The sequence below is a fragment of the Rhodoplanes tepidamans genome, assembly GCF_030813915.1.
Taxonomy (GTDB): Bacteria; Pseudomonadota; Alphaproteobacteria; order Rhizobiales; family Xanthobacteraceae; genus Rhodoplanes; species Rhodoplanes tepidamans.
This window is the reverse complement of the sequence record NZ_JAUSUJ010000005.1, coordinates 57,672-286,290: the sequence shown is the minus strand read 5'-3', so window position 1 is coordinate 286,290 and position 228,619 is coordinate 57,672. Positions and strand designations below refer to the sequence as shown.

201 protein-coding genes, 3 tRNA genes, 1 other RNA gene and 2 pseudogenes (2 of these 207 only partly in view) are annotated in these 228,619 nt (G+C 70.2%); 104 read left to right on the top strand and 103 right to left on the bottom strand.

Features of this window, described 5'->3' with window-relative positions:
- Positions 1-1,169: the 3' portion of a pyruvate kinase gene (gene pyk / locus J2S22_RS08745; RefSeq protein ID WP_272778755.1), read on the top strand. 262 nt of this gene lie to the left of the window's left edge; 1,169 of the gene's 1,431 nt are visible here — the last part of the coding sequence; its start codon lies off the left edge, out of view; it ends in the stop codon at positions 1,167-1,169.
- A 55-nt stretch (positions 1,170-1,224) separates the two neighbouring features.
- Here pyk and J2S22_RS08740 read toward each other — a convergent pair whose 3' ends face one another.
- The 16 genes from J2S22_RS08740 to J2S22_RS08665 form a co-directional block, all read right to left on the bottom strand.
- Entirely contained in the window at positions 1,225-1,881 is a 657-nt protein-coding gene (locus J2S22_RS08740; RefSeq protein ID WP_272778754.1) for a tetratricopeptide repeat protein, read from the bottom strand.
- Between the two features lie 100 nt (positions 1,882-1,981).
- Complete coding sequence (gene ykgO, locus J2S22_RS08735) at positions 1,982-2,107, bottom strand: type B 50S ribosomal protein L36 (protein WP_111421746.1); 126 nt, start codon at positions 2,105-2,107, stop codon at positions 1,982-1,984.
- Between the two features lie 329 nt (positions 2,108-2,436).
- Positions 2,437-3,528 carry a Bug family tripartite tricarboxylate transporter substrate binding protein gene (locus tag J2S22_RS08730; RefSeq protein WP_272778753.1) on the bottom strand — a complete coding sequence of 364 codons (1,092 nt, stop codon included), beginning with the start codon at positions 3,526-3,528 and terminating at the stop codon, positions 2,437-2,439.
- A 154-nt stretch (positions 3,529-3,682) separates the two neighbouring features.
- Positions 3,683-3,934 carry an Rpo12/RPC10 RNA polymerase subunit family protein gene (locus tag J2S22_RS08725; protein WP_272778752.1) on the bottom strand — a complete coding sequence of 84 codons (252 nt, stop codon included), beginning with the start codon at positions 3,932-3,934 and terminating at the stop codon, positions 3,683-3,685.
- Between the two features lie 139 nt (positions 3,935-4,073).
- Complete coding sequence (locus J2S22_RS08720) at positions 4,074-5,234, bottom strand: DSD1 family PLP-dependent enzyme (protein ID WP_272778751.1); 1,161 nt, start codon at positions 5,232-5,234, stop codon at positions 4,074-4,076.
- Between the two features lie 18 nt (positions 5,235-5,252).
- On the bottom strand, positions 5,253-6,542 hold the full coding sequence (locus J2S22_RS08715) for a hydantoinase/carbamoylase family amidase (protein WP_272778750.1): 1,290 nt from the start codon (positions 6,540-6,542) through the stop codon (positions 5,253-5,255).
- Positions 6,543-6,813: 271 nt separating this feature from the next.
- Positions 6,814-7,698, bottom strand: coding sequence for a polysaccharide deacetylase family protein (locus J2S22_RS08710; RefSeq protein WP_272776445.1), 885 nt, complete (start codon positions 7,696-7,698; stop codon positions 6,814-6,816).
- 150 nt (positions 7,699-7,848) lie between these two features.
- Positions 7,849-9,372, bottom strand: coding sequence for an amidohydrolase family protein (locus J2S22_RS08705; protein WP_272776446.1), 1,524 nt, complete (start codon positions 9,370-9,372; stop codon positions 7,849-7,851).
- 36 nt (positions 9,373-9,408) lie between these two features.
- Complete coding sequence (locus tag J2S22_RS08700; protein ID WP_272776447.1) at positions 9,409-10,140, bottom strand: GntR family transcriptional regulator; 732 nt, start codon at positions 10,138-10,140, stop codon at positions 9,409-9,411.
- Positions 10,137-10,958, bottom strand: coding sequence for an ABC transporter ATP-binding protein (locus J2S22_RS08695; protein WP_272776448.1), 822 nt, complete (start codon positions 10,956-10,958; stop codon positions 10,137-10,139). The genes J2S22_RS08700 and J2S22_RS08695 overlap by 4 nt, the downstream gene beginning before the upstream one ends.
- Before the next feature lie 10 nt (positions 10,959-10,968).
- Positions 10,969-11,706, bottom strand: a complete 738-nt coding sequence (locus J2S22_RS08690) for a cysteine hydrolase family protein (RefSeq protein WP_272776449.1) — start codon at positions 11,704-11,706, stop codon at positions 10,969-10,971.
- 20 nt (positions 11,707-11,726) lie between these two features.
- Positions 11,727-12,536 (bottom strand): ABC transporter permease, encoded by an 810-nt coding sequence (locus J2S22_RS08685; RefSeq protein ID WP_272776450.1) that lies wholly within the window; start codon positions 12,534-12,536, stop codon positions 11,727-11,729.
- Between the two features lie 238 nt (positions 12,537-12,774).
- Entirely contained in the window at positions 12,775-13,887 is a 1,113-nt protein-coding gene (locus J2S22_RS08680) for an ABC transporter substrate-binding protein (protein WP_272776451.1), read from the bottom strand.
- Between the two features lie 112 nt (positions 13,888-13,999).
- Positions 14,000-14,494, bottom strand: a complete 495-nt coding sequence (locus J2S22_RS08675; protein ID WP_272776452.1) for a (2Fe-2S)-binding protein — start codon at positions 14,492-14,494, stop codon at positions 14,000-14,002.
- Positions 14,491-15,339: an FAD binding domain-containing protein gene (locus tag J2S22_RS08670; RefSeq protein WP_272776453.1), complete on the bottom strand. Its 849-nt coding sequence runs from the start codon at positions 15,337-15,339 to the stop codon at positions 14,491-14,493. Before J2S22_RS08670 ends, J2S22_RS08675 begins: the two co-directional genes overlap by 4 nt.
- Positions 15,336-17,723, bottom strand: coding sequence for a xanthine dehydrogenase family protein molybdopterin-binding subunit (locus tag J2S22_RS08665; protein WP_272776454.1), 2,388 nt, complete (start codon positions 17,721-17,723; stop codon positions 15,336-15,338). The genes J2S22_RS08670 and J2S22_RS08665 overlap by 4 nt, the downstream gene beginning before the upstream one ends.
- Positions 17,724-17,959: 236 nt before the next feature.
- Between J2S22_RS08665 and J2S22_RS08660 the strand changes: the two genes are divergently transcribed.
- Positions 17,960-18,346: a hypothetical protein gene (locus J2S22_RS08660; protein WP_272776455.1), complete on the top strand. Its 387-nt coding sequence runs from the start codon at positions 17,960-17,962 to the stop codon at positions 18,344-18,346.
- Positions 18,347-18,681: 335 nt separating this feature from the next.
- Entirely contained in the window at positions 18,682-20,754 is a 2,073-nt protein-coding gene (locus J2S22_RS08655) for a methyl-accepting chemotaxis protein (RefSeq protein ID WP_272776456.1), read from the top strand.
- 48 nt (positions 20,755-20,802) lie between these two features.
- Here the strand turns inward: J2S22_RS08655 and J2S22_RS08650 are convergent, their stop codons facing one another.
- The 5 genes from J2S22_RS08650 to acnA all read right to left on the bottom strand — a co-directional run bounded on the left by J2S22_RS08650 (position 20,803) and on the right by acnA (position 27,616).
- The gene (locus tag J2S22_RS08650; RefSeq protein WP_272776457.1) at positions 20,803-21,885 is read right to left on the bottom strand and encodes a hypothetical protein; all 1,083 of its coding nucleotides are present in this window, start codon (positions 21,883-21,885) and stop codon (positions 20,803-20,805) included.
- A 146-nt stretch (positions 21,886-22,031) separates the two neighbouring features.
- Entirely contained in the window at positions 22,032-22,727 is a 696-nt protein-coding gene (locus J2S22_RS08645) for an SDR family NAD(P)-dependent oxidoreductase (RefSeq protein ID WP_272776458.1), read from the bottom strand.
- A 10-nt stretch (positions 22,728-22,737) separates the two neighbouring features.
- Complete coding sequence (locus J2S22_RS08640) at positions 22,738-23,469, bottom strand: isochorismatase family protein (protein ID WP_272776459.1); 732 nt, start codon at positions 23,467-23,469, stop codon at positions 22,738-22,740.
- A 45-nt stretch (positions 23,470-23,514) separates the two neighbouring features.
- Positions 23,515-24,876 (bottom strand): dihydroorotase, encoded by a 1,362-nt coding sequence (locus tag J2S22_RS08635; RefSeq protein ID WP_272776460.1) that lies wholly within the window; start codon positions 24,874-24,876, stop codon positions 23,515-23,517.
- A 10-nt stretch (positions 24,877-24,886) separates the two neighbouring features.
- The gene (gene acnA, locus J2S22_RS08630) at positions 24,887-27,616 is read right to left on the bottom strand and encodes an aconitate hydratase AcnA (protein WP_272776461.1); all 2,730 of its coding nucleotides are present in this window, start codon (positions 27,614-27,616) and stop codon (positions 24,887-24,889) included.
- A 279-nt stretch (positions 27,617-27,895) separates the two neighbouring features.
- Here acnA and J2S22_RS08625 point away from each other — a divergent pair, with 279 nt between their 5' ends.
- The 9 genes from J2S22_RS08625 to J2S22_RS08585 all read left to right on the top strand — a co-directional run bounded on the left by J2S22_RS08625 (position 27,896) and on the right by J2S22_RS08585 (position 35,275).
- A complete protein-coding gene (locus J2S22_RS08625; RefSeq protein WP_272776462.1) occupies positions 27,896-28,585 on the top strand; it encodes a GntR family transcriptional regulator in 690 nt (229 codons plus the stop codon).
- Between the two features lie 14 nt (positions 28,586-28,599).
- Positions 28,600-29,583, top strand: coding sequence for an isocitrate lyase/PEP mutase family protein (locus J2S22_RS08620; protein WP_272776463.1), 984 nt, complete (start codon positions 28,600-28,602; stop codon positions 29,581-29,583).
- Between the two features lie 11 nt (positions 29,584-29,594).
- Positions 29,595-31,076, top strand: a complete 1,482-nt coding sequence (locus J2S22_RS08615; RefSeq protein ID WP_272776464.1) for an FAD-dependent oxidoreductase — start codon at positions 29,595-29,597, stop codon at positions 31,074-31,076.
- On the top strand, positions 31,073-32,065 hold the full coding sequence (locus tag J2S22_RS08610; protein ID WP_272776465.1) for a Bug family tripartite tricarboxylate transporter substrate binding protein: 993 nt from the start codon (positions 31,073-31,075) through the stop codon (positions 32,063-32,065). The genes J2S22_RS08615 and J2S22_RS08610 overlap by 4 nt, the downstream gene beginning before the upstream one ends.
- Complete coding sequence (locus J2S22_RS08605) at positions 32,062-32,541, top strand: tripartite tricarboxylate transporter TctB family protein (RefSeq protein WP_272776466.1); 480 nt, start codon at positions 32,062-32,064, stop codon at positions 32,539-32,541. Before J2S22_RS08610 ends, J2S22_RS08605 begins: the two co-directional genes overlap by 4 nt.
- The gene (locus J2S22_RS08600; protein ID WP_272776467.1) at positions 32,541-34,040 is read left to right on the top strand and encodes a tripartite tricarboxylate transporter permease; all 1,500 of its coding nucleotides are present in this window, start codon (positions 32,541-32,543) and stop codon (positions 34,038-34,040) included. The genes J2S22_RS08605 and J2S22_RS08600 overlap by 1 nt, the downstream gene beginning before the upstream one ends.
- Positions 34,041-34,062: 22 nt before the next feature.
- The gene (locus J2S22_RS08595; RefSeq protein ID WP_272776468.1) at positions 34,063-34,452 is read left to right on the top strand and encodes a nuclear transport factor 2 family protein; all 390 of its coding nucleotides are present in this window, start codon (positions 34,063-34,065) and stop codon (positions 34,450-34,452) included.
- A gap of 305 nt (positions 34,453-34,757) precedes the next feature.
- Positions 34,758-34,976: a type II toxin-antitoxin system CcdA family antitoxin gene (locus tag J2S22_RS08590; protein WP_272776469.1), complete on the top strand. Its 219-nt coding sequence runs from the start codon at positions 34,758-34,760 to the stop codon at positions 34,974-34,976.
- Positions 34,977-35,026: 50 nt separating this feature from the next.
- Positions 35,027-35,275, top strand: a complete 249-nt coding sequence (locus J2S22_RS08585; protein ID WP_272776470.1) for a CcdB family protein — start codon at positions 35,027-35,029, stop codon at positions 35,273-35,275.
- Here J2S22_RS08585 and J2S22_RS08580 read toward each other — a convergent pair.
- Positions 35,238-35,543, bottom strand: coding sequence for a hypothetical protein (locus J2S22_RS08580; protein ID WP_272776471.1), 306 nt, complete (start codon positions 35,541-35,543; stop codon positions 35,238-35,240). The two genes, J2S22_RS08585 and J2S22_RS08580, sit on opposite strands and share 38 nt — an antisense overlap.
- Before the next feature lie 299 nt (positions 35,544-35,842).
- Between J2S22_RS08580 and J2S22_RS08575 the strand changes: the two genes are divergently transcribed.
- Positions 35,843-36,643 carry a DUF6338 family protein gene (locus J2S22_RS08575; RefSeq protein WP_272776472.1) on the top strand — a complete coding sequence of 267 codons (801 nt, stop codon included), beginning with the start codon at positions 35,843-35,845 and terminating at the stop codon, positions 36,641-36,643.
- 70 nt (positions 36,644-36,713) lie between these two features.
- Here J2S22_RS08575 and J2S22_RS08570 read toward each other — a convergent pair whose 3' ends face one another.
- The gene (locus J2S22_RS08570; protein WP_272776473.1) at positions 36,714-37,388 is read right to left on the bottom strand and encodes a hypothetical protein; all 675 of its coding nucleotides are present in this window, start codon (positions 37,386-37,388) and stop codon (positions 36,714-36,716) included.
- Positions 37,385-38,491, bottom strand: a complete 1,107-nt coding sequence (locus J2S22_RS08565) for a ComEC/Rec2 family competence protein (RefSeq protein ID WP_272776474.1) — start codon at positions 38,489-38,491, stop codon at positions 37,385-37,387. The genes J2S22_RS08570 and J2S22_RS08565 overlap by 4 nt, the downstream gene beginning before the upstream one ends.
- A gap of 165 nt (positions 38,492-38,656) precedes the next feature.
- On the opposite strand from J2S22_RS08565, the gene J2S22_RS08560 reads away from it, so the two are divergent.
- Entirely contained in the window at positions 38,657-39,205 is a 549-nt protein-coding gene (locus tag J2S22_RS08560) for a recombinase family protein (protein WP_272776475.1), read from the top strand.
- Positions 39,206-39,602: 397 nt separating this feature from the next.
- Here J2S22_RS08560 and J2S22_RS08555 read toward each other — a convergent pair.
- Positions 39,603-39,677, bottom strand: a tRNA-Val gene (locus J2S22_RS08555).
- 208 nt (positions 39,678-39,885) lie between these two features.
- Complete coding sequence (cpdR, locus tag J2S22_RS08550; protein WP_272776476.1) at positions 39,886-40,248, bottom strand: cell cycle two-component system response regulator CpdR; 363 nt, start codon at positions 40,246-40,248, stop codon at positions 39,886-39,888.
- 300 nt (positions 40,249-40,548) lie between these two features.
- On the opposite strand from cpdR, the gene J2S22_RS08545 reads away from it, so the two are divergent.
- Positions 40,549-41,451, top strand: a complete 903-nt coding sequence (locus tag J2S22_RS08545) for an N-formylglutamate amidohydrolase (RefSeq protein WP_272776477.1) — start codon at positions 40,549-40,551, stop codon at positions 41,449-41,451.
- A gap of 450 nt (positions 41,452-41,901) precedes the next feature.
- Here J2S22_RS08545 and J2S22_RS08540 read toward each other — a convergent pair whose 3' ends face one another.
- Entirely contained in the window at positions 41,902-43,173 is a 1,272-nt protein-coding gene (locus tag J2S22_RS08540) for an MFS transporter (RefSeq protein ID WP_272776478.1), read from the bottom strand.
- Positions 43,174-43,443: 270 nt separating this feature from the next.
- Between J2S22_RS08540 and hisN the strand changes: the two genes are divergently transcribed.
- The gene (hisN, locus tag J2S22_RS08535) at positions 43,444-44,229 is read left to right on the top strand and encodes a histidinol-phosphatase (RefSeq protein WP_272776479.1); all 786 of its coding nucleotides are present in this window, start codon (positions 43,444-43,446) and stop codon (positions 44,227-44,229) included.
- A 131-nt stretch (positions 44,230-44,360) separates the two neighbouring features.
- On the opposite strand, the gene J2S22_RS08530 is transcribed toward hisN, so the two are convergent.
- A complete protein-coding gene (locus J2S22_RS08530) occupies positions 44,361-45,308 on the bottom strand; it encodes an alpha/beta fold hydrolase (RefSeq protein ID WP_272776480.1) in 948 nt (315 codons plus the stop codon).
- A gap of 244 nt (positions 45,309-45,552) precedes the next feature.
- On the opposite strand from J2S22_RS08530, the gene J2S22_RS08525 reads away from it, so the two are divergent.
- A complete protein-coding gene (locus J2S22_RS08525; RefSeq protein ID WP_272776481.1) occupies positions 45,553-46,029 on the top strand; it encodes an Hsp20 family protein in 477 nt (158 codons plus the stop codon).
- Positions 46,030-46,200: 171 nt separating this feature from the next.
- On the opposite strand, the gene J2S22_RS08520 is transcribed toward J2S22_RS08525, so the two are convergent.
- Positions 46,201-46,656 carry a hypothetical protein gene (locus J2S22_RS08520; RefSeq protein ID WP_272776482.1) on the bottom strand — a complete coding sequence of 152 codons (456 nt, stop codon included), beginning with the start codon at positions 46,654-46,656 and terminating at the stop codon, positions 46,201-46,203.
- A gap of 540 nt (positions 46,657-47,196) precedes the next feature.
- On the opposite strand from J2S22_RS08520, the gene gltB reads away from it, so the two are divergent.
- Positions 47,197-51,909: a glutamate synthase large subunit gene (gltB, locus tag J2S22_RS08515; RefSeq protein ID WP_272776483.1), complete on the top strand. Its 4,713-nt coding sequence runs from the start codon at positions 47,197-47,199 to the stop codon at positions 51,907-51,909.
- A 223-nt stretch (positions 51,910-52,132) separates the two neighbouring features.
- Positions 52,133-53,548: a glutamate synthase subunit beta gene (locus J2S22_RS08510; RefSeq protein WP_272776484.1), complete on the top strand. Its 1,416-nt coding sequence runs from the start codon at positions 52,133-52,135 to the stop codon at positions 53,546-53,548.
- A 75-nt stretch (positions 53,549-53,623) separates the two neighbouring features.
- Here J2S22_RS08510 and J2S22_RS08505 read toward each other — a convergent pair whose 3' ends face one another.
- From J2S22_RS08505 to J2S22_RS08495, 3 genes are all read right to left on the bottom strand, one after another.
- Positions 53,624-54,562, bottom strand: a complete 939-nt coding sequence (locus J2S22_RS08505; RefSeq protein ID WP_272776485.1) for a PDR/VanB family oxidoreductase — start codon at positions 54,560-54,562, stop codon at positions 53,624-53,626.
- Entirely contained in the window at positions 54,562-55,080 is a 519-nt protein-coding gene (locus tag J2S22_RS08500; protein ID WP_272776486.1) for an MOSC domain-containing protein, read from the bottom strand. Before J2S22_RS08500 ends, J2S22_RS08505 begins: the two co-directional genes overlap by 1 nt.
- A 66-nt stretch (positions 55,081-55,146) precedes the next feature.
- Positions 55,147-56,472 (bottom strand): MFS transporter, encoded by a 1,326-nt coding sequence (locus J2S22_RS08495; protein WP_272776487.1) that lies wholly within the window; start codon positions 56,470-56,472, stop codon positions 55,147-55,149.
- Positions 56,473-57,034: 562 nt separating this feature from the next.
- Here J2S22_RS08495 and J2S22_RS08490 point away from each other — a divergent pair.
- Positions 57,035-57,637: a helix-turn-helix domain-containing protein gene (locus J2S22_RS08490; protein WP_272776488.1), complete on the top strand. Its 603-nt coding sequence runs from the start codon at positions 57,035-57,037 to the stop codon at positions 57,635-57,637.
- Between the two features lie 25 nt (positions 57,638-57,662).
- On the opposite strand, the gene J2S22_RS08485 is transcribed toward J2S22_RS08490, so the two are convergent.
- Together J2S22_RS08485 and J2S22_RS08480 are read right to left on the bottom strand one after the other, a co-directional pair.
- Positions 57,663-59,285 (bottom strand): SGNH/GDSL hydrolase family protein, encoded by a 1,623-nt coding sequence (locus J2S22_RS08485; protein WP_272776489.1) that lies wholly within the window; start codon positions 59,283-59,285, stop codon positions 57,663-57,665.
- Positions 59,286-59,454: 169 nt separating this feature from the next.
- Positions 59,455-60,804, bottom strand: coding sequence for a lytic murein transglycosylase (locus tag J2S22_RS08480; protein WP_272776566.1), 1,350 nt, complete (start codon positions 60,802-60,804; stop codon positions 59,455-59,457).
- A 353-nt stretch (positions 60,805-61,157) separates the two neighbouring features.
- Here J2S22_RS08480 and galU point away from each other — a divergent pair, with 353 nt between their 5' ends.
- Positions 61,158-62,039, top strand: coding sequence for a UTP--glucose-1-phosphate uridylyltransferase GalU (gene galU, locus J2S22_RS08475; RefSeq protein WP_272776490.1), 882 nt, complete (start codon positions 61,158-61,160; stop codon positions 62,037-62,039).
- 129 nt (positions 62,040-62,168) lie between these two features.
- Here galU and J2S22_RS08470 read toward each other — a convergent pair whose 3' ends face one another.
- The gene (locus tag J2S22_RS08470) at positions 62,169-63,893 is read right to left on the bottom strand and encodes an outer membrane beta-barrel protein (RefSeq protein ID WP_272776491.1); all 1,725 of its coding nucleotides are present in this window, start codon (positions 63,891-63,893) and stop codon (positions 62,169-62,171) included.
- A 145-nt stretch (positions 63,894-64,038) separates the two neighbouring features.
- Between J2S22_RS08470 and J2S22_RS08465 the strand changes: the two genes are divergently transcribed.
- The gene (locus J2S22_RS08465) at positions 64,039-65,049 is read left to right on the top strand and encodes a KpsF/GutQ family sugar-phosphate isomerase (protein ID WP_272776492.1); all 1,011 of its coding nucleotides are present in this window, start codon (positions 64,039-64,041) and stop codon (positions 65,047-65,049) included.
- Between the two features lie 43 nt (positions 65,050-65,092).
- Here J2S22_RS08465 and J2S22_RS08460 read toward each other — a convergent pair whose 3' ends face one another.
- Entirely contained in the window at positions 65,093-65,908 is an 816-nt protein-coding gene (locus tag J2S22_RS08460; protein WP_272776493.1) for a helix-turn-helix transcriptional regulator, read from the bottom strand.
- Positions 65,909-66,447: 539 nt separating this feature from the next.
- Between J2S22_RS08460 and J2S22_RS08455 the strand changes: the two genes are divergently transcribed.
- The 7 genes from J2S22_RS08455 to J2S22_RS08425 all read left to right on the top strand — a co-directional run bounded on the left by J2S22_RS08455 (position 66,448) and on the right by J2S22_RS08425 (position 81,565).
- On the top strand, positions 66,448-68,457 hold the full coding sequence (locus J2S22_RS08455) for a methyl-accepting chemotaxis protein (RefSeq protein WP_272776494.1): 2,010 nt from the start codon (positions 66,448-66,450) through the stop codon (positions 68,455-68,457).
- A 189-nt stretch (positions 68,458-68,646) separates the two neighbouring features.
- Positions 68,647-70,656, top strand: a complete 2,010-nt coding sequence (locus J2S22_RS08450) for a methyl-accepting chemotaxis protein (protein ID WP_272840335.1) — start codon at positions 68,647-68,649, stop codon at positions 70,654-70,656.
- 358 nt (positions 70,657-71,014) lie between these two features.
- A complete protein-coding gene (locus tag J2S22_RS08445) occupies positions 71,015-73,171 on the top strand; it encodes a methyl-accepting chemotaxis protein (protein WP_272776496.1) in 2,157 nt (718 codons plus the stop codon).
- A 238-nt stretch (positions 73,172-73,409) separates the two neighbouring features.
- On the top strand, positions 73,410-75,098 hold the full coding sequence (locus J2S22_RS08440) for a methyl-accepting chemotaxis protein (RefSeq protein WP_272776497.1): 1,689 nt from the start codon (positions 73,410-73,412) through the stop codon (positions 75,096-75,098).
- A 394-nt stretch (positions 75,099-75,492) separates the two neighbouring features.
- Complete coding sequence (locus J2S22_RS08435) at positions 75,493-77,520, top strand: methyl-accepting chemotaxis protein (protein WP_272776498.1); 2,028 nt, start codon at positions 75,493-75,495, stop codon at positions 77,518-77,520.
- A gap of 361 nt (positions 77,521-77,881) precedes the next feature.
- Complete coding sequence (locus tag J2S22_RS08430) at positions 77,882-79,573, top strand: methyl-accepting chemotaxis protein (protein WP_272776499.1); 1,692 nt, start codon at positions 77,882-77,884, stop codon at positions 79,571-79,573.
- 315 nt (positions 79,574-79,888) lie between these two features.
- Positions 79,889-81,565 carry a methyl-accepting chemotaxis protein gene (locus J2S22_RS08425; protein ID WP_272776500.1) on the top strand — a complete coding sequence of 559 codons (1,677 nt, stop codon included), beginning with the start codon at positions 79,889-79,891 and terminating at the stop codon, positions 81,563-81,565.
- 22 nt (positions 81,566-81,587) lie between these two features.
- On the opposite strand, the gene J2S22_RS08420 is transcribed toward J2S22_RS08425, so the two are convergent.
- The 4 genes from J2S22_RS08420 to J2S22_RS08405 form a co-directional block, all read right to left on the bottom strand.
- A complete protein-coding gene (locus J2S22_RS08420; RefSeq protein ID WP_307155814.1) occupies positions 81,588-82,043 on the bottom strand; it encodes an NfeD family protein in 456 nt (151 codons plus the stop codon).
- Positions 82,044-82,046: 3 nt separating this feature from the next.
- The gene (locus J2S22_RS08415; protein WP_272776501.1) at positions 82,047-83,054 is read right to left on the bottom strand and encodes an SPFH domain-containing protein; all 1,008 of its coding nucleotides are present in this window, start codon (positions 83,052-83,054) and stop codon (positions 82,047-82,049) included.
- Positions 83,055-83,245: 191 nt separating this feature from the next.
- Positions 83,246-84,391 carry a ferrochelatase gene (gene hemH, locus J2S22_RS08410; RefSeq protein WP_272776502.1) on the bottom strand — a complete coding sequence of 382 codons (1,146 nt, stop codon included), beginning with the start codon at positions 84,389-84,391 and terminating at the stop codon, positions 83,246-83,248.
- A 162-nt stretch (positions 84,392-84,553) separates the two neighbouring features.
- A complete protein-coding gene (locus J2S22_RS08405; RefSeq protein WP_272776503.1) occupies positions 84,554-84,907 on the bottom strand; it encodes a PilZ domain-containing protein in 354 nt (117 codons plus the stop codon).
- Between the two features lie 304 nt (positions 84,908-85,211).
- Between J2S22_RS08405 and J2S22_RS08400 the strand changes: the two genes are divergently transcribed.
- From J2S22_RS08400 to J2S22_RS08380, 5 genes are all read left to right on the top strand, one after another.
- Positions 85,212-85,733, top strand: coding sequence for a PAS domain-containing protein (locus J2S22_RS08400; protein WP_272776504.1), 522 nt, complete (start codon positions 85,212-85,214; stop codon positions 85,731-85,733).
- A complete protein-coding gene (locus J2S22_RS08395) occupies positions 85,711-87,036 on the top strand; it encodes a methyl-accepting chemotaxis protein (protein ID WP_272776505.1) in 1,326 nt (441 codons plus the stop codon). The genes J2S22_RS08400 and J2S22_RS08395 overlap by 23 nt, the downstream gene beginning before the upstream one ends.
- 509 nt (positions 87,037-87,545) lie before the next feature.
- A complete protein-coding gene (locus tag J2S22_RS08390; protein WP_272776506.1) occupies positions 87,546-87,884 on the top strand; it encodes a DUF883 domain-containing protein in 339 nt (112 codons plus the stop codon).
- A gap of 19 nt (positions 87,885-87,903) precedes the next feature.
- Entirely contained in the window at positions 87,904-88,332 is a 429-nt protein-coding gene (locus J2S22_RS08385; protein ID WP_272776507.1) for a hypothetical protein, read from the top strand.
- 106 nt (positions 88,333-88,438) lie between these two features.
- The gene (locus J2S22_RS08380) at positions 88,439-88,594 is read left to right on the top strand and encodes a DUF3309 family protein (protein ID WP_272776508.1); all 156 of its coding nucleotides are present in this window, start codon (positions 88,439-88,441) and stop codon (positions 88,592-88,594) included.
- A 161-nt stretch (positions 88,595-88,755) separates the two neighbouring features.
- On the opposite strand, the gene J2S22_RS08375 is transcribed toward J2S22_RS08380, so the two are convergent.
- The gene (locus J2S22_RS08375) at positions 88,756-88,974 is read right to left on the bottom strand and encodes a sulfurtransferase TusA family protein (RefSeq protein WP_272776509.1); all 219 of its coding nucleotides are present in this window, start codon (positions 88,972-88,974) and stop codon (positions 88,756-88,758) included.
- A 121-nt stretch (positions 88,975-89,095) separates the two neighbouring features.
- Between J2S22_RS08375 and mobB the strand changes: the two genes are divergently transcribed.
- Complete coding sequence (gene mobB, locus J2S22_RS08370; RefSeq protein ID WP_272776510.1) at positions 89,096-89,653, top strand: molybdopterin-guanine dinucleotide biosynthesis protein B; 558 nt, start codon at positions 89,096-89,098, stop codon at positions 89,651-89,653.
- Positions 89,641-90,912: a molybdopterin molybdotransferase MoeA gene (locus tag J2S22_RS08365; RefSeq protein ID WP_272776511.1), complete on the top strand. Its 1,272-nt coding sequence runs from the start codon at positions 89,641-89,643 to the stop codon at positions 90,910-90,912. Before mobB ends, J2S22_RS08365 begins: the two co-directional genes overlap by 13 nt.
- A 338-nt stretch (positions 90,913-91,250) precedes the next feature.
- On the opposite strand, the gene J2S22_RS08360 is transcribed toward J2S22_RS08365, so the two are convergent.
- The 4 genes from J2S22_RS08360 to mobA all read right to left on the bottom strand — a co-directional run bounded on the left by J2S22_RS08360 (position 91,251) and on the right by mobA (position 95,177).
- Complete coding sequence (locus J2S22_RS08360) at positions 91,251-91,805, bottom strand: YcnI family protein (protein WP_272776512.1); 555 nt, start codon at positions 91,803-91,805, stop codon at positions 91,251-91,253.
- An 11-nt stretch (positions 91,806-91,816) separates the two neighbouring features.
- Entirely contained in the window at positions 91,817-93,931 is a 2,115-nt protein-coding gene (locus J2S22_RS08355; protein WP_272776513.1) for a TonB-dependent receptor family protein, read from the bottom strand.
- Positions 93,932-93,978: 47 nt separating this feature from the next.
- Positions 93,979-94,353, bottom strand: a complete 375-nt coding sequence (locus tag J2S22_RS08350) for a DUF2946 family protein (RefSeq protein WP_272776514.1) — start codon at positions 94,351-94,353, stop codon at positions 93,979-93,981.
- A gap of 143 nt (positions 94,354-94,496) precedes the next feature.
- Positions 94,497-95,177, bottom strand: coding sequence for a molybdenum cofactor guanylyltransferase MobA (mobA, locus tag J2S22_RS08345; protein WP_370878186.1), 681 nt, complete (start codon positions 95,175-95,177; stop codon positions 94,497-94,499).
- Between the two features lie 195 nt (positions 95,178-95,372).
- Between mobA and J2S22_RS08340 the strand changes: the two genes are divergently transcribed.
- Positions 95,373-95,462, top strand: a tRNA-Ser gene (locus tag J2S22_RS08340).
- A gap of 110 nt (positions 95,463-95,572) precedes the next feature.
- On the opposite strand, the gene J2S22_RS08335 is transcribed toward J2S22_RS08340, so the two are convergent.
- The 5 genes from J2S22_RS08335 to J2S22_RS08315 all read right to left on the bottom strand — a co-directional run bounded on the left by J2S22_RS08335 (position 95,573) and on the right by J2S22_RS08315 (position 100,275).
- Entirely contained in the window at positions 95,573-95,980 is a 408-nt protein-coding gene (locus J2S22_RS08335) for a hypothetical protein (RefSeq protein ID WP_272776515.1), read from the bottom strand.
- Positions 95,981-97,050: 1,070 nt separating this feature from the next.
- Positions 97,051-97,527 carry an Imm1 family immunity protein gene (locus J2S22_RS08330; protein ID WP_272776516.1) on the bottom strand — a complete coding sequence of 159 codons (477 nt, stop codon included), beginning with the start codon at positions 97,525-97,527 and terminating at the stop codon, positions 97,051-97,053.
- On the bottom strand, positions 97,527-98,603 hold the full coding sequence (locus J2S22_RS08325; RefSeq protein WP_272776517.1) for a hypothetical protein: 1,077 nt from the start codon (positions 98,601-98,603) through the stop codon (positions 97,527-97,529). Before J2S22_RS08325 ends, J2S22_RS08330 begins: the two co-directional genes overlap by 1 nt.
- A 417-nt stretch (positions 98,604-99,020) precedes the next feature.
- The gene (locus J2S22_RS08320) at positions 99,021-99,155 is read right to left on the bottom strand and encodes a hypothetical protein (RefSeq protein WP_272776518.1); all 135 of its coding nucleotides are present in this window, start codon (positions 99,153-99,155) and stop codon (positions 99,021-99,023) included.
- Positions 99,156-99,546: 391 nt separating this feature from the next.
- Complete coding sequence (locus J2S22_RS08315; RefSeq protein WP_272776519.1) at positions 99,547-100,275, bottom strand: GntR family transcriptional regulator; 729 nt, start codon at positions 100,273-100,275, stop codon at positions 99,547-99,549.
- A gap of 420 nt (positions 100,276-100,695) precedes the next feature.
- On the opposite strand from J2S22_RS08315, the gene J2S22_RS08310 reads away from it, so the two are divergent.
- The 11 genes from J2S22_RS08310 to J2S22_RS08260 all read left to right on the top strand — a co-directional run bounded on the left by J2S22_RS08310 (position 100,696) and on the right by J2S22_RS08260 (position 111,354).
- Positions 100,696-101,478 (top strand): 3-hydroxybutyrate dehydrogenase, encoded by a 783-nt coding sequence (locus J2S22_RS08310; RefSeq protein ID WP_272776520.1) that lies wholly within the window; start codon positions 100,696-100,698, stop codon positions 101,476-101,478.
- Between the two features lie 225 nt (positions 101,479-101,703).
- Positions 101,704-103,278 carry a sodium:solute symporter family protein gene (locus tag J2S22_RS08305; RefSeq protein WP_272776521.1) on the top strand — a complete coding sequence of 525 codons (1,575 nt, stop codon included), beginning with the start codon at positions 101,704-101,706 and terminating at the stop codon, positions 103,276-103,278.
- An 86-nt stretch (positions 103,279-103,364) separates the two neighbouring features.
- Complete coding sequence (locus J2S22_RS08300; RefSeq protein ID WP_272776522.1) at positions 103,365-104,303, top strand: beta-keto acid cleavage family enzyme; 939 nt, start codon at positions 103,365-103,367, stop codon at positions 104,301-104,303.
- Positions 104,304-104,400: 97 nt separating this feature from the next.
- Positions 104,401-104,841 (top strand): MaoC family dehydratase, encoded by a 441-nt coding sequence (locus J2S22_RS08295; RefSeq protein ID WP_272776523.1) that lies wholly within the window; start codon positions 104,401-104,403, stop codon positions 104,839-104,841.
- A 52-nt stretch (positions 104,842-104,893) separates the two neighbouring features.
- Positions 104,894-105,754, top strand: coding sequence for a 3-hydroxyacyl-CoA dehydrogenase family protein (locus J2S22_RS08290; RefSeq protein WP_272776524.1), 861 nt, complete (start codon positions 104,894-104,896; stop codon positions 105,752-105,754).
- 8 nt (positions 105,755-105,762) lie between these two features.
- Positions 105,763-105,975: a hypothetical protein gene (locus J2S22_RS08285; protein WP_272776525.1), complete on the top strand. Its 213-nt coding sequence runs from the start codon at positions 105,763-105,765 to the stop codon at positions 105,973-105,975.
- Positions 105,976-106,069: 94 nt separating this feature from the next.
- On the top strand, positions 106,070-106,891 hold the full coding sequence (fabI, locus tag J2S22_RS08280; protein WP_370878189.1) for an enoyl-ACP reductase FabI: 822 nt from the start codon (positions 106,070-106,072) through the stop codon (positions 106,889-106,891).
- 148 nt (positions 106,892-107,039) lie between these two features.
- Positions 107,040-108,047, top strand: a complete 1,008-nt coding sequence (locus J2S22_RS08275) for a Bug family tripartite tricarboxylate transporter substrate binding protein (protein WP_272776527.1) — start codon at positions 107,040-107,042, stop codon at positions 108,045-108,047.
- A gap of 101 nt (positions 108,048-108,148) precedes the next feature.
- On the top strand, positions 108,149-109,399 hold the full coding sequence (locus tag J2S22_RS08270) for a putative DNA modification/repair radical SAM protein (protein ID WP_272776528.1): 1,251 nt from the start codon (positions 108,149-108,151) through the stop codon (positions 109,397-109,399).
- Between the two features lie 3 nt (positions 109,400-109,402).
- The gene (locus tag J2S22_RS08265) at positions 109,403-110,830 is read left to right on the top strand and encodes a UdgX family uracil-DNA binding protein (protein ID WP_272776529.1); all 1,428 of its coding nucleotides are present in this window, start codon (positions 109,403-109,405) and stop codon (positions 110,828-110,830) included.
- A gap of 266 nt (positions 110,831-111,096) precedes the next feature.
- Entirely contained in the window at positions 111,097-111,354 is a 258-nt protein-coding gene (locus J2S22_RS08260; protein ID WP_272776530.1) for a hypothetical protein, read from the top strand.
- 130 nt (positions 111,355-111,484) lie between these two features.
- Here J2S22_RS08260 and J2S22_RS08255 read toward each other — a convergent pair whose 3' ends face one another.
- The 4 genes from J2S22_RS08255 to J2S22_RS08240 all read right to left on the bottom strand — a co-directional run bounded on the left by J2S22_RS08255 (position 111,485) and on the right by J2S22_RS08240 (position 116,060).
- Positions 111,485-112,939 carry a UbiD family decarboxylase gene (locus tag J2S22_RS08255; protein WP_272776531.1) on the bottom strand — a complete coding sequence of 485 codons (1,455 nt, stop codon included), beginning with the start codon at positions 112,937-112,939 and terminating at the stop codon, positions 111,485-111,487.
- A 101-nt stretch (positions 112,940-113,040) separates the two neighbouring features.
- Positions 113,041-114,393 carry a TRAP transporter large permease gene (locus J2S22_RS08250; RefSeq protein WP_272776532.1) on the bottom strand — a complete coding sequence of 451 codons (1,353 nt, stop codon included), beginning with the start codon at positions 114,391-114,393 and terminating at the stop codon, positions 113,041-113,043.
- Positions 114,394-114,426: 33 nt separating this feature from the next.
- A complete protein-coding gene (locus J2S22_RS08245) occupies positions 114,427-114,930 on the bottom strand; it encodes a TRAP transporter small permease subunit (protein WP_272776533.1) in 504 nt (167 codons plus the stop codon).
- A 62-nt stretch (positions 114,931-114,992) separates the two neighbouring features.
- Positions 114,993-116,060 (bottom strand): C4-dicarboxylate TRAP transporter substrate-binding protein, encoded by a 1,068-nt coding sequence (locus J2S22_RS08240; protein ID WP_272776534.1) that lies wholly within the window; start codon positions 116,058-116,060, stop codon positions 114,993-114,995.
- A gap of 191 nt (positions 116,061-116,251) precedes the next feature.
- Between J2S22_RS08240 and J2S22_RS08235 the strand changes: the two genes are divergently transcribed.
- The 4 genes from J2S22_RS08235 to J2S22_RS08220 all read left to right on the top strand — a co-directional run bounded on the left by J2S22_RS08235 (position 116,252) and on the right by J2S22_RS08220 (position 117,799).
- A complete protein-coding gene (locus tag J2S22_RS08235) occupies positions 116,252-116,581 on the top strand; it encodes a thioredoxin family protein (protein ID WP_272776535.1) in 330 nt (109 codons plus the stop codon).
- Positions 116,582-116,609: 28 nt separating this feature from the next.
- A complete protein-coding gene (locus J2S22_RS08230) occupies positions 116,610-116,855 on the top strand; it encodes a hypothetical protein (RefSeq protein WP_272776536.1) in 246 nt (81 codons plus the stop codon).
- Positions 116,856-116,987: 132 nt separating this feature from the next.
- A complete protein-coding gene (locus J2S22_RS08225) occupies positions 116,988-117,236 on the top strand; it encodes a carboxymuconolactone decarboxylase family protein (RefSeq protein WP_272776537.1) in 249 nt (82 codons plus the stop codon).
- Positions 117,233-117,799 (top strand): carboxymuconolactone decarboxylase family protein, encoded by a 567-nt coding sequence (locus J2S22_RS08220; RefSeq protein WP_272776538.1) that lies wholly within the window; start codon positions 117,233-117,235, stop codon positions 117,797-117,799. Before J2S22_RS08225 ends, J2S22_RS08220 begins: the two co-directional genes overlap by 4 nt.
- A gap of 12 nt (positions 117,800-117,811) precedes the next feature.
- Here the strand turns inward: J2S22_RS08220 and J2S22_RS08215 are convergent, their stop codons facing one another.
- Positions 117,812-118,447, bottom strand: coding sequence for a sigma-70 family RNA polymerase sigma factor (locus J2S22_RS08215; RefSeq protein ID WP_272776539.1), 636 nt, complete (start codon positions 118,445-118,447; stop codon positions 117,812-117,814).
- A 102-nt stretch (positions 118,448-118,549) separates the two neighbouring features.
- A complete protein-coding gene (locus tag J2S22_RS08210; RefSeq protein ID WP_272776540.1) occupies positions 118,550-119,485 on the bottom strand; it encodes an MBL fold metallo-hydrolase in 936 nt (311 codons plus the stop codon).
- A gap of 236 nt (positions 119,486-119,721) precedes the next feature.
- On the opposite strand from J2S22_RS08210, the gene J2S22_RS08205 reads away from it, so the two are divergent.
- The 5 genes from J2S22_RS08205 (at position 119,722) to J2S22_RS08185 (ending at position 124,999) form a co-directional block, all read left to right on the top strand.
- A complete protein-coding gene (locus J2S22_RS08205) occupies positions 119,722-120,555 on the top strand; it encodes an ABC transporter ATP-binding protein (RefSeq protein ID WP_272776541.1) in 834 nt (277 codons plus the stop codon).
- A 211-nt stretch (positions 120,556-120,766) separates the two neighbouring features.
- The gene (locus tag J2S22_RS08200; protein WP_272776542.1) at positions 120,767-121,555 is read left to right on the top strand and encodes an ABC transporter permease; all 789 of its coding nucleotides are present in this window, start codon (positions 120,767-120,769) and stop codon (positions 121,553-121,555) included.
- Positions 121,556-121,707: 152 nt separating this feature from the next.
- Complete coding sequence (locus J2S22_RS08195; protein WP_272776543.1) at positions 121,708-122,691, top strand: extensin-like domain-containing protein; 984 nt, start codon at positions 121,708-121,710, stop codon at positions 122,689-122,691.
- Positions 122,692-122,780: 89 nt separating this feature from the next.
- Positions 122,781-124,640 (top strand): DNA helicase RecQ, encoded by a 1,860-nt coding sequence (gene recQ, locus J2S22_RS08190; RefSeq protein ID WP_272776544.1) that lies wholly within the window; start codon positions 122,781-122,783, stop codon positions 124,638-124,640.
- 131 nt (positions 124,641-124,771) lie between these two features.
- Positions 124,772-124,999: an FmdB family zinc ribbon protein gene (locus J2S22_RS08185; RefSeq protein WP_272776545.1), complete on the top strand. Its 228-nt coding sequence runs from the start codon at positions 124,772-124,774 to the stop codon at positions 124,997-124,999.
- Here J2S22_RS08185 and shc read toward each other — a convergent pair.
- The 3 genes and pseudogenes from shc to J2S22_RS08170 all read right to left on the bottom strand — a co-directional run bounded on the left by shc (position 124,965) and on the right by J2S22_RS08170 (position 128,543).
- Positions 124,965-127,076 (bottom strand): squalene--hopene cyclase, encoded by a 2,112-nt coding sequence (shc, locus tag J2S22_RS08180; RefSeq protein WP_272776546.1) that lies wholly within the window; start codon positions 127,074-127,076, stop codon positions 124,965-124,967. The two genes, J2S22_RS08185 and shc, sit on opposite strands and share 35 nt — an antisense overlap.
- Before the next feature lie 13 nt (positions 127,077-127,089).
- Positions 127,090-127,812, bottom strand: coding sequence for a TetR/AcrR family transcriptional regulator (locus J2S22_RS08175; RefSeq protein WP_272776547.1), 723 nt, complete (start codon positions 127,810-127,812; stop codon positions 127,090-127,092).
- Positions 127,813-127,917: 105 nt separating this feature from the next.
- Positions 127,918-128,543: pseudogene (locus J2S22_RS08170) on the bottom strand (TetR/AcrR family transcriptional regulator).
- 268 nt (positions 128,544-128,811) lie between these two features.
- On the opposite strand from J2S22_RS08170, the gene J2S22_RS08165 reads away from it, so the two are divergent.
- Complete coding sequence (locus J2S22_RS08165; RefSeq protein WP_272776548.1) at positions 128,812-130,140, top strand: tetratricopeptide repeat protein; 1,329 nt, start codon at positions 128,812-128,814, stop codon at positions 130,138-130,140.
- On the opposite strand, the gene J2S22_RS08160 is transcribed toward J2S22_RS08165, so the two are convergent.
- The 7 genes from J2S22_RS08160 to J2S22_RS08130 all read right to left on the bottom strand — a co-directional run bounded on the left by J2S22_RS08160 (position 130,124) and on the right by J2S22_RS08130 (position 138,187).
- Positions 130,124-130,777: a hypothetical protein gene (locus J2S22_RS08160; RefSeq protein WP_272776549.1), complete on the bottom strand. Its 654-nt coding sequence runs from the start codon at positions 130,775-130,777 to the stop codon at positions 130,124-130,126. The two genes, J2S22_RS08165 and J2S22_RS08160, sit on opposite strands and share 17 nt — an antisense overlap.
- Before the next feature lie 187 nt (positions 130,778-130,964).
- Entirely contained in the window at positions 130,965-131,645 is a 681-nt protein-coding gene (locus J2S22_RS08155; protein ID WP_272776550.1) for a class I SAM-dependent methyltransferase, read from the bottom strand.
- A 165-nt stretch (positions 131,646-131,810) separates the two neighbouring features.
- Positions 131,811-133,841, bottom strand: coding sequence for a class I SAM-dependent methyltransferase (locus tag J2S22_RS08150; RefSeq protein WP_272776551.1), 2,031 nt, complete (start codon positions 133,839-133,841; stop codon positions 131,811-131,813).
- A gap of 298 nt (positions 133,842-134,139) precedes the next feature.
- Positions 134,140-134,628 (bottom strand): cyanase, encoded by a 489-nt coding sequence (gene cynS, locus J2S22_RS08145; RefSeq protein WP_272776552.1) that lies wholly within the window; start codon positions 134,626-134,628, stop codon positions 134,140-134,142.
- An 82-nt stretch (positions 134,629-134,710) separates the two neighbouring features.
- Positions 134,711-135,640: an ABC transporter ATP-binding protein gene (locus J2S22_RS08140; protein WP_272776553.1), complete on the bottom strand. Its 930-nt coding sequence runs from the start codon at positions 135,638-135,640 to the stop codon at positions 134,711-134,713.
- Positions 135,641-135,782: 142 nt separating this feature from the next.
- The gene (gene ntrB / locus J2S22_RS08135) at positions 135,783-136,622 is read right to left on the bottom strand and encodes a nitrate ABC transporter permease (RefSeq protein WP_272776554.1); all 840 of its coding nucleotides are present in this window, start codon (positions 136,620-136,622) and stop codon (positions 135,783-135,785) included.
- Between the two features lie 170 nt (positions 136,623-136,792).
- The gene (locus J2S22_RS08130) at positions 136,793-138,187 is read right to left on the bottom strand and encodes a CmpA/NrtA family ABC transporter substrate-binding protein (protein ID WP_272776555.1); all 1,395 of its coding nucleotides are present in this window, start codon (positions 138,185-138,187) and stop codon (positions 136,793-136,795) included.
- 583 nt (positions 138,188-138,770) lie between these two features.
- Here J2S22_RS08130 and J2S22_RS08125 point away from each other — a divergent pair.
- The 4 genes from J2S22_RS08125 (at position 138,771) to J2S22_RS08110 (ending at position 144,882) form a co-directional block, all read left to right on the top strand.
- Positions 138,771-140,480, top strand: coding sequence for a cation:proton antiporter domain-containing protein (locus J2S22_RS08125; RefSeq protein ID WP_272776556.1), 1,710 nt, complete (start codon positions 138,771-138,773; stop codon positions 140,478-140,480).
- A 184-nt stretch (positions 140,481-140,664) separates the two neighbouring features.
- Complete coding sequence (locus J2S22_RS08120) at positions 140,665-140,970, top strand: FeoA family protein (protein WP_272776557.1); 306 nt, start codon at positions 140,665-140,667, stop codon at positions 140,968-140,970.
- A gap of 14 nt (positions 140,971-140,984) precedes the next feature.
- Positions 140,985-142,868: a ferrous iron transporter B gene (feoB, locus tag J2S22_RS08115; RefSeq protein ID WP_272776558.1), complete on the top strand. Its 1,884-nt coding sequence runs from the start codon at positions 140,985-140,987 to the stop codon at positions 142,866-142,868.
- A 205-nt stretch (positions 142,869-143,073) separates the two neighbouring features.
- Entirely contained in the window at positions 143,074-144,882 is a 1,809-nt protein-coding gene (locus J2S22_RS08110; protein WP_272776559.1) for a glucan ABC transporter ATP-binding protein/ permease, read from the top strand.
- A gap of 516 nt (positions 144,883-145,398) precedes the next feature.
- On the opposite strand, the gene J2S22_RS08105 is transcribed toward J2S22_RS08110, so the two are convergent.
- Both J2S22_RS08105 and J2S22_RS08100 read right to left on the bottom strand, forming a co-directional pair.
- The gene (locus J2S22_RS08105; protein WP_272776570.1) at positions 145,399-148,569 is read right to left on the bottom strand and encodes an efflux RND transporter permease subunit; all 3,171 of its coding nucleotides are present in this window, start codon (positions 148,567-148,569) and stop codon (positions 145,399-145,401) included.
- Between the two features lie 15 nt (positions 148,570-148,584).
- The gene (locus J2S22_RS08100; protein WP_272776571.1) at positions 148,585-149,886 is read right to left on the bottom strand and encodes an efflux RND transporter periplasmic adaptor subunit; all 1,302 of its coding nucleotides are present in this window, start codon (positions 149,884-149,886) and stop codon (positions 148,585-148,587) included.
- A gap of 305 nt (positions 149,887-150,191) precedes the next feature.
- Here J2S22_RS08100 and J2S22_RS08095 point away from each other — a divergent pair, with 305 nt between their 5' ends.
- Entirely contained in the window at positions 150,192-150,554 is a 363-nt protein-coding gene (locus J2S22_RS08095; protein WP_272776572.1) for a hypothetical protein, read from the top strand.
- A 78-nt stretch (positions 150,555-150,632) separates the two neighbouring features.
- On the opposite strand, the gene J2S22_RS08090 is transcribed toward J2S22_RS08095, so the two are convergent.
- From J2S22_RS08090 to J2S22_RS08075, 4 genes are all read right to left on the bottom strand, one after another.
- Complete coding sequence (locus tag J2S22_RS08090; RefSeq protein WP_272776573.1) at positions 150,633-151,655, bottom strand: adenosine deaminase; 1,023 nt, start codon at positions 151,653-151,655, stop codon at positions 150,633-150,635.
- A 441-nt stretch (positions 151,656-152,096) separates the two neighbouring features.
- Positions 152,097-155,354 (bottom strand): efflux RND transporter permease subunit, encoded by a 3,258-nt coding sequence (locus J2S22_RS08085; RefSeq protein WP_272776574.1) that lies wholly within the window; start codon positions 155,352-155,354, stop codon positions 152,097-152,099.
- 4 nt (positions 155,355-155,358) lie between these two features.
- The gene (locus J2S22_RS08080; RefSeq protein ID WP_272776575.1) at positions 155,359-156,522 is read right to left on the bottom strand and encodes an efflux RND transporter periplasmic adaptor subunit; all 1,164 of its coding nucleotides are present in this window, start codon (positions 156,520-156,522) and stop codon (positions 155,359-155,361) included.
- A gap of 341 nt (positions 156,523-156,863) precedes the next feature.
- Positions 156,864-157,862 (bottom strand): helix-turn-helix transcriptional regulator, encoded by a 999-nt coding sequence (locus J2S22_RS08075; RefSeq protein ID WP_272776576.1) that lies wholly within the window; start codon positions 157,860-157,862, stop codon positions 156,864-156,866.
- A 279-nt stretch (positions 157,863-158,141) separates the two neighbouring features.
- Here J2S22_RS08075 and J2S22_RS08070 point away from each other — a divergent pair, with 279 nt between their 5' ends.
- From J2S22_RS08070 to J2S22_RS08015, 12 genes are all read left to right on the top strand, one after another.
- Positions 158,142-160,481: a TonB-dependent siderophore receptor gene (locus J2S22_RS08070; protein WP_272776577.1), complete on the top strand. Its 2,340-nt coding sequence runs from the start codon at positions 158,142-158,144 to the stop codon at positions 160,479-160,481.
- Complete coding sequence (locus J2S22_RS08065; protein ID WP_272776578.1) at positions 160,478-161,470, top strand: alpha/beta hydrolase; 993 nt, start codon at positions 160,478-160,480, stop codon at positions 161,468-161,470. Before J2S22_RS08070 ends, J2S22_RS08065 begins: the two co-directional genes overlap by 4 nt.
- 195 nt (positions 161,471-161,665) lie before the next feature.
- On the top strand, positions 161,666-162,808 hold the full coding sequence (locus J2S22_RS08060) for an ABC transporter substrate-binding protein (RefSeq protein ID WP_272776579.1): 1,143 nt from the start codon (positions 161,666-161,668) through the stop codon (positions 162,806-162,808).
- Positions 162,809-162,810: 2 nt separating this feature from the next.
- Positions 162,811-163,890 carry a FecCD family ABC transporter permease gene (locus J2S22_RS08055; RefSeq protein WP_307155813.1) on the top strand — a complete coding sequence of 360 codons (1,080 nt, stop codon included), beginning with the start codon at positions 162,811-162,813 and terminating at the stop codon, positions 163,888-163,890.
- Entirely contained in the window at positions 163,890-164,723 is an 834-nt protein-coding gene (locus J2S22_RS08050) for an ABC transporter ATP-binding protein (protein ID WP_272776580.1), read from the top strand. Before J2S22_RS08055 ends, J2S22_RS08050 begins: the two co-directional genes overlap by 1 nt.
- A 19-nt stretch (positions 164,724-164,742) precedes the next feature.
- The gene (locus J2S22_RS08045) at positions 164,743-165,639 is read left to right on the top strand and encodes a siderophore-interacting protein (RefSeq protein ID WP_272776581.1); all 897 of its coding nucleotides are present in this window, start codon (positions 164,743-164,745) and stop codon (positions 165,637-165,639) included.
- Between the two features lie 280 nt (positions 165,640-165,919).
- The gene (locus J2S22_RS08040) at positions 165,920-167,152 is read left to right on the top strand and encodes an argininosuccinate synthase (protein WP_272776582.1); all 1,233 of its coding nucleotides are present in this window, start codon (positions 165,920-165,922) and stop codon (positions 167,150-167,152) included.
- Positions 167,153-167,190: 38 nt separating this feature from the next.
- Complete coding sequence (locus J2S22_RS08035) at positions 167,191-168,567, top strand: AAA family ATPase (protein ID WP_272776583.1); 1,377 nt, start codon at positions 167,191-167,193, stop codon at positions 168,565-168,567.
- Positions 168,564-169,223 carry a DUF4276 family protein gene (locus J2S22_RS08030; protein ID WP_272776584.1) on the top strand — a complete coding sequence of 220 codons (660 nt, stop codon included), beginning with the start codon at positions 168,564-168,566 and terminating at the stop codon, positions 169,221-169,223. The genes J2S22_RS08035 and J2S22_RS08030 overlap by 4 nt, the downstream gene beginning before the upstream one ends.
- A gap of 74 nt (positions 169,224-169,297) precedes the next feature.
- Positions 169,298-169,699, top strand: coding sequence for a 6-pyruvoyl trahydropterin synthase family protein (locus tag J2S22_RS08025; protein ID WP_272776585.1), 402 nt, complete (start codon positions 169,298-169,300; stop codon positions 169,697-169,699).
- Positions 169,696-170,775 (top strand): glycosyltransferase family 4 protein, encoded by a 1,080-nt coding sequence (locus J2S22_RS08020; RefSeq protein WP_272776586.1) that lies wholly within the window; start codon positions 169,696-169,698, stop codon positions 170,773-170,775. The genes J2S22_RS08025 and J2S22_RS08020 overlap by 4 nt, the downstream gene beginning before the upstream one ends.
- The gene (locus tag J2S22_RS08015) at positions 170,772-171,596 is read left to right on the top strand and encodes a class I SAM-dependent methyltransferase (RefSeq protein WP_272776587.1); all 825 of its coding nucleotides are present in this window, start codon (positions 170,772-170,774) and stop codon (positions 171,594-171,596) included. The genes J2S22_RS08020 and J2S22_RS08015 overlap by 4 nt, the downstream gene beginning before the upstream one ends.
- Here the strand turns inward: J2S22_RS08015 and J2S22_RS08010 are convergent.
- Positions 171,557-172,306: a RibD family protein gene (locus J2S22_RS08010; RefSeq protein WP_272776588.1), complete on the bottom strand. Its 750-nt coding sequence runs from the start codon at positions 172,304-172,306 to the stop codon at positions 171,557-171,559. The two genes, J2S22_RS08015 and J2S22_RS08010, sit on opposite strands and share 40 nt — an antisense overlap.
- Before the next feature lie 340 nt (positions 172,307-172,646).
- On the opposite strand from J2S22_RS08010, the gene J2S22_RS08005 reads away from it, so the two are divergent.
- Both J2S22_RS08005 and J2S22_RS08000 read left to right on the top strand, forming a co-directional pair.
- The gene (locus tag J2S22_RS08005; RefSeq protein ID WP_272776589.1) at positions 172,647-173,195 is read left to right on the top strand and encodes a cytochrome b; all 549 of its coding nucleotides are present in this window, start codon (positions 172,647-172,649) and stop codon (positions 173,193-173,195) included.
- A gap of 191 nt (positions 173,196-173,386) precedes the next feature.
- Complete coding sequence (locus tag J2S22_RS08000) at positions 173,387-175,459, top strand: methyl-accepting chemotaxis protein (RefSeq protein ID WP_272776590.1); 2,073 nt, start codon at positions 173,387-173,389, stop codon at positions 175,457-175,459.
- Positions 175,460-175,469: 10 nt separating this feature from the next.
- Here the strand turns inward: J2S22_RS08000 and J2S22_RS07995 are convergent, their stop codons facing one another.
- Together J2S22_RS07995 and epmA are read right to left on the bottom strand one after the other, a co-directional pair.
- The gene (locus J2S22_RS07995; RefSeq protein WP_272776591.1) at positions 175,470-176,600 is read right to left on the bottom strand and encodes a lysine-2,3-aminomutase-like protein; all 1,131 of its coding nucleotides are present in this window, start codon (positions 176,598-176,600) and stop codon (positions 175,470-175,472) included.
- Positions 176,601-176,715: 115 nt separating this feature from the next.
- A complete protein-coding gene (gene epmA / locus J2S22_RS07990) occupies positions 176,716-177,756 on the bottom strand; it encodes an EF-P lysine aminoacylase EpmA (RefSeq protein ID WP_272776592.1) in 1,041 nt (346 codons plus the stop codon).
- Positions 177,757-177,967: 211 nt separating this feature from the next.
- Between epmA and efp the strand changes: the two genes are divergently transcribed.
- Complete coding sequence (gene efp, locus J2S22_RS07985; protein WP_272776593.1) at positions 177,968-178,534, top strand: elongation factor P; 567 nt, start codon at positions 177,968-177,970, stop codon at positions 178,532-178,534.
- A 121-nt stretch (positions 178,535-178,655) separates the two neighbouring features.
- On the opposite strand, the gene J2S22_RS07980 is transcribed toward efp, so the two are convergent.
- Positions 178,656-179,453, bottom strand: a complete 798-nt coding sequence (locus J2S22_RS07980) for an aspartate dehydrogenase (protein WP_272776594.1) — start codon at positions 179,451-179,453, stop codon at positions 178,656-178,658.
- Between the two features lie 115 nt (positions 179,454-179,568).
- Here J2S22_RS07980 and J2S22_RS07975 point away from each other — a divergent pair, with 115 nt between their 5' ends.
- On the top strand, positions 179,569-180,549 hold the full coding sequence (locus J2S22_RS07975) for a Bug family tripartite tricarboxylate transporter substrate binding protein (protein WP_272776595.1): 981 nt from the start codon (positions 179,569-179,571) through the stop codon (positions 180,547-180,549).
- A gap of 154 nt (positions 180,550-180,703) precedes the next feature.
- Here J2S22_RS07975 and recR read toward each other — a convergent pair whose 3' ends face one another.
- The 4 genes from recR to ffs all read right to left on the bottom strand — a co-directional run bounded on the left by recR (position 180,704) and on the right by ffs (position 184,080).
- Entirely contained in the window at positions 180,704-181,303 is a 600-nt protein-coding gene (gene recR, locus J2S22_RS07970) for a recombination mediator RecR (RefSeq protein WP_272776596.1), read from the bottom strand.
- Between the two features lie 146 nt (positions 181,304-181,449).
- Positions 181,450-181,770, bottom strand: a complete 321-nt coding sequence (locus J2S22_RS07965; protein WP_272776597.1) for a YbaB/EbfC family nucleoid-associated protein — start codon at positions 181,768-181,770, stop codon at positions 181,450-181,452.
- Between the two features lie 123 nt (positions 181,771-181,893).
- Positions 181,894-183,930 carry a DNA polymerase III subunit gamma/tau gene (locus J2S22_RS07960; RefSeq protein ID WP_272776598.1) on the bottom strand — a complete coding sequence of 679 codons (2,037 nt, stop codon included), beginning with the start codon at positions 183,928-183,930 and terminating at the stop codon, positions 181,894-181,896.
- Positions 183,931-183,981: 51 nt separating this feature from the next.
- Positions 183,982-184,080, bottom strand: an RNA gene (ffs, locus tag J2S22_RS07955) — signal recognition particle sRNA small type.
- Positions 184,081-184,174: 94 nt separating this feature from the next.
- Here ffs and J2S22_RS07950 point away from each other — a divergent pair.
- Genes J2S22_RS07950 through J2S22_RS07940 form a run of 3 tightly spaced genes read left to right on the top strand, consistent with a single transcriptional unit; the run spans position 184,175 to position 186,099 of the window.
- Positions 184,175-184,621: an HIT family protein gene (locus J2S22_RS07950; protein ID WP_272776599.1), complete on the top strand. Its 447-nt coding sequence runs from the start codon at positions 184,175-184,177 to the stop codon at positions 184,619-184,621.
- A gap of 7 nt (positions 184,622-184,628) precedes the next feature.
- The gene (gene nudC / locus J2S22_RS07945; protein ID WP_272776600.1) at positions 184,629-185,597 is read left to right on the top strand and encodes an NAD(+) diphosphatase; all 969 of its coding nucleotides are present in this window, start codon (positions 184,629-184,631) and stop codon (positions 185,595-185,597) included.
- A gap of 31 nt (positions 185,598-185,628) precedes the next feature.
- Entirely contained in the window at positions 185,629-186,099 is a 471-nt protein-coding gene (locus J2S22_RS07940) for an Lrp/AsnC family transcriptional regulator (protein WP_272776601.1), read from the top strand.
- A 58-nt stretch (positions 186,100-186,157) separates the two neighbouring features.
- Here J2S22_RS07940 and J2S22_RS07935 read toward each other — a convergent pair whose 3' ends face one another.
- From J2S22_RS07935 to J2S22_RS07925, 3 genes are all read right to left on the bottom strand, one after another.
- Positions 186,158-186,757: a TadE/TadG family type IV pilus assembly protein gene (locus tag J2S22_RS07935; RefSeq protein ID WP_272776602.1), complete on the bottom strand. Its 600-nt coding sequence runs from the start codon at positions 186,755-186,757 to the stop codon at positions 186,158-186,160.
- A 7-nt stretch (positions 186,758-186,764) separates the two neighbouring features.
- Entirely contained in the window at positions 186,765-187,325 is a 561-nt protein-coding gene (locus tag J2S22_RS07930; protein ID WP_272776603.1) for a TadE/TadG family type IV pilus assembly protein, read from the bottom strand.
- 194 nt (positions 187,326-187,519) lie between these two features.
- Positions 187,520-188,011, bottom strand: a complete 492-nt coding sequence (locus J2S22_RS07925; RefSeq protein ID WP_272776604.1) for a pilus assembly protein N-terminal domain-containing protein — start codon at positions 188,009-188,011, stop codon at positions 187,520-187,522.
- Between the two features lie 333 nt (positions 188,012-188,344).
- Between J2S22_RS07925 and J2S22_RS07920 the strand changes: the two genes are divergently transcribed.
- The 10 genes from J2S22_RS07920 to J2S22_RS07875 all read left to right on the top strand — a co-directional run bounded on the left by J2S22_RS07920 (position 188,345) and on the right by J2S22_RS07875 (position 197,603).
- Positions 188,345-188,518, top strand: a complete 174-nt coding sequence (locus J2S22_RS07920) for a Flp family type IVb pilin (protein WP_272776605.1) — start codon at positions 188,345-188,347, stop codon at positions 188,516-188,518.
- A 174-nt stretch (positions 188,519-188,692) separates the two neighbouring features.
- Positions 188,693-188,869, top strand: coding sequence for a Flp family type IVb pilin (locus J2S22_RS07915; RefSeq protein ID WP_272776606.1), 177 nt, complete (start codon positions 188,693-188,695; stop codon positions 188,867-188,869).
- Between the two features lie 4 nt (positions 188,870-188,873).
- The gene (locus J2S22_RS07910) at positions 188,874-189,377 is read left to right on the top strand and encodes an A24 family peptidase (protein WP_272776607.1); all 504 of its coding nucleotides are present in this window, start codon (positions 188,874-188,876) and stop codon (positions 189,375-189,377) included.
- 250 nt (positions 189,378-189,627) lie between these two features.
- Positions 189,628-190,425, top strand: a complete 798-nt coding sequence (gene cpaB, locus J2S22_RS07905; protein ID WP_272776608.1) for a Flp pilus assembly protein CpaB — start codon at positions 189,628-189,630, stop codon at positions 190,423-190,425.
- A gap of 38 nt (positions 190,426-190,463) precedes the next feature.
- On the top strand, positions 190,464-191,930 hold the full coding sequence (locus J2S22_RS07900; RefSeq protein WP_272776609.1) for a type II and III secretion system protein family protein: 1,467 nt from the start codon (positions 190,464-190,466) through the stop codon (positions 191,928-191,930).
- A gap of 23 nt (positions 191,931-191,953) precedes the next feature.
- Complete coding sequence (locus J2S22_RS07895) at positions 191,954-192,727, top strand: CpaD family pilus assembly protein (RefSeq protein ID WP_307155812.1); 774 nt, start codon at positions 191,954-191,956, stop codon at positions 192,725-192,727.
- The gene (locus tag J2S22_RS07890) at positions 192,724-193,992 is read left to right on the top strand and encodes a CpaE/TadZ family protein (protein ID WP_272776611.1); all 1,269 of its coding nucleotides are present in this window, start codon (positions 192,724-192,726) and stop codon (positions 193,990-193,992) included. Before J2S22_RS07895 ends, J2S22_RS07890 begins: the two co-directional genes overlap by 4 nt.
- Positions 193,993-194,017: 25 nt before the next feature.
- The gene (locus tag J2S22_RS07885; protein ID WP_272776612.1) at positions 194,018-195,541 is read left to right on the top strand and encodes a TadA family conjugal transfer-associated ATPase; all 1,524 of its coding nucleotides are present in this window, start codon (positions 194,018-194,020) and stop codon (positions 195,539-195,541) included.
- Positions 195,542-195,650: 109 nt separating this feature from the next.
- Positions 195,651-196,628 carry a type II secretion system F family protein gene (locus J2S22_RS07880; RefSeq protein WP_272776613.1) on the top strand — a complete coding sequence of 326 codons (978 nt, stop codon included), beginning with the start codon at positions 195,651-195,653 and terminating at the stop codon, positions 196,626-196,628.
- A 9-nt stretch (positions 196,629-196,637) separates the two neighbouring features.
- Positions 196,638-197,603 (top strand): type II secretion system F family protein, encoded by a 966-nt coding sequence (locus J2S22_RS07875; RefSeq protein ID WP_272776614.1) that lies wholly within the window; start codon positions 196,638-196,640, stop codon positions 197,601-197,603.
- Between the two features lie 187 nt (positions 197,604-197,790).
- Here the strand turns inward: J2S22_RS07875 and J2S22_RS07870 are convergent, their stop codons facing one another.
- Positions 197,791-198,639, bottom strand: coding sequence for a tetratricopeptide repeat protein (locus J2S22_RS07870; RefSeq protein WP_272776615.1), 849 nt, complete (start codon positions 198,637-198,639; stop codon positions 197,791-197,793).
- A 155-nt stretch (positions 198,640-198,794) separates the two neighbouring features.
- The gene (locus J2S22_RS07865) at positions 198,795-199,421 is read right to left on the bottom strand and encodes a glutathione S-transferase family protein (protein ID WP_272776616.1); all 627 of its coding nucleotides are present in this window, start codon (positions 199,419-199,421) and stop codon (positions 198,795-198,797) included.
- Positions 199,422-199,594: 173 nt separating this feature from the next.
- Here J2S22_RS07865 and J2S22_RS07860 point away from each other — a divergent pair, with 173 nt between their 5' ends.
- The 3 genes from J2S22_RS07860 to J2S22_RS07850 are packed head-to-tail and all read left to right on the top strand — an operon-like array spanning position 199,595 to position 202,379.
- Positions 199,595-200,971, top strand: a complete 1,377-nt coding sequence (locus tag J2S22_RS07860; RefSeq protein ID WP_272776617.1) for a leucyl aminopeptidase family protein — start codon at positions 199,595-199,597, stop codon at positions 200,969-200,971.
- Positions 200,968-201,834, top strand: coding sequence for a C40 family peptidase (locus tag J2S22_RS07855; RefSeq protein ID WP_272776618.1), 867 nt, complete (start codon positions 200,968-200,970; stop codon positions 201,832-201,834). Before J2S22_RS07860 ends, J2S22_RS07855 begins: the two co-directional genes overlap by 4 nt.
- Before the next feature lie 56 nt (positions 201,835-201,890).
- A complete protein-coding gene (locus tag J2S22_RS07850) occupies positions 201,891-202,379 on the top strand; it encodes an HXXEE domain-containing protein (RefSeq protein ID WP_272776619.1) in 489 nt (162 codons plus the stop codon).
- A 23-nt stretch (positions 202,380-202,402) separates the two neighbouring features.
- Here the strand turns inward: J2S22_RS07850 and J2S22_RS07845 are convergent, their stop codons facing one another.
- From J2S22_RS07845 to J2S22_RS07800, 10 genes and pseudogenes are all read right to left on the bottom strand, one after another.
- Positions 202,403-203,095, bottom strand: a complete 693-nt coding sequence (locus J2S22_RS07845; protein WP_272776620.1) for a thioredoxin domain-containing protein — start codon at positions 203,093-203,095, stop codon at positions 202,403-202,405.
- Positions 203,096-203,099: 4 nt separating this feature from the next.
- The gene (locus tag J2S22_RS07840) at positions 203,100-203,732 is read right to left on the bottom strand and encodes an NUDIX domain-containing protein (protein ID WP_272776621.1); all 633 of its coding nucleotides are present in this window, start codon (positions 203,730-203,732) and stop codon (positions 203,100-203,102) included.
- 168 nt (positions 203,733-203,900) lie between these two features.
- Positions 203,901-205,529: an ABC transporter ATP-binding protein gene (locus J2S22_RS07835; RefSeq protein WP_272776622.1), complete on the bottom strand. Its 1,629-nt coding sequence runs from the start codon at positions 205,527-205,529 to the stop codon at positions 203,901-203,903.
- On the bottom strand, positions 205,526-206,008 hold the full coding sequence (locus J2S22_RS07830) for a type II toxin-antitoxin system VapC family toxin (RefSeq protein ID WP_272776623.1): 483 nt from the start codon (positions 206,006-206,008) through the stop codon (positions 205,526-205,528). The genes J2S22_RS07835 and J2S22_RS07830 overlap by 4 nt, the downstream gene beginning before the upstream one ends.
- A complete protein-coding gene (locus tag J2S22_RS07825) occupies positions 206,001-206,240 on the bottom strand; it encodes a hypothetical protein (RefSeq protein ID WP_272776624.1) in 240 nt (79 codons plus the stop codon). The genes J2S22_RS07830 and J2S22_RS07825 overlap by 8 nt, the downstream gene beginning before the upstream one ends.
- A 49-nt stretch (positions 206,241-206,289) precedes the next feature.
- Complete coding sequence (locus J2S22_RS07820) at positions 206,290-207,504, bottom strand: ABC transporter permease (protein ID WP_272776625.1); 1,215 nt, start codon at positions 207,502-207,504, stop codon at positions 206,290-206,292.
- A 1-nt stretch (position 207,505) separates the two neighbouring features.
- Entirely contained in the window at positions 207,506-208,621 is a 1,116-nt protein-coding gene (locus J2S22_RS07815) for a microcin C ABC transporter permease YejB (protein ID WP_272776626.1), read from the bottom strand.
- A 160-nt stretch (positions 208,622-208,781) separates the two neighbouring features.
- A complete protein-coding gene (locus J2S22_RS07810; protein ID WP_272776682.1) occupies positions 208,782-210,629 on the bottom strand; it encodes an extracellular solute-binding protein in 1,848 nt (615 codons plus the stop codon).
- Between the two features lie 215 nt (positions 210,630-210,844).
- A complete protein-coding gene (locus J2S22_RS07805) occupies positions 210,845-212,755 on the bottom strand; it encodes an extracellular solute-binding protein (protein WP_272776627.1) in 1,911 nt (636 codons plus the stop codon).
- Positions 212,756-213,284: 529 nt separating this feature from the next.
- Positions 213,285-213,818: pseudogene (locus J2S22_RS07800) on the bottom strand (c-type cytochrome); the annotation flags it as partial.
- A 171-nt stretch (positions 213,819-213,989) separates the two neighbouring features.
- On the opposite strand from J2S22_RS07800, the gene J2S22_RS07795 reads away from it, so the two are divergent.
- The 3 genes from J2S22_RS07795 to J2S22_RS07785 are packed head-to-tail and all read left to right on the top strand — an operon-like array spanning position 213,990 to position 216,005.
- On the top strand, positions 213,990-214,745 hold the full coding sequence (locus J2S22_RS07795; protein ID WP_272776628.1) for a 3-deoxy-manno-octulosonate cytidylyltransferase: 756 nt from the start codon (positions 213,990-213,992) through the stop codon (positions 214,743-214,745).
- Positions 214,746-214,780: 35 nt separating this feature from the next.
- Positions 214,781-215,662 carry a prephenate dehydratase gene (locus J2S22_RS07790; protein ID WP_272776629.1) on the top strand — a complete coding sequence of 294 codons (882 nt, stop codon included), beginning with the start codon at positions 214,781-214,783 and terminating at the stop codon, positions 215,660-215,662.
- Positions 215,663-215,675: 13 nt separating this feature from the next.
- A complete protein-coding gene (locus J2S22_RS07785; protein WP_272776630.1) occupies positions 215,676-216,005 on the top strand; it encodes a BTB/POZ domain-containing protein in 330 nt (109 codons plus the stop codon).
- A 209-nt stretch (positions 216,006-216,214) separates the two neighbouring features.
- On the opposite strand, the gene J2S22_RS07780 is transcribed toward J2S22_RS07785, so the two are convergent.
- A complete protein-coding gene (locus J2S22_RS07780) occupies positions 216,215-217,252 on the bottom strand; it encodes a hydrogen peroxide-inducible genes activator (protein ID WP_272776631.1) in 1,038 nt (345 codons plus the stop codon).
- Between the two features lie 226 nt (positions 217,253-217,478).
- Here J2S22_RS07780 and J2S22_RS07775 point away from each other — a divergent pair, with 226 nt between their 5' ends.
- Positions 217,479-218,093, top strand: coding sequence for a peroxiredoxin (locus tag J2S22_RS07775; protein ID WP_272776683.1), 615 nt, complete (start codon positions 217,479-217,481; stop codon positions 218,091-218,093).
- A gap of 283 nt (positions 218,094-218,376) precedes the next feature.
- Here the strand turns inward: J2S22_RS07775 and J2S22_RS07770 are convergent, their stop codons facing one another.
- Together J2S22_RS07770 and J2S22_RS07765 are read right to left on the bottom strand one after the other, a co-directional pair.
- A complete protein-coding gene (locus J2S22_RS07770; RefSeq protein ID WP_272776632.1) occupies positions 218,377-219,018 on the bottom strand; it encodes a DsbA family protein in 642 nt (213 codons plus the stop codon).
- 188 nt (positions 219,019-219,206) lie between these two features.
- Positions 219,207-220,241: an aspartate-semialdehyde dehydrogenase gene (locus J2S22_RS07765; protein WP_272776633.1), complete on the bottom strand. Its 1,035-nt coding sequence runs from the start codon at positions 220,239-220,241 to the stop codon at positions 219,207-219,209.
- A 154-nt stretch (positions 220,242-220,395) separates the two neighbouring features.
- On the opposite strand from J2S22_RS07765, the gene J2S22_RS07760 reads away from it, so the two are divergent.
- Positions 220,396-221,181, top strand: a complete 786-nt coding sequence (locus tag J2S22_RS07760; protein ID WP_272776634.1) for a hypothetical protein — start codon at positions 220,396-220,398, stop codon at positions 221,179-221,181.
- A 153-nt stretch (positions 221,182-221,334) separates the two neighbouring features.
- Positions 221,335-221,679: a hypothetical protein gene (locus tag J2S22_RS07755; protein ID WP_272776635.1), complete on the top strand. Its 345-nt coding sequence runs from the start codon at positions 221,335-221,337 to the stop codon at positions 221,677-221,679.
- A gap of 167 nt (positions 221,680-221,846) precedes the next feature.
- On the opposite strand, the gene leuB is transcribed toward J2S22_RS07755, so the two are convergent.
- The 4 genes from leuB to J2S22_RS07735 form a co-directional block, all read right to left on the bottom strand.
- Positions 221,847-222,962 carry a 3-isopropylmalate dehydrogenase gene (gene leuB / locus J2S22_RS07750; protein WP_272776636.1) on the bottom strand — a complete coding sequence of 372 codons (1,116 nt, stop codon included), beginning with the start codon at positions 222,960-222,962 and terminating at the stop codon, positions 221,847-221,849.
- Positions 222,963-223,129: 167 nt separating this feature from the next.
- On the bottom strand, positions 223,130-224,014 hold the full coding sequence (folD, locus tag J2S22_RS07745) for a bifunctional methylenetetrahydrofolate dehydrogenase/methenyltetrahydrofolate cyclohydrolase FolD (protein ID WP_272776637.1): 885 nt from the start codon (positions 224,012-224,014) through the stop codon (positions 223,130-223,132).
- Positions 224,011-224,376, bottom strand: a complete 366-nt coding sequence (locus J2S22_RS07740; protein ID WP_272776638.1) for a DUF167 family protein — start codon at positions 224,374-224,376, stop codon at positions 224,011-224,013. Before J2S22_RS07740 ends, folD begins: the two co-directional genes overlap by 4 nt.
- Positions 224,373-224,663 (bottom strand): YggT family protein, encoded by a 291-nt coding sequence (locus J2S22_RS07735; protein WP_272776639.1) that lies wholly within the window; start codon positions 224,661-224,663, stop codon positions 224,373-224,375. Before J2S22_RS07735 ends, J2S22_RS07740 begins: the two co-directional genes overlap by 4 nt.
- A 364-nt stretch (positions 224,664-225,027) precedes the next feature.
- Between J2S22_RS07735 and J2S22_RS07730 the strand changes: the two genes are divergently transcribed.
- The 3 genes from J2S22_RS07730 to J2S22_RS07720 all read left to right on the top strand — a co-directional run bounded on the left by J2S22_RS07730 (position 225,028) and on the right by J2S22_RS07720 (position 227,718).
- A tRNA-Ala gene (locus J2S22_RS07730) sits at positions 225,028-225,103 on the top strand.
- Positions 225,104-225,290: 187 nt separating this feature from the next.
- Positions 225,291-225,554 carry a hypothetical protein gene (locus J2S22_RS07725; RefSeq protein WP_272776640.1) on the top strand — a complete coding sequence of 88 codons (264 nt, stop codon included), beginning with the start codon at positions 225,291-225,293 and terminating at the stop codon, positions 225,552-225,554.
- 148 nt (positions 225,555-225,702) lie between these two features.
- Positions 225,703-227,718: a methyl-accepting chemotaxis protein gene (locus J2S22_RS07720; RefSeq protein ID WP_272776641.1), complete on the top strand. Its 2,016-nt coding sequence runs from the start codon at positions 225,703-225,705 to the stop codon at positions 227,716-227,718.
- A 42-nt stretch (positions 227,719-227,760) separates the two neighbouring features.
- Here the strand turns inward: J2S22_RS07720 and J2S22_RS07715 are convergent, their stop codons facing one another.
- On the bottom strand, positions 227,761-228,619 hold the 3' portion of the coding sequence (locus tag J2S22_RS07715) for an SLC13 family permease (protein WP_272776642.1). It continues 512 nt past the right edge of the window; only the last 859 of its 1,371 coding nucleotides appear in the window; its start codon lies beyond the right edge, outside the window; it ends in the stop codon at positions 227,761-227,763.

The following is a 228,619-nucleotide window of genomic DNA, read 5'->3' as shown; positions in this document are numbered from 1 at the left end:
AGCGCGGCGCCACCTTCGTGCTCGACTCCGACCCGACGCCCGGCACCGCGCAGCGCGTGCACGTCCCGCATCCCGAGGTGCTGGCGGCGATCGAGGCGGGCCACAGCCTGCTGCTCGACGACGGCAAGCTCCGCCTGACCGTGCTGGAGGCGAGCCCGGGCCGGGTCGTCACCCGGGTCGAGGTCGGCGGCCGGCTCACCGCCCGCAAGGGCCTCAGCCTGCCCGACACGACCATCGCGTTCCCGGCGCTGACCGAGAAGGACCAGCGCGACCTCGAGGCGGCGCTCGACGCCGGCGTCGACTGGATCGCCATGTCGTTCATCCAGCGGGCCGAGGATCTGGCCGCCGCCCGCAAGATCACCCGCGGCCGCGCCGGCCTGCTCGCCAAGATCGAGAAGCCGCAGGCGGTGACGAACCTCGCCGACATCCTGGACGCCGCCGACGCCCTGATGGTGGCGCGCGGCGATCTCGGCGTCGAGATGCCGCTGGAGAAGGTGCCGGGCATCCAGAAGCAGATCGTCCGCGAGGCGCGGCGCGCCGGCAAGCCCGTGGTGGTGGCGACCCAGATGCTCGAATCGATGATCGCGAGCCCGGTGCCGACCCGGGCCGAGGTGTCGGACGTGGCGACGGCGATCTTCGAGGGCGCCGACGCCGTGATGCTGTCGGCCGAGTCGGCCTCCGGCCAGTACCCGGTCGAGGCGGTCGAGACGATGAACCGCATCGCCGAGGAGGTCGACCGCGACCCGACCGTCACGGCCACCATCCAGGGCCTGCGGGCGCCGCCCGAGCGCACCGGCGCCGACGCCATCGCGGCGGCGGCCCGCCAGATGGCCGAGACGCTCGACCTGTCCGCCGTGGTGTCGTGGACCTCGTCGGGGGCGACCGCCTACCGGGTGGCGCGCGAGCGCCCGAGCGTGCCCGTGGTGGCGATCTCGCCGAACCTCTCGACCGGCCGCCGGCTGGCGCTGGTGTGGGGCGTCCACGCCGTCGTCGACGCCGACGCCCGCGACCCCGACGACATGGTCGAGCGGGCGTCCCGCACCGCTTTCGTCCAGGGCTTCGCCCGCTCCGGCGACCGCATCATCATCGTCGCCGGCATGCCCCTCGGCATGCCCGGCGCCACCAACATGGTGCGCATCGCCTATGTGGGGCCGAAGGCGGCGGAGTAGGGGGCGCTTCGAAGACCCGACGGAGGATGTTCGTCTCCGGTTCAGGCGACCCGCCTCAGATCGGCCGGCCCTCGACCTTGTCGGTGAGGGTGCGGACCTTGTCGGCCATGCCCTTGAGGCGCGGATTGACGTCGAGCGCCTTGCGGTAGGCGTCGAGCGCGTGCGTCTCGTCGCCGATCTCCTGCATGATGGTGCCCAGCCCGGCCAGCGCGCCGAAATGGCGCGGCTCGCGGCGCAGCACCTGGCGCAGATCGGCCAGCGCGCTCGCATAGTCCTTCTTGAGGAAGAACACGGTGGCGCGCCGGTTCCAGCCCTCGACATAGTCGGGCCGGATCTCGACGATGGCGTCGAGCAGCCGGATCGCGAGGTCGTGGTCGTCCTTGTCGATGGCGGCCTTGGTGCGCACCATCAGCAGGTTGACGGTGTCGCTGCCGGAGGCGAGCCAGACCGCCCAGATGCGGTCCTCGACCGCCTTGGCGGTGGTGTCGTCGGGGGCGGCCCGGAGGGCGCCGAACAGGGTGTCGAGATTGCGGGTCGGATCGCCGCGCGGCGCCTTCGGCACCGTGGCGGGCGGCTCGACCCAGTCGGCGTCCTGCGCGGCCGCCGGCGGACCGGGCGGGGCGAACGCCAGAAGGCAGCCGGCGGCGAGGGCCGCGGCTGCCGACAGCGTGGTGGAAAAACGTCGTCTCGGACCCGATCGTCGACCGCTCATGGCGGCAGTCTAGGTCGGGTCCGGCGCGCCCGGCAAGGGCGCCGGCCGCCGGTCCGATCACGGCCGCGCGAGACGGCGGCCGCCGGCGGACCGGAGCACCTCAGCCCTGGCGGGCCTTGAAGCGACGCTGGGTCTTGTTGATGACGTAGACGCGGCCCTTGCGGCGGACCAGGCGGTTGTCCCGGTGACGCCCGCGCAGCGACTTGAGCGAGTTACGGATCTTCATGGCTCGTCCTCGGCACGCCGTGGGCCGAGGGCCCCGGTGGATGCGCAAAACGATCCCGGCGCGGCCGGCCTTGCGTCCGGCGAAGCTGGGATCGGACCGATGGTGGAGCGCAGCGGTGCGGCCCGGGGCCGGCTCGTTGCGCGACGGGGCCGGACCATAGGCAGGGCGGCCGGCCCGGTCAAGCCGGGAGGCGGCCGGCTCCGCCATGCCGTCGCGGGGCGCCGGCCAGGGGACGTGCATTCGGGGGCATGGACCTGAGGCGCATGGATTTGGGCGCATGCACGGGCGGGGACTCGCGGCCGCGCCGGGGCGTCGTCCCGGCCGCGGCGTCAGTTCGCCTTCGCGCCGGCCGCCCGGATGATCGGCCACCACCGCTCGATGTCGGCTTCGACCAGGGCGCCGAGCGCCTCGGGCGTCTGCTGCTCGCGCGGCGGCACGTCCTGGCCGAGGTCGGCGAGGCGCGCCCGCACGGCCGGGTCGGCGAGCGCGGCGACCGCGGCGGCGTTCAGCCGCTCGACGATCGGTCGCGGCGTCCCCCGGGGCGCGAAGATCGCGTTCCAGGTGCCGGCGTGGAAGCCGGGCAGGCCGGCCTCGTCGGCGCTCGGGATCTCCGGCGCCCCCCGCAGGCGGGTCGGGGCGGCGACCGCGAAGCACTTGAGCTGGCCGTCGCGGACCAGCGGCAGGGTGCCGGTCGGCGGCGTGAACAGGAGGTCGATCTGCCCCGACACCAGATCCTTCACGAAGGGCGTCGCGCCCCGGTAGGGCACCAGCACGGCCTCGGCCCCGATCATCTGGAGGAACAGCAGCGCCGCGACATGCGACGGGCTGCCGACGCCGGCCGTGCCGATCGACACCTTGCCGCCGCTCGCCTTCACCCAGGCGACCATGCCGGTCAGGTCGTCGGCCGGAAGCGTCGGCCGGGCGAGCACGAGCTGGGACGTGGTGGCGAGCAGCGCGACCGGCTCGAAGCTCGTCCGCACGTCGTAGGGCAGGGTGGTGGAGAGCGCGCCGTTGGCGACGTGCGCGCCCCAGTTCCCGACATCGATCGTGTAGCCGTCGGCCGGCGAGCGCGCGAGGCGACCGAGCGCGATGCTGCCGGCGCCGCCGCCGACATTGTCGATCACGATGGCCTGCCCGAGCTCCTGGCGCATCCGCTCCGCCACCAGGCGGGCGATCGAGTCGGTCGGCCCGCCGGCCGGGAACGGGACCAGCATCGTGATGGTCCGGTTCGGATAGTCCTCGGCGCCGGCCGGGCGCGGCCATGCCGCGCCGGCCACGGCCCAGGCCGCCGCCGAGCCGGCGAGGCCGAGCATGGTGCGGCGGGAGGCCGCCGGATGCGGGAAGACGTTCGTGGTCGACGCGGGAGACGGGACGCCGGCGGAAGCGCCCGGGCCGGCGGCGGGCAATCTGCGATCTGGCATGTGTCGACTCTGACGGGGGACAGAGACGCCAGTTCCAGCAAGCCGTGTGCCATGTCCGGGCCGGAGTCGTCTCCCGGCCGGGATCTTCGCCCGGCCGGAGTCGCCGCTCGGCGGGAGGCCGGGCCGGCGTGGCCCGTCGTTCCGGAACGCCCGATCAGCGCGGCTTCTGCCGCCGCTCCGCCATCTGCTGAACGCCGATCTCGTTCTTGCGGTAGAAGCCGCGATGGCCGCAGCGGCTGCAGCGGACCGAGAACTCGTCGACGATCGCCTCGAAGCGCTGCACCGTGTTGGCGGTGCCGCACTTGCCGCAGGCGACCACGCCGCGCGCCCAGGTCGACTTGCCGGAGCCCGACTTGCCGGGCGCCTTGCGGCTCGCCCCGAATGCATTGCTGGTGCTGAAAAACATCGGTCACGTCCTCTGGCCCGTCGCCGGCACTTCCACACCAAGCGGCGGGGGTCCGTAAAGGTCGTTCTTTCCGATGCGTTAACGGTTGACCGGCGGCGCCGGTGCAACCCGTCGGCCGGCGTCCGTCACGGTGCCGAGGTCACGCCGCCGCGGCGGGGCGCCGGCCGCGGGCGTCGACGGGCCAGACCTCGACCAGCCGGTCGCCGCGCACGCAGTGGATGGCGTCGTAATGCGCGATGGTCGGGTCGACGTGGGGCACGGTGCATTCCAGGACGGTGCCGAGCGCCGGCGCCGCCCTGCCGTCCGGCAAGGCGATGCGGCCGTGCTCGTCGCCGCTGAACTCGTAGGGCGCGCCGGCGAGCGGGCCGGAGGCGACGCGCGGGCGCGGGCCGTTGAGGGCGAAGGCCTTGGTGCCGCCGTCGGTCGTCACGCTGCCCGGCACGTTGGCGCTGGTCACCGCGACGGCGACGAACAGCGCCGGGCGGAACGGCCACGCCTCGCCGGGGGCGTATTCGATGCCGCCGTACTCGGCGTCCATGACGATGTAGGAGCCGGCCTGCAGCTCGGTGAACGGGCTGCCGGAGGCGTTCATGCGGTGCGTGCCGGTGCCGGCGCCGGTGACGATCGCCGGGGCGAGGTCGGCGGCCGTCAGCTCGCGCACCAGGTCGGCCACGCGGCCGTCGGCGGCCCGGGTCGCGGCGAGCCGTTCGGCGTGGTCGGCGATGTGCTGCAGGTGGCCGCCATAGGCCTGCACGCCGGCGAAGCGCAGCGCCCTCCACGACGCGATCTCGCGGGCGAGCCGCACGCCCTCGGCGACGCCGGCGACGCCGGTGCGGTGATGGCCGAGGTCGAGGTCGACCAGCACCCGCAGCGTCGCGCCGGCCGCCGTCGCGGCGGCGTCGAGCGCGGCGACGTTCTGCGGATGGTCGGCCACCACCATCACGTCGCCGCCCTGGGAGACCAGCTGCATCAGCCGGGCGATCTTGCCGTCGGTGACCAGCGGCGAGGTGATCAGCACGCCGGGCAGGCCGGCCGCGACCATCACCTCGGCCTCGTCGATGGTGGCGCAGCCGATGCCGAGCGCGCCGGCCTCGATCTGGCGCCGGGCGATGGTGCTGCACTTGTGGGTCTTGGCGTGCGGCCGCAGGCCGACGCCCGCCCTGCGGCAGGTCTCGGCCATCAGCGCCACATTGTGCTCGAAGGCGTCGAGGTCGAGCACCAGGGCCGGCGTGTCGATCCTTTCACGCGAGCCGGGGGTGCCGAGCAGAACGGTGGAACGGTCGGGGGCGGTCGGGGACATGAGAACCTCGGCGTCGGCTCAGGAGCCCGCATCAAAGCCACGAACGCAGGACTCCAGCAAGCGCACTGCGTCGGAAAAGTCGGCGAAGCGCATCGCCTCGTGCGGGTTGTGGCTGCCGTTCTGGTTGCGCACGAACAGCATGGCGGCCGGGATGCCGGCGGCCGCGAAGTCGCCGGCGTCGTGGCCGGCGCCGCTGGCGATGCGCGTGTGCGGGATGCCCAGCGCCGTCGCGGCGGCGGCGAGCCGTGCCTGCAGGCCGGCGTCCATGGCGATCGGCGGGTCGCGCGTCATCGGGCTGAAGGCGAAGGCGACTCCGCGCCGGGCCGCGATCTCCGCCGCGGTCGCCGTCAGCGCCGCGGCGATCCGGTCGAGCACCGCGTCGGAATGGCTGCGCGCGTCGAAGCAGGCGGTGACGAGGCCCGGGATGTTGGTGACGCCGTGCGCGGCCGGGTCGGTCGACACCTGTCCGAAGGTGAGGACGAGGTCGCCGCCGTCGCGCTCGATCTCCTCCCACAGCGCTTCCATGCGGCCGATCAGCTCGGCCGTCGCCATCACGGCGTCGCGCCGCATGGTTCGCGGGACGACGCCCGAATGGCCGGGCTCGCCGCGACAGACGATCTCGCGGCAGCGCACGTTTCCGCGGATGCCGGTGACCACGCCGACCGGGATCGCCTCGCCGTCGAGCACCGGGCCCTGCTCGATGTGCAGCTCCAGATAGGCGGCGACGCGATCGAGGTCGATCAGCGGCCGGCCGGCGCGCAGCGGCGCGAGATCGGCGCCGGCCTCGCTCATGTGGTCGGCGAGGCTGCGCCGCGTGTCGATGCGCCGCGCGCTGTCGAGCGCGCCACCGAGCAGGCCGAGGGCGGCGCGGCTGCCGACATGCTGGGCCGCGAACCAGGCGTTCTCCTCGCTGCGCAGCGCCAGCACGGTGACGTCGCGCGCCGGCACGACGCCGTCGGCCCGCAGCGCGGCGACGCAGGCGAGCCCGGCCAGCACGCCGGCGAGGCCGTCGAAATTGCCGCCCTGCGGCACCGAATCGAGATGCGAGCCGATCAGCAGCGCCGGCTTCTGCCGGTCGGCGCCCGGCAGCGTCATGTGCAGGTTCAGCGCCGCGTCGACCCGGATGTCGAGCCCGAGCGCCCGCGCCTCGCGCGCGACGATGTCGTGGGCGAGCTGCTCGCCCGGGCCGTAGGCCGCCCGCGTGACCCCGACGCCGTCGAAGGTCTTTGCGCGGATCTCGTCGAACAGCTCTTGGGAGCGATCGAGGACGGCGGCGAGGGACGACGAGTGATCGTTGGACTCAGGCACCTTGCGAACCCGTGGAATGTGATCTGCTCACCGACTTGCTCACGCTGACCGCGGACGTGGCCTTGCGAGGGACGCTCCTTACCCTCTCCCGTGGGAAAAGGGTCGGGCGCGAGCGCAGCTCGCGACCGGGGAGAGGGGCGTAGGTGCCGATGGAGGCCTCGGCACCCCCTCACCCGGAGTTCGCGCTGGAGCGCGAACTCCGACCTCTCCCCGCTGGGGAGAGGTGAATCGTGCGTGCGACTCGCTCCCGGCGACCCACGACCGATTTGGCTCACCCCGCCTGCTGCGCCAGATACCAGTCGAGCAGCTGGCTGCCGTTGACGAACACCGTGTCGGGGCGCGCCTTCAGCTCGTCGATCACCTCGATCAGGTGGTTGATGCGGTGCGACACGCCGGAGAGATGGGGATGCAGCGGGATCGGCAGCACGCGCGGCTGGCCGGTCTCGCGGGTCTCGCGCTCGAAGGTCTTGATCGCCTCGCGGATGCGCAGCTTCATCTCGTCGGAGGCGTGCTTCTCGATGGCGAAGATCACGCTGTCGTTGATGTCGAGCCCGTAGGGCAGCGAGACCATGTCGCCGTGCCTGGTCGTGAGCTTGGTCGGGATGTCGTCGATCACCCACTGGGTCACGTATTCGACGCCGGCGGCGCGCAGGTGGTCGAGCGTGTCGAAGGTCTCCGACCAGCCCGGGCTCATCCAGCCGCGCGTCGTCTTGCCGGTGAAGCTCTCGAGCTTGTCGAGCGCGGCGCGGATCTGGGTCGCCTCGTCGGTCTCGCCGCCCTGCGCGAGCTGGCGCATGCCGTGGCCGACGAACTCCCAGCCGGCGTCCCGCATCGCCGCGGCGAGCCGGGGGTAGACGTCGACGACGTTGGCGTTGATCGGCGCGCTCACCGGGATGCCGCGGTCGCCGAACAGCTTCAGGAGCCGCGGCATGCCGGCGCGGTTGCCGTATTCCGACCAGCAGAAGTTCGGCAGGTCCGGGACGTGATAGCGGCCGTGCGGCGGGATCACGATGTGGCGCGGCGTCGGCTGGTCGTAGGGCCAGTACTCGACGTTGACGAGAATGTGGACGATCAGCGTCTTGCCGTCGAACGGCTTCAGCTTCGGCGCGTCGCTGGTGAGGCGGAACGGGGCGCGGGGATTCGAGGCGGTGGACATCGTGGGCTCCTCGGGGGCGTGTCGAGATCTACACTCGTCGCGTTCGGTCCAGGCTCCGCTCATCCCAGCGCAAGCGGGGATCCAGGGCGTCGTGCTTCGTCGCCCCTGGGTCCCCGCCTTCGCGGGGACGAGCGGAATTCTTTGGCGGGCTCATGTCTCTGTCCGGTCACTCGGACGGCGCGGGACGGCGACGCGCTGGTAGTGGCTGCACAGGTGGCCGCGCAGCCGCGCCGCGTAATCGCGGTTCGCCGGATCCTTCGGCCGGCGCGCGCCCTGGGCCGACGCGACCGCGGCCGCCTCGATCTCGGCGAGGTCTTGGCCGACGAGCGAGCCGTCGCGGAAGACGATGCGGCCGTCGATCATGGTGAGGCGCACGTCGGTGCCGTGGGCGCGCGCGATCACGGCCTCCATCAGCGGCATGTCGGGCTCGATCCACGGTGCTCGGGTGCGCGTCAGCGACAGGGCGATCAGGTCCGCGGCGCGGCCCGGCGCCAGCGTGCCGGTGTCGGGCGAAAAGCCCGCCGCGACGGCGCCGTTGGTGGTCGCCATGGCGAGGAGCTGGTCGGTGGAGGGCGGCGCCGGCCCGTTCCAGTCCGGCTCGCGGGCGAGCAGCCCGGCGAGGCGCAGCTCGGCCAGCAGATCCTCGTCGTCCTGCATGGCGCAGTTGTCGGTGCCGACCGCGAGCCGCACGCCGGCGGCCAGATAGCGCGACACCGGGGCGATGCCGTTGCGCATGCGCACGTTGCAGCCGGGATTGCGCACCACGGTGGCGCCGGTGCGCGCCATGATCGCCATGTCGGCCTCGCTCGGCCACACGCCGTGCGCCACCACGGTGCGCGGCCCCATGGCGCCGAGCGCGTCCAGCCGCGCGAAGACGCCTTCGGGATAGAGCTCCGTCGCGGCGTCGCGCTGGGCCGGCGACTCGAGCGCGTGGAACTGCAGGCCGAGCCCCTTGTCGTTGGCATCGCGGGCGAGCGCCGCCCACAGCGCGTCCGACACCCATTGCGGCCCGGCCGGGCCGTAGCACAGCCGCACCCGCGGATGCGTGCCGTAGTCGGCGAGCAGCCGATCCATCAGCGCGATCGTGCCCTCGGCGTCGCCCGCATAGGCCTTGGCGCCGGGCCTCGACAGCCAGTCGCGCAGCGCGTCGGGCAGGCCGGCCATGAAGCAGGCCTCGTGCGGCGGATAGACGGTGGCCCCGCGGTCCATGGCGCCGACCGCCATGGCGACGCGCAGCCCGACGGCGTCGTAGGCGGCGAGCTGCGCCCGGACCTCGCCCTCGTAGTCGCCGGTGCCGTAGGAGTAGTTGGCGTGGACCGTCGCCGTGACGCCCTGCATCACCATGCGGGCGGCGGCCAGGCGGGTGATGGCGAAGGAATCGAGGATGCCGCGGCCGCGCCGGCCGGCGATCCAGGTCTCCAGATAGTCGTCGTGATAGCCGAGCTGGATCTGGCTGAGCCCGCGGCCGTGCTGATGCGCGTTGACCAGGCCGGGCATCACCAGGCAGTCGGGCAGCGCGATCGTCTCCGCGTCGGGGAAGCGGGCCGCCAGCACCTCCGGCGTGTCGATCGCGGCGATGCGCGAGCCGGCCACCACGACGGCGGCGCCGCTTCGCAGCGTGTCGGCGGAGGGGCCGGGCAGAACGAGTTCGGGAACCAGGACGACGGCACTCAAGGGATCGACTCCCGGAACGGCGGGGCGGGACGCGGCTCAGGCGGCGGGATCGGCAGCGGCCGGCGTGGCGGCCTGCGGCGGTCGTGAGAAATACTCGGCCATCACGCGGCGGATGCCGTCGAGATGATCGTGCAGGAGGCTCTGGGCCACCGCCACGTCCCCGTTGCGGCAGGCGTCGAGGATGCGGCGGTGCTCGATGTTGGAGACGCGCGAGCGGTCGATCAGCGCCATGTGCAGGCGCACGCAGCGGTCGACGTGGATGTGCAGCGTCTCCAGGATCTGCAGCGCCACCTCGCGGCCGGACGGCGCGTAGAGGGCGCGGTGGAACTGCCAGTTGAGCCGGCCGAGCTGCTCGGTGCCGCGCTGGTCCATCTCGCCGACCAGCCGCTCCGCCTCGTCGAGATCGGCGCGGGTCTGGTGCGGGATGGCGCCGGCCAGCACCTGCGGCTCCAGGGCCAGGCGCGTCTGGTAGATGTCCTCGATCTTCTCGGGCGACACCGTGGTGACGATCGCGCCGCGCCGCGGCAGCATGGTGACGAGGCCCTGGCCCTCCAGCTTGGAGAGCGCCTCGCGCAGCGGGATCTTGCTGATGCCGAGCTCGGCCGCGACGTGGTCCTGGCGGATCGGCGCGCCCTCGGCCAGCGTGCCGCGCACGATCGCCTCGCGCAGGATGCGGGTGATCAGCTCGACCGTGGAGGGGGAGCGGCCGCCGCATTCGTGCGCGAGCGTGGCGAGGGACGGCGCGGGAGCGGGCATCTGCGGGGTCATGCCCGTTGATACCCCTCCTCGATCTTCCGGCGCAAGAAGCCGCAGATCTCGTTGAACTCGGCGGTCTCCTGCATCTCCATGCGGCGCGGCCGCGGGAACGGGATGCGCACGTCGTGGGAGATCACCGAGGGGCGGCGGCTCATCACCAGCACCCGGTCGGCCAGGTACACGGCCTCGCGGATCGAGTGGGTGATGAAGATCGCGGTCTTGTGGTAGCGGTCCCAGAGATCGGCCAGCGCCGCGTTCATGTCGTCGCGCGAAATGGCGTCGAGCGCCGAGAACGGCTCGTCCATCAGCAGCAGCTTCGGGTCGTTGATCAGGCCGCGGCAGATGGCGACGCGCTGGCGCATGCCGCCGGAGAGCTGGCGCGGCCGCTTGTCGCGGAAGTCCCACAGGCCGACCAGCTCCAGGAGCTCGCGGGCGCGGTCGAGATGGTCGCGGGTGCGGCCGTGCTCCAGCCTGATCGGGAACAGCACGTTGTCGAGCACGCTCTTCCACGGCAAGAGCGTCGCGTCCTGGAACACGTAGCCGAAGTCCCCCCGCGGCGCCGTGACCTCGGTGCCGTCGACCCGGATGTGTCCGGCGCTGGTGGTCTCCAGGCCGCCGATCATCATCATCAGGGTGCTCTTGCCGCAGCCGCTCGGCCCCAGCACGGCGACGAACTCGCCGGACGTCACGGAGAAGTCGGCGAGGCTGACGGCCTCGACGGCGCCGCCGGCGGTCTCGTAGATCTTCTGCACCCGCTGGACGCTCATGTAGGGCGGCGCGTCGGTGGCCGGGGCCGGGCCGGAGGCGGCGGCGGAGATCGCGGCGTCCATGATCGCCTCCTCAGCGGCCGGGCACGGCGGGCGCGCCCGCGAGCGCGCCGCAGACGGCGTCCGTCGTCGTCACCCAGCCCAGGAACCTTTCCACGTTGAACACCGTCGCCTCGAAGATGCTCGGGTCGCCGGCCTGCAGGGTCGCGTCCTTGACCATCACGGCGAAGAACTCGCGGTGATAGGCGTCCCGGATGGTCGATTCGACGCACACATTGGTGTTGACGCCGACCACCACGAGATTGCGGATCGCGCGTGCGCGGAGAACCATTTCCAGATTGGTGCCCGCGAAGCCGCTGTAGCGCGCCTTGGTGACGACGATGTCGGAGGGCTGCGGCGCCAACTCCTCGACGATCCCAAAGTCCCAGGCGCCTTTGGTGATCAGCCTGCCGCGGTGCGACGGGTTCGCCCGCATGAACTTCAGCGGGTTCGACTTGTGGTAGACGGGCGACGAGGCGGGGCCGGCCTCCTTCAGCTCGGGGTCGAAGCCGTTCTGCAGATAGACGATCTGCACGCCGGCTTTCCGCGCGGCGCCGATGGTTTTCCGCACCGCTTCGATCACTGGCGCCGAGCCCGACACGTCGAAGCCGACGAGGTCGAGATAGCCGCCCTTCGACAGGTAGGCGTGCTGCATGTCGACGACGATCAGGGCCGTCTCGACGAGATCGATCTCCAGCGGCTCCGGCGTGGTCGGCAGCACGACCGTGCGGGCACCGTCGCGGACGACCGAGGAGGCGTGAGGGGCCGGCATGGGGGACTCCGTGGTGTCGGTCAGGCGCCGAAGCGGTTGCGGGTCACGGTCTCGGCGATGGCGACGAGGCCGTAGAAGACGAGGCCGAACGCGCACAGCACCAGGATGGCGGCGAGGATCAGGGCGGTCTCGGCCTGGGCCGAGGCGAACAGGATCAGGTAGCCGAGGCCGGCCTGCGACGTGATGAACTCGCCGACGATGACCCCGATGATGGCGAAGGTGGTCGCGATCTTCATGCCGCTGAACACGTAGGGGATGGCGTGCGGCAGCCGCACCTCGCGAAACGTCTGCCACTCGCTGGCGCGCAGCGCCCGGCACAGCCGCAGGAGGTCGCGGTCGACATTGTCGAGGCCGGCCAGCGTCGCGATCACCACGGGGAAGAAGCTGATGAACACCGAGAAGGCGAGGCGCGACTGCGAGCCGATGCCGAGCCAGACGATGAACAGCGGCGCCAGCGCGATCTTGGGGATGAGCTGGAACAGCACCACGTTCGGGTAGAGCGCCTCGCGCAGAATCTTCGAGGAGCTGAGCAGGCCGGCGAGCGCGATGCCGAGCACCGAGGAGACCGCGAAGGCGATGACGCTCTCCCAGATGGTCGGGATCGCGTGCTTGAGCAGCAGCGGGAAGAACAGCTCCTGCAGCCGCGCCACGATCATCGAGGGCGGCGGCAGCAGCACGGGCGAGACGTCGAGCACCCGCACCGCCGTCTCCCAGGCGACCAGCACGACGAGCGCGGCGGCGACCGGCAGCAGGATCTGCCGCAGCGTGCCGGCCAGCACGCCGGTGGGGAGGAGGGGCTTCTTGCGGGCGCCGGTGTCGATCGCGGTCATGAGCTTGTCCCTTGCACGGCGGATACGACCGTGTGTCGCGCGTGGCGGTTGTCCACCCTCTCCCAAAAGGAGGCTTTCATGATCCGTCATTCCGGGGCGCGCCGAAGGCGCGAACCCGGAATCCAGCACTGGACTCGGAATTCCTGGCTGGATTCCGGGTTCGGCGCTACGCGCCGCCCCGGAATGACCAGGTCATGCCGAGCCGCCGCCGGGGAGAGGTGAAGAACGGTGCCTCGCCTCACCCCAGGAGCTTGGCGTAGTCGGCGGTGTTCTTCTTCACCGCCTCCCACTCGGGCTTGGTCAGGTTCACCTTGCCGACGAACTGGTTGGTCGCGAACTTCTGCGGGTCGGGGCGCGTCGCGTCCTTGGGGGCGGCGTATTTCATCACGAGGTCGAACATCGGGCCGAGCTTGCCCATGTCGGTCCAGCCGAGCGTGTGGTCGATCGCCTCGGGACGCAGCGTCATCAGCTGGGCGAGGCCCTGCGACAGCTCGGCGTTCTCGCGGCCGCCCTTGGTCAGGCCGACCTCGGGGACCAGCGCGACGAACTCGTCGATCGCCTTCTTGGGCTCGCGCAGCGTGAACGCGTAGGACTCGAGGATGGCGTCGACCATCGCCTGGCAGAGCTTCGGCTTCTGCTCCAGCACCTCCTGCCGGGTGACGATCTGGGCGGCGTAGAGCTCGACGCCGACCTTGCTCCACAGGTCGAAGCGCGGCGTCACCCCCTGGGCGACCATCACGGGCAGGCTGGACGAGCCGATCGCCGTGATGGCGTCGACCTGCTTGTCGATCAGCACGCGCTCGATCACCTTGCTGTCGACCTGGACGAGCTGCACCTTCGAGGCGTCGATGCCGGCGGCGGCCGCGTAGGCCGGCCAGAACGGCGCCTCGGCCGAGGTCGGCACGATGCCGAGCTTCTTGCCCTCCAGATCCTTCGGCGCCTTGATCGGCGAGGTCTGGAGCAGCGCCGTGCCCATCATGGCGTCGTAGTAGATGGTGGCGAGGGTGACCAGCGGCAGGCCGCGCGCCGCGGCGAGAATCGTGCCGCCGGCGAACACCACGCCGAAGTCGAACTGCTTGTTGGCGACCGCCTGGGCGGCGGCGACCGAGCCGAAGCCGCGGGCGACCTCGACGTCGACGCCGCGCGACGAGAAGTAGCCGAGCTTCTTGCCGACCATCGGCCAGTAGTTCGAGCCGTTGGCGATCCACGGCAGCGTCAGCTTCACGGCCTCGCGCGTCTGGGCGCGGGCGCCGGCGCCCAGCATGGCGGCGGCCGGAAGGCCGGCCGCGAGGGCGGCGCCGCCCTGCAGGAGCCGGCGGCGGGAGAGGGGGCGAGAGGTGGTCGAAGCCATCGTGGTCTCCTCGTGTGCACGCCCCGCGGGCCGGCCGGCTCCGGCGCCCGGGTCGCTCGATGACGCCGCCCTCCGGCGGACGCCGCTCATCGCGCCGCTTCCGGCGCGAATCTCATTCCGCCGCGATCGCCGCGGCCCGGGCCGTGTCGCCGTGCTCGTCCATCGCGGCCGCGACGGCGGCGACGATGCCGGCATAGCCGGTGCAGCGGCAGATGTTGCCGGCGAGCCCCTGGCGCAGCGCGGCCTCGGAGAGCGCGCCCTTGCGGCGGATCAGGTCGTGCGCCGTGATCAGCATGCCGGGCGTGCAGTAGCCGCACTGCAGGCCGTGATGGGCGCGGAACGCCTCGCGCAGCCGGTCCATCAGGGCGTCGCCCTCGAAGCCTTCGAGCGTCGTCACGGCGGTGCCGTCGAGCGCCACCGCCAGCGTGATGCAGGAGCGGGCGATCTTGCCGTCGATCAGCACCGTGCAGGCGCCGCAGACGCCGTGCTCGCAGCCGAGATGCACGCTGGTGCAGCGATGCTCGCCGCGCACCAGGTCGGCCAGCGAGGTGCGCGGCTCGACGTCGGCCGTGATCGCCTCGCCGTTGAGCGTGAAGGAGACTTTCATGACACCCCCAGGGCCTGCGTGGCGGCGCGCAGGATCGTGGTCTCGACCATGATGGCCTCGTGCGGCTCGAAGGGCCGGTCGCCGCGGGCGAGATCCTCGGCCACGGCGACGCGCAGCGCCGCCTCCAGCGCGTCGGTCCAGCGCGGTGCGCCCCGCAGCGCCGCGGCCGTCGCCGTGCAGGCGAGCGGCGTGCGGCTCGCGGCGCCGAGCACCACGCTCGCCCGGTCGCGCGCCGGATCGAGAATCACGGCGCCGATCGTGAGGCCGTACTCGCCGCTGCGGCGCGTCACCTTGTAGTAGCCCCAGGTCGCGTCGCGCGACGTCTTCGGCACGACGATGCGGACCAGCAGCTCCTGGTCGGTCATCGCGGTGAAGTAAGGGGCGAGGAACATGTCGGGCGCCGCGACCTCGCGCTCGCCGTCGGGGCCGCGGATCACGAAGCGGGCGCCGAGCGCCAGCAGCGTCGTCACCCAGTCGGCCGAGGCGTCGGCGAGCGAGGCGCTGCCGCCGATGGTGCCGCGGTTGCGCACCGCCCGGTAGGCGATGCCCGACGCGACGTGGCGCATCAGGCCGGCGGCCGGCTCCGGCGCCTCGCCGTCCTCGATCTCGCCATGGGTCACGCAGGCGCCGAGCGTCACCGCGTCTGCCGTCTCGCCGCGCTCGCGCAGCTCGGCGACCTTGGAGATGTCGACGACGCGCGGAAACGTCGCGAGCCGCAGGTTCAGCATCGGCACCAGCGACTGGCCGCCGGCCATCACCCGCACGCCGGCCTCGGCGTCGGCCAGCGCCGCCAGCGCGTCGGGCACGTCCGTGGCGCGGGCGTAGTCGAACGGCATCGGCTTCATCGGGCGCGCTCCGTGCGGGCGTCGTGCAGCGCCGTGAGGATCCGCTTGGGCGTGATCGGCGTCTCGTTCAGCTCGACGCCGAGCGGGCGCAGCGCGTCGTTGACGGCGTTGAGGATGGCGGCCGGGGCCGCGATGGCGCCGCCTTCGCCCATGCCCTTGATGCCGTAGGCCGTGAACGGCGACGGCGTCTCCAGATGGGCGATCCGCACGGTCGGCACCTCCGGCGCGCCCGGCACCAGATAGTCGGCGAACGTGGAGGCGAGCGGCTGGCCACCGGAGTCGTAGGGGCTCTCTTCCAGGAGCGCGTTGCCGATCCCTTGCGCGACGCCGCCCTGCACCTGGCCCTCGACGATCATCGGATTGACCATGGTGCCGCAGTCGTGCGCCACCGCGTACTCGAGGATCTCGACCAGCCCGGTGCCGGTGTCGACCGCCACCACCACGGCATGGGTCGCATAGGCGAAGGCGCCGGTGCCGGAGAGCGGCTGGAACGTCGTCGTCTCGTCGAGGCACGGCTCCTCGCCGGCGGGAAGATTCTCCGGATGCAGGAAGGCGGCGTCGGTGACGGACTTCAATGGCACGCTGCGGGCGCCGGCGACGGCGCAGTTGCCCGCGAGCGTCACCTCGTCCGGCTTCACCTGGAGGAGATGCGCGGCGATGCGCTTCACCTTCTCGGCGAGCTGGCGGCTGGCGCGGCCGACGGCGCCGCCCGCCATTACCATGCTGCGCGACGCGAAGGTGCCCATGCCGTAGGGCGAGACCGCGGTGTCGCCGTGCCGCACCACCACGTCGGCCGGATCGACGCCGAGCTCTTCCGCCGCGACCTGGGCCAGCGTCGTCTCCAGGCCCTGGCCGTGATTCTGGATCGCCGCCTCGATGATCAGCTTGCCGTCCGGCGTGAACCGCACCGTCGCGGTCTCGTAGCCGAACACCTCGGTGAGGCCGCGGGCGATCCACTCGTCGGTGCCGTGCGCGGTCTGCTCGGTGTAGCTCGCGAAGCCGAGGCCGATGAAGCGCGGCCCCTTGCCGTTCTCGCGCGTCTGGCGGGCCCGCACCGCCGGCACGTCGATCATGGCGGCGGCCTGCCGCACGCTCTCGGCGTAGTCGCCGCTGTCGAACAGCTTGCCGGTGACGGTGCGGTACGGCATCTGCTCGGGCCGCACCATGTTGTCGATGCGCACCGCGTGCGGCTCGCGTCCGACCGCCCGGGCGATCTCGTCGACGAGACGCTCCAGCGTGAAGCAGGCGCTCGGTCGGCCGACGCCGCGATAGGGGCCGAGCGGCGCCTTGTTGCTCACCACGGTGACGCCGCGGCCCCGGTAGGCCTCGATGGCGTAGGGGCCGGTCAGGATGCCGGCCACCATGTTGGCCTCCATGGCGGCGGACCACGGCCAGATCGAATAGGCGCCGGCATTCACCACGGCCTCGGCCTCGAGGCCCAGGATCCGGCCCTGCGCATCGGCATGCGCGGTCAGGCGCACGCGGTGCTCGCGCGCCTGCGGCGAGGCGATCAGGTGCTCGCGGCGATCCTCGGTCCAGCGGATCGGGAATTTCAGGCGGCGCGCCAGTGCGGCGATCGCCACCTCCTCCTGCTGCAGGTTGTTCTTCACCCCGAAGCCGCCGCCGACGTCGGGGGCGACGACGCGCAGCTGATGCTCCGGCACGCCGATCAGCTTGGCCAGCACGGTCCTGATCACGTGCGGCTGCTGCGTGGAGGAGTACACCACCAGCTCCTGCAGGCGCCTGTCCCACCAGGCCATCACGCCGCGGCCTTCGAGCGAGACGACGCATTGGCGCGCCATCCGGAATTCTCGCGAGACCGTCACGGCCGCGGCCTTCGCGGCCGCGTCGAGGTCGCCGCCGCCGGGCGTCGAGACGAAGCAGATGTTGTCGGGCCAGCCGTGCAGGCTCGGGCTCGCCGGATCGAGCGCCTGCTCGATCTCGACCACGGGCGGCAGCTCGTCGAAGTCGACGACGATCTCCTGGGCCAGATCCTCGGCCTCGGCCCGGGTGGCGCCCAGGCAGATGGCGATCGGCTCGCCGACGAACCGCACCGTGTCGGCGGCGAGCGCCGGATAGTCGGACCCGCGGAAGCCGGGCGAGGTCAGCACGGCGCGCACGGGGTGGATGTCGCCGAGGTCCTTCAGCAGGAAGACGCGCCCCTCGGCGCCCTCGGGAATCGCGATCGCGCGGATGCGGGCATGGGCGACGGGCGAGCGCAGGAAGGCGATCTCGCGGGTGCCCGGGACGTCGAGGTCGGCCAGATACTCGCCGTGGCCGGCGAGGAAGCGGCCGTCCTCGTTGCGCAGCACCCGGTCGCCGATGCAGCCCGGGCGCGGCGCCGTGACGGCGGCGAGGGCAGGCGGGGCGGAGGTGAGGGACACGCGGCAGCTCCGTGCGATAAATCGTATACGATATACGCATACGCTGGAGCACCTCGGGTCCGCGACGTGCAATTTTATGCATCAGCCGCCAAAACTGCGGAAATTCCGGGCAGTAGCCCGCCGGCGTGGCGCGGGCGCAGGCGGCCGGTGTGATCTTGCCGTTGGACGCGGGCGGCGGCGGGCGGCACACTGAGGCCGCGAGCGGCCGGGACCCGCCCGCTCGTAAGGGAGCGGTAATGCCGCTCCGCTACACCGGGCTCGAACCGGAGGATGCCCCGATGCGCCTGTCGCCGCTCGTGCTCGCCTTTTCTGCCCTGGTCCTCGCCGGCGCCGCGTCGGCGTCCGACCAGGTCCCGACCTTCGACGTGCGGCCGAGCTGCCGTGGCGGCTCCGACACCGAGGCGGCGCTGAAGAGCTGCCTGCAATCCGAGGAGGACGCCCGCAAGCAGCTGGTCGCCGGCTGGAGCAAGTGGCCGGCGAAGCAGCGGCAGGCCTGCGTCGCCGAGGCCGGCCGCGAAGAGCCGAGCTATGTCGAGATCCTGACCTGCCTGCAGATCGACAGCGAGCTGAAGACGCTGCCGAAGGAGAATCTCGACCTCGGCCCGCTCCGCAAGATCGACTGATACCAACGGCCTCCGGCACTGACTCTCACCGTCACCCCGAGGTGGCTGCGCATGCGCAGCCCTCGAAGGGCGACGGCATCGATCTCGGGCTTGCCCGAGATCGACACCATTGAAGCCCAAGTCGGTGACGCCGACTTGGGTGGTGGCATCCTTCGAGGCTCGCCTTCGGCGAGCGCCTCGGGATGACGGGTCACGGTTCAGGGCCGTTGGTATGATCCGGCCGGTCGCCGGTTCGGAACGCCTGCGTGCGGGCGGCGGCCTCGGCGTCGAGCATTAGCCTTATTTTACCAAAGTCCGGCGATGATGCGCCCCCGTAACGTCTACGGGGCGAGGTCATGGCGGCGCGGTCGGTCGGAACACTTCTCACATCGGTGCTGGCGCTCCTGGCGGCCGGCGTGCTGGTCAGCACCGGCCAGCGGATGGTCGCCGCCGTCACCCAGTATCGCGACAGCGGCGAGGCGCAGACGCTCGCCGCCGCCGACAAGACGATCTTCGAGGCGATCCGGGCCATTCGCAGCCAGCGTGGCACCGCCACGACGGCCCTGATCGCCGAGGACAATCCCACGCCGAAGCTCGAGGCGCTGCAGCGGAGCGCGAACGCCCAGTACGAGGCGACCATCGCGGCCATCGCCACCATCGACGTCCCGGATCGCGACGCCCTGGGCGCGGCGATCACCCGCGAATGGAAGATCGCGACGTCGCGTTACCCGCTGCTGCTCGACGAGGCCAGGCGGCCCCGGCAGGAGCGCGACCTCAAGCGGACCATGGCCTGGCAGGACGCGCGCGGCGTCTTCGAGCAGCTCAACCATGCGTCCAGCGCGGTGTCGAACCGCGCCCGGATGAACCACCCGCTGGTCGGCGAGATGGTGCAGGTGCGGCGCTTCGCCTGGCAGGCGCGCGACCGCTACGGCCTGCAGTGCTCGCTGCTGCGCGGCAACGTCAACACCGGCCAGCCGACGAGCGAGGCCCAGAAGATCCTGCACGGCCAGCACCGGGCGATCGTCGCCGCGGGCCTCGCCGGGATCGACGAGCTGCTCGCCCGGCCGGGCGCGCCCCCCGCCGTGACCGAGGCCTTCCGCACCGCCCGCGCCGGCATCGACGCCGCCAACAAGAAGATCGACCAGGTGGTCGCGAAGCTCGGCGCCGGCACCGGCGCCGTGATGCCGCCGGCCGAATGGACCGCCACCTGCCAGGCGCCGTTCGACTCGATCGTCCGGGTGGCGATCCTGGCGCTCGACGAGGCGATCGCCCAGGGCGACCGCGACCGCAGCGCCGCCCTGACCAATCTGGTCGTCCAGTCGGCCGCCTTCGCGGCGGCGCTGGCGATCGCCGTGTTCGGCTGGATCGTGGTGCGGCGCCGCTTCGCCGCCCCGGTGCGGGAGCTGCTCGTCGCCATCGGCCGGCTGCGCGAGCGCGACTTCGCGACGCCGGTGCCGCCGCCGGCCCACCAGGACGAGTTCGGCGCCATGGCGGTCGCGCTGGAGAATCTGCGCGAGTCCGCCGCGACGGCCGATCGGCTCGCCGCCGAGAACGAGGCGTCGCAGCGCGCCCAGCTCGCCCGCGCCGGCACCATCGACACGGCCTGCGAGAGCTTCGACAGCACGGCGAAGTCGGTGATCGAGAGCCTCGGCCGCTCGGCCGGCGCGCTGCGCGACACCGCGAACGCCATGCGCTCGATCGCCGGCCGGTCGAGCCAGGAGGCCGCCGCCGTCTCGGCCGCGGCCGAGCAGGCGACATTGAACGTCCAGGCCGTCGCCGCGGCGACCGAGGAGCTGTCCAACTCGGTGGTCGAGATCTCGCGCCAGGTCCAGTCGAGCGCCGCCGGGGCGCGCGACGCCGTGGTGCAGGCGGAACAGACCAACGCCACCGTCGACGCGCTCGCCGAGTCGGCGAAGCGGATCGGCACCGTGGTCGAGCTGATCACCCAGATCGCCGGCCAGACCAACCTGCTCGCGCTCAACGCCACCATCGAGGCGGCGCGCGCCGGCGACGCCGGCAAGGGCTTCGCCGTGGTCGCTCAGGAGGTCAAGCGGCTCGCCGGCCAGACCGCCCAGGCGACCGACGACATCGCCCGCCAGGTGGCCGAGATCCAGGGCGCGACCGAGACGGCGGTCGCGGCGATCCGCTCGATCGCCGGCACCATCGGCGGCATCGACGAGAAGATGACGGCGATCGCCGCCGCCGTGGAGGAGCAGGGCGCCGCCGCGCAGGAGATCACCCGCAACATCCAGCAGGCCTCGACCGGCACCCAGGCCGTGACCCGCACCATCGGCAACGTCGCCGCGCTGAGCCGCGAGACCGGCACGGCGAGCGACGCCGTGCTGCAGTCGGTCGAGACGGTGGCGGCCGACGCCGACCACCTGAGCGGCGACGTCGAGCGCTTCCTCGGCCGCGTCCGGGCGAGCTGACGGGCGGCGACGGCCGGGCGACCAGCCCGGCCCGACCCGGGACGGCGCTCAGCGGGCGTCGGCCCCGACCGGCGGTCGCGGATGGGCGTGCAGCATCATCAGCCGACCGGCGCCGGCGGCCAGCGCATCGGCCAGGACGCCGGCGAGCCGCAGGGCGAGCGCGATCGCGGCGGCGTCGCCGCCGACCGCCGGGGCGAGCAGCACGGTCAGCACCACCTCGCGCACCCCGAGCCCGGCCGGCGCGCCCGGCACCACGAAGCCGGCCAGCCACGCGGCGGCGCAGATCGCCGACAGCGAGACGAGATCGCGCGCCACGTCCGGCGCGACGACGCCGATCAGGGCGTCGAGCGCCAGCCCCATGGTCACGAAGGTGGCGACGTCGAGCCCGACCGCGAACAGCATCCGGGTCACGGCGCGGCGCGAGGCGAACAGGCGCGAGATCACCGAGCGCTGCAGCACCACCATGACCAGCAGCGCGAAGCCCGCCATGCCGCTGACGGCCAGCGAGAACTCCCCGAGGATGCGGAACGAGAGGCTCCAGTCGAGCCGGCCGAGCGCCGCCGCGGTGCCGACCAGGAGGCCGGTCGCGGTGAGCAGGCACAGCGCCTCGGCCATGGCGACGGTGAGGGACTCGCCGATGGTCACGCCGAACGGCGCCAGCGCCGCGTGCCGGTGCACGTACTGCACCACGTTGGCGAGCCGGTAGCGGTCGAGCTGGGTGTAGAGAAAGATGCCGAACAGGCAGCTCCGCCGCATGGTCGGCCGCACCGTCAGGCGCAGCAGCACCACCCAGCCGATGCCGGTCAGCACCGCCCCGAGCAGCTGCAGGCCGGTCGCCGCGAGGAGGGTGCCGAGCGCCGTACCGGGCGTCGCGGCCAGCGGCGCCGGCAGCCCCTGCCGCAGGGCCTGCCAGATCACGAACACGAGCCCGGCGGCGCCGACCATCGGCCCGAGATGGCCGAGCAGGCGGCGGGGAGCGCCGCTGCCCGGGCCTGGCGCCGGGCTCGAAGCGCGGCCCGGCCGCGGACCCGCCTTCGGACGCGGCCCGGGGCCGGGCCGCGGGCCGGCCTCGGCGTCGGACGTGCGGCCGGCGTCGGAGCTGCGGTCGGCGGCGGACTTGGCGTCGGTCATGGAGCGCCGGGTGGGGGCTGGGCCTGATCGAAGAGCTATGTCACCCCGCCCGGCCGGTCACAAGCACCGCGCCGCCGCATACGTGCTCTCCCGATGGCGGCGGCCGTCGCCGGCTCCGGACCGCTGCGCCGGTCCCGGACCGCGGCTCAGGACACGGTCAGGCTCGCGCCGCCGCAGATGGTCAGGGTCTGCCCGGTGATCGCGCCGGCCTCCGGCCCGAGCAGGAAGCCGATCAGGGCCGCGACCTCCGCGGGCGCGATCAGCCGGCCGATCGGCGGCCGCTTGATCGGTGCCCCGGCGCGGGCCGGATCGACGAGCTGCGGCGTGTCGGTGGCGCCCGGCGCGACGGCGTTGACCGTGATGCCGCGCGACACCAGCGCCCCGGCGGCACAGCGCACCATCGCCTCGACGCCGCCCTTCGACGCCGCATAGAACATCCGCCCCGGCCGCCCCTGCGCGGCCCGGCTCGACAGCACGACGACGCGGCCGTCGCGGTCCGGCATCGCCGGCGTCAGCGTCTCGATCAGCAGCGCCGCTGCCGCGACGTGCAGGGCCCACAGCGTCGCGCCGCCGCTCGCCCGCGTCCCGGCATCGTCGTCGGCCCGCATGATCCCGGCCGAGTGGACGAGCGCGGTCGGCCGCGCCGCCGCCAGGTCCGCGGCGACCGCGGCGAGGCGGTCGCGTTCCGTCAGATCGACCGTGATCGGCGTGAGGCGCTCGGCCGCCGCCTGCGGCGCGCGGTCGAGCCCGGTCACCCGCCAGCCGTCGGCGAGCAGGCGCCGGACGACGGCGGCGCCGATGCCCGAGGCCGCGCCGGTGACGACCGCGTGCCGCGCGTCCATCGGCCCGGGCTCAGCCGGCCGGCGCCGTGAACGGCGCCCGCACCGGCAGGCCCTTCAGGTAGGTCTCGACCTCGGCGGTCGGGATCACGTCGGCATACTTGCAGTTCAGGTCGAACAGGTTGACGGCGTGGCTCGCCTCGAACCGGTCGAACGAGCACTCCTCCGGGATGACGACCTTGAAGTTGTAGGAATAGGCGTCGACCGCGGTGGCGCGCAGGCAGCCCGACGTCGTGCAGCCGGTGAGGATCAGCGTGTCGATGTCGAGGAAGTTCAGGTGGCTCATGAAGATCGTGCCGAAGAAGCACGACGGCTTGCGCTTGCCGATGCGGATGTCCTGCGGACGCGGGGCCAGCGGCGCGACCGTCTCGGTGGCGTGCGTGCCCTCGATCACGGTCTTCTCGGTGCCACGGTGGTTCTTCCCGACCTGGACGCCGGAATCGAGCATGTCGCTGCGCCGCGCGCTCTCGGTGTAGAACACCGGCAGGTTCTTCTCGCGGGCGAGATGCAGGAGCGGCTCGATATGCGCGATCGCGTCCCACGCCTCGCGGCCACAATGGGTGCGGTACTGCTTCAGGCCGTCGAGAATGTCCTCCGGCGTGTCGCCGCAGAAATTGTACTGGACGTCGATGATGAAAAGGGCGGGCCGGGTGCCGAAGCCGCCCCGCTTGCCGTAACCGGCCTTGGCCAGCACCTGCTGGTCGCGCGCGGTGAGGAACCTGTCCCAGATGCGGGTCTGCGTCATGGCGTGGGCCTTCTGTTCTGAACCTGTCGGGAGCCGCGCGGACGATCAGACGGCGCGGCGGAGATAGCGTCCGGCCGGCGCCGTCAGCGCCGCCTCGGTGAGGCGGCCGTCGGCGACGACGGGCCGGCCGCGCACCAGCGTGTGCACCGGCCAGCCGCGCAGCATCCGCCCCTGCATCGGCGTGTAGTCCGAGAAGGAGGCCAGCGTCGCGTGGTCGACGGCGCGCTTGGTGTGCGGATCGACGACGACGAGGTCGGCGTCCTTGCCGGCGGCGATCGAGCCCTTCGAGGGCAGGCCGTAGAGGCGGGCGACGTTGAGGCTGGTCACCGCGGCGATGCGGGTGAGCGGCAGGCCGCGGCCGTAGTGGCCGTCCTCGATCATCAGCGGCAGCAGCGTGGCGAGGCCGGGGAAGCCGGCGCTGGCGCTCCACAGGTCGGTGCCCTTGGTCGCCACCTTGCGCGGCACGTGATCGGAGCCGACCGTCTCGATCGAGCCGTCGGCGACGCCCTCCCACAGCGCGTCGCAGTCGGTCTGGCGGCGCAGCGGCGGGTTGACCTTGGCGAGGATGCCGGCGGGATCGTCGCGCGTCATGGTGAGATAGTGCGCGCAGGTCTCGACATGCACCGGATTGCGGTGGACGGCGCGATGGCGGCGGACGATCTCCAGCCCCTCGCGGCTCGACAGATGGACGATGTTGACCGGGCACTCCGCCTTGGCGGCGAAATAGATCACCCGCGAGACGTTCTCGGCCTCCAGGAAGTCCGGGCTCTGCTCGTCCCAGGCGGCGAGGTCGTTGCGGCCGGCGGCCTTCAGCGGGCCGCGAAACACCGGGATCACCTCGACGTTCTCGCAGTGGACGCCGACCACGCCGCCCGGCACCCGGCGCGCCTCCAGCATGGTGCGGAACAGGAGGCCGTCGTCGATCTCGGTGAAGCCCTTGGCGGCGCCGGCGGCGCCCTTGTACATCAGATACACCTTGAAGGAGCTGACGCCGAAGCGCTTCGCCGTCTCCTGCAGCGTGTCGATGTGCAGCGCGCTGGTGAGGCCGAAATGCAGGCCGAAGTCGATGCAGCTGCGCCGCTCGCCCTCGGCGATCCACGGGCCGGAGGACTCGCGCAGGTCGGCCGAGCGGTGGAACGTGAACAGCGCCGTGACGCCGCCGAGCGCCGCCGAGCGCGCCTCGGTCCCGAAGTCGCGCTCCTTGTCGCCGAAGCCGACATGGGTGTGCGGATCGATCAGGCCGGGAAACACCCAGCGGCCGGAGCAGTCGATGGTCTCGCGCGCCGTCAGCGTCTCGCCCGGCGCGGCGACGACGGCGATGCGGCCGTCCTTGATGCCGACCGACCCGCGGGCGACGCCGGTTTCCGGAACGACGAGCTCGCCATCGGCGAGAACGAGATCGAGCATGGACGAACCCTCAGGCTGAGGTCGCGCGCGGCGGCGCGGCCGAGACGTCACGGACCATCATGGCGAGGATGCCGCCGCCTTCGATCTGGCGGCGCTCGCTCTCGGTGAGCACCTGCGCCGTCACCGTGAACGTCACGGTGCGGTCGCCGTCGCGCGCCGTGACGGTCACGGGCGCGCCGGTCCGCACCCCGGCGCGCAGGCCGTCGATCGTCAGCGTCTCGCGGCCGGTCAGGCCGAGCGTCGCCCAGCCCTCGCCGTCCCGGAAGGCGAGCGGCACGATGCCCATGCCGACCAGGTTGGCGCGGTGGATGCGCTCGTAGGATTCGGCGATCACGGCCCGCAGGCCGAGCAGCGCCGAGCCCTTGGCGGCCCAGTCGCGGCTCGATCCGGTGCCGTATTCGCGGCCGGCCAGCACCACGGTCGGCGTGCCGGCGGCGAGATAGCGCGACGCCGCCTCGAAGAACGTCACCGTCTCGCCGGTCGGATGATGGCGCGTGAACCAGCCTTCGCGCTCCGGCAGCAGCAGGTTCTTGATGCGCAGATTGGCGAAGGTGGCGCGCGCCATGACGTGGTGATTGCAGCGCCGCGCCACGTAGGTGTTGAAGTCGCGCGGCGCGATCCCCTGGCCCCGCAGATAGATCCCGGCCGGGCTGTCGGCCGGGATCTCGCCGCCCGGCGAGATGTGGTCGGTGGTGAGCGAGTCGCCGAACAGGCCGAGGACGCGGACGCCGTCGAGGCGGTCGGCGAGCGGCGGCGGCTCCTCGTCGAAGAACGGCGGCCTGATCAGATAGGTCGACGCCGGGTCCCAGCCGTAGCGGTCGCCGGTCGGCGCGGCGAGGTCGTCCCACAGCGGATCGGCGGGGCGCTCGCCGCCGTAGGCGGCGGCGAACAGATCCGGGTCGAGGGCGTGCGGCATCACGGCGGCGATCTCGTCGGCGCTCGGCCAGATGTCGGCGAGCATCACCGGCCTGCCGTCGGCATCCTGCCCGATCGGCTCGCGGGACAGATCGCGATCGATGCGTCCGGCGAGCGCGTAGGCGATCACCAGCGGCGGCGACATGATGTAGTTCGCCCGCACCAGGCGGTGGATGCGGCCCTCGAAGTTGCGGTTGCCGGACAGCACCGCGACCGCCACCGGGCCGTCGCGCTCGATCGCCGCGGCGACCCGCGGGTCGAGCGGGCCGGACTTGCCGCCGCATGTCGTGCAGCCGTAGCCGATCACGTGGAAGCCGAGCGCCTCGAGGTCGGGCAGCAGGCCGGCGCGCTCCAGATAGCGCGTCACCACCCGCGAGCCGGGGGCGAGCGACGTCTTCACCCGCGCCGGGACCGTGAGGCCGCGGGCCCGCGCCTTGCGGGCGAGCAGGCCGGCGGCGAGCATCACGGCCGGGTTCGAGGTGTTGGTGCAGGACGTGACGGCGGCCAGCACCACGGTGCCGTCCGTGATGGTCTCGTCCGTGCCGGCGCCGCCCGTGCCGGCCGCGGTCTCCGCGGTCGTCGCCGCCTTGGCGAAGCCGCCCTCGGCGAGCGGCGTCGCGAGGCGCCGGGCGAAATCGCCGGCGACCGCCGGCAGCTCCAGCCGGTCCTGCGGCCGGCGCGGGCCCGCGACCGCGGCGCCGACCGCGCCGATGTCGATCTCGATCACCCGGCCGTAGCGCGGGACCGCCGCGCCGGGCTCCCGGAACAGGCCGTTGCGCCGCGCATAGGCGTCGACGAGGCCGGCGAGGTCGCGGCCCGGCCGGGTCAGCGCCAGATAGTCGATGGTGCGGGCGTCGATCGGGAAATAGCCGGCGGTGGCGCCGTATTCGGGCGCCATGTTGGCGATGGTGGCGCGCTCCGGGATGGTCAGCGCGTCGACCGCCTCGCCGCCGTACTCGACGATCGCGGCGACGACCTTCTCGCGGCGCAGCCGCTCGGTGACGGCGAGCGCCAGATCCGTGGTGGTGACGCCGGGCCGGCGCGTGCCGGCGAGCCGGACGCCGACCACCTCGGGGCAGGGCAGCACATAGGCGGCGCCCAGCATGGCGGACTCCGCGTCGATGCCGCCGACGCCCCAGCCGAGCACGCCGATGCCGTTGACCATCGGGGTGTGCGAGTCGCCGCCGATGACGAAGTCCGGCACCGCCCAGACGGTGTCGCCGTGGCGGCGGCGCCGCACCACCTCGGCGACGAACTCCAGATTGACCTGATGGATGATGCCGGTGCCGGGCGGGAACACCCGCAGCGACGTGAAGGCGCCGCTCGCCCATTTGAGAAAGCGGTAGCGCTCGCCGTTGCGCTCGTACTCGCGGCGCATGTTGGCGATCATGGCGTCCGGCGCGCCGGCGCGGTCGACCTGCAGCGAATGGTCGACGACGAGATCGACCGGCACCACCGGCTCGACCCGGCCGGGATCGCCGCCGCGCGCCGCGACGGCGTCGCGCAGCGCGGCGAGATCGAGCAGCACCGGCAGCCCGCTCGAATCCGGCAGGATCACCCGCTCGACATGCAGCGGCAGGCCGCGGTCGCGATGCCGGTCCCACGCGACCGCCGCGGCGACGTCCGCGCCGGTGACGACACCCGGATGCCCGGCGCGGCGATGCCGCTCCAGGTTCTCGATCAGGACGCGGATCGCGTAGGGAATCTCGGCGAGCGGCCGGCCGTGCCGCGCCGCGGTCGCCGCCAGGTCGGCGATCGCGACGGCGTCGTCGCCCCACCGCAGCAGGGCCGGCGCGGCGTCGTCTCGGTCGGCGGCAGCGGCCATCGCTCCTCGTCCATGGGCCGGCGGCAGACCGGGGCAGGCCCATCGGTCGCCGGGATGAATTGTTGACACTTATAGCCCTTTTTCCGGAGTTGGGAAGAGCGTCGCCAGTCTCTCCGCCGCTCCAAATCCGGGCAGAATGCTCGAAATAGCCCCGGTAAATGCCGAAAATTCGCGCATGCGAACCGGCAGGGCGCCCGCTGCTCGGATTGACGGAGCGGTCCTTCTCGGCAAAACTGTTGACACTAAGAGTTCCCCGCACGCGCGCCTCTCGGAGACCGCATGGCCCCGAAAGCCACCCTCGGCGACGACCTGTTCGAGCGCCTGCTCGAGCTGATCTACAGCTGCGAGCTGCCGCCCGGCGCGATCGTCAACGAGTCGGCGCTGGCGGCGCGCTTCGCCGTCAGCCGCGGCCCGGTGCGCGAGGCGGTGCGCCGCCTGCAGGGCATCCAGCTCGTCTCGCGCGAGCCGTTCATGCGGGCCCGGGTCATCACCCTGGAGCCGCGCGCCGTGCGCGAGCTGTTCGAGATGCGCGAGGCGCTGGAAGGCTACGCCTGCCGGCTCGCCGCGCAGCGCATGGACGCGGCCGAGATCGAGCGGCTCGCCGCCGGCCTCGAGCACAATCGCAGCCGCGCGCTCGGCGGCGACGAGCACCAGTCGCCGGCCGAGAGCTTCGACTTCCACGAGCGGATCGTGCGGGCGAGCGGCAACGCCCGCATCGTCGACACGCTGTGCGGCGACCTCTACCACCTGCTGCGGCTCTATCGGCGCTGGTCCGGCGCCGCCGGCGAGCGCCGCTCGATCGCCTACACGGAGCACCGCCAGATCCTGCTGGCGATCCGCGGCCGCGACGGCGAGCTCGCCGAATCCCTGATGCGTTCCCACATCGCCCGCGCGGCCGAGAACGTGCTGCGCAATCTTCCGGCTTCGGCCGAGGACGCCGGCTCCGACGCCGGCGTCTCGGCCGCATGAACAGGCAGAGTGTCTTGTCGAACTCACGAGAGACGACCGGAAAGGTCGAGCGGTACCGCGCCTATCTGAACTCGGGCGAGCTGATGGTCGCGCCCGGCATCTACGACGGCTACAGCGCGCGCCTGGTCGAGCAGGCCGGCTTCGCCTGCGCCGCCACGTCGGGTGCGGCGATCTCCAACGCGCTGCTCGGCATCGACGACATCGGCGTGATGGGGCTGCGCGAGAACGTCGAGCACTGCCGCCATCTCGCCCGCGCGGTGTCGATCCCGATCACCTGCGACGCCGACACCGGCTACGGCAATCCGATGAACGTGCACTACACGGTGCAGATGTTCGAGGAGGCGGGCGTCGCCGGCATCAACATCGAGGACCAGGTGGCGCCCAAGCGCTGCGGCCACATGCCCGGCAAGGAGGTGGTGCCGCTCGCCGAGATGGTGAAGAAGATCGAGGCGGCGTGCCTCGCCCGCCGCAACGACGCCTTCGTGATCTGCGCCCGCACCGACGCGCTCGCCCTGGAGGGCATCGACGGCGCCGTGGCGCGCATCCGCGCCTATGCGGCGGCCGGCGCCGACATGATCTTCCCGGACGCCGTCAGGCGCGAGGAGGACATCGCCCGCATCGTCGAGGCCGCCGGCGTGCCGGTGACGATCAACATGGGCTTCGGCATCCGCGCCCGGCCGACCACGCCGCTGATCCCGCTGCCGCGCCTCAAGGCGCTCGGCGTGCGGCGCGTCAGCCTGCCCCGCATGCTGCCCGGCGCCGCCATCCGCGGCATGGCCAACGCGCTCGCCGTGATGAAGCAGGTGATCGAGACCGGCGAGCCGGTCGACCGGCCCGAGATGGTGGCCGGCATCGACGAGATCACGGCCCTGATGGGCTACGCCGAGATGCGCGCGCTCGAGGCGCGCCTCCTCACCACCGACGCGCTCGACGCCAAGTACGCCGCCAACGACGTGCCCGATCCGACGCCGCTGGCGCCGTCGTCGGCCCGGACCTGACGGAGCCCGCCGTGGTCGCGCTCGCCCCGCTCCCGCCCGCCGCCGACGGCCTCGACGCCGAGGTCGATCTGCTGGTGATCGGCGCCGGCGGCTGCGGGCTGGTCGCGGCGCTCGCCGCCCGGGCGGGCGGCGCCGAGGTCGCGGTGGTCGAGAAGCTCGACCGCTTCGCCGGCAACACCATGCTGTCGAGCGGCTCGATCCCGGCCGCCGGCACGCGGCTGCAGCGCGCCGCCGGCATCGACGACGACCCGGCCCGCTTCGCCGCGGATCTGCGCCGGGTCGCCGGCCCGCACGACGCCGACCCTCTGGTCGACCGCCTCGCCGCCGTGTCGGCCGACCTCGTCCATTTCCTGCTCGACGAGGCCGGGGTCGCGCTGACCCTGGTCACCGGCTATCGCCACGTCGGGCACGGCGTCTGCCGGCTGCACGCGCCGCCGTCGCGGCGCGGCGCCGATCTGGTCGCCGATCTGGAGCGCGCCGCCGCGGCGCGCGACATCCCGATCGCCTTCGGCAACCCGGCCGTCGCGCTGCTGGTCGCCGACGGCGCCGTGCGCGGCGCGGTGACCGAGTCGGCCGGCGGCGGCACCGCCCGCATCGGCGCCCGCGCCGTGCTGCTCGCCTGCTCCGGCTTCGGCCAGAGCCGCCCCCTGCGCGACCGCTTCTGCCCCGACATGGCGGCGATCCCGCATTTCGGTGCGATCGGCAGCGAGGGCGACGCGGTGACCTGGGGCGAGCTGCTCGGCGCGCGGCTCGGCAACATGGCGGCGTTCCAGGCCCATGCCGGCGTCGCCCAGCCGCACGGCGCCCTGGTCACCTGGACCGTGATCGAGAAGGGCGGCCTCGTCGTCGACGACGCCGGCGCCCGCTTCGCCGACGAGAGCCTCGGCTACTCGGCCTTCGCCGAGCGCGTCGTCGCCCACGGCCGGCCGACCTTCGCGGTCTACGACGCGCGCATCCGCGACGTCACCGCGGTCGGACAGCCGGAGTTCGGCGAGCTGGTCACCCAGGGCGGCGCCCGGGCGGCGGCCACGGTCGCCGACCTCGCCGGCCTGATCGGCTGCCCGGAGGCGGAGCTCGCCGCGACCCTGCACGCGGCCGGCGAAGCGGCCCGCGGCGCCGCCGCCGACCGCCACGGCCGCACCGCCTTCGGGCTCGGCCCGCTGGCGCCGCCCTATGTCGTCACCCGCATCGCTCCGGCGCTGTTCCACACCCAGGGCGGGCTCGTCGTCGACGGCGACGCCCGGGTGCTGCGCCCCGACGGGAGCGCCATTCCGGGCCTCTACGCCGGCGGCGGCGCCGCCTGCGGCGTCAGCGGGCGCCGCGGCAGCCTCGGTTACGTCTCCGGCAACGGCCTCCTGTCCGCCCTCGGCCTCGGCTTCCTGGCCGGCCGCGCCGCGGCGCGCGCCGCCGCCGCCGCGCGGGCCGGCACGGCCGCCGCCCCGCTCCCCGTTTCGAACGACGTCACGATCCAGCGCGAAGGGATATCGAGATGAGCAAGCCCACGACGACGTCCGGCTGGAGCCGGCGGACGGTGCTGAGCATGGCGGCGGGCACGGCCGCGGCCGGCGTGGTCGGCGTGCGCGGCGCCCGCGCCGCCTGGCCGACCGATCCCATCACGGTCATCGTGCCCTATGCGCCGGGCTCGACCGACCAGCTGGTCCGCATCCTCGGCCAGCAGATGGAGAAGATCCTCGGCAAGCCGGTGGTGGTCGAGACCAAGCCGGGCGCCGGCGGCTCGGTCGGCGCCACCTACGTGGCCAAGAACGCCAAGCCGGACGGCCACACGCTGCTGTTCGCCGTCACCTCGGTGCTGACCGTGGCGCCGCACCAGAACAAGCTGCCCTACGGCTTCGCCGACCTGCGCGGCGTCGCCCAGGTGACGACCGGCCCCAACATGATGGGGGCGTATCCGGGCGCGCCGTTCAAGGACCTGACCTCGCTGGTCGCCTACGCCAAGGCCAATCCCGACAAGGTGAGCTACGGCAGCGCCGGCACCGGCGGCGCCACGCATCTCGCCGGAGCCGCCTTCGCGCGCGCCGCCGGCATCAAGCTCAACCACATCCCGTTCCAGGGGGTGACGCCGGCCGTCACCGCGACGGTCGGCGGCACCGTCGACCTCGCGCTCGGCTTCGCCCAGGCGATCTGGCCGCAGGTCCAGGGCAAGCGGCTGACCGCGATCGCCCAGTTCGGCGCCACCCGCGCCAAGGTGATCCCCGACGTGCCGACCTTCCGGGACGCCGGCATCGATCTCGTGATGCCGCCGCGCGTCGGCTTCCTGGCGCCGGCCCGGACGCCGGACGACGTGGTGGCGAAGATCGCCGACGCCGCCCGGCAGGCGAGCGCCGCGCCCGAGTTCGTCGACTTCGCCAAGCGGGCGCTCGCCGAGGTCGAGTTCAGCGGGCCCGAGGCGTTCCAGCGCGACCTCGTGGCCGAGGACAAGTTCTATCTCGACCTGCTGCGCGACCTCGGAATGGCGAAATGACCGGCGCTCCGGCGATCTCGCGCGACCTCGTCGGCGGCGTGGTGTTCCTCGCCGTCGGCCTCGCTGTGACCTGGCTGGCGCTCGACCTCGACCTCGGCAATCTCCGCCTGGTCGGCCCGGGCGCCATCCCGCTCGCCGTCGGCGCCGGGATGGTCGGCCTGTCGGTCGCGCTGATCGTCCGCTCGCTGCGGTCGCCGTCGCCGGCCGCCGGCGACGAGGACCCGCCCGACCCGTGGGGCCGTGTCCGCGTCGCCGCGATCGTCGCGCTGATGGCGCTGTTCGTCTTCGCCCTGCCGGTCGTGGGCTTCCTGATCGCGAGCTTCGCCCTGATGTATGTGTGCTTCGCGATCGGCCTCGGCCGGCCGTTCAGCGTGTTCGCGCTGGTGGCGGCCGCCGTCACCGCGGTCGCCGCGCACGTGCTGTTCGTGATGCTGCTCGACGTGCGGCTGCCCGCCGGGCTTCTCGGAGGACTGTGATGGACGGTCTCATCGGCGGGTTCATCACGGTCCTGCAGCCCTACAACGTGATGTTCTGCTTCGTCGGCGCGCTGATCGGCACGCTGATCGGCGTGCTGCCCGGCCTCGGCCCGAGCGCCTCGATCGCCATGCTGCTGCCGCTCACCGTCGGCCTCGATCCGGTGACGGCGATCATCATGATCGCCGGCATCTACTACGGCGCCAGCTACGGCGGCTCGACCACGGCGATCCTGGTCAACATCCCGGGCGAGGCCCAGAGCGTGATGACCTGCATCGACGGCTACAAGATGGCCCAGCAGGGCCGCGCCGGGCCGGCGATCGGCATCGCCGCGATGGGCTCGTTCATCGCCGGCACGCTCGGCGCCGTGGCGATCGCGCTGATCAGCATGCCGCTGGTCGAGGTCGCCATCAAGTTCGGGCCGCCCGAGTACTTCGCCCTGATGCTGCTCGGCTTCGTGGTGCTGCTGGTGCTCGCCAAGGGCTCGGTGATCAAGTCGCTGATCATGATCCTGGCCGGGCTGCTGCTCAGCATGATCGGCCAGGACGTGGTGACCGGCGAGCCGCGCTTCACCTTCGGCATCACCGAGCTCGCCGACGGCGTCGGCGTCGTGGTGATCGCCATGGGCATGTTCGGGCTCGGCGAGATCTTCTACAATCTCGAGCGGCTGGGCCAGCGCAGCGTCCAGGTGGTGCCGATCAAGCAGCTGATGCCCTCGCGCGAGGACTGGCGGCTGTGCGCCGGCCCGATCGCCCGCGGCTCGGTGCTCGGCTTCCTGATCGGCCTGCTGCCCGGCGGCGGCGCCACCCTCGCCTCCTTCGTCTCCTACGGGCTGGAGAAGCGGCTGTCGGCGCATCCCGAGCGGTTCGGCAAGGGCGCCATCGAGGGCGTCGCCGGCCCGGAGACCGCCAACAACGCCGGCGCCGCCGGCTCGTTCATCCCGCTCCTCACCCTCGGCCTGCCCGGCAACCCGGTGACCGCGATCCTGCTCGGCGCCTTCGTGATGTACGGCGTCGCGCCGGGGCCGCTGATGATCCAGAGCAAGCCGGAGGTGTTCTGGAGCGTGGTGGCGTCGATGTATGTCGGCAACGTCATGCTGCTGCTCCTCAACCTGCCGCTGATCGGCGTCTGGGTGCAGCTCCTCAAGGTGCCCTACAAGGTGCTCTACGGGCCGCTCATCCTGTTCATCATGGTCGGCGGCTACTCGCTCAACAACAGCGTGTTCGACCTCGGCCTGCTGCTGGTCTTCGGCCTGCTCGGCTACGGGCTGCGCAAGCTCCGCTTCGACACCGCGCCGCTGATCCTCGCCTACGTGCTCGGCGGCGCCATGGAGCTGAACCTGCGGCAGACCCTGATGCTCGGGCGCGGCTCCTGGGAGATCCTGCTCGACCGCCCGATCGCCCTCGGCATCCTGGTGGTCGCCCTGGTCGTCACGGTGCTGCCGCTGTTCTCCACGGTCCGGCGCGTGCTGTCGCCGGCCCGCGCCGTCAACGAGCTGTGATCCCCGACCCGAGAGGTGGCCGATGCCGACGATCTCGTCCGAGCAGGACGCGCTGGACCTGGCGAAGACGTTCCTGGTGGCGATCGGCCAGCGCGACAGCGCCGCCGCCGCGGGCTGCCTCGCCGCCGACGCCGTGCTGATCTTCCCGGGCGGCGTGCGCCGCCGCGATCCGGCGGCGATCGCGGCCGGCTCCGCCACCCGCTATCGCAGCATCGGCAAGTCGATCGACGCCTGGGAGGTGTCGCGCCAGGGCGACGTGTTCGTCGTCTACGCCCGCGGCACGCTGTTCGGCGAATGGCCCGACGGCACGGCCTTCTCCGGCATCCGCTTCATCGACCGCTTCGAGGTCGCCCCGCACGGCATCACGCTCCAGGAGGTGTGGAACGACACCGGCGAGCTCCGCCCCCGCTGACGGAGAGGGGGGCGATACGCCGTAGTTGTCGAAGCGGTGCGAAGGCGTGGGTGCTCGCGACGAGCGCGGGCATGACGAGCCGGAGTTTACGAAAGCCGGTAATCCCCCCGGTCGTTCCGGGGCGCGGACCGCAGGTCCGCGAGCCCGGAATCCATACTCACCGACAGGGGTTGGATTCCGGACGCGCCGTGAGCGACGCTTCCGAACGACGGCGGCGGTATTCACCCGGATTCCGTATGACCTTGCGCTCGACACGACGTCCGCGCAGGTTGTGCGAACTGTTCATGTGCGTCGGAACTTCAGTCATGAAGCGGTCCGTCAATCTGTCCGTCGACGCGGTCCTCCTGGACGAGGCCGAGGCGTTGAACATCGACCTGTCGCAGACGCTGGAAGCCGGATTGCGTCGCGCCGTGGCCGAGGCGAAGGCGGCGCGCTGGCGTGAGGACAACGACGCCGCGATCCGCAGCGCGAACGCCTGGGTGGAGGCGAACGGACTGCCGCTCGAAACATACCGGCAGTTCTGACGAAACAGCACGACGTCTTCGCCGATCCGGACGGCCGCGGGCATCTGCTGGTGGTTCAGTCCGATCTGCTCGGCGGACTGAACACCACGATCGTCGTTCCGCTGATCCCGGCCGACGAGGCGCCGTTGCCGGCCGGGCGGCTCAACCCGGTGTTCGATCTGAGCGGCCGGCGGCACGTGATGATGACCCAGTTCCTGGCGGCGGTCCCGATCGCGATCCTGAAGCGGCGGATCGAGACCCTCGCCGGTCGCGCCGACGAGATCACCGGCGCGCTCGACATGCTCTTCCACGGATTCTGATGGCGGCGGACGTGGCCACCACGGTCTCCCCCGCCTCATATATATCGGCCCCGCCGGGGTTGTTGACGTTGCCGCCGACGGTGACGTTGGTGCCGCCCGACATGCTGACCCAGTTGGTGCCGTCGCAGAACACCATCATGGAGACGTTGGCGGCGTAGCGCACGAACCCGGCTTGGCCGGGGGGATTGGTGCAGTCGGCCCGGGCCGAGCCAACTGCCCCGATCAGCACGAGGGCGAGCGGAAGTAAGCGCACGTCATCCTTTCCCATGCCGCGACGCATCATGCGGCGAGGCGGGGGGAGAGTAAGGCGTGTTGTGAAATCGGTATATTATTCAGCCCACTAAGCGGGCAGATTTCGCGGTTGGATGGGCGCGCCCCTTCGGGCCGGGCTCTCGTGAACGGAGCCGCGATGCGTCTCCGCCCTCCGGGCTTCGATCCCTCGCGCAAGATAACAAACGGGCCGCGCGACCCAGCGCTACGGAGGGCAGTTCTCAACCGATTTCCAGGGCATTCAGCGTTCCAGGGGTTGACGCGACCCTCGCCAGTTTCAAACCATGACGCGGGAGTGTGACTGCTTATGACCTGCAGCCGGATGCGCAGCATATGCCAGACTTGAAGTCTCTTGATTCGTTGTATTTGGTCCTCGCCTTTATTGTGCCTGGGCTAATCGCTTCGTTTATACGCATTCAATTTACGACCGGGCGTGCACCGTCGCATTCCGAAGCCATGTTATCTTATTTCACGCTGTCGATTATCTACTATGCGCTTGCGTTGCCTGTTGTCGAATACATCCTCACGCTTCCAGAGACCGGCCGAGGCAGGATAATCGCCTGGTTCTTGCTCGTTCTCGTCGGACCTGCGGCCTTTGGCGCCCTCCTAGGGGTTAATGCACAACTAGGTCTCTTACGGCGCTTCTTGAGGTGGTGCCGCCTCAATCCGGTTCACGTAATGCCGACTGCATGGGACTGGAAGAGCAGCACCATGCGGGAGTCCTGGGTCTTGGTCGTCCTTAAAGACGGCACCCGGTTCGGCGGCTTCTGCGGGACAAACTCCTTCTTTTCCACAGACCCAAAGGAGAGAGACCTATACATCGAGCGAGTATACGATATTGATGAGAATGAGCAGTGGAGTCCGCGTGAAAACAGCGTGTTGATCGCGGGCGGGGAGATCCGAACGATCGAGTTTTGGCCTTACAGAAAGGAAGAGAACAGTGAACAAGGACAAGTCGCTGCCGCCAACACAACGGCCCTCACCGGTCCCCTTCGACAAGGGGTATCAGCCCCAACCGATCTCTCAATCGTGGCCGGCGAAGCCAAACGGGGGCAATCAGCCGACCACGGGGCAAGGAGTTCCGTCGAGCCCACCTAATCAGGGTAGCGGCGGGAAAAAGTAGAGGTTCACAGCCCTTCAGGGCAGTGCATCACGTCGCCACTTCAAGCTAAGCATTTTTCTTACGCTGCTTTTGAGAGTCGGGCTGTGACGCCGCCTTACAGGCCAGCACATTACAGACGAAGCGCTTTGCGTAGGTCGCCGCGACGTGACGCACAACGATGAATTGCGCGAGCAGCAACGCGTTGTATATCAGAGCTGTCTTGATCGTCTCGACGAGAAAATACGACGAGGCGCCAAACACCAAAAGCATAAGCGCCGCCAAGGCTGCATAGTCCCGCGCGAACAGGAAATCCCGATGTGCGCTCGACACCGACGGGTCTTTTTCTGTCTCCTTTAAGAACCTGTACCAGACCCGATTCTCATCGTCAGGAGTGGCGGGAAACTTCCCACCGAGCAGCGTCAGCAGCTGAGAAACGTCGATGCGGGGGTCGGTGCCTGCGTGGACGCTGAACGCCCGATGACCCGGCAGCGCGTGTTTCCACTTCAAGAAAACAATGCACGCCTTCATCCCCGAGCTAAGTAGCCCGTTGGCGATGGTTGTGATGACTAATGCAAGGCTTACAGGGAACAGGTGGGGTGCGTCGTGCAGGGCTACCTTGAAGCCGTCTCCCGAAAGCACCCCAAATTGGGCTACGCCGTAAAACAAGAGGATATTGGCACCAAATACTAGCCAGAGGGGCCAGCGATTTTGATCTTTGAGAACCGTAGCTGCCGCTTTCACGTATATTCCTCAACCTCGGTATAGAACGGCAGGTCGGCACAAGCTGTGTACCCAGGGCGAGGTGAAAAGCCGCCCCAATGCACCTTGTTCACGCCTTGCGTCGCGATGATCCGCCCGCCTCGCCTCTTAAAAGCATTTAGAACAATCCGACGCGGATGCTTGTCATCGTCGGCAGGGGCTGAGACATACGCTTGAAAATGCGCTGCCGTTCCTTCCGGCACTGCGGGCCCGATCAAGTTGTCCAACACCGATGGGCCAACATTACGGCGGCTTCCGTGATGCGGAATTTGAACAAACGTGAACTGTTGGAGAGGCAGGCCAATTTGGGCAGCATAGTTCGCTGCCCACCAGAGGGCGTTTACACCTGCATCACCCGTCAGGAGTACTCTGAGTTCATTCTCAAACGCCCCGTACAGCACGACACTCGATTCATTGCTGGCGCTCGTGATTCCCCCGTCACGAAGTCGCTCTTCTGTCCAAGACTCTTTAATCCAGCTCTTGGCCGCCGCCTTTGCCATCTCGATGAGCTTCTTATAGACAGATTCCTTACCAATCCACATGTTGGCTGCTTCGATCACAGCTTGATCGGGATCAGGTGTTCTATCGAACTGCGGCACTAAGTATCGGTAAGTGTTCTCTTTCGGCGAAAGAACTTTAAAGGGGCCGATATCTGCGCCCTGAAAAGCTGGTTGAATATTGCACCCGGCTGTCCGCGCCAATTCGAGAATTTCGGAGATGATCTCGTACTCGGCCTCGATCTTTTTTTGAAGTCCCTCAAATGTAAACCGTTTATCTGAAAACAGGTCCAAGTCCGCGTGAGCCCAGGGAATGTGAAGCCACAAGTTTCGAACAGTCAACTCTGATAGGACGGTTCTAAGACCCGAAGCATGGTCCGCGTCTGAGTGAGTGAGAACGACGTGCTGGAGGATCGGATTGGGCCCAAATTGCTGTCGAAGGTGCTCAACGATTTGGTCGCCGGTTTCGGCGTGACCGCCATCGACCAGCATCAGCTCGTAGTTATGATCGTAGCCGTAGCGGAGGACAATAGCGTCGCCGGCCCTGGAGGCTTCACCAACTGCAAGAAACTCGATTTCGCAGTGCATGTTTTCTCACCCTCTGCAATAACCGGCCGCTTCGCAAAACATCGTTAGTGAGACCCCCCTTAGCACTGCAGTGCAGTGGGTGGCGCATAATTCAAGAATTATGCACAGCGTAGTTGCCGCCGATTCATCAGTGGGTAAGGTTGTGCATAAACGAGGCCCAAAAACTTGCTGCATTGGATACGCCCGGTCAGTACCCTTCGCCAGGACCTGGAGCGGCAGTTGCGTGCGCTCAAATGGTATGGCTGCGACTTGGTTTTCTCCGACAAGGCGAGCGGCAAGACCGTGGCCGGACGGCCGGACCTTGAGGCCGCGTTGACCCAGCTCGACGAGGGCGACGAGTTCGTGATCGCGGAGTGGGATCGCGCGACCCGCTCGATGTGGGACGGCCTGCAGATCATCAAACGGGTGATCGAGAGCAAGGCAGTCATTCGCGTGCTGGATCGATCCTGCATCGACCTCAGCACGCCGATGGGGCAGGGCTTCATGGCGCTTTTCTCGGCTGTGGCAGAGGATGAGCGCCAGCGGATCGTCAAACGCACCCACGAGGGCCGCCAGGTGGCCCACGAGCGTGGCGTGAAGATGGGGCGAAAGCCGAAGCTCAACGCCAAGCAGGTCGCGGAAATCCGCCAGCGCTTGGCGGACGGGGAAAAGACCCGCGACCTCGGCGACAGCTACGGGGTCAGCCGGGCAACCGTCGCGAGGGTCGGCGTCTGACGGTTCTGCACCTCACCCGCATCGACCCGGACCGGAATATGGCTCGACGCCCAAGTCGGCGACGCCGACTTGGGTGGCCGCATCCTTCGAGGCCCGGCGGAGTTTACACTCGGGCCGCGCGAAGTGCGGACCGGGTGCCGGGCGCCTCATGGTGACGGTGCGAGTCAGAGCGGGAGGCGGTGGGTATAAGCCCTCGGTCCTGCGGCATCGTCGCCAACGCGATCGCCGAGGGGAGGCGCCGGGCGTCGCGCAGTCGGGCAACCCGGCAGTGAAAAAGCGGCCGGAGTCTGCATCGGTCCCGTACGGCTCGTCGGGCCCCGGTCCGCGCCTCGGCAGGAGGCCGCCGCGATGCCGCGATCCAGCGGATCCGCTCACGCCATCGATGTCCGGGAGAAAGTGGTGGGCGCGACAGGGATCGAACCTGTGACCCCTACCATGTCAAGGTAGTGCTCTTCCGCTGAGCTACGCGCCCGCCGTCGGTGACGGCTGTCGTCGGTGACGGTCGTCGGGAGACCGGCTCCCGAAGGAGCTGCTCCCGCTCCGGGACCGTCGGGCCCGGATTCGGCGCCGCTGGCGCCGAGGTGACGGTTCCTATATCGGCTCGCCCGGGCCGGGGCAAGACGCTTCGCGGCGTCCCGGTCGAAAACCGGCCCGCGGCCCTGTGCGCTTGGCCTCGGCCCTCAGGCCGCGGTCAGCATCTTCTGGACCTCGGTCACCAGCTCGCGCAGGTGGAACGGCTTCGACAGCACCTTGGCGTGCTTCGGGGCGGCCGAATCCGGGTTGAGCGCGACGGCCGCGAAGCCGGTGATGAACATGATCTTGATGTCGGGGTCGAGCTCGGACGCCCGGCGGGCCAGCTCGATGCCGTCCATCTCGGGCATCACGATGTCGGTGAGGAGGAGCTGGAACGGCTCCTCGCGCAGCCGGTGGTAGGCCGACAGGCCGTTGTCGTACGAGGTGACCTCGTAGCCCGCGTTCTGCAGCGCCTTCACCAGAAAACGCCGCATGTCGTTGTCGTCTTCGGCCAGCAGAATCCTCGACATACCCCGTACCCGGCTGTTCACCTGCGCGCCGAAGGCATCCGCCCCGGCCGTCCCCGGTCCCTTGTTCAACATTCCATAAGCGCGAGTCCTGGTAAATACGAAGTGAAGCGCGGTGCGATCGACGGTCGATCTTGGCATGGACTGTCACATCATGGACAATGACCCGTTCCGGGCGACTCGATCGACGCGCCGCCCGGGCCACGGGGCCGCCCGCGCCCCACCCCCCTTCGTCCCGGATCATCGCGCCACGGCGGTCCGTCCGGGACTCGTTCGCACCAGCGTCCTGGTCGCCGGAGCCGCATGACCGATTCGCGCACGACCGATTCGCCAGACGAGCTCGACCCGCCGTTCGACGTCCTGGAGCCCGCGACCGCGTCCGGCCCGCTGGTGTTCAACTCGCCGCACAGCGGCGCGATCTACCCGCAGCGCTTCCTGGAGGTGACGCGGCTCGACCTCGCCACCCTGCGGCGGTCGGAGGACACCTTCGTCGACGAGCTGTTCGCCGGGGTGGTGGCGCGCGGCTTCCCGCTGATGCGGGCGTTCTTCCCGCGCTGCTACGTCGACGTGAACCGCGAGCCCTACGAGCTCGACCCGCGGATGTTCGACGGCCGGCTGCCCTCCTACGCCAACACCCGCTCGATGCGGGTCGCCGGCGGGCTCGGCACGGTCGCCCGGGTGGTCGGCGACGCGCAGGAGATCTACGACCGGCGCCTGCCGGTCGACGATGCGCTGTGGCGGATCGAGACGCTCTACAAGCCCTACCACCGGACGCTGCGTCGCCTGCTCGGCCGCACCCACCGCGACTTCGGGGTCGCCCTGCTGGTCGACTGCCACTCGATGCCGTCGAGCGCCGGGCCGCGGGACGAGCGCCCGCGCGCCGACGTGGTGCTGGGCGATCGCTACGGCACCAGCTGCGTGCCGATCGTCTCCGAGACGGTGGAGACCGCGCTGCGCGACCTCGGCTACGTGGTGGGCCGCAACAAGCCCTATGCCGGCGGCTTCATCACCGAGCACTACGGCAGCCCGGCCACCGGCATCCACGTCCTGCAGTTCGAGATCAACCGCGCCCTCTACATGGACGAGCGGCGCCAGCTCCGCGCCGCCGGCTTCGAGCGGATCGCCGCCGACATCGCCCTGGTGGTCGACCGGCTGGCCGCGCTGCCGCTCGACGACCTCAGGCCGTGCCGCGCCGCCGCCGAGTGACGGACGGCGAGGACACGACGAACACGCGGCGAGGACGACGAGGACGAGGACGGCGAGGCGTCGCACGACGACGCATGCCGACGACCGCAGCGTTCATCTTTGTGACAGACTTATAAATGCGAGCATTGCCCGTCATAATTGTCCGTGACGGTGCGAGCATCCAGGGTTAATCAATCATAACGGGAAAGACGTCTTGTGGTCATTCTTCGGACCGCCGTCCAAGCATTGTCGGCGGCTGCCCAAGTGTAGCCACAAAAAAAGAGGCCGCCAGCGCGTGCCAGCGGCCCAAGTCTAGGGAGGAAACGCCCAAGGAGGGCGGCGGTAACACGAGTCATCGCGCTACCGCACCGCCGAAATATGTCATCGCATCGCACCAATTGCAAGCCGAGCCGGGCATACCCGGTCCGCGTCGGACGGGTTCCTCGGGGAGAGTTGCCGGACGGTCATAGACTAACGGAGGGGGTCGCGGACTGCCCGATAAACCAGCATACCGAGCACGCAGAACACAAATTGTGCAAAGAAAACCGCGCGATACGCGTCAACCGGATAGACTCCGCCGGGCGCCGCGAACTGGTTGATGAGTAGTCCGCCGAGGAGCTGCGACAGAAAGCCGCCCCCCATGGTGCCCATGTTCATCAGGGTCATGCCGCGGCCGACCAGCCGGCGGGGGAACAGGGCCCGCCCATGGGCGATCACGACGGGCAGAAAAGCCGAGCAGAATCCGAAGGCTGCGAGCCACGCCCAGAGGCCCGCCGGGGGCAGCGTGCCGGCCACCGCGAGCAGCAGGAGGAGGAGCGCGGTCGCGGTCGCGCCCAGGAGGGTGGGAATCCGGTAGCCGCCGAACACCCGGTCGGCCGCCCCCCAGACGATCATGCCGGCCGCCTGGGTCAGGGCCGGGACGAACAGAAGGGCGCCGCGCGCGGTGAGGTCGTGGCCGTAGGCGTGGGTGAGGTAGGGACCGCCCCACAGCCCTACCACCAGCGCATAGCTGGCATAGGCGGTCAGGTTCATCACGAAGAGCCGCGGCGCGTCCGGCTGCCGCCACGCCTCGGCGACGCCGCGCAGCCCCTCCGCCAGGGTCTCGTGCCGCGCCTCCGGCTCGGCCGCCGGCTCGCGCATCAGCACCGCGACCAGAAGGCCGACGAGCCCCATCAGCACCGCGGTCGCCGCGAAGGCGGTGCGCCAGCCGACCGCGGCGGCGGCGAGCGCCAGCGGCGCGGTCGCCAGCAGCGAGCCGAGGGTGCCGACCCCGAGCTGCAGGCCGGCCAGGGTCGCGAACCGCTCCGGCGGGAAGCTGCGGGCGTAATAGGCGAGCGGCGCCATGAGGTAGCACGAGGTGCCGATGCCCATCAGGGCGCGCGCGGCGAACACCTCGGCGGCATCGGTGGCGGCGGCGAACAGGAGCGTGCTGCCGACCACCAGCACGGCGAAGACCAGCATGATGCGCTTCGGGCCGAAGCGGTCGATCGCCACCCCGAGCGGGATCTGCATGGCGACGAAGACGAAGAAGAAGACGCTCGACACCAGCGCCAGGTCGGAGGCCGACAGGCCGAGCTCCGCCGACAGGGTCGGCGCCAGCACGGCGATGCCGTTGCGCAGGAACTGGCTCACCACATAGGTGGCGCCCAGCGTGGCGACGAGCGCCGCCACGGCGGCGGTGCCGCCGCCGACGATGGTCCGGCCGCCGGCCGCGGCGGCCGGACGGGAGGTCTGTTCGGTCATGCGAAGCCCCGGCGGGCGGCAGCTCCTGCGGCCCGCCGCCGTGGTCGCACGCGGCGCCGCGGCGACGCAAGAGCAGGGCGCACCGTCGCCGAGACCAACGGCCGGGTTGCCCGGCGCCCCGACCTCTTATAGGCCATCGGGGGTCCGCCGGTACCGGCCGGGCGCCGAGGCGGGCCGGGAGACCGGGGCCGCCGCGGCGGGCGGTGCGACCGGCATCCATTCATTTCCACCGCAGGCCGCGGGAGTGCCCCGCCGGGGCGAGGGGCCATCATGACGGCAATCGATTTCTCGGCGTTCATCGACCGCCTGGCGACGGTCTCGGGAGAGGCCATCCTGCCGTTCTTCCGCACCTCGCTCACGGTCGACGACAAGAACACGGGCGGGGCGTTCGATCCGGTCACGGCCGCCGACCGGGCGGCCGAGCTCGCCATGCGGGCGATGATCCGCGACACCTTTCCCAGCCACGGCATCGTCGGCGAGGAGTTCGGCCCCGACCGGCCGGAGGCCGAGTATGTCTGGGTGCTCGACCCGATCGACGGGACGAAGTCGTTCATCTCCGGCATGCCGGCCTGGGGCACGCTCATCGCGCTCACCCGCAAGGGCACGCCGGTGTTCGGCATGATGCACCAGCCCTATTTCGGCGAGCGCTTCTCGGGCGACGGCCAGGCGGCGCGCTACCGCGGCCCGCGGGCCGCGCGCGACCTGATGGTGCGGCCGTGCGAGAGCCTCGACCGCGCGGTGCTGTTCACCACCAGCCCGCGCCTGATGAACACGGCCGACCGCGCCGCCTTCGGCAAGGTCGAGGAGAAGGTGCGGCTGTCGCGCTACGGCGGCGACTGCTATGCCTACTGCATGCTCGCGGCCGGCCACATCGACCTCGTCGTCGAGACCGAGCTGAAGCCGCACGACGTCGCCGCGCTGATCCCGATCATCACCGGGGCCGGCGGCATCGTGACCACCTGGGAAGGCGCCCCGGCCGAGAAGGGGGGCCGCATCGTCGCCGCCGGCGACAAGCGCGTCCACGCCGCCGCCCTGATGGCGCTGCGGGCCGGGTGATCTGACGGATCGGTCAAGTCATCGCGGCGCCGCGAGATTCGGCCTGCTCTCTCCCCCCTTGTGGGGAACAGGGAGGGGGGAGGGAACGCAGCCGACCAGCGCCTCGGTGTTCGGCTCCGGGGGCCGGCACCTCACCCGTACAGCGGCGTGCCGGGGACGAAGGCGTCGAAGGCGGCCCAGAAGAGCTTGCGGAGCTGGTCCTGCTCCATCATCAGGTCGTGCCGGGCGCCCGGGACGACGAGGTGGGAGCCGGCCCGCAGGCTGGTGCCGAACTGCTCGATCGCGGCGGTCGAGACCAGCGTGTCGCCGCCGCCGGCGATCAGCAGCATCGGCTGGCGCAGCCGCGCCGGATACTGCGGCCGCTGCATCGCCGCCATGGTACGGAAGGCGGCGTCGGCCCAGGCGACCGTCGGGGCCGCGACCGCGAGGGTCGGCTCGGCCTCGATCACGGCCGCCGTGCGGGCGTAGCGGATCGGATCGGAGGTCAGCGGATTGTCGGGGAACGGCTCGGCCGCGACCGCCCGGCTGCTGCCGCCCGGCACCGCGAGCCGGCCGAGGCCGACCAGCCGCAGCGCCCTGGCGACCGAGGTGCCGGCGCCGAACAGCGGCCGCCGGGTCAGGCCGATCATCGGCGAGCTCAGCACCATGCGGTCGAACCAGCGGTGCCCGCGCGCCGCCGACTCGATCAGCACGGTCGCCCCCATGCCCTGGCCGAGGGCGTAGAAGGGCGGCGGGCAGTCGGGCAGCACGACCTGCTTCACGAAGGTCTCGAGGTCGATCAGGTAGTCGGAGAAGCGGCGCGCGTGGCCCTTGCGGCGGTCGCGCACGTTGCGCTGCGACAGCCCCTGGCCGCGGAAGTCGATGGTCGCCACCGCGAAGCCGCGGTCACGCAGATCCTGCACCACCTCGAAATACTTCTCGATGAACTCGGCGCGGCCCTGGAACAGGCACACCGTGCCTTTGCGGCCGGGCGGCGGCGCGAAGCGGGCGAAGCGCAGCGTCACGCCGTCCGGGGTCTCCATGGCGCCGACGGTGGCGCCGGCGGGCGCCGGATTGGCCGGGATGGAAACGAGCTGCACCGCAGGGGCTTTCGTCGCGAGAGGCCGGACGGCCGACAGCCGCTTATAGCAGGCCGGACAGCGGGCTCAACCGCCGCCCGCGGCGTCGACGCGGGGGTGCCGGTCCGTCGCGGTCGGGGGTCTTGAAGGCCGCGGGGCGCCTCCCATATCACCATCGGCACCGGCCATCAGGCGGTGCTCGAACGGGTCCGGCCGTTGCGGCGGACCGTTTCGCGACAGCTCATCGCTCGTTGGAGGATATGCTATGCGCACGACTTTCGATCTCACCCCCCTGTACCGCTCGACCGTCGGCTTCGACCGGCTGTTCTCGATGCTCGACCAGGTGGCCGGCTATGACGGTCAGGGCTCGAGCTACCCGCCCTACAATATCGAGCGGACCGGCGAGAACGCCTATCGCATCACGCTCGCCGTCGCCGGCTTCGCGGCCGCGGACATCGCCATCGAGGCGAAGGAGAACACCCTGACGGTGCGCGGCGACAAGCAGGCGCCGAAGCCCGAAGGGAAGAAGGGCGAGGTGCTCTACCAGGGCATCGCGGCCCGTGCCTTCGAGCGCGTCTTCCAGCTCGCCGACTTCGTCGAGGTGCGCGGCGCCTCGCTCGAGAACGGGCTCCTGCACATCGATCTCGTCCGCGAGATCCCCGAGAAGATGAAGCCGCGCCAGATCGCCATCGGCACGGCGCCCGAGCCGGCCGGCAAGGTGATCGACGCCAAGGCGGCGTAAGGGGCCGCGTCCTGAATCCGGACCGGGCCGGCACGTGGCCGGCCCGATCGGCCCGCGAGGAGCGCGCCCGAGAGCACGCCTGATCGCGAAACTGAGAGCGCCCCGTCCGGGGCGCTTTCTTTTTTGGCGGCGTCGCAGGCTGGCGTCGCAGGCTGGCCGGCGGCGCCGCCCTCAGTCGAGCGGTGCCACCGGCACGTCGACGGCGCCCGGGGCGCGCGGCGGCATTTTGGGCTTCGGCCGGGTCGAGGCGGTGGTGTCGCCGCCGGGGCCGGTCTCCGCCGGCTTGGTGCGCGGCGTCGGCGTCCGCTCGGCGGGCCGGCCGGCGCGGCCCGGAATGCTGCGCGGCGGCACCAGGCGCGGCTCGGCGTCGCGGCCGAAGAACCAGGGCGGGATCGGCCGCCGCGGCGGCGGCACCGGCTTGGCGGCCGGGCGAGGCGCCGGGGCGGCCCGGGGGGCCGCCGGCTCGCCCGGCAGCGCGTCGACCCGGGCCGAGAGGGCCGCGGCCGGGCTCGCACCGGCGAGCGTCGCGGCGCCGATCCCCCAGGCGAGGCCGCGGCCGAGATCCCGAACCAGCCGCCAGCCGAGCAGGGCGGCGCCCACCCTTCTGGCGTGCCGTCGACAGCCCATTGTCGCTCTTGTATCCATCAGCCTCTCCCCTCGGGGCCATGGAGCCCCCTGAATCGGGCAGGGCTGGGGCGCGCCTGCCGCGCGGGAGGGCGGTCGGGACGAGTCGAAAAAAGCCCCGCCCGGTCGGTACTTCGGTGCAGGGCGCGACGGCGCGGCTCTGGTCTGCGCAATGAAATTCGGGCAAAGTCCTCGAATCTGAAACTCGGTGCCTTGAATGCATGGCAAGAGTTTGGCATTGTTATTTAGGACAGCATTGCTGTCCCAGTTTACAGAATTGGTACTGACGGCTCCGGTCCGGGTCGCTGTCGATCCGGCGCATCAGGACTACGGTCGCGACGACTGCGGTCGCGAGGACCACGGTCGCGCACAAGCCGGGGGGTGCCACATGGCGTCGACCGGCCGCATCTCCGGCCGGTGACAACGAGCCCGTTGGCGTCGCAGCACCGAGGGGTGCGGCGGCGCGACGGGCGCGCCCGCGTCGGCGGCGTTCGTTTGGTAAACGGACGCGCACCGGGACGGGCGAGCGAAGGGGATTTGCACATGACCGCGATCAGGTCCGGCTCGCGTTTCGAGGACCAGCAGGCTACCCGGCAGGCGGCGGATGCGGCGACGACGCTGCCCGCGGCCGCGCTGGCGCGTGGCCTCTACGATCCGGCCCTGGAGAAAGACTCCTGCGGCGTCGGCTTCATCGCCGACATCAAGGGGCGCCGGTCCCACAAGATCGTCGCCGATGCGCTGGCGATCCTGTGCAACCTCGAGCATCGCGGCGCCGTCGGAGCCGATCCGCGCGCCGGCGACGGCGCCGGCATCCTGGTCCAGATCCCGCACAAGTTCTTCGCCAGGAAGGCGGCGGAGCTCGGCTTCGCGCTGCCGGAGCCCGGCAAGTACGCGGTGGCGCAAGTGTTCCTGCCGCACGACGAGGAGCGCCGCGAGGAGATCATGGAGCTCGTCCGGGCGCAGGCCGCCCGCGAGGGCATGGCGGTGCTCGGCTGGCGCGACGTGCCGACCGACAACGCGACGCTCGGCGAGTCGGTAAAGCCGACCGAGCCGTTCCACCGGCAGATCTTCATCGGCCAGGGCACCCGCAGGCTGGACGAGGACACGTTCGAGCGGCGGCTCTACATCCTGCGCAAGACCATCTCGGGCATGCTCTACGAGAAGCGCGGCCGCAACACCGCCATGTACTATCCGGTGTCGTTCTCGTGCCGCACCGTGATCTACAAGGGCATGTTCCTGGCCGACCAGCTCGGCGCCTACTATCCGGATCTGCATGATCCCGACTTCGAGAGCGCGCTCGCCCTGGTGCACCAGCGCTTCTCGACCAACACGTTCCCGACCTGGTCGCTGGCGCATCCGTATCGCTTCATCGCCCACAACGGCGAGATCAACACGCTGCGCGGCAACGTCAACTGGATGGCGGCCCGGCAGGCCTCGGCGCGCTCGGAGCTGTTCGGCGACGACATCGAGCGGCTGTGGCCGATCTCCTACGAGGGCCAGTCTGACACCGCCTGCTTCGACAACGCGCTCGAGTTCCTGGTGCAGGGCGGCTACTCGCTGCCGCACGCCGTGATGATGATGATTCCGGAGGCGTGGGCCGGCAACCCGCTGATGGACGAGCACCGGCGCGCCTTCTACGAGTACAACGCCGCCCTCATGGAGCCGTGGGACGGCCCCGCCGCCATCGCCTTCACGGACGGCCGCCGCATCGGCGCGACGCTCGACCGCAACGGCCTGCGGCCGGCCCGCTACATCGTCACCCGTGACGACCGCATCCTGATGGCCTCCGAGATGGGCGTGCTGCCGATCCCGGAGAAGGACATCGTCGTCAAGTGGCGCCTGCAGCCGGGCAAGATGCTGCTGGTCGATCTCGAGGCCGGCCGGCTGATCCCGGACGACGAGATCAAGGCGTCGCTGTCGCACAAGCATCCCTATCACGAGTGGCTGACCCGCACCCAGCTGGTGCTCGAGGATCTGCCGCCGGCGAAGAGCGGTTCGGCCGCCTCCAACCTGCCGCTGCTCGACCGCCAGCAGGCGTTCGGCTACAGCCAGGAGGACGTCCGCATCCTGATGGCGCCGATGGGCGCCACCGGCGAGGAGCCGGTCGGGTCGATGGGCAACGACACGCCGATCTCGGCGCTGTCGTCGAAGTCGAAGCTCCTGTTCACCTACTTCAAGCAGAACTTCGCCCAGGTGACGAACCCGCCGATCGACCCGATCCGCGAGGAGCTCGTCATGAGCCTCGTGTCCATCATCGGGCCGCGGCCGAACCTGTTCGATCTCGAAGGCCTGTCGCGGACCAAGCGGCTGGAGGTGCGCCAGCCGATCCTCACCAACGAGGACCTGGAGAAGATCCGGTCGATCGCCGACCTCGACGGGTCGGAGTTCCGCTCGGTCACGCTCGACACCACCTGGGCGGCGGCGCACGGCGCCGACGGCCTGCGGCCGGCGATCGCCGAGCTGTGCAGCCGGGCCGAGCAGGCGGTGCGCGACGGCATCACCATCATCATCCTGTCCGACCGGGCCGTCTCGTCCGACCGGATCCCGATCCCGTCGCTGCTCGCCTGCGCGGCCGTGCATCATCACCTGATCCGCCGCGGCCTGCGCACCTCGGTCGGCCTCGTGGTCGAGTCGGGCGAGCCGCGCGAGATCCACCACTTCTGCTGCCTCGCCGGCTACGGTGCCGAAGCGATCAATCCCTATCTGGCCTTCGAGACGCTGCTCGCCATGAAGGACGAGCTGCCGAACAAGCTGTCCGAGAAGGAGATCGTGAAGCGCTACATCAAGTCGATCAACAAGGGCGTGCTGAAGGTGATGTCCAAGATGGGCATCTCCACCTACCAGTCGTACTGCGGCGCCCAGATCTTCGACGCGGTGGGCCTCAAGTCGGACTTCGTGCACGCCTACTTCACCGGCACGGCGACCCGCATCGAGGGCGTCGACATCGAGGAGATCGCCGAGGAGACGGTGCGGCGCCATCGCGACGCCTTCGGCGACGCCCCGGTCTACCGCAACGCCCTGGACGTCGGCGGCGAGTACGCCTACCGCACCCGCGGCGAGGAGCACGTGTGGACGGCCGCGACCGTCGCGGCCCTCCAGCACGCCGTGCGCGGCAACTCGCAGGAGCGCTACCGCGCCTTCGCGGCGATGATCAACGAGCAGTCGGAGCGGCTCCTCACCATCCGGGGCCTGTTCCGCATCCGCTCGGCCGAGGAGGACGGACGCACCAAGGTGCCGCTCGACGAGGTCGAACCGGCGGCGGCGATCGTCAGGCGCTTCGCCACCGGCGCCATGTCGTTCGGCTCGATCTCGCGCGAGGCGCACACCACGCTCGCCGTCGCCATGAACCGGATCGGCGGCAAGTCGAACACCGGCGAGGGCGGCGAGGAGGCGGACCGCTTCAAGCCGCTTCCGAACGGCGACTCGATGCGCTCGGCCATCAAGCAGGTGGCGTCGGGCCGCTTCGGCGTGACCACCGAGTACCTGGTCAACTCCGATGTCATGCAGATCAAGATGGCGCAGGGGGCGAAGCCCGGCGAGGGCGGCCAGCTTCCCGGCCACAAGGTCGACAAGACGATCGCCCGGGTCCGCCACTCGACGCCCGGCGTCGGCCTGATCTCGCCGCCGCCGCACCACGACATCTACTCGATCGAGGATCTGGCGCAGCTGATCTTCGACCTGAAGAACGTCAATCCGCAGGGCGACGTCTCGGTGAAGCTCGTCTCCGAGGTCGGAGTCGGCACCGTCGCTGCCGGCGTCTCCAAGGCGCGGGCCGACCACGTGACGATCTCGGGCTTCGAAGGCGGCACCGGCGCCTCGCCGCTCACCGCCATCAAGCACGCCGGCTCGCCGTGGGAGATCGGCCTCGCCGAGACCCACCAGACGCTGGTGGCCAACCGGCTGCGCGGCCGCATCGCCGTGCAGGTCGACGGCGGCCTGCGCTCGGGCCGCGACGTGATCGTCGGCGCGCTGCTCGGGGCCGACGAGTTCGGCTTCGCCACCGCGCCGCTGATCGCGGCCGGCTGCATCATGATGCGCAAGTGCCATCTCAACACCTGCCCGGTCGGCGTGGCGACCCAGGACCCGGTGCTGCGCGCCCGCTTCAAGGGCACGCCCGAGCACGTCATCAACTACTTCTTCTTCGTCGCCGAAGAGGTGCGGGAGCTGATGGCCGAAATGGGCTACCGGCGCTTCGAGGACATGATCGGCCAGATGCAGATGCTGGACCAGCGCCGCCTGGTCGAGCACTGGAAGGCCAAGGGGCTCGACTTCTCGCGCCTGTTCATGAAGCCGATGGCGCCGGAGAGCGTGCACATCCGCAAGGTCGAGAACCAGGACCACGGCCTCGACAAGGTGCTCGACCGCAAGCTCATCGCCCAGGCGCAGCCGGCGCTCGACCGCGGCGCTCCGGTGCGCATCGTCACCGAGATCCACAACACCGACCGCTCGGCCGGCGCCATGCTGTCGGGCGAGGTGGCGAAGCGCTACGGCCATGCCGGCCTGCCGGACGACACCATCCATGTCCGTCTGGTCGGCACCGCCGGGCAGAGCTTCGGCGCCTGGCTCGCCCACGGCGTGACCATGGAGCTCGAGGGCGACGGCAACGATTATGTCGGCAAGGGCCTGTCGGGTGGCCGCATCATCGTGCGGCCGGCGACCGACTCCGGCATCGTGCCGGAGGAGTCGATCATCGTCGGAAACACCGTGATGTACGGCGCCATCGCGGGAGAGTGCTACTTCCGCGGCGTCGCCGGCGAGCGCTTCGCGGTGCGTAACTCCGGTGCCACGGCGGTCGTCGAGGGCGCCGGCGATCACTGCTGCGAGTACATGACGGGCGGCGTCGTCGTCGTGCTCGGCAGGACCGGGCGCAACTTCGCGGCCGGCATGTCGGGCGGCATCGCCTACGTGCTCGACGAGGACGGCACCTTCCAGAGCCGCTGCAACATGGCGATGGTCGAGCTGCAGCCGATCCCCGAGGAGGAGGCCGTCAACGCCGCGGTCTATCACCAGGCCAAGGATCTGGAGACGGCCGGCCGGGTCGAGGTGCTGCGCGACATGACGCGGTACGACGCCGAGCGGCTGCGCCTGCTGATCACCCGGCACGCCCGCTTCGCCGGTTCGCGCCGGGCCCAGCAGATCCTCGACAACTGGGCCGACTACCTGCCCAAGTTCCGCAAGGTGATGCCGCTCGAGTACAAGCGCGCGCTCGCCGAGCTCGCCAAGGAGCAGGAGGCCGCCATGCAGGCGGCGGAGTGACGACGGGTCGCGCGACTCGCGATCCGCAGACGAACAAACCCGTCATGCCCGCGCTCGTCGCGGGCATCCACGCCCTTCCAGCGAAGCTGCGGCGAAGACGTGGATGGCCGGGACGAGCCCGGCCATGACGACGCCCCGAACCCACGTGGACGTTCGGTGCGGCGAGACTGGATGCAGCACGGCCGGCCCTCCGTGGATCGGGTCGACGGCGAGGACTTAGACGATGGGTAAGGTCACGGGTTTCCTGGAGTTCGAGCGCACCGACCGCAAGTACGCGCCGGTCGAGGAGCGCCTGCGTCACTATCGTGAGTTCGTGCTTCCGCTGCCGGAGGGCGAGCTGAAGCAGCAGGCGGCGCGCTGCATGAACTGCGGCATCCCCTACTGCCACACCGGCTGTCCGGTGAACAACCAGATCCCGGACTGGAACGACCTCGTCTATCTGGACGACTGGCGAACGGCCGCGCAGAACCTCCATTCGACCAACAATTTCCCCGAGTTCACCGGGCGCGTCTGCCCGGCGCCGTGCGAGGAAGCCTGCACGCTGAACCTCGAGGACAACCCGGTCACCATCAAGACGATCGAGTGCGCGATCGCCGACAAGGCGTTCGAGAACGGCTGGCTGAAGCCCGACGTGCCGGCGAAGCGGACCGGCCGCAAGGTCGCCGTGGTCGGCTCCGGCCCGGCCGGCCTCGCCGCCGCCCAGCAGCTCGCCCGCGCCGGCCACGAGGTGCACGTCTTCGAGAAGTTCGCCAAGGCCGGCGGTCTGCTGCGTTACGGCATCCCGGACTTCAAGCTGGAGAAGCACCTGATCGACCGCCGCGTCTCGCAGATGGAGACCGAGGGCGTCACCTTCCATTACGGCGCCCATGTCGGCGTGACCGTGAAGGCCAAGGAGCTCGTCGACGGCTTCGACGCCGTGGTGCTGGCCGGCGGGTCCGAGAAGCCGCGCGACCTGCCGATTCCGGGTCGCGAGCTCGACGGCGTCCACTTCGCCATGGAGTTCCTGCCGCAGCAGAACCGGCGGGTGAGCGAGGAGTCGTTCGACGCCACGCCGATCCTCGCCACCGGCAAGAAGGTCGTGGTGATCGGCGGCGGCGACACCGGCTCGGACTGCATCGGCACCTCGGCGCGCCAGGGTGCGGCCTCGATCGTCCAGCTCGAGATCCTGCCGATGCCGCCCGAGAAGGCCGACAAGCTGATGACCTGGCCGAACTGGCCGCTGAAGCTGCGCACCTCGTCCAGCCACCACGAGGGCGCGACCCGCGAGTTCTCGGTGCTGACCGAGAAGTTCTCGGGCGAGAACGGCCGGGTGAAGACGCTCCACTGTGTCCGGGTGGACGACAAGATGAAGCCGGTTCCGGGCTCGCAGTTCGAGCTCGAGGCCGACCTCGTCCTGCTGGCCATGGGCTTCGTGCACCCGGTCAAGGAGGGCATGCTGGCCGAGCTCGGCGTGGCGCTCGATCCGCGCGGCAACGTCAAGGCCGACACCGAGGGCTACCGCACCTCCGTCGACAAGGTGTTCACGGCCGGCGACATGCGCCGCGGCCAGTCCCTGGTCGTGTGGGCGATCCGCGAAGGCCGTCAGGCCGCCCGCGCCGTCGACGAGTTCCTGATGGGCGTCTCCGCCCTGCCGCGCTGAGGGCCTTGTCATTCCGGGGCGCGGGCCAGGCCCGCGAACCCGGAATGACAGCGTCCTGATCGGGCCACCGGCCTCTCACAGATCCACCACCAGCCGCGGGCCGGCCGACAGCGCCACGCAGGCGAGCAGCGCGTGCTCGCGCTCGGCCGGCTGCAGCGCGCGGTCGCGGTGCAGCGGCGTGCCCTCCAGCCAGTCGATCCGGCAGGTGCCGCAGATGCCGCCGCCGCACGAGCACGGGACACGGACGCCGTGGCGCTCCAACGCCTCGGCCATGCCGACGCCGAGCGGCACCGCGATCTCGCGCCCCGAACGGGCCAGCACCAGCGTGTAGGCGCACGCCTCCGGCGGCACCGTGACGGGCGGCGGCACGAAGCGCTCCACATGGACGCGATCGTCCGGCCAGTCGGCGGTCGCCGTCTCGAAGTCGGCGATCAGCGACAGCGGCCCGCAGCAGTGCAGCCGGCGGTCGGGATGCTGCGGCCCCAGAAGGTCGGCGATCGCCGGACGGGCCGCCGCCCGGGTGTCGTGCAGGACGGCGCAGCCCTCCTCGACCAGGGGCGCGATCTCGTCGGCGAGCGGCGGCGTGCCGCGCGACACGACGTGCAGGACGAAGTCGCGCCGACCCTCGCGGAGCAGGGCGCGGGCCGCCGAGAGGAACGGAGTCACGCCGATGCCGCCGGCCACGAAGGTCTGGTGACGTCCGCACAGCGGCAGCCCGCCCCGCGGCAGCGAGACACCGATCTCGTCGCCTTCGGTGACCGCGTCGTGCAGCAGGATCGAGCCGCCGCGGCCGTCCGGCTCGCGCTTCACGGCGATCACGAAGCGGTCGGATTCCGCCGGGTCGTTGACGAGCGAATAGGTCCGCACCAGGCCGCCCGGCAGGTGCAGGTCGACATGGGCGCCGGGCCGGAACGACGGCAGCTCCCAGCCGTCCGGATCCGTCAGCACCAGCCGCCGCGTCGCCGGGCCGGCCGGCGCGGCCGCGGCCACCACGGTGCGGATCGTGCGGGCCATCAGGCGTTCCGCACCAGGTCGCCGACCCGCACGATGCCGCCCTCGAGGATGCGGCAGTTGAGGCCGGAGCGGTTGATTAGCGGGTCGAAGATCGCCTTGCCGGTGATCTCCTCGATGTGCCGGCACGGCACCGACAGGCGCGTCGCCTCCAGGAGCGTGGCGCCGAGCCGGAAGCGGCGTCCGACCAGATGGTTGAGCGGAACGCCCTCGACCGTCACGTTGCGCCGGTGCTCGTGCGGGCCGAGCGCGATGCCGGCGTCGCGCTTCAGCGCGACGAGCGTCTCGATCTCGAACAGGGTGATCTGCCGGCCGTCCTCGGGACGGTCGGAGTAGAATCCCTCCTCGCGGCCGATCATGTAGCGGTCGCCCTCGATGCCCTTGCCGGGCACCAGCGTGATCTCGGGGACCGACCGCATCGGCAGGAAGGCGCGCGGGGTGATGTGGAGGAAGCGGACCACGCCCGTGAAGGCCGTGGCGACAGAACCTTCGGCCGGGGCGTCGAGAACGGTGGCGAGCATGCGGGCCTCGTCGATGAGTGACACGGGAGAGAGGCCGGACCGGCGGCGGCCGGTCCGGCCGGCGGATCAGGTCAGCTCCTTGCGGGCCGTCTCGGGGGCCGCGAAGGTCGCGACGGTGGTGATCAGGCCGCAGGCGATCAGGTAGAGCGAGATCGGCCAGGTCTGCCCGCCGCTCCACGCCATCAGGGCTGCGGCGACGAACGGCGTCAGCCCGCCGGACAGCGCCGCGCCGATCTGGAAGCCGAGCGAGGCACCGCTGTAGCGCAGGCGCGCGGCGAACAGCTCGGAGTAGAACGGCGCACCGATGCCGAACATCACCATCTGGCCGAACGAGATCGCCACCACCACGGTGAGCGTGACGATCAGCGGGTCGCGGGTGTCGAGCAGGGCGAACATCGGGAAGGCGAAGCCCATGCAGAACAGGCAGCTCGCGTAGAACATCGCCTTGCGGCCGACGATGTCGGACAGCCAGCCGAACAGCGGGATGGTGAACAGCGCGATGAAGGACGACGCCATCACGCCGTTGAGCACGGTCGCGCGCGGCATGCCGAGCGTCTGGGTGGCGTAGGAGATGACGAACACGCCGGCGATCGAGGCGTAGGAGATCTCGGCGATCTTCAGGCCGACCGCGGTGAGGAAGGCCTTGCGGTGCCGGGTCAGCACTTCGGTGACGGGCCGGCGCGACACGTCGCTCTTCGCCTGGACGGCGCGGAACGCCGGGGTCTCCTCGAGCCGCAGCCGGATGAACAGGCCGACGCCGATCAGCAGGATCGAGAGCAGGAACGGGATGCGCCAGCCCCACGCCATGAACTCGCTTTCCGGCAGCTGGGAGACCACCGCGAAGATGGCGAGCGCGGCGAGGTTGCCGACCGGGTTCCCAACCTGCACCAGGCTGCCGTAGAGGCCGCGACGATGCGCCGGAGCGTTCTCGACGGCCATCAGCACGGCGCCGCCCCATTCGCCGCCCAGGCCGATGCCCTGGACGAAGCGCAGCATCACCAGGAGCGCCGGCGCGGCGACGCCGATCTGTTCGTAGGTCGGCAGCAGGCCGATCGCGAAGGTGCCGAGCCCCATGATGATGATCGTGATGGCGAGCATCGCCTTGCGGCCGACCTGGTCGCCGAAATGCCCGAACACGGCGGCGCCGAGCGGCCGCGCCAGGAAGCCGACCCCGTAGGTGCCGAACGCCGCGATGGTGGCGATGCCCGGGTCGGTGGCCGGGAAGAACAGCTTGTTGAACACCAGCGCGGTCGCCACCGCGTAGATCAGGAAGTCGTACCACTCGACCGCGGTGCCGATCACCGAGGACCAGACGATTCGGCGCATGTCGGACGAGGTCTCGGGGGCGGGGATCACCAGCTGGTCGGTGGCGGCTTGGTCGGCGACGGACATGGTCGGGCTCCTCGTGGTGGACCGGGCTCGGGCGGGCGTGCGGCTCCCCGTCCCGCCCGGCGTCTGCGTCCGGGCGGGGTCGTTCGTGCGTGGCGATGCGGAGCGGGCGGGTGCCGGCGGTGCCGGCCGTCAGCCGGTCGAAGCGCCGGCGGCCGCGGCGGGTCTCGGCCGGCGCGGCGCGGGAGGTGCACCCGAGGCGAGGCCCCGGACGGGAGGATGGCGGGCGGGATCAGCGGTCATGGCTGATGCATCCTTTGAGAGGCTGCACGGGGGTGCAGTCGCGACCGGCTCGCAGATGCAAACAAGTTTACTAAAAGAAATCAATCGCCGATTTCCGCGGCACGATCCAGTGTTGCTCGTTCGCGAGGCAGGAGACGCGGATCTGACCGAGAAATGCACTGATAAGCGCGATCCTGCCTACGCGGCGGCGGCCCGACGCCGCACATTTCCGCATCCCGGGCGCTGTTTTCCACTGGAAACATGACCGGCCGCTTGGAACCAGCGCCGTGTCCTGATACGCGGGAGGGGATGCGGGCGTGCGGCGCCCGCCCGGGAGCGTGCCGTGCTGGATGTCGGCAAGGTCGATCGGCTGGGTCCGAACCTGCGCGAGCTGCGGCTGGCGCGCGCGCTGACGCTCGACCGGCTGGCCGGCCAGAGCGGGCTGACCCGCGGCTATCTCTCGCTGGTCGAGCGTGGCCTGAAGACGCCGTCGATCTCGGCGCTGCTGCGGCTCGCCGAGGCGCTCGGCGTCAACATCGCCCAGCTGTTCGATCCCGATGCCGCGCCGGCGCCGTCCAGCTATACGCTGCACCGCGCCGGCGATGCCCGCCTGCCGCAGCCCGACGGCACCTTCGGCCTGGTGCCGCTGGCCCCCGGCCGCTCGCGCAAGATGATGGAGCCGTTCCTGATGACGCCGGCGGCCGGGCCGGTCGCCAGGTCGGGACCGCGCTGGGCCCACGGCGGCGAGGAGATCCTCTACGTGGTCGCCGGACGGATCGCCGTGAAGCTCGGGGCCGAGGAGCTCGTGATGGAGCGCGGCGACTGCCTCTATTTCCCCGGCGAGATCAGGCACGAGGTGCGCAGCCTCGGCCGCGCGAAGGCCGAGGTGCTGGTGGTGATCGCGCTGCCGCCCGACGCGCCGGTACCGGAGCTGCCGGCGACCTGAGCGGGCGCGGACGGCTCGCTCCCCGCTAGCGTCCCCCGCCGAACAGGAACGGGAAGAAGGTCGGGCGCTGCGGCGCCTGGCGGTACTGCGGCTGCTGCTGGTACTGCGGCTGCCGATAGGGCTGGCCGAACCAGCCGAACACCTGCTGCTGCTGGGGTTGCGGCTGCGGCGCGCGGGCGACGCGCGGCGTCGACGGCGCGGCCGGCCGGGCCGGTCCGGGCGCCGCCGCCGGTGCCGCGGCGGGCGCTTCGGCCACCATCTGCCGCTCCTGCTTCATCGGCGTCATCGGCAGGGTCGTGTAGGCGACCACCGGGTCGGCCCCGACGGCCGCCGGCTCGCGCCGTGGCCAGGCGAAATCGTCGGCCCGGCCGGCCGGGCTCGGCATCGCCTCGCCCTTCTCGAGAACCTTCGCGGCGACCGCATCGAGCGCCGCCGTCTTGGTCTGCCGCGGTCCGCCGGCGAGCTGCTCGTCGCTCTCGGTGGCGATCGGCACCATCGACAGGGTGATGACCGGCCCGGAGAGCGGTCGGGCCGTGCCGGCCGGCCGCGCCGGCGTGCCGGGGGCGTCGGCCGCCGGCTGCTCCGGCTCCGGCCCCTTGGCGGGCTCCTCGACCGGCAGCGCCACAGGGGTGCCGCGGGCCGTCATCCAGCGCTGCAGCTCGCGCTCGACGAAGTGGGCGAGCTTGCGGGCGCCGGCCTGGGTGAAGTGCACGCCGTCGCCGGCGCGCAGTCGGCGGATCTGGCCCTCGACGTCCGGCCCCTGGGTGGCGTACCGGCCGGACTCGTCGACGAAGCCGTCCCAGACGTCGACATAGACGATGCCGCCCTTGTCGGCGCGGCTGCGGTAGAGGTCGTTGAGGTAGCCGAAATCCGCCATCGAGCGGCTGCCGCGCACCGGCGGCAGGCCGACCCAGAACACCGGCACGCCCTTGCTCTTGAGGGCCGCGATGGTCTCGTCGATGCGCCGGATGTAGAGCTCGGACCAGCGCTCGGAGCGGAACTCGTGCGAGGCACCGGGGCCGGTCTGGGCCTGGGTGTCGGTCGCGTCGTCGCCGGCGGGCGGCTGGCCCGGCTGGCCGGTGCGGCCGACCGCGGCGCGGGCGGCGCGCGGCTCGCGGATCGGCCGGCGGTCGTTGAGGCCGACCATCATCACGATGAAGTCGGGCGTCTCGGTCGCCAGCGTCTCCTGGATGGCCTTCGGCCAGTCGGGATGCTCGCCGCGCGGGTCGCTGCGCACCTCCTGCCGGATCAGTCCCGAATGGGTCCGGTGCTTGCGGATGACGCCCATTTCGGGCGATTCGGTGAACGACACCTCGAGCCCGTAGGCGAGCCAGTCGGCCATCGAGTCGCCGAACACCAGCACGTTGGTGGTCGGCGCCTGCTCGGGCTTCTTGGGCGGCGGCGCCCGTGAGAAGTCGGGCGGCGGCGCCGCCGGGCGCTGCTCTGGCGGCGGCGCGAACGGGTTCCAGAACTGCTGCTGCTGCTGCTGCCGCCGGTACGGATTGGCGAACGGGTTCTGGAACGGGAAGCGGTCGTCGAACAGCTGCGCCGCCGCCGGCGAGGCGGCACCGAGCGTCAGCATCACGGCCGCCTCGACCGCGACCAGGAGGGCGAAAGCGGCGAGGGCGCCCAACATCCGCTGCATCATGATCGAGGTCCGCTCCGAAAGCCGAAAGCGCCGGCCCGCCCGCGGCGGTCCGACGCGCGCCGCGCCGTGCGCGGCCGATTGGAACTGCGAGGATCGCAGGAGAAGGCGGCGTTTTCAAGCCGGCGCCGGGCGCCGCAGCGTGTCCGGAATCCGCTGTGGCTCGAAGCGATTAGCGCGAGCGGAGATGGTCCAGCAGGGCGGCGCTCGCGAACCCGTCCGGGGCGAGCCCGGCGGCCGCCTGGAATCGCTTGATGGCGGCGCGCGACTTCGGCCCGATGCGGCCGGTCGGCTGGCCGCCGATGTCGAAGCCGCGCTGCACCAGATGGCTCTGCAGCTCGTAGCGCTCGGCCGAGGTCAGCACCCGCTCGTCGCGCGGCCAGGCCTGGACGATCGGTCCGTCGCCGCGCATCCGGTCGGCGAGATGGCCGATCGCCAGGGCATAGGCTTCGGCCGGGTTGTACTTCATGATGACCCGGAAGTTCTTGAGCATCAGGAAGGCAGGGCCGCGGCGGCCGGCCGGCACCAGCAGATAGGCCTTGTCGGAGGGGCGCGGGAATCCCTTGCCGTTCGGCCGGGCGATGCCGAGCCGGGCCCACTCCTGGAGGGTCAGCCAGCGCGACGAATCGGCGAGCAGATAGTCGAAGCCCGGCGGCAGCACCACCTCGTAGCCCCATGTCCGGCCCGGCTCCCACCCGTCCTTCTTCAGGTTGTTGGCCGTCGAGGCGATCATGTCGGGCAACGAGTCGACCACGTCGCGGCGGCCGTCGCCGTCGAAGTCGACGGCGTAGCGCTTGAACGAGGTCGGCATGAACTGGGTCGGGCCGAAGGCGCCGGCCCACGAGCCCTTCAGGTGCTCCGGCACGACGTCGCCGCGATGGAGAATTTCCAGAGCGGCGAGAAACTCGTCGCGGAAATAGGCCTGGCGGCGCCCGACGCAGGCGAGCGTCGCGGTCGAGCGCAGCACCGAGCGGTCGCCGATCAGCGTGCCGAAATTCGATTCGACGCCCCAGATCGCCGCGACCACGTGGCGATCGACCCCGTAGGCCTTCTCGACCGCCGCGAAGGTCGCGGCGTTCTGGGCGAGGATCTCGCGGCCGCGCTGGATGCGCGCGTCGCTGACCAGCAGGTCGAGATAATCCCAGAACGCCTTGGTGAACTCCGGCTGGGCGTCCATCAGGTCCATCAGCCGCAACTCGGGCGTCAGGCCTGCCGTGTGGCGCTCGAAGCTCTCGCGCGAGACGCCGCGGCGGGTCGCCTCGGGCCACATGCGGGCGATGCAGGCCGGGAACTGGCTCGCGGCGGCGCGGATCGCCTCGGCGGTCATCTCCGGATGCCCGGAGCTGCCGGATTCGCCGCTCCACGGCCGCTCGCCCGCGGCGGGCGCCGGGATCGGTGCCGACGGGGACCCGGCCGGAATGCCGCCCTGGGCGCTGGCCGGCGTCACGCTGCCGGTCGGCCGCAAGCCGAAGAGGTCGTCGAGGAAGCTCTGGGCGCCCGCCGACGGCACCGGCGCCGCCATCGTCAGCGCCAGGGCGCCGACGATCACGCGTCGGATCAGGCCGTGCCGTGCCGGCTGCCGCACCGGTCCGCATGCCGTTTCACCCCGCGTCCGGACACTCGCCGCCGTCGTCGCCATCGCGTTCCTCCGTCCAGCCCCGAGTGAAGGCCGTGCGCCCTTTCAGGCATCTTAATCGTCGGTGGCGTCCTCGCGGCGCAAATGCGGCGGCTCCGCGGCAGTCGCGCCGCGCCGCTCACCATGGCTCGCGAAGGGCCGTTTCTCCGCCTGTTTATCCATGGACTCGGATTTCGGGCCGTGGTTCTTTGCCGCGGCTTCCGAGCCTCGTTCGGTTCGCAACCGCATGTGAAAGCGACATGACAAAGCCCATCCGCAAAGCCATTCTGCCCGTCGCCGGCCTCGGCACCCGCTTCCTTCCGGCCACCAAGGCCATGCCCAAGGAGATGCTGCCGGTCGTCGACCGGCCGCTGATCCAGCACGTGGTCGACGAGGCGCGCGAGGCCGGCATCGAGCACATCATCTTCGTCACCGGCCGCAACAAGGCGGTCATCGAGGATCATTTCGATCGCCAGTACGAGCTCGAGGTGACGCTGACGGAGCGTCGCAAGTTCGCCGATCTCGAGCATCTCGAGCGCGACCTGCCGATCCCGGGTCAGACCAGCTTCACGCGCCAGCAGTCGCCGCTCGGCCTCGGCCACGCGGTGTGGTGCGCCCGCGACATCGTCGGCGACGAGCCCTTCGCGCTGCTGCTGCCAGACGTGCTGGTGCAGGCCGAGCGCGGCTGCCTCGCCCAGATGATGGATGCCTATCGCGAGGTCGGCCAGCGCGGCAACGTCATCGCCGTCGAGCCGATGCCCGAGGACAAGCTGCACATGTACGGCGTCGTCGGCGCCGGCCAGTCGACCGGCAAGGGCTTCGCCGTCACCGAGATGATCGAGAAGCCGGCGCGCGGCAAGGCGCCGTCGAACCTGATCATCACGGGCCGCTACATCCTGCAGCCGGAGATCTTCGGCATCCTGGAGAACCAGAGCTGGGGCGCCGGCGGCGAGATCCAGCTCACCGACGCGATGATCAAGCTGGCGATGAGCCAGCCCTTCTTCGGCGTGAAGTTCGAGGGCCGCGCCTTCGACTGCGGCTCCAAGATCGGCTTCCTGGCCGCCAATGTCGCCTATGCGCTCGCCCGCGACGACATCGCTCCCGCCTTCCGGGCCGAGCTGAAGCGCCTGCTCGGGGAGTAGGGCGGCGGCGCGTTTCATCGTTCCGGGACGGCGCGAATGCGCCGGACCCGGAATCCGGTCAGACACTCGGAGCTTTGCCGCCGGATTTCGGGCCCGCGCCTGCGGCGCGCCCCGCCGTGACGGCGGATTTTATCGCTGCAGCCGCAGGCCGACCGTGACCGTGGTCGCGTCCCAGTCGGCGTTCTCCAGGTTCGAGCGCAGCCAGTCGTGCCGCAGCTCGCCCTTCAGCTGAACCTCGCGGCTCAGCTTGTAGAGCATCGCGATCGAGACGAGATAGCGGTGGTCGAGGCGATCCGACCCGACATAGTCGTCGATGCCGGTGCCGATTCGGGCCGTGCCGATCAGCCAGCGGCGGAAGGCATGGTCGACCTGCAGCGTGACGTCGCGGCTGAACACGCCCGACAGGCCGGGCACGATGATCTCGGACGCGCGCGTCGTGCCGATCAGCTTCACGGTCGTGAGATCGGAGGCCGTGTAGGTCAGCGCCGCGTCGATCGTGAGCCCCGACATGGTGGTGAGCTGGTCGTCCTCGTAGAAGCGCCACAGCCAGCCGAGTGCCGCCTCGCCGATCAGCTTGCGCGAGAACTCGAAGGTGGAGCCGGCCTTGGCGTAGACGCCAGTGGAGTCGCGGTCGTAGCCGTTGCGGTCGATCTTCTGCGAATGCACGCGGGTGTCGGCACCGCTTTCGACGAACGGCCTGAGGCCCGGCTTGAGCTCGTAACCGACCCGCAGCGAGCCGCCGTACTGGTTGTACTCGCGGTCGGCGTTGCTCGACGTCGTTCCGTCGGAGAGCAGCGAATCCGAGTACATTTGGTGGTCGATCGTGCCCTTGGTCGTCACCTCGAGCCGGTTGAACTGCTGCACGTGGCCGAGCGTCGCGCCGACCGTGGTCACCAGCGGAAACCGCTTCAGGCCGGTCTGGACGTTGGGGCTGCCGGGATTGTCGGTGGAGATCAGGGCGCGCGCCTCGCCCTCGAAGCGCGACAGGCGGTCGACGTCGAAGCGGCCCGTCACCCGCGAATCCATGGTCGGCCGGTCGATGACCTCCGGGGTGGCCGAGGCCGCCACGGTGCCGGCGTTCTCGCTCACCGGCGGATAGGTCTGGCCGTACCACGTGTAGGTGCCGCGCAGGTCGGCGTTGAGCTGGTGGCGCTGCCAGTCGGAGCGGATGATCAGCTCCGGCGCCACCGTGGTGAAGCCGGAGCCGGCGAGTCCCTGGATGCGGGTCGGGTTCGAATCGTAGCCGGTGGTGACCTCGATCGCCGGCCGCAGCGTGAAGGCGCCGGTGCGGATGCCGAGCGGCGCGTAAGGGTCTTCCTCGGGCCGCGGCGAGCGTCGCGGGATCGTCGCCGTGGTCGGCACGTTGAGGCGCGACGTGGTGTCGATGTCGGGGCCGCCGCGTCGCCGCAGCCGGCCCGGCACGACGACCGGGATCTCCTGCGGATTGGTGCCCGGCGTGAGGGTGGGCGGCACCGGCGCTTTCTTCAGGCGCGCCGCCTCCTGCTGGCGCTGGGTGAGCGACTGCGGCACGCGCGGCCGGCGGGCGTTCCGCGAATCGAAGCCGGTGGCGGCCGTCGTGGTCGAGCGTGGCTGCGATCCCGAAGGCGCGGTCTCGCCGTCGCCCGTCCCGAAGGTGGTCCGCCCGTCCGGTGCCGCCGCGGTCGGGCTGCCGGGCCGGAAGCGGGCGCCGCTGGCGTCCGGCGCCGGGGCGAACAGGCCGGGCTCCTCGGCCGAATCGGTGCCGAAGGCCGGCGTCTGGGCGAACCCCGGCGATGCCGCGACGGCCACGAACCCCGCGCCGACGATCGCGCCCGGTCCGAGCCATGCGGCGAATCGAGAGCTGGGGCGCGGCACCGATACATCCTCCACGCCGGCCGGCGGCACTGACAGAACTGGTCAACCGGAATAGGGCCGTTATGGTTAATAGCGGGTTCACGCGGCGTCCCGGGCCTGCGTCGGCGACGGTTGCGCGGCGGCCAAAAACGAGTAGAGACGGCGCATGTCAGACGTCATCCTGCCGCCCACCGACCTCGCCCCCGGAACTCATCGCGACCTGATCGAGACGGGCCTTCGCACCCTCGAGGCCGAGGCCGAAGGGATAGCGGCGCTCGCCGCCGCCATGCGGGACGGGCTCCGCGAGCCGTTCACGGCGGCCTGCACGACGATCCGGGCGGCGCGAGGCCGCGTCGTGGTCAGCGGCATGGGCAAGTCGGGCCATGTCGGCCGCAAGATCGCGGCGACGCTCGCCTCGACCGGCACGCCGGCCTTGTTCGTGCATCCGGCCGAGGCCGGGCACGGCGATCTCGGCATGATCACGCCGGACGACGTGGTGATCGCGCTGTCGTGGTCGGGCGAGACGGCCGAACTGCGCGCCTTGATCGACTATTCCCGCCGCTTCCGGATTCCGCTCGTCGCCGTCACCTCGGACGGCGCCAGCACGCTCGGCAAGGCCGCCGACGTGTGCCTGGCGCTGCCGCCGGCGCGTGAGGCCTGTCCGCACAACCTGGCGCCGACCACCTCGTCGCTGATGCAGCTCGCGCTCGGTGACGCCCTGGCGATCGCCCTTCTGGAGAGCCGCGGCTTCACGCCGCTCGACTTCCGCAACCTGCATCCGGGCGGCAAGCTCGGGGCGGCGCTCAAGTTCGCCCGCGACCTGATGCACACCGGCGAGGCGATGCCGCTGTGCCGGCTCGGCAGCCGCATGGGCACCGCCGTGCTGGAGATGTCGACCAAGGGGTTCGGCTGCGTCGGGGTCGTCGACGCCGACGGGCGCCTGGTCGGGATCGTCACCGACGGCGACCTGCGTCGTCACATGCGGCCGGATCTGATGGAGATGCCGGTCGACGAGGTGATGACCCGGTGGCCGATCGTCGCCAAGCCCGATCAGCTGGCCAGCGAGGCCCTGCAGGTGCTGAACGCGTCCAAGATCACGGCCGTGTTCGTGACCGAGACGGCGATGCCGGTCGGCATCGTCCATCTCCACGATCTCTTGCGGATCGGCGTGGCCTGAGCGTCACGCCGCGGGCGGGCGGGGTCGCGGCCGGGGCGACGAGTCAGGGCTGCCGGCGCATCTCGTCGTGCGGGCGGGTGAGGGTCCAGTGGATCGCCTGGGCGCGGTTGGGAACGCCGAGCCGTGCCAGGATGCCGGAGACGTGGATCTTCACGGTGTTCGGCGAGATCGCCAGCATGCGGCCGATCTCGATGTTGCTCAGCCCCTTGGCCATCAACTCGAGCACCTGCCGCTGGCGGCGGCTGAGCGCGACCGCGGGACCGCCGGTCTTGGGGTCGATCGTGCAGGGCAGCGAGTCGGCCGCCTCGGCGGCATCGGAGGCGGGTGCGACGGTCCGCATCGATCGCTCGATCGTCTCCATCATCCGCTCGAGCCGGGCATTGAACGGCTCGACCCCGAAATCGTCCTTCAGCACGACCGGCCTCGGCCTGTCGGGCGAGGCGGCCGGCATCAGGCGCGAGATGTCGATGTGGAGCAGAACGGCGCGCGCCTCGCCCTGGGTGAAGGGGAAGCCCAGCATCAGGAACCAGTTCTGCGCCGTCGGTGTGTGGCACGGATAGATGAAGGACAGGCAGTCGACCCGGCCGTTCAGCAGCTGGGTGATGCCGTCGATGATCCGGCCCGACTGCTCGTCGGCGAAGGCGCAGTACTTCAGGTAGTTCTGGCCTTTTCCGCTGTTCGCCAAAGCGAGGCCGGAGGTTTCGGCGAAATCCCTCCAGGCGGCGTTCGTGGCCAGGATCGTCCCGGCGCGATCGAGGACCACGGCCCGAACCGACTGCCCTGCGAACGGCAGTTCGAAGGCCGTCAGGGCCCGGTCGAGTTCCGAATGCGTGCTGCACGTCGCGAGGTTATCCATCATAAGGGTTGCTTCTTGTCCGCTGATGTGGCGCATCATCCCGAGTCACCGTTTAAATCTATTCTAAATAGAACGATTATTACAAGCCGATCTCTACTGAGGCTTAACTGATCTTGAGTTTGATTCATTAATTCTGGGGTGATTATGATTAGCTCAAATGGACTAGTTAGCAATCTGTGAGCGCATTTGTTCGCTCGATGTTCGCCAAGTCGTGTCGTGTTAGCAACTTTTAATTGTATTTATCTATCGATAATTCGACTTAAACGAGACTGATTGGAAGGGCTCCCGTCGGATTCGTGCACAGGACCGCTCGATGGCGCAGCATTCGCCGCCGACAGCCGGGCCTCCGAGCAGCCTTATGGGCCGGTTCGGGGCTGCGATTGCCGCAGCGGCAAGCGTGAGCCGCGAACCTCCTGTGTCGAAATGAAGTATTTCAGCACCGCCAGGATCGCACCGGGAAGCCAGCGAAATGACGCCGGTTGTTTCCACAGTATTAATGCTCGTGTGGGTAGGGTTCGCCCACCCCCGGTTGGGAGACCAGCATGCGACGGTTCCGGTTTCGACTCGCGACCCGTGTCTACTGCGGCTTCGCGGTGCTTCTTGCCTTTGCGGTCGGCCTCGCGCTCCTCGGCAGCGTCGGCCTCTCGTCGATCAAGTCGAGCGTCGAGCGGATGAGCGCCCTCTCGGAAAACACCATCCGGGCGCTGCAGATCGCCAAGGACGTCGAGGTGATGCGGCGTGCCGCCCTGCAGTTCAAGACGGACGGATCCGGTGCCGCGATGCGGGACGGCACCGAGGCCGCGCAGCGTGCCGTCGCGTCGTTGCAGGCCGCCGCGGCGGACTCCTTCACCGAGGAGCGACGATCGCTCTACCGCGACGCCGAAAAGGCGATCGGCGAGTTCCAGACCCGCCGCGAGGCGCTGGTCGAACTCGGCAAGGAGATTCGCGCCGATCGGGCCAAGCTCGACGCCGGTGGTGCCGCCCTGGACGCGGCCATGGCACGCATGACCGAGGCGGTCCGTCAGGTCGACGACCCGAGTCTGGCGCTCGCGGTCGCCGATCTGGAGAAGGGCGTCCAGGCGGTGCGCACCGCGATCTGGTGGTTCGTCGCCACCCTCGATCCCAAGGCCTCGAGCCGCTTCAAGGCGAGCATCGAGGCCGCCTACGAGGCGATCGCCCTCGCCGAGCAGTCCGACCTGCCACAGGACGCGCTTTCGGCTCTCGGCCCGGTCAACGCGACCCTCGCGGTGTTCGCCGCCAGCTTCGAGCACGTCGCCGCGACCGCAAAGCGGGGCGACTCGCTGTTCGCCGGCGAGATGGTGCCGCGGATCGAGGCCGTCCAGGCCGCGGTGGCGCGCGCCCAGGCCTCGCTCGCGCAGGATTTCGCCGCGTCCCGCGCCGCGTCCGAAGACATCGTGTCGACCACCATCTGGGTCCAGCAGGTGACCGTGGCGGTCGCCGTGCTGCTCGGTGCTCTGCTCGCCTGGCTCATCGGCCGCAGCATCGCCACGCCGATCCGGCGCATCACCGGGGTGCTGATGGAGCTCGCCCGCGGCGACAAGACGGTCGACATCCCCTACACGGACCGGAGTGACGAGGTCGGCGACAACGCCCGCGCCGCGCAGGCCTTCAAGGAGAACCTCGTCCGCATCGAGCAGGTCGAGGCGGAACGCCACCAGGCCGACGCCCGCGCCGAGCGCCAGCGTCGCGAGGCCATGCAGAAGATCGCCGGAGACTTCGAGCAGGCGGTGGGGGCGATCATCGACACGGTGTCGTCGGCATCCGGCGAGCTCGAGGTCGCGGCCCGCAGCCTCACCCGCACGGCCGAGACGACGCAGGGACTCGCGTCCACCGTCGCGTCGGCCTCCGAGCGCGCCTCCGGCAACGTCCAGAGCGTCGCCTCGGCGAGCGACCAGATGAGCACCTCGGTCGGAGAGATCGGTCGCCAGGTCCAGGAATCGAGCCGCATCGCCGCCGAGGCGGTCCGCCAGGCCGAGAAGACCGACGCCCGCATCGGCGAGCTGTCGCAGGCCGCCAACCGCATCGGCGACGTGATCAAGCTGATCACGGCGATCGCCGAGCAGACCAATCTGCTGGCGCTCAACGCCACCATCGAGGCGGCGCGCGCCGGCGAGGCGGGCAAGGGCTTCGCGGTCGTCGCCCAGGAGGTCAAGGCGCTCGCCGCGCAGACCGGCAAGGCGACCGGCGACATCTCGGCCCAGATCGGCAGCATGCAGGCGGCGACCCAGGACTCGGTCGCGGCCATCAAGGAGATCGGCGGCACCATCGGGCGGATCGCCGAGATCTCCGGGACCATCGCGGCGGCCGTCGAAGAGCAGGGTGTCGCGACCGCGGAGATCGCGCGCAACGTCCAGGAGGCGGCGCGCGGCACCGGCCAGGTGGCGGCCAGCATCGTCGACGTCAATCGCGGCGCCGGCGAGACCGGGGCGGCCTCCTCCCAGGTGCTCGTCGCGGCGCAGTCGCTGGCGAGCGAGAGCAATCGGCTCAAGCGGGAGGTGGCGAGCTTCCTCGACACGGTCCGGGCGGCCTGATCGGGCTATGCCGCCCGCGCCCCGCGGCGGCCGCCGAGGCGGCCGTCATCGGTTCATTCGATTCAGATTTTCTATTTTGGGACAACTATTTGTCGCATGGGTGCCCTGCGGCTCGCGGCCCTGCCGCTTCATAACGCATTAAGGTCGAGGTCCTAAACGGGGACGGTTAACCCACCCCTGGACCCTGCCATGTCCCTTCCCCAGCTCCGCCTGTCGGCCCGAATCTACTCGGGCTTCGCCGTTCCGCTCGTGTTCGCCGTCGCCCTCGCGGCCTTCGGCAGCTACGGCCTCCTGACGATCGAGTCGTCGGTCGAGCGCATGAGCGCGCTCTCGGCGAACACGATGCGCAGCCTGCAGATCTCCAAGGAGCTCGAGGTGATGCGTCGCACCGCGCTCCAGTACAAGGTCGACGGCAACGACGCGGCGCTGTCCGAAGGGGTGGCGGCGGCCGAGCGGGCCGTCGGTCTCCTGGACGCTGCCGCGGCCGCCACCCGGTCGGCGGAGCGGCAGGCGCTCTACGGCGAGATCAAGACCGGCATCGGGGTCTACGAGGCGTTGCGCGAGCGGCTGATCGCGGCGGGGCGGGAGATCGCGGTCGAGCGCAGCAAGCTGTTCGCCGGCGGCGATGCGCTCTCGGCGGCGGCGGCCAAGATGGTCGACGCGGCGCGCGGCAACGACAGCCTGCCGCTGGCGCTGGCCCTTTCCGATCTGGAGAAGAACATCCAGGCGGTGCGGGTGGCCAACTGGCGGTTCCTGGCGACCCACGACCCGAAGGGGCCGGCGGTGTTCAAGGCGGCCGTGGCGAAGACCGACGAGACGATCGAGCTCATGCAGCAGTCCGACCTGCCGCTTGACGTGCTCACGGCGCTCGATCCGGTGCGGCTCGCGCTGTCCAACTACAGTGCCGGCTTCCAACTCCTCGTCTCCGCGCTGGCCCGCGGCGACGCGCTGTTCACGTCCGAGATGGCACCCAAGATCGAGCAGCTGCAGGCCAGGACCGCGGCCGCCGAGGCGAGCCTCCAGTCCGACTTCGCGGCGGCGCGCGACCTGTCCGAGAAGACCATCACGAGCACCGAGTCGATCCAGCAGATCATGGCCGCCGTCGCGCTCGCCCTCGGGGTGCTGATGGCCTGGCTGATCGGCCGTGCCATCGCCGGCCCGATCCGGCGCACCACCGGTGTCCTGATGGAGATCGCGCAGGGCAACAAGGACGTCGAGATTCCCTATGTGCACCGCCGCGACGAGGTCGGCGACAATGCCCGCGCCGCGCAGGCCTTCAAGGAGAGCCTGATCCGTATCGAACGGGTCGAGGCCGAGCAGCGCGAGGCCGATGCGCGCGCCGCGGCGGAGCGGACCGCGACGATGCAGCGGCTCGCCGGCGACTTCGAGGGCGCGGTCGGTGCGATCGTCGAGACGGTGTCGACCGCCTCGACCGAGCTCGAGGCGGCCGCCGGCACCCTGACCCGCACGGCCGAGACCACCCAGTCACTTTCCACCGCGGTGGCGGCGGCCTCCGGCCAGGCCTCCGCCAACGTTCAGAGCGTCGCCTCGGCGACCGACGAGATGACCTCCTCGGTGCAGGAGATCTCGCGTCAGGTGCAGGAGTCGAGCCGCATCGCGGCCGAGGCCGTGCGCCAGGCGGAGCGCACGGACAGCCGTATCACCGAGCTGTCGCAGGCGGCCCAGCGGATCGGCGACGTGGTCAAGCTGATCACGGCGATCGCCGAGCAGACCAACCTGCTCGCGCTCAACGCGACGATCGAGGCGGCCCGCGCCGGCGAGGCCGGCAAGGGCTTCGCGGTGGTCGCCCAGGAGGTCAAGGCACTGGCCGCCCAGACGGCCAAGGCGACCGGCGACATCGCCGTCCAGATCAACGGCATGCAGGCGGCGACCCAGGAGTCGGTCGGGGCCATCAAGGAGATCGGGGGCACCATCGGCCGCATTGCCGACATCGCCTCGGCGATCGCGGCGGCGGTCGAGCAGCAGGGCGCCGCGACCGCCGAGATCGCCCGCAACGTCCAGCAGGCCGCCCGGGGCACCGACGAGGTCGCCCGCAATATCGGCGACGTCGAGCAGGGCGCCGGCGAGACCGGCTCCGCCTCGGCCCAGGTGCTGTCGGCGGCGCAGTCGCTCGCCGGCGAGAGCGCCCGGCTGAAGACGGAGGTGGCCCGATTCGTCGCGACCGTGCGGGCTGCCTGACCCCACGGTCGTCGATCCGGTCGTCGTTCCACTCGCATGAAAGCGCGTGCCCCGGGGAGGGGCGCGCGCTTTCGCTGTCTTTGCCGGCGACTGCTCTGCCGGCGGTTCTCGGCCGGCCAGTCGTCTTCCGGCGCGTTCTCGTCCGGCTCGGCTTCGGGCTGCACCGCGACTACTACCAAGCGGCGATGAGTACTCGCGCGTACACAGGTAGAATGATCGCAATTTAACAAACGATTAGTTGTCCTCGCCTGTAATGGTCTCCGAAATAAACGGCACATTTCGAGGTCGTGAATCCGGTCGCTGATGCGGCCGGAGCCGATCATTCGCGCCGACCTCGCAACTCGGTGGGGGCCATGTCATGGCGGATCAAGAACATTCCGGCTCGGTCGCGGGCCGACTCCGGTCGGCCTATGCCGACCGCTCGATCGGCACCAAGATCACGATCGGATTCGGCCTCGTGCTCGCCGCCGTGGTGGCGATCGCACTCCAGGCGCGCGACGGCTTCGGCGCGGTCGGCGAAAGCCTCGCCGCTTACGCCCAGCGCAACGCCGTCGCCGGGCTCGCCCGCGACATCGACCGCGAGTTCGTCGGCCTGCGCCGCGTCTTCGGCGACTACGTCGCCGAGCCCACCGAGGCGAGGCTCGAGGCCGTGCAGGCCCGCCGCGCGCGGGTGCAGGCGGCGCTCGACCGCGGTCTCGCCGAGGTGAAGGCGCCGGAGCGGGCGGCCGCGCTGAGGCGGATCGCCGCCGACGTCACCGCCTACGGGCAGGCGTTCGAGGCGATCGTTCCGCTGCGGCGGGAGCAGCGCACGATCTCCTCCGTCACGCTCGCGCCGCTCGGTGCCAAGATCACGGGCAGTGTGGATGCGCTGCAGCGCTGGGCGAAGGCGGGCGGGGACGGGGCGGCCGAGGGGCGCGTCGCCACGGTGCTGCGGACCCTGCTGATGAGCCGGCTGAACGTCGCCAAGACGTTCGGGCGGCTGGAGGACAAGGCCGACAAGGCGACCGAGGCGAGCTTCAGCGAGCTGCTCACGGCGATCGACGCGGTCGAGGCGCTCGCCGCCGACCCGGAGAGCCGCAAGCTGGTGACCGATCTGCGGACGAACCTCGCCGGCTATGTCGCGGGATTCAGGACCTATGTCGCGGCGATCGTCGAGATCGAGCGGCTGGTGGCCGACATGGCGGTCAAGGCCGAGGACGTCGCCACGGCGGCGGCCGGGATTCGCGACAGCGCCGCGGCCGAGCAGGCCGCCATCCTCGACGCGACCGAGAGCCGGCTCGCCGGCGCGGCCGGGGCCGTGACCATCGGCAGCCTCGTGGCCGTGCTGGCGGGCCTCGTCCTCGCCTGGCTGATCGGCCGCAGCATCGCGCGCCCGATCGTGCGGATCGGCGACGTGCTGGTCGCCATCGCGGGCGGCGACCGGAGCGTGGAGATTCCCTATGTCGGGCGGCGCGACGAGGTCGGCGCCAACGCCCGCGCCGCGCAGGCGTTCAAGGAGAACCTGGTGCGCATCGCCGCCATGGAGGCCGAGCAGCGCGCCGCCGACGAGCGGGCCGCCCAGGACCGGCAGGCCGCCGTGCACCGCATCGCCGACGAGTTCGAGGCGGCGGTGGGCGAGATCGTCGAGAGCGTCTCGGCGGCGGCGACCGAGCTCGAAGCGGCCTCGGGCAGCCTGACCCGGACGGCCGAGACGACCCAGAAGCTGTCGACCGTGGTGGCGGTCGCCTCCGAGCAGGCCTCGGCCAATGTCGAGAACGTCGCCTCGGCGACCACCGAGATGACCTCCTCGGTGAACGAGATCAGCCGGCAGGTGCAGGAATCGACCCGCATCGCCTCCGAAGCCGTGCGCCAGGCCGAGAAGACCGACAGCCGCATCGGCGAGCTGTCGCAGGCGGCGAACCGCATCGGCGACGTAATCAAGCTGATCACGGCGATCGCCGAGCAGACCAATCTGCTCGCCCTCAACGCCACCATCGAGGCCGCCCGGGCCGGCGAGGCCGGCAAGGGATTCGCGGTCGTCGCCCAGGAGGTGAAGGCGCTCGCCGCCCAGACCGGCAAGGCGACCGGCGAGATCGGCGCCCAGATCGCCGGCATGCAGGCGGCCACCCAGGATTCGGTCGCGGCCATCAAGGAGATCGGCGGCACCATCGGGCGCATCGCCGAAATCGCCTCGGCCATTGCGGCGGCGGTCGAGGAGCAGGGGGCCGCCACCGGCGAGGTCGCACGCAACATCCAGCAGGCGTCGCACGGGACCGCCGAGGTTGCCCGCACCATCGGCGAGGTGAGCCGCGGCGCCGGCGCCACCGAGGCGGCGTCCGAGCAGGTGCGCGGCTCCGCCGCGATGCTGGCGGTCGAGGGCAGCAAGCTCAAGGACGAGGTCCGCCGCTTCCTGATGAACGTGCGCACCGGTCCGCTCGACCGGCGCGAGCGCGACGACCCGTCCTACACGGGCCCGGAGCGGCGGGCCGACCGGCGGGCGGCGCGCCCGGCGGCCCTGTCGGGCCGCGCGGCCTGACCGGGGCATGACCTCGTCGGCGCGACCCGAACGGGTGCGCCGATCCCGACCTGCTATCAGGGATTAGTCCTGGAGGACTAGCGCAAAGATTGCCATGCGTTCGTCATTCTCCGCATGCGAGCAGCAAATTTTAATAAATTCGGGTGATGCTCCTCCCAATACCTCCTTGGGGCCGCCGTCACGGTTGCGCTGTGTGCGGTCCGCTTTCGGTGACCTTCGCATTGGAGATGCGTGACCCATGCCGCGAGTGACCCTGACCATCGGCCGCAAGATCGTCGTGCTCATCGCCATGGCCGTCGTCGGCCTGATCGGTGTGGCGCTGCTCGATTCGCGCGAGCTCGCCTCGAGCTTGACCGAGCAGCGCAAGCAGGAGCTCAAGCACCTCACCGAGCTGGCGATGGGCATCGTCAAGGAGGAGCATGCGGCGGCGGCGGCCGGGCGGGTCGGGACCGAGGAGGCGCAGGCGCGCGCCAAGGCACGGGTCGCCGGGCTGCGATACGGCAACGGCGACTATTTCTGGATCAACGACATGGAGCCGCGGATGGTGATGCATCCGATGCAGCCGCGGCTCGACGGCAAGCCCCTCGGCGACTTCAGGGACCCGAGCGGCAACGCCCTGTTCGTCGGCTTCGTCGACATCGTCCGGCGCCAGGGGGCCGGCTATCACGCCTACCAATGGCCGAAGCCGGGCTCCGAGAGGCCGCAGCCGAAGCTCTCGCACGTCGCCGGCTTCGCGCCGTGGGGCTGGGTGATCGGCACCGGCGTGTATGTCGACGACCTCGAAGCCCAGACCTGGGCCGCGACCCGCAACACGCTCGCGGTCACGGCCGTGATCGTGCTGATCACGCTCGCCGTCGCGATCGCGATCGCGCGCAGCATCACGGGCCCGCTCCGGCGCATGACGAACGCCATGAAGGACCTGGCCGGAGGCCGGCTCGACGTCGAGGTGCCCGGGGTCGGGCGGAACGACGAGGTCGGCGCCATGGCCGAGGCCGTCGCGGTGTTCAAGACGAACGCGATCGAGCGCCGGCGGCTCGAAGCCGAGCGGAAGGAGGCGGAGGGACGCGCCGCCGCGCAACGCAAGGCCGATATGGTGCGGCTGGCGGACGCGTTCGAGCAGGCGGTCGGCGGCATCATCGCCACCGTCTCGTCGGCGGCCACCGAGCTGGAGGCGACTGCGACGACCCTCACCCGCACGGCCGACACCACCCAGAAGATGTCGGCGTCCGTCGGCGCGGCCTCGGAGGAGGCATCGACCAGCGTCCAGGCGGTCGCCGCGGCGACCAACGAGATGTCCTCGTCGATCGGCGAGATCTCCCGCCAGGTCCAGTCGTCGAGCCGCATCGCCGAGGCGGCGGTCGGCCAGGCGGCGAAGACCGACGCGCGCGTCGGCGCGCTGTCGGTCGCGGCGAACCGCATCGGCGACGTGGTCAAGCTGATCACGGCGATCGCCGAGCAGACCAACCTGCTGGCCCTCAACGCGACCATCGAGGCGGCCCGTGCCGGCGAGGCCGGCAAGGGCTTCGCCGTGGTGGCCAACGAGGTGAAGGCGCTGGCCGGCCAGACCGCCAAGGCGACCGGCGAGATCTCCGCGCAGATCGCGGCGATGCAGTCCGCGACCCAGGACTCGGTCGCCGCCATCAAGGAGATTTCCGGCACGATCGGGCAGATCGCCGAGGTCGCATCGGCGATCGCCGCCGCCGTGGAGGAGCAGGGCGCCGCCACGGCGGAGATCTCGCGCAACATCCAGCAGGCGGCGGCTGGCACCACCCAGGTGTCGCAGACCATCACGGCGGTGAGCCGCGGCGCCGAGGAGACCGGCGCGGCCTCGGGCGAGGTGCTCGACGCCGCCGGCCAGCTCGCCGTGGAAAGCAATCAGCTCCGCAGCGAGGTGGCCAGGTTCCTCGACACCGTGCGGGCCGCCTGAGCGCCGCGCGTCTTGCGGCCGCGTCGCCTCGCCACATCGTCTCGCAGCCGCAGGGCCGTGAGGCGATAGCCTTTTGGAGAACCATCCGGTCGGCGGGCTATAAGCATATAGCAAAATAATACTATTTCTACGAATAGTGGAGCGGTGCCATTCGAAACACTTACGGTATAGCACCGCAAATATATGGTAGCGTTCGAAATACATGCAATCGCCACGCGACAGGCATGCTTTTCTATCATTCGATCCGACTAAGATTTAAATGCGAATTTAAGCAATCGAATTCACCCTTGTCCCGTTTTCAACTGCATCCCGACGACGGGCGCGCAGTCTCGCCGCCACCCGGATGCCGCCCCACTGCATCCCGCCGGCCGTCCGGCCGGCCGTGGAGATCACCATGCGACGTCTTGCATTGTTTCGATTGCTGCTCGTTCTCGGGGTCGTTCCGGTCCTCGGGCTCGTCCTGTTCGGCGGCCAGCTCGCCTGGGACAGCTGGAACCGCTACGCCGATCTGGCCCGGGCGTCGTCGGTTCTGCGCCTCGCCGTGGCGACGAGCCGGCTCGCCGCCGTTCTGCCGCCCAGTGCCGTGAGCGAGCGCGAGCGGATCTCCGGCACCGGCGACCGGGCCAGGACCGACACGATGCGCCGCACCGTCGACTCGGCCTACGCGGCGGTGCAGGCGGCGTCGACGCCGGAGGTGATGGCCGATCCGACGCTGGCGCGTCATCTGCGCGAGCTCGGCAGCCGGCTCGAGAAATATGTCGAGCTGCGTGCCCAGATCGACGCCGGGAAGATCAGCAACATCGCCATGCCGACCATCGTCGGCGGACCCGCGACGGCGCAGGCGGTCGACCTGGTCGGCGCCGCCTCGGCGATCGTCAGCGATCCGGCCTTGTCGCGACGGATCGTCACCCTCTACACGACCCTGCAGTTCGCCGACAGCCTGCTGATCCAGCGCGGGGCCGGCATGCTGTCGCTCCAGGATGGCAAGCTGACGCCCGAGAACTGGCTGCTGATCGCGCGCGGCGTCGTGCTGAACGGGCCGTTCGGCAAGCTGTTCGCCGGGTACGCGCCGCGCGACGTGGTGGCTCAGCTCGAGCAGTTCAACGCCGCCAACGGGCGCGAGATGCAGACGCTGCGCGATCGCGCCCTGCGGCCGACCGGCGAAGCCGCCACGCCGGATCAGGTGAAGCGGTGGAGCGACCTGAACGGCGAGCAGACCGTGCTGCTCGGCAAGATCATGGCCCAGACCATCGACAGCGTCGCCGCCGAGGGCGAAGGCATGCTGAGCGACGCCCTGCGCGATCTGATCATCTACCTGGGCGTCGTGGTCGTGGTGATCGCGATCGTCGCGGCGGTCGGCCGGTCGATCCTGCGCATCGTCCGCAGCCTGATCGGCGAGCTCGTCGCCGTGATCGACAGCATGCGCGACGGAAACTTCACGATCGCCATCCCGCACACCGATCGCAGCGACGAGATCGGCGCCATGGCGCGCGCGATCGACGGCTTCCGCGAGAATTTCGTCCGCGCCCAGCAGGAGGAGGCCGAGCACAAGGCCGCAGCCGACGGCCAGGCCCGCAAGGCGCTGATGGAGAAGGTCGCCACCGAGTTCGAGGCGGTGATCGGCGGCGTCGTCGAGACCGTCTCCACCTCGTCGGCCCAGCTGGAATCGGTCGCGACCGCGCTGACGCGCGCCGCCGACACCACCCAGGAGAAGGCGGGTGCGGTGAGCGCGGCCTCCGAGGAGGCCTCGACCAACGTCCAGGCGGTCGCCGCGGCGACCAACGAGATGACGTCGTCGATCGGCGAGATCGGCCGCCAGGTGCAGGCGTCGAGCCGGATCGCCGCCGCGGCGGTCGACCAGGCGGCCAGGACCGACACGCGCGTCACCCAGCTCTCGCAGGCCGCCGCCCGCATCGGCGACGTGGTCAAACTGATCACGGCGATCGCCGAGCAGACCAACCTGCTGGCCCTCAACGCGACGATCGAGGCGGCCCGGGCCGGCGAGGCCGGCAAGGGCTTCGCCGTGGTCGCCCAGGAGGTCAAGGCGCTCGCCGCCCAGACCGCCAAGGCGACCGGCGACATCTCCGCCCAGATCGCCGAGATGCAGGCGGCGACCCAGGACTCGGTCGGAGCCATCAAGGAGATCGGTGGCACCATCGGTCAGATCGCCGAGATCGCCGCCGCCATTGCGGCCGCCGTCGAGGAGCAGGGGGCCGCGACCGGCGAGATCGCCCGCAACATCCAGCAGGCCTCGCAGGGCACGGCCGCAGTAGCCGCCACCATCACGGACGTCAACCGCGGCGCCGGCGAGACGGGTGCCGCCTCGACCCAGCTCCTCGCCTCGGCCCAGGCGCTCGCCCGCGAGAGCCGCCACCTGCGGACCGAGGTCGGCAAGTTCCTACAGACCGTGCGGGCCGCCTGATCCGGTTCGGCCATCGAGACGCGCTGTTCGCCGCCCGGCGGACGGCGGCGTGCCCGGGCGGCGTTCCGACTGGTGCATGTCGACAGTTCAATGACAGAAATGTCTCGTTCGGATTCAACAATCGAGAACCATTCTTCAATCGAACGGAATATCCCCCGGTCGTGCTAGCCCGTCGACGATTTGTTTCGGCATTATTTTTACTTTTGGACCGTATCTCCTCGACCATTGTCTTGGTCCATTGTCCCGGCCGCCGAACATCGCGCCGTCCTTGTCCGTGCGACGATCGATCGAGGCGCCCGTGTCGCGGTGCCGGCCGCGGTCGTGATCACGAGCGCCTCCCGTGCCCTCGAGGGAGCTCGTGATGTTCAGTCGCCTTCCGACGACGATCGGCACCCGAATCTACGCCGTCATCGCATTGGGCTTTCTCGGCCTGATCGGGGTCGCGGTGCTGGATTCACGGCAACTCGCCGGCAGCCTGGAGGACCAGCGGAAGTCGGAGCTCCGGCACCTCACCGAGCTGGCGATCAGCATCGCCCAGGACGAGCACGCGGCCGCCCTGAGGGGCAGCGTGACGGATGCCGAGGCGCAGGCCCGCGCCCGCGTCCGCATCGGCGCGCTGCGCTATGCGGGCAACGAGTACTTCTTCATCGCCGACATGCAACACCGTCTGGTGATGCATCCGCTGCGGCCGCAGCTGGTCGGCAAGGACATGTCGGACTTCAAGGACGCCAACGGGTTCCTGATCTACCGCGCCTTCGTCGACACGGTGCGGCGGGCGGGCGTCGGTTACGTCGCCTACGACCAGCTCAAGCCCGGCTACGCGGCGCCGCAGCCGAAGATCTCGTATCTGGCCGGCTTCGCGCCGTGGGGCTGGGTGGTCGGCACCGGCGTCTATGTCGACGATCTCGCGGCCCAGACCTGGGCGGCGACGAAGCGTTCGCTGATCGCCGCAGCCGCGGTGCTGCTGCTCACGTTGAGCGTGTCGGTGCTGATGGCGCGGCGGATCACCAAGCCGCTGCACCGGATGACCTGTGCCATGGAGGCGCTGGCGCATGGCAGGCTGGATGCCGAGATCCCGGGGGTCGGCCGGCGCGACGAGATCGGCGCCATGGCGGAGGCCGTCGCCGTGTTCAAGGCCAACGTGATCGAGCGCGAGCGGCTGGAGGCGGACCACAAGGCCGCGGAGGAGCGCGCCGCGGCGCAGCGCAGGGCCGACATGGTGCGGCTCGCCGATCGTTTCGAGGCGGCCGTGGGCGGGATCATCGCGGCCGTCTCCTCCGCCGCGACCGAGCTGGAGGCGACCGCGACGACGCTGACCCGCACGGCCGACACCACCCAGCAGATGTCGGCTACGGTCGGCGCGGCCTCCGAGGAGGCGTCGAGCAACGTCCGGGCGGTGGCCGCGGCGACCAACGAGATGACCTCGTCGATCGGCGAGATCTCGCGTCAGGTCCAGTCGTCGAGCCACATCGCCGAGGCGGCGGTGGCCCAGGCCGCCAAGACCGACGCCCGCGTCGGCGAGCTGTCGCTGGCGGCGGCCCGCATCGGCGACGTCGTCGAGCTGATCACGGCGATCGCCGAGCAGACCAACCTGCTGGCACTCAACGCCACCATCGAGGCGGCGCGGGCCGGCGAGGCCGGCAAGGGCTTCGCGGTCGTCGCCCAGGAGGTCAAGGCTCTGGCCGGTCAGACCGCCAAGGCGACCGGCGAGATCTCGGCGCAGATCTCGGCCATGCAGGCGGCCACCCAGGACTCGGTATCGGCGATCAAGGAGATCTCCGGCACCATCGGCCAGATCGCCGAGGTGGCCGCGGCGATCGCCGCGGCGGTCGATCAGCAGGGCGCCTCGACGGCGGAGATTTCACGCAACATCCAGCAGGCGGCGTCGGGCACCGCCCAGGTGGCGCAGAACATCGTCGCGGTGAGTCGCGGCGCCGAGGAGACGGGCGCCGCCTCGGGCGAGGTGCTGAACGCCGCCGGTCGGCTCGCCGTCGAGAGCAGCCAGCTGCGCACCGAGGTGGAGATGTTCGTGGCCGGCATTCGCGCTGCGTGAGCCGGGGGAGACGATTCGGCACGGTCGTCACCAAGTCGAGCGACACACCCGCGAAGTCGTTCCGGGGCCGACGAGCCGATCTCGGCGTGTCGTCGAGCCGATATACTCGCGCCAATTGCGCAGACTCCAGCGCAGAGCGCGAGCTGGCGCGCTTACACCATTTTTAATCAGTTTTGCAGACGATGATACCGTTTCATCGTTCTCGCGCAGCCGGCTCACGAACCGGGGGCGCTCCAGTCGCGTCACCACCGGTGACGGCGGGGCCGGTTCCCGGCCGCGGCTCTCCGGCAGACGCGATCACCGAAGGTCGCTCCGATGTCGTTCACCATCACCCGCCGTCTCGGCCTCCTGGTCCTGCTGGCCGTTCTCGCCTGCCTCGCCGTGATCGCGGTCCAGCTCGTCGCGCTGCGCGGCGCGCTCGAGCAGGAACGCAGGACCGCCGTGATGGCGCAGGTCCAGTCGGCGGTGTCGATCGCGCAGGGCTTCGCGGCAGCCGCCGCCAAGGGCCAGCTCGGCGAGGCGGAGGCCCGGGAGCGCGCCAAGGCGGCGCTGCGCAGCATCCGGTTCGGGCAGAACGACTATGTCTTCGTGTACGGGTCGGACGGCGTGAACCTGGTGCTCGGCCCGCGTCCCGAGCTCGAAGGCAAGAACCTCTCCGAGCTGAAGGACGCCAACGGCGTCTTCTACGTCCGCGAAATGCTGGATGCCGCCCGGCGGGGCGGCGGCTTCGTCGGCTACATGTTCCCGCGCCCCGGCTCCAGCGAGGCGGTCGCCAAGCTCGCCTTTGCGGGCCAGGTCCAGCCGTGGGGCTGGATGGTCGGCACCGGCGTCTACGTCGACGACCTCGACCAGGTGTTCTACGCGGCCGCCAAGACGGCGCTGCTGTGGGCGGCCGGGCTGATCGCCGCGCTCGTTGCCTGCGCGCTGGTCCTGGCCCGCGGCCTCGTGCGCCCCGTCAAGGCGATGACGGCGGCGATGGGCGAGCTGGCCGCCGGTCGGCTCGACGCCGAGGTCCCCGGAGTGGGGCGGCGCGACGAGGTCGGCGCCATGGCCGACGCGGTGGCGGTGTTCAAGACCAACGCGATCGAGCGGCAACGGCTCGAGGCCGAGCAGCACGCGGCCGAGGCGCGCGCCGCCGCGGCCCGCAAGGCCGACATGGTGCGGCTCGCCGACCATTTCGAAAGCGCCGTGGGCGGCATCATCGCCATGGTCTCGTCGGCCGCGACCGAGCTGGAGGCGACCGCGACGACGCTGACCCGCACGGCCGACACCACCCAGCAGAAGTCGGCGACGGTCAGCGCCGCGTCCGAGGAGGCCTCGACCAACGTCCAGGCGGTCGCCGCGGCCACCAACGAGATGTCCTCGTCGATCGGCGAGATCTCCCGGCAGGTCCAGACGTCGAGCCGCATCGCCGAGGAGGCGGTGAGCCAGGCGGCGAAGACCGACGCCCGTGTCGGCGCGCTGTCGGTGGCGGCGAACCGCATCGGCGACGTGGTCAAGCTGATCACCGACATCGCCGAGCAGACCAACCTGCTGGCGCTCAACGCGACCATCGAGGCGGCCCGCGCCGGCGAGGCCGGCAAGGGCTTCGCCGTGGTGGCCAACGAGGTGAAGGCGCTGGCCGGCCAGACCGCCAAGGCGACCGGGGAAATCTCCTCGCAGATCTCGGCCATGCAGGCGGCGACCCAGGACTCGGTCGCGGCCATCAAGGAGATCTCCGGCACCATCGGGCAGATCGCCGAGGTCGCATCGGCGATCGCCGCGGCCGTGGAGGAGCAAGGCGCCGCGACGGCGGAGATCTCGCGCAACATCCAGCAGGCGGCGGCCGGCACCACGCAAGTGGCGCAGAACATCGTCGAGGTGAGCCGCGGCGCCGAGGAGACCGGTGCGGCCTCGGGCGAGGTGCTGAACGCCGCCGGCCAGCTCGCCGTGGAAAGCAATCAGCTCCGCAGCGAGGTGGCCAAGTTCCTCGACACCGTGCGGGCCGCCTGAGCGGGCGGTCTCGGGTGGAGGATCAGTCCTCCGCCCGCTCCACGTGAATGGTGGCGCCGTCCACCCGGGCGATGCGGATGCGGGTGCCGGCCGGGGCGTCGGCGCCGGTGATTCGCCACACCGTGTCGTCCACCGCGATGGTGCCGGCGCCGCCGACGATCGGCCGCTCCAGCGTGAACACCCGCCCCACCATCTCCTCCAATCGCCGGTTGAGGAACGGCCGGTCGCTCGTCTCCCCGACCCGGGCGAGCTTGCGCCACAGCGGAATGGCGGCGAGCGAGATCAGCGCGAAGGCGAGCCACTGGAGCTGCCAGCTCCAGTCGATCACGAACGAGACGAGCCCGACGATCAGGGCGGCGATGCCGAGCCACAGGAGGAAGATGCCGGGCACCACGATCTCGGCGATCAGCAGCACGGCGGCGGCCGTGAGCCACCCCCAAGCGCCCCATGACGCACCGAGCGACGACAGCATGCTCATGGCTCACCTCGAAAACGGAGGAGGCGGTGGCGGCACGGCCGGGCCGGTCGGCGCCGGCGGACGGGTCGCGCCGCGCGGCGCGGCTTGCGCGCGCTCCTCGAAGGTCGACTTGGCGATCTCGGCGATGCCGGCGAGCGAGCCGAGCACGTTGGTCGCCTCGATCGGCAGCATCAGCACCTTCTGGTTCGGCGAGCGGGCGAGCTCGGCGAACGCCTTCAGGTACTTCTCTGCGATGAAGTAGTTGAGGGCGGCGACGTCGCCGCGGGCGACCGCCTCGCTCACCATCTCGGTCGCCTTGGCCTCGGCCTGAGCGAGGCGCTCGCGTGCCTCCGCGTCGCGGAACGCCGCCTCGCGCCGGCCCTCGGCCTCCAGGATCTGCGACTGCTTGGCGCCTTCCGCGCGGAGAATCTCCGATTGGCGCTGGCCTTCGGCGGAGAGGATCTCGGCGCGCTTCTCGCGCTCCGCCTTCATCTGCCGGCCCATGGCGTTGACGAGGTCGGCCGGCGGGAAGATGTCCTTGATCTCGATGCGCGTGACCTTGATGCCCCAGGGCGACACGGCGGCATCGACGACGCGCAGCAGCCGCACGTTGATCTCGTCGCGATGCGACAGCACCTGGTCGAGATCCATCGAGCCCATCACCGAACGGATGTTGGTCATGGTCAGCTTGACGATCGCCTGGTCGAGCTCCGCCACCTCGTAGCTCGCCTTCACGGCGTCGAACACCTGGAAGAAGGCGACGCCGTCGACCGTGACGGTGGCGTTGTCCTTGGTGATCACGTCCTGCTGGGGGACGTCGAGCACCTGCTCCATGACGTTGATCTTGCGGCCGATCTGATCGACGAACGGAACGATCAGGTTGAGCCCCGGATAGAGCAGCTTGGTGTAGCGGCCGAACCGCTCGACCGTCCAGTTGAAGCCCTGCGGCACCGTCTTGACGCCGAGGAAGACGGTCAGGATGGCGAGCAGGACCAGGATGATGATGAAGATGTCGAGGCCGCCGAGTATCATCGAAGCGCTCCCGTTGCGAATCCGGCGCGGAGTGTGGCGGTGTGCCCAAGATACCGCAAGCGGCGCAGGAACGCGCGCCCGCCGGCTCGAACGACCATTAGGCCGGGACGGTGACGCGCCGGTTCATGCCGGCGGGAGCATGCGCGTATTCGTCGGGATCAGCGTGAACGCTCGGTGACAGCGGGGCGGCGTCAGCCGCCGACCCAGCCCTTCAGCTCGCGCTCGACCACGGTGCGGATGACCTCCATGCCGGGCGCGCTGTCGTTCAGGCACGGGATGGCCGCGAACCTCTCGCCGCCGGCGTGGTGGAAGATCTCGGCGTTCTCGCCGGCGATCTCCTCCAGGGTCTCCAGGCAGTCCGAGGTGAAGCCGGGCGTCACGATGGCGAGGCTCTTCACCCCGCTCTCGGCCAGCCCTTTAACGGTCATGTCGGTGTAGGGCTGCAGCCATTCGGCCCGGCCGAAGCGCGACTGGAAGGTCAGCCGGAACCGGTCCTCGTCCATGCCGAGCCGCGCGCGCAGCAGCCGGTGGGTCTTGGCGCAGTGGCAGTAGTAGGGGTCGCCCTTGTCGAAATATTCCTTCGGAATGCCGTGGAAGGAGGCGATGATCACCTCGGGCACGAAGGTCAGCTTGGCGAGCTCGTCCTCGATCGAGCGCGCCAGGGCGTCGATGTAGACCGGGTCGTCGTACCAGGGATGGGCGACCCGGAGGGTCGGCTGCCAGCGCATCCGCATCAGGGCCCGGAACGCCTCGTCGCACACCGTTGCCGTGGTGGCGGCGGCGTATTGCGGATAGAGCGGCACCAGCAGGATGCGGTCGCAGCCTTCGGCCTGCAGGGCGGCCAGCCGGGACTCGATGGACGGATTGCCGTAGCGCATCGCCCAGTCGACCACGAGCCGGTCGTAGACGCCGGCGAGCGCCGCGGCGAGCAGGTCACTCTGCGACCGGGTGATGGTCTTGAGGGGTGATTCGTTCTTCTCGGTGTTCCAGATCTTCTCGTAGTCGCGGCCTTTCTGGGCCGGCCGGGTGCGCAGGATGATACCGTTGAGCACCAGCTTCCAGATCAGGCCCGTCTCCTCGATGACGCGACGGTCCGAGAGGAACTCCTTGAGGTATTTTCGTACCGAATCGGCGTCGGTGGCATCGGGCGTCCCGAGATTGACGATCAGCACGCCGATGCGGCCGTTGCGGACCGGCGGATGATCGGTCGGACGCGGCGAGGACGCCGGGCGCAGACCGGCGTCGGCGCGGCCGCTCGACGGGCGCGCGCTCCCATAGGGCGCGTCGGGGGCGAGGGTGGTCTCGTGAGACCCGGGGGTGCGGATGCTCTCGTTCATCGTGGCGGATCGATCTCCTGCCGAGAGCGATAGCAGGACACGGGCGCCGCAGAAAGACCCCTCCGGCAAGCGGACTGCGACCATTGGTGGCGGGGTAGGGAGCATGCCTCGGCCGGCCCGCTGCCGGTCCGGACGGTGGGCCGTGCGGCGGCCCGGCGCGACTCATTCCTCCAGGGCGCGCAGGCGGCGCTTGAGCCGTTCGTTCTCGGCCTTGAGGCGGCGGATGCGGTCGTGCTCGAAACCGTCCGACGCCGGCGCCGTGGGCAGCTCCTCGGTGAGCTCGACGCCGAGCGCATCCTTTTCGCGCCAGCGGGTGCGGGCCCGGTATCGCGTCCGGGTCTTTGCGATGGTGAGGTCGAAGCTGTCCGGCACGTGGCCGGCCCCTGCGACGAACAGCAGCGCCCCGGTGTCTGAGCGGTCGCGCACGACGCAGTCGGCGCTGAGGCTCTGCTGCGAGAAGGTGAGCCGGGCCCCGAGATAGGACGGGGAGCGCGGTTGCTTGCGACGGTCCTGCATGGACGCCTCCTGGAGGTGACGACTGTGCGGCGGACCGGCTCCGGCGACAAGCACGGCCTGGGTTAACCCTTAACGCGGCCGGGCCGGCGCATCCGCGGCGACACGGAGCGCGCTGGCGCGGCAGGCGTGGGGCGCGGCCCGCCGCGGAGGGGGAGCCGCCCCGATCCCGGACACCACCGACAAACGGAACCCGAAAAAGTATTAGCCCGCTTGGATTTGCCCACTATAGAGGCAGGTCGGGGTAGTCATCCGTTTACCACTTGCTGGCATTTTCGACGTGCTGGTTGGGAATAGGAATAGTGCCGTGGCGCGACGCGTAACGCCGACAGATCGTGAAATTCATTTCAGCCCCGATGACCTGATCGTCTCGAAGACCGACCTCAAGGGCCGCATCACCTACGCCAACAAGGTGTTCTGCGACGTCTGCGGATACGCCGAGGCCGAGCTGATGGGCCAGCCGCACAGCATCATCCGCCATCCGGACATGCCGCGCGCCGTGTTCAAGCTTCTGTGGGACACGATCCAGGACGGTCGCGAGGTCTTCGCCTACGTCAAGAACATGGCGCGGAACGGCGACCACTACTGGGTGTTCGCCCATGTCACGCCGTCGTTCGACGAGAGCCGCCGGATCGTCGGCTATCATTCCAACCGCCGCGTTCCCGAACGCCGGGCGATCGAGGCCGTCGCGCCCCTCTACGCCGAGGTGCTGCGCGAGGAGGCGCGGCACGCCAACGGCAAGGACGCGCTCGCCGCCGGCCACCGCCGGCTCATCGACTTCGTCGACGCCCAAGGCATGCCCTACGATGAACTCGTCTTCTCTCTCTGAGGCGAACGCCGGCGCCGCCGTGCTGGCGGTCGCGCTGGTGCTCGCCGGCGCCGGCCAGGTCCTCGCCGTCCCCGTCGTCGCGAACGGCGGCCTCGTCGCCGCCGTCGTCGCGCTCGCCTTCGTGGCGTCGCGCCTCGTCCGCCTGTGCCGCACCTGCCGGGCGGTCGCGGCGGTGGCCGAGCGGATCGCCCGCGGCGACTTCGAGGCCCGCATCCTGAACATCCGCGACCGCGGCTCGCTCGGCCGGCTGCAGCACGCCTTCAACGACGCGATCGACCGCTGCGACGCCTTCGTGCGCGAGTCGACCGCCGCCATGGCGGCGATCCGCGACGACAAGTATCACCGCCGCATCCTGCCGAAGGGCCTGCACGGGAACGTCCGCCTCGCGGCCGAGACCATCAACGAGGCGACGGAGGCGATCCGCTGCCGGGTCGCCGCCTTCAACGCCAACACGGCGCGGTTCGAGGACGCGATCGGCCGGGTGATCGACGCCATGTCGGGCGCGGTCGGCAACATGGAGTCCACGGCCGGCGTGCTGGGCCAGGGCGCCGCCGCGACCCGCGACCGCGCCGAGGTGGTGGAGCGGTCCTCCGAGGAGGCCAGCAGCAACATGGAGACGGTCGCGGCCGCCACCACCGAGCTCGCCGCCTCGGCCCGCGAGATCGGCCGCGAGGTCGACCGCTCCGCGGCGATCGCCCGCGACGCGGTGAGCAAGGTGGAGCATGCGAGCCGCACCATCGCCAGCCTGTCGAGCGCGACCGGGCGCATCGACGAGATCGTCGAACTGATCAACGCCATCGCGGCGCAGACCAACCTGCTCGCCCTCAACGCGACGATCGAGGCGGCGCGGGCCGGCGAGGCCGGCAAGGGCTTCGCGGTCGTCGCCCAGGAGGTGAAGACCCTGGCGGGCCAGACCGCGCGGGCGACCGAGGACATCTCCAAGAGCATCGTCGAGGTGCAGACGACGACGCGTGCCGCCGTCGACGCCATCACGGCGATCGGCGCCACCATGGCGGAGGTCGACCAGATCACGGCGCATGTCGCCGAGGCGATCGGGGCGCAGTCGCTGGCGACCCAGGAGATCGCCCGCAACATAGAGCAGGCCTTCGCCGGCGTGCGCGACATCACCACGATCATCCGGGGCGTCAGCGATCACGCGGGCGAATCCGAACGGCACGCCGGCATGACCATGTCGGCGTCCGGCAGCCTCGCCGAGCAGTCGCATCAGCTCGGCGTCTCGGTGAAGGAGTTCCTGCACTCGCTCAAGCGAGGCGCGCGGGGCGCGGAGGCGACCGCCGCCTGAGCGGCGCCGCCTGCGGGCCGGCGCGCCTGCGCCGGTCCGGCGCCGAGCACGCGCCGAGAAACACGAAGCGCCGCGGGGCGACCCGCGGCGCATCGCATATCAGATCGTCTATCAGATCGTCTATCAGATCGTCTATCAGATCGTCCGGTCGCGGCGGCGTCAGTGCAGGCCGCCGAACAGCCAGATCAGCGCCAGGACGGGAATCGGAATACCGAGCATCCACAGCAGAAAATAACGTCCCATTCGAGCCTCCTCAGCGCGCGTTGTCGTGCTCTGGAAACGCCACGATCGGTGGCCGGTTCCCGACGCTCGCGGTGCCATGGCACGGGCGGCGGGACGGGCCGCGCGCGCCGCTCAGGACCGACGGATCGGTCGCCGCCGCACTGGCGTGACGGGCTCGCGAACTTTTCCGGTGTCACCGCGTTACCGATCGGACGCGCCGTCGCGCGCAGCGTCGCGGGCGATCGTAAACCCGCGATTCCTTTCAACCCTCGGACCGGAGCACCACAATGGCCACCGTCAACGGACCCGCCAACACCGTCGATGATCTGCGCAAGGATCTGCAGAGCCTGAAGGACGACGTCTCGCGCCTCGCCGGGCAGCTCTCCAGCGCGCTCGCCGCCTCCGGCGAGGACACGTTCGGCGGCGTGCGCGACCGTTTCCGCCGCGTGCGCGACAATGTCGGAGACGCCGTCTACGAGGCGGGCGAGCGCAGCCGCGACGCGGTGACCGACTTCGCCGACACGGTCGGCTCGACGCTCGAGGACAACGTCAAGGCGCGGCCGTTCTCGACCCTGGCCCTGGCGCTCGGCCTCGGCTTCCTGTTCGGCGCGCTGTGGCGACGCTGATCGAGCCGGACCCGCATCCGTGTTCGAGGCACTCGCTCTCCGCTGGCAGGCGCGATTCGACACGCTCGTGAAGAGCGGCGTGTGGGCCGCCCTCGCCGCGGTCGGACTCGCCGGCGCGCTGGTGTTCGTCGGTGCCGCCGTGTTCCTGCGCGCCGAGCAGGAGTTCGGCGCCATCGCCACGAGCCTCGGCTTTGCCGGCTTCTTCTTCGTGATCGCGGCGATCGCCGCGATCGGGCTCGCCGTGGTGCGCCGGCGCGCGGCCCGGCGGGAGGCGATCGTCGCCCAGTCGGTCGCCGCGTCGGTGCCGCCGTGGTGGATGGATCCGCGCCTCCTCACCACCGGGCTCGCGCTCTCGCGCTCGCTCGGCGGCCGCCGGGTTCTCTCGCTCGGTCTGGTCGGCGCCTTCGTGGTCGGCCTGCTGCTCAGCCGCGGCGTCGACCGGCGCTGAGCGTGTCCGGACCGGCGCGTGACGCGGCACCGGCACCGCCCGAGAGGAACATTCGTGACGGTGCCGGGTTGACGATTCGATACGCCAAGCCGAGTGGAGGCCACCCATGCTGTCGACCATCCTGATCGTCGTTCTGATCCTCGTCCTGATCGGCGCCTTGCCGACCTGGGGCTACAGCAGCAGCTGGGGTTACGGGCCCGGCGGCATCGTCGGCGTCCTGCTGGTGGTGGTGCTGGTGCTCGCGCTGATGGGGCGGATCTGATCAGATCCGGCTCCGACGAGACCGAGAACGGCCGGCTTCGCCGGCCGTTTTTTTATCGCGGCGCCGCGACCGGAAACGCGCCCACGGATACGCACCCACGGGAAGCGCATCCACCTCCGCGGCCGTGCCGCCCGGGACCCCTCGGCGCTCGCGGATTCGGATCAGCGCTTGCGGATCCGGAAGGTCAGCACCTCGCCGTCGCGGCCGGTGGCCTCCAGCGTGTCGCCGCTCTCGCCGACCAGGTGCGGGATGTCGATCGCCGCCATCGGGTCCGTGCAGGCGACCTCGATCACCCCACCGGGCGCCATGCGGCCCAGGGCCCTCTTCGTCTTCAGCGCCGGAAGCGGGCATTTGAGCCCGCGCAGGTCGAGCGTCTCCATCGCGCGGTTGTCGCGGCGGGCGCGCTCGCCGTCAAGCCGGGCGGATGCCCCGGTGATTGGAATCGGCCCGGCTTCCGGCTAAGAGGGGCGATCGAGAACGGGCGAGACGGTGGGGGTGCACGTGCGGGTGATCGGTGTCACCGGGTGGAGCGGGGCCGGCAAGACGACGCTGCTCAAGCGCATCATTCCGCGCCTGGTCGGCCGCGGGCTCGCGGTCTCCACGGTCAAGCACGCCCATCACGGATTCGACGTCGACCATCCCGGCAAGGACTCCTACGCGCACCGGGTCGCAGGCGCCACCGAGGTGCTGGTGTCCTCGCCGCTGCGCTTCGCCCTGATGCACGAGCTGCGCGGCGCCCCGGAGCCGGAGCTGCACGAGCTGCTGCGCCGTCTCGCCCCCGTCGATCTCGTCCTGGTCGAGGGCTTCAAGCGCGAGCCCCATCCCAAGCTCGAGGTGCACCGCGCCGTGGTCGGCAAGCCCTACATCTTCCCGGACGACCCGGACATCGTCGCGATCGCCTCGGACGGCCCGGTCGCCGACGCACGCGTCACCGTGCTGGCGCTCGACGACGTGCAGGCGATCGTCGACCTCCTGGTCGCGCGGGCGATCCCGATCGAGGAGGCGATCGCGCGCGGCACCGCCGTCGCGGCGGCCGGGAGCGCGGCATGCCCCAGCTGAGCGAGGACTCCTTCGCGGTCGGCGCCCCGGTGCTGCGCATCGAGGAGATGGAGCGGCTGATCGTCGAGCGCGTGCAGCCGGTCCCCGGCTTCGAGGCGGTGCCGCTGCGCGCCGCGCCCGGCCGCGTGGTGGCCCAGCCGATCGCGGCGCTGCGCGATCTGCCGCCCTTCGACAACTCGGCCGTGGACGGCTACGCGCTGCGACACACCGATCTCGGGGCCGCCGGCGGGACGAGGCTCGCCGTCGCCGACTGCGTCATGGCCGGGCACGCGGCGGCACGGCCGCTCGGGGCGGGCGAGGCCGTCCGCATCTTCACCGGCGCGCCGCTGCCGAAAGGCGCCGACACGGTGCTGATGCAGGAGGACGCGACGCTCGACGGCGACGTCCTCGTCGTGCCGGCCGGCCTCGCGCCGGGCGACAACCGCCGTCGCGCCGGCGAGGACATCGCGGTCGGCGGCCTGATGTTTCCGGCCGGCCGGCGGCTCGCCGCCGCCGACATCGCGCTCGCCGCCGCGCAGGGCCTGACCGCGCTGCCGGTGCGGCGTCGCGTCGCCGTGGCGCTGTTCTCCACCGGCGACGAGATCGTCGAGCCCGGCACGGCGCTGCCGCCGAGCGGCATCTATGACGCCAACCGCTATCTGCTGCTCGCGCTGGTCGAGAAGCTCGGCGCGGTGCCGACCGATCTCGGCATCCTGCCAGACGATCCCGACGCCCTGGCGGCGGCGCTGCGCGAGGCCGCCGCCGGCCACGACCTCGTGATCACGTCGGGCGGCGTCTCGACCGGCGAGGCCGATCACGTCCGCACCGCAGTGGAGCGCTGCGGCCGCGTGGTGTTCTGGCGCATCGCCATCAAGCCGGGCCGGCCGGTGGCGATGGGAGTGCTGGCGGGCGCGGGCGAGGCGCGTGCCGCCTTCGTCGGCCTGCCCGGAAACCCGGCGGCCGCCTTCGTCACCTTCGCCCGCGTCGTGCGGCCGCTCCTGCTGCGGCTCGCCGGCGCGACGCCGCGGCCTCTGCCGGTGGTGCCGGTGCGGGCCGGCTTCGCGCACCGCAAGAAGCCGGGCCGGCGCGAGTATCTGCGCGGCTCGCTGCGGCCGGGCCCCGACGGCCTGCCCGAGGCGGTCGTCTACCGGCTGGAAGGCGCCGGCGCCATCACGTCGCTGACCGAGACCGACGGCCTGATCGAGATCGGCGACGACGTGATCGCGGTCGCGCCGGGCGATACGGTGGGCTTCGTCTCCTACACGGAGATCGCCGGGTAGGGGCCGCGCCCCTCCGCCGGGCGATCGAGCACCTCGGGCCCCCGCGCGGAGCGAGAGCGGTTTCCCTGACGTCGGTTCACTCTCCGCTCGTTCCCGCGCAAGCGGGACTCCAGGGCCACACGTCGTGCAGCCCCTGGGTCCCCGCTGGCGCGCTACGGCATGCACGGATCTCAGAAGCGCCGGCGAATTCAGTCCATCGTGTTGTGGCGTCGTCGTCGCCGGGCTCGACCCGGCGACCCGTCCGCTTCGAAAGACAGGACTGCCTGCGAAGAGTGATGGATGCGCGGGTCGAGCCCGCGCATGACGGTTTGTGCCGATTCTCTGCTGCCAGAGTGGCTCTAATGATGCTCGTGATGCTCCGGCGGCGCGACGATGCGCAGGAGCGGCGCCGGGAATTTCAGCGCATGCGGATCCTGGTCCGGGGCGGCCGTCTCGGTCCAGGCGGCCGTGCCCTGCTCGCACTCCTGGACAACCGGCACCGCCAACACGGTGCCGGCCGGCACCGCCTCGGCGACGAAGCCGGAAAAGACGAACTCGTCGTAGAAGGCGTCCTCCAGCCTGCCGGTCCACACGATCTCGCGCACGCCCTGCTTCAGGGTCAGGCCGTGCATGAACGTGTAGCCCCTCTCGTACGGCCCCCTGGTGACGGAGACGGTCCAGCCGGCCTTCGGCATCGGCTTCACGGCGATGATGCCTTCCGGCACCGTCACCCTGACCGTCAGGGTGGTGGAGCCGTCGCAGCCGTGCGGCACCCGCAGCACCGCCTTGTAGCCGGCGCCGGACGATGCCTCGCCGCGCTCCAGCGTGACATGCGCCGCCGCCGGCGCGACGGCCGCGACGGACAGCACCACACCGGCGAGCGCCGACGTGATCAGGACATGAAGCTTCGGCATCGGGGCTCTCCTCACATGCGCCAGCGCAGGCCGGCATAGACGGCACGGCCGGTGCCGGGGTTGAACAGGGTCGACGCCGTGGTGGCGCGGTCGATGATGCTGGCCGACGAGATGTAGGTGACGTCGGCGAGGTTGCGGGCTTCGACATAGGCCGACAGGGTGCCGTCGTCGTACGCCGCCTTCAGGCCCCACAGCACGTAGGGATCGGTGGCGAGCGTGTTGGCGCTGTCGACGAAATAGGCCTGCGGCACCCATTCGAGCGTCGGGCCGAACGACCAGCCGCCCGGGTGCATGTACAGGAGCTCCGCCTTGACGATGTGGGGCGGCGCGCCGGGCAGCCGGTTGTCGCCGAACACCGGATCGCCGTCGAAGCGGAAGTCGTTCCAGGTGTAGGCGACCTGCAGCCACAGCCGGTCCGGCGTGCCGGCCGCGACGGCGATGTTCTTCAGGAGCGACAGGCCGAGCCCGAGCTCGACGCCCTGATGGACGGTGCGGTCGGCATTGGTGACGTTGCAGCTCCCGAAGCTCGAATAGAGGCACATCAGCTCGTCGGTGATCTCGGCCCGGTAGAGCGCCACGTCCCAGGTGACGTCCGGCCGCCGCCCGCGCGTGCCGATCTCGAAGGTCGTCGCCCGCTGCGGCCGGATGTCGTAGAACGGGATGCTCGGCAGCGACGGGTTCAGAAAATTCGGCGCGACGCTCTCGCCGAAGCTCGGCACCTCGGCGCTGCGCGAGACGTTGCCGAACACCTGCCAATCGGGCGAGACGTCCCACACGGCGCCGATCTTCGGGCTCCACAGGCTGAAGCTCGCGCGGCCGTTCAGATCCCCGTTGACCGAGTAGAGCACCTCCTGGTCGCGCACCGCGTAGAGATACTGGGTGCCGGCGACGATCGAGAAGGTCGGCACCGCGTAGAAGGCGTTCTCGGCATAGGCCGTGTAGTTCTCGGGCCGCTGCACGCGCGACGACAGCAGCGCGCCCTTGGCGCCGCCCGTGTTGGCGTACTGGTCCGCATGGATGGTGCCGTTGAGTACGTTCACGCCGAGCGTGACGCGGTTGCGATGACCGAGCAGCAGGCGCTCGTCGGTCGCCCGGGCGAAGCCGCCCCAGTCCTCGTAACGATAGTCGAGCCACTGATAGATCGGATGCATCAGGTGGCGATCGACGCCGAACAGGCCGAGCTCGATCACGGTGCTGTCGAGCTTCACCGTGGTCTTGCTGCCGATCCGCAGCGTGTCGATGTTGCGCTGCCAGTCGTTGGCGAGATTGTTGGTCGCCGCGGTCTGCGGCGAGGCGAGCGCCTGGCTCTTGGTCACCTCGCCCGGGATGCGCTGGCGGACCGAGTTGGCGTTGACGTAGACGCGCGTCTCGACGTCGGGCGAGAAGCGATAGCCGACATTGCCGCTGGCCCGCTCGGCATTGCCCCAGGAGTGGTCGCGGTAGCCGTCCTGCATCGAGGACGACACCGTGGCGAAGCCGTCCCACGGGCCGGCGGAGCCGCCGACCGCGGCCTGGCCGCGGACGAAGCCGAAGCCGCCGACGTCGATGCGGGTGTCGAGCGGCGGCGCGTCGCGGCCGGTCGGCATCACGAAGTTGATGGCGCCGCCGAGCGCATTGGCGCCGAAGCGCAGGCCGTTCGCCCCCTTGAACACCTCGACGTAGCGATAGGCGGTGGGGTCGATCTCCTGGAAGTCGCCGTAGCCGTCCGAGGTGTTGATCGGGATGCCGTCCATGTAGAGCTGGACGCCGCGCAGGTGGAAGTTGCGGGAGAGACCCGAGCCGCGGATCGAGAGGCGCGAGTCGTCGCCCCATTTGGGCTCGATCCACACGCCCGGCACCCAGTCGAGGATATCCTTGGCGGTGCGGGCCGGGCCGGTCTTGAAGGCGGTGTCGGGCACCACCGCGACGGCGCCGGGCACCCGCGCCAGCGCGGCCTCGGCCTGCGCCGCGGTCGGCACCGTGAGGCTGGTCGCGGTGCCGGCGGCGGGACCCGAGGACGTGCCGCCGGCGGGTGCGGACCCGCCTTCGACGACGAGCGGCGGCAGCGCGGTAGATTGGGCGAAAGCCGTGGAGCAGGCGGCAACGGCCGCCGACGCCGCGCAAAAGGCGCGGATCAGGCGTGACATCGGGGGTTCTCTCTGCAGGAGCGTCTGGACCGGAAGCGGGGGAGCGGTCAGACGGCCGGCGGAGGACCTCGGGAGGAGCGGGGATCGCGGCGGCGGGCGCGGCGCCGCGGCGTCGTGCGGGCCCGTCGCCGGATGCGGCGGCAGGCCTGCGGGAGCGCGAGACCCGCGGTCGCCGGCAGCGGCGGCGTGGCGCTCGTGAAGGCGCAGATCGCGCAAGGGCTGTGGGTCGCCGGGGCAGGGGTGGTGCCGGACCCGTCCGGCGTATCGCCGGTGCCGAAGCAGAGCGTCGCGAGCGCCGAGTCGCCGGAGACCGCCATCTGGGTGGCGACAATGCCGGCGAGCAGCATTTGGAGCGCGAGCGCATAGGCCGCCACGAGGCCGACCACGCGACTGAAGCGCTGCTGCCGCAAGGCACGGAACACGGTGTGTCTCCCCCCGGGAACCGGACCGTGCCAGCCGGCCGGCGGCCCGGCAATCCGGGCTAGCCGCTCGGGTCATATAAAGACATGGAATGATGTATAACGGCAACAGGCGCCGTCACGCAGCACGGGCCGAGAGGCCGGCTTCAGGCGTGGGGATGCGCGGCCGCTATCCGCTCGGCGGCGGAGAAATCCTCGGGCGTGTTGACGTTGAGGAACGGATCGAACGGCGCGTCCGGCCATTCGGCGAGGGCGACGCCGTGCCGGTCCATCCAGGCGCCGACTTTGTGCAGTCTCTCGTCGGCCACGGCGCGCCGCAGGTCGTGGCGCAGCGCCACCGGCCACAGCGCGACCACCGGATGGCGCCGTCCGCCCGATCCGGCGCAGGCGAGGGGCCGCCCGGCGTCCCATGCCGCCGTGTGCAGCCGGCCCGGGAGGTCTCCGGGCAGGAACGGGCAGTCGGCCGGGGCGCTCAGCACATGCGCGAGGTCGGGGCGGTGCGCCGCCGCCCAGTCGAGCCCGGCCAGGACGCCGGCGAGCGGGCCGGCGAAGCCCGGCACGTCGTCGGCCACCACGGGCAGGCCGAAGGCCGCGAACCGGGCCGGATCGCCGTTGGCGCTGAGGATCACGGCGGCGCAGGGCGCGAGCCGGTCGAGCACCCGCGAGAGGATCGGCCGCCCGCCGATGGCCAGCAGCCCCTTGTCGCCGCCGCCGAGCCGTTGCGCCTGCCCGCCGGCCAGCACCAGCCCGAGCATCGGCGGCATCGCCGGCCCGAACCCGGAGCCCGGCCCGCGCGCTGCGGCGGATGATGTCGTGTGTGTAGCCATGGCCCTCGGTCGCCGCCGCCTCGAGTCCGGCCGCTGCTCCCGGGGGTGGCGGATTCGCGGGGCGCTGTCCATCGGGAGCCGCGGCGCGCGTCGCGTCTGCCCGTCGGCCGCGCGGCTGCCCCGCCGGCATGGCCGGAACGCCAGCCCGCACGGGGACTTGCAATCTCCCGCCCGCCTCCGTATCAGGGGCGCTCCGGAGGGGTGGCCGAGTGGTTGAAGGCGCACGCCTGGAACGCGTGTATACGGGAAACCGTATCGTGGGTTCGAATCCCACTCCCTCCGCCAGCGGACCGAGCCGAGCTGGAATCGAAACTGCTCCGCGGTACGCTTCTTGGGCGGAGGTTAGCCTCCGAGGCACCGCGCTGAACGTGTCGCGACTCTTCGGTGTCTTCCAGTCAATCCTGTTCCGTGCCGCGGCGGCTGCCTTCGTATTCGAACCCGCGATACTCGGCTGGAAAATACTGCCGCTGTAGCCCGTCGATGATCTCGTGCGGGCGGATGTACAGTCCCATTCTCGGCCAATCGTCGAGATGCTCGGGATCAGCAACGGCGACCACGATCTCCCATCCGGGGTACGCCGCGACGACGTGTTGAAGGCTCTCGATGATTTGGGGGCGCAGCAACGCGAGGTTCGCGATGGTGACCTTCACCTGGGGGTAGCCCCAGTAGTCGCCATAGATCGAGTAGTCGCCCGTCTCCAGCAGGCTATCGTGCTTTCCGAACTGCGCGAGCAGCGTCCCGATCTCACCGGCCAAACGTTCGAACGTTTCCGTCTGGAGGTTGTCGCGGTCTGGGCTAGTCATTCTCGCTCCTTACTCATTTCCGCGAGGGATACGGCGAAGCCAGTGAATGACTTCCCGCATATAGAGTCTCATGTTGAGCGATCTGATTCGCGGATCAGTGCTGCGCTTGGTGGCATCAACAAAACTCCGAGCTTGATCCGGCGACATGGCCTCGACGCGAATGTTGTGTTGCTTTAGAAAGCGATCGAAGCTCTCTTTTACTGCCTTATTATACGTAAGATGCTCATTGCTCCATCCGTGCGGTCCTGCGCGGAGTGGTCCCGTGACAGCCGTTTCGAATACCTTTCGCGTCTCAGGACGGAGGGGGAGCTTTTCATAGAGGGATCTGTGGACGAAATGATGTCCTCTCGGCGCTGACCCCGGCGATATGCTCGCACCCTCGGCAGCGCTTGCACCTGACCCCGCACCGCCAGACCAGCGCCCACTGATCTCACCATTTCCTTTTGGCCAACGCGGTTGGTCCTCTTTGAACCCCGCTTTCTGTTCCGCATCGAAAAAGAGGACAAGATCGAGTTGGAACTGGCGAAAGGTCAAATTCGATTCGATGCGGAGCCATTCGGCGCGTTGACGTGGTCCCGGAGGCAGCAGCTCCGCCAAACTCAGCAAGACCCTCTCGGCTGCCACCAACGACTTGTATCGGAGAATTTGGGAGGCGAGGTCGGAAGAGGTTGCCATGATCGATGTCTCGGTTGACCATGACAATAATCCTATGTCAGCAGGGCGATGTTATCAAGGAAAAGATTCCTGTCACCAAGTTCGCCCGGGTTGCGCCGCTCGTGCTCACACCCTGGACGAGAGACTCAAACGGAAGCCGGCCCGGAGCTTTCGTCTCCCATTCGCACTGTCGATTTTGCGCGAATCCGCCCCCGCACGATCGGGTGCGTCGATCGAGGTGGAGAATGTTCGCCCCCAGTTGCACTCCCTCCGCCAGCGGACCGAGACGACCCGGGTTCGAAATGTCTCCGAGGCACTGCCACGAAAGCGCCGCGCCCCTCCTGGCGTCTACGATTCGGTCGTGCCCGCAAACCACCGGATCGAACTTGCGAATGGCTCTGGTGTCGCGCTGCTGATCAGCGGGGAAACGCCGAGGCAGGAATATCCTTATCGGCTACCCATTCGATGCTCGTGGGAAGCTTACCATCCGTTTCGATGAATTCCTTTACGGCGAACCAAGCCTTCGGAAACGGTACGAACAGCCCGATTGGGAGGGGGTCGCCCTGGCGCGAATAAGCCCATTCGTGGAGACGTCGCAGGTCCCCTTTCGAACTGTATTCGTCCTTTTGATGAGTTCTTCCATCCCACTTATGATAGACTAAATAAACACCGTGATCCGGGTGGCCGCACATGTACAACGTGACATCCACGCGGCCCGTTTCAGGCGTCAGTCCTTCCGTGTCATACAGGCCCTCGGCCTCCAAGCCCCACGTGTCGTTGCCGCCCTTGTACGACCATTCCCGGCCCGGCGGAGCTAAGAAATACTCTTCAATGTCGCGGGGATCAGGCCACCACGGTCCATCAAAAGAACCAAAGTACACACGCTTTTTCATTATTCCCTCCACGTTAGCCAACGCCCATTCCACATTTCGCTGCGGCGGCCGCTGCTTCGTTCAACATATGTCACACGTGGATTGCCGAGCTCCAATCCCAGGACGGGAAGCGCCCTCCGGCAGCTGAAGCAGAGATCGCGATCTACGAAAACTTGGATTGCGGTCTCGTCGAGAGAGCCGCTGAAATCCCGAGAGGCCCTGAGTAGAATAGTCGCTTCCGCGTGAAATAATGAGTTGTTTGGTATTTGTCCGATTTGCGCGGATGACATTATCTTCGGGTAGGTCGTGATCAGCATGTCACGCATTCTTATGGCGGCCGTTTCGTCTACACGCGTGCAGGTGGGTGCTCCCGAATTGGTGCCGAAATAAAGCAAGCCGTTCACTTCGGCAACTGCCACTGTGCCCCTGTCTAGTGGCCAAGCCGATTGTCCGAACAGGTTCGGCATGTTGTTCACGGATCTATAAACGTCGATCCAAGCACCCGGGTCGAACGAACGTGGCGACGAAACTTGAGCTTCGGTTTGACCGAGGGGCGGCCCGAAATTCCCGCCCATTCCGGAGCGAAGCTGTTCGTACCGGGCCTCCGCCTCGGTTGCTCGCGCATCCGCGTGGCGAATTGCTGCTTCGATGCTGCCGGGTGAGGAGAGGCTTTGTGTGCTCGGCTGCCATGTCGGGTCGAGTCGGCGGACCTGGGCGATCGCGCTCTGTGCTCGGCTCATGGCTTGGTCCAGGCGTATCTGCTGGCCGTACGTCGAACCTGGAAAATTCGCGCCAAGCCGCGTTGGACCGCGACCCGAGTAGGGGCCGGCCACCCGGGTCCACTGGCCGCCATCCGGATTGCCGGCGGGAACCCGCGGCTGTTCGGGGTTGTAGCCCGCCTTTTGTTCACCGGCGACGTACTCGACCAGGGCGAGCTGGAACCGCCGGAAGGCCAAGTTCGATTTGATGCGGAGCCACTCGGCGCGTTGACGTGGTCCCGGAGGCAGCAGCTCCGCCAAACCCAGCAAGACCCTCTCGGCGGCGACCAACGACTTGTACCGGAGAATTTGGGAGGCGAGGTCGGGAGAGGTTGCCATGATCTGTGTCTCAGTTGATCATGACAAATTTCCTATGTGGACGGGGTGATGTCGTCAAGGAAAAAATTCCTGCTACCAACTTCGCCCGGGTTGCGCCGCTCGTGCTCACATCCCTGGACGAGAGACTCAAACGGAAGCCGGCGCGGAGCTTTCGTCTCCCATTCGCACTGTCGATTTTGCGCGAATCCGCTCTCGCACGATCTCGTGCGTCGATCGACGTGGAGAATGTTCGTCCGCAGCTCGACTCCCTCCGCCAGCCCGGACGCGATCGGGTTCGAAAACGTCTCCGATCTGCGCCCTCCGGTCGGGTCGCGCCTCCGGAAGCTCCACGCGAATTCGTCTCGCCCTCCGATCGAGGGCGCTTCCCCGCGTCGGGGAACTATCGCGCCGGGCTCTGAGTCTCTGGCGGCAAGGCCGTCATCCATGAAGGTCCGGCGGAAACGGCGTCGGCTCCCACGGCGTCTCGATCTTCGAAGTCTTGACCGTGATCGCCTCACGCTCGTGCAGCTCGCGCGCCTCCCGCTGGCAGGCGCCGGCCACGAGCGCGAGCACGAGCACTCCGGATGTCGATCTCATGGGTCCTGCCGCAGCGGGCGCGCGAGCGCATAGACGCGGAGTCAAGTGTTTGGCACGCCGGAGGTTTCATGATCGCGCCGGAAGGCGTGCTCGCGTCGGACGCAGCCCGTCAAGGCGTCTCGACGAGTTTGGTCATCGCGCCGACCCCGACCCGCACCGCGGCAAGGCTCGGCTCCATGCCGCGCACGGGCGCGAGCGCCGTGGCAGGACGTGACGGATCACCCGGCCCATGATGTGACGGCGCGGGTCGTCGGCCCGACGCACGTGCCGCTGCTGCTGGCGCTGTCGGCGTCGTCGCCGTTCTGGTGCGGCGTTGCGACCGGCCGAAGGATATCGGCTCGCAGCCGGAGCCCGGCTCGCTTGGCCGTCAGGCGGAGCCGGACTTGCGGCCCGGCCTTTCGGCCGCGGAACGTGTCGCGTCCAGCGGGTCGTAGATCTTGCGCAGGAACATCGTTCCGGTGCGGATGTCGAGCGCGATGGCGCGCCGCGCCTTCTTGCCGTCGCGGGCCGCAATCGCCTCGATGGCGCGGACGTGGAAGTGGTGGCCGTTCCCGAAGAACGTCTCGAGATTGACCGGCTTGCGGCCGATCGTCCCCAGGAAGGGGCCGGTCCGCAGCCACAGGTTCTCGATCATGTCGACGAGCTGAGAGTAGCCGGCGGCGCGGTAGATCTCGAAATGGAAGGCCTGGTTGGCGGCGAGTGCCGCGGCGGTATCTGACCGCCGGGCGGCCTCGACCATCCCGGCGTTGGCCTGCCGGAGCCGGTCGACCAGACCGGCGTCGCGGATCCGCGCGGCCCGCTCGGCGGCGTAGCCTTCGATCTCCATCCGGATGCGGACGAACTCTCCGTGCAGCTGCGGATCGAACGGGGTGACCCGGATCTGCCGGTTGGACGATTGGACCAGCACCTTCTCGGCCATCAGCCGCTTCAGGGCCTCGCGGACCGGCATCGGGCTGGTGCCGAGCGACTCGGCCAGCTTGCGGATCGAGATCGGCTCGCCCGGCTGGAAGTGGCCGCTCAGCAGGGCCATGCGCAGGCCCTGGTACACCCGCTCCTGCAAGCTGGAGACGTCGATCGAAGGCAAACTGTCGTACATCGATGAAAAACCCGGCGAGCCAGCCCGACGAGCCGAGCCCGCGAGCATGCCGCATTGCGCAGACCCTCACAACGAACTGCGCTGCAGGGCGTCGGTGAACCGCGCCGATTCGCCTCGACCCGGTGTATGTGTTTGATCTGACGGAGTCAATCAACCGGAACGTATCGTCCGAGGCGGTGCGGCCGTGCCTGTCGCCGGTGCGCGATCGCCGGACAGAGGCACGCCCGGGCACTCGCCCGTCCGACGAGCACGGCATTCACGTGGACACGGTCCGTTCGCCTCCGGCCTCTGCCGCGAGGCGCCGGGGCCAGACAGGTGAGTATGGTACATAAGTGTGATCACAGATCATAGATCAATGATCTTGACCTGAGCACGACGGAGCGGGAAAGTGCCCCGGAGGAACCAGCCGGGGGTCGAGAAATGCTGAAAAATCGGAATGCCATCGTCACGGGTGCGACGAGCGGAATCGGCCTGGGCATCGCCAGGGCGCTGGCCGCCGAAGGTTGCAACCTGATGATCGGGGGTCTGGCGCCGGCCGGTGTGCCGGAGCGCCTGTGCGGGGAGATCGCGAGCGAGCACGGCGTCAAGGTCGTGCACTCGGGCGCCGACCTGAGCGAGCCGGAGGCGGTGCGCGGCCTGGCGGCCGACGCCATGCGCGAGCTGGGGCACATCGACATCCTGGTCAACGACGCCGGGCTGCAGTTCGTTGCACCGCTGGTCGAGTATCCGGAGGAGAAATGGAACCTCCTGCGGGCCGTGATGTTCGACGCCCCGTTCCATCTCATCAAGGCCGTGCTACCCGGGATGATCGAGCGGAAATGGGGCCGCATCGTCAACATCTCGTCGGTCATGGGCGTGATCGCCGCGCCTCACAAGCCGGCCTACGTCTCCTCCAAGCACGGTCTCGCCGGCCTGACCAAGGCGGTCGCGCTGGAAGTGGCCGCCGACGGCATCACCTGCAACGCGATCCTGCCCGGCACCGTCCTGACCGACGTGATCAAGAGTCAGCTTCCCAATCAGGCCAAGGTCCTCGGCTGCACCGAGGAGGAAGCGATGGACCGCGTCTTCACCCAGAATCATCCGACCCGGCGGCTGATCGATCCTTCGGAGATCGGCGCGACGGTCGTGTTCCTCTGCAGCGAGGGCGCCAAGTCGATCACGGGAGTGCTGCTCCCTGTCGACGGCGGTTACACGGCGCGCTGAAGCCGAGCCGCCCACGCCGAGAGCGCGCCCCGACAGGGGCCGCACCGAGCCGCATCACAGATTCGAACGAGGGTCTGACTCATGTGGATAGCACTGATGTTTTGGGGCGCGAGCATCGCCTTCTGCGTCGCCGTCGCGGTCTATCTCTGCAGCCTGATCGAAGCCTCCGGCGTGCGTCGCTGGGGCGCCACCGGTCGCCTGTTCCGGTACGAGTAGGAGGTCGCCATGAGCGCCATGAGCATCTCCTACATCGTCGTCTTCGCGGGATATCTGGCCTTTCTGGCGTGGACCAGCGTCCAGAGCATGAGGCAGGTCGAGACGCTCTCGGACTTCACCACGGGCGGCCACCGGATGGGGCTGCTGCTGGGGATCGGCACGTCCGTGGCCACCTGGGTCAGCGTGGCGTCCGTGATGGGCGTGCCGGGGTATCTCTACCGCACCGGTGTCGCGGCGATCATCGGCTGGGTGGCCGGGTGGTTCCTGGCGACGTCGATCATGCCGATCCTCGCCTACAAGGTGCGTCGTCCGGAGATCCCGGCGCGGACCTTCCCCGAGTTCATCCGCATGCGGTTCGAGCCCTTCGAGAAGGTCAGCACCCTGCAGCTTCTCGTGGCGGCCCTGATGTTCGTCGGCTACTTCATCTTCTGCCACCTGCAGGTCGTCGGCTTCGGCATCGTGTTCAACACGATCACCGGCATTCCCTACGAGTACGCCATCTTCGGTTTCCTGGCGCTGCTGGTGCTGACGTCGCTCGGCGGCTTCTGGTCGGTGGCGGCGACCGACACGCTCAACGCGGTGCTGATCCTGATCGGCCTGGTCTTCGGCACCGGCGCCGTCCTCTACGCGACGGGAGGCATCGGCCCGATTCTCGACAATCTCGCGCAGACCACCGCGCCGATCAATGTCGGGGGCGCGCCGATGGAGGCGGGTGTTCTGCTGACGCCCGAAGGCACCTTCGGCTGGTCGGTGCTGATGGGCATATTCATGTCGAACGCCCTCGGGGCGTCGGTGGCGCCGCACTGGATCAACCGCTTCATGGCGCCCAGGAACACCAAGGCGGCCGTGCTCCAGATGATGTGGACCGTGGTCGCGCTGATCCCGATCTTCGTCTGCCTGATCGTCATCGGCCTCGGCGCCAAGATGCTTCTGCCCAGCCTGCCGGTCGGCAAGACCACCGACTACATCATGCCGTTGATCGTGCAGGAGCATGCGCCGGCCTTCGTCGGTGCGATGACGCTGATCGCCATCCTGGCGGCCGCGATCTCGACCGCCAACTCCATGCTGCTGAACTGCGGCACCTCGCTCTACTATGACATCTACCGTGCGCTGCGCCCGCAAGGCCAGCTCGACGACGTGAAGGCGACGCGACACCTTCGCTGGACCGTGCTGGTGCTGGGCGCCTTGTCGGTCCTCAGCGCGATCAAGCCGCCGCTCCTGCTCGCCATGGGCTTCACCTATGTCTACGGCGCGTTCGGTGCGGCCTTCATGTGGCCGGTCTGGCTGGGGCTCTTCTGGCGGCGGATGAACCGCTCGGGCGCCTATGCCGGCATCCTGGTCGGGACGCTCGTCTATGTCGTCGCCAAGCTCCTGGACTTCTCCAATCCGTTCGCGGTCGGCGCCGGCCTGTCGCTCGTCGCGACGCTGATCGGTGTCTACCTGACGCCCGCTCCGCCGCGGGAGGCCTACGAGGCCTATTTCGAGCCGGACGTCAGTCCCTCAACCCGCGCCGTCGCGCTGCGGATCCGCCGCGAGGACGACAGCGCCCACCACGAGGTGCACGCGGAGAAGACATCGGCCTGAGAGCAGCCGTCTTCGGCGGATCGATCACGACGGGGCGTGCCGGCCGGATCCGAGACGGCCGCCCCCGAACAACAGGAACAATCGCTTTGAGCAAGCTCGTCGTCACCGCGGCGATCACCGGGGGCGTGCACGTTCCCAGCCTGTCGCCGCATTTTCCCTACCTTCCCGACATGGTGGTCGACCAGGCGGTCGGCGCCGCCGAGGCCGGGGCCGCGGTCGTCCACATCCACGCCCGCGACCCGAAGGACGGCCGTCCGTCGAGCGACATCGGGGTGTTCCGCGACATCGCCGCCGCCATCCACGCGCGCTGCGACGCCGCCATCTGCATCACCACGGGCGGCGGCCTCGGCATGAGCCCGGAGGAGCGGGTGAAGCCGATCGGCATCCTGCGGCCGGAGCTCGCCTCGCTCAACGCCGGCTCGATGAACTTCGCCATCCACCGCCTGGCCGACAAGATCGAGACGCCGAAGTTCGACTGGGAGATCCCGTACCTGAAGTCCACCGAGGATCTGATCTTCCCCAACACGTTCCGCAGCATCTCCGCCTTCACGGACGCCATGTACGCGGCCGGCACCAAGCCGGAGCTGGAGATCTACGACGTCGGCATGATCAACAACGTCAAGTATCTGCTCGACATCGGCGTGCTCAAGGCGCCGCTGTACCTGCAGTTCGTGATGGGGATCCTGGGCGGCATCGCGGCGACGGCCGAGAACCTGGTGTTCATGGTGGAGACCGCCCGCAGGGTGATCGGAGCCGGGAACTTCGTCTGGTCGTGCTGCGCGGCCGGCCGGGCCCAGCTGCCGATGACGCTCCTGGCAATGACCATGGGCGGCAATGTCCGGGTGGGGCTCGAGGACAACCTCTACATGGGGCCGGGGCGGCTGGCGAAGAGCAGCGCCGAGCAGGTGGAGACGATCGTCCGCATCGCCCGCGAGCTGAGCCTCGGCATCGCCGCGCCGGACGAGGCGCGAACCATCCTGGGCCTGAAGGGGCGGACAGCAGTCGGCTGGGCCGACGCCGCGTGAGGCACCACGGCGGCGCCGTGCGGCACGTCCGCGCTCCTCGTCACCGGAGCGCGGGCGTGTCCCGGGCCGTCGCCCGAAACGAAGCGGAGGAACTGTGATGTCGAGCTCGGGTCCGGCGGATGCCGCCGCCGCCGTGTCGCTCTGGCACGTCGTCGACCAGGCGACCATCGATCGCTTTGCCGATGCCACCGGCGACCATCAGTTCATCCATGTCGATCCGGAGCGTGCCCGGCAGGCCGGCTTCGGCACCACGATCGCCCATGGCTTTCTCGGTCTCTCGCTGGTGCCGGCGCTGTTCTGGGAGGCGGTGCCGGGCGACGAAGAGGGCGTCGTGATCGTCAACTACGGTCTCGACCGGGTGCGCTTCACCGCGCCGGTGCCGAGCGGCAGCAGGGTTCGGGCGCGCTTCGAGCAGGTCGGGCGGGAGCGGCGCTCGCCGACCGACACGCTGATCAAGTACGCCGTGACGCTCGAGATCGAGGGCGGTGACAAGCCCGCCATGGTGGCGGAGTGGCTGATCGTGCGCCGCGCGGCGTGACGGCTGCGCCGGCCCCGCCGAATCATCACGACACGAACGAGACGAGGACGTCATGTCGATCGAGAGCCTTCTGATCATCGGCGCCGGCCAGATGGGGGCCGGCATCGCCCAGGTGGCGGCGTGCGCCGGCCTCGACGTCGCGCTCAACGACGTCGCGCCGGAGCGCGTCGACAGCGGCCTCCAGCGCATCGACGCGGGCCTGGCGAAGCTCGTCGAGAAGGGCCGGATGGACGCCGCCGGCCGGCAGGCCGCGCGCGCGCGTGTGCGGGCCGCGCCCGATCTCGAGGCCGCGGCCGGAGAGGCCGACCTCGTCATCGAGGCGGCGCCCGAGACGCTCGAGGTCAAGCGGGCGATCTTCACCCGCCTCGACGCGGCGGCGCCGCCGCACGCCATCCTGGCGACCAACACGTCGTCGCTGCCGATCTCGCAGATCGCCGCGACGACGCGGCGGCCGGGCAGCGTCATCGGCATGCATTTCTTCAACCCGGCGCCGGTGATGCCGCTGGTCGAGGTGGTCGTCGGGCTGGCGACCGCGAACGAGACCTTGCGCGCGACCCAGGCCCTGATCGAGCGCATGGGCAAGCGGGCCGTCAGGATCGAGGACTATCCGGGCTTCTGCGGCAACCGCATCATGATCCCGATGATCAACGAGGCGGTGTTCGCGCTCATGGAGGGGGTCGCGACCGCCGCCGACATCGACGCGGTCGCCAAGCTCGGCTTCGCCCATCCGATGGGCCCGCTGGCGCTCGCCGACCTGATCGGTCTCGATACGGTGCTGTCGATCATGGAGATCCTGCACGACCGCTACGGCGATTCGAAGTACCGGCCCTGTCCGCTGCTGCGGAAATACGTCGAGACCGGCTGGCTCGGGCGCAAGTCCGGCCGCGGCTTCTTCGACTACGCGACCAGGTAGGAGCGGAGATGACACCCGTCCCGGTGGACGGCCGCGAGCGTCCCGCGTTCCGCAGGGCAGCCATCGGTTTCCGGCCATGCGACCTCGTGCCGTTTCCGCTGCTGGTCATGATGGTAGGATGCAACGTGTCGGCCGCCATGATGCTCGCCAACCCGTTCGTCACGGCGGCCATGATCACGGTTTTCGACGCGCCGTGGAGCGTGAGCCGTCTGGAGTCCTGACGCGCGGAAGGCCGCGCGCCCGTCGCGCCGCTTCGGCGGTCGTGACCGGACGGCAGGCGCATCCACCCATGCCACTGAAGGACCCGACATGACGATGGCAGCCAGGCCGATCGACCCGCTTCCCAAGGTGTGGGACCCGGACACTCGGATCGGCGACATGTTGAAGGGCAAGCGCGGGCTCGTCGTCGGCGTCGCCAACGAGCACAGCATCGCCTATGGCTGCGCGGCGAAGCTGCGCGCCTTCGGGGCCGAGCTGGCGCTGACCTATCTCAACGAGAAGGCCGAGAAGTACGTCCGGCCGCTCGCCGAGACGATTCAGGCGAGCCTGCTGCTGCCGCTCGACGTCGAGCGGCCGGGCGAGATGCAGGCGGTGTTCGACCGCATCCGCGCCGAATGGGGCCACCTCGACTTCGTCATCCACTCGATCGCCTACGCGCCGCGCGAAGACCTGCACGGCCGGGTGATCGACTGCTCGCTGGCCGGCTTCGAGCAGGCGATGCGGGTGTCGTGCTTCTCGTTCATCGAGATGGCGCGCCTCGCCGAGCCGCTGATGCGGCCCGGCGGCGTGCTGCTGACGATGAGCTACTACGGGGCCGACAAGGTCGTCAGCAACTACAACATCATGGGGCCCGTGAAGGCGGCCCTGCAGGCGACCACCCGCTATCTCGCGGCGGAGCTCGGCGACGCCGGGGTCCGCGTCTACGCGGTGTCGCCGGGTCCGCTGAAGACCCGCGCGGCGAGCGGCATCGCGGCCTTCGACGAGCTGGTCGCCGACGCCGTCGCCCGCAGCCCGGCGGGCCGGCTGGTCGACATCGCCGAGGTCGGGCGCACCGTGGCGTTCCTGGTCGGCGGCAGCGCGTCCGGCATGACGGGCGACACCATCTACGTCGACGCCGGCCTGCACAACATGGCGTGACGGCCCGGATCGACCGGGTCCCGCGCGCGAGCGCGCCTCCCCCGAGGCCGTGCGGACGGTGGCGCATCGCGCTGCCGTCACGCTAGGCTGGTGTGCCGAAGCGCGGCGAGAACGCCGCGCCGACAAACGATCGTCCTGGGGAGGACACATGGACACGCCGCGCCGCGCCCGTCCGGGCGCACCCGTTCTGTTCGCCGCCATCGTCGCCGCCCTCGCGCTCGGCTCCGCCGCGCCGCGAGATGCGGCCGCCCAGTCCGCCGACTGGCCGACCCGCACCCTCACCGTGATCGTGCCGCCCGGCGCGGGCAGCGCCAGCGACATCATGGCCCGGGTCGTGATGGAGCAGGTCGGCCGCCAGCTCGGCCAGACCGTGGTGGTGGAGAACCGCCCCGGCGCCGGCGGCACCATCGGCGCCAATGCGGTCGCCAAGGCGCCGGCAGACGGCCACACGATCCTCGCCTTCGGGGCGCTCGGCACCGCGCACGCGCTCTATCCCAAGCTGCCCTACGACACCTTCAAGGACTTCGCGGCCGTGATCCCGTTCGGCCGGCAGCCGCTGGTGATCGTCGCCAGCCCGGCGAAGTACAAGACGCTGCAGGACCTGGTCGCGGCCGGCCGGACCAGGCCCGAGGGGCTGAACTTCTCCAGCGCCGGGGTCGGCTCGGCCTCGCATTTCGGGGCTGAGCGGCTGCGCGTCGCCGGCGGCTTCAAGGCCCAGCACATCCCGTTCAAGGGCGCCGCCGAGGCCGTCACCGACGTGATCGCCGGCCGCTCCGACTTCTCGGTGCAGCTCTTCACCACCTCGCTGCCGCAGATCCGGGACAGGCAGCTCGTCGCCCTGGCGGTCGGCGCCGAGGCGCGCTCGGCCGTGCTGCCCGACGTGCCGACCCTGGTCGAGGCGGGGCTGCCGGCGGAGGCGGTCTATCCGTTCTACTCCGGCCTGTTCGTGCCGGCCGGCACGCAGCGCGCGATCGTCGACCGGCTGCACCGCGAGACCGCCGCGGCCCTGCAGGTGCCCGCCGTGAAGGAGCGGCTGGCCACCCTCGGAGTCGAGCCGATGGCGATGACCGTCGACGAGTTCGACCGGTTCTTCCGCCAGGACGCCGAGGCGGCGGTGTCGCTCGTCAAGGCGGCCGGTATCAAGCCGGCGTTCTGAGCACAGCGGGCGCGGCTCCGCCGACGGCGGGCCGCGCCCGTCTCTTGCGGCCTGCGGTGGCGCGCCCTATAAAGAACAAAAAGAGAACATGAAGTGCCGCCATGCCGCTCGACCTGGTGCAGAAGCTCGAGATCCTCGCCGACGCCGCCAAGTACGACGCCTCCTGCGCGTCGTCGGGCGGGCCGAAGCGGGATTCGCGGCGCGGCGGGCTCGGCTCGACCACCGGAGCCGGCATCTGTCACGCCCACACGCCGGACGGCCGCTGCGTGTCGCTGCTGAAGATCCTGCTCACCAATTTCTGCCGCTACGACTGCGCCTACTGCGTCAGCCGGCGGTCCAGCAATGTCGCGCGGGCGAAGTTCTCGGTCGACGAGGTGGTGCGCCTCACCCTCGATCTCTACCGCCGCAACTGCATCGAGGGCCTGTTCCTCTCGTCCGGCATCGCACTGTCCGAGGACGACACCATGGCCGAGCTGGTGCGGGTGGCGAAGACGCTGCGCACCGTGCACGGCTTTCGCGGCTATATCCATCTCAAGACCATCCCGGGCGCCGCCGAGGCGCTGGTCGCCGAGGCCGGCCGCTGGGCCGATCGGCTGTCCTTGAACGTCGAGCTGCCGAGCGAGCGGTCGCTCGCGACCTACGCGCCCGAGAAGGACGCGACCTCGATCCGCAAGGGGCTGGCGACGACCCGCAGCCTGATCGACGGCGCCGCCGACGCCCGCCGGCGCGGGTCCGGCACCATCGGCCGGGCGCCGCCGCCGCGCTTCGCCCCGGCCGGGCAGTCGACCCAGATGATCGTCGGCGCCGACGGGGCGGACGATCTGGCCGTCCTCTCGGCCTCGACTTCGCTCTATGCGTCCTACGGGCTCAGGCGCGTCTACTACGCGGCGTTCAGCCCGACCGGCCATCCCTCCGCCGGGCTGCCGCAGGCGGCGACCCCGCTGTTGCGCGAGCACCGGCTCTATCAGGCCGACTGGCTGATGCGCTTCTACGGGTTCGCGCTGCCGGATCTCGCCGCCGCCGCGCCGTCCGGCATGCTGGACACGGCGATCGACCCGAAGCTCGCCTGGGCGCTGGCGCATCGCGACCGCTTCCCGGTCGACGTCAACACGGCCCCGCGCGAGATGCTGCTGCGGGTGCCGGGGCTCGGCCCGCGGGCCGTCGACCGCGTCCTGGCGGCGCGGCGGCGCAGCGGCGCGCTGCGGCTCGTCGACCTGGCGCGGCTGTCCGGCGGCCTGAAGCGGACCCGGCCCTTCGTCGTCACGGCCGACTGGCGGCCGACCGCCATGCTCGACGACGCCCATCTGCGCCGCAGGCTCGCGCCGGCGCCCGTGCAGCTCTCGCTGTTCTGAACCATGTACGCGGTGCGGCTCCCGGGCGATGCGGACGAGGCGGCCTTCCGGGCCGCGGCGCGGCGCTGCCTTGCCCTGCGGCTCGCGCCAGCCGATGTCGCCTTCGCGGAGGAGTCGGCGCCGTCGCTGTTCCCGCCGCTGCCCGACACGGACGCAACGGCGCCCGCCGTTTCGGCGCCGCGCGCCTATCAGGCGCTCCTGGCCGACGCGATCGGCCATTCCGCCGCCGATCGCTTCGATCTCCTCTACGATCTGCTGTGGCGGATCGTCTCGGGAGCCCGCGACGTGGTCGCCAATCCGGCCGATCCGGTGGTGGCACGCCTGTCGGACTATGCCCGCGCGGTGCGGCGCGACATCCACAAGATGCACGCCTTCCTGCGCTTCCGGCCGCGCGAGGTGGACGGCCGCCCCGTCCACGTCGCCTGGTACGAGCCGCAGCACCGGGTGCTGAAGCAGGCGGCGCCGTTCTTCGTCGATCGCTTCGCCGCCATGGACTGGCTGATCGCCACCCCGGCCGGCACGGCGGCCTGGTCGGAGGGACGGCTGGCGTTCGGGCCGCCGGCCGCCAGGCCTGCCGACGCGGACGACCCGGTGCTCGATGCGCTGTGGACCACCTACTATCGGACGACCTTCGACCCGGCCCGCCTGCGGCTCGCCGCCATGCGCCGCGAGATGCCCCGGAACTTCTGGGCCAACATGCCGGAGACGCGGGAGATTCCGGCCATGGTCGCGACCGCGGGCCGGCGAGTCGCGGCGATGAAGGCCCGTGCCCCGGACGTGCCGCCCGGCTTCGCCGACAAGATCGCCGCCCGGGCGAGCCCCGGTCCCGATGGGCCCGCGACTCCGCTGGAGGCCCTGCGGGGCGAGGTCGCGGCGTGCCGGCGGTGCCCGCTGCACGGCCCGGCGACCCAGGCCGTGTGCGGCGAAGGGCCGCGCGACGCCGCGATCGTGTTCGTCGACGAGCAGCCGGGCGATCAGGAGGACCTCTCCGGCCGGCCCTTCGTCGGCCCGGCCGGCCAGCTGTTCGACCGCGCGCTGGCGGAGGCCGGGATCGACCGCGGCGGCGTCTATCTCACCAACGCCGTCAAGCACTTCAAGTACGAGCCGCGGGGCCGGCGCCGCATCCACGGAAAGCCGGATCCGGGCGAGGTGAGGGCCTGCCGCTGGTGGCTCGACCGCGAGCTCGCGGCGCTGTCGCCCCGCCTCGTGGTGGCGCTCGGCGGCACCGCGGCGGGTGCGCTCGCCGGACGAGCCGTCTCGGTGCTGCGCGAGCGGGGACCGGCTCGATTCGGCGCCCGTGCCGGCTTCGTCACCGTGCACCCGTCGTTCCTGCTGCGCCTGCCCGAGGCAGCCCGGCAGGCGGACGAGTATCGTGCCTTCGTGGCCGACCTGCAGGCCGTGAAGGCGGCGGCGCGGGCCGCTGCGGCGTAAATCGAATCACAAGCTTTTCCGTCATTTGGGGATCCTGATCGATGTCAAGATCGACCTTGAAATTTCCGCCTCCGACACAATCAAAAACAAGAATATTCGTCCGCTTGTCTCGGGCCTGCCTTCGGGTCATCGTCGTCTGGCCGACAAACAGGCACGATATGTGCACGGTCGGCCGCGGGATTTGATGGAGCAGCTTGCGCCGCGTCACCAAGCGCTAAAGCGCCACGAAGCGTCTTCGTGGGCTCCGATACGACAAGGAACCGACGATGAGCCTCGTCCAGAGCGAACCCTCCGCACGATCGCGCAGCGACACGACGCATCACGCCTTCGCCGTGGAGGTCGACGACACGACGGTCGGGATCGTGATTCGCGACAGCGGCAACGACTACACCTTCATCGCCGCGGCGCCGGACTTCTATCCGCTCGACCAGCGGCGCTTCGCCAGCCCGGCCGCCGCCCAGCGCGCCGCCACCGCGCTCGCCGCCGACCGGCGCGGCACCCTGCGCAGCCTCGCGGCACGCTGACCGTTTTCGAGTCGGCGGCGCCCGTCCGGTCGACACGCCGCGCACGGCGCTGCCCCTCCCTGTCCCTCCCCATAAGGGGGGAGGGACCCCTGGAGCCGCGATCCGTCACGGCGCGGCGATCAGCACGGCTTCACATCGCCACGCCGGCCTCGGCCAGGATCCCCCGCACCCGCGCCCGCTGCTCGTCCGAGATGACGAGGCGCTCGGCGAAGTCGCGGCCCAGCGGACGGGTGGCGTCGATGCCCATCTTGGTCAGCGTGAAGGTGTCGGGGTCCGAGGTCGGGTCGAGGATCGCGCCCTTGCAGCCCGGCACCATCACGATGTCCTGCTCGGCCCGCACCCGCGTCGCCACCGCCCACATCACGTCGTTCATGTCGAAGATGTCGACGTCCTCGTCCACGACGATCACGTACTTGGTGTAGAACTCGGTGCCGAGCGCCGCCATGATGGCCTGCTGCGGCTCGCCCTGGGCGGTCTTCCTCATCTTCACGAAGGCCATGAAGGCGCCGCAGGTGGTGTGCGGCACGTGAACGGCCAGCACGTTCGGCAGGTTGCGACGGAGCGTGTTGAGGATCTCGCCCTCGCGGGTGATGCACGACACCAGGATGTGGTCCTTGGCCATGCCCGAGGCGACCGAGTGGAACATGGCGTCGCGGCGCATGTGCACGCGGCGCACCTCCAGCACGTTCTGGGTGCTGCGATACGAGGCGTAGCCCGTGAACTCGCTGAACGGGCCTTCCGGCTCGTGCACGCCCGGAAGGATCTCGCCCTCCAGCACGATCTCGGCCCCGGCCGGCACCTCGAGCCCGTTGCCGCAGCGGGCGAGGCGGTAGGGTGCGTCGAACAGCCCGCCGATGATCTCGAACTTCCGCACGCCCGGCGGATAGGCGTAGACCATCGATCCCATGTAGTGGAGCGGATGGACGCCGAGCGTGACCGCGACCCGCAGCGGCTCGCCCCGCTCCTCGGCGCGGCGGTGGAACTCCCACATGCGCCGGCGCGAGTGCAGCGACACGCCGAGCCGGTTGCGGCCCTTCAGCATCAGCCGGTGGAACCCGGTGGTGTCGACGCCGGTCACCGGATCGCGGGCGACGATCTGACCGGCCGTGACATAGGGCGCCGCGTCGACCGAGAAGTGAATCGGGATCGGCAGCGCCGTCAGGTCGACGGCGTCGCCCTCCAGCGTCACCTCCTGCCAGGGCGCCCGGTCGACCACCTCGCACGGGACGTAGCGCTGGCAGCGCTCGCGGAAGGCGGTCGGCAGGTCCGCGGCGTCGACGTCGAGGCAGGCGGCGAGCAGGCGGCGGTTGCCGGTCGTGTTGGTGACCACCGGCATGGCGTGGCCTTCGACCTGTTCGAAGACGACGACCGGGTCGCGGCCGGCCTTCTCCAGCTCGAACACGGCCGACGTGATGTCGAGGCGGGTCCGCACCGGGGTGCGGATGCGCAGCAACTCGCCGGGAAAGCGCGCGTCGACCATGCGCAGGAATCCGCGCAGGCCTTGCTGGTCGAGATCGGGGTGGGCCAGGGGGCGGCTCCTTCGGCGGGGAGGTTCGAGGCGGGACGAACAGCATGTCGCCGCCACTGCGCGCCCGCAAGGCCAAAGCGTGCGCAGGCCGCGCCCAAAGCCGGGGCAGCGCGGGGCCGCGTCCGGCAGATGTCATACAAAGTCCGTCGGGACCTCCGTCACAGGCTCGGCAGCCAGGTCGCGAGCTGCGGGACCAGCGCGATCGCGATGACCACGGCGAGCAGTACGAACCAGTAGGGGATGGCGCCCCGGAAAATCTCGGCGAGCTCGACCGACCTGTCGGGCACGGCGGCCTTCACGGTGAACACCAGGATGCCGAATGGCGGCGTCAGCAGGCCGGTCTCGATGGCGAGGATGCCGATGATGGCGAAGGCGAGCGGATCGAAGCCGAGATGCGCGGCGATCGGCGCGAAGATCGGCACCGTGAGCAGGATGATCGAGATCGAATCGATCAGGCAGCCGAGCACCAGCCAGATGCCGACCATGACGACCAGGATGCCCCAGGCGCCGAGCCCGGTGGCGAGCAGGAACGACTTCGCCACCTCGGTGAAGCCGGTCATCGACAGCACGCGCGAGTAGAGCTGGGCGCAGAACAGGAGGAGCAGCAGCGGCCCGGAGGTGCGGCCGACGTCGAGCACCACGTCGCGGATCTCGCGCGGCCGGATGCCCTTGATCATCGCCAGCACCAGTGCCCCGACGGCGCCGAGCCCGGCCCCTTCGGTCGGCGTGCACAGGCCGAGCCAGATGGCGGCCAGCACCCCGATCACCAGCGCGACGACGAGCCCGGTGCTGCGCAGGAGCGGGCCGAGCGGCTCGTCGCTGGGGAGGCCGGTCGGCTGGTCGCCTATGGTGACGCCGGCGGCACGCGGCATCACCTTCGACGGCCCGCCGACGAGGGCCGGATTCAGCTTCGCGGCGATCACCACGTAGAGGATCATGCCGCCGGCGGCCAGGAAGCCGGGGATCACGCCGGCCAGGAACAGCTTGCCGATCGACACCTCGGTCAGCACCGCCCAGACGATCATCAGCACCGAGGGCGGGATCAGCATGCCGAGGCAGGCGCTGCCGGCGACGCAGCCGAGCGCGAAGTCGCGGCGGTAGCCGTAGCGCTTCATCTCCGGATAGGCGATGCGCGAGAAGGCGGCGGCCGCCGCGATGCTCACTCCGGTGACGAAGCCGAACAGCGCGTTCGACACGATGGTGGCGGCGGCGAGCTGGGCCGGCAGCCATTTGCTGAAGCGGTGGCCGAGCGCGTAGATGTCGCGCGCCGCGCCGCATTTCGCCAGCAGGTCGCCCATCAGCATGAACAGCGGGATGACGGCGAAGACGTAGTCGCGCAGCGCCTCGTAAGCCGTGTTGGCCACGAAGGTGCGGACCACGTCGACGTCGCCCAGCATCAGCCAGATGCCGAAGGCCGCCGTGATGCCGAGTGCGACGGCGATGTGGACGCCGGCGAACACCAGCGCCAGCACCACGAGGATGACGATCAGCATCTCGCTGTGGCCGAACACGCTCGAAATCCTCGGGGATGGACGACGGACGTCTCAGGGGGTGGTCGGGGTCTTGCTCAGCAGCGCGCGGAATGCCCGTACGAGCTTGGCGAGATAGATGAGGACGACGAGCGCGGAGCCGATCACCACGACGAAGCGGGCCGGCCAGGCGGGGACGCGCAGCGCACCTTCGCCCTCGTACTCCCCGACCACGAAGGCGTTGAGGGCCGGCCCGAAGCCGCCCCACACGATCAGGCCGAAGAACAGCACGCCGAGCACGCCGGAGACGAGCTCGGAGAATGCCTGGCCGCGCGCCCCGAAGGCGCCGACCAGCACGTCCGCCTTGAGCATGCCGCCGCTCTGTACGGCGTGCGCGGCGAGCAGGAAGCAGACGATGACGATCGACATCGAGACCAGCTCCGGCGTCCCCTTCACCGGGCTGTTGAACACGCCGCGGCCGACCACGTCGGCGACCACCAGGAAGCCGAGCGCGAAGATGATCAGCGCGGCGAGGGCGAGCAGCAGATGGACCACGGGCGTGGTCAAGCGGTCGAACACGGGTGGCGTCTCCGGGCGCTGGAAGGCGGGCGGCGGCGGATGCGCTCCGCCGCCGCCCCGGCTCACTTCACGACGTAGCGCACCGGCCACTTGTGGCCGTGCTTCTCGGCTGCGGCGAGCGTCAGCTCCAGCACCTGAGTGGCCGGCAGGCCCTGGGCGTCGAGCTCCTTGGCCTTCTGCTTCGGCCATTCGGCGAGCGACCGCGCCCACTCCTCGCGCACCGCGTCCGGAACCTTGCGGACGTCGACGCCGACCTTGCGCAGCTCCTCGAGCTGCTTGGGATAGTTCTCCTCGTTGACGGTGCCGGTCCTCGCCTCGTACTCGCGGCCGACCTCGACCAGGATGTCCTGGACCTCCTTGGGCAGCTTCGCGAAGCTCGCCGTGTTGATGGTGAGGCCGTGCCAGGTGATGGCGCCGAAGCCGGTCTCGGCATAGTGCTTGCCGATCTCGTAGAGCTTGAACTGCAGCCATGCCGACGGGAACATGATCCAGCCGTTGTAGACGCCGGTCTGCATCGCCGTGTAGGCCTCCGGCAGCGACGACTGCACCGGCGTCGCGCCGGCGTATTCCAGCCACTTCAGGTTCAGGCCGGCACCGGCGATCTTCTGGCCCTTGATGTCGGCGACCGTCTTCCACGGGAACGTAGTGCCGAGGTTGTAGCCGTTGTCGGCGATCAGGCCGAGCAGCTTCTGCTTGTACTTGTCCTCGAGGACCTTCGACAGGTAGGGCACCTGGTCGTAGACCTCCCGGGCGAGCTTGACGCTCGCCACCGGGCTCATGGTGCCGAACGGCAGCATCACCTGGAAGGCGTGCAGGGGCAGGTTGGAGGGCTCGAAGCAGAAGCAGTAGCCGCCGATGTCGATGATGCCGGACTGCACGCCCTCGAGCGTGTCGGCCACCTTCACCATCGAGCCGCCGTAGCCCTCGACGAACTGCACCTTGTGCTTGGTCCGCTCGGCGACCCGCTTGGTCACCTCGGGGACGAAGAAGGTGCTGATCAGGTTGACGTAGGTCTGCACCGGCGGATGGCCCGAGGCGATGCGCAGCCGGAACGTCTCCTGGGACGCGGCCGGCGTCGCGGCCAGCACGGCGAGACCGGCCGCGAGCGCGGCCGTGACGGTACGATGCATGTCTGTCTCCTCCCGATCGCCCGCCATTGCGCGGACGTTGTTCTGCTTTGTATGCCCAGCTTGAGATTTTACCGGCGCCGCTGTCAACACCACGTTCCCGTCGCGGCGGAGGTCCGCCGTACGAAGGCGAACCGGGTTGCGTGCCGCAGGCTACGGATGCGACACTGTGTCGGGTCCCGGAGGGCATCTCGATGAACGAAACGGGCTTCGCGGTCTTCACGGAGCGGACCTTCGAGGTCGAGGTGCTCGGCCGGTCCGGCCTCACCCTCGTCGATTTCTGGAGCGAAGGCTGCGCCCCGTGTCGCCAGCTCGGCCGCCTTCTGCAGCAGCTGGCGACGGAGATCCCCTCCGGGGTGCGGATCGGCACCGTGCAGATCGAGGAGAATCCGGCGCTCGCCGAGCGTCTCGGGGTGCACGCCGCGCCGACCCTGATGTTCTTCAAGGATGGCACCCTCGTCGCCACCCGCACCGGGGTGGACCGCCGACAGGTGCTCAAGAAGCTGGTGGAAACGCACGCCTGAAGCCGCCGACGGCGGAGAAGGAGGTCGAATGGCCCATGTCACCCTGCTCGACATCGAGGTGCTCCGCCGGACCAAGCTCCGGCCCTATATCGAGAAGTGCCTGGTGCACCGCGCTCCCGATCCCGGCTTCCACGCCGTGATGGGTCACAACATCGATCTCGCCGAGGCGATGTTCGTGGCGTGGGACTCGCTGTTCAACAAGGGGCGGATCCCGCACCCCCTCAAGGAGGTGATCCGGGTCCAGCTCTCCCGCATGGCCTCCTGCAGCTATTGAGGGAACGTCCGGTCTGCTTCGGCGAAGCGACAGGGACTGACCGAGGAGCTGCTCGACGAGGGCATCGACGCCTACGCGAGCAGTGCGCGGTTCTCCGCGGCCGAGAAGGCGGCGCTGCGCTACAGCGAGCTGATGGCGACCGATCCGGAGGCCGTCGACGACGCGATGTTCGCCGAGCTCCGGCGACACTACGACGACGACGATATCGTCGAGCTCGGGGCCTTCGTCGGCTTCAATCTCGGCTACCACACCTTCTTCGGGTCGTTGAAGTTCTACCCGATGTTCGCGCCCGACGGCCGGCTCGTCTCGCAGGAGGAGTCGGAGCGGATCTACGGCGCGGCGCCCGGCTCGCTCGCGTCCGACGAGGAGGCCGCCGAATGACCCGCATCGCACCGCTGCCGCGCGCGGCGATCACGGATCCGGAGCTCGCCCGGCTCGTCGCCGAGGGCGAGGCGCTCGGGGTGCCCGACGATCTGTTTCCGCGCCTCCTCGCCCGCTCGCCCGACCACGCCGTGCCGGTGATGCGGGCCCTGATCCACAGCCATGCGGAGGGCAATGTCGATCATCGGCTCAAGGAGGTCGTCCGCATCCTGCTGGCGCGCTTCGCCGGAGACCGCTACTTCGCGGCGCTGCGTTCCGAGAAGGCGAAGGCGATGGGACTGGACGAAGCCCGCATCGAGGCGGGCTGCGGCGATTACGAGGAGTCCGATCTGTTCACGCCGGCCGAGAAGTGCGCGCTGCGCTACGCCGACCAGATGTTCCTCGACCCCAGCAAGATCGACGCGGCCTTCTACGACGAGCTGAAGAGCCACTACACCGAGGCGCAGGTGATGGAGCTCGGCGCCTTCGTCGCCTTCCACTACGGCATGCAGATGTTCATGCGGTCGCTCGGCGCGGCGGCGCCGCGCGGCGGGGCGGCGTCGTCCGGGGCCGCCTCGGGCTGAGGCGGCCGGACCTCACAGCCAGTCGCGATCCACGCCGGCGGCCGCGAGCATGCCGGCGAGCTTCTTGCGGGCGTAGAACAGCCGCGTCTTCACCGTGTTCTCCGGGATGCCGAACACCGCGGCGACCTCGGCCACCGAGCGCTCGTGGTAGTAGACGAGATCGACGATCTCGCGATGCGCCGACGGCAGCGCCTCCAGGCAGCGGCGCAGGATGGCGGCCCGGTTCTGCTTCTCCAGCGTCACGTCCGGCGTGTCGCAGCCGTCCTCGATCTGGGCCGCCTTCTCGTCGTCGATCGACTCGGTCGGCCGGCGGCGCAGCACCGCGTAGGCCTTGTGGCGGGCGATCGCGAGCAGCCAGGTCGAGACGGCGGAGCGGCCCTCGAACTGGCCGGCCTGCCGCCAGGCGTCGATGAACACGTCGCTGATCACGTCCTCGGCCTGGGTGCGGTCGCCCAGGATGCGCAGGACGAAGCGGAACACCCGGACATGGTGCCGGGTGTAGAAGGCCTGGAGGGCGGCGCGGTCGCCGGCCGCCATGCGGGCCATCAGGCCGGCGTCGGTCGGAGGCTTCGCACCCGGAGCCTTGGCGCCGGTCGCCGGGGGGCGTTGGGTGTCGCTCACGCGCGGCAGGGCAAGAACGGTGGACATCGGCACCTCCACGAACTGTGTGCCGGATCCATAGGCCCTGCCGCGGCCCTGCAATGTGAAGTGGATCACACAAGGCGGACCGCCGCCGGAACCGCCGGGGCGTCACACCAGCCAGGGCGTGCCGTCGTCGCTGTGGACCTCGGGGGCACGCGCCGGCGGGGCGGCGGGAAGCCGCAGGGTCAGGCCTTCGGTCGCGACCAGGGTGCCCGGACGCATCGCTTCGGCCTCGCGGGCGATGCGGTCGAGGGTGGGGTCGTCGTGGCTCGGGTCGTGGTGGAAGATCGCCAGCCGCCGCGCGCCGGCGGCGGAGGCGAGTCGCACCCCGTGCTGCCAGGTCGAGTGGCCGCGGCCGGCATTGGCCGCGTACTCGGCCTCCGTGTAGGTGCAGTCGTAGACGAACAGGTCGACGTCGGCGGCGAGCGCCAGGACGGCGGGATCGAGCTGCCCGGCCCGGTGCTCGGTGTCGGTCACGTAGGCGAGCGAAGCGCCGCCATACTCCAGCCGATAGCCGGTGCCGCCGCCGGGATGCTGCAGCGGTCCGGTCCGCAGCACCATGCCGGGATGCGGGGTCAGCGTCTCGCCGCAACGGAAGTCCTCGAACGCGATGTCGGCCCGGAAGAGGTCGCCGCCGCCGGGGAACAGCGGGTGGGCGACGAGCTGGCGGATCGCCGCCGCGAGCGTCGTCTCGGGCAGGAGATGGCCGGCCCACAGGCGCAGCCGGGTGCCCGGCTCGTAGGCCGGCTGGAAGAACGGCAGGCCCCAGACATGGTCGAGGTGGCAGTGGCTGAAGAAGATGTCGGCGTCGACCGGCAGCGGCCGGCCGGGCGCCGGGGCCGCGGTCTCGCCGCCCGCCGCCAGGGCGAGGCCGAGGCCCCGCAGCCCGGAGCCGGCGTCGAAGATGACCAGCCGGTGGCCGCAGCGGACCTCGACGCAGGCGGTGTTGCCGCCGTAGCGCACGGTCGCGGGCCCTGGACAGGTGACGCTGCCGCGCACGCCCCAGAAGCGAACCAGCATCCCGGTGCTCGACCCGCCGGTCATGGCCTCCGTCCGATCTCCCGCGTCTCTCGCGCGTCCGGCGCAGCAGGAGTGCGACGCCGCGTCCGGGAAGTAAGCCACGACCGGCGGCCGCCGCCAAGCCGTCGCCGGCGTCTCGGTCCGGTTCGCCTCACGGCGTATGGACGTTTGCGCCGGCGCACGCTATTGCGCCTTTTCGATCACCGCGGCGGCAGGCCGACCGCCGCGGGACATGATGGGCCATCAGGGAAGGGGGGCACGTGCAGCAGGCCGCAGCCCGGGAGTCCGCGGCGCCGCGCGCCGTGCATCTCGACGACCTCACCATCGCGTTCCGGCTCGCCGACCGCTCGACCTTCACGGCGGTGCGCGACGCCTCGCTTTCGGTCGCCGACGGCGAGTTCGTCGCCATCGTCGGGCCGACCGGCTGCGGCAAGTCGACCCTGCTCAACGCCGCCGCGGGCCTGCTGACGCCGGCCGCCGGCACGGTGGAGATTTTCGGGCAGCCGCTCGCCGGCCTCAACCGCACCGCCGGCTATCTCTTCCAGGCCGACGCGCTGTTCCCGTGGAAGACCTCGCTGGAGAACGTCGCCATCGGGCTCGAGGTCGCCGGCACGCCGAAGGCCGAGGCGCGCGCCGAGGCGGCGCGCTGGCTGTCGCGGGTCGGGCTCGGCACCTTCGGCGACCGCTATCCGCACATGCTCTCGGGCGGCCAGCGCAAGCGCATCGGCCTCGCCCAGGTGCTGATCCGCCACCCGAAGATCCTGCTGATGGACGAGCCGTTCGGGCCGCTCGACGCGCAGACCCGGCAGATCATGGGCAACCTGCTGCTCGAGCTGTGGAGCGCCGACCGCAAGGGCGTGATGTTCGTCACCCACGACCTCGAGGAGGCGATCGCGCTCGCCGACCGCGTCGTGATCATGTCGGCCGGTCCCGCCGCCCGGATCATCGGTGACTGGACGATCCCGCTGGCGCGGCCCCGCGAGGTTGCCGAGATCAAGCTCGACAAGGCCTTCCACGACCTGCACCGCGAGATCTGGGCGGTGTTGCGCGACGAGGTGATGAAGGGCTACGCGCAGACGGGGGGACTGGGATGAGCATGGTCTCGCACGGGGAGCCGCTGCGCACGCCGAACCCTCTCCGTCAGGGAAAGGGTCGGGCGCGAGCGCAGCTCGCGACCGGGGTGAGGGTTTTCGGAGCCGATGGAGGCCTCGGCACCCCCTCACCCGACGCGCTCCGCGCGTCGACCTCTCCCCGCTGGGGAGAGGTGACGCGTCGCCTGGTCGATGCTTCGTCTGGAGGCTGCCAATGTCCCGCCTGACGCTCCTCGCGCTCCAGATTCTCGTCGCCGTGGTGGTCATCGGCCTGTGGCAGCTGCTGACCAGCGTGCCGATCTTCGGCACCGTGCTGCTTCCGCCGTTCTTCTTCTCGCGGCCGGCCGACGTCGGCGCCCGCATCGTCAAGTGGTTCGCCGACGGCTCGATCTGGATCCATCTGTGGATCACGCTGACCGAATCGGTGCTCGCCTTCGTGATCGGCTCGCTCGGCGGTGCGCTGGTCGGCTTCTGGTTCGCCCGCAAGCCGCTGATCGCGGCGGTCTTCGATCCCTACGTCAAGATGATCAACGCGCTGCCGCGCGTCGTTCTGGCGCCGATCTTCGCGCTGTGGCTCGGGCTCGGCATCTGGTCGAAGGTGGCGCTCGGCATCACGCTGGTGTTCTTCGTGGTGTTCTTCAACGTCTATCAGGGCGTCAAGGAGGTCAGTCCCACGGTGCTGGCCAACGCCCGGATGCTGGGGATGAGCGAGCGCCAGCTGATGCGGCACGTCTACTGGCCGTCGGCGCTGTCGTGGATGTTCTCGTCGCTGCACACCTCGGTCGGCTTCGCTGTGGTCGGCGCGGTGGTCGGCGAGTATCTCGGCTCGGCCGCCGGCCTCGGCTACCTGATCCAGCAGGCCGAGGGCGTGTTCGACGTCGCCGGCGTGTTTGCCGGCATGACCGTCCTGGCCGCCTTCGTCATCGTCATCGACGTGCTGGTCAGCGTCGTCGAGCGTCGCCTGCTGGTCTGGCGCCCGGTGGCGCACGACGCGCGGGGGTGAGGCGCGGCCTTCCGCCGGAGGGCCGTCACCCGCCCCCTCCAGACGTCTTCCCGTGCATTCCGGCTCGTCGCCCGACCGTCCCGCTGGCGCCACAATGGCACCCGAGATCGCTGGGGCTCGTCGTCGGCGGCGGGGGGAGACGGCGAGGGGGCATGCGGAACTCGGTGATTTCGGCGGTGCTGCTGGCCGCCGCGGGCGGGATGGCCGTCGCCGCGCCGGGGCCGGCCGGTCCGGTGCCGTTGCCGCGTCCGCGGCCGCCCGACGCACCGGCGACTGTGCCGCTGGTCCGGCTGCCGGCCGACCTGTTGCCGGCGGGCCTTCCCGTCGCCGTGCCGCTGCCGCGCCCGGGCCCGGCGCGCGATTCGGCCGGGCTGCCGATTCCCGGGCCGCCGGGCGATCCGGAGGCCGACGCCGCCCATGCCGCCTGCCTGGCCCGGCTCGCCGGCCTCGCCGAGGCGGAGCCCGAGCCGCCGGTGCTCGGACCCGCCGGCTGCGAGACCCGCGAGCTCGTCCGCCTGATCGCGATCCGGCTGCCGGGCGGCGGCCGCGTCGCCCTCCAGGCGCCGTTCCAGCCGCAGACCCGGCTGCGCTGCGGCATGGCCGAGGCGGTCGCCAGCTGGGTGCGCGAGGACGTGGTCGCGGCGACGGCCGCGCTCGGTCCGCCCTCGGCCCTGGTGGTCGACAGCGCCTATGAGTGCCGCACCCGCAACCGCGTCGCCGGAGCGAAGATGAGCGAGCACGGCACCGGCAACGCGCTCGACGTGCGTGCCGTCGCCTTCGCGAGCGGGCGCACCATCGTCCTGACCGACCACCTGGCCGACAAGCCGGTGCGCAGCGCGCTCGCGCAGTCGGTCTGCGCCCGCTTCATGACGGTGCTGGGCCCGGGCTCCGACGGCTATCACGAAGCCCATGTGCACGTGGATCTGGCCGAGCGGCGCAACGGGATGCGCCTGTGCAAGTGGGAGGTCCGCGACGCCTCCTGGAAACCGCCGGCGAAGCCGAAGCCCGAGCCCGCCAAACCGGACGCCAAGGCCGATCCGAAAGCCGACCCCAAGGCGGAGCCGGAGCCCGAGCCCGACGCGGTCGCGCCCGACGCCGCCCCGCCCGATGCCGCCGCGGCGCCGGGGCCGGAGTGAAGCCCGGGCCTTTCGTCCGGGATGCAATTGAAGCCGGGGAGGCGGCGGACTATTCTCCGGCCACGTTCCCGACCGGCTCGCGAAGGCGCATGGCGCAACACTCGGTTTCCAGTCCCGGACGCGAGTCCGATCGCCGGCCGACCGCGCTCTCGGTGCTCGAGGCGGTGTTCGGCCTGCCGTCCTTCCGCGGCGCCCAGGAGGAGATCGTCCGCCACGTCACGGACGGCGGCAACTGCCTGGTGCTGATGCCGACCGGCGGCGGCAAGTCGCTGTGCTACCAGCTGCCGGCGCTGCTGCGCGACGGCTGCGGCATCGTCGTGTCGCCCTTGATCGCGCTGATGCGCGACCAGGTCGAAGGCCTGCGTGACGCCGGCGTCCGCGCCGCGGTGCTCAACTCCACCCTCACCTTCGACGAGGCGGCCGCGGTCGAGCGGCAGCTCGTCGCCGGCGAGCTCGACCTTCTCTATGTCGCGCCGGAGCGGCTGCTCACCCCACGCTGTCTCGCGCTGCTCGAGCGGGCGCGGCTCGCGCTGTTCGCCGTCGACGAGGCGCACTGCGTGTCGCAATGGGGGCACGACTTCCGCCCCGAATACATCGGCCTGTCGGTGCTGGCCGAACGATTCCCCACGGTCCCGCGCATCGCGCTCACCGCGACGGCCGACGCCCGCACCCGAACCGAGATCGTCGAGCGGCTCGGCCTCGCCGGCGCGCCCATGTTCGTCGCCAGCTTCGACCGGCCCAACATCCGCTACGAGATCGTCGAGAAGACGAGCCCGCAGCGCCAGCTCGAGGCCTTCATCGCCGACCGCCACGCCGGCGAGGCCGGCATCGTCTACTGCCTGTCGCGCGGCAAGGTGGAGGACACGGCGGCCGCGCTGGTGCGGGCCGGCATCCCGGCGCTGCCCTATCACGCCGGTCTCGACGCCGCGGTGCGGGCCCGCCACCAGGACCGCTTCGTCAACCAGGACGGCGTCGTCATCGTCGCCACCATCGCGTTCGGCATGGGCATCGACAAGCCGGACGTGCGCTTCGTCGCGCATCTCGACCTGCCGAAGAGCATCGAGGCCTATTACCAGGAGACCGGACGGGCCGGGCGCGACGGCAAGCCGGCCGAGGCCTGGATGGCCTACGGCCTCTCCGACATCGTCCAGCAGCGCCGGATGATCGACGAGTCGACCGGCAGCGACGCCTTCAAGCGGGTGTCGCGCGAGAAGCTCGAGGCGCTGGTCGGCCTCGCCGAGACGGCCGGCTGCCGGCGCGCCCATCTGCTCGGCTATTTCGGCGAGCGCGCCGGCGCGACCTGCGGCAACTGCGACAACTGCCTGGCGCCGCCGCGCCAGTGGGACGGCAGCGTCGCGGCCCAGAAGCTCCTGTCCTGCGCCTATCGCACCGGCCAGCGCTTCGGCGTCGCGCATCTGATCGACGTGCTGCTCGGCCGCCCGACCGAGCGGGTGCAGTCGCTGCAGCATGACACCCTGTCGGTGTTCGGCATCGGCGGCGAGATGACCGAGAAGCAGTGGCGCGCCGTCGCCCGCCAGCTCGTCGCGCTGGGCCATCTGCGGCCGGATGCCGAAGCCTATGGCGGGCTGCGGCTGACCGACACGGCGCGCAGCGTGCTGAAGGGCGAGACCCGGGTGATGCTGCGCGAGCAGGCGGACACACGGCGGGCCCGACGCGACCGTGCCCGGCGTGGCGACCCGGCGGCCGCGCCCGTCGATGCCGCCGGTGCCGCTCTGGTCGCCCGGCTCAAGACGTGGCGCTCCGAGGAGGCGCGCCGGCGCGGCGTGCCGGCCTATGTGGTGCTGCACGACGCCACGCTGGACGGCATCGCCGCAGCCCGGCCGACGGCGCTCGATCAGCTCCGCGCCGTGCCGGGAATCGGCGACAAGAAGCTCGAGCATTACGGGGCCGACCTGATCGCCCTGGTGCGGGCGGCCGACGCCGCCTGACCTCGGCGGGCCGACATGGTCCGATTTCTGCAAGACCCGTCACGACGCCGCGCCGGCCGTGCGAGCGGGTCGGCGAGGCGTCGGATTCCGTCGAACGATCAGGCTTTCACAGCCGACGGGGAGCCTCCGTCATGCCGCTCTACGGCTATCATTGTGCGACTTGCGACAAGGACGTCGAACTGTTGATCCGCGCTTCCGACACGCCGGTCTGTCCGGCCTGCGGCGGCACGGCGCTGGAGCGCCTGGTCTCCCGCGTGGCGCCGGAGGGCCGGAGCAAGGGCCTGATCACGTCCGCCCGCGCCCAGGCCGCCCGCGAAGGCCATTTCAGCCATTACGGCCGCTCGGAACGGCCGCGCTGACCGGCGCCTGCGCCGTCGACCCGGTGCCGGCCGCGCCGCGGCGCGCGCGCAGCGCCCGGCCGAGCGCCATCAGCGGGAAGTAATGCCGGTAGAGGTCGTAGCGCAGCATGAAGGCACGCGACAGCTCGGGGCCCTGCATCAGCCGGTGGCGCAGCAGCGGGTCGTCGAGCCGGATCGACTGACCGACTCCGTAGCCCGGGAATCCGGTGCCGGTGTACTGCGCCTCCTCCCAGGTGCCGCGCGTCTGGCGCTCGACCAGGAACAGGCAGCCGCGCTCGATCGCCTCGCGGTCGCCGGGGCGATCGGCGGCGAGCAGCGCCATCAGGGCCCAGGCGGTCTGCGACGCGGTGGCGACGCCGCGGCCGGCCGTCGCGGCATCCATGTAGGACTCGCAGCTCTCGCCCCAGCCGCCGTCGTCCTGCTGGCGCGCCACCAGCCAGTCGCAGGCCCGCGCGATCCAGGGCTGGCGCATGTCCTCGCCGATGGCGGCGAGCGCCGGCAGCACGGCGCCGGTGCCGTAGACGTAGTTGACGCCCCACCGACCGAACCAGGCGCCGTCCGGCTCCTGCTCGCGGCGCAGGAACGCCAGCGCCCGCTGCACGGCGGGATGCTCGCGAGAGACGCCGAGCTTGCCGAACGCCTCGACCACATGGGCCGTCACGTCGACCGACGGGGGATCGAGCGCCTCGCCGAAGTCGCAGAACGGGATTTTGGTGAGGATGCGCCTGTCGTTGTCCTTGTCGAAGGCGCCCCAGCCGCCGCACCGGCTCTGCATGGCGATCAGCCAGTCGACGCCGCGCCGGATCGCCTCCTCGATACCGCGCGCCCGCCAGTGCGGGTCGTGGCGGAACGGGGCGAGGGCGATCAGGGCGACGGCGGTGTCGTCGGTGTCGGGATAGGAGTTGTTGGCGTATTCGAACGGCCAGCCGCCCGGCGCCACGTCCGGCAGCTTGACCGACCAGTCACCGGGCACGCGCACCTGGCGGTCGAGGAGCCACTGCACCGCCTTGTCGACCGCCTCCGGATGCCGGTCCGCCATGGCCGCATCGTCGAAGGCGAGCAGCGTCAGCATGGTGTCCCAGACCGGACTGTTGGTCGCCTGGATGAAGGTGGCCGCGCCGCGGTCGACGCGCCAGCCCGGATCGTCCAGGGCGGCGAGGCCCTTGGCGATCACCGGATGGTCCAGCCCGTAGCCTTCGACCCGCAGCGCCATCAGGCTGTAGATCCAGGGCGGCTGGATGCCGCCCCAGGCGCCGTCGGCGTCCTGGTGGCGGACGATCCACTCCAGCACGTGCCGGATCGCCGCCTCGCGCTGCAGCGACAGGCCGAGCCGGCCACCGGCCGTCTGCAGGGCGTGCAGCGCCTTGTCGACGGCGCGGAAGAAGACGTCCCATGCCCCGGCACCGGCCTTCCGGGGGAGGTCGTAGTCGAACCGGTCGCGTCCCTCGGGGAACAGCGCGTCGAGGCGGTTCTCGGGCGGCAGCGGCCGGCTCGGCCGGCGCGCCGACAGCACCGCGATCGGCATGAGGGTGGCGCGCGCCCACTGGGCGAAATTGTAGATCGAGAACGGAAACCACAGCGGCAGCCACACCACCTCGGGCGGCAGGTTGGGCGTCTTCTCCCACGGCCATTCGCCGATCAGCGCCAGCCAGTAGCGGGTGAAGACGCGGATATTGCGCAGGCCCCCCTTGTCGGCGATCCAGGCGCGGGCGCGGCGCAGCGCCGGCTCGTCGTCGCGATGCCCCATCGAGCGCAGCGCCGCGTAGGCCTCGACCGTGGTGTTGATGTCGCCGTTCGGGGCGCCGTGGAAGATCTGCCAGGAGCCGTCCGGCCGCTGGGTGTCGAGCAGGGCGCGGGCGAGGCGCGGGCGCAGCGGATGGTCCTCGAGCCCCAGGAACCACAGGGCCAGGCACCACTGCGCCTCCATGCAGGCGTTCGACTGCGCCGGGCCGACCCAGTGGCCGTCCGGCTTCTGCCGCTCGATCAGCCAGTCGGCCGCGGCCCGCACGGCCGACCGCAGCGCACTCTCGACATTGCCGAGGTCCCGGCTGCCGGGTTCGACGTCCACCACACTCATGAGTCACACACGTTCACGTTGGCTCGGAGGTCCGATCGGACCCCCGACGGGTCTCGGCCGCCGGGTGTTGCCTGGAGACGACGCCGTCGAGGAAGATCTCGACCCGGCGGCGCAGGAGGGCGTCGCTATGGGTCTCCTCGGCCGCCTCCGTCAAGCCCAGCACGGCGGCCCGCAGCGGCGGCAGGACCACGAACTCCAGCAGCAGCCGGGCGTCGCGGTGAATCTCCTGCGGGTCGGCGTCCGGCAGCAGCCCGCTGCGCGACAGGAGCCCGGCCATGACCTCCACCGAGCGGGCGACGGCGTGCTCGTGGACCCGGCGGGCGAGATCGGGGGCGTGCCGCGCCTCGGCAGTGGCGACCCGGTCGAGGGCGACCAGCTCGGGAGCGAGCGCCGTCTCCACGAATCGGCGCGCCGCCTCGAGGATCTGCTCGCGCGGCGGCCGGCCGGGCAGGTCGAGGTCCGCCATGCCGGCGAGCGACTGCTCCAGCACGTCGGCGGCGACCGCCGCGAACAGGTCGGACTTGGCCGGGAAGCGCGCATAGAGGGTCCGCTTGGACATGCCCAGCTCGATGGCGATCGCGTCCATCGACGTCTTCGCGAAGCCGTCGCGCAGGAACAACGCCCTGGCCGCCGAGAGGATGCGTCCGCCGATGCGGGCCGCCGCCTCGCGCGACGGCCGGCCGCCGCTGCGCGGCCCGGGACGCTGCGGCTGGATCTCCGTGTATGGCGTCGGCATTGCGTCTCCGCGCCGACGCCCCTCGCCGGCTAACGGAACGGTCCAGTAGCGTATCGTTTCGGCAAAGGCAAGATCCCGATGCCCCCGGTCGGCGGCCGCCTGCCCTCAGGCGGTTCCGAACAGGAGCCGCACATAGTCCCGGTAGGCGAGGACCTGGCCAGGCAGCACGGCGGGATCGCGCAGCAGCTTCGACAGCACGATGCCGCCTTCCACCAGGGTCGCGGCCATGTCGGCGACCACGTCGAGGTCGGTCGGCAGCCGCGGCGGATGCCGTTCGGCGATGCGGTCGAGCCGGGCCCGGAAGCGGCCCGCCAGGCCAGCACCCCGGCCCGGTTGAGGTCGCGGATCTCCTGGTCGAAGAGCTGCTCCTGGTAGCAGTAGGAGGCGGCGAGGCAGCCCGGATGGGCGCCCGGCAGGTCGGCAAGCATCTCGGCGAACAGCTTGAGGAAGATCAGGTAGCCGTGCAGCGGGTCGTCGCTGAGCGCGTCGGCGCGGGCGAACAGGCCGTCGAGGATCTCCTCGTCGCGGTCGAGATAGCGCCGCAGCAGGGCCTTGGCGAGTTCGCCCTTGTCCTTGAAGTGGTAGAAGAAGCCGCTCTTGGTGAGGCCCGTGGCGGCGATCAGCTCGTCGATCGAGGTGGCGGCGAAGCCCTTCGCCAGGATCGCCTCCTCGGCGACCGCGAGCAGCCGCTCGCGCGTCTCGCCGCGCCGGCGCGGGCGGGTCTGCGGCATCGCTGTCGACATCGGCGGGGGCTCCGGTTCGCGGCGATCCCGCACTGTACCACGAGTGCGGCTTTGCGCGCCGGGTCGGGCGCGCCGGCCGCCGCCGTCCCCCCGGCGGCGGCCAAGCCGTTGAAATCGCGACTGACGGGTTCGTGAACCGGGCCGTACCACGGGTCCACTGATGCCGGACGGGTCGCGCCGGTAGGGTCCGTACCGACCAAAGAGACGCCGGACCGGCCGCCGCCGGCGCCGGACGACCGTCGAAGAGGACACCCCCATGACCGTCACCGACATCCGCGGCCATCGCCTCGGCGGCGCCAGCGAGGCCGCCGCCCGCCTCTACGACCAGGCCGTGGGAGAGCTGGCGCTGTTCCGCGACGACCCGGTCGCCACCGTCGACGCGGCGCTCGCCGACAGCCCGGACTTCGTGATGGCGCACGCCCTCAGGGCGTGGCTGCACCTGCTCGGCACCGAGCCGGCCGGTGTGCCGGTGGCCCGCGCCGCGCTCGCTGCGGCGCGGGACCGCGCCGGCACCGAGCAGGAGCGCGGCCACCTGGCGGCGATCGCCCATCTCGCCGACGCCCGCTGGCACGCGGCGGCCCGGGTGCTGGAGGACGTCGCCATCGCGCATCCGCGCGACCTGCTCGCCCTCCAGGCCGGCCACCAGCTCGACTTCTTCCGCGGCGACGCCCGCATGCTGCGCGACCGCATCGCCCGGGCCCGGCCGGCGTGGTCGCCGGCGGTGCCCGGCCATCACGCCGTGCTCGGCATGGCGGCCTTCGGCCTGGAGGAGACCGGCGCCTATGCGGAGGCCGAGCGGGCCGGGCGGGCGGCGGTCGAGGCGGAGCCGCGCGACGCCTGGGCCCGGCACGCCGTCGCCCACGTGATGGAGATGCAGGGCCGCCACGACGACGGCATCGCCTGGATGAGCCGGGAGCCGGACGCCTGGGCCGACGGCAACTTCCTCGCCGTGCACAACTGGTGGCACCTCGCCCTCTATCACCTGGAGCGGGGCGAGATCGACGCGGTGCTGGACCTCTATGACGGCCCGATCCGCTCGGGCCGCTCGGGTCTGATCCTCGACATGATCGACGCCGCGGCGATGCTGTGGCGCCTGCATCTGCGCGGCATCGACGTCGGTCCCCGCTTCGCCGAGATCGCCGACGCCTGGGAGCCGGTCGCCGAGGCCGGGCTCTATGCGTTCAACGACGTGCACGCCGTGATGGCCTTCGTCGGAGCCGGGCGGCCGCAGGCGGTGGCGCGCGTCGTCGAGGCGCAGCGGCGCGCCATGGAGGGGCCCGGCGACAACGCCGCCTTCACGCGCGAGGTCGGTGCGCCGGTCGTGCAGGCGATGGTCGCCTTCGGCGACGGCCGCTGGGCCGACACGGTGCGGCTCCTGCGGCCGGTGCGCGGCATCGCTCACCGGTTCGGCGGCAGCCACGCCCAGCGCGACGTGATCGACCTCACCCTGATCGAGGCGGCGCTGCGCGACGGCGACGCTGCGCTCGCCGCCGCGCTGGCGGCGGAGCGCGCCGCGGCGAAGCCGGAGAGCCCGCTCGCCCGGCTGTTCGCCGCGCGGGCGACGGCGCTCAGAGCGGCGGCGTAGTCCAGGCCGCCGCCGTCCAGGCCGACAGGGTCGCGGCGTCGAGCCGCCAGGGGGACGCAGCGGCCGGTGCGGCCGCGATCGGAGCGGGGGCGCTCGACTCGGCGGGAGCCGGCGACGGCGACGGCGACCGGCGCGGCACGCAGCCGCGCATCACGGTGGTCCAGTCCTGGCGCACCCGCTCGATGTCGGTGGTGGCGAGCGTCAGCGTGTAGTCGCGCGCCGCCACCTTGCGGTCGCGGAACAGCTCGGGGTTGCGCTCCTTGACGATGCGCTTGAGCATCCGCACCGCCTCGTCGTCCCACGGGCCTTCCTCGTCGAGCCCCTTGTCGGTGCGCTCGTAGACCGGCCCGTCCCCGTGCAGCGTCACGGTGACCCGCCGGACCGGGCCCCAGCCCGTCATCGTCTCCTTGATCGCGAAGGCGAGCCGCGAGCGGTCGATGTCGCCGATCCGGATCACGGCGCCATCCGCCTCGAACGCGCAGGCCGACCAGTCGACCACCTTGACGTCGGCGTTCTCCCGCCCCGTCACCGCGAACCCCAGCGCCTCGGTGTAGGGATCGGGCTGCGAGGCCGTATGGCCGGCGAGGAAGACCGCGCCGTAGAAGGCGAGCGCCGCATTGATGGCGAGCGAGATCATGGTCGGGTCGGTCCTGGAGCCCCTCGTGCGAGGCGTCTCCGCACGCTCTGCGTGCGTGAGACGGCGAACGCGTGGTTCAGTCTACCCGTAAACATACCTATGCTGCACTGCGGCGACTAGTGTGCGCTGCGGAAAGAGCGCCTTCATCTCCAGGAAACAATCGCGTCGCGTGTCGAGAGGCACCCCCTCAGAAGTCGGACGGCAACTCCGTCATCTTTTCCAGCCACAGGCTGGAGCCGGCGGTTGCGACCGGACGGGCGATTCCGGCATCCATCAACTGCCGGCACAGAAGCAGGACGCCGTCGCAATGATTGGGCTGGCCGACATCGGCCAGCCCGTCGTTGGGCACGGCGTCGTGATAGACGACGGTCGGAGGGCTGTCGCCATACGGCTCGAGCGCGGCCCAGTGGGCGGCCGTGTCGGCCTTCACACCCTCGTAGGAATGGTCGCCGTCGATGAAGGCGAAGCCGAAACTGGCGCCGGGCAGCGGCACACGCGAGTCGCCGACGATCAAATGGAGCCGTTCAGGGGTGGCGAGCAGGGTCTGGTCGAACAGCCTCTGGCATACCTCGTGATGGGCCGGCTCGATGTCGATGCTGGTCACCGGACGGCCCGCACCGGCGGTCAGCAGCAGAGCGGTCGAGCCGCCGTGCCGGCGTCCGATCTCCAGGATCGGGCCGGCGCTGCGGCGGACGGCGCGCCACAGCAGCGCCGCCTCGTCGAAGTTCTGGCGAAGAATGCCGCGGTTGCGGTTGCTGGACGTGAACAGCCAAGCCAGTTCGGCGAAATCGGGTTGCAGCATTCGATCCTCGTTGACCGGGCGCACGAACCAGACGGTCGGCGCGGACGGCATCAGGTGGTGAAGCATGATCCCGAGATGTGGCACGCATTCTCGGAAGGGATCGTGCTCCTATGAAAGTCATCCCGCCTCGGCGGTGCCGAAGTGCCGGCCGCGCCCGGGCTGCTCGAACCGGCAGAAGACTCCGAGCCTCTCGCGCCGACGTGGAGCGCGCCCGGGCCGAAGCCGGCGAGCCTACCGATATTCGGGTGCTCGACGTGAACGGATCAGCTCTCGCTGTGTGGCCACGATCTTGGCGTTTGCAGCCTGCAGGCTCGCGAGCAATCGTTGGTTGTCCTTCTCGACGTCACGAGCCCAGGACGCGACGCCGAAGCGCCGGATGTCGACCTGCCGCCAGAACAGCCCCGGATCCCGCTGCCACAGGGCCAGTGCGGTGACGGCGTTCGCACATTGGGATCCCATGTCGATCACTTCGGCGAGCTCGGTCAGTCCGAATGGAATCGGCTCGTTCGGATCGCCGAGGATCGAGCGGAAATCGCTTTGCGCCGCGGATTGGGCCTCGGCGATCCCCCGGGCGAACCATCGGTGCGCCGCGACCGTATCGCCGTCGGCGAGACACAAGCGCCCGGCGAAGAACGCTGCGGCGACCGTCTTGGTCGCCAGCAGGGGCGAGAACGAGCGCCAGTCTCCCTCGGACGCCCGGCCGTACCAGTCGAGCGCGGCGCCGCGCTCGTCGGTGAGCTCGGACAGCCGGCCGGCCAGAAAGGCGAGGGACACCCGCCAGCGCGCCACATGCGGGTTCGTCCGGTCGGCGGCCGCCGCCTGGTCGTAGGCCTGGATCCGCTCCACGATCTGGCGGGCCGCATCGCAGCTGCGGGCCTCCAACGCCCGATAGCCGAGCACGCAGAGTCCGGCGCCCTGGTCGGCGGAGCCGACCCGCGCGTAGGTCGCCACCCACTCCGCGAGCCGCGTCAGCTTCGTCTCGTCGGTCAGCCGCTCGCCCATCTGCACGAGCAGGCGGTACAGGTAGGGATTGTCGTAGCCGCGGCCGAAGTCGACGACGGCCGCGCCGCTGGCCGAGAGGGCCCTGGCGAAGGCCGGGTGGGAGTAGCGGCTGCACGCGGCCTCGTCGGCCGCGAACGGGTTGTTGGACGCCACCACCAGCACCCATTCGGCCTCGACGTCGGCGTCCAGCTCGATCCGTCGCAGCACCCGGGTTGCGGCTGGCAGCTTCACGCCGCCGGGGGCGGTCTGGAGGTATCTGGCCTCGACGATGAAGTCGTCGTTCAGGGCGCCGGCGAGCGTCTGCCAGTCGAAGACGTGGAAGTGATAAGGATTGGGATCGTGTCCGGTCTCGTCCGCCCAGCGATCCGGAACGCTCGCGATCAGGCGTCCGTCGGGCTTCAGCACGCGCCGGAACTCGGCGAGCGCGGCACGCCAGTCCGGGACGTGCTCCAGGGTCTCCATGGAGACGACCACGTCGATGGAGCCGTCGGCCATCCGGTCGAGCGCGGCCGCGTCGCCGATCCGGAATTCCACGTCCTCGCGTCCGTAATGGGCTGTCGCATAGTCGATCGCGCCGGCGTCGGCGTCGACGCCGACGAATCGCGAGGCCCGTGCCAGTGCGCCCATGACGGCGGTGCCGTAGCCCAGTCCGCACGCGCAATCCAGGACCGTGTCGCCGGGTCGGATGTAGGTCGCGGCGAGCGTGTAGCGAACGATGTGCGCATCTGCGCGGCAGCCGCTTTCGCGCAGCATGTCCATGTGCAGCCCACGCTCCGCCGCCAGCGCTTCGACCGGCCAGCGACGCGCCGCGTCGTGCGGGATGCGCTCGTAGAATGCCAGCTCCGGCATCTCGATGTCGTGCAGCCTAGCATAGTCGTGAACCGTCATCGCTCCGGGATGACGACGCCATCCGGACTTCCACAGGCCCGCCTCGACCCGCCGTCGGTCTTCCCCTTCACTGCGCAGCATCAATCCGCGGGGAGAGCCGAGGCGCGGGGCGATGCCGGCGAGGACCGCAGCGGGGTCGCCGCCGTGCAGCAGGTCGAGGACGACGACGTCGGGCGGCAGCGCCGCCGGCCGGTCCGGCGACATCGGGTCGTGACCGGGCGGGATCGACAGTTCGTCGACAGCACAGATCGCACATCCGGCGAGCCGCAACTCGACCGCCAGCGAGTCGTCTCCCGGTCCGACATGCACCACGCGGCAAGGTCCGAAGACCTTCAGGAGGGTCTCGGCTGCCTGACGTCCGGTGACTGCCATATCGATGTCCGCGTGCCTGTGAAAAGTGCTTGCCGCTCTTGTACGGGGCAAGACGGTTGTTTCAGGCGGCCGACGGTCGACCTGGGTGGGCTCGACCCGCACGGCGCGAGATCGCGCCGGCCGAGATCGCGGTCGGTGTGCGCTGCGGTTCTCTCCAGGCCGTCACGGCCGGTCGCTGCGGTCGACCGGGCCCGGGGAGCGTCGGCGAGACGCCGCTCCCGCACAGGATGCCGAGCCGGACATTCATGTCTAAGCCATCGTGCACGGGCGGACCCGTGCACGATGGCACACGACGCGCCTATTCCTCCTTGAAGCCGTAGGCCGGGACGTTGCCGGTGGCGCCGTAGTACTTGTAGGGCAGGAACTTGCCCGACATCGAGATCTTGACGCGGTCGCCCTTCGGGTCGGGCTGGCGCTCCATCACCATGTCGAAGTCGATCGCCGACATGATGCCGTCGCCGAACTCCTCCTCGATCAGCGCCTTCCAGGCCGGCCCGTTGACCATCACGAGCTCGTAGAAGCGGTAGATCAGCGGGTCGGTCGGCGGTATCACGGCGTCGGCGCCGCGCATCGGCACCTCGTTGAGCATCGCGGTCTCGGCCTTGTCGAGGCCGAACAGCTCGCCCGCCTTGGCGGCCTGCGGCTTGGTCAGCTTGTGCTGGCCGAGCAGCGCCCCGACGATCAGCACCGGCGAGAAGCCGCCGATCTCGTCGCAGATGTACTTCCAGGTCCAGCCCTTCTCGCGCTTGATGTCGAGGAGCTTCTCGGTGAGGTCGGCACGGATCATGACGGGTCTCCTTCGAGATGGTGATCTGAAAACGGTCTGTGTCATGGCCGGCCTCGTGCCGGCCATCCACGTCTTGCGTCCGTCAGCCGGCGTGGGAAGTGGATGGCCGGGACAAGCCCGGCCATGACGGCGATGCGGACTCGCCGCTGACGATCGCCGGCTCCGGCGCGCCTGGGCGGACGATCGGCGGATTGCGGCGGTCGAGCGCCGCCTTGTCGGCGTCAGTGTAGCTCTTCGAGCGTGTCACCAGGAAATCGACGACGTGGTTGCGCACCGCGTAGTAGAGCGGATGCTTGTGGACGTCGTCGCGGGCGCGGTCGGCGGGCAGCGGGTTGTCGACGATCTCGGCCAGCACGGCTTGCGGGCCGTTGGTCATCAGCACGATGCGGTCGGCCAGATAGATCGCCTCGTCGACGTCGTGGGTGATCATGAACACGGTCTGACCGGTCTCCTGGCAGATGCGCCGCACCTCGTCCTGCAGGGTCCCGCGGGTGAGCGCGTCGAGCGCCGAGAACGGCTCGTCCATCAGCAGGATCTTCGGCTCGATCGACAGCGCGCGGGCGATGCCGACGCGCTGCTTCATTCCGCCGGAGAGCTCCGCCGGACGCTTTCGCTCGGCCCCCGACAGTCCGACCAGGGCGATGAATCTCTGGGCGTGCTCCTCGACCTGGGCGCGCGACCAGCGCCGCCATTTCGACGCCACCGCATAGGCGACGTTGCCCATCACGGTGAGCCACGGCAGCAGCGCGTGGCTCTGGAAGATCACGGCGCGGTCGAGGCTCGGGCCCTCGATCGACTGGTTGTCGACGATGACGGCGCCGTCGCTCGGCCGGTCGAGCCCGGCCAGCACGTTGAGGACGGTCGTCTTGCCGCAGCCCGAGTGCCCGATCACGCAGGTGAAGGTGCCGCGCTCCATGCCGAGCCACAGATCCTCGAACACCGTCGTGGTGCCGCCCCCCGCCGCCGGGAAGCGCTTGGAGATGCCTTCGATGGAGATGAACTTGTCGGTCATGGGCTGGCCATGCTCTCTGCCGTCATGTCCGCGCTCGTCGCGGGCATCCACGTCTCGATGCGGGCGCTGAAAGGAAGGCGTGGATGGCCGGGACGAGCCCGGCCACGACGAGCAATGGACGAATGGCTGAGCGGCATCCCCTTCACTCCGGGAACGTGACGGCGCGGGTGGCGCGGGCGAGGAGCTGATCGAGGATCATGCCGACGACGCCGATGACCAGGATGGCCGTGATGACGTTGGTGATGGAGAGGTTGTTCCACTCGTTCCAGACGAAGTAGCCGATGCCGGTGCCGCCGACCAGCATCTCGGCCGCGACGATGACGAGCCATGCGATGCCGATCGAGATGCGCATGCCGGTCAGGATCGTCGGCGCCGCGGCGGGCAGCAGCACCGTGAAGATGCGGCGCAGGGTGCCGACCTCGAGCGTGCGGGCGACGTTGATCCATTCCTTGCGGACCGAGGCGACGCCGAAGGCGGTGTTCACCAGCATCGGCCATAGCGAGCAGATGAAGATGACGAACACGGCCGACAGACCCGAGTCCTTGATGGTGTAGAGCGCGAGCGGCATCCAGGCGAGCGGCGAGATCGGCTTGAGCACCTGAATGAAGGGATCGAGTGCCTTGCTCATCAGCGGCGACATGCCGATCAGGAAACCGATCGGGATCGCCACCAGCACGGCCAGCAGATAGCCGATCGTCACCCGCAGGATCGACCAGCCGAGCTGGATGCCCAGCCCCTTGTCGTTGGTGCCGCGGTCGTAGAACGGATCCTTCAGGTGACCCCACACGGTGGCGCCGACGTCGAGCGGTCCCGGCATCGCCGACTTGCCGGTCGTCGCGGTTGCACCCATCAGCTTGGCGTATTCGGGATCCATCGCGACCGTCGCGCCCGAGCCGCGCGTCGCCAGGTGCCACACCAGCACGAAGGCGGCGAACAGCAGGATAGAGACGATCGCCGCACGGAAGGTGAGGGAACGGGTCATCCGAGCTCCTGAAAGGGACTTCGGCGCTTGATGGAAGCGGCGCCGCTCTCCGAGCCGTCATGCCCGCGCTCGTCGCGGGCATCCATGCCTCGGGTCGACGCCGAGAAAGCGACGTGGCTGGCCGGGACGAGCCCGGCCATGACGGGCCGGATTGGGAGCCCCGCCGGTTGTTACGCCCGCTTGATCTTGAAGCTCGCCACGTACTCCTCGGGCTTGGCCGGATCGAAGGTCTTGCCCATCACCGAGAAGCTCTTGGTCGTGGCGGTCGGCGGCGTCAGCCCGACCTCCTTCATCAGGCGGGCCGTGTCGGTCGCCAGGAACACCTGGCTGGCCACCGCCTTGTAGTCGACGTCGCCCTTGATCTGGCCCCAGCGCTTCATCTGGGTGAGGATCCACACCGCGAAGGATTCCCACGGGAACGGATCGAAGTCGATCCGGTCCGGCACCTTCCTCACGTTGCCGAGCCCGTCGGCGAACGTGCCGGTGAGCACCTGCTCGACCACGGTGACGGGCTGGTTGAGATAGTTGGCCGGCGCGATCGCCTCGGCGATCGCCTTGCGGTTCTCGGCCTTGGTGGCGTAGGCGGTGGCGTCGATGATGGCCTTCAGCAGCGCCGCATAGGTGTTCGGCGCGGTCGTCACGAACTCCTTCGAGGCGGCGAAGGCGCAGCAGGGATGGCGGTCCCAGATGTCCTTCGACAGCACGTGAATGAAGCCGACGCCGTCGTAGACGGCGCGCTGGTTCACCGGGTCGGGGGCGAGGAAGCCATCGATGTTGTCGGCGCGCAGGTTGGCCACCATCTCGGGCGGCGGCACGGCGCGGATCTGGATGTCCTGGTCGGGGTCGAGCCCGTGCTCCGCCACGTAGTAGCGCAGCAGGTAGTTGTGCATCGAGTAGTCGAACGGCACCGCGAACTTGAAGCCCTTCCACGACTTCGGATCGCGCTTGTCCTTGTGCTTGATGGCCAGCGTGATCGCCTGGCCGTTGATGTTCTCCACCGCCGGCATGGTGTAGGGAATCGGATTGGAGCCGGCGCCGAGCGTGATGGCGAGCGGCATCGGCGACAGCATGTGGGCGGCGTCGTATTCCTTGTTGAGCGTCTTGTCGCGTACCACGGCCCAGCCGGCCGTCTTCACCACCTCGACGTTCAGCCCGTGCTTCGCGTAGAAGCCCATCGGATGCGCCATGATGATCGGGGTGGCGCAGGTGATCGGGATGAAGCCGACCTTCAGGTCCTTCTTCTCCAGCGCGCCCGCGCCTTGCGCGAACACCTCGGTCGCGGTGCCGAGCGGGAAGAACTGCGACAGCGCGGCGACCGCCGTCGAGGCGCCGACCGACTTCAGGAAGGCGCGGCGGGCCGCGTCCTTGGGGAACATCGCCCGCATCACGGCGGAGGCGACCACGCCCTTGTAGCGCTCCTCCTCCGCGGCCGCGGCGGCCTGCTGCATCTGCAGCGCTTCCGCCCGGACGGCCTGGTCGTGCTCGGTCTGGCTCGCATGGCGACCGCAGGCGCAGCCGGACGTCAGCCGGCGATCGCTTCGAAAGGGATCGTCGAAAATCGACATGAGGGCACTCCGTGTCGCCGCCGGGCCGGCGGGCCGTGGAGCGGTTTTGCAAGGCATGTGCCAAAAAGTGGCGCGACGAATTCCGATGCTGGCACCGGCCGGTTGTATGCAGTTGGTGTATGCAATGCCTAGAAAGCGGGCGCGGCTGACCCCTGGCGCGGCAGGCGCATGCGCACGTCTTCGTGCAGGCGCGTCGCCCCGCCGGCTGACGTTTCGGATGGCAGCGCCGGCGCAACGAAGCACGAACAGAGTTCCGTGAACGATTTCCGTGGTTTGTTCCCTTCGCAAAACCCCGCAGGCGGCGCCGGACCGTTCCGGCGGACGCCGCGGGCACCGGCACCGCCGAAAAAATGCGCTGCCGCAAGATTCTGCCTACCGATTCCACCTTATCCTGAGCCGCCGTGCCGCCGCGTGACGGGAGGTCGCAACCACCCCGGGCGGTCGGCGCCGCGCGTCCATGACCTGGACCATGACCTGGACCATGATCATGGACCATGATCATGGACCATGATCGTGGCACCGGCGGCCGGGCCCGCATGATCGGATACGTCGTGATCGGACACTCATGATCGGACACGGAGGATTGCTGTCGACCCTGGTGGTCAGCCTGACGATCGCCTTCCTGGGCGGCGTCGTGGCCCGTGCAATACGTCTGCCGCCGATGCTCGGCTATCTGGTCGCCGGCATCGTGGTCGGGCCGTTCACGCCGGGGTTCATCGCCGACCAGGCGATCGCCAACGAGCTGGCCGAGATCGGGGTCGCGCTGCTGCTGTTCGGCGTGGGGTTGCATTTCTCCTTCCGCGACCTCCTGGCGGTGCGCACCACGGCGGTGCCGGGGGCCCTGGTCCAGATCGCCGCCTCGACCGCGATCGGCTGGGCGGTGGCCGCCTGGGTCCTCGGCCTCGATCCGGTCGCGTCCGTCATCGTCGGCCTGTCGCTCGCCATCGCCTCGACGGCGGTGGCGACCCGGGCGCTCGACCAGCGCGGCCAGCTCACTGCGCCGGCCGGCCGCATGGCGCTCGGCTGGCTGGTCGTCCAGGACATGGTGGTGATCCTGGCGCTGGTGCTGATTCCGGCGCTCGGCTCGGGTGCCGCCACGGCCGGCGACTTCGCGGTCGAGCTCGGCCGGGCCGTGCTGCAGCTCGTCGGCTTCGTCGTCATCATCCTGGTGGTCGGCCGGCGGGCGATCCCGGCGCTGCTCGGCTACGTGGCGCGGCTCGGCTCGCGCGAGCTGTTCACCCTCGCCGTGGTGGTGATCGCGCTCGGCATCGCCTGGGGAGCGTCGCTGCTGTTCGGCATCTCGCTGGCGCTCGCCGCCTTCTTCGCCGGCGTGGTGCTGGGCGAGAGCGACCTCAACCATCACGCCGCCGCCGAGGCGCTGCCCATGCAGCACGTCTTCGCCGTGCTGTTCTTCGTTTCGGCCGGCATGCTGTTCGACCCGGCGACGATCGTGCGCATGCCGCTCGAGATCGCCACCCTCGTGGTCACCATCGGGGTCGGCACCGGGCTCGTCACCATGGCGATCCTGCTGGTCCTGCGGGCGAGCCCGGAAACGGCCGGCGTGGTCGGTGCGACCTTCGCCCAGATCGGCGAGTTCTCCTTCATCCTGTCCGACCTCGCGGTTCGCCACGGGCTCCTGCCCGGCATCGGCCGCGACCTCGTGCTGGCTGCGGCGCTGGTCGCCATCATGCTCAACCCGCTGATGTTTCCGATCGCCCTGAGGGTCGCGGCTTGGCTCGGCGAGCGGCCCGCGGTGGTCCGCTGGCGCGATCACGAGCTCCTGTCGTTCACGTCACGGCCGGGCATGCTCGTCGATCACGCCATCCTGGTCGGGCACGGGCGGGTCGGCTCGACCGTCGCGACCGCCTTGCGCCGGCACGGCCTCGATTTCGTGGTGGTCGAATCCGACCGTCGGCTGGCCGAGCGGCTGCGCGACGAGGGCACCCCCGTGGTCTACGGGGACGCCAGCCGTCCCGAGGTTCTCGGCGCCACCTTTCCGGAACTGGCCCGGCTGATCGTGGTGGCGCTGCCCGATGCGTTCCACGCTCGCCGGGTGATCGCGCTCGCCCGCGCCCTCAACCCGACGATCGAGACGGTGGTGCGCACCCATTCGGATGCCGAGGCCCTCTATCTCGCCGATGCCGGGGTCGGGCTCGCCGTCATGGGCGAGCGGGAGATCGCCTTCGGCATGTCGGACTTCGCCCTGCAGCGCCTGGGCGTTTCCGCCGAGGAGGCGCAGGACACCGTCAACCGGCTGCGCGCCCGCGCCCGTCCCGAGGCTTCGCCGGCCTGACGGCGGCGCGGCACTAGTCCGGGCGGACTGCGCCCGCGTCGCCCCGTCCCCGTCGCGCCGCCCGGCTACTTTGCAAGCTTTCTAACTTACTGACGTTTCGTAGATATTTTCTTGACTCCGAGGGCCCGCTCCAAGACAACCTGACATTGGTTCGCAGTTGCGATTTCAGAACCGAGGCGTCCTCATGGCTCATGTGTTTCCGGACGTGCAGACCGTCGCCGCGTTGTCGGCCTCGGCATCTCCCCTCCCGCTCGGCACGGCGCGACGCGGCTTCTGCGGCCGCATCGACGCGATCGCCGCCACCGGGCACGCGGCCGGCCTGCCGGCCGGCGAGCTGGAGAGCCGGCTGCTCGAGCTCGGTTTCGTCGAGGGCGCCCGGGTGGAGATCCTGCACGAGGGGACTTTCGGCCGCGATCCGATCGCCGTGCGGGTCAACGACGCGACCATCGCGCTGCGCCGCCGCGAAGCGATGGCGATCCTGGTGAGCTGATCCGGGTTTCCGACATGAGCGCCGCCGAACCGGTCGGGCCGTGGCATCTGGCCCTGGTCGGCAACCCGAACTGCGGCAAGACGGCCCTGTTCAACGCCCTGACCGGCAGCCGCCAGAAGGTGGCCAACTATCCGGGCGTCACGGTCGAGCGGAAGTCGGGCCAGTTCCAGACGCCGTCCGGCCGCAGCGTCCATCTCCTCGACCTTCCCGGCACCTATTCCCTGCGCGCCCGCAGCCCGGACGAGCAGGTGACCCGCGACGCCGTGCTCGGCAAGCTCGCCGGCGAGTCGGCCCCCGACATGCTCCTGTGCGTCGCCGACGCCACCAACCTGCGCATCGCGCTGCGCCTGGTGCTGGAGCTCAAGAAGGTCGGGCGGCCCATGATGCTCGCCCTCAACATGATCGACATCGCCAGGAAGCGCGGTTTCGAGTTCGACCTCGACCGGCTGTCGGAGGAGCTCGGCATTCCGGTCGTCACCTCGACGGCGGTACGCCGCGGCGGCGTCGAGGACCTGGTCGGCCGCATGGACGCGCTGATCGCGGCCCCTCCGGCAAAGGCCGCGGCCGGCACCTGGGCCGTGCCGACGGCGTCCGAGCTGCGCGCCACCCAGCGAGAGGCCGACCGCATCCTGGCCGCCGCCGTGAAGGCACCGGGCCGGCCCGACACCCTGACCGGGCGGCTCGACACGGTGCTGCTGCATCCGGTGTTCGGCATCGTCATCCTGCTCGCCGTGCTGTTCGTCATGTTCCAGGCGGTGTTCACCTGGGCGCAGCCGGCCATGGAGGGCATCAAGGCCGGCTTCGAGGCGCTCGGCGCGCTGGTCCAGGCCTATCTGCCGGAAGGCCTGCTGCAGAGCTTCGTCCAGGACGGCGTCATCGCCGGCGTCGGCAGCGTGCTGGTGTTCCTGCCGCAGATCGTCATCCTGTTCTTCTTCATCCTGGTGCTCGAGGATCTGGGTTACCTCGCACGCGCCGCGTTCCTCATGGATCGCGTGATGGGCGGTGCGGGCCTGCACGGGCGTGCCTTCATCCCGCTGCTGTCGAGCTTCGCCTGCGCCATCCCGGGTATCATGGCGACCCGCGTGATCGACAACCGGCGCGACCGGCTGACCACCATCCTGGTGGCGCCGCTGATGACCTGCTCGGCCCGCATCCCGGTCTACGTGCTGATCATCTCGGCCTTCGTGCCGGACGAGGAGGTGCTCGGCCTGTTCTCGCTGCAGGGGCTCGTGATGTTCGGGCTCTACGCCATCGGGATCGCCAGCGCGCTCTTGGTGTCGTTCGTCGCCAAGCGGCTGTTCTGGCGCGACCACCCGACCGAGCCGTTCATGCTCGAGCTGCCGGACTACAAGCTGCCGCGCCCCAAGAGCGTGCTGATCGGCCTCTACACCAAGGCGATGATGTTCCTGAAGCGGGCCGGCACCACCATCTTCTCGATGATGGTGCTGATCTGGTTCCTGGCCTCGTTCCCGCGGCCGCCCGAGGGCGCCACCGAGCCGGCCATCGACTACAGCCTCGCCGCCTGGATCGGCAAGGCGCTGGAGCCGATCACGGCCCCGATCGGGTTCGACTGGCACATCAACGTGGCGCTGGTGCCCGGCATGGCGGCCCGCGAGGTCGCGGTGGCGGCGCTCGGCACCGTCTACGCCATCGAGGGCGGCGCCGAGGCGGCCGACAAGATCGGGGCGACGCTGGCCCAGAGCTGGAGCCTCGCCACGGCGCTCGCCCTGCTCGCCTGGTACATCTTCGCGCCCCAATGCGCCTCGACGCTCGCCGTGATCCGCCGCGAGACCGGCGGCTGGCGTTGGATGGCGGTGTCGTTCGGCTACATGATCGCGCTCGCCTACGCGGCCGCCTTCGTCACCTACAACGTCACCCGCCTGCTCGCGGCGGGGTAGCAGACCGGGTCATTCCGGGGCGCGGACCGCAGGTCCGCGAGCCCGGAATCCATATCCCCGGTGCCGATGGCTCACGAAACACAGGGGTCATGAGTCCCGGGCCCGGCGCGTCGCGCCGCCCCGGGACGACAGAGCCAGTGCACCCCGAACGATCCCGGAAAGACCTGCTATAAAGGCCGCCGCTGACTCGTTCCGGCAGGTCGTCATGAACGTCTTCCGTCTCTATGTGCGCGCGCTGGCGCTGCTGGCGCCGGTGAAGCGTCTCGCCTGGACCCTGGCCTTCGCCAACCTGGCGCTGGCGGCCGCGCAGTTCGCCGAGCCGGTGCTGTTCGGCCGCGTCGTCGACACGCTGTCGCGCGCCGCGGTCCCGGGAAGCGCCTTCGCCTGGTCGACGCTCGCGACCCTCCTGGCCGCCTGGGCGGTGTTCGGCCTGTTCAACATCGCCTGCGGCACGCTCACCGCGCTCTATGCCGACCGGCTCGCCCACCAGCAGCGTCAGGCGGTCCTGGCGAGCTATTTCGAGCGCGTGCTGGAGCAGCCGCTCGCCTTCCACGGCGCCACCCATTCGGGCCGGCTGATGAAGGTGATGCTGCAGGGCACCGACGCGCTGTGGGGCCTGTGGCTCGCCTTCTTCCGCGACAACCTCGCGGCCTTCGTGTCGTTCTTCGTGCTGCTGCCGCTCGCTCTCGTCCTCAACTGGCGGCTGGCGCTGCTGCTCGTCGCGCTCTGCGTCGTCTTCGCGGTGCTCACCGCCTTCGTGATGCGCAAGACCGAGACGCTGCAGCGTCTGGTCGAGACCAACTATTCGGAGCTCGCCGAGCGCGCCTCCGACACGCTCGGCAATGTCGCCCTGGTGCACTCCTTCGCCCGGGTCGAGGCCGAGGTGACGGGGCTCAAGACCGTCATCGACCGGCTGCTCGCCGCCCAGATCCCGGTGCTGTCCTGGTGGGCCGTGGTGGCGGTGCTGACCCGCGCGTCGACCACCCTCACCATGCTGGCGATCGTGCTGCTCGGCACCTGGCTGAACGTCTACGGCCTCGCCTCGGTCGGCGAGATCGTCACCTTCATGGGCTTCGCCACCATGCTGATCGCGCGGCTGCAGGACGCCGTGTGGTTCGTCAACCGGGTGTTCGCCGAGGCGCCGCGGCTGGCAGAGTTCTTCGAGGTGTTCGACACCGTGCCGGAGATCCGCGACCGGCCCGGCGCCGTCGATCCCGGCCGGCTCCAGGGCCTCGTCGCGTTCGAGGACGTGTCGTTCTCCTACGACGGCAAGCGGGCCGCCGTCGCCGATCTCACCGTCACGGCGAAGCCGGGCGAGACCATCGCCTTCGTCGGCACCACCGGGGCCGGCAAGACGACGGCGCTGGCGCTCCTGCACCGCGCCTTCGACCCGCAGTCCGGCACCATCCGGATCGACGGCATCGACATCCGCACCATGACGCTCTCGGCGCTGCGGCGGAACATCGGCGTTGTGTTCCAGGAGGGCCTGATGTTCAACCGCTCGATCGCCGAGAACCTGCGCATCGGCAAGCCCGACGCGACCGACGCCGAGCTGCGGCTCGCCGCCGAGCGGGCCCAGGCCATGGAGTTCATCGCCCGCACCCCCGGCGGCTTCGACGCCCGGGTCGGAGAGCGCGGCCGCAGCCTGTCGGGCGGCGAGCGCCAGCGCCTCTCCATCGCCCGCGCGCTCCTCAAGGAGCCGCCGATCCTGATCCTCGACGAGCCGACCTCGGCGCTCGACGCCAAGACGGAGACGCGGCTGATGGCGGCGCTCGACGAGGTGATGAAGGGCCGCACCACCTTCGTGATCGCCCACCGCCTCGCCACGGTGCGGCGCGCCGACCGCATCCTGATGTTCGAGCACGGGCGCGTGGTCGAGCAGGGCACGTTCGACGAACTGATGGCGAAGGACGGCCGCTTCGCCGAGCTCGCCCGCGACCAGTTCATCGCCGCCGGCCCCGGCACGGCCGCCGAAGGCGACGCCGCCGCGGCGGCCGCCGGCCTGCCGGGATAGAGGCCGGGCCGCGGTCTTCGGCCTCTCCGTCGCCGTGCTCCGCGAAGGCGCTATGGGATGCACATCGTGCGCCGCGCATGCAAGCCGTCATGCGCGGGCTCGACCTGCGCATCCATCACTCTTCGTAAGCAGTCATGTTCTTCGAGGCGGATGGATCGCCGAGTCGAGCCCGGCGATGACGCCGAAAAACGCGACGCACTGAGTTCGCCGGCGCTTTCGGGATCTGTGCATGCCGTAGCGCGAAGGCGGAGCACCCGGTCCGCCGCAGCCTTGCGGGGTTGAACACCGGAAGCCGCGGATCCTGGGTCGTCCGCCTCCGCGAGGGCTTTGCAGAATCCGTCATTCCGGGGCGCGCCGAAGGCGCGAACCCGGAATCCAGCTCCGAACTCGGCATTCTGGGCTGGATTCCGGGTCCGACGTTCCGCGTCCTCCCGGAATGACGAATTCTGCAAAGCCCTCGCCTCCGCGGACGACCACCATCGCGAGGATCGTGCGATTGGGCGTCAGCCGAAAGCCTCACTCCGCCGGTGTCGCCGTCGGCTCGCTGCCCTTCTTCGCCGCGTCCTTCCTCGCCTTGCGCGCGGCGAGGTGCTCCTCCCACCGCTGCGTCAGGACGAAGAAGGACGGCACGAACAGCACGGCGAGGCAGGTCGAGGCGATCATGCCCGAGAACACCGTGATGCCGATCGAGGCCCGGGCCGAGGCGCCGGCGCCGGTCGCCACCACCAGCGGCGCGACGCCGAGGATGAAGGCGAACGACGTCATCAGGATCGGCCGGAATCGTTCGCGCGCGCCCTCCACGGCCGAGTCCAGGATGCTCTTGCCGGCGGCCCGGGTCTCGCGGGCGAACTCGACGATCAGGATGGCGTTCTTGGCGGAGAGCGCGATCAGCAGCACGAGGCCGATCTGGACATAGAGGTTGTTGTCGATCTTCAGCGCGTTGAGGACCGCGACCGGGCCGAGCAGCGAGAGCGGCACGGCGAGCACCACCGAGATCGGCGCCCACCAGCTCTCGTACTGCCCGGCCAGCACCAGATAGACCAGCAGAATCGACAGGGCGAAAACCATGAACATCTGGTTGCCGACGATCTTCTCCTGGTACGACATCGCCGTCCATTCGATGCCGGCGCCCGGCGGCAGGGTGCGGGCCGCGATCTCCTCCATGAGCCGCATCGTCTGGCCGGTCGACACGCCGGCTGCCGGCAGCGCCACGATGGTGGCCGACGGATAGAGATTGTACAGGCTGATCAGCGGCGCCCCGACGGTCGGTGTGATGGTCATCAGCGTGCCGAGCGGGATCATGTCGCCCTTGGTGTTGCGGACCGTCAGGTTGCGGACGTCGTCGAGCCGCTGGCGGAAGTCCGCGTCGGCCTGCACGTAGACCTGGAAGACCCGGCCGAACTTGTTGAACTGGTCGACATAGGTCGAGCCCAGATAGCCGGCGAGCGTCTGGAACACCTGATCGAGCGAGACCTGCAGGGTCTCGGTCTTCACCCGGTCGACCTCGACCCGGTATTGCGGCGCGCTCGACCGGAAGGTGGAGATCACCCGCTGGATCTGCGACTGGCTCGCCGCGTTGGCGACGAAGTTGTCGACGATGCCCTGCAGCTTGGGCAGGTCGAAGCTGCCGTCGCGCAGCTCGACCTGCATGGTCACGCCGCCGGCGTTGCCGACGCCCTGGATCGGCGGTGGCGGCACGACGAGGATCTTGGCCTCCTCGATCACGTCGAGGGCGTTGTTGAGCCCGGTGAACAGCGAGCGCAGATCCTCGCCCTTGCCGCGCTTGTCCCAGTCCTCCAGCATGACGTAGGCGACGCCGGCGTTGGCGAGCGAGGCCGAGTTGTCGAGCGGCGAGATGCCGGCGATGGTGATCACCTGTCTGACGCCCGGCGTCTTCGCCGCGATGGCGGAGACGCGGTCGAGCACGGCCTGGGTGCGGGTGAGCGAGGCGCCGTCGGGGAGCTGGACGCTCGCCACCATGTAGCCCTGATCCTCGATCGGCAGGAAGCCGGTCGGCACCCGGGTGAAGCCGAAGAGCGCGCCGCCGATGATGGCGAGCGCCAGCACGGCCATGGCGGCGCTCTTCGCCACCATGCGCTTCATCAGCCCCTCGTAGAGGTGCTCGGCCTTGCCGTAGACGGCGTTGAAGCCGCGGAAGAAGGCGTTGCGCTGCTCGGGTGGCACCGGCGCGCGCAGCCAGGTCGCCGCCTGGGTCGGCTTGAGGGTGAGGGCGTTGATGGCGGACAGCAGCGCGGTCGCGGCGATGACGAGAGCGAACTGCGCGTACATGCGACCGGTCAGGCCGGGCAGGAAGGCGGCCGGCAGGAACACGGCCATCAGCACCAGGGTGATGCCGATGATCGGGCCGAGCAGGATCGTCATGGCGCCAATCGCCGCGTCGTGGCCGCTCATCCCCTTCTCGATGTTGTGTGCGGCGCCCTCGACCACGACGATGGCGTCGTCGACCACGATGCCGATCGCCAGCACGATGGCGAACAGGGTGGAGAGGTTCACCGTGAAGCCGAGCGCCGCCATGCCGGCGAAGGCGCCGATGATGGTCACCGGCACCGTGGTGGCCGGCACCAGCATGGCGCGCCAGTCCTGCAGGAACAGCAGGATGACGATCAGCACCAGGATCGCCGCCTCGTAGAGCGTCTTGTAGACCTCGTTGATCGACGCGGTGACGAAGATGGTGGTGTCGAACGGGACGCCGTAGACCAGGCCCTGCGGGAACTCCTTGGCCAACACCGTCATCTTGGCCTTGACCAGGTCGGCGACGTCGAGCGCGTTGGCGCCGGGCGACTGGAAGATCGCGAGGCCGGCGGCCGGCTTGCCGTCCTGGGTGAAGACCTGGCTGTAGGTCTGGGCGCCGAGCTCGACCCGGCCGATGTCGCGCACCCGCGTCACGTCGCCGTTCTGTCCGGTCTTGACGATGACGGCGGCGAACTCCTCGGGATCGTCGAGACGACCGAGCACGTCGAGCGTGTACTGGAAGTTCTGAGTCTTCGGCGACGGCTGCATGCCGACCTGGCCGGCCGTCACCTGCTGGTTCTGGCCCTGCAGCGCCTGCACCACGTCCTGGGTGGTCAGGGCGCGCGCCTGCATCTTGTTCGGATCGAGCCAGACCCGCATCGAGTACTGGCCGGCGCCGAACACCGTGACGTTGCCGACGCCGGACAGGCGCGAGATCTCGTCGCGCAGCCGGATGGTCGCGTAGTTGGCGAGATAGAGGCTGTCGTAGCGGCCGTCCGGCGAGGTCAGGGTGACGATCTGCAGAATCGACGTCATCTTCTTCTGCACCGTCACGCCCTGCACCTGCACGGACTGCGGCAGCTGCGACAAGGCGGTGGCCACGCGGTTCTGCACCAGCACCTGCGCGGTGTCGAGGTCGGTGCCGATCTCGAAGGTCACGATCAGGCTGTAGCTGCCGTCGGACCCCGAGTAGGACTGCATGTAGATCATGTCCTGGACGCCGTTGACCTGCTGCTCGATCGGCAGCGCAACGGTGTCGATGACGGTGCGGGCGCTGGCGCCCGGATAGCTCGTCGTCACCGAGACGGTCGGCGGAACCACGTCGGGATACTGCGAGATCGGCAGCCGCAGCAGCGCGACGGCGCCGATCACGATCATCAGGATGGCCAGCACGTTCGCGAGAACGGGCCGCTCGATGAAGAATTTCGAGATCATGCGGGCCTCGCCGCGTCACTGCATGGTGCGGGGACGGGGGAGACCGCCCGGCACCGCGGGCGGCGCCGGCGAGGGCGATGGCGGCAGCGCGGGCTCGCCCACCTTCGGGGCGGCCGGCAGCGTGTTGGGCAGCGGCGGCGGCGCAGGGGGGGCGGCCGGCAGCGAGGCGGGGGGCGGCGCTGCGATCGTCGTGGCCTGCGGATCGACCTTCTGGCCCGGCACGGCGCGCAGGCTGCCGGCGACCACGACGCGGTCGTCCGCCGAGAGGCCCTTCTCGATCACCCGCAGCTCGCCGACCTGCGGCCCGACCTCGACCTTGCGCTGCTCCACCGTGCCGTCGGCGGCGACGACCAGCACGTAGCGGCCGCCCTGATCGCTGCCGATCGCCGTGTCGGGCACCAGCAGGGCGGAGCGGATGCGCTCGATCGGCACCCGCACCCGCACGAAGTAGCCGGGCAGCAGGCCGCGGTCCTGGTTCGCCAGGATGGCGCGGGCCTGCAGCGTGCCGGTCGAGGCGGTCACGCTCGGCGACACGTAGTCGAGCGTGCCGACATGCGGCCAGCCGGTATCGGTCTGCGTGGCGATCTCGATCGGAACCTTCCTGATGTCGTCGCGGGTGAGGCCGCGGCGCTGCATCTCGTCGCGGATGCGCTGCACGTCGGTCTCGCTGATCGTGAAGTTCACGTAGATGGGTTCGAGCTGCACGATGGTGGCGAGCGTGGTGGGCTGGCCGTTGGCGCCGACATACTGGCCGAGCGACACCTGACGGGCCGTGACGACCCCGTCGAAGGGCGCGGTCACGTGGGTGTAGCCCTGGTTGATCACGGCGAGCTGGGTGTTGGCCTTGGACTGATCGAGGTTCGACTGCGCCGAATCACGGGCAGCGGTCGCCTGGTCGAGCAGCGACTGCGGGCTCGCCTGCTTGGCGACCAGGTCGACCTGGCGGTCGTAGACGATCTGCTGCTGCTTGAGGTTGGCCTCGGCGCCGAGCTCGGCCGCCTTGGCCTGCTCCACCTTCACCCGGTAGGGCTCCGGCTCGATCGTGAACAGGAGCTGGCCCTGCTTCACGTAGTCGCCGTCGCCGTAGCTGATGCCCTGGACGAAGCCGGCGACGCGGGCGACCAGGTCGGTCTGGTTGACCGCGGCGGTCGAGCCGGTCGCCTCCAGGAAGCGCGTCACCTCCTGCTGGACGGGCTTGGCCACCGAGACCTTGGGGGGCGGCGGCGGAACGTATTGGTTCTGCTCGCCGCAGGCCGCGAGCACGAGGGAGAGGCCGACGGCTCCCGCCGTCACGATCGATCGAACCAGCGCGGTCACGGCGTCCTTCCGGAACTAGCTTGCACCAGGAACGTGGCTGTCCCATGCGGGCCGGGCGCATCCTGCAGGGGACGGTCCGGACGGGGAATCCGCGAGACGATGCCTGCTTATATCAGCTTTTCGGCGCCGCGCGCATGTCGCGTGTGTTTCCTTATCGCGTGCAGGCTGCGCCCGGTCGCGCGGTCGCGGGGCGTATCAAGGCATCGGCCTGCGTTCCGGCCGTGAGACCGCGCCGCCGACGACAGATCGAGCGGAAATCGTAAACGCCGGTTAACGACTCGGGGGTAGGCTGCATGGGAAAGACCATGACCAGGACACACCACGCCCGTCACGGGATCGCCGCCCTCGTCGCCTATGCGGTCGGGCTGGTGGTCGTCGCGCTCGCCGGGTGGGAGGTCGGGGCCCGGCAGCTCGGCTACGTGCCGCTCACCACCCGTGTGTTCGGCCCGTCCGGTCCGCCCGAGGCCGAGGTGCGCCGCTGGGGCCGGATGCTGGTGAAGGCCGACTATCTCGGGAACTGCCGCGAATACACGGTCGACAACCGCACCCAGCAGGTCATCGACAAGGGCATCGTCCCGTGCGAGCCGCCCAAGGAGACCGAATCGGCGAAGCCGAAGACCACCGGCGGCAAGTTCGACTCCTTCCGGGATGCGTTCGGGAAGAAGTGAGAGCCGGGCGTGCGGCGCTCTCCGTAGAAGACGCCATCCCGGCTCGGCGCCTGCGCGCCGCCGCCGGACGACGACGAATCAACGAGCCCCCGTCTGCCGCACCGCCGCATCGAAGCGGGCGAGCGCCGCCGCGCGCTCGTCGTCGCTCATCATGGCGGCCGAGAAGCTCGTCCGGGCGAGCGTGACGATCTCGGCCGGCGACAGGTCCAGCGCCCGGGCGATGGCGGAAAAGTTGTCGTTCACGTAGCCGCCGAAATAGGCCGGATCGTCGGAGTTCACCGTGACGGTGAGGTCCTTCTCCAGCATGTGCCGCAGCGGATGATGCGCGAGGTCGGGGACGACGCGCAGGCGGAGGTTGGAGAGCGGGCACACGGTCAGCGGCACCCGGTCGCGGGCGAGGCGGGAGATCAGGGCGGCATCCTCCAGCGCGCGGTTGCCGTGGTCGACGCGGCGGACGCCGAGCACGTCGAGCGCCTGCCACACATAGTCCGGCGGGCCTTCCTCGCCGGCATGGGCGAAGAGCTGGAAGCCGGCGTCGCGGGCGCGGCCGAACACATGCGCGAACTTCTCCGGCGGATGCCCTTTCTCCGACGAATCGAGTCCGACCCCGACGATGCGGTCGCGGTGCGCCAGCGCGGCGTCGAGGGTGCGCTGCGCGTCGGCCTCGTCGAGATGGCGCAGGAAGCACATGATCAGGCTCGCCCGGATGCCGAAGCTTTCACTCGCCTCCACGCACGCCCGATGCAGGCCGTTCACCACGGTGTCGAAGGCGATGCCGCGGCTGGTGTGGCCCTGGGGATCGAAGAACATCTCGACATGCACGACATTGTCGGCGTGCGCCCGCCTCAGATAGGCGAAGGCGAGGTCGTAGAAATCCTGCTCGGTGACCAGCACCGACATGCCGACGTAATAGACGTCGAGAAAGTCCTGCAGCGAGCCGAAGGCGTAGGCGCGGCGCAGCGCCTCGACCGAGTCCCAGGGCAGTGGGATGTTGTTGCGGCGGGCGAGCGAAAAGACCATCTCGGGCTCGAGTGAGCCCTCGATGTGGATGTGCAGTTCGCATTTCGGCAGGCAGGCGATGAGGCGATCGCGGTCCGGCATGTGCACGCAAGGTCCCCGGGGGTTCGAATCCCTCGGACCATAGCAGATCGGGCCGTCGCGAGGTGTCGTCCAGCGCTGAGCCGAAGCTCATGCGCACGGGTCCGCTCGTCCCCGCGAAGGCGCTACGGGATGCACAGGTCTCGAAAAGCTGCGGAGTTTCGGTGAGAGGCAAACACGCCGGCCGCCCCCTCCGACGTCATCGCCGGGCTCGACCCGACTATCCATCTCTCTGCCACAGAACGCTTTTTTGGTGAAGGTGATGGATGCGCGGGGCGAGCCCGCGCATGACGCTTTCATGCGTGACACGCAATGTGTGCATCCCGTAGCGCGAAGGCGGGGACCCAGGAGCCGCGCGACGGGCGCTGGTGGGTTTGGCCCTGGATCCCCGCTTGCGCGGGGATGAGCGGAGGGCGGGGTGAGGTGCATCGTCCCGCTCCTCCGTCACGTCGCCAGCGCGTCGGCCGGTGCGGCCTTTCCGGGAGCCGTTGCCGCGGCGGCGGGACCGCCGGTCGCGACCGCCGGGGCGGCCGGAGCGGGCGCCGCCGCGGGCGGGGGTGCCGGCGGCGCCGCCCCGGCCGCCGCTGCGGCCGCCGGTGCCTCGGCCTCCGCCTCGGCGAGGCGGCGGCGCTCGGCGCGCGGCAGGGCGAAGCGGTCGTAGAGGATCGGCAGGAGGAGCAGGGTGAGGGCGGTCGCGGTGACGAGGCCGCCGATCACCACGATGGCGAGCGGACGCTGGATCTCGGCGCCGGGCCCGGTCGCGAACAGGAACGGAACGAGGCCGAGCGCCGCGATCGAGGCGGTGAGCGTCACGGGCCGCAGCCGGCGCCGCGCGCCTTCCATCACGGCCTCGCGGAACGGCAGGTCGCCGCGGGCGCAGACCTCGTTGATGTAGGAGATCAGCACCACGCCGTTGAGCACCGCGATTCCCATCAGGGCGATGAAGCCGACCGAGGCCGGCACCGACAGGAACTCGCCCGAGGCCCACAGCGCGACCACGCCGCCGATGGCGGCGAACGGCACGTTGCAGAACACCAGCGTGGCCTGGCGCAGCGAGCCGAAGGTGAGGTAGAGCAGCAGGAAGATGGCGGCGAGCGCGATCGGCACCACGATGGTGAGGCGCGCCGCGGCGCGCTGCTGGTTCTCGAACTGGCCGCCCCAGACGAGCCCGTAGCCCTTCGGCATCTCGACCCGCGCCGCGACCGCCGCCTTGGCGTCGTCGACGAAGCCGACGAGGTCGCGGCCGCGCACGTTCGCCAGCACGGTGGCGAAGCGCTGGCCGTCCTCGCGGATCACCTGGATCGGCCCGTCCTCGACCGCGATGGTCGCGACCTGCGACAGCTCCACGGTGCCGCCGCCCGGCAGCACGATCGGCACCCGGGCGAGGTCGGCCGCCGAGGACCGCAGCCGCTCCTCGCCGCGCACGACCAGCGGCGTGCGCACCTGGCCTTCCAGCACCAGGCCGAGCCGGCGGCCGTCGACCCAGACGCGCAGCGCCTCCTGCACCTCGTCGGCGTTCAGCCCGAAGCGCCCCGCCTTCTCGCGGTCGACCGCCACGGTGAAGTAGCGCATCCCGGCGTTGCGCAGCGCGAACACGTCGATGGCGCCCGGCACGGTTCGGATCGCCGCGGCGACATCGCGGGCCGCCCGGTTGAGGGTCGCGATGTCGTCGCCGAACACCTTGACGACGACGTCGCCGCGCGCCCCGATGATCATCTCCTGCACGCGCATGTCGATCGGCTGGGTCAGGGCGTAGTCGATGCCCGGGATGGTGTCGAGCACGCGCCGCAGCTCGCCCAGGAACCAGCGCGTGTCGGGCCCGCGCCACTGGTCCTTGGGGGCGAGGGTCATGAACATGTCGGTCTCGTTGAGCCCGACCGGATCGATGCCGAGCTCGTCGGCGCCGGCCCGCGCCATGATGCCCTTGATCTCCGGGATCTCGGCCATCAGCGCCTGCTGGATGCGCAGGTCGGTCTCCGCCGCCTCGTCGACCGAGATGGTGGGGAACTTGCGGATGGTGACGACCGGCGTGCCCTCGTCCATCACCGGCATGAAGGTGCTGCCGATGCGCGGGAACACCACCGCGACCGCGCCGACGCCGATCGCCACCGCCATCACCACGGCGACCGGCTTGCGCATGACATAGGCGAGCAGCGGGTCGTAGCCGGCGTGCAGCCTGCGCACCAGCCACGGGTCGGCGTGATGGCCGGCGCGCAGCACATGCGCCGAGATCGCCGGCACCACGGTGAGCGAGAGAACGAGCGCCGCGATCAGCGCCACCACGATGGTGAGCGCGACAGGGCTGAACAGCCGTCCCTCCAGCCCCTGCAGGGCGAGCAGCGGCGTGAACACCACGATGATGATGGCGACGCCGGAGACCAGCGGCACCGCGACCTCGCGGGTCGCGTCCAGGGTGAGGCGCAGCCGGGTCGCGAGATCCGGCCTCTCGACCGTCGACAGCCGGTGCTCGACGTTCTCCACCACCACGACGGCGCAGTCGACCAGCAGGCCGATGGCGATGGCCAGCCCGCCGAGCGACATGATGTTGGCCGACCAGCCGAGCTGGCGCATCACCGCGAAGGTGGCGAGCACGGCGAGCGGCAGGATCAGCGACACCACCAGGGCGGAGCGAAGATTGCCGAGGAACAGGAGCAGCATGACGACGACGAGCGCGATCGCCTCCAGCAGCACCTTCTGCACGGTCCACACGGCGGCACCGATCAGCTCGCTGCGGTCGTAGAAGATCACGACGCGGGTGTTCTCGGGGAGCTGCGGCTGCAGCGCGGCGAGTCTCGCCTTCACCCCGTCGACCACGGTGCGGGCGTTGGCGCCGCGCAGGCCGAGCACCAGGCCCCACACGGTCTCGCCCGCCGCGTCGGCGGTGACGACGCCGTTGCGGGCGAGGGCGCCGAAGCGCACGTCGGCGACGTCGCCGACCCGCACGATCGCGCCGTTGCGCACCGTCACGATGGTGTTGCGCACGTCGTCGAGGGTGCGGATGCGGCCCTCCGAGCGCACCAGCAGGGCCTCCTCCCCGTTGCGGATGCGCCCGGCGCCGTCGTTCCTGTTGTTGTTCTCGATCGCCTTCTCGAGCATCTGGGTGGTGATGCCGCGCGCCGCCATGGCCGAGGCCGAGGGGATCACCTCGAAGGTGCGCACGAATCCGCCCAGCACGTTGACGTCGGCGACGCCGGGCAGCCCGCGCAGCGCCGGCCGGATCGTCCAGTCGAGCAGCGAGCGCTTCTCCTGCGCGGTCAGCGTGTCGGATTCGATGGTGAACATCACCATCTCGGCGAGCGGCGTGACGATCGGGGCGAGACCGCCGTCGGCGTCGTCGGGCAGCTGACTACGCACCTCCTGCAGCCGCTCGTTGACCTGGGCGCGGGCCCAGAAGATGTCGGTGCCGTCGGCGAACTCGAAGGTCAGCAGCGCGACCGCGTAGCGCGTCGTCGAGCGCATGCGCACGAGGTTCGGGATGCCGCGGGCGGCGAGCTCGATCGGCGTGGTGACGCGGCTCTCCAGCTCCTCGGGCGTCAGGCCGGGCGCCTTCATGGAGACCAGCACCTGCACGGGCGCGACGTCCGGAAAGGCGTCGATGGAGAGCCGCTGATAGGCGGTGGCGCCCCATACGGCGAGCGCGATCGCGCCGATGAAGACGAGGAGGCGCTGGCGCAGCGCGACGTCGACGAGAGAAGCGAGCATCGGATCAGTCCTGGTCGGCGGCGGCGAGCTCGGAGAGCAGCGCGACGATGCCGCGATCGGCCACCTGGTCTCCTGGCGACAGCCGGCCGCGGATCGACGTCGTGGCGGTGCGCTCGGCGACCACCTGCACGGGCTTGGCGCGGAAGCCGGTCTCCTCGCGCACGAACACCCAGGCGCGGTCGCGATGGCGCACCACCGCGGTCGCCGGCACCGACCATTGCGGCAGGCCGTTCTGGCCGATCCTGAGGGTCGCCGCGACGGCGAGGCCGGGCCGGACCGTGCCGCCGGCGGAATTGATCTCGGCGACCGCCACGGCCGACTGGGTCGCCGCGTCGACGGTGCGGCCGATCCGGATGATGCGGCCCTCGACTCCGTAAGCCGGCAGGATCACGCGCGATCCCACCGTCACGGCCGACAGACGGGTCGCCGGCACCTGCAGGTTCAGCCACAAGGGATCGAGCGCCGCGATCGAGAGGAGCGCCGCCGCCGGCTCGACGCGCTGGCCCGGATTGGCGTTGCGGCTGACGATCGTGCCCGAGATCGGCGCGTGCACCGTGACGGCGCTGGCGATCTTGCGGGTGGTGCGCAAGGCCTCGATCTCGGCGTCCGACATCTCCATCAAGGCGAGGATCTGCGAGCGCTCGTCGAGCCGCGACCTGGCGTGTGCCGCCTCGGTCTCGGCGACCCGCAGCTCGCGCTCGGGCGTCACCCGGCCTTCCCACAACAGCCGGGTGCGGCGCAGCCGGTCGGCCGCCAGCGCCTCGTCGGAGAGCGCGGCGAGATACTGACGCTGCGCCTCGACGAGGTCGGGTGAGCGCAGCTTGACGATGGGCTGACCGGCCGTGACGGACTCGTCGGTCGCGACCAGCACGGTCTCGACCAGACCGCCGGCCGGCGCCGCGACGACGCGCAGCTGCTGCGGCGGGATCGCGACGGTGCCGGGCAGCGAGAGCTCGAGGTCGCCGGTTTCCGGCGTGACCGCCGTTGTGGCGATGCCGGCGGTGCGGATTTCGCGCTCGTCGAGGGCGATCGCGACACCCTCGCGGTCACGGTCGCGGCCGTGGTCCGGCGGTGCGGCTCCGTCGGCCGCGTGAGCGGCCGGAAGGGCGATCGTGAGTGTCAGGGCGAGCGCCAGGGCCCGCCCGGTGAAGGCAGTCGGAAACGGCATCGTGGTCTCGTTCGGTTCGGCTCGGGAATTTCCAAGCTCGGGAATTTCCAAGTCGGCCGCCCGGACTCGCGTCGGAGAGATCCCGGTCGCAGTCCATGCGTGCGCGTGTCGTCAGGCTGCTGCTCGGCGTCGCACGATGCGCTCCCGGTCGTTGATCCTCGCCAGAAGGTAGAGAGGTGCCCGCGCCGCGCCAGACCCGCCGGGACGTTCGCGATGTCGCACCGTGCGACCGGGCGCCGCGGCGGGATGGCGTGCGCGTGGCTTCTGCGAGATTTTACGAGCGGCGACGCGGACGTGATCACGTCCTGCGACAAAGCGCCGTGGCGCCGCGGCCGGACCGGCTAGAGGCGGGCGCGGAAATGGCGCGGCGGCACGCCGTAGGCCCGCTTGAAGGCGGTGGCAAAATTCGCCGGGTTGGCGTAGCCGGCGAGGAACGCCGCCTCGTTGACCGAGACGCCGTCGCGCTCCAGCGCCTCGCGGGCACGGTCGAGCTTGCGGCCCCGGATGTGGTCGACGATGGTCGTCCCGCGCGCCGCGCGGAAGATGCGCTGCATGGTCGAGACGCTCATGCCGACGTGACGGGCCACCGTGTCGAGCGTGACGGCGTCGTCGAGATGGGCGTCGACGAACTCGCAGATGGCGCGCACCCGGGCGTAGTCCTTCGGCCGCAGCAACGGCGCCGCGGCGGCGCTCTCCGAGCGGGCGACGGCGTGCAGTGCCTCGCCGACGATGTCGATGGCGCGGCTCTCGCAGTAGAGGTTGCGCATCAGCGGCGCGTAGGCGGGCGGCTTGAGGATCTGCTCGACCAGCGAGACCAGCCGGGCGGACGGTGTCCATCGCATGCTGGCGAGATGCGAGCGGCTGAAGGCGAGCACGCCGCGATGGCCCTCGACGGCGTCGAGGCCGCTCTCGTCGAGCCACTGCGGCGATACCGTCACGGTGACCTTGCGGACATGGGTGCCGCAGGCCGAGCGGCGCTGGAAGGTCTCGCGTCGGGCGCGCGCCACCACGACGGCCTCGACCGGGGCGCTCCGGCCCTCGTCGCGATGCCCCATGGCGAAGATGCGCTCGCCCATCCGGGCGGTGACGCCGCCTTCGAGGAAGAGCGAGAAGGTCAGGCCGGGCTCCTGCACGGCGCGGGTCTCGAGATCGTGCAGATCCCAGACGTCGGTGGCGTGCAGGTGCAGCCCGGAGCGCAGCTCCATCTGGACGAAGTCGCCGCGCAGCAGCACGGCCTCGTCCTCCAGCACCGGCGCGACCAGGCGGAAGTCGGCGGCCTTCGCCCAGCGCCGCAGATCGCGATGGCGCACGACTCGCGGGCCGCGCGGCGCGTCGTCCATCGCATTCATCGCAGTGCCGTCCAGCCTCTCATGACCGACAAAGGACGCAGGAGGGACGGCCGTGTCAATCGCGGCGGCGCGCATTTGAAATGGTATAGCTCTAATCTTCCAAGTCTAGAATTGCAGCAGGGAAGCCCTTCGTCGTAGGGGTTTGGTGATTTCGCAAAGAAAATACACGTCCCGTCGAATGTACGTCTCCTCCCTCCGTCGGTTAACTGATCCGACCACTGTGGGGGTGGGAAGACACGGCCACGGCCGTGACGTCGACGGGGGCTGGCCATGACTTGCACGACTTTCACCGACCGATCCGCCCGGATCGTCAGCCTTCTGCTCGCGACGACGATGCTGGGCGGCGCCGTGTCGACGGCCGTGCAGGCGCAGGAGGGCACGGCGCTGCCGACCATCCGGGTCGAGAGCGATCGCCAGACCGGTGGCGGCGGCGACGGCGAGGCGACCGCGCCCGGCGCCGGTGGCGAGGGGGGCGCGGTGACCCCGACCCGCGGCGTCGCCGCGACCTCGTCGAGCGCGGTCGGCCCGGTCGAGGGCTACGTCGCCGACCGCAGCATGACCGGCACCAAGACCAACACGCCGATCGTCGAGACCTCGCAGTCGGTGTCGGTGGTCACGCGCGACCAGATGGAGGACCAGGGCGCCGAGAGCGTCAGCCAGGCGCTGCGCTACACGCCGGGCGTGCTCCCGGATCTGCGGCCGGCGAGCCGCTTCGACATCGTCCCGGTGCGCGGCTACAGCAACGGCGGCAGCGTGGCGCAGAGCTTCGTCGGCTTCCAGGACGGCCTCAGGCTGCTCCGCGGCATCTCCTATGCGATACCGACGGTCGATCCTTATGCGCTGGAGCGCATCGAGGTGCTGCGCGGCCCGTCGTCGATCGTCTACGGCCAGACCAATCTCGGCGGCATGATCAACCTGGTCACCAAGCGGCCGCTCGACAAGCCGTTCCACGAGGTGGAGATCACAGGCGGCAACTGGGAGCGCCTGCAGGGCGCCTTCGACTTCTCCGGCCCGATCGACAAGGACGGGCACTGGCTCTATCGCCTCACCGGCCTCGCCCGCAACTCCGGCACCCAGGTCGACTACACCGAGGACGACCGCTACATGCTCGCCCCGGCCCTGACCTGGAAGCCGAGCACCGACACCACCTGGACGCTGCTCGCCAACTACACCTACGATCCGAACAGCTTCTACTCGGTGTTCCTGCCCAAGAACGGCACCCTCTACGCCAGCTCGCGCGGTCAGATCCCGTCGACCTTCAACGTCTCGGATCCGGGCTACGAGGTGTTCGAGCGCAAGCAGGCCTCGGTGACGTCGCTGTTCGAGCATCGCTTCGACGACACCTGGACGGTGCGCCAGAACACCCGCTACATGCACCTCGACACGCATTTCCGCGGCCTCTCGCCGTCAGGCCTCAGCGGCACGACGATCAGCCGCAACAAGTCGAACGTGAAGGACGAACTCGACTCGGTCGCCACCGACAACCAGGTCCAGTCGCAGTTCGCCACCGGCGCGTTCCAGCACACGGTTCTGGCCGGGCTCGACTATCAGTACGCTGATTCTCGTCGCTTGCTCGGCAGCGCCGCCGCGACGACGATCGACTACACGAACCCGATCTACTGGCAGAACATCCCGGTGGCGCCCTACCTGACCGACTCCAGCCAGACCACTGATCAGCTCGGGTTCTACGCTCAGGATCAGATCCGGCTCGGCAACATGATCGGCATGTTCGGCATCCGGCGCGACCGGGCGAGCTTCGACTACAGGCAGGTCACCATCGCGACCGGAAAAGTGGCGTACGACCTCTCGCAGACCGACGAGGCGACGAGCTGGCGCGCCGGACTGCTCTATCACTTCGAGAACGGGCTCGCGCCTTACATCAGCTACTCGACCTCGTTCGAGCCGGTGACCGGCACGACCCTCGACTACTACGGCCGGCCGTTCAAGCCGACCACCGGCAAGCAGGCCGAGGCGGGGATCAAGTATCAGCCGCCCGGCTGGGACCTGCTGTTCACGGTCGCCGCCTACGAGCTCACCCAGTACAACGTCCAGACCACCGATCCGGATTCGACCCATGTCGGCCTGCAATGCGGCGGCGTGAGCACGCGCTGTAGCGTGCAGACCGGCGCGGTCCTGAGCCGCGGTCTCGAGCTCGAGGCCAAGGGCAAGCTCACCCGCAACATCGAGTTCGTCGGCGCCTTCACCTGGCAGGACATGGAGGTCACGCAGACGAACGACAGCACCGCGCTCGGCAAGCGGCCCATCATGGTGCCGGAGTATTACGGCTCGCTGTGGGGCAAGTACACGTTCTACGAGGGGCCGCTGGCCGGCTTCGGCATCGGCGCCGGCGTCCGTCATGTCGCATCGACCTACGCCAACACCACCAACACCATCGAGGTCCCGGCCTTCACTCTGATGGACGCCGGCATCCATTATGACTTCGAGTACATCGAGCCGAAGCTGAAGGGCCTGCGCCTGTCGCTCAACGCCACCAACCTGTTCGACAAGGAGTACGTCGCCTCGTGTGGCACCGGCACCGGCAACATCGACGTCGGCTGCTTCTGGGGCACCCGCCGCACCATCCTGGCGACCGCGAGGTATCGCTGGTGACGGCTTTCACCGGACCCGCGATCGTGCGTCCGCGCGATCGCGTCGAAGACGCCGCCGGCAAGGGTACGTTCTCCGGCCCCCCGCCGGCGGCGTTGCCGCACACCGAGGTCCGCACGCTGCGCCCTGCCGGCGGGTTGGAGCATCGCATCTATGTGGCGCGGCCGCACGGGCCGCCGCCGTCGCCGGACGGCTATCCGCTGATCGTGCTGACCGACGCCAACGCCGCCTTCGCCACCATGGTCGAGGCGGTGGGCTTGCGCTCACGCCGGCCGGAGGTGACCGGCGTGGTGCCGGCCGTGGTGGTCGGGCTCGGCTATCCGACCGACGAGCCGCTCGACCTCGTCCGCCGCACCTTCGACTACACGCCGGCTCCGCGCGGCCCGCTGGAGATGCCGCCGCGGCCGGACGGCTCGCTGTGGCCGCCGGTCGGCGGCGCCGACCGGTTTCTCGATTTCATCGGCGACGACGTGCTGCCGGCGATCGGGACCGAGTTTCCGCTCGATCCGGCGTGGCGCACGCTGTTCGGCCACTCCTTCGGCGGCCTGCTCACGCTCTACGCCCTGTTCACCCGGCCCGGCCTGTTCCGCACCCATGTCGCCGCGAGCCCGTCGATCTGGTTCGCCGACCGCGTGGTCGAGGCGCACGAGCGTGCCTTCGTCGCGGCGCTTCGGCCCGGGGCGGATCTTCGCCTGCTGATCACGATGGGCGGCTGCGAGCAGGAGCCGACCGCGGTCGAGATCGACGGCGCCGACGCCGCGGTCCGGGCCGACTGGAAGCGCCGTAACCGGATGATCGACAATGCTCGCGAGATGGCGGCGCGCCTCGCCCCGCTCGCCGGCCGCGGGCTCACGGCCGAGTACGTCGAGTTCCCGGACGAGGACCATGTCTCCGTGGTCCCGGCCGCGATCTCGCGCGCCGTCACGCTGGCGCTGGGTCGGCCGTTGCGGGGTGATCGTGAAATGCCGGTCGGCCATCGGAGGGGCGCGTGATCACATGGCGCCGTCTTTTCCCCTCTCCCCTCGTGGGAGAGGTGCCGAGCGAAGCGAGGCGGGTGAGGGGGCGCGCCACGAACTCCGAGTTTGTGGAGCTCCCCCTCACCCGGCCCGCCGCTTCGCGGCGAGCCACCCTCTCCCACGAGGGGAGAGGGTTCGCGCCGTGCCTGCCGCTCCTCTGAAAGACGCGTCATGACCTTCTCCCGCCGCACGCTCCTGCGCACCGGTGCCGCCGCGGCGCTCGGCACGCTGCTGCCGCGCCGCGCCCGCGCCGCGCGCGACGTGATCACGGTGACGGACGTGCTCGGCCGGCGCGTCGAGATCGCCAGGCCGGTGAAGCGCATCGTGCTCGGCGAGGGGCGCCAGCTCATCACGCTCGCGCTCGTCCATCCCGATCCGGTGTCGCTGCTCGCCGGCTGGCCCGGCGACCTGGTGCGCCAGGACAAGGTGACGTACGGGCAATACCGTGAAAAATTTCCGGCGATCGCCGACATCCCGATCGTCGGCCGCGGCTCGGAGGAGAGCTTCTCCATCGAGCAGGCGCTGGCGACGGCGCCCGACGTGGCGATCCTGTCCGGCGGCTATGGCCCGTCGATCCGCTCCAAGGAGACGATCGCCCGCTTCGAGGCCGCCGGCGTGCCGGTCGTGTTCATCGATCTGATCGCCAAACCGCTCGACAACATCGTGCCGAGCCTGCGGCTGCTCGGCCGCCTGCTCGGCCGCGAGGAGGCCGCCGAGAAGGTCGTGCAGTTCAACGAGACCCGGACCGGCCGCATCCGCGATCGCCTCGCCGCCACAAGGCCGGTGGTGCCGACCGTGCTGATGAATGCCCATGCCGGCCTCAACGAGTGCTGCAACGCTCCCGGACGCGCCACCATCGGGGCGTTCATCGACGTCGCCGGCGGCCACAACATCGCGGCCGACGTGCTGAAGACGCCGTTCGGCCCGATCGGCCTCGAATACGTGCTGGGGCGCGATCCCGAGATCTATGTCGGCACCGGCGGCCAGCATCTCGCCGGCACCGGCGGGCTGGTGCTCGGGCCCGGCGTCGATGCCGCGGAGTCGCGGGCCCGGCTGCAGGAGATCGTCAGCCGCCCGGGCCTCGCCGATCTCTCCGCCGTGCGCAACGGCCGCGTCCACGGCCTGTGGCATCTGTTCGGAAACTTCCCGCTCAACGTGCTGGCGCTCGAGGCGCTGGCGCGCTGGTTCCATCCGAAGCTGTTCGGCGACGTCGATCCCGACGCGAGCCTCGCGGTCGCCAACCAGACGCTGCTCGCCGTTCCCATGCGCGGCACCTATTGGGTGTCGCTGAACCCACCGCCGGGAGGGCGGTAGGGGTGGCGGCGTTGCTCGGACAGCCGGTCGCGTCGCCGCTCTCCGCCGCGGCCGAGAGCGCGCTGGTCGCGCACCGGCGGCTGCTGCGGCGGCGGGCCGCCGTGGTGGCCGGGCTCGCGCTCGCCGGTATCGCCGCCTTCCTGCTCGACCTCGCCACCGGCCCGTCGGCGCTCTCGATCGTCGACGTGCTGCGCGGGATCCTCTTTCCTCAGGAGCTCGGCCGCGCCGCCGCCGTGATCGTCTTCGACGTGCGGCTGCCGCAGGCCGCGATGGCGATCCTGGTCGGTGTCGCGCTGGCGCTCGCCGGCGCCGAGATGCAGACCGTGCTGAACAATCCGATGGCGAGCCCGTTCACGCTCGGCATGTCGGCGGCCGCGACCTTCGGGGCGGCGGTCGCCATCGTGCTCGGCGTCGCGCTGCCCGGCGTGCCGGCCGAGTGGAGCATCCCGGTCAACGCCTTCGTGTTCGCCTTCGGCTCCGCCATGCTGCTACAGGTGCTGAGCCGCCTGCGCCACGGCGGCGAGACCCTGGTGCTGTTCGGCATCGCGCTGTTCTTCACCTTCAACGCACTGGTCGCCATCACCCAGTTCGTGGCGAGCGAGCAGGCGCTGCAGCAGCTGGTGTTCTGGACCATGGGCAGCCTGTCGCGGGCGAATCGGGAGAAGATCGCGATCCTCGGCCTGGTGATCGCCTGCGTGGTGCCGTTCTCGTTCAGGGCCGCGTGGAAGCTGACCGCGCTGCGCCTCGGGGTCGAGCGGGCCCGCAGCCTCGGAATCGACATCGGCCGGCTTCGCCTGTTCTCGCTGATGCGGCTGAGCCTGCTCACCGGCGCCGCCGTCGCCTATGTCGGCGTCATCGCCTTCGTCGGCCTGGTCGGGCCGCACATCGCCCGCCTGCTGATCGGGGAGGACCACCGCTTCTTCCTGCCGGCGAGCGCGCTCTGCGGCGCCGTGCTGATGTCGCTCGCCTCGGTGGCGAGCAAGACCGCCGTCCCGGGCGTGGTGCTGCCGATCGGACTGATCACCTCGCTGATCGGGGTGCCGATCTTCATGACCCTCGTGCTGACGCGGCGGGGGCGGTGATGCACGCGACGCTGACCATCGCGCGTCTCTCGGCCGGCTATCCGCGCCGCCCGGTGATCCGCGACCTCTCGCTGCCGCCGCTGCCGGCCGCCGCCGTCACGGCACTGGTCGGGCCCAATGCGGCGGGGAAGTCGACGCTGCTCAAGGCGCTGGCCGGGCTGGTGCAGGCGGAGGGCCGGGTCCAGTTCGGCGACGCCGAGCTCCTGCGCATGCCGCTCGCCGCGCGGGCCGACCTGATCGGCTTCATGCCCCAGGCGCTGCCCCAGGGCGTCGCGCTCTCGGTGCTGGAATCGATCGTCGCCGCCTTCGAGGCGTCGCGGCCCGACGAGCTCGCCGGTGCCGATGCGGCGCGGCGCGCCGTCGCCACCCTCGACCGGCTCGGAATCGCCGATCTCGCGCTCGATTCGCTCGATCAGCTCTCCGGCGGCCAGCGCCAGCTCGTCAGCCTCGCCCAGGCGCTGGTGCGCGAGCCGCGCCTCCTGCTGCTCGACGAGCCGACCAGCGCGCTCGATCTGCGCCACCAGGTCACCGTGATGGAGGCCGCCCGCTCGCTCGCCGCGGAGGGTCGCACCGTGCTGGTCGTCCTGCACGACCTCAATCTCGCCGCCCGCTGGGCCGAGCGCGTCGTCGTGCTCGACCACGGGCGCGTCGCGGCGATCGGCACCCCGGCCGAGGCGCTGACCGCGCGAACGCTCGCCGCCGTGTGGGGCGTCGCGGCCCGCATCGAGCAGGATCCGGCCGGCATTCCGCACGTCGTCGTCGAGGGCGCCCTGCCGCCGGCTCCCGGCGGGCCGGCCGCCCACCCGTTCGATCCGCGACCCACCGCAGCCTGACAGCCACGAGGGACCTTCCATGACCGCTCCGTCCACCCCGACGGCCGGACCGCCGGCCCGCTACCGCGGCATCCGGATTCTCGAGGTGCTCCGCACCGAAACCGTGACGCCGCAGATGCGCCGCCTGATCCTCGGCGGCGAGGAGATCGCCGGGATGCGCGACGACGCCATGAACATCAAGATCCTGTTCGCGCCGGAGGGCGTCGCGGATCCGGGCTGGCCGCTGCAGGGGCCGAACGGAAAGCCGGTCTGGCCCAAGGATCCGCTGCGTCCGATCGTCCGCACCTACACGCTGCGCTGGCTCGACGCCGTCAGGGGGGAGCTCGCCGTCGACTTCGTCCTGCACGCCGACGGCGAGGCGACGCGCTTCGCCCGCCGGGCCAAGCCGGGCGACCTGGTCGGCGTCGGCGGGCCGGGCGGACGCAAGGTGCTCCCCGCCGACTGGTACCTGTTCGCCGGCGATCACACAGCGCTGCCGGCGATCGCCCACGTCCTGGAGAAGCTGCCGGCCGACGCCGTCGGCCATGCCCTCGTGGAGATACCCGACGCGGCCGAGGAGCAGCAGCTCCGCAAGCCGGACGGCATCGTGCTCACCTGGCTGCACCGCGACGGCCTGCCGCCCGGACGCAACACGCTGCTGCGCGACGCCGTGCTGGCGCTGCCCTGGCCGGCGGCGGCGCAGCGGCCGTTCGCCTGGGTGTGCGGCGAATCCTCCACGGTCCGGGCCCTGCGCGCCTATGCCCGCGAGGAGCGCAAGCTCGACCGGCGCCAGATCCACGCCATCGGCTACTGGCGCGCCGGCCTGAACGAGAACGCCTATCACGACGCCTACGACAACGACCGCGACGAGGACTACTTCAAGACGTGGCGCGAGGAGCTGGCCGAGCGCGGCATCCCGGCGGAGGCGGCCGACTGAGGCGGAAGCGCCGGCGGCCGGCCTCGCCGCGGGCGGGCCGGCGCCGGCGGTCGCGCCCCGGGCCGGAACCAAATCTCTGAAATCGTTCGACAAGCCCTGCCGGGTGCCGGCCGCGCCGCGCGCCCGGGCCGGTTGTGCGGGCGGCATCCCTGCCGGGCGGGGGCTCGGCTTGCGCGGGCGCGCCGTCCGCCTATAGTCCGCCGCGAATTTCATTTGCCGACCAAGGGGCCCGGACCGCCGGGCCCGTCGGCACGAGGAGCGGCCGGCCGGCCGAGACAGCATGGCGAAGAGCGACGTGAAGAAGGTGGTGCTGGCCTATTCGGGCGGTCTCGACACCTCGATCATCCTGAAGTGGCTGCAGACGACCTACGGGTGCGAGGTCGTCACCTTCACGGCCGATCTCGGCCAGGGCGAGGAGCTGGAGCCGGCCCGGCAGAAGGCGCTCCTCCTCGGCATCAAGCCCGAGAACATCTTCATCGAGGATCTGCGCGAAGAATTCGTGCGCGACTACGTCTTCCCGATGTTCCGGGCCAACGCGGTCTACGAGGGCCAGTACCTGCTCGGCACCTCGATCGCCCGGCCGCTGATCGGCAAGAAGCAGATCGAGATCGCCGAGAAGGTCGGGGCCGACGCGGTCTGCCACGGCGCCACCGGCAAGGGCAACGACCAGGTCCGCTTCGAGCTCGCCTACTACGCGCTCAAGCCCGACGTGAAGGTCATCGCGCCCTGGCGCGAATGGGATCTCACGTCGCGCACCAAGCTGATCGAGTTCGCCGAGAAGCACCAGATCCCGATCGCCAAGGACAAGCGCGGCGAGGCGCCGTTCTCGACCGACGCCAACCTGCTGCACACCTCGTCCGAGGGCAAGGTGCTGGAGGATCCCTCGCAGGACGTGCCGGACTACGTCTTCAGCCGCACCGTCGATCCGGAGAGCGCGCCCGACAAGCCGACCGTCATCACGGTGGACTTCGAGCGCGGCGACGCGGTGGCGGTCGACGGCGTGAAGCTCACGCCGGCCGCGCTGCTCGCCAAGCTCAACGAGCTCGGCCGCGTCAACGGCATCGGCCGGCTGGATCTGGTCGAGAACCGCTATGTCGGCATGAAGTCGCGCGGCATGTACGAGACGCCCGGCGGCACCATCCTGCTCGCCGCGCATCGTGGCATCGAGTCGATCACGCTCGACCGCGGCGCCGCCCATCTCAAGGACGAGCTGATGCCCAAGTATGCCGAGCTCGTCTACAACGGCTTCTGGTTCGCGCCGGAGCGTGAGATGCTGCAGGCCGCGATCGACAAGAGCCAGGAGTTCGTCACCGGCCGCGTCCGGCTGAAGCTCTACAAGGGCAACGTCACGGTGATCGGCCGCGAGAGCCCGTACTCGCTCTACGACCAGGAGCTCGTCACCTTCGAGGAAGGCGCCGTCGCCTACGACCAGCACGACGCCCAGGGCTTCATCAAGCTCAACGCCCTGCGCCTGCGCACCCTGGGTCAGCGCCGGAAGCGCATGGCGAAGTGAGGGTTCTCACGAGGATAGTTGTCGGGTAAAGTTTCAGCATGCTGACGCGCATCGAAATCGACGGTTTTAAAAGCTTCAAAGATCTGAAGCTGGACCTGCACCCATTTACGGTGGTTGCGGGTCCAAACGCTTCCGGGAAATCGAATTTTTTCGATGCATTGCGCTTTTTGTCGCAGCTTGCTTCGTTCGATCTATTGGAAGCCGTGCGCCGATTGCGTGGCGATCCAAGTGAGTTGTTTCGCAGAGAACCCACCGGAAATAGCGCAAGAACTATCTGTTTCGCCGCCGAGGTTTTGCTCGATTCCGAAGTCGAGGATGCGTTCGGTCAAAAGCGGCCGCTTAAGCATACTAGAGTGCGTTACGAGCTTGAGATTGAAAGACAGGGGGGAATCGGTGGCCCCGAACGGCTCTATGTTCGTCACGAATCAGCTCGGCCAATCAAGCGAACCGACGATACTTGGCTTAGACGATCGCCGCCGCCGCATCCGGACTTTGTAAAGGAATATGCGCGTTACGCCAGCGGTGGCGGAAGAAGTGCGTTCCTGGAAACCTTGAGTGATAAGTTCCAGGTTAATCAAGATGGCGTACAGGGGCGACCGAGACCGTTTCCGATATCAAAGGACAGGGCTACCGCCACTGTTCTGTCTCGAATTACGACCGCTACGGAGTTTCCTCATCTCTTTGCTCTTCGCCAAGAGTTGGCGTCGATAACATTCCTCCAGTTAGAAGCGACTTCGGAGCGTGAGCCGAGCGATGCTCTCGCGCCAGATGAGCTTTTGCCAGACGGATCCAATCTCGCGAAAGTTTTGGCGCGCATTGAGACGGAAACCCGAACGGTGGAGCGTCCGCGAGGAGATCTGGCCGACATCAGGAATAGCTTAACCGCGCTGATACCTGGCACGAAGGACTTGCGCATTGAACGTGACGAGTCGGCTGGGAGGTATAGGCTTTTTATCTCCATGCGGGGGGAGAGCGAATTCAGTTCTCGAGTTCTCTCCGACGGGACACTAAGAGTTCTCGCTCTTCTGACATTTTTATATGACCCTCGTAGAAGGGGTGTCCTCCTATTTGAGGAGCCAGAGAATGGCGTACACGAAGATCGACTCGTTAAATTGATTCGCCTTCTTCGGGGCACATGCAGCAATGTGCACGGAGAAGAAAAAATAGGGGGGTGGCTTTTCCAGATTCTCGTCAACACACACTCTCCCGTGGTGTTGCGTGAGACTCAACTTGAAGAATTGGTGGTGGCAGATGTTGTCAGTTCAATCGACCCAACCATGCATTCCGTCCTCCGTCACACGAGAATGCGCACAGGTGTCGTCGAGAATGCTGAGTTTGATTTCGGTGACCGCGAACGGCGTCTGACCAGAATTGAAGCCGAAAGAATTACTAAAGGGAACGATGCTGCAATATGATCTGGCTTGTAATTGGGCTTTTCAGTGAAGGATCGACGGACAGTCGGTTCCTTCCACAGATTATTTATCGTCATACCCTTGATTTGATCCAGGTCGGTGGAAAACAGAACGTTCAGTTGCAAGAGGATCCAATTCTTTTGCCGGGCACGATTAATGGCGAGCGCGCTGCTAGAATGTGCAGCGAAGCCCGTGCGATAGATCTTTTCGTTGTGCATGCCGATGCTGCAGCAAATGCGCGAATGCGTATACTCGAAACGATGATAGAAGACATAAAAGAAATAGCTTCCCGCCAATGCGGTCTTGGTAAGCATCGGATCGTGCCACTGCTTCCATGTCGAGAAATGGAATCTTGGGCTTTAACGGACCCGGATGCCATTGCACGAGCTTGCGGATTTGATGCATGGCCCTCGAACATCGTTCGGCCATGGAATCCCGATCGGGCGGAATCCCTGAACGACCCAAAAGCCATTTTGCGAGATGCAGTCAAAACTCTGCATTCCAGAACCAGACAAAGACGGCTCCCTCAGATCGGCGACATTCTTGAACGAATTGGAACTGATATCGATTTGAATCGGTTGAGCCGAGCCGAATCTTTCAAAGAGTTTTCATCTGATCTGGAAGCCTCCCTCAAGAATTTAGAAATACTTGGGAGTTAGGCTGCTTTCGCGAAAATTTTCCGTCTAAGTCCGTCTTCGGCTATCCTGGGCGCCCCGAACCGGAGGCCGCCCCCGTGTATGCCGTCGAAGTACGCCATCACATCATGATCGCCCACTCGTTCCGCGGGGCCGTGTTCGGCCCGGCGCAGGCGCTGCACGGTGCGACCTTCGTGGTCGACGCGGCGATCCTGTCGGAGGCGCTGGACGAGAACGGCATCGTCGTCGACATCGGCCGGCTCGACGAGGCGCTGAAGGCGGTGCTGGCGCCCCTGAACTACAGGAATCTCGACGAGGTTCCCGAGTTCGCGGGCCGGAACACCACGACCGAGTTTCTCACCCGGCACGTCTTCGATCGTCTCGCCGAGACGGCGCGCGCCGGCGCGCTCGGCCGCGAGGGACGCGCGCTCCACGCCATCCGGGTCACCATCTCCGAATCGCACGTCGCCCGCGCCTGGTACGAGGCGCCGCTGTGGTGAGCGACGCTCCGGCGAGGCGTCTCGTCTTCGCCGTGCCGGGCGACCTCGACACGCCGACCGGCGGCTACGCCTACGACAGGCGCGTGATCGCGGAGCTGCGCGCCGCCGGCCGGGGGGTCGAGGTTATGAACCTGGGGGAGGGCTTTCCGCGGCCCGAGGCTGCGACACGCGCCGCCGCGATCGCGAGCCTGGAGGCGATCGCGCCCGAGACGCCGACCATCGTCGACGGCCTCGCCTTCGGCGTGCTGCCGGAGCTCGCCGCGACGGTGTGCCGCCGCGTGCCCGTGGTCGCGCTGGTGCACCATCCGCTGGCCCTGGAAAGCGGGATCGGGGCCGACGAGGCGCGGCAGCTGCGCGAGAGCGAGCGCAGCGCGCTCGCCGGCGCCCGCGGCGTGATCGTCACCAGCCCGGCGACGGCGCGGCTCGTCGCCGCGGACTACGGCGTGGCGCCGGAGCGGATCACGGTCGCAGTGCCCGGTGTCGAGCGCCCGGCGCCGCGTCCGACTGACGTCCGGCGCGGCGGGCCGGTGGCGCTGCTCGCGGTCGGCGCCCTGGTCCCGCGAAAGGGCTACGACGTGCTGGTCTCGGCGCTGTCGCGCCTCGCCGATCTGGACTGGCGGCTGACCATCGTCGGCCCGCCGGACCGCGACCCGGCGACCGCGGCGGCGATCGCCGCCCAGATCGCGGCGGAAGGCCTCGGCGACCGCGTGACAATCGCCGGGGCCGTGCCGGCGGACACGCTCGCGGCACTCTACGGCGCCGCCGACGTCTTCGTGCTGGCGTCCCGCTTCGAGGGATACGGCATGGCGTTTTCGGAAGCCGCGAGCTACGGTCTGCCGGTGGTCGGCACGACGGGCGGGGCGATTCCCGACACGGTTCCGGCCGGCGCCGGGCTCCTCGTCGCGCCGGACGACGTCGCGGCGCTGGCGGCGGCGCTGCACCGGGTGATCGGCGATGCCGCCGTGCGGGCGCGCCTCGCGGCGGCGGCGCGGGCCGCGGCGGAAGGACTGCCGACCTGGGCCGAGACGGCCCGCATCGTCGCCGCGACGATCGATCGCATCAGGACAGGGACGTGACCGGCTTCAGCGCAGACTGGCTCGAACGTCGCGAGCCGCACGATCGGCGGGCCCGCAATCCCCGCGTGCTCGCGGCGATCCGCGACCGCTTCGCCGACCAGGCGTCGCTGTCGATCGTCGACCTCGCCTGCGGCACCGGCGCGACCCTGCGGGCGCTCGTCGACATCCTGCCGAAGCATCAGCACTGGCGACTGGTCGACAACGATCTCGGGCTGCTGGCGCGGGCCAAGGGGGCGGCCGAGTCGGTCGCAGGATCGGGCGGCACCGTGCCGCGCGTCACCGTGACGGCGATCGACCTCGCGCGCGATCTCGAGGCCGCGCTCGACGGGCCGGTCGATCTGGTCACCACCTCGGCGTTTCTGGATCTGGTCTCGGAGGACTGGCTGGAGCGTCTGGTCACCGAGGTCGCGGCGCGCCGGCTGCCCTTCCATGCGGCGCTCACCTATGACGGCCGGCTGATCCTCGACCCCTCCGACGACGCCGACGCCACCATCGTATCGGCGTTTAACCGTCACCAGACGACCGACAAGGGGTTCGGGCCGGCGCTCGGGCCGGCCGCGGCCGGCACCGCCGTGCGGATGTTCGAGCGGCTCGGCTGGGAGGTGGTGCAGGGCGCCTCCGACTGGCTGATCGAGGCCGGCGATCCGCTCCTGAAGGAAATCGTCGGTTCGCTCGCCGGGGCGGCGCGCGAGCTCGTCGGCGTGCCGCAGACGACCATCGACGGCTGGGCGACCCGGCGTAGCATCCTGGTCGCCGCCGGCCGTTCCACCCTGCAGGTCGGTCACCTCGACATCTTCGCCTGCCCGACCGGGCGGCGCTGAGCCGACAGGTCGCAGTCGAACAGCACCTCGTCGCCGAGCGGCACGGTCTTCACCCGCGGGCGGAGGGCGTCCTCGGCGTCCGCGATGGCGGGCAGCGTGCAGCTCGGACGGCCCGAGCCGAGAATGATCGGCGCGATCACCACGTGCAGCCGGTCGAGGCAGCCGGCGGCCAGGAACCCGGACAGCGTGTCGGCGCCGCCCTCGATCAGGATGCGGCGGAAGCCGGCCGCGGCGAGGGCCGCCAGGATGGCGGCGGGATCGAGCCGGCCGCCAATGTCGGGCAGCGCGAGGCGCTCGACGCCGTCCGGCAGCCGCATCGCGGCCGCCGCCGAGGTGATCACGATCCGTCGGGTGCCGTCGTCGGCGAGCAGCCGGGCGTCGGCGTCCAGCCGGCCGTTCGGGTCGATCACGACGCGGGCCGGGTTGGGGCCGGCGACGTGCCGGACGGTGAGCTGGGGATCGTCGCACTTCGCGGTGCCGACCCCGACCACCACCGCGTCGACCACGGCGCGCAGCCGGTGGAGATGGGCGATCCCCTCCGCGCCGTTGATGTATTCCAGCCGTCCGCCGATCGTCGCGATACGGCCGTCGAGCGACTGGCCGACCTGGCCGATCACCATCAGGCCGTCGACCGCGCCGGCGCGTAGCGGCCCGAACAGCGGCTCCCAGGCGGGCGGCAGCGCGGCCCCGGCCCGCAACGCCTCCGGCACGCACGACCAGCCGCCGGCCGGACTCTCACCGAGGGAAAAACACGACGGATCCAAAGGCGCGTTCCGGCTTCTCGACACGACGACTGGACCGACTGGGCTCGATCGACGGCTCGACGGGGTGGCTGGCGGGGCGGCACGACGACCTCGTGCTGCCCCGGAGGCGAAACGCTGCGCCCGCGCGGACGTTTCCGCGGCCGTGCCGCGATGCACGGGACGCTTGCAACCGACCGGACTTTATCCTGTCATGGCATGGCGGCTCAATGACCCCCGGCGCATCCGACGTGGACTGGCAGGCGGCCCGACATCAGCACCCCGAGATGAGCACCCCGAGATGAGCACCATGGCGACCTCACCCGATCGGACGAGCGGCGGCTATACCGCTACGGCGCGGGCGCTCCACTGGATCACGGCCGCCATCGTCATCGCCCTGATCCCGGGGGGCCTCTACATGGCGAACGCCGAGCCCGGCCCGGTCCAGGACCTCGCCTTCCATCTGCACCGCTCGCTCGGCATCGTGCTGCTGCCGCTGATGCTGGTTCGGTTCGCGTGGCGCCTGGGCAATCCCCCGCCGCCGCTGCCGCGCGACATTCCGGCGCGCCAGCGCGCCGCCGCCCAGGCGGTCCATGGCATCCTCTACGCCCTGCTGATCGTCCAGCCGCTGGTCGGCTGGATCGCCACTTCGGCGTACCGGGCGCCGATCCTGGTGTTCTGGCTGATCGAGCTGCCGCCGATCTGGCCGCAGGACCGCGCCTTCTCCGAGGCCCTGTTCGGTCTGCACCGGACCTTCGGCATCCTGATCGCGCTGCTCGCCACCGCCCACATCCTCGCCGCGCTGTATCATCATTTCATCCGCCGCGACGATGTGCTCGTGCGCATGCTGCGCGGCTGAATCGCCGCCCGGCGCATCGGCGCCGGACGAAGGCCCGGCACCGCCCCGACGCGGCGACGCCAGCGTACACCTCTTGCGAGCGAAACGTGAACGGGAAACGCAACGTTAATTCACGTATCGCAATGTAACTGCCTGGTACGACAATTCGTTTCGGTTCTAGTCCGAATCTAGAACGTCGGTAGGAGCGTCTCATGACGAATGTGCCGGGCCGCTTCGGTCGGATCACCATCGGAATGCGCTTCGTGGCGGCGATCTCGGCCAGCGTCGTCCTGGCTGTCGCGGCCACCACGGCCAGCAATCTCTGGCTCTCGGCCCGGATGTCCGAGCAGGCGGCTGCGCACGAACTTTCGGTGCTGCAGGCCTTCTTTTCAGGGCGCCTCGCCGACGACGCGGCCCGCGCGATCTCGCTCGCCGACAGCCTCGCCCTCAACACCACGATCCAGGCGGCCTTCGCGGCGCGCGACCGCGCCGCGCTCGACGCGATGCTGGTCCCCGGCTTCAAGGCGCTGAAGGAGAAGCACGGCGTCGTCCAGCTCCAGTTCCACACTGCCCCGGCGACCTCGTTCCTGCGGGTGCATCGGGCTGAGAAGTTCGGCGACGATCTGAGCTCGTTCCGGCACACCGTGGTCGAGGTCAACCGCACCGGCAAGCCGGTCGCCGGACTCGAGAACGGGGTCGAGGGACTCGGCATCCGCGGCGTCGTGCCGGTCGTGCACCAGGGCAAGCAGATCGGAACGGTCGAGATCGGCATGTCGTTCGGCAAGCCGTTTTTCGAGGCCTTCAAGCGGGCGACCGGTGCCGACGTCGCCTTTCTGCTGAAGACCCCGCAGGGCTTCGACACCTACGCCACGACGTTCCGCGTGCTGCCGGCGCTGACGCCGGAGCAGATCGCGGCGGCGCTCGCCGCGCCGTCGGCCGCGCGGGCCATGCCGGTCGCCGGCGTCGAGCACGCCGTGGTGCTCGCACCGGTGCGCGACTATCGGGGCGACGCGATCGGCGTCTATGTTCTCGGCGTCGACCGCAGCACCGCGATCGCCGCACTCGCCGAGGTGCGCAGTGCGGCGCTGGCGATCGGCGGAGCCGTCCTCCTGTTGACGCTCGGGCTCGCGTTCCTGCTCAACCGTGGAATCGTCCAGCCGCTGCGGGCGCTCACGGCGGGCATGCGACAGCTCGCCGACGGCGACTTCGACGTGACGCTGCCGGGGCTCGGCCGGCGCGACGAGATCGGCGATGTCGCGGCTGCCGTCGAAGCGTTCAAGGTGAAGGCGGTCGAGAAGGCCCATGTCGACGCCGAGCGGGCGGAGCACGCCCGCACCGAGCTGCTCGCTGCGCAGAACCGCAAGATCGAGGAGTCCATCGCGGCGTTCCGCGAGTCGGTCGAGGGCGTGGTCGCGGCCGTGGCCGAGAGCGCCACCGAGATGCGCGGCAACGCCCAGGCGATCGACGACGTCGCGGCGCGCGCCTCGGGTCGTGCGAGCGCCGCCACCGGGGCCTCCGAGCAGGCGGCGCAGTCGGTCCAGACCGTCGCGGCGGCCGCCGAGGAGATGTCCGCATCGGTCGCCGAGATCAGCCGCCAGATCGCCCAGGCGACCGCGGTCGTCGGTGCCGCCGACGCCAAGACCGGCCGCTCGGTCGCCGAGATCGAGAGCCTCGCCGCCATGAGCGAGCGCATCGGCGCCGTGGTCGAGATGATCCAGGCGATCGCCGGCCAGACCAATCTGCTCGCCCTCAACGCCACCATCGAGGCGGCGCGCGCCGGCGAGGCCGGCAAGGGGTTCGCCGTGGTCGCCCAGGAGGTCAAGGCGCTCGCCGGACAGACCGCTAAGGCGACCGCCGAGATCGCCGGCGAGATCGACGCCATCCAGGCGTCGACCCGCGACGCCGTGGTCGCGGTGCGCGAGGTCGGCCTCGCCATGCAGGAGGTCAGCCGGGTGACGGCGTCCATCGCCAGCGCGGTCGAGCAGCAGGGCGCGGCGACCCGCGAGATCTCCGAGAACGCCCAGTCGGCCTCCGCCGGGAACGCCTCGCTGGTCGGCGACATCGCCGTGGTGAGCGACGCCGTCGCGCAGGCGAGCCGCTCGGCCGGTGCCGTGTTCACGACGGCTGACGCGCTCGCCGGCCACGCCGAGCGGTTGTCGAGCGAGGTCGCCGGCTTCTTCCAGAGCCTGCGCACCGGCGCGCTCGACCGTCGTAGGCGCGAGGACCCGGCCTATGCGGGACCGGAGCGGCGCCAGAAGCGGGGGCCGGCGAAGCGCGTGGCGTAACGTCGGGCGCTCAGGACTCCGCCTTGGGCTCGCCCGGCTCGTCCTCCTCCGGCACCGGTTCCATGTCCTCGGGCGGCGGCGGGTAGACGTGGGTGCGGCCCTGCAGATCCTCGATCTCCCAATGGGCCGGTCCGGCGGGATCGCAGCCGGCGGTCGGGACCGCGTGGGTCGGTCCGACCGGCACCTTGCCGGCGCCGCCGGGCAGATCCAGCACATAGGTCGGCTGCGCGAGGCCGGAGACGCGACCGCGCAGGCGACGCATCAGCACCTGACCTTCGGCGAGCGTGGTGCGCAGATGCGAGGTGCCCGGCGCCAGGTCGCCGTGGTGCAGATAATAGGGCTTGATCCGGGCGGCGACGAAGGATCTCATCAGCTCGGCGAGCGTCTTGTCGTCGTCGTTGACGCCGCGGAGCAGCACCGACTGCGACAGCATGGGAATGCCGGCGTCGATCAGCCGGTCGCAGGATCGTCGCGCGGCGTCAGTCAGCTCGCGCGGGTGGTTGGCGTGCAGCACCACATAGGTCGCCTTGCCGGGGATCTTCAGCGCCGCGACCAGCGCAGGCGTGACCGCCTCGGGCATCGCCACCGGCACGCGGGTGTGGACGCGTACGACCCGCACGTGCGGGATGGCGCCGAGTGCCGCGACGACGGCGCCGAGCTTGTCGGGGGCGAGGATCAGCGGATCGCCGCCGGTCAGGATCACCTCGAAGATCTCGCGGCGGCCGCGGATGTAGTCGAGGGCCGCGGCGATCTTCCTCTGCGACAGCGTCGGCCGCCCGCCCGGGCCGACCATGGCGCGGCGGAAGCAGAAGCGGCAGTAGACCGGGCAGACATGGACGAGCTTCAGGAGCACGCGGTCCGGATAGCGGTGCACCACGCCTTCGACCGGGCTCATGGTGTCGTCGCCGATCGGATCGGGACGTTCCTCCGGTGCGGTGTCGAGCTCGGCCGGGTCGGGCAGGAACTGGCGGGCGATCGGGTCGTCCGGATCGTCCGGGTCGATCAGGTCGGCGAGCGCCGGCGTGACCGCGACGGCATAGCGGGCCGCGACCGCGTCGAGAGCGGCGACGTCCACCGGGCGCACGAAGCCCGCATCGGCGAGTTCCGCCGCCGTCCTGAGCGTCTTTCGAGGCGTGGTCATCGGGGGCCTTTCGGGCTCCAGCGATACGCCGCAGCGATGGCGGCTACAAGGCCGTGGCCTTGGCAGGGCCTCGACGCCCTCCCCGCCGCGCGGGGAGAGGTGAAGGTCGGGCGTGTCACCCCGCCACGGGTGTCCAGATCACGGCGTCGACACGGGGCGCGCCCGTCGCCAGCATTACCAGCCGGTCGAAGCCGAGCGCGCAGCCCGACGCCTCGGGCATGATCTCCAGGGCGGCCAGGAAATCGCCGTCGATCGGGTAGCGCTCGCCGTAGACGCGGGCCTTCTCGGCCATCTCGGCCTCGAAGCGGCGGCGCTGCTCGGCCGGGTCGGTCAGCTCGCCGAAGCCGTTGGCGAGCTCGACCCGGCAGACATAGAGCTCGAAGCGTTCCGCGACGCGTGGATCGTGCCCGGCCGGCCGAGCCAGCGCCGCCTCGGCCACCGGATACTCGGTGAGCAGGGTCGGCCGGCCGATCCCGAGCCGCGGCTCGATGCGCTCGACCAGCACGCGGCTGAACACGTCCGACCAGGTGTCGTCCGCGGCGGTCCGGATGCCGGCGGCGGTCGCGGCCGCCATCAGGGCGTCGCGGTCTGTGTCGGTAACCGAAACGGTGGCGAGAAGGTCGATTCCGGCGAAGCGGGAGAATGCCTCGGCGACCGTCATGCGCTCGGGCGCCGCGAACGGGTCGGCCTCGGCCCCCCGGAAGGTCACCCGGTGCACCCCGGTGGTCTCGCAGGCGAGCGCCAGCAGGGCGAGACAGTCGTCCATCACGCCCGTCCAGGGCGCCCCGGTCCGGTACCACTCCAGCATGGTGAACTCGGGGTGGTGCAGGGCGCCGCGCTCGCGGTTGCGGAACACATGGCCGAAGGCGAACAGCCGCGGCTCGCCGGCGGCCAGGAGCTTCTTGCAGGCGAACTCGGGCGACGTGTGAAGGAAGAGCGGGCGCCGGCTGGCGTCGGGGCCGACCGCCTCGGTCGCGAAGGCGTGCAGATGCGCCTCGTTGCCGGGCGACACCTGCAGCGCCGCGGGGTCGACCTCGACGAAATCGTCCGCCTCGAACCATGCCCGCACCCGCGCCGCGATGCGGTTGCGGGCGAGCAGGAGCGGGCGGCGGTCCGCATGGACGTGCGGCGTCCACCAGGGGGAGGCCGCGGTCATGGCCGGAGCGCGGTCCGGAGGCATTGACGTTTCGACCGAATTTTCGCCCGCCCGGCTCCCGCCCGATCCGCCCGGCCGACGCCGGGGGGTGCCGAAAACCACTGGCGAAGCGCCAAAGGATCAGTATGTTGCACGCGAAACCGCCGGTTCCCGGGTTCCGTCGCCGCTCCCCGCTGGCGCCCCGGCGCCCCCGCAACGAGGATTTACGCACGTGAAGGTCATCGCCAGCTCGCTCCGCAAGGGCAACATCGTCGATCTCGAGGGGAGGCTCTACGTCATTCTGAGCGCCGAGAACATCCACCCCGGCAAGGGCACCCCGGTGACCCAGCTCGACATGCGCCGCCTCTCCGACGGGGTGAAGTCGTCGCAGCGCTACAAGACGACCGACCAGGTCGAGCGCGCCCATGTCGAGGAGCGCGAGTACCAGTACCTCTACCAGGACGGCGACGGCTTCCACTTCATGAACATGGAGAGCTACGACCAGGTCGCCGCGGCCGAGGACGTGGTCGGCGACCTCGCCGTGTATCTGCAGCCGGAGATGAAGTGCAAGTTGTCGGTGCACGAGGGCGTGGTGGTCGGCCTCGAGCTGCCGCAGCGCGTCGTGCTCGAGGTGGTCGAGACCGAGCCGGCCATGAAGGGCCAGACCGCGTCGTCGTCCTACAAGCCGGCGGTGCTGTCGAACGGCCTGCGCACCGGCGTGCCCCCCCATGTCGGCGTCGGCACCCGCATCGTGGTGTCGACCGCCGACGGCACCTATGTGGAGCGGGCGAAGGATTGAGGATCCGTCATCCCGGGGCGCGAGCCGCAGGCTCGCGAACCCGGAATCCGGCGGTGGCTTCGGAGTTCTGGGCTGGATTCCGGGTTCGCGGCTTCGCCGTGCCCCCGGAATGACCGTAACTTTACGTTCCCACCCGCAGGGGCGCGCGCTGCTTGGCGAGCGCGGCGAGCACCGAGAGCGCCGTGATCCGGCCGGTGCGCGGGTTCTCCGACGGGATGTTCTCGATCGACATCGAGAACCTGGCCGAATCGGAATCGACCTCGATGGTGTGGCAGTTGCGCGCGACGCCCGGATCGGCCCAGATCTCGATCGTCGTGCGGTCCGGCCCGATGCCGGCCAGCGCCAGCGCCGCCACCACGTTCACATTGGCCGGAAAGCCCTGCGCCGCCGCGCGGGCGGAGCCGGCGAACACCCGCAGCGGTTCGGCGAGGTGTTCGACCGAGATCCCGTGCTCGACCAGCCAGGGCGCGCCGGCGAGGCCGCGCGGCGGCTTGCGGGTCACCATGCGGACGGAGTGGATGGTCCCCTGAGCGGCCGCCGTCACGGCGTCGAGACCGATCAGCGCGCCGGTGGGCACGATGATCTGGCCGCCCTTGTGCCGGGCGAGCTCGATCAGCTCGGGGCGCGGCAGCAGGGCGCCGGCGCTCAGCACCATGACCTTCTTGCGGGCCGACAGCATCGGCCGGCAGATGTCGTCCAGCACGCTGGCCGGCGCGCACTCCACCACCAGGTCGGCGTGGGACGGCATCGCCTCCAGCTTGACGATCGGGCAGGGGATGCTCTGGCTTTCCAGCCAGGCCCGCGCCTTGCCGTGATCGCGAACCGCGATGCAGGCGAGCTCCAGCCCCGGCATGCCGTCGGCGAGGGCCCGGGCGACTGTCCGCCCGATGGCGCCGAGGCCCGCGATTCCGATCCGCATCGGCACCATTTTCGCCTTCCCGTTGGTCGGATTTCCTGCAACCTTACCGGCCCTGGACCGTTCTGACGGCATTATTTTTCATAATCGAACGCTCCGATCAAACAAGGAGGAACCGATGTTCCGTGCCGCGCTCAAGCTGCTGGTCTCGGCGGCGATCGCGCTCGCCGTACCGGCGCTCGCGTCCGCCCAGGAGTATCCGAGCCGCCCGCTCACCATGGTGATCCCCTTCGCGGCGGGCGGGCCGACCGACGTGCTCGGACGAATCGTCGCACAGCGGCTGGGCGAGGTGCTCGGCCAGCAGGTGGTGGTGGAGAATGTCGGCGGTGCCGGCGGCGGCAACGGCAGCCTGCGCGTGGCCAACGCTCCCGCGGACGGCTACACCATGGTGCTCGGCACGGTCGGCACCCACGCCCAGAACCAGACGCTCTACAAGCGCCCATTGTACAACGCCGAGGGTGACTTCACGCCGGTGGCGCTGCTCGCCGACGTGCCGATCGTGCTGGTCATCCGCAAGGATCTGCCGGTCAAGGACTTCAAGGACTTCGTCGCCTACACCAAGGCCAATGCCGGCAAGATGACGTTCGCCTCGGCGGGCGCCGGGTCCGCCTCGCATCTCGCCTGCGTGGTGTTCAACAGTGCCGCCGGCCTGCCGGTCACCCACGTGCCCTATCGCGGCACTGGTCCGGCCATGCAGGACCTCCAGGGCGGGCGCGTCGACTATCTGTGCGACATGATCTCGACCGCCAAGCCGCAGATCGACGGCGGTGCCGTGAAGCCGATCGCCATCCTGACCAAGGACCGCTCGCCGGCGCTGCCCAACCTCTCGTCGGCGACCGAGGAGGGGACCAAGGTCGAGGCCTATACCTGGAACGCGATCTTCCTGCCCAAGAACGCCCCGAAGGCGATCGTCGACAAGCTCAACGCCGCTCTGGTCGACACCATGAAGACCCCCTGGGTGCAGGAGCGCCTCGCCGCGCTCGGTGCCGTCGTCGTCTCGCCCGACCGGATGACGCCCGAATATCTCGCCAAGTTCGTGAACAGCGAGATCGAGAAATGGGCCGCCCCGATCAAGGCGAGCGGCGTCCAGGTGGAGTGAGGACGATTCCGCTTGATCAGTTTGCCGTCATTCCGGGGCGCGGCGAAGCCGCGAACCCGGAATCCAGCGGCAAGCTCCGCATCTGAGGTTGGATTCCGGGTTCGGCGCTGCGCGCCGCCCCGGAATGACCGGTTAAAGCCGCGGCCGCCCCCCCTCATCCCATGCTGGTGCGGCTGCGGATCGCCGTGGTCAGCGTGCCCTCGTCGAGATAGTCGAGCTCGCCGCCGACCGGCACGCCGTGGGCGAGGCCCGTCACCTTGACGCCGGCGTCGGCCAGCAGGTCGGTGACGTAGTGCGCCGTGGTCTGACCATCGACCGTCGCGTTGAGGGCGAGGATCACCTCCTTGACGGCGGGATCGTGCGCCCGCGTCACCAGCGAGGCGATGGCGAGGTCGTCCGGGCCGACGCCGTCGAGCGGCGACAGCGTGCCGCCCAGCACGTGATAGCGGGCGTTGACGGCCTTGGCGCGTTCCAGCGCCCACAGATCGGCGACGTCGGCCACCACGACGATCATGGCGGGATCGCGCCGCGGATCGCTGCACACCGTGCAGGGGTTCTTGCTGTCCAGATTGCCGCACACCCGGCACACCGTGATGGTGTCCATGGCGGCCTGCAGGGCCGACGCGAGCGGCGCCATCAGGAGGTCGCGCTTCTTGACGAGATGCAGGGCCGCCCGCCGCGCGGAGCGCGGGCCTAGGCCCGGCAGCTTGGCGAGAAGCTGGATCAGCCGCTCGATCTCGGGACCGGCGCTCATGAGGGATGTCGCATTTCTCGAGCCGTCATGCCCGCCGAGCCGTCATGGCCCGCCGTTTGCCGGCCATCCACGGACCTCGAGCTTCGCGGCAACAAAAGACGTGGATGGCCGGGACGAGCCCGGCCATGACGGAGGCGAGACGGGCCTCAGAACAGCTTCATGCCGGGCGGGATCGGCAGACCGCCGGTGAGCGCCTGCATCTTCTCGGCGAGCAGCGCGTCGGCCTTGCGCTTGGCGTCGGCATGGGCGGCGACGATCAGGTCCTCGAGAACCTCGGTCTCCTCGGGCTTCATCAGCGAGGAGTCGATCTTCAGCTTCTTGAGCTCGCCCTTGGGCGTCACCGTGACGGCGACCAGACCGCCGCCCGAGGACCCTTCGACCTCGATCTGCTCGAGCTCGGCCTGGAGCGTCTCCATCTTGCCCTTGAGCTCGGCGGCCTGCTTCATCAGGCCCAGGAAATTCGCCATGGATCGCCTCGTGAAATGGAGCGGGAGAAGGCCCGCGGTTCGAGTTCGGTGGGTCGTGGGCCGCCAGGATCACCGGTCGGTCGTACGACAACGTTGTCGCGACACTACCTGATCGGACCGGGTTCAGAAATCGTCGTCGAGATCGTCGGGCAGGCCGTGGGCGCCGTAGGCGCTTTCGTCCCAGACCGGCGGGATCTCGCCGTCGTCGTCGGGCTCCGGGACGGGGGGCAACGCCGCCGGCGCCTCGGCCTCGGTCTCGCGCCGGCGCACCTGGACGACCTCGGCGCCGGGAAACCGCTCCAGCACCCGCTGCACCAGCGGGTCGGCCAGCACGCCGCGCTTCACCTCGGCCTCGCGCGCCTGCTGCTGCGAGCGCAGGGTCGGCTGGCCGGGCTCGGAGGAGACCACCACCATCCAGCGGCGGCCGGTGAGGTCGCCGAGCCGGCGCGACAGGTCGCCGATGGCCGCCCTGGAGGTATTCGGCTCGAGCGCGATCTCCAGGTGCCCGTCCTCGAACCGCACCAGCCGGACGTCGCGCTCCAGCACGGTCTTGAGCTGGATGTCGCGCCGGGTTCCGGCGAGTGCCGCCAGCTCCTCGAAGCTGCCGACCAGGGGCGCGGCGTCGGGGACCGGGCCGGCGGCGGGCATGGCGGCGGGCTTGGCGCCGGGCTGGGCGAGCGCGCGCGGCTCCGCCGCCGCGGGGGCCCGTCCGCCCGCGAAGGCGGGGCGCTCCGGACCGGCCGGGGCCGGCCGGTCGAGGGCCGGCCGCATCGTCCGCTCGCCACTCGGGGCGGGACCGGCGGGTGCGGCACCGCGGGAGCCGCCGTTGCCGCCCGCCGGCGCGTCGGCACCGGTCGACGATCCGAGCGAGCGGATCACCTCGTCGGGGGTCGGCAGGTCGGCCGCATAGGCGATGCGGACCAGCACCATCTCGGCGGCGGCGATCGGCTTGGAGGCCGCCTCCACCTCGGCGAGGCCCTTGAGCAGCATCTGCCAGGTGCGCGACAGCACCCGCATGGACAGCGCCGTGGCGAGCGCCCGGCCGCGGGTGCGCTCCGCCTCCGACAGCGCCCGGTCGTCGGCGACCGACGGCACCACCTTCACGCGGGTGACGAAATGGGTGAGCTCGGCGAGATCCTCCAGCACCGTCACCGGGTCGGCGCCGCTGTCGTACTGGTCGCGCAGCTCGGTCAGCGCGCCGGCGATGTCGCCCTTCATCAGCGTCTCGAACAGGTCGATGACCCGGCTGCGGTCGGCGAGCCCGAGCATGGCGCGCACGCCGGCGGCGTCGACGGTGCCGCCGGCCCCGCCGCTCGATCCTCCGCCCGCATGGGCGATCGCCTGGTCGAGCAGCGACAGCGAATCACGCACCGAGCCTTCGGCCGCGCGGGCGATCAGGGCGAGCGCCTCCGGCTCGACCGTGACCCCCTCCTTGGCGGCGATGTTGCCGAGATGGCTGCCGAGGAGCTCGGCATCCAGGCGGCGCAGGTCGAAACGCTGGCAGCGCGACAGCACCGTGATCGGGACCTTGCGGATCTCGGTCGTCGCGAACACGAACTTGGCGTGCGGCGGGGGCTCCTCCAGGGTCTTCAGGACGGCGTTGAACGCCGCCGTGGAGAGCATGTGGACCTCGTCGAGGATGTAGACCTTGTAGCGGGCCGAGACCGGGGCGTAGCGGATCGCGTCGTTGATCTGGCGGATGTCGTCGACGCCGTTGTGGGACGCCGCGTCCATCTCGATCACGTCGAAATGCCGGCTCTCCATGATGGCGGCGCAGTGCGTGCCGAGCACCGGCATGTGGATGGTCGGGCCGGTGATCGAGCCGTCGGGAAGCGCATAGTTGAGAGCGCGGGCGAGGATGCGGGCCGTGGTCGTCTTGCCGACCCCGCGCACCCCGGTGAGGATCCAGGCCTGGGGAATGCGACCGGTCTCGAACGCATTCGAGATCGTCCGGACCATGGCGTCCTGGCCGATCAGGTCCTCGAACGTGGAGGGGCGGTATTTCCGCGCGAGCACCCGGTAGGCGCCGGCCGGCTCGGCGGGCAGCGCCTGGGGGGCGGTCTGGCCGGCGGAGGCGGGTGGGGCGGGGAACAGCCCGGGCGCTGCCGGTTCGGCCGGCCCGGTGGCCGGCACAAGCCCGGTTGTCTCGGCGTCGTCCATCGCTCGGCCGGGCCTCGCAGCGCGATCGGGGTGCGCAAATCCAGGGAATTCAGTGGGAGGCTGACAAGCGACCCGAACCGGGGCTCGTTAGGGCTGCTTCCTTCCGGACCTGACCCGGTTGGCGAGTGGCTCGTCCACCGCCAACCTCCCGCCCCCTATATCGACGGGACCGGCCCCGATTGCAAGCGCCTCGGCGGCCGGCATGGTAGGGTCGCGGCGACCGATTCCCGCCCCGAGTCCCGCCATGCCCGAGCCGTCCGCCGCCTGGTCGCTGCACCCGCAGCTCGCCAAGGACACGATCAATATCGGCGATCTGCCGCTCAGCCGGGTCCTGGTCATCCAGGACGCCAATTATCCCTGGCTCCTCCTGGTGCCGCGCCGGCCCGGCGTCGCCGAGATCATCGACCTCGACGAGGTCGAGCAGGCGCAGCTGATGACCGAGATCGCCCGGGTCGGCCGTGCCCTCAAGGCGGTCACCGAGTGCGACAAGCTCAACATCGCGGCGCTCGGCAACGTGGTGCCGCAGCTCCACGTCCACGTGATCGCCCGCCGGACCAGCGACGCCGCCTGGCCGCGGCCGGTGTGGGGCGCGGTGGCGCCGGTCGCCCACGATCCGCGCGAGGTCGAGGCCTTCATCCGGGCGCTGCGGAAGCGGATTTGGCTTGCGTCCGACCAGGGCCCCGCCTTTTAGTGCCGCCATGCTGACCCCCCCTGTTCCCGACGATCGTCCCCGGCTCGGCTACACCGGCAGCCTTCTCGATCGCGATCCCGTCGTCCGGCACGATCCGGACCGGCTCGCCGCCTGTGCGGCGGACCCGGCCGCCCGCGCCTATGTGACGGCCGGCGATCTGGTGGTCATGCGGCGCGGCGACCCGCGCGCGGACCCGCTGTTCGACCTCGGCGAGGCAGCGGCGCTCGGCCCGGTCCGGGAGACGGTGTGGCTCGGCCACGCCGCCGCCGTCACCCCGGCGGGACGCGCCGGGCGGTTCGGGGTGGGGCTCGATCCGGCCGCGCTCGAGGCGCTGGCGGCGCGCCCCGATCTGATGGTGACGGATCTGCGCTCCATCGCAGTCCAGGGACTGGTCGCGGCCGAGCACCTCGCGCCGCTCGCCGAAGCCAAGGCGCTGCTCCTCTGGCACGCCCGCCACCGCTTCTGCTCGGTCTGCGGCCAGCCCTCGCGGCCCGACCAGGCGGGCTGGCGGCGCTCCTGCCCGGCCTGCGGGGCCGAGCATTTCCCGCGCACCGACCCGGTGGTCATCATGCTCGCGGTCGACGGCGACCGCTGCCTGCTCGGGCGCCAGGCGCGTTTCGCACCCGGCATGTGGTCGTGCCTCGCCGGCTTCGTCGAGCCCGGCGAGAACGTCGAGGAGGCGGTGCGGCGGGAGACCCTGGAGGAGGCCGGGATCCGCTGCGGGCGCGTGCACTACGTCGCCTCGCAGCCGTGGCCGTTCCCGATGTCGCTGATGATCGGCTGCGTGACCGAGGTGCTCGACACCGCGCTCGTGATCGACCGTACCGAACTCGAGGATTTACGCTGGTTTTCCCGCGACGAGGTCGCCGCAATGCTGGCCGGCCGGCACGCCGGCGGCCTCTCGGCGCCGCCACCGATCGCGATCGCCAATTACATCATCCGCGGCTGGGTCGACGAGGCCTGGACGCCGGCCTGACCCGGCCCGCCGCGCAGGACATTTCGCCCGCATGGACGCCATCGACAGGAAGATTCTCGCGCTCCTGCAGGAGGACGCCTCGCTCTCGGTGCAGGAGATCGGCAACCGTGTCGGCCTCTCCTCGACCCCTTGTTGGAAGCGGATCCAGAAGCTGGAGGCCGCCGGCGTGATCTCCCGCCGTGTCGCGATCGTCGATCCCGACAAGGTCGGCCTCGGCGTCACGGTGTTCGTCTCGGTGGAGACGGCCGACCATTCCCAGGACTGGCTCGACCGCTTCGCGAGGACGGTCGGGGCGATGCCGCAGGTGATGGAGTTCTACCGGATGGCCGGCGACGTCGACTACATGCTGCGCGTCGTCGTGCCCGACATGCACGCCTACGACCGCTTCTACAAGCAGCTGATCGCCACGGTTCCGCTGAAGAACGTCACGTCGCGCTTCGCCATGGAGCGCATCAAGTCGACCACCGTGCTGCCGATCGACGACGTGCCGCTGCAGCGGTGAGGGCGGGAACCACGCTTCCGGGCGCGCGGACCGATCTTCGCGCCCCCGAATGACCGGCTCAGCTCTTCGTCACCTCGTTGCTCATCCGCGGCTTCATGAAGATCTGGTCCTTGAGCGTCAGCGTGCCGGTGATGACGTAGCCGATGGTCGGCTTGTAGTCGTAGGTCGCCTCGCCCCAGATCAGCGTGCAGGCAGTGGTGGCGGTGGCGCAGGGATCGCGCAGCGCCTGCGGGATCAGCGCCGTCACGTCGGCGTCCTTGACGCGCGCCGTGCCGTTCAGGGTCGAGCTCCAGACGATCTTCGCCGTCTTCGACGTGTCGATCGTGACGCTCGAGACCGTGACCTTCAGGGGCGACGCCGAGTAGGGCGCGGCGACGGCCGTGGACGCCTGGAGGACGTCGGTGAGGTCGGCGGTCGTCACCGTGGTCGCCTGGGCGACGAGGTCGGCCACCGTGCGCGACACCAGCGTCACCTTGCGGTCGATGCTGACCGCCGACGTCACCTCGACCCCGCCGAGATAGAGGGTCAGCATCACCGGCAGCAGCAGCGCGAACTCGACCGCCGACACGCCGCCGTCGTCCCCCGCGAAGCGCTGCAGCGGAGCGACGAGGCGTGGCATCCGGCCGGTGGCGAGGCGGAGCGGGCGAAGGTGCGGCATGACGGCCTCAGAACGGTTCGTTGCGGAAGGCGGCGGTCGCGACCAGCATGCGTTTGCCCGTCGAGCCGTCGGCCAGGTAGGGCTGGGTGAGCGGCGAGACGATCGGCCACCTGTAGATCAGACGCACCACGACGATGTCGTTCTTGCCGCCCGGATTGTAGTTGGTCACCGGATTGCCGTCCGAGTCGACGGCTACGCCGTTGCTGATCGAGGCGAACGACGTGTATTTCTGGACGTCGACATACATGCCGCCCGAGCAGTCGAACAGTGCCACCACCCGGTCGCACACGGCGGCCTTGAACTTGGCGGCGTCGAAGCTCTGGTTCTGCGCCTGGCCGGTCATGATCAGCCGTGCCGAGTCGGCAGCGGCGGTCTCCAGCGTCTGCTGCGCGAAGAAGACGAGCGCCGTCTCCATGGTCATCAGCAGGATGGACAGGAAGGGCAGAAGCACCAGCCCGAACTCGACGGCGGTGGCGCCGTCCTGCCGGCGGGTGAAGCGCCGCAACCAAGCCGGCACGACGCGCCCCGCGATGCGGGTGGAGCATCGTCGCCGGGCGGTCTCGAACATCACCCTGCATCGTCCGGGCATGGGCGCACCTCTCGCGAACGAGCTATTTTAGGCAAAGGCCTCTTGTGAAACCATTGCGCCCGACGTGGAGCGGGCCGCCCCCCGGGTTAGGGGTCCGTTAACCGAGCCGCGGCCCGCAGGCCTCGTTCGGGCGTCCGTCGCGTCCGCCGACCGGGCCGGCGGGACCTTTCGGTTCACTGAGCCGGGCCGCTGCCGGGGCCGCGCGACTGGGCGCGCTGATTGCGCATGCCGGTCTGGGTGATCGTCTCGGTGAAGAACTCCGGCGTGTCGCCGAGCGTGATCCGGCGGTCGCAGTCGGGCGTGCAGGAATAGGATTCGCGGCGGATCCCGCGATATACGACCACCGTGTCGGGCGGCCCCTGCACCTGCACGGCCTCGCTCATCAGGACCTTGCCGGCGCGGTCGAGCGCGATCAGGTTGGTGACCCCGTAGCCCTTGCCGGTGACCACCAGGAGCCCGCCCGCCTGCACGGAAACGTCTGCGATCAGCGGATTTCCGACGACGATCGTGGCGACGTTCTCGGGCATCCTCACGAGCCGGGCCTGATCGAGGACCACGACGAGCGGATCGGCGGGCGGGGTCGTCTCCGCGGCCGCCGTACCGCAGGCCAGCACCAGCGCGAGGCCGGCGAGAGCGGCCCGGGGCCGCCGCGACGAACACGTCATCGGAACTCTCCAACTCACTCCGGATCCGAGACCGCGGGGCGGTACTCTCAGGTGTCGACCTTGCCGCCGAAATGGTGAACGAACCGCCAATGGGCGACGTCGGTCCGGTTCGTGAGAAGTCTCGATTCGACGGGCGTTTCTCGCGTATTTTCGGCGTCTTCGAAAGATCGCATTAACCACGCGCCGAAGGATCGCGGAACAGACCGGTTTCTGCGATCGAATTAACCGGCATGCAAGGGGGGCGCGATACGTTGTCGCCATGGCTCGGACCGGCCGGGACACAACGGCCCGCGAGCCAGCTCAGACAGCATGCGTGGATTTCAGGAGCAGGACATGAACACCCTTGTGAAGCGTTTCGTGAAGGACGAGTCGGGCGCCACGGCCATCGAGTACGGCCTCATCGCCGCGGGCATCTCGGTCGCCATCATCGCGGTCGTGCAGAGCCTCGGCTCTAACCTCAACACGACGTTCTCGAACGTGTCTGCCGCGCTCGGCAAGACCAACTAACGCTGCCGAGTTCGTCGCGCGCAAGGCCCCGGTGCGAGTCGCCGGGGCTTTCGCCGTTCCGATGCCGCGATACGGCTGCGGTCGTCGGAATATCCGCATGCGAAAGGGGCGGCAGTTACCCGCGCTTAAGTCCTGCACCGTAGTCTCACGACGTATCGCAAGGGATGGCGACGCATGATCGACGTACTGAAGCGTTTCGCGACCGACGACCGCGCCACCACCGCGATCGAGTACGCGCTGATCGCCGCGGGAATCTCGATCACCATCATCGTCGCCGTCAATGCGATGGGGACGAGCGTCCGGGAGCGGTTCGAGGAGGTCTCGACCAAGCTCTCGACCGTCGGGAACTGAGTTCATGCTCCTCGACGCCGCGCGGCTTCTGGTGTTTCCCGCTCTGATGGCGTTCGCCGCCTCGAGCGACCTCTTCACCATGACGATCTCCAACCGCGTCGCGATCCTGCTGGCTCTCGGCTTCGGCGCGCTCGCCGTCGCGACCGGCATGCCGCTCGTCGAGATCGGCATGCACGTCGGCGCCGCCGTGATCGTCCTCGTGGTCGGCTTCGTGTTCTTCGCCCGCGGCTGGATCGGCGGCGGCGACGCGAAGCTCGCGGCCGCGACCGCGCTGTGGCTCGGCTTCGGTTATCTCTACGAGTACGTCCTCTACGCGTCTCTGCTCGGCGGCGTGCTCACCCTGGCGCTGCTCGAGTTCCGGAAGTATGCGCTGCCGGGCCGCCTGTCGGAGAGCGCCTGGATCGAGCGCCTGCATCGGCGCGACGGCGGCATTCCCTACGGCATCGCGCTCGCCGCAGCGGCGCTGCTGATCTATCCGTCGACGCCCTGGATGGCCGCGATCGGCTGACCACGGCTGACCATCGCCCCGCGCATCGGCGATCGTCGACCGGGGCGGATCGTCGAGAATCCCCGACGGGATGCGGCCACCGCCGACGAGCATCGGTTAACGGAACGTTTCGGTGTGTGCCGTCGCGGCGTCGTCGCGGCGGCATACACCAAATCGGATACGCCTCATTAACCATGAATTGACCATTCCCTGCTGAAATCACGGCAGGACGACACCCCGTGCCGTCGCGTGATCGTGGAAAGTGAAGCGTATGAAAGCCGCGCGCCTGATTGTTCTCGGAATCGCGGTCGCCGCAGGTGGCCTCGCCGCCTTCCTGGCCGGCACGCTCGATTCGGAGGCGCCTCCGCCTCCGCCCGTCGCCAAGCTCGACACCGTCGACGTGCTGGTGGCCAAGAACGACATCGGGATCGGCCAGTCTCTCGGCGAGCAGGACGTGCGCTGGCAGGCGTGGCCGGCCGGGGCGATCAGCCCGGCTTTCCTCAAGCGCACCGACCGCCCCGATGCCATCGCCCAGTTCGCCGGCGCCGTCGCCCGCACCCCGATCGCCGCCGGGGAGCCGGTGCGCGAGAGCAAGCTGATCCGGGTGAAGGGCTCCGGCTACATGGCCGCGATCCTGCCGGCCGGCATGCGGGCCGTGTCCACCGAGATTTCGCCCGAGACGGGCGCCGGCGGGTTCATCCTGCCGAACGACCGCGTCGACGTGCTGCTGACCCGGCGTGACCGCGAGACCGAGCGGGCGACCGGAATCGAGACGCATGTGAGCGAGACGGTGCTGTCGGACGTGCGGGTGCTCGCCATCGACCAGCTGGTCGAGGAGAAGGGCGGCCAGAAGGTGGTGGTCGGCCGCACTGCGACGCTCGAGCTGACCCCGCGCCAAGCCGAGACCCTCGCGGTGTCCAAGCAGATGGGTTCGATGTCGCTGGCGCTGCGCAGCCTTGCCGACTCCGATCCGACCAAGGACAAGGCCGAGGTCGTCGAGATCGAGCGCGGCAGCAACCGGGTCAACATGGTCCGCTTCGGCGTGACCTCGACGTCGATCGCGAAGTGAGCGGCGCGCCGCGCGGGGCCGCGACGGGAGGGGCGGAAATGTCCATGTGGACGATGCCGTGGACGAAGACGCGGGGCGTGGCGCTCGGCGTGCTGCTCGGAGCCGTGCTCGGCCTGCCGGTCCCGGCTGGTGCCGCCGATCCGCGTGGTCTGCCGCCGGTGCGCACCCCGGTGGCTCTCGAGCCCGCTCCGGTAGAGGCCGGGGTGCTCTCGGTCCAGCTCGGGGTCGGCAAGTCGGTGGTGATCGATCTGCCGCGCGACGTGAAGGACGTCCTGGTCGCCAACCCGGAGATCGCCAACGCCGTGATCCGCACCTCGCGCCGCGCCTATCTGATCGGCGGCAAGGTCGGCCAGACGAACATCTACTTCTTCGACGACACCGGCGCCCAGATCGTCGGTTACGACATCGCCGTGACGCGCGACCTTAACGGTGTCCGGGCCAGCCTGCGCCGCATGTTCCCGAGCCACGACGTCTCGATCGAGGGTGTCGGCGACGGCGTCATGCTGACCGGTGCGGTGGCGAGCCCGGCCGAATCGCAGCAGGCTTTCGAGCTCGCGTCCCGGCTGGTGGGCTCCGAAACCAAGGTGGTCAACGCCCTGGTCATCAAGGGCCGCGACCAGGTGATGCTCAAGGTGACGGTCGCCGAGGTGCAGCGCGACATCATCAAGCAGCTCGGCATCGACCTGTCCGGCACCATCGGCGGCGGCAGCACGGTGCTCGACATCACCACGGCGAATCCATTCACGGCGTTTGGCCAGAACATCAGCGACACCGCCATCACCGGTACTTTCTCCAATATGTCGGCGACCCTCAAGGCGATGGAGCGGGCCGGCGTGATCCGCACGCTGGCCGAGCCGACGCTCTCGGCCGTGTCGGGCGAGAGCGCGACCTTCCTGGCGGGTGGCGAGTTTCCGATCCCGGCCGGCCTGTCGTGCGACACGACCAAGTCGCCGCCGGTCTGCCAGGCCCAGGTCGACTTCAAGAAGTTCGGCATCAGCATGCACTTCACCCCCGTGGTGCTGTCGGAGGGCCGGATCAGCCTCAAGGTGATGACCGAGGTCTCCGACCTCTCGTCGGACAACGCCATGGTGCTGACCGTCACCGGATCCGGCCAGAACCTGACCGTCCCGTCGATCCGGGTGCGCCGGGCCGACACGGTCGTCGAGATCCCCTCGGGCGGCGCGCTCGCCATGGCCGGGATGATCCAGGAGCAGACCAAGCAGCAGATCAACGGCCTGCCGGGGCTCCTGCAGGTGCCGGTGCTGGGCACGCTGTTCCGCAGTCGCGACTACGTGAACCGGCAGACCGAGCTGATGATCATCGTGACGCCCTACATGGTGCGTGCGGTCGCGCCCAAGAACCTGTCGCGCCCCGACGACGGCTTCGCCGACATGTCGGATCCGTCCTCGGTGCTGATGGGCCGGCTGAACCGGATCTACGGGGTCGCCGGCAGCGGCAATCCAAACCGCACGTACTTCGGCAAGTACGGCTTCATTCTCGACTGAGCGGCAGGGACCGGGAGACCATGATGACCCGAACGGACCCGACGAACCGGGTGGAGCGCCGCCGGACCGCCGCACGGCGACGCGGCGCGGCGCTGCCGCGGGCCGTCGCCGCACTGCTGCTCGCGACCGCGCTCGGCGGCTGTCTCGGCACCCGCGACCGCGACGTCACCGCGAGCGTCCCCAACGACTACCGGCTGCGCCATCCGATCGCGATCCAGGATGGCGACCAGATGGTGGAGCTGTTCATCGGCAACAATCGCGGCGGACTGACCCCGAACCAGCGCGCCCAGGTGATCTCCTTCGCCCAGACCTGGAAGCGCGAGGCGACCGGCGGCATCGTCGTGGAGCTGCCGGCCGGCACGCCGAACGAGCGCGCCGCCGCCGATGCGCTGCCCGAGGTTCAGGCGATCCTGCAGGCCGGCGGCCTGCCGGCCAACGCCATCTACGTCCAGCCCTACCATCCCGAGAGTCCGCGGAAGATCGCCACGATGCGGCTGCGCTATCCCCGCATGGTGGCGGAGGCGGGACCGTGCGGCCTGTGGCCCGACGACCTCGGGCCGAGCTACGCCAACCCGGACTACATGTCGAACCGGCCCTACCACAATCTCGGCTGCGCCACTCAGCGCAACCTCGCCGCCATGATCGACGACCCGCACGATCTTGTGCAGCCGCGCGGCGAGACTCCGGTCCCGACCTCGCGCCGCACGGTCGTGCTCGAGAAGTTCCGCAAGGGTGAAGCCACGGGCGGCACCTATCCGAAGGAAGACAAGGGCAAGATCAGCGACGTCGGCAAATGACCACGCACCAGCAGCAACCAACGGCACCCGACACCCTCGTCGCCGGCGACGGCGACGACTACATCGCGCCCGCCCCGCGCGTCTCCGTCCAGGCGTTCTGCGAGACCGCCGAGACGGCCGCGTCCGTGCAGGCCGCAGCGGGCGACCGGCGGATGATCAAGGCGCATCTGCGCGTTCAGATGGGCGGGATGGCGGCTGCCGTCGAGGCCTATCGCAACTCGCCGACCCCCAACGTGATCGTGCTGGAGACCGAGACCCGCGGCGAGGCGATCCTCGGCGCCCTCGACGAACTCGCCGAGGTGTGCGACGCCGCCACCCGGGTGATCGTGATCGGCCACCACAACGACATCGGGCTCTATCGGGAGCTCGTGCGGCGCGGCATCAGCGAGTATCTGATCGCGCCCGTCGATCCGATCGACATCGTGCGGGCGGTCTCGACGTTGTTCCACTCCCCGAGCGCCAAGCCGGTCGGCCGCATCGTCGCGGTGGTCGGCGCCAAGGGTGGCGTCGGCGCTTCGACCATCGCCCACAACGTCGCCTTCTCGGTGGCACGCGACCTGTCGCTCGACGCCGTCATCACGGATCTCGACCTCGCCTTCGGCACCGCGAGCCTCGACTACAACCAGGATCCGCCCCAGGGTATCGCCGACGCCGTCTTCTCGCCTGACCGGGTCGACACCGCCTTCATCGACCGGCTGCTGTCGAAGTGCACGGATCATCTCAGTCTGCTCGCCGCGCCCGCCACGATGGACCGGGTCTGCGACTTCTCGCCCGAGAGCTTCGATCCGGTGATCGACGCGCTACGCGCCAGCGTGCCCTGCGTGGTGCTCGACGTGCCGCACGTGTGGTCGGCCTGGACCAAGCGGGTGCTGGTCGGCGCCGACGACATCCTGGTGGTGGCGACGCCGGATCTCGCCAGCCTGCGCAATGCCAAGAACATCATCGACATGCTCAAGGCGGCCCGGCCCAACGATCGGCGGCCGCTCTACTGCCTCAACCAGGTCGGCGTGCCGAAGCGGCCCGAGATCAAGCCGGCGGATTTCGCCAAGGCGCTGGAGGACGATCCGGTCGCGGTCGTGCCGTTCGAGCCGCAGCTGTTCGGCACCGCCGCCAACAACGGGCAGATGATCGCCGAGGTCGCCGCCTCGCACCGGATCGCCGAGTCGTTCCGGCATCTCGCTCAGCTCCTCACGGGGCGCGCCGAATCGAAGAAGGTCCGGGCCGGCCGGCTGCCGCCCCTGATCGGCAAGCTGTTCGCCCGCTAGAGTTCAACCGCCCCGGAGAGTGCACGTGTTCGGAAGACGGTCCGGCCTGCCGACGGAAGCCAGAGAGCCGCCGCGGATGACGCCCGCGCCGGTGGCGCCGCCGCCGCCGGAGCGGACCGAGCCGGGGCACGCGCCGTTCCCCTCGACGGGGCTCGGTGCCCCGATGGTGCCGCCGCCGGCGACAGTGGCGGGCCGCGTGCCGTCGCTCGCCGACCAGCCGGTCGCGGCGCCGCAGCGGGTGCCGACCGCGGTCGATTCGCGCCGTTCCGACTCCTATTACGAGACCAAGAGCGCGATCTTCGGGGCCCTGATCGAAGCCATCGACCTCGCCCAGCTCGCCCGCCTCGACGCCGAATCGGCGCGCGAGGAGATCCGCGACATCGTCAACGAGATCATCGCGATCAAGAACATCGTGATGTCGATCGCCGAGCAGGAGGAGCTGCTCGACGACATCTGCAACGACGTGCTCGGCTACGGCCCGCTGGAGCCGCTGCTCGCGCGCGACGACATCGCCGACGTGATGGTGAACGGTGCCGGCACGGTGTACATCGAGGTCGCCGGCAAGATCCAGAAGACCGGCATCCGCTTTCGCGACAACCAGCAGCTCCTCAACATCTGCCAGCGCATCGTCAGCCAAGTCGGCCGGCGTGTCGACGAATCCTCGCCGATCTGCGACGCGCGCCTGCCGGACGGCTCGCGCGTCAACGTCATCGTGCCGCCGCTGGCGATCGACGGGCCGGCCCTCACCATCCGGAAGTTCAAGAAGGACAAGCTCACCCTCGAGCAGCTCGTGCGCTACGGCACGATCTCGCCGGAGGGGGCCGAGATCCTCAAGATCGTCGGTCGTTGCCGGGTCAACGCCATCGTGTCGGGCGGCACCGGCTCGGGCAAGACGACGCTGCTCAACTGCCTGACCCGCTACATCGACGACGACGAGCGGGTGATCACCTGCGAGGACGCGGCCGAGCTGCAGCTGCAGCAGCCCCACGTCGTGCGGCTGGAGACGCGGCCGCCCAACCTCGAGGGCGAGGGCCAGGTGACGATGCGCGACCTCGTGCGCAACTGCCTGCGCATGCGGCCCGAACGGATCATCGTCGGCGAGGTGCGCGGACCCGAGGCATTCGACCTGCTGCAGGCGATGAACACGGGTCACGACGGCTCGATGGGCACGCTGCACGCCAACAATCCGCGCGAGGCGCTGTCGCGCCTGGAGTCCATGATCACCATGGGCGGCTTCTCGCTGCCCTCGCGCACCATCCGCGAGATGGTGTGCGCGTCGGTCGACGTGGTCATCCAGGCGGCGCGCCTGCGCGACGGCTCGCGCAAGATCACCCACATCACCGAGGTGATGGGGCTCGAAGGCGACGTCATCATCACCCAGGACCTGTTCCTGTACGACCTCCTGGGCGAGGACGCCAATGGCCGCCTGATCGGACGTCACCGGTCGACCGGGATCGGTCGTCCGCGCTTCTGGGAGCGGGCGCGTTACTTCGGCGAGGACGTGCGGCTCGCCGCCGCCCTCGACGCGGCGGAGGCGGTCGCACCGTGACGGGTTTGGTCCGGCGCCGTCGGCGCCGGACATGGTGTGTGTCGCGTTGTGTAACGCGCCGTCCCGGCGTCTCCGGCAGGGGAGGGCGGGCGGCGCGGGGAGTACGGTCATGACCCTGCAGACCATCGCGCTCGTGTTCCTGGTGACCATGTCGGTCGGCGGGGTCGCCTGGGTTTTCCTTTACCCGATGCTGTCGGGCGAGAAGGCGGCGGAGGAGCGCTTCGGTAGCGTCGTGCGCGCCGAGCCGGCCCGCAAGGCCTCGGCGCGCTCGCCGCAACGGGCCCGGCGCGAGCAGGTCGAGGAGACCCTCAAGGAAATCGAGGCACGCGGCAGGAAGGTCAACCGGCCGTCGCTCTCGGCACGGATCGCCCGCGCCGGCCTGGACTGGTCCAAGCGCAAGTTCGTCACCATCAGCATCGTCCTCGGCGTCTCGGTGTTCGCGCTGGTGTTCCTCGCCGGTGGCGGGCTCCTCCCTGCGCTAGGGCTCGGCTTCGGCGCCGGTGCCGGCCTGCCGAACTGGCTCCTCTCCTTCCTTCGCAAGCGCCGCGAGGCCAAGTTCCTCGAGCACTTTCCCGATGCCGTGGACGTCATCGTGCGCGGCATCAAGGCCGGGCTGCCTCTGTTCGATTCGATGAAGGTCATCGTCCTCGACTCCGAGGAGCCGATCCGCAGCGAGTTCCGCGCCATCCTGGAGACCCAGACGGTCGGCATGCCGCTCGGCGAGGCCTGCGGCCGCCTCTACGAGCGGATCCCGCTGCCGGAGGCGAACTTCTTCGGCATCGTCGTGGCGATCCAGCAGCAGGCCGGCGGCAATCTCTCGGAGGCGCTGGGCAATCTCTCGCGGGTGCTGCGCGACCGCAAGAAGATGAAGGAGAAGATCAAGGCGATGTCGATGGAGGCGAAGGCCTCCGCGACCATCATCGGCGCGCTGCCGCCGGTCGTCATGCTGACCGTCTACATCACGAGCCCGAACTACATCTCGCTCCTGTGGACGCACCCGACCGGGCACGTTCTTCTCGCCTGCTCGGCCGCCTGGATGGCGGCCGGCGTGCTGGTGATGAAGAAGATGATCACGTTCGATTTCTGAGGGCCGGCCATGATCATCGACATTCTCCACGACACCCGCCTGATCATGATGATCCTGGCGGCCATCGCGGCGGGCGCAACGGTCGTGACGCTCGCCATGCCGCTGCTCGCCGGCGACACGCTGTCGAAGCGCATGAACGCGGTGGCGATCGAGCGCGAGAAGATCCGCCAGCGCGAGCGCGAGCGGATGGCGCGCGGCGACCGGGTGAAGCTGCGGGCGACCCCGAAGCAGTACATGCAGCGTGTGGTCGAGCAGTTCAACCTCAACAAGTGGCTCGGCCAGGAGGAGGCGCGCACGCTCCTGACCCAGGCCGGCTATCGCGGCTCGGCGCCCTATGTCGGCTTCCTGTTCTTCCGGATGGTCGCGCCGCTCGTCCTGATGGTGCTGTCGATCGTCTACGTCTTCTTCCTGCTCGACCTCGACCAGCCGACTACGATCAAGATCGGCATCTGCATCGCCGCGACCTTTTTCGGCATCCAGCTTCCGCCGCTGATCCTCAAGAACAAGATCCAGAAGCGGCAGCTCTCGATCCGGCGCGCCTTCCCGGACGCGCTCGATCTCCTGCTGATCTGCGTCGAGGCAGGCATGTCGATCGAGGCGGCGCTGCGAAAGGTGAGCCAGGAGGTCGGCGCACAGTCGATCCCGCTCGCCGAGGAGTTCACCCTCACGACGGCCGAGCTCTCCTACCTGCCGGACCGCAAGCAGGCGTACGAGAACCTCGCCAAGCGCACCGGCCTGGAAGGCGTCAAGTCGGTCTGCCTGGCGCTGCAGCAGTCGGAGCGCTACGGCACGCCGATGGCGAACGCGTTGCGGGTGATGGCGCAGGAGAACCGCGACATGCGCATGGCCGAGGCCGAGAAGAAGGCCGCGGCGCTGCCGCCCAAGCTCACCGTGCCGATGATCGTGTTCTTCCTGCCGGTGTTGTTCATCGTGATTCTCGGCCCGGCGGCGATCCAGGTGATGGCGCTGAAGTGACGGCGTTACGATGCCGCAGCCTCACCTTCACCTCTCTCCGGCGGGCGAGGTCGCGGTTCACCGGGAAGGCGCGGATCGCGGGTGAGGGCGAGTCGACACCAGCCATCGGCGCATACGGCCCTCACCCCGGTCGCGAGCTGCGCTCGCGCCCGACCCTCTCCCGTCGGGAGAGGGCAAGAGCCGAGCGTCACGACTTGCCGCGCGCCGCGATCTTGGGCTGCTGGCCCATGCGCTTCCAGTCGCCGCCCTTGTCGGCCAGCATCTCGCGCAGATAGGTCACGTTGGCAGCCGCCTCGTCGGGCGGCAGGTCGGCCTTGGCGATCGTCTCGGCGTCGCCGAAGCGACCCTGCAGGCCGACCACCAGGGCGAGGTTCTGGCGCACCCGCGGATCGGCGTCCGACCGCGCGGCGGCGCGGCGCAGCGTCGCCTCGGCCTTCTTGAGATCCCTGGCGAGCGCGTAGGAGAGGCCGAGATTGGACAGCACCGAGGGTTCGTCCGGCGCGATCTTGAGAGCGGTCGAATAATAGGCCTGCGCCTCCTTGTGGCGGCCGAGCTGGTCGAGCACCGTGCCCTGCGCGGAGAGGATGCGCCAGTCCGGCCGGTCGGGACTGTGGGCGCGGCCGAGCACCTCCAGCGCCTGGTCCCAGCGGCCGGCATCGGCGAGCGCCCGACCGAAGGCGCCGAGCAGCGCCTGGTTCTTGGGATTGCGCAGCGAGGCCTGTTCCAGCACCGACACGGCCTGGGCGCGCTGGTCGGTGGCGGTCAGCGCCTTGGCATAGGCCATCGCGTTGTTCGCGTCGGAGGGGTCTGCCCGATAGCGGGCCGCGTAGGCTTCGGCGTCGCGTCGCCATTCCGCCTCGGTGCGCGGCTGCGTCGTCTCGGCGGGGACAGAGGCGGTCCGGTCGCCGCGTCCGGCCGAGCTCAGGGCGGAGGCGAGGGTGTTGCCCGTGGTGGTGCAGCCGGCCGTCGAGAGGGCGAGGAGCCCGAGGCAGGCGGCGGAGGCGACGAGGCGGGGAATGCGAACGGAAGGGGACACGGCGGAACCTCACTCGGGCCGGGCCGCGGGCTCCGGCACGAGATCAGCAATAGACCGTTAACCCTAACGTCCGGTTAAAGTTTTCACGTCGTAGCGAGATGGCGAAGCGGTGGCGGCGGGGTGTCGTTCCGCCGCCACGCCGGATCGTGTCCGGCTCAGCTCAGCGGCACCGCGAAGCCCTTGGCGACGCCCGGACGGGCCATCATGGTCTCGTACCAGCGCTTCACGTTGGGATACTGGGCGAGATCGATCTTGTGGCGCTCGTGCCGCCACGCCCAGCCGACGATCGCGAAGTCGGCGATCGAGATGTCGCCGGCGAAGAAGGCGTGATCGGCGAGACGGCGGTCCATCACGCCGTACAGCCGCTGCGTCTCCTTGGAGAAGCGCTCCAGCCCGTAGCGACGGTCCTGCTCGTTCTCCAGCCCGATGAAGTGGTGCACCTGCCCCGGCATCGGGCCGAAGCCGCCCATCTGGAACATCAGCCACTCGAGCACCGGCACCCGGGCGCGCAGATCCTTCGGCATGAACAGGCCGGTCTTCTCGGCCAGATAGATCAGGATCGCGCCCGACTCGAAGACGCTGATCGGGGCGCCGCCCGGCCCCTCGGAGTCGACGATGGCCGGGATCTTGTTGTTCGGGCTGATCGCCAGGAAGGCGGGATCGAACTGCTGGTTCTTGGTGATGTCGATCACCTTCACCGTGTAGGGCAGGCCCATCTCCTCCAGGGCGACGCTGATCTTGCGGCCGTTGGGGGTGCTGTAGGTGTAGAACTCGATCGCCATGCGGGGTCCTCGTGCCGGGCGCTCTGCGGCGCGCCTGCCGAACCGAATAGTCGAACCCCGTGCGGCCGTCCACGCGCGCCGCGGCATGCCGGGCAGCCGCGCCGGACGGGCTGCTTCAAGTCGGCCCGGCCGCGTGCTAGCAGCATGGTTCCGCGACGAGGGACCACTTCCGCATGCAACCGGCTTTCGCGACCGACGGCACCACCGCGACCCCGATCTGGCTGGTCGATCCCGGCACCTGGCCGCAGGTGCGGGCGCGGCTCGATCCGGCCGCCATCGCGTTTGCCGAGGCGACCGGTTTCGAGCCCAAGCCCGGGCGCCATGCGCTGCTGCCCGATGCGAAGGGACGTCTCGCCGCCGCGGTGTTCGGGGTCGATCCGCCCGGCCTCGCCGGCCGCGACCCCTTCCTGCCCGGCCGTCTGCCGGCGCTGCTGCCGCGCGGCACCTACCGGTTCGCCGAGCCTCCGGCCGACGCGCGGCTCGCCGCGCTCGCCTTCGCGCTCGGCGCCTATCGGTTCGGCCGGTACCAGAAGGGCGGCGAGCGCGAGGTCCGCCTGGTGCCGCCGGATGGTTCCGGCGCCGATCTGCCCTGCGTCGCCGAGGCCGTGTACCTCGCCCGCGACCTCGTCAACACGCCGTCGAACGACATGGGGCCGGCCGAGCTCGAGGAGGTGGCGAAGAAGCTCGCCGACCGGCACGGCGCGAGCCTGCGCAGCATCGTCGGCGACGATCTCCTCGCCGCGAACCTGCCGCTCGTCCACGCGGTCGGCCGCGCCTCGACCCGGGCGCCGCGGCTGATCGACCTCGCCTGGGGCGATCCGTCCGCCCCCAAGGTGACGCTGGTCGGCAAGGGCGTGTGCTTCGACACCGGTGGCCTCGACCTCAAGACCGAGGCCTCGATGCGCCTGATGAAGAAGGACATGGGCGGCGCCGCGACCGTGCTGGCGCTCGCCCACATGATCATGGGGCGCGGCCTGCGCCTAAGGCTGCGCGTGCTGATCCCGGCCGTGGAGAACGCCGTCTCGGGCGACGCGTTCCGGCCGCTCGACGTCTATCCGTCGCGCAAGGGCCTCACGGTCGAGATCGGCAACACCGACGCGGAAGGCCGTCTCGTGCTCGCCGACGCGCTCACCCTCGCCGACGAGGAGGCGCCGGAGCTGCTGATCGACATGGGCACGCTGACGGGCGCGGCGCGCGTCGCCCTCGGCCCCGACCTGCCGCCCTTCTATACGGACGACGACGGGCTGGCGGACGCGCTCGCCAGGCATGCCGCCGCCGAGAACGATCCGCTGTGGCGCCTGCCGCTGTGGCATCCCTACGACCAGATGATCGAGTCGAAGGTCGCCGACGTGAACAATGTCGGCACGTCCGGCTTCGCCGGCTCGATCCTGTGTGCGCTCTTTCTCGGCCGCTTCGTCGCCGCGGCGAAGAGCTGGCTGCATCTCGACATCTACGCCTGGACCCCGTCGGCGAAGCCCGGCCGCCCGGAAGGCGGCGAGTGCCAGGCCGCGCGCGCCCTCTACGCGCTGCTGTGCGAACGCTACGGATGACCTTCGATCCCCGCCTGACCCCGGCGAGGCCGGACCTCGCGGCCGCGCATCTCCGCGGCCGGGTCGCGGCCGAGCGGTTCGTCGAGGGCGTGCCGCGCGCCGTGGTCGCGGCGCAGGCGCCGCTGCGGCGCCGTCGCGAGCCCGACGCGCCGCTCGATACAGAAGCGCTGTTCGGAGAGACCGTGACGGTCTACGAGGCGGACGACGAGGGCTGGTCGTGGGCGCAGCTCGCGGACGGCTATGTGGGGTATCTGCCGAGCGAGGCCCTGGGAGCGCCCGGTCCGGTGCCGACGCACCGCGTCGCGGCGCTGCGCACCTTCGTGTTCCCGGCGCCGTCGATCAAGACGCCACCCGCGATGACGCTGTCGCTCGGCGCCCGGGTGGCGGTCGTGCGGAGTGATGGCGGGTTCGCCGGGCTGGCGAGCGGCGGCTTCGTGTTCGCGGCGCATCTGGCGCCGGTCGATGCCGTCGAACCGGACTTCGTCGCGATCGCCGAAAAATTCGTCGGCACGCCCTATCTGTGGGGCGGCAGGACGAGCCTCGGGCTCGACTGCTCCGGCCTCGTGCAGGTATCGCTCGCCGCCGCCGGGATCGCTGCGCCCCGCGACAGCGACATGCAGGAGCGCGAGCTCGGTACACCACTCGATGATCCCGCCGATCTCGCCACGCTGCGGCGCGGCGACCTGGTGTTCTGGACGGGACACGTCGCGATCGTGCGCGACGCGACGACGGTCCTGCACGCCAATGCGCATCACATGAGCGTCGCGGTCGAGCCGACCGCCGCGGCCGTCGCCCGCATCGCGGGCGCGGGCGGCATCGTCACCGGCATGCGGCGGCTCGCCGGCGCGACCGCGCTGGGATGAGTGCGGAGACGAGATCGACCGGCGGCGGTCCCGCCGGAGCCTTCGAGGAGCGCCCCATGACCCCCGACCTCTCCCTCGTCGACCTCTCCTGGCTCGCCATGGCCGCCTATGCGGTCCACATCCTCGAAGAGTACACGTTCGACTGGCGCAACTGGGCGCGCGGCGTCATCGGCCTGCCGGTCGAGTGGCCGGACTTCTACGTGACGAACTCGGTCGTGGTCGCGCTCGGCATCGCCCAGGGCATGCTGGCGCCGACGCTGCCCTGGGCGCCGCTCACCTACGCCGCGCTGATGCTGATCAACGCCTGCTTCTTCCACATTCTGCCGTTCGTCGCGACGCGTGGCCGCTTCTCGCCCGGGCTCGTCACCGCGGTCGTGCTGTTCCTGCCGCTCGGCATCGCGATCTTCGCCGCCGCGGCCGCCGCGGGCCGGCTCGACTTCGTCACCGCCACCGGTGCGGTGGTCGGCGGCGCCCTCTTGATGGCGAGCCCGGTGGTGATGCTGAAGCTGAAGGACAAGCCCTACTTCGTCCAGCGGCGCGGCTGAAAGGCGGGCGGCATCACCCCCGCTCAGCAGCTCGGCTGGTCGCAGCGGCGCACCGAGGCGATCATCTGCTCCAGGGCCCGGCGGCCCGGATGGCCCAGCACCGCGAGGCCCTTGACGATCCACGACGGCGTCGCCTGCAGGCCGAGGGCGTTGCCGAGCCGCACATGCGCGATCATCGTCTCGGTGATCGAATCGTCGTCGGCGGCCCTGGTGACGGCCGGGACGGACAGGCCGATCGCCTTCACCACGGCGAGCGCACGCTTGCCGTCGACGGTGCCGCGGCCGGAGAAGATCTCGCGGTGGAACGCCTGGAACTGGGCCGGCGTGCCGACCTTGGCGACCGCGAGCTCGACCCGGCCCGCCTGGATGGAGGGCACGCCGAGTACCGGGAACGGCACCAGCACCAGCCGCAACTCCCGGTCGGCGGCGACGAGCGCCGCCGCATCGGCCGCCGCCTTGCGGCAGAACGGGCAGTTGAGGTCGTAGAACTCGGCGAGCGTCACGTCGCCTTTCGGGTTGCCGATCACGACGACGCCGGGCAACTCCTCGATCCGGCTCTCGAGTTCGACAGGCACCTTGTAGTTGACGACCGGCTTGCCGTCCTCGCCCCGGATCGGGAACAGCGCGCCGTCCTGGGCGCGGCCGGCGGGTGCGAGCGTCGCCGACGCCGCGGTCGCCGCCAGCGCCGCGACGGCGCCTCGTCTGGTGAGCTGCATGCGATCAATCCTCTCCGAGCAGGACGGCGAGCCGGTGGCGGTTGAGCGCCAGCCACTGCAGCGCCAGGAGCAGGTAGCCGTTGTGGACGGCGCCGGCCGAGAGCGACGCGATCGCCTCGTCGATCGGGACGCGGACCGGGCGCGTGTGCTCGATCTCGTAGGTCGCGCCCGCCTGCTCGGGCACCTGCGCGGCGTCGACCGAGACCAGGAAGATATGGGCGAACTCCTCCAGCATGCCGGGCGCCGGCATGAAGCTGAACACCTCGCGCATCGCTCGCGGCGCGACACCGATCTCCTCGATGCATTCGCGATGAGCGGCGCCTTCCGGCGTCTCGCCGCCGTCGATGTAGCCGGCCGGGATCTCGACGATGTCGCCGTGGCCGGTGGCGAGATGCGCGGCGAGGCGGAACTGGCGGATCAGCACGATCTCGTCGCGGGCGAGATCCACCGCGATCATGCCGACGGTGCGGCCGATGCGCAGGATGTCGCGCGACAGCGTCGCCGGCGTGCCGCCGTGATCGAGCGTGACGGAGAAGCGCTCGTAGCGGCGGAAGCCGGGACCGAGCAGCTCCGGGCCTTCGAGCGTCACATCGGCCGGCGCATCGGCGAGGACGGGCGGAGGAGATGGCTTGTTCATGGCGGCGTCATAGCACAAGAACGACGCTGAGGAGAGCCGGTGCCGCGATGTGCCGGCACGAGCGCGACCGCACCCTCCGCCCATTCCCGCGAAAGCGGGAATCCAGAGCGTCGTGCCGTGTCGCCCCCGGGTCTCCGCCTTCGCGGGGACGAGCGGAAGGCGAGGCGCTCACTGCGCCACCACGCCCTCGGGGGCGATGTCGAGATTGAAGGCGGCGGCGAACAGGGCGCGCGTGTAGGGGCTCTTCGGCGCGTTGAACACCTGCGCGGCCGGGCCTTCCTCCACCACCTTGCCGTTCCGCATCACGACGAGGCGGCTCGCGAGCGCGGCGACGACCCGCAGGTCGTGCGAGATGAACAGATAGGTGAGGTTGCGGCGCCTCTGCAGGTCGCGCAGCAGGTCGACGATCTGCGACTGGATCAGCATGTCGAGCGCGCTGGTCGGCTCGTCCAGCACCATGAAGGTCGGCTCCAGCACCAGGGCGCGGGCGACCGCGATGCGCTGGCGCTGCCCGCCCGAATACTCGTGCGGATAGCGGAAGCGCGACTCCGGATCGAGCCCGACGTCGAGGAGAGCCCGGATCACCCGCTGCTCTCGCTCGGCCGCCGGCATCTTCGGATGGTGGACCCACAGGCCCTCCGCGATGATGTCGGCGATCGACATGCGGGGGGAGAGCGAGCCGAACGGATCCTGGAAGACGATCTGCATGTCGCGCCGGAACGGCCGCATCTGCTCGAACTTCAGGCCCTGCAGCTCGTTGCCGAGAAACACGATCGGGCCCTGCGAGGAGATCAGCCGCAGGATCGCGAGGCCCAGCGTGGTCTTGCCGGAACCCGACTCGCCGACGATGCCGAGCGTCTCGCCCTTGCGTACGGCGATGTCGATGCCGTCGACGGCCTTGATGTGGCCGACGACGCGCCGCATCACGCCGCGCTTCACCGGGAACCAGACCTTGAGATCCTTCGTCTCGACGACGACCGGCTGGTCCGGCTGCAGCGGCGCCGGATCGGGTTTCGGCTCGGCGGCGAGCAGCTCCTGCGTGTAGGGATGCTCGGGCGACGTGAACACCCGCTCCACGGCGCCGTGCTCGACGATCCGGCCCTGCTTCATCACGCAGACCTGATCGGCGATCTTGCGGACGATGCCGAGATCGTGGGTGATGAACAGCATCGACATGCCGAGCCGGCGCTGGATGTCCCTCAGCAGTGCGAGGATCTGCGCCTGCACCGTGACGTCGAGCGCCGTGGTGGGCTCGTCGGCGATGAGGAGATCCGGCTCGTTGGCGAGCGCCATGGCGATCATCACGCGCTGGCGCTGGCCGCCGGACAGCTGATGCGGATAGCTGCCGAGCCGCCCTTCCGGATCCGGGATGCCGACCTGGTCCAGCAGCTCGACGATCCGTCGTCGCGCCGGCTCACCGGTGAGGCCACGGTGGAGCAGGAGGATCTCGGCGATCTGCTTCTCGATGGTGTGGAGCGGGTTGAGCGAGGTCATCGGCTCCTGGAACACGATCGAGATGTCGTCGCCCCGCACCTTGCGCATCTCGTCGTCGGTCGCGCCGATCAGCTCCCGACCCTTGAACGTGATCGTTCCCGAAGGATGGCTCGCCGCCGGATAGGGCAGGAGCTTCATCACCGACAGCGCCGTCACCGACTTGCCCGAGCCCGACTCGCCGACCAGCGCCAGCGTCTCGCCGGCGGCGAGCTCGAACGAGACCCGGTCGACGGCGAGAATCTGCCGCTCGCCCTGGCGGAACGCGACCGAGAGATCGCTGACGGAGAGGAGGGGGGTGGTCATGGCAGCACCTCGACGAGCTCCGCGATTCCGCCGACATCGGGTTTGAACCGCTGCAGTCCGGGCGGAAGAGTCAACCGGTCGTCGTTCGACAGGATCGCCCGGCACCTGCTTCGAACAGCCGAGACGACGTGAATTGCGTCGGGCAGCTTTGGCATGATCCGCCTGCCGTCGATATCCGTCCGGGATGCGGCCCGGCGATAGTCCGCGGTTTCGAGCAGAAGGTCGCGGTCGACCGGAACGAGCCCGAAGACCTTGCTCGAGACGATCAGCTCGACGAAATTGCGATGATGGATCGGCGAGCGTGCCTTCGGGAGAACCTCTGCGAGCGTGAGCTCGCTCGTCACGCCGAGACCGGGCCGCGTCTTCAACAGCTCGAAAATGCCGCGGACCGGCTCGGCGATGTCGGTGTCTCCTTCGACGAAGTAGATGAACGGATTCGCGTCGACATAGACGAACGGGTGATCGAAAGAGTCAGTCATCCCATTCGTCTCGATCTGCCCGGATCTGTGCGTCGATCTCGTCCTTGGTCCGGAACGGAGGCTGTCGGCGTGCCCAGATTTCCTCGAGTGTCGGTGGCCGCGCCGACTGCTGGTCGGCCGCGGGCTCCGGCGCCTCGATCGTGACCCGGACTCGGGCGTCCGGATCCGCGCTCGGGCGCAGCTCCTCCGGCAGCTTCGAGGCGGGGTAGTTCTCTCGCACGATCTTGTTCATGGGCGGCCTCCTTCGGCCACGGCCATCATAGCGCGAAACGCGAAAAGACTCACCCGAACGCCTTGCGCGGGTCGAAGGCGTCGCGCACCGCTTCGCCGATGAAGATCAGCAGCGACAGCATCACGGCGACGGTGAAGAAGGCGGTGAGGCCGAGCCAGGGCGCCTGGACGTTGGCCTTGCCCTGGCCGAGCATCTCGCCGAGCGAGGGCGAGCCGGGCGGCAGGCCGAAGCCGAGGAAGTCCAGCGCCGTCAGCGTCATCACCGAGGACGACAGGATGAAGGGCAGGAAGGTGAGCGTCGCCACCATGGCGTTGGGCAAGAGGTGGCGGAACATGATCAGCGTGTTGGAGACGCCGAGCGCACGCGCCGCCTGCACGTATTCGAAGTTTCGCCCGCGCAGGAATTCCGCTCGAACCAGGCCGACCAGCGACACCCAGGAGAACAGGAGCAAAATGCCGAGCAGCACGAAGAAGCCGGGCACCAGGACCGAGGAGATGATCAGCAGCAGGTAGAGCGACGGCACCGAGGTCCAGATCTCGATGAAGCGCTGGAACAAAAGGTCGGTCCAGCCGCCGAAATAGCCCTGCACGGCGCCGGCCGCGATGCCGACCACCGACGACACGATGGTGAGGCAGAGGCCGAACAGCACCGAGAGGCGGAAGCCGTAGATCAGCCGTGCGACGACGTCGCGGCCCTGATCGTCGGTGCCGAGCCAGTTGTATTCGAGGTCGCGGCAGCCTTGGAGCCCCTTGCGCTCCACCACGGCCTTGCACTGGGCCTCGGTCAGCATCCAGGTCGGCGGCGAGGGGGCCGGGGTCGGCAGGTCGAGGTTGTGGGTGTTGTAGGAGTAGCGGATCGGCGGCCACCACATGGTGCCGCCCTTGTCGGCGATCTGCTGCTTCAGATAGGGGTCGCGATAGTCCGCCGTGGTCTCGAAGTCGCCCCCGAACGTGGTCTCGGGATAGTCGACCAGTACCGGAAAGTACCAGTGCCCGTCGTACTGGATCAGGAACGGCCGGTCGTTGGCGATCAACTCGGCGCACAGCGACAGCACGAACAGCACGAGGAAGACCCAGAGCGAGACGAAGCCGCGCCGGTTGGCCTTGAAGTTCTGCCAGCGCCGGCGGGTGATCGGCGACACGGCCAGCGGCCGCCGCTCGGGCGTGACGGCGAGCCCGGTCGGCGCCACGGCGGTGGTTTCGGGCTCGCGCCCTTCGGCCGCGGCGCGTTCGGCTGGACGGGGGGTGGCGCTGGGTGCGTCCATGTCACACCTCCCGGGTCTCGAAGTCGATGCGTGGATCGACCCAGGTGTAGGTGAGGTCGGAGATCAGGTTCACGATCAGGCCGACCAGCGAGAAGATGTAGAGGGTGGCGAACACCACGGGATAGTCGCGGTTGAGCACGCTCTCGAAGCCGAGGAGCCCCAGCCCGTCGAGCGAGAAGATCGTCTCGATCAGCAGCGCCCCGGAGAAGAACGCCGACACGAAGGCGCCCGGGAACCCGGCGATGATCAGCAGCATGGCGTTGCGGAACACGTGGCCGTAGAGCACCTGCCGCTCGGTGCAGCCCTTGGCGCGCGCCGTGAGGACGTACTGCTTGCGGATCTCGTCCAGGAACGAGTTCTTGGTCAACAGCGTCATGGTGGCGAAGGCGCCGATGCCCATCGACAGGATCGGCAGCACCAGGTGCCAGAAGTAGTCGAGGATCTTCTGCCACCAGGCGAGCCGGTCCCAGTTGTCGGAGGTCAGGCCGCGCAGCGGGAACCAGTCGAAGAACGAGCCGCCGGCGAACAGGATGATCAACAGGATGGCGAACAGGAAGCCCGGGATCGCGTAGCCGATGATGATGATGCCGGACGTCCACACGTCGAACTGCGAGCCGTCGCGCACCGCCTTGCGGATGCCGAGCGGGATCGAGATCAGGTAGGTGAGGAGCAGCATCCAGATGCCGAGCGACATCGACACCGGCAGCTTCTCCTTGATCAGGTCGATCACTCTCACGTCGCGGAAGTAGCTCTTGCCGAAGTCGAAGGTGATGTAGTTCTTCAGCATGATGTAGAAGCGCTCCCAGGCCGGCTTGTCGAAGCCGAACTGGCGCTCGAGATTCTTGATGAACTCGGGGTCGAGGCCCTGCGCGCCGCGGTATTTCGACGACGTGGCGTCCATCTGGGCGCCGCCCTGCGGCTGGCCGCGCGCCCCGAAGTCGCCGCCGGCGGAGCCGGAGATGCGCGAGGTCGCGCCGGTGTCGGAGCCCGAGATCTGGGCGATCACCCGCTCGACCGGGCCGCCCGGCGCGAACTGCACCACGACGAACGACACCAGCATGATGCCGAGCAGCGTCGGGATCATGAACAGGAGGCGGCGGACGATGTATGCGGTCATCTCTGGTGTTCGGTTCCGTTCGGTGGCCACGTCCTTCGAGACGCCCGCTGCGCGGGCTCCTCAGGACGAGGAGCAGTTCCGTCCTCGCCCCTCGTCCTGAGGTGCTCGGCCGAAGGCCGAGCCTCGAAGGGCGCGGCCCGTGCGCTCGTCTACCGGTACTCTATCCCTTCCCCTCGGTCTTCGCCGCTCTGGCGGCGTCCCACCACCAGGTCTCCGGTGCGCCGCGGGCGTAGCGCGGCTTCGTCGGCGGGCGGTCGAACACGTCCCAGTAGGCGAGCCAGTGCGACGCCTTGTACCATTGCGGCACCCAGTATCGGCCGGCCCGGATGACGCGGTCGAGCGCCCGCGCGGCGACGACGAGGTCGGCCCGGGTGTTCGCCGCGATCACCGCCTCGATCAGCTGGTCGATCACCGGGTCGGAAATGCCGGCGAGGTTCTGGGATCCCTTGAGCGCCGCCGACTGCGAGGAGAAATAGGAGCGCAGCGTGTCGCCCGGCGTGGTCGAGAAGCTGAACCGCTGGATCGTCACGTCGAAGTCGAAGGCGTCCACGCGGGCCCGGAACTGCACCGGATCGACCATGCGCAGCGTCGCGTCGATGCCGAGCACGGCGAGACTCTTGATGTAGAGCATGTGGTGCGGCTGGAAGGCCGGCTCGTCGAGCAGGAACTCGATCGTCACCGGCTCGCCGTTCGGCGCGACGCGCTTGCCGTTCTTCACCGGGTAGCCGGCCTCGAGCAGGAGCTGCGAGGCGCGCCGCAGCAGTGCGCGGTCCTGGCCCGAGCCGTCCGACACCGGCGGAACGAACGGCTCGCCGAACACCTCGTCCGGCACCTGGCCCCGAAACCGCTCCAGCAGTGCGAGCTCGGCGCCCTCCGGCCGGCCGGTCGCCATCATGTCGGAGTTCTGGAACACCGAATGGGTGCGCTGGTACGAGCCGTACATCAGCGACTTGTTGGCCCACTCGAAGTCGAAGGCGACGATCAGCGCCTCGCGCAGCTTCGGGTTCTTGAACTTGTCGCGCCGGATGTTGAGGAACCAGCCCTGCGCGCCGGAGGGTGTGTCGTCGGGCAGCACGGCCTGCTTGACGCGGCCGTCGCGGATTGCCGGAAAGTCGTAGCGGGTCGCCCAGATGCGCGACGTGAACTCCTCGCGGAACAGGTAGCTCTTCCCCGTGAAGCCCTCGAAGGCGACGTCGCGGTCGCGGTAGAACTCGTAGCGCACCGTGTCGAAATTGTACTGACCGACCGAGACCGGCAGGCCGGCCGCCCACCAGTCCTTGACCCGCTCGTACTCGATGTAACGGCCGGGCTCGAAGCGGCCGACCCTGTACGGCCCCGAGCCGAGCGGTACGTCGAGCGTCGTCTCGTCGAACGCGCGGTCGGCGTAATAGGTGCGCGAGAAGATCGGCAGGGAGGCCGCGAACAGCGGCACGTCGCGCGCACGCCCCGGCGCGAACCGCACCGTGACCAGGTCGTCGCCCTCGGCCTCGGCACCGATCATGTCGCGCAGCAGCTGCGTGATGATCGGGTGGCCCTTCTCCTTCAGCGTGGCCAGCGACCAGGCGACGTCGGGCGCCGTGATCCGGGTGCCGTCGTGGAAGCGCGCCTCGGGCCGCAGCACGAACGTGTAGGCGAGGCCGTCCGGTGCGACCCGCACGGCGCGGGCGGCGAGCCCGTACATGGCGTCCGGCTCGTCGGTGGCGCGTGCCATCAGGCTCGTCATGGTGAGCTCCATGCCGAGCGCCGCGTCGCCGCGCAGGATCCAGCTGTTCAGCGAGTTGAAGGTGAGGAAGTTCTGGTTGAACTGCCGGGTCGAGCCGATCAGCGAGAAGGTGCCGCCCTTCGGGGCGTCCGGATTGACGTAGTCGAAACGACGGAAGTCGGCCGGATACTTGAGGTCGCCGAAGGCCGAGAGCCCGTGCGTCTCGCCTGCCTCGGCGGCAGCGGTGGCCGGCCGGCCGGCGAGGCCGCTCGCGGCCGCGAGACCGGCGGCTGCGGACGTGATCAGGAACTCGCGGCGGCTCGGCCACGTGCCGGCGCTGCCTCTCCCCGCCGGCGGGGAGAGGTCCGCTCGCGGCGCAGCAGCGGGACGGGTGAGGTGGCGCTGCGGCTCCAGCTCCGAGGCCCCCTCGCCCCGATCTGGCGCCTGCGGTGCGACATTCGACCTCTCCCCGGACGCGGGGAGGGGTGCAAGGAAGAGCCCCTCGTGGCGCTCGCCCCGGCTCACGAACGGCCGCCGGTCTTGGCGGCCTTGGCCGCGTCCCACCACCAGATCGTCGGGAATGCGGAGGCGCCGTAGGTCGGCATCGTCTCGGGTCGGCCGAAGCGGTCCCAGCGCGCGGTCCGAACCTTGCCGTAGGTCCATTGCGGCACGACGTAGAAGTTCCACAGCAGCACGCGGTCGAGCGCCTTGGTGGCGGCGACCAGCTCGGCCCGATCCTTGGCGAAGATCACCTTCTCGATCAACGCGTCGACCGCCGGATTCCTGATGCCCACCGAGTTCTGCGAGCCCGGCTGGTCGGCCGCCTGCGAGCCCCAGAAGCCGCGCTGCTCGTTGCCGGGCGACAGCGACTGTCCCCAGGAGTCGACGATGATGTCGAAGTCCCAGGTGCGCATGCGGTTCTCGTACTGGGTCGGGTCGATGGTGCGCACCGACACGGCGATCCCGAGCCGCTCCAGCGACGGCTGATAGCGCAGCACCAGCCGCTCGAAGGTCTGCGACGAGAGCAGGAACTCGACCGCCATCGGCTCGCCCGTCTTGACGTTGACGAGCTTGCGGTCGCGCACCTCGTATCCGCCGAGCTTGAACAGCCGCAGCGCCTCGCGGAGATTGGCACGCACCGCCTCCGGGGAGCCGGCGACCGGGTTGGTGTAGGGCGTGGTGAACACCTCGGGCGGCACCTTGTCGCGCACCGTCTCCAGGATGGCGAGCTCCTGGCCCTGCGGCAGACCGGACGACATCAGGTCGGGCATGCCCTCGAAATAGCTGCCGATGCGCTTGTACTGGCCGAAGAACATGGCCTGGTTCATGTCTTCGAAGTCGAACGCGTAGTTGAACGCCCGCCGGACGTGGCGGTCCTTGAACTTGTCGCGCCGGGTGTTGAACGCGAAGGCCTGCATGACGCCGGAGCTGCGGATCGGGAACTCCTCCCGGATCACGCGGCCCTCCTTGACGGCCGGGAAGTCGTAGGCGGTCGCCCAGTCCTTGGCGGAGTTCTCGGTGCGCCAGTCGACCGCGTCGCCCTTGAACGCCTCGAGCGCCACCGTGGTGTCGCGGAAATACTCGTAGCGGAGCTCGTCGAAATTATCGCGGCCGACCGCGACCGGCAGGTCCTTGCCCCAGTAGTCCTTGACCCGCTCCAGCACGACGGTGCGGCCCGGCGAGAACTCCCTGATCCGATAGGCGCCGCTGCCGAGCGGCACGTCGAGCGTCGTCTGCGTGACGTCGCGCTTGCGGCCGGAGGCGTCGGTGCCCTCCCACCAGTGCTTGGGAAGGACGCGGAGCTGGCCGACGATCTGCGGCAGCTCGCGGTTGCCCGGCTGGTCGAACGTGAAGGTCACGTCGCGCTCGCCCGTCTTCTCCGCCTTGGTCACATGCCGGTAGTAGGCACCGAACTGCGGATGGTTCTTGGTGAAGGCGTCGAGCGAGAAGATGACGTCCTCGGGCGTCACGGGGCGGCCGTCGTGCCAGCGCGCGTTCGCCCGCAGCCGGTAGGTCACGGAGGCGTAGTCGGCCGGATAGGAGACGGCCTCGGCCAGCAGCCCGTACTCGGTCGAGACCTCGTCGAGGGCAGGCGTCATCAGCGTCTCGTAGGTGAAGAACACCGGGCCGGCGAGATTGCCCTTCACGCCCGAGACGACGACGTTGAAGTTGTCGAACGTGCCGATGGCGATCTGGCGCACCGTGCCACCCTTCGGGGCGGCCGGGTTCACATAGTCGAAGTGCTTGAAGTCCTGCGGGTACTTCAGCTCGCCGAAGAGCGACACGCCGTGCCGCCAGGCGCCTTTCGCGGGGGCTTCGCCGCCGCCCGTCTGGGCGAGGGCGGCCGGGGCGATCCCGGCGAGCGGGGCCAGGGCGGGCGTCGCCGCCGCGATCGCGGTCGAGCGGATCAGGTCACGGCGGGTCAGGCGCAAGGAACGTCTCCCAGGGAGGGCCTCCCGAGACAGCCTCGAGACGGCTCGACCGACGGTTCTAACCGAATATGTCGGTTTTGGGATGTGCGTCCGCCAGCCGCGGCGCGCCGAAACGGGTTAAATGTTGGCAATCTCGGCGGGTTGGACGGAGCGAGGCGCAAGGGCGAGACAGCCGAGCCCGCGAATGCCGCTCGTCCCCCGCGAAGGCGGGGATCCGGGGGCGACACGGCGAGGTGCTCCGGATGCCCGCCTGCGAGAGGGCTGGCCATCATCGTCATTCCGGGGCGCGGACCGAAAGCGCCGCGAGCCCGGACTTCACACGCCCAGTGAAAGTGGCTCACGAAAGACAGGGGCTATCGGTCCCGGGCTCGGCGCTTGCGCCGCCCCGGGACGATGGCGCGCTTCCGAAAAGCGACCCGCCTCACTGCTTTGGCGGCGCGGCCTCGGCCGGGGCGTTGGGCTGGGCGCCCTGGTTGCCGGGCTGCGGCTGGGCCGGCGGCGCCGGCTCCGGCGAGGCGGCGCCCGTGGTGGTGGGCAGCGGCTGCGGGTTGTCGGATTGCTGGTTGAGATAGACGAGGATGTCGGCCCGCTCGCTCGCCCGCGGCACCCCGGCGAACGACATCGCGGTGCCCGGGACGGCCGCCTTCGGGTTCTGGATGAAGGCGTTCAGCTCCTCGATCGTCCACGGTCCGGTCTTCGCGGCCATCGCGGCCGAATACTTGAAGCCTGCGTGCGACGCGTGCTGGCGGCCGACCACCCCCCACAGGTTGGGGCCGACCTTGTTGGCGCCGCCCTTGTTGAAGGTGTGGCAGGACTCGCACTTGCGGACCGCGCTGGCGCCGCGCTCGGCGCTCGCGGTGGCGAGCAACGCCGTGATCGGCTGCTCGGCCGGGGCCTCGGCGGCCTTCGGGGCCTCGGGGGCGCCGGCCACCGCGATGGCGTAGCCCGGCTGCTCCGGGACCGGCGCCGAAAAGATGATGCCGGCCGTGATGTTGAGGGCGACCACGCAGGCGGCGCTGAACAGCACGGCGCCGGCGATCTTGTTGACTTCGTAGGAATCCATCGCGCACGGGCTCCGGGGGCGAGAGCGTCTACGGCGGGGGTCGCCGCACGAGGTTCCGGGCAGACATAGCGGGTTTGCGAGCGACCTTGCAACACGTATAAGCGCCGCCGAAGGCCGCGGTTCGCGGCCGCGGAACGGCGCCCTCGCCGTCCCACGATCCGGCGCTTTCCCATGTCCGCAACCGACATCGTCGTTCTCGTCCCGGCCCGGCTGGCGGCGACGCGGCTCCCCGACAAGCCGCTCGCCGACATCGGCGGCAAGGCCATGATCGTGCACGTCTTCGAGCGGGCGGCGGCGGCCGGGATCGGGCCCGTCGTCGTGGCGACCGATTCGGAGCGGATCCGCGCCGCCGTCGAGGCCGCCGGCGGCCGCGCCGTGACGACCCGGGCCGACCATCCCTCCGGGTCCGACCGCATCTTCGAGGCCCTGCAGGCGATCGACCCGGACGGCCGCTTCGGGATCGTCGTCAACGTCCAGGGCGACCTGCCCACCCTCGATCCCGCCGATCTCGCCGCCGCGGTGCGGCCGCTCGACGATCCCTCGGTCGACATCGCGACCCTGGCCGCCGAGATCCGGCGCGAGGAGGAGCGGACCAACCCGAACGTCGTCAAGGTGGTCGGCAGCCCGGTCGCGGACCGGCGGTTGCGCGCCCTCTACTTCACCCGCGCGACCGCGCCGTGGGGCGACGGCCCGCTCCTCCACCACATCGGCCTCTACGCCTACCGCCGTGCCGCGCTCGCCCGCTTCGTCGCCCTGCCGCCGTCGGCCCTGGAGAAGCGCGAGAAGCTGGAGCAGCTGCGGGCACTCGAGGCCGGCCTGCGGATCGACGTGACGCTGGTGGATTCGGTGCCGCTCGGCGTCGACACCCCGGACGATCTCGCCGCCGCACGGACGATTCTCGCGGCGCCCGGTCGACACTTCGATTGACTCGCCCGCCTCCCGGCGCGAAACCCGAGGCCATCATGGACCAGAAGAAAATCGTCTTTCAGGGCGAGCCGGGCGCCAACTCGGACATCGCCTGCCGCCAAGCCTATCCCGACTTCGTGCCGATGCCGTGTCCGACCTTCGAGGACGCCTTCGTGGCGGTCTCGTCCGGCAAGGCAGCGCTCGGCATGATCCCGATCGAGAACTCGGTCGCCGGCCGGGTTGCCGACATCCACCACCTGATGCCGACCTCGCGCCTGCGCATCGTCGCCGAGTGGTTCCTGCCGATCCGCAACCAGCTCATGGCCCCGAGAGGCGCGACGCTGGACGGGCTGAAGACGGTCGAGAGCCACATCATGGCGCTCGGCCAGTGCCGCCGCTTCCTTCGCAAGATCGGCGTGGTCACCAAGGTCGCGGCCGACACGGCCGGCGCCGCCCGCATCGTCGCCGAGGCGGGCGACAGGACCCGCGGCGCCATCGCGTCGCGCCTCGCCGCCGAAATCTACGGGCTCGACATCCTGGCCGAGAACGTCGAGGACGAGGCGCATTCGACGACGCGGTTCATCGTGCTCTCGAAGGAGCCCGCCGTCGTCGAGCCGAACAACGGGCCGGTGATCACCACCTTCGTGTTCCAGGTGCGCAACATTCCGGCCGCGCTCTACAAGGCGCTCGGCGGTTTCGCCACCAACGGCATCAACATGACCAAGCTGGAAAGCTACATGGTCGAGGGCAATTTCGCCGCCACCCAGTTCTACGCCGACGTCGAGGGGCATCCGGAGGAGCGCGGCCTCAAGCTCGCGCTGGAGGAGCTCGCCTTCTTCACCCAGCCGAAATCGCTCAAGATTCTCGGCGTCTATCCGGCGCACCCGATCCGCGCTACGTTCGCCAAACGGTCGCAGCCGGAGGTCGCTGCGACCTGAGCGGGGGCGGGCGATGGCGGCGACCGGCGGGAGCGTGCGGAGAATCCTGTTTCTCAAGGTGACGCTGCCCTCGGCGGATCCCGCCTATGTGCGCTCCGTCGTGCAGGCGACGGCGCCGTTCTACGGGCTGCTGGGCGGCACCTCGACGCGACTCCTGCGCAATGTCGACGATCCCGCCCAGTTCATCCAGGAGATCGCCTACGAGACCCCGGAGGCGATGGAGATGAGCCGCCAGCGCATCGCCGGCGACCTGCGCATCCAGAGCTTCCTGCAGGCGTGGCGCCAGGTGCTCGGCGGCGCCGTCCAGCTCGACGTGTACGAGGATCTGACGGCGGAATGGTGAGGGCGGCGCCTTGGAGCCGCTGCGCGCCGACCTCGGACCGAGTCGACGAATGACGACGAAGCGCGGATTGGCCCCGCGGCCGATCCACCACGCCTTGGCGATCGCACGGCGCCGGCGGCTCCGGGAGGCCGGCGTGATCCAACGGAACTCCTTTGAACCGGCGCGCCGGCGCACCGCTTCGGCGGGAGGCTTGCGAGCCCCGGTGCGCCTCAACTCTGTGAGAAGACCGGGCTAGTCTTTCTTGTGACCTTCTTGTGGCCCACGCCGCGCGACGATCGCGCCGACCTCGGCCGCGAGATCTCGGCGCCGCGCTCGCCCGAGCGCCGCCGCTCCGGCGGCGACAGCGCCGTTGCCGCCCAATCGCTGATGAGGTCGCCGAGGATGCGGAACTCGTCGGCCCGTACGGATTGCTTTCGCCAGACGAGGCCGATCCTGCGCGCGTGCGCGCCGTCCGCCAGCGGGCAGATCGCCACTGAGTCGCCGTGAAGGATGCCGGCGCGGATCGCCAGTTCCGGCAGCAGCGTCGCGCCGAGGTCGGCCGCCACCATGGCCACCAGTGTGTGGAGACTGGTCGCCGAGAACGTCGTCTGGGCCAATTTCGGCAGTGCCGCGAGCAGCGGCAGGGCGTGGCTGTGCAGGCAATGGTCCCGTTCCAGGAGCATCAAGCCCTCGTCCGCCAGATCGGCCTCGCCGATGCTCGGCATGGCGGCCAGACGGTGGCGCCGATGACAGGCGAACCAATACGGGTCGTCGAACAAGGGCAGGGCTTCGAATCCCTCGGTGACGTACGGAAACGCGATCAAACCCAGATCGAGCCGGCCGTCACCGAGGCGGTCTAGGATCGCGTTGGTCTTGTCCTCGCGAAGGATGAGCTTGAGATCGGGGTAGTGCCGGCCGATGTGCGGAAGCAGTTCCGGCAGCAGGAACGGACCGATGGTGGGAATGACGCCGAGCTCCAGCTGGCCGGTCAACGGCCTGGTGGCGCTCGCCCCGATGCTCACCAGCGCCTCGGCGTCGCGCAGCAACGCATGCGCGCGTTCGACGATGCGACGCCCGATCGGCGTGATCAGAACGGAGCGCTTGGTGCGTTCCGCGACGGTCACGCCGAGGATCGCCTCCAGTTCGCGGATTCCGGCACTGAGTGTCGACTGGGTGACGGCGCAGGCGTCGGCGGCGCGGCCGAAATGGAGATGTTCCGCCAGCGAGACCAGGTAACGCAGTTGGCGCAGATTGGGCAGCGGCTTCATGTTGATCGCCTCTCTCGATCACAGAAGCCGGAATTGTTCGTTTCTGCAACTGCGCACAGGTCCGTAGGGTGCGTCTACCGAACAGGGAATTCCAAGAGGTTCTCCGATGAGTTGTGATGCCGCCTCCACCGTGGCTCCGGCCGCCGCGACCGCCGCCGTGGCTCCGGCCGTCGCTGTCCCCCGGTCCACGCAGGCCCAACCCCCCGTGGTCGCGTCGCTGCCGCGCATGAATGCGCCAGCTCCCGACTTCAATGCCATGACCACCCATGGACCCCGGTCGCTCGCCGACTATCGCGGCAAGTGGCTGGTGCTGTTCTCTCATCCGGCGGACTTCACGCCGGTCTGCACCACCGAGTTCATCGCCTTCGCCAGGTCGGCGCCGGCGTTCGACGCTCTCGGTTGTGCGTTGCTTGGGCTCTCCATCGACAGCATCTTTTCGCATGTCGCCTGGGTGCGCAGCGTCAAGGAAAAGTTCGACGTCGAGATTCCGTTTCCGATCATCGAGGATCTGTCGATGCGGGTGGCGAACGCCTATGGAATGATTCATCCCGGCGCTTCGGACACTTCGGCAGTGCGCACGACCTTCGTCATCGATCCGAACGGCATCCTGCGCGCGATGATCTATTATCCCATGACCAACGGCCGCAGCGTCGCCGAGATTCTGCGGCTGGTGAGGGCGTTGCAGACCAGTGTCGCGAACGGCGTGGCGACTCCCGAAGGCTGGCAACCCGGCGACAAGGTTCTGCTCGGCGCGCCGACCACCACGGAGGCGGCGGAGAGGCGCATGCACGAGGGGCTCGACACCGCCGACTGGTATTTCTCGCTCAAGACGCTCGACTGATCCCGATCTCTGTCGATTCGATCCGTCGTTCCGGGGGGCGCCGAAAGCGCCCCCCGTGGCGTTTTCGGCGAAGCACCGGCGCTTCGCGGCGGTGGCGGGCGAGCGCACGGGGCGGCGGTCCTGCTCATCGGCGAGGGTCCCGCCGGTGCCGCCGCCATCCGCGGCGACGAAGGTGCCGGCAGAGTGGCATCGCCCCATTCGCCGCAGCGCGGTCGCCAGCAATGCTGCGCGTCGTCCCGGTCGTGGACGACGTCGGGGACGCGGCTGATCGACGCCTGCTGAGCTACTCCGCGGCCAGCGCGGCGGCGAGCTTCTCCGGGCCGGCGAACAGGAGGCCGGCGTCGAGGAGCCGCGTCCCGGCGTCGCCGCCCAGCACCAGGGCTGGAACGCCCTGCGCCCCCACCGCCTGCATCAGGGCCCGGGCGCCGGCGATCCGCTCGTCGTTGAATGCCGACAGGACCGCGGTCGGCGCCGTGACCAGCCGGGCGGCCTCGGCGAGGCCGAGGCCGGCCAGGATGTCCGCCAGCACGGCCGTGGCAGTGACGTCGCGGCCGTCGACATAGCGGGCCGACTGGATGGCGGCGAGCGCGTCGATCTCGCGCGCCGGCGCCGTCATGGCGACGGCGCCGAGCGCCAGCGTCGCCGGGCCGGAATCGAAGCGGCGGACGCGGTCGGACAGCACGGAGTCGCGATACGCGTCGGTGAAGGGCTGCCCGGTCAGCTTCGCGATGCGCTGGTCGTTCGACCAGGCATAGTCCGCGAAGGCGTCGGTCATGGCCCGGCTGCCGGGCCCGGCGAACAGGCCGGTCGGCCGCACGGCGAGGGCGACGTCCGGCCGCGCGGCGAGGCGGCGCAGGGCCGGGGCGGCGCCGTAGCACCAGCCGCACAGCGGGTCGAACAGGCAGGTGAGCGGGCGGGGGCTCATGGCGGGGCTCCTTCGGGGCGGTGGCGGACACCACCGGCGGGGGCAGGACGTCCGAAAGGGCGCTTCCAGGCAGGGCAGTCTTCTTGGGGACCGCGCGCCGCGCGGCGCGTCGGGAAAAGCGAAGCCCGGCGCGAGGATCGCCCTCGGCCGGGCTTCGGATCGTCTGGCCGGTCGCCCGGCGTGTCGCCTCAGGCCGCCTTCTTCTTCGGCTCGAGCAGGCCGCGCTTGAGCAGGCACTCGGCGATCTGCACGGCGTTGAGGGCGGCGCCCTTGCGCAGGTTGTCGGAGACGCACCACAGCACGAGGCCGTTCTCCACCGTCGCGTCCTCGCGGATGCGGCTGATATAGGTCGCGTCCTCGCCGGCCGCCTCGTAGGGCGTCACGTAGCCGCCCGGCTCGCGCTTGTCGATGACCAGACAGCCCGGCGCGGTCGACAGGATCTGCCGCGCCTCGTCGGGCGTGATCGGCTTCTCGAACTCGATGTTCACGGCCTCGGAGTGGCTGACGAAGACCGGCACCCGCACGCAGGTCGCGGTGAGCTTGATCTTCGGGTCGAGAATCTTCTTCGTCTCGGCCATCATCTTCCACTCTTCCTTCGTGTACCCGTCCTCCATGAACACGTCGATCTGGGGGATCAGGTTGAAGGCGATCCGCTTCGGGAACTTCTTCACCTGCATCTCGTCGAGGGTGAAGACCGACTTGGTCTGCGCGAACAGCTCGTCCATCGCGTCCTTGCCGGCGCCCGACACCGACTGATAGGTCGACACGACGACGCGCTTGATCACGGCGTGGTCGTGCAGCGGCTTCAGCGCCACGACGAGCTGCGCGGTCGAGCAGTTCGGGTTGGCGATGATGTTCTTCTTGCGGAAGTCGGCCACCGCGTCGGCGTTCACCTCGGGCACGATCAGCGGCACGTCGGCGTCGTAGCGCCAGGCCGACGAGTTGTCGATCACGACGGCGCCCTGGGCGCCGATCCTCGGCGACCACTCCTTCGACACCGAGCCGCCCGCCGACATCAGGCAGATGTCGACGTCCGTGAAGTCGTAGTGCTCGAGGGCTTTGACCTTCAGGGTTTTGTCGCCGTAGGAGACCTCGACGCCCTGGCTCCGCCGGGACGCGATCGCAACCACCTCGTCGGCCGGGAACTGCCGCTCGGCGAGGATCTCCAGCATCGCGCGGCCCACATTGCCCGTGGCGCCGACGACAGCGACCTTGTAACCCATAGTTTACTCCCAGGATTAATATCCCTCGGTCTCGTTCCGGGAGACACGAAAGCGCAACCGCTTCTAGGCGAGAACGGCGGGCGAGACAACGCATGGCTCGGCCGCGATCCGGCGATGGGTGCGCGGAGGCCCGATATAGGCTTTGGCGCGTTTCATGACCACCCCGTTTCTCGGCCACGACAGCTCCGGCCGCTCGCCGCTCACCGCGGCCGTCTCGACGGTCGGCATCCTCGTCCGATACTCGTTCTATCTGGTCGGCGCCCTGGTGCTCGGCCTGATCGGCCTCGCCATCCTGCGGGTGTCGAGCTATCAGCTCACCCGGACCGAGGACGCCGCCGCCTTCCGCGTCGCCGTCCCGTCGCTCGACCGCCTCGGCACGCGCGGCATGGTGGTGGCGAGCCGTGGCATCGGCCGGGTCGACCTGCGCCAGTACGGCCAGGTCCACGGCCGCGACCAGGACCTCACGGTCGCGCTGGTCCTGCCCCCGGCGAACTGGCTCGGCGAGACCGATATCCCCCGCGAGATCAGCAGCATGCCGGTGCCGCGCCAGGTCTCGGGCCGGTTCGGCCAGAGCTTCTGGGATCTGGAGACCCGGTTCGGGGAGGTGCGTGCCGTCGATGCCGTCTTCTACGCCGACGGCCTGCGCAAGCAGTGCCTCGCCTTCCTCAGCCGGTTCACCACCTCGGCCGTCTACCTCAAGGGCTGGTACTGCGAGGCGGACGGCGCCCGGCCGTCGCCCCATCACGTCGCCTGCCTGCTCGACGGACTCGTGCCGGAGCGGCCGCTGCCGTCCCGCGAGGCCGATGCCTTCGTGCGGGCCGGGGCGGCGAGGGGGCCGGTCTGCGCGGCCGCGCCGGTGGTCCAGACGTCGGATCCGCGCGGCCCCGACCCGGCCGTCGCCCGCAAGGCCAGCCCCTACGCGCCGCGGCGGAACTACTAGGCCGCCCGGCAGAATCCCGCCGGGTGCAGCAGTGGCGCCACAGGTAGGCGAGAAGTCGACAGGAACCCGGCGTTAACGCGGTCGTTGCCTTGTCGTGCTACCGGAATCGACGGTAAGAACGATATTCGCGTTCGAAACGCTTGCGAGGATCCGATGCGCCCGATGACCTTCGTCGCCTGCGCTGCCGCCGCCGGGCTTCTGTCCGTGCTGTTCTCCGCGCCGGAGGCGGAGGCCGCGACCAAGCGGCGCCAGGCCCGGACCTACGACATCGTGGCCGACTACAACGGCCGGCCGTCGTCGCGGATCACGGTGCGCAAGCGCTCGTTCCTGGATCCCGGCCGCGAGCCGCTGCCCAACAGCCAGCACTACCACGACTACGCGCTGTCGCCGTCCTACACGATCTTCCCGCAGTGGATGGACAACAACGCCTTCCCGGGCTCGTGGTCGCGCTCGCCGCTGCCCGGCCAGTTCGACATCCCGGGCTACTCTCGGTACTGAGCCGCGGCCTATCTCACCTCTCCCCTGCGGGGAGAGGTCGGATCTCGCGCGGCGCGAGATCCGGGTGAGGGGGCCGAGGCCAGCCATCGGCGCAAACGCCCCTCACCCCGGTCGCGAGCTGCGCTCGCGCCCGACCCTCTCCCCACAGGAGAGGGTCGAGAAACGCCTCATGCCTGCGAAAGTCGCGCCACCTCGTCGATCACGGCCTGACCCATCTCGCGGGTGCCGACCACGGTCGTGCCCTCCGACTTGATGTCGGCGGTGCGCAGGCCCTTGTCGAGCGTGTTGGCGATCGCCGTCTCGATGAAGTCGGCCTCCTTGCCCAGCCCGAACGAGTAGCGTAGCGCCATCGCGAACGACGCCAGCATGGCGATCGGGTTCGCGATGCCCTTGCCCTGGATGTCGGGGGCGGAGCCGTGCACCGGCTCGTACATCGACTTGCGGGTGCCGGTCGCCGGATCGACGTCGCCGAGCGAGGCCGACGGCAGCATGCCGAGCGAGCCGGTGAGCATCGAGGCGACGTCGGACAGGAGGTCGCCGAACAGGTTGTCGGTGACGATCACGTCGAACTGCTTGGGCCAGCGCACCAGCTGCATGCCGCCGGCGTCGGCCAGCACGTGCTCGAGCTCGACGTCCTTGAACTCGCGGGCGTGGAGCGCGGTCATCACCTCGTTCCAGAGCACGCCGGACTTCATGACGTTGCGCTTCTCCATCGACGCCACCTTGTTGCGGCGCTTGCGCGCCAGCTCGAAGGCGACCCGGCCGATGCGCTCGATCTCGTAGGTGTCGTAGACCTGGGTGTCGATGGCGCGCTTCTGGCCGTTGCCGAGATCCACGATGGTCTTCGGCTCGCCGAAATAGACGCCGCCGGTGAGCTCCCGCACGATCATGATGTCGAGCCCGTCGACCACCTCGCGCTTGAGCGAGGAGGCGTCGGCGAGCGCCGGGTAGCAGATCGCCGGGCGCAGATTGGCGTAGAGCGCGAGGTCCTTGCGCAGCCGCAGCAGGCCGGCCTCGGGCCGCGCCTCGTAGGGCACGTCGGCCCATTTAGGCCCGCCGACCGCGCCGAAGATCACGGCGTCGGAGGCCTGGGCCCGCGCCATGGTGGCGTCCGAGATGGCGACGCCCTCGGCGTCGTAGGCGGCGCCGCCGACCAGCCCTTCCTCGGTCTCGAACGTGCCGAGGCCGTGCTGGTTCATCCAGGCGATCAGTCGCTTCACCTCGGCCATCACCTCGGTGCCGATGCCGTCGCCGGGAAGCAGGAGGAGCTTGTACGTCGCCATGATTCGCCTTGTAGGGGGTCGATTGTTCGGGACAGAGCCGCCGTCGCCGGCCGGCGCGATTGTGACGGGCGAGTGCTAATTCGCGGCTCGGCGCTTGGCAAGGCATCCCGAACCCTCTCCCGCGAGGGGAGAGGGGAAGGGGTCGGCCGTGCCCGGGCGAGAGTTCTCTAGATCGTCGGCGCCGGCAATCCCGCTGCGGCGCAGGCGGCCCGGACCGTGTTGACCAGCAGGAACGCCACCGTCATCAGCCCGACGCCGCCCGGGACCGGGGTGACGGCCCCGGCGACCTGGAGGGCTTCGTCGAAGGCGACGTCGCCGACGAGCCGGCCCTTGCCGTCCTGAGTAGGCACCCGGTTGATGCCGACGTCGATCACGGTGGCGCCCGGCTTGATCCAGTCGCCCCGGATCATGCCGGGCCGGCCGACCGCGGCGATCAGGAGATCGGCCCGGCGGCAGACGGCCGGCAGGTCGCGGGTCTTCGAATGCGCCACCGTGACGGTGGCGTTCTCCCGCAGCAGCAGTTGCGCCACCGGCTTGCCGACGAGGTTCGAACGGCCGACCACCACGGCCTCCAGGCCGTCGAGCGAGGGATGCACGGTCTTCGCCATGTACAGGCAGCCGAGCGGCGTGCAGGGCACCAGGCCGGGCATCCCGCTCGCCAGCAGGCCTGCGCTGAAGGGGTGCAGCCCGTCCACGTCCTTGCGCGGATCGATGGCGAGGATCACGGCATGCGGGTCGATCTGCTTCGGCACCGGAAGCTGGACGAGAATCCCGTGTACGGCCGGATCGGCGTTGAGCTTCGCGACGACGTCGAGAACCTCGTCCTGGGTGGCGGTCGCCGGCAGCCGGTGCTCGAACGAGCGCATCCCGGCGGCCACCGTCTGCTTGCCCTTGCTGCGCACGTAAGCCGCGCTCGCCGGATCGTCGCCGACCAGCACCACGGCGAGGCCGGGCACGAGTCCGTGCGCGGCGGAGAGGCGGGCCACCTCGGCGGCGACGGAGGCCCGGACGGCCTCGGACGCCACTTTTCCATCGATCAGACGAGCAGTCATGCGGAGACTCCGGACAGGCGGGCGAGCGCGTCGGCGAGGACGGCGGACGGGCCCGCGATCTTGATTCGCTTGATGCGGGAGGTGTCGCCGGCGGTGAGCGCGACGGCGCGGGCCGGCACCTTCAGGGCCCTGGAAAACAGCTTGATCAGCGCGGCGTTGGCCTCGCCCTCGGTCGGGGCGGCCCGCACCCGCGCCTTCAGCACGGCGCGACCGTCGGCGAGCCGCTCGACGCCGTCGAAGGCGTCGCGGCCGCCCCGCGGGGTCAGGCGCACCGTCACCACCAGCCCGTCCGGCGCCGCAACCCAGGGAGACCCCGACTCGGCCGGCGAATCGGCCGACGAGGCGGCCGCGGGCTCGGTCACACCAGCGCCCGGGCGAGGTTCGGCAGGATCACCGACTGGATGAAGAAGATCACCAGGATGATGATGACGGGCGAGATGTCGATGCCGCCCAGATCCGGCATCACCCGCCGGATCGGCCGCAGCACCGGCTCGGTGATCCGGTACAGGAACTCGCCGATGACCGACACGGCCTGGTTGCGCGTGTTGACGACGTTGAACGCGATCAGCCAGCTCAGCACCGCCGAAGCGATCAGGATGTAGACGTACAGCGTCAGCAGCGTGCTGATGAAACCTAGGAATTCAATCATCTCTCGGGTCTCGTCGGGTGATCGCAATGCGCCGGCGGCGCGCGGATGCGGCGGGCCCGGGCCGAGCGACGTGTACCGTCCCGGTCCCGCACCGGCAAGGCCCAAGAACGCCGCTGGTAAACGTCCTTCACCGGCGGTCCGTCGTAACCGGGGAGAGTCCCGGCCGGCGGCACGTGATCGGCCCGCCGGCGGGCGATTCGCCCGATCCGGTCGGCGGCCCGCGCCTGCAGGCGGTGCCGGCGAGGCGCGGAAGCCACGCCGGAGAGACTTCCTGCACAGGCCCCCGACAATCCTTGACACCATCCGGACCGGACCCGTAAATGGCGCCACCTGATGGCTCGCCGCCCTTGCGGCCGCGAGCGGCGGGGCCGTAGCTCAGTTGGGAGAGCGCCGCAATCGCACTGCGGAGGTCAGGGGTTCAAATCCCCTCGGCTCCACCATCCCATCCGGTCCGATCCGTCGCGCAGCGTCGATCCGCAGCCATACGGCGCGGAGCGGGTGTCTGTCGCCGAGCCGGTCGGCATTGTGTTCGTATGTCGTGATGCGTCGTTTCCCCGCCGGACCAGGTTCGGCTGGCCGCGCCGCGACAGACCTGCCCTCTTGGACTCTTGTGAAGGAATTCCACACATGGCGACCCGCGCGGGGGGCAAGACCCTCACGAAGCTCGTGGCTCCGGAGCCGGCTGCCGCCGCGGCCGAGACGCGATCGCAGCGCCACCAGCCCGAGACCGGCCGCTACCTGCTCCAGGTCGACCGCCAGACCAAGCGGTCGTTCCCGACCATCGAGGCCGCCGAGCAGGCCGGCCGCGTGATCAAGAAGAGCTTTCCGGTGCTGCAGGTCTCGGTCTACGACCCGGTCGACTGCGTCGCCACGCTGATCCAGGCGGAGTGATCCGCCGCGGCAGCGGTGCCGGTCCTGGCGGCCGGACCGCACCACATCGTGGGTGGTCGCAATCCGCAGCACGGCTTGGTGGCAGGGGTTCATTTACCTCTGCGGCCTATAGATCTCGGGGCCCCCGCCAGCCGAGGTCGTCAGAGCCGTGCGCAGCATCCCCTTCGCCAAGCTTCTCCTCATCGTCAGCATCGTCCCGGTTCTGGTGCTGACGCTGTTCGCCGGCCGTCTCACCTACGAGCAGTGGCTCAAATACGCTGCCCTGTCCGAGGCGGACCGGATGCTGCAGCTCGCCGTCTCGGTGACCCGGTTCGTCGCCTTCGGGTTTCCGGCCGAAGGGGCGGCGGAGCGCGAGTGGCTGCTCGGCCGCACCGACAAGGCGGCGCTCGACGCACAGCGCCGGTCGACCGACCAGAGCTACAAGGCGCTGCAGGACACGGTCGCCGCGGTGGCGCCGGAGGACCCGGCGATCCGCGGTTATCTGCGCGCCATCGACGAGCGGCTCGGCCAGCAGGCGGGGCACCGCGCCCGCATGGACGCCAAGTCCGCTGCTCTGTCCGACATCCCGGCGTTCCGGGCGCCGCTGGCCGGCATCGGCATCGAGCTGATCGGTCGCACCGCCGTGGTGACCGCCGAGGACGGGCTGTCGCGTCGCATCCTCGGCCTGTTCGCCCTGCTCAAGTACAACAGCGCGAGCCTGGTCTCGCGCAACAACGGCGAGCGCGCGCTGCGCGAAGGCGGCCTGCCCGGGCCGGCCTTCCTGATGCTGACCGAAGCGGCCGCCCACCAGGGCAGCTACGGCCGTCTTCTCGAGGATTACGCGCTGCCCGACGTCGTCGCGCAGTATCGTGAGTTCCTGCGGGCCAACGGCAGCCGCTATGCGGAGCTGCAGGCGCTGGCGCTGAAGAACGCCGGCCAGAAGGCCTCGGAGGCCGACGTCAAGGCCTGGGATGCCGTCAACCAGGTGCTCCTTCCGACGATGTCCAAGCTAATCTCGGCGAGCCTCGACGGCAGCGTCGCCGAAGCCGACCGCCGGCTGTCGAACGCATGGTGGAACATCGTCCTCTATTTCGTCCTCACGGTCGGCGCCATCCTGGCCGTCGTGGTGATGAGCCGCATCGTCCTGCGCACCATCCGGGATCTGATCGGCGGGCTGTCGAGTGCCATGGGAGAGATGCGCGACGGCCGCTACGACATCACGGTGCCGAACATCGATCGGACCGACGAGTTCGGCGCCATGGCGCGCTCCATCGAGGTTTTCCGCGTCTCGGCGATCGAGCGCATGGCTGCCGAGGACCGCGCCCGCGCCGACCAGACCGCCCGCCAGAAGCACGTCGAGAGCCTGATCGCCGCGTTCCGGGGGCAGGTGCGCGACGTGCTCGCCGCGGTCGACACCAGCGTGAGGAAGCTCGAAGGCACCGCGTCGTCCCTCGACACCGTCGCGGCCTCGGCCACCCAGCAGGCCGGCGACGCCGCCCAGGCCTCCGAGCAGGCGGCCGAGAACGTGTCGAGCGTCGCCTCGGCGGCCGACGAGCTCGGCTCCTCGGTGGCCGAGATCGGCCGCCAGGTCCACCAGGCCAACAAGGTGGTCTCCGAGGCGACGGCGCTCGCCAACCGCTCCAACCAGCAGGTTGCCACGCTGGCCCAGGCGGCGCACCGCATCGGCGACGTCGTCGGTCTGATCAAGGCGATCGCCGAGCAGACCAACCTCCTCGCTCTCAACGCCACCATCGAGGCGGCCCGCGCCGGCGAGGCCGGCAAGGGCTTCGCGGTGGTCGCCTCCGAGGTGAAGACGCTGGCGAGCCAGACCGGCAAGGCGACCGAGGACATCGCCTCCCAGGTCGCCGGCATTCAGACCTCGACCGGCGAGGCGGTGGAGGCGATCGGCCGCATCACCGCGACCATGGACGAGATCGGCCGTTTCACCGGCTCGATCGCCGCGACCATCGAGGAGCAGGGCGCGGCCACCAACGAGATCTCGCGCAACGTCGCCCAGGCGGCGGCCGGTGCCAGCAGCCTCGCCGGCAACATCACCACCGTAACGGGGGCGATCGGCGAAGCGAGCCGCTCCGCCGGCGAGGTTCTGGGCGCGACCGGCGAGCTCGCCGGCGCCGCCCGCAACCTCCAGGCCTCGGTCGACGAGTTCCTGGCCAAGGTCGCCTGAGGCCGCCGCTGCAGCGGCGGCCCGCCGCAACGGCCGGGCGGCTCACAGCCGTCCGAGCAGCATCCACCACAGGACGTCGAGCGGCCACAGCAGCAGGATGGTGAGCAGCGCCAGTGCCAGGCAGGCCCGCACCGCCTCGCGGACCGGCAGCGCGCCGATCTGCACGGCGACGGCGAGCGGCGGCGCCTGGTAGGGCAGGAAGATGGTCGAGAAGCCGAGCACCTGGCTCATCGTCACGGTGGCGATCGGCAGCCCGGTCGCGGTCGCCAGCACGGGCGCGATCGGGGTGAGGATCGCCGGCACGCCGACCGCGGTGACCAGCGGCCCCAGCCCGGCCGCGATGGCGGCCAGCCCGACATAGCTCGCGACCGCATTGCCGGCGAGCGGCGCGATGACGCCGGCGAGCAGCTCGCCGAGCCTGGTGCCGAGCCCGGTATGGCCGACCACGGCGCCGAGACCGACCACGCCGGCGACGTAGACGATCGGCTCGAAGGCGACGCTCTTCATCGGATTGGCCGGCAGGAGCCCGGTGCCGGGCCACAGGCACACCACCGCGGCTGCCATGCCGACCCAGGTGGCCGAGACGCCGTGCAGGCTGTCGGTGAGCCACAGGCCGATGGTGGCGACGAGCAGCGCGGTGAGCCGCTTCTCGCCGGTGGTCATCGGGGGCGGCGGTTCGGTCTCCGGCGCCGGCACCGGGGCGACGTCGCGGAACATCACGGTGAGCAGCCCGATCAGCAGCGCGAGCTTGGCGATCCCGATCACCGGAAAGTGCAGCAGCAGATATTCCGAGAAACTCGGCACCCCGAGGCCGGTGGTCTCGAGCAGGCCGGCCAGCACGTTGTTGGGCACGTTGGCGGGCAGGATGCCCATTGCCGGAAAGAACGTGCCGTAGAGGCCG

Coding starts and splice junctions, on each gene's coding strand:
- J2S22_RS07790 (WP_272776629.1), top strand. CDS start 214,781: ATGGACCAGAAGAAAATCGTCTTTCAGGGCGAGCCGGGCGCCAACTCG.
- J2S22_RS08635 (WP_272776460.1), bottom strand. CDS start 24,876: ATGCTCGATCTCGTTCTCGCCGATGGCGAGCTCGTCGTTCCGGAAACC.
- J2S22_RS08005 (WP_272776589.1), top strand. CDS start 172,647: ATGGCGACCTCACCCGATCGGACGAGCGGCGGCTATACCGCTACGGCG.
- hemH (WP_272776502.1), bottom strand. CDS start 84,391: ATGAACGAGAGCATCCGCACCCCCGGGTCTCACGAGACCACCCTCGCC.
- feoB (WP_272776558.1), top strand. CDS start 140,985: ATGAGCGCCGCCGAACCGGTCGGGCCGTGGCATCTGGCCCTGGTCGGC.
- J2S22_RS08650 (WP_272776457.1), bottom strand. CDS start 21,885: ATGACCGACGCCAAGTCCGCCGCCGACCGCAGCTCCGACGCCGGCCGC.
- J2S22_RS08480 (WP_272776566.1), bottom strand. CDS start 60,804: ATGGCGGCGCCGGTGCCGTCGGCGGGCGCCCAGAGCTTCCTCGACGAC.
- J2S22_RS08595 (WP_272776468.1), top strand. CDS start 34,063: ATGCCGACGATCTCGTCCGAGCAGGACGCGCTGGACCTGGCGAAGACG.
- J2S22_RS08700 (WP_272776447.1), bottom strand. CDS start 10,140: ATGACCCCGCAGATGCCCGCTCCCGCGCCGTCCCTCGCCACGCTCGCG.
- galU (WP_272776490.1), top strand. CDS start 61,158: ATGACAAAGCCCATCCGCAAAGCCATTCTGCCCGTCGCCGGCCTCGGC.
- J2S22_RS08405 (WP_272776503.1), bottom strand. CDS start 84,907: ATGCAGGACCGTCGCAAGCAACCGCGCTCCCCGTCCTATCTCGGGGCC.
- J2S22_RS07775 (WP_272776683.1), top strand. CDS start 217,479: ATGAATGCGCCAGCTCCCGACTTCAATGCCATGACCACCCATGGACCC.
- J2S22_RS08505 (WP_272776485.1), bottom strand. CDS start 54,562: ATGGCCCGCACGATCCGCACCGTGGTGGCCGCGGCCGCGCCGGCCGGC.
- J2S22_RS08195 (WP_272776543.1), top strand. CDS start 121,708: ATGCGGAACTCGGTGATTTCGGCGGTGCTGCTGGCCGCCGCGGGCGGG.
- J2S22_RS08060 (WP_272776579.1), top strand. CDS start 161,666: ATGACCTTCTCCCGCCGCACGCTCCTGCGCACCGGTGCCGCCGCGGCG.
- J2S22_RS08625 (WP_272776462.1), top strand. CDS start 27,896: ATGGCCCCGAAAGCCACCCTCGGCGACGACCTGTTCGAGCGCCTGCTC.
- mobA (WP_370878186.1), bottom strand. CDS start 95,177: ATGGCTACACACACGACATCATCCGCCGCAGCGCGCGGGCCGGGCTCC.
- J2S22_RS08675 (WP_272776452.1), bottom strand. CDS start 14,494: ATGAAAGTCTCCTTCACGCTCAACGGCGAGGCGATCACGGCCGACGTC.
- J2S22_RS08695 (WP_272776448.1), bottom strand. CDS start 10,958: ATGGACGCCGCGATCTCCGCCGCCGCCTCCGGCCCGGCCCCGGCCACC.
- J2S22_RS08070 (WP_272776577.1), top strand. CDS start 158,142: ATGACTTGCACGACTTTCACCGACCGATCCGCCCGGATCGTCAGCCTT.
- J2S22_RS08210 (WP_272776540.1), bottom strand. CDS start 119,485: ATGACCGGCGGGTCGAGCACCGGGATGCTGGTTCGCTTCTGGGGCGTG.
- J2S22_RS08500 (WP_272776486.1), bottom strand. CDS start 55,080: ATGCTCGCCACCGTTCTCGACGCCCCGGCCGAAGGTTCTGTCGCCACG.
- hisN (WP_272776479.1), top strand. CDS start 43,444: ATGACGGCAATCGATTTCTCGGCGTTCATCGACCGCCTGGCGACGGTC.
- recQ (WP_272776544.1), top strand. CDS start 122,781: ATGGCGCAACACTCGGTTTCCAGTCCCGGACGCGAGTCCGATCGCCGG.
- J2S22_RS08645 (WP_272776458.1), bottom strand. CDS start 22,727: ATGGACGCGCGGCACGCGGTCGTCACCGGCGCGGCCTCGGGCATCGGC.
- cpaB (WP_272776608.1), top strand. CDS start 189,628: ATGAAAGCCGCGCGCCTGATTGTTCTCGGAATCGCGGTCGCCGCAGGT.
- J2S22_RS08095 (WP_272776572.1), top strand. CDS start 150,192: ATGACCAGGACACACCACGCCCGTCACGGGATCGCCGCCCTCGTCGCC.
- J2S22_RS08085 (WP_272776574.1), bottom strand. CDS start 155,354: ATGCTCGCTTCTCTCGTCGACGTCGCGCTGCGCCAGCGCCTCCTCGTC.
- J2S22_RS08040 (WP_272776582.1), top strand. CDS start 165,920: ATGGCGAAGAGCGACGTGAAGAAGGTGGTGCTGGCCTATTCGGGCGGT.
- J2S22_RS08655 (WP_272776456.1), top strand. CDS start 18,682: ATGGCGGCGCGGTCGGTCGGAACACTTCTCACATCGGTGCTGGCGCTC.
- J2S22_RS08485 (WP_272776489.1), bottom strand. CDS start 59,285: ATGATGCAGCGGATGTTGGGCGCCCTCGCCGCTTTCGCCCTCCTGGTC.
- J2S22_RS07940 (WP_272776601.1), top strand. CDS start 185,629: ATGGACGCCATCGACAGGAAGATTCTCGCGCTCCTGCAGGAGGACGCC.
- J2S22_RS07890 (WP_272776611.1), top strand. CDS start 192,724: ATGACCACGCACCAGCAGCAACCAACGGCACCCGACACCCTCGTCGCC.
- J2S22_RS08610 (WP_272776465.1), top strand. CDS start 31,073: ATGAGCAAGCCCACGACGACGTCCGGCTGGAGCCGGCGGACGGTGCTG.
- J2S22_RS08200 (WP_272776542.1), top strand. CDS start 120,767: ATGTCCCGCCTGACGCTCCTCGCGCTCCAGATTCTCGTCGCCGTGGTG.
- J2S22_RS08175 (WP_272776547.1), bottom strand. CDS start 127,812: ATGCCGACGCCATACACGGAGATCCAGCCGCAGCGTCCCGGGCCGCGC.
- J2S22_RS08605 (WP_272776466.1), top strand. CDS start 32,062: ATGACCGGCGCTCCGGCGATCTCGCGCGACCTCGTCGGCGGCGTGGTG.
- J2S22_RS07875 (WP_272776614.1), top strand. CDS start 196,638: ATGATCATCGACATTCTCCACGACACCCGCCTGATCATGATGATCCTG.
- J2S22_RS08090 (WP_272776573.1), bottom strand. CDS start 151,655: ATGCCGGACCGCGATCGCCTCATCGCCTGCCTGCCGAAATGCGAACTG.
- J2S22_RS07795 (WP_272776628.1), top strand. CDS start 213,990: ATGTCCGCAACCGACATCGTCGTTCTCGTCCCGGCCCGGCTGGCGGCG.
- J2S22_RS08455 (WP_272776494.1), top strand. CDS start 66,448: ATGCGACGGTTCCGGTTTCGACTCGCGACCCGTGTCTACTGCGGCTTC.
- J2S22_RS07920 (WP_272776605.1), top strand. CDS start 188,345: ATGAACACCCTTGTGAAGCGTTTCGTGAAGGACGAGTCGGGCGCCACG.
- leuB (WP_272776636.1), bottom strand. CDS start 222,962: ATGGCGACGTACAAGCTCCTCCTGCTTCCCGGCGACGGCATCGGCACC.
- J2S22_RS08220 (WP_272776538.1), top strand. CDS start 117,233: ATGACCCGCATCGCACCGCTGCCGCGCGCGGCGATCACGGATCCGGAG.
- J2S22_RS08420 (WP_307155814.1), bottom strand. CDS start 82,043: ATGAGCATGCTGTCGTCGCTCGGTGCGTCATGGGGCGCTTGGGGGTGG.
- J2S22_RS07995 (WP_272776591.1), bottom strand. CDS start 176,600: ATGACCACGCCTCGAAAGACGCTCAGGACGGCGGCGGAACTCGCCGAT.
- J2S22_RS08080 (WP_272776575.1), bottom strand. CDS start 156,522: ATGCCGTTTCCGACTGCCTTCACCGGGCGGGCCCTGGCGCTCGCCCTG.
- J2S22_RS08365 (WP_272776511.1), top strand. CDS start 89,641: ATGCCCCAGCTGAGCGAGGACTCCTTCGCGGTCGGCGCCCCGGTGCTG.
- J2S22_RS08265 (WP_272776529.1), top strand. CDS start 109,403: ATGTACGCGGTGCGGCTCCCGGGCGATGCGGACGAGGCGGCCTTCCGG.
- folD (WP_272776637.1), bottom strand. CDS start 224,014: ATGACTGCTCGTCTGATCGATGGAAAAGTGGCGTCCGAGGCCGTCCGG.
- J2S22_RS08130 (WP_272776555.1), bottom strand. CDS start 138,187: ATGTCGATTTTCGACGATCCCTTTCGAAGCGATCGCCGGCTGACGTCC.
- J2S22_RS08075 (WP_272776576.1), bottom strand. CDS start 157,862: ATGGACGACGCGCCGCGCGGCCCGCGAGTCGTGCGCCATCGCGATCTG.
- J2S22_RS08140 (WP_272776553.1), bottom strand. CDS start 135,640: ATGACCGACAAGTTCATCTCCATCGAAGGCATCTCCAAGCGCTTCCCG.
- J2S22_RS08730 (WP_272778753.1), bottom strand. CDS start 3,528: ATGCCAGATCGCAGATTGCCCGCCGCCGGCCCGGGCGCTTCCGCCGGC.
- J2S22_RS08105 (WP_272776570.1), bottom strand. CDS start 148,569: ATGATCTCGAAATTCTTCATCGAGCGGCCCGTTCTCGCGAACGTGCTG.
- J2S22_RS08285 (WP_272776525.1), top strand. CDS start 105,763: ATGACACCCGTCCCGGTGGACGGCCGCGAGCGTCCCGCGTTCCGCAGG.
- J2S22_RS07900 (WP_272776609.1), top strand. CDS start 190,464: ATGTCCATGTGGACGATGCCGTGGACGAAGACGCGGGGCGTGGCGCTC.
- J2S22_RS08435 (WP_272776498.1), top strand. CDS start 75,493: ATGCGACGTCTTGCATTGTTTCGATTGCTGCTCGTTCTCGGGGTCGTT.
- J2S22_RS07735 (WP_272776639.1), bottom strand. CDS start 224,663: ATGATTGAATTCCTAGGTTTCATCAGCACGCTGCTGACGCTGTACGTC.
- J2S22_RS08000 (WP_272776590.1), top strand. CDS start 173,387: ATGACGAATGTGCCGGGCCGCTTCGGTCGGATCACCATCGGAATGCGC.
- J2S22_RS08425 (WP_272776500.1), top strand. CDS start 79,889: ATGTCGTTCACCATCACCCGCCGTCTCGGCCTCCTGGTCCTGCTGGCC.
- acnA (WP_272776461.1), bottom strand. CDS start 27,616: ATGGCCGCTGCCGCCGACCGAGACGACGCCGCGCCGGCCCTGCTGCGG.
- J2S22_RS08510 (WP_272776484.1), top strand. CDS start 52,133: ATGGGTAAGGTCACGGGTTTCCTGGAGTTCGAGCGCACCGACCGCAAG.
- J2S22_RS08450 (WP_272840335.1), top strand. CDS start 68,647: ATGTCCCTTCCCCAGCTCCGCCTGTCGGCCCGAATCTACTCGGGCTTC.
- J2S22_RS07725 (WP_272776640.1), top strand. CDS start 225,291: ATGGCGACCCGCGCGGGGGGCAAGACCCTCACGAAGCTCGTGGCTCCG.
- fabI (WP_370878189.1), top strand. CDS start 106,070: ATGGCAGCCAGGCCGATCGACCCGCTTCCCAAGGTGTGGGACCCGGAC.
- J2S22_RS07820 (WP_272776625.1), bottom strand. CDS start 207,504: ATGGACGCACCCAGCGCCACCCCCCGTCCAGCCGAACGCGCCGCGGCC.
- J2S22_RS07830 (WP_272776623.1), bottom strand. CDS start 206,008: ATGACTGACTCTTTCGATCACCCGTTCGTCTATGTCGACGCGAATCCG.
- J2S22_RS08670 (WP_272776453.1), bottom strand. CDS start 15,339: ATGAAGCCGATGCCGTTCGACTACGCCCGCGCCACGGACGTGCCCGAC.
- J2S22_RS08740 (WP_272778754.1), bottom strand. CDS start 1,881: ATGAGCGGTCGACGATCGGGTCCGAGACGACGTTTTTCCACCACGCTG.
- cynS (WP_272776552.1), bottom strand. CDS start 134,628: ATGATCCGTGCCGACCTCACCGAGAAGCTCCTCGACATCAAGCGCGAG.
- J2S22_RS07975 (WP_272776595.1), top strand. CDS start 179,569: ATGTTCCGTGCCGCGCTCAAGCTGCTGGTCTCGGCGGCGATCGCGCTC.
- J2S22_RS08235 (WP_272776535.1), top strand. CDS start 116,252: ATGAACGAAACGGGCTTCGCGGTCTTCACGGAGCGGACCTTCGAGGTC.
- J2S22_RS07770 (WP_272776632.1), bottom strand. CDS start 219,018: ATGAGCCCCCGCCCGCTCACCTGCCTGTTCGACCCGCTGTGCGGCTGG.
- J2S22_RS08305 (WP_272776521.1), top strand. CDS start 101,704: ATGAGCGCCATGAGCATCTCCTACATCGTCGTCTTCGCGGGATATCTG.
- J2S22_RS07915 (WP_272776606.1), top strand. CDS start 188,693: ATGATCGACGTACTGAAGCGTTTCGCGACCGACGACCGCGCCACCACC.
- J2S22_RS07760 (WP_272776634.1), top strand. CDS start 220,396: ATGACCACCCCGTTTCTCGGCCACGACAGCTCCGGCCGCTCGCCGCTC.
- J2S22_RS08375 (WP_272776509.1), bottom strand. CDS start 88,974: ATGGAGACGCTCGACCTGCGCGGGCTCAAATGCCCGCTTCCGGCGCTG.
- J2S22_RS08310 (WP_272776520.1), top strand. CDS start 100,696: ATGCTGAAAAATCGGAATGCCATCGTCACGGGTGCGACGAGCGGAATC.
- epmA (WP_272776592.1), bottom strand. CDS start 177,756: ATGACCGCGGCCTCCCCCTGGTGGACGCCGCACGTCCATGCGGACCGC.
- J2S22_RS07780 (WP_272776631.1), bottom strand. CDS start 217,252: ATGAAGCCGCTGCCCAATCTGCGCCAACTGCGTTACCTGGTCTCGCTG.
- J2S22_RS08660 (WP_272776455.1), top strand. CDS start 17,960: ATGCCGCTCCGCTACACCGGGCTCGAACCGGAGGATGCCCCGATGCGC.
- J2S22_RS07860 (WP_272776617.1), top strand. CDS start 199,595: ATGCAACCGGCTTTCGCGACCGACGGCACCACCGCGACCCCGATCTGG.
- J2S22_RS08465 (WP_272776492.1), top strand. CDS start 64,039: ATGTCAGACGTCATCCTGCCGCCCACCGACCTCGCCCCCGGAACTCAT.
- J2S22_RS08580 (WP_272776471.1), bottom strand. CDS start 35,543: ATGGGAAAGGATGACGTGCGCTTACTTCCGCTCGCCCTCGTGCTGATC.
- J2S22_RS08325 (WP_272776517.1), bottom strand. CDS start 98,603: ATGGCAACCTCTCCCGACCTCGCCTCCCAAATTCTCCGGTACAAGTCG.
- J2S22_RS07930 (WP_272776603.1), bottom strand. CDS start 187,325: ATGTTCGAGACCGCCCGGCGACGATGCTCCACCCGCATCGCGGGGCGC.
- J2S22_RS08590 (WP_272776469.1), top strand. CDS start 34,758: ATGAAGCGGTCCGTCAATCTGTCCGTCGACGCGGTCCTCCTGGACGAG.
- J2S22_RS08395 (WP_272776505.1), top strand. CDS start 85,711: ATGAACTCGTCTTCTCTCTCTGAGGCGAACGCCGGCGCCGCCGTGCTG.
- J2S22_RS08390 (WP_272776506.1), top strand. CDS start 87,546: ATGGCCACCGTCAACGGACCCGCCAACACCGTCGATGATCTGCGCAAG.
- J2S22_RS08035 (WP_272776583.1), top strand. CDS start 167,191: ATGCTGACGCGCATCGAAATCGACGGTTTTAAAAGCTTCAAAGATCTG.
- J2S22_RS08440 (WP_272776497.1), top strand. CDS start 73,410: ATGCCGCGAGTGACCCTGACCATCGGCCGCAAGATCGTCGTGCTCATC.
- ntrB (WP_272776554.1), bottom strand. CDS start 136,622: ATGACCCGTTCCCTCACCTTCCGTGCGGCGATCGTCTCTATCCTGCTG.
- J2S22_RS08120 (WP_272776557.1), top strand. CDS start 140,665: ATGGCTCATGTGTTTCCGGACGTGCAGACCGTCGCCGCGTTGTCGGCC.
- J2S22_RS08030 (WP_272776584.1), top strand. CDS start 168,564: ATGATCTGGCTTGTAATTGGGCTTTTCAGTGAAGGATCGACGGACAGT.
- J2S22_RS08185 (WP_272776545.1), top strand. CDS start 124,772: ATGCCGCTCTACGGCTATCATTGTGCGACTTGCGACAAGGACGTCGAA.
- J2S22_RS07850 (WP_272776619.1), top strand. CDS start 201,891: ATGACCCCCGACCTCTCCCTCGTCGACCTCTCCTGGCTCGCCATGGCC.
- J2S22_RS08315 (WP_272776519.1), bottom strand. CDS start 100,275: ATGTACGACAGTTTGCCTTCGATCGACGTCTCCAGCTTGCAGGAGCGG.
- J2S22_RS08230 (WP_272776536.1), top strand. CDS start 116,610: ATGGCCCATGTCACCCTGCTCGACATCGAGGTGCTCCGCCGGACCAAG.
- J2S22_RS08415 (WP_272776501.1), bottom strand. CDS start 83,054: ATGATACTCGGCGGCCTCGACATCTTCATCATCATCCTGGTCCTGCTC.
- J2S22_RS08335 (WP_272776515.1), bottom strand. CDS start 95,980: ATGACTAGCCCAGACCGCGACAACCTCCAGACGGAAACGTTCGAACGT.
- ykgO (WP_111421746.1), bottom strand. CDS start 2,107: ATGAAGATCCGTAACTCGCTCAAGTCGCTGCGCGGGCGTCACCGGGAC.
- J2S22_RS08540 (WP_272776478.1), bottom strand. CDS start 43,173: ATGACCGAACAGACCTCCCGTCCGGCCGCCGCGGCCGGCGGCCGGACC.
- J2S22_RS08225 (WP_272776537.1), top strand. CDS start 116,988: ATGGCGACCGATCCGGAGGCCGTCGACGACGCGATGTTCGCCGAGCTC.
- J2S22_RS08270 (WP_272776528.1), top strand. CDS start 108,149: ATGCCGCTCGACCTGGTGCAGAAGCTCGAGATCCTCGCCGACGCCGCC.
- J2S22_RS08680 (WP_272776451.1), bottom strand. CDS start 13,887: ATGGCTTCGACCACCTCTCGCCCCCTCTCCCGCCGCCGGCTCCTGCAG.
- J2S22_RS08545 (WP_272776477.1), top strand. CDS start 40,549: ATGACCGATTCGCGCACGACCGATTCGCCAGACGAGCTCGACCCGCCG.
- J2S22_RS08445 (WP_272776496.1), top strand. CDS start 71,015: ATGGCGGATCAAGAACATTCCGGCTCGGTCGCGGGCCGACTCCGGTCG.
- J2S22_RS07765 (WP_272776633.1), bottom strand. CDS start 220,241: ATGGGTTACAAGGTCGCTGTCGTCGGCGCCACGGGCAATGTGGGCCGC.
- J2S22_RS07880 (WP_272776613.1), top strand. CDS start 195,651: ATGACCCTGCAGACCATCGCGCTCGTGTTCCTGGTGACCATGTCGGTC.
- J2S22_RS08260 (WP_272776530.1), top strand. CDS start 111,097: ATGAGCCTCGTCCAGAGCGAACCCTCCGCACGATCGCGCAGCGACACG.
- J2S22_RS07845 (WP_272776620.1), bottom strand. CDS start 203,095: ATGCAGCTCACCAGACGAGGCGCCGTCGCGGCGCTGGCGGCGACCGCG.
- J2S22_RS08215 (WP_272776539.1), bottom strand. CDS start 118,447: ATGTCCACCGTTCTTGCCCTGCCGCGCGTGAGCGACACCCAACGCCCC.
- J2S22_RS08295 (WP_272776523.1), top strand. CDS start 104,401: ATGTCGAGCTCGGGTCCGGCGGATGCCGCCGCCGCCGTGTCGCTCTGG.
- J2S22_RS08430 (WP_272776499.1), top strand. CDS start 77,882: ATGTTCAGTCGCCTTCCGACGACGATCGGCACCCGAATCTACGCCGTC.
- gltB (WP_272776483.1), top strand. CDS start 47,197: ATGACCGCGATCAGGTCCGGCTCGCGTTTCGAGGACCAGCAGGCTACC.
- J2S22_RS08685 (WP_272776450.1), bottom strand. CDS start 12,536: ATGACCGCGATCGACACCGGCGCCCGCAAGAAGCCCCTCCTCCCCACC.
- J2S22_RS07855 (WP_272776618.1), top strand. CDS start 200,968: ATGACCTTCGATCCCCGCCTGACCCCGGCGAGGCCGGACCTCGCGGCC.
- J2S22_RS07785 (WP_272776630.1), top strand. CDS start 215,676: ATGGCGGCGACCGGCGGGAGCGTGCGGAGAATCCTGTTTCTCAAGGTG.
- J2S22_RS08290 (WP_272776524.1), top strand. CDS start 104,894: ATGTCGATCGAGAGCCTTCTGATCATCGGCGCCGGCCAGATGGGGGCC.
- J2S22_RS08495 (WP_272776487.1), bottom strand. CDS start 56,472: ATGTCCGTCGCCGACCAAGCCGCCACCGACCAGCTGGTGATCCCCGCC.
- J2S22_RS08720 (WP_272778751.1), bottom strand. CDS start 5,234: ATGTCCCCGACCGCCCCCGACCGTTCCACCGTTCTGCTCGGCACCCCC.
- J2S22_RS08110 (WP_272776559.1), top strand. CDS start 143,074: ATGAACGTCTTCCGTCTCTATGTGCGCGCGCTGGCGCTGCTGGCGCCG.
- J2S22_RS07755 (WP_272776635.1), top strand. CDS start 221,335: ATGCGCCCGATGACCTTCGTCGCCTGCGCTGCCGCCGCCGGGCTTCTG.
- J2S22_RS07960 (WP_272776598.1), bottom strand. CDS start 183,930: ATGGACGACGCCGAGACAACCGGGCTTGTGCCGGCCACCGGGCCGGCC.
- cpdR (WP_272776476.1), bottom strand. CDS start 40,248: ATGTCGAGGATTCTGCTGGCCGAAGACGACAACGACATGCGGCGTTTT.
- J2S22_RS08045 (WP_272776581.1), top strand. CDS start 164,743: ATGACCGCTCCGTCCACCCCGACGGCCGGACCGCCGGCCCGCTACCGC.
- J2S22_RS07950 (WP_272776599.1), top strand. CDS start 184,175: ATGCCCGAGCCGTCCGCCGCCTGGTCGCTGCACCCGCAGCTCGCCAAG.
- J2S22_RS08155 (WP_272776550.1), bottom strand. CDS start 131,645: ATGCTTCACCACCTGATGCCGTCCGCGCCGACCGTCTGGTTCGTGCGC.
- J2S22_RS08240 (WP_272776534.1), bottom strand. CDS start 116,060: ATGCATCGTACCGTCACGGCCGCGCTCGCGGCCGGTCTCGCCGTGCTG.
- J2S22_RS08380 (WP_272776508.1), top strand. CDS start 88,439: ATGCTGTCGACCATCCTGATCGTCGTTCTGATCCTCGTCCTGATCGGC.
- J2S22_RS07895 (WP_307155812.1), top strand. CDS start 191,954: ATGACCCGAACGGACCCGACGAACCGGGTGGAGCGCCGCCGGACCGCC.
- J2S22_RS08460 (WP_272776493.1), bottom strand. CDS start 65,908: ATGATGGATAACCTCGCGACGTGCAGCACGCATTCGGAACTCGACCGG.
- J2S22_RS08165 (WP_272776548.1), top strand. CDS start 128,812: ATGACCGTCACCGACATCCGCGGCCATCGCCTCGGCGGCGCCAGCGAG.
- shc (WP_272776546.1), bottom strand. CDS start 127,076: ATGAGTGTGGTGGACGTCGAACCCGGCAGCCGGGACCTCGGCAATGTC.
- J2S22_RS08275 (WP_272776527.1), top strand. CDS start 107,040: ATGGACACGCCGCGCCGCGCCCGTCCGGGCGCACCCGTTCTGTTCGCC.
- recR (WP_272776596.1), bottom strand. CDS start 181,303: ATGAGCGCCGGTCCCGAGATCGAGCGGCTGATCCAGCTTCTCGCCAAG.
- J2S22_RS08520 (WP_272776482.1), bottom strand. CDS start 46,656: ATGGGCTGTCGACGGCACGCCAGAAGGGTGGGCGCCGCCCTGCTCGGC.
- J2S22_RS08690 (WP_272776449.1), bottom strand. CDS start 11,706: ATGCCGGCCCCTCACGCCTCCTCGGTCGTCCGCGACGGTGCCCGCACG.
- J2S22_RS07935 (WP_272776602.1), bottom strand. CDS start 186,757: ATGCCGCACCTTCGCCCGCTCCGCCTCGCCACCGGCCGGATGCCACGC.
- J2S22_RS08600 (WP_272776467.1), top strand. CDS start 32,541: ATGGACGGTCTCATCGGCGGGTTCATCACGGTCCTGCAGCCCTACAAC.
- J2S22_RS08050 (WP_272776580.1), top strand. CDS start 163,890: ATGCACGCGACGCTGACCATCGCGCGTCTCTCGGCCGGCTATCCGCGC.
- J2S22_RS07840 (WP_272776621.1), bottom strand. CDS start 203,732: ATGAACAAGCCATCTCCTCCGCCCGTCCTCGCCGATGCGCCGGCCGAT.
- J2S22_RS07910 (WP_272776607.1), top strand. CDS start 188,874: ATGCTCCTCGACGCCGCGCGGCTTCTGGTGTTTCCCGCTCTGATGGCG.
- J2S22_RS07815 (WP_272776626.1), bottom strand. CDS start 208,621: ATGACCGCATACATCGTCCGCCGCCTCCTGTTCATGATCCCGACGCTG.
- J2S22_RS08640 (WP_272776459.1), bottom strand. CDS start 23,469: ATGACGCAGACCCGCATCTGGGACAGGTTCCTCACCGCGCGCGACCAG.
- J2S22_RS08150 (WP_272776551.1), bottom strand. CDS start 133,841: ATGGCAGTCACCGGACGTCAGGCAGCCGAGACCCTCCTGAAGGTCTTC.
- J2S22_RS07965 (WP_272776597.1), bottom strand. CDS start 181,770: ATGGCGAATTTCCTGGGCCTGATGAAGCAGGCCGCCGAGCTCAAGGGC.
- nudC (WP_272776600.1), top strand. CDS start 184,629: ATGCTGACCCCCCCTGTTCCCGACGATCGTCCCCGGCTCGGCTACACC.
- J2S22_RS08525 (WP_272776481.1), top strand. CDS start 45,553: ATGCGCACGACTTTCGATCTCACCCCCCTGTACCGCTCGACCGTCGGC.
- J2S22_RS08355 (WP_272776513.1), bottom strand. CDS start 93,931: ATGTCACGCCTGATCCGCGCCTTTTGCGCGGCGTCGGCGGCCGTTGCC.
- J2S22_RS07835 (WP_272776622.1), bottom strand. CDS start 205,529: ATGACCACCCCCCTCCTCTCCGTCAGCGATCTCTCGGTCGCGTTCCGC.
- J2S22_RS08330 (WP_272776516.1), bottom strand. CDS start 97,527: ATGAAAAAGCGTGTGTACTTTGGTTCTTTTGATGGACCGTGGTGGCCT.
- J2S22_RS08160 (WP_272776549.1), bottom strand. CDS start 130,777: ATGATCTCGCTCGCCATCAATGCGGCGCTCGCCTTCTACGGCGCGGTC.
- J2S22_RS07865 (WP_272776616.1), bottom strand. CDS start 199,421: ATGGCGATCGAGTTCTACACCTACAGCACCCCCAACGGCCGCAAGATC.
- J2S22_RS07925 (WP_272776604.1), bottom strand. CDS start 188,011: ATGACGTGTTCGTCGCGGCGGCCCCGGGCCGCTCTCGCCGGCCTCGCG.
- J2S22_RS08725 (WP_272778752.1), bottom strand. CDS start 3,934: ATGTTTTTCAGCACCAGCAATGCATTCGGGGCGAGCCGCAAGGCGCCC.
- J2S22_RS08710 (WP_272776445.1), bottom strand. CDS start 7,698: ATGTCCACCGCCTCGAATCCCCGCGCCCCGTTCCGCCTCACCAGCGAC.
- J2S22_RS07980 (WP_272776594.1), bottom strand. CDS start 179,453: ATGCGGATCGGAATCGCGGGCCTCGGCGCCATCGGGCGGACAGTCGCC.
- J2S22_RS08360 (WP_272776512.1), bottom strand. CDS start 91,805: ATGCCGAAGCTTCATGTCCTGATCACGTCGGCGCTCGCCGGTGTGGTG.
- J2S22_RS07825 (WP_272776624.1), bottom strand. CDS start 206,240: ATGAACAAGATCGTGCGAGAGAACTACCCCGCCTCGAAGCTGCCGGAG.
- J2S22_RS08565 (WP_272776474.1), bottom strand. CDS start 38,491: ATGCACTGCGAAATCGAGTTTCTTGCAGTTGGTGAAGCCTCCAGGGCC.